Here is a 230,686-nt window from a genome sequence, read left to right as displayed (position 1 = left end):
GCGATGGAGCCGCAGGGCAAGATCGCCGGCACTGCGTCATCGCTTTACGGCACCATCACCACCCTGCTCGGGATCGGCGTCGGCACTACCATCGGCCAGGACTACGACGGCACCTTGCTGCCGTTCGCGACCGGCTTCTTCCTCTGCACGCTGGCCGCGCTCGCCGTCGTACTGGTGACGGAGAAGGGCCGCATGTTCCGGCCGCATCATCATCCGATTTGATGAAGTAGGGTGGGTTAGCCGACGGCGTAACCCACCATCTTTGTTGGCGAGCAAAACGGCGGATTACGCTTCGCTAATCCGCCCTACGGAGCCGCTGCTTCGCGCCCGCACTGGCGCCACCGCGCGCCGCGTCGCCGCAAATCCCTCCATCCCGAGCTGCCACTGCAGGCCGACGATCGCGCCCTTGGTCGGCTGCAACAATCCGAGCGCGCTGAACAGCGTGAACGGCAGCCAGATCGCGAGTTGTAGCCAGGCCGGCGGCGCGTAAGTCATCTCCATCCAGAGCAGCGCCGGCACCACGACGTGTCCGACCACCACGATGACGAGATAGGCCGGGAAATCGTCCGCACGCTGCGGAGTGAAATCCTCGCCGCACACCTCGCAATGATCCGCCACCTTGAGAAAGCGGCCGAAGAGATGACCGCGCCCGCAGTTCGGGCACTTCATCGTAAAACCGCGCCACATCGCCTTGGGCAGGGAAACCGTCTCGGTCATTGTCGTCATCCTTGACCTGATCTGATGATCCATACAATATGGATTCTATAGCATACAATCAAAGACAAATCACTGGATTGCATGGATTGGATCCCTACAGTTTCGGAGTGGCACGGCCCGATGTTCCTGCGCATCGTCGATGCGCTTGCCGCCGATATCGCGAGCGGCCGGCTGGTCCGCGGCCAGCGGCTGCCGACCCACCGCGCGCTGGCGAGCGCGCTCGATATCGATCTCACCACGGTGACGCGCGCCTATGGCGAGGCGCGGCGGCGCGGGCTGCTCGACGCCCGGGTCGGCCAGGGCACCTTCGTCTCGGAGACCACGGCGCGCGCGGCGTCCGAACTATCAGCCCCCGTCAACATCGACCTCTCGATGAACCTGCCGCCGCAGCCGGTCGAGGCCAATCTCGACCTGCGGATCGCGCAAGGGCTCGCGACCATCCGCTCCGAGGCCGGATTTTCAGCCTATCTCGGCTATACGCGTCCCGGCGGTACTGCCGACGAACGCGAGGTCGGTGCCGCGTGGCTCGCGCCGCGTGTGCCGAATGCATCGGCCGACCGCATCGTGATCTATCCGGGATCGCAGGCGATCATCTTCAACGCGCTGCTGGCGCTGACCTCGCCCGGCGATGTCGTGGTGACGGAGGCGTTGACGTTTCCCGGCATCAAGGCCGCGGCGGCGCGACTCGATGTCCGCCTGGTCGGCGTTGCGATGGACACGGAAGGCGCCCGTCCCGACGCGCTCGACGAGGCCTGCCGCAAGCACAAGCCGAAGGCGGTCTATCTGGTGCCGACGCAGCAGAACCCGACCACGGCGACGATGAGCGCTATCAGACGCAGCGCGATCGCCGACATCATCAGCAAACGCGGCTGCGTCCTGATCGAGGACGATGTCTACGGCCCGCTCGAGCCGCAGGTGGCACCGATCGCAACCCTGATTCCCGAACGCACCTACCTTGCCGCGAGCATCGCGAAATGCATCGCGCCGGCCTTGCGCGTCGCCTATCTGGTGGCGCCCGATGCGAGCGCCGAGCAGCGGATGCGCGCCAGCATGCAGGCCACCATGCAGATGCCGCCCTCGCTGATGGTCGCGCTGGTCACGCAATGGCTGCGCTCCGGCGTCGCCGCCGACATCATCCGTGCGATCCGCAACGAGGCGGCGGCGCGCCAGCAACTCGCGGCCCGCTTCCTCAAGGGCGTCGCCTATGCGGCGCGGCCGGCGAGCCACCATCTCTGGATGCCGCTGCCGAAGCATTTCGACGGCACCGACCTGCTGTCGCATCTGATGCGCAACGGCCTCGCGGTGGTCGGCGAAGACGCCTTTGCGGCAGGCGATGCCGCGCCGCGTGGCCTCCGCGTATCGCTGGGCGCGGCGCGCAATCGTGCCGAACTGAGCCAGGCACTGCAGGTACTGTCGAATGCCGTGCGCACGCCGGTCGGCGCCACGCAAATTGTATGAATTTCGACCATCGTTCGGGAATAAACTCGCCCGAAAATGATTATGGTGCGGGGGCGCCTGCGCTAAAACGGCGGCGTTCAGGGCATCAGGCAGGGGCGAGCTTTTCAATGTCGTGCAGATATGATCGGACGGCGCGACATGCCGTGCGGACGCTTCGCGGGGCTGCGACCGCGATCTTCTGTCTTGCACTTGTCACAGCAGACGCGGCCCGCGCCACCGACGCCCCTGCTCCGTCGCCGGAGAAGCTCGAACGGATCACCGCGTTCTTCGACAACGAGGTTGCGACAGGAAAAATTCCAGGCGCCGCCATCCTGATCCAGCAGCACGGCAAGCCGGTCTATCTGAAGACCTTCGGCTACCGCGACGTCACGACCAAGTCGCCGATGCGGCCGGACACGATGTTCGCGCTGCATTCGATGACCAAGCCGATCACCAACACCGCCGCGATGATGCTGGTCGACGAAGGCAGGCTGTCGCCGCAGGATCCGCTGTCGAAATACATTCCGGCGTTCGCCGACGTGAAGGTCGGCATCGAGCCGGATGGTGGCAACGATCTGGACAAGCTCGAGCTGGTGCCGCCGATCCGCCCGGTCACGATCGAGGACCTGATGCGGCACACCTCGGGCATCACCTACGAGTATATCGGCGCCGACTGGATCCAGAAGCTCTACCGCGCAGGACACCTGTTCGACGGCAAGTTCGACAACAAGGAATTCGTGGCGCGGCTGGCCAGGCTGCCGCTGTCGCGCCAACCGGGCACGATGTGGCGCTACGGTCATTCCACCGACGTGCTCGGCCGGGTGATCGAGATCGTCGCCGGCAAGACGCTCTATCAGTTCGAGAAGGAGCGCATCTTCGATCCCCTGAAGATGAACGACACCAGATACGTGCTCGATGCGGAAACCGAACGGACGCGGCTGGCCGAGCCGCTGCCCTCCGACACCATCCTGATCGAAGGCGAGAATGACCGGCGCGCGCATCCGGAATGGGAATCCGGCGGCGGTGGCCTGGTGTCGACCATTCTCGATTATGCACGCTTCGCGCAAATGTTGCTCAATGGCGGCGAGCTTGACGGCAAGCGCTATCTGAGCCCCACGGCCTTCAAGACCATGACCACGGACCATATCGGGCCGGGCTCCGGCGTCGGCCGCGACTATTGGTACTTCCCCGGCGACGGCTTTGGTTACGGCTACGGCATCGCCGTGCGCACCGATCCCGGCATCGCCAGGCCGCCCCCGCCCGGCTCGATCGGCGAACTGAAATGGGACAGCGGCAGCGGCACCTATTTCGGCGTCGATCCGAAGCTCGACATGATCTACATCATGCTCGAGCAGACCCAGAACGAACGCCAGCGCATCACGCCGGCATTCCGGAAACTGGTCTACGACGCGTTCAGCCCGGACTGAAGGTGAACTCACAATCCGCCACGTCTGCTTAACCCACAAAGGGCGACACAGAAGCCGACGTGTATTGGTGTCGCCCTTGGCTTATTGGCTGCCGATGAAACCGAGCAACGACGTCGTGCATGAAAGGACCCTATCGTCGGCGTGGACGTTTTCAGCCAAGTTCATATTCCCTGCAGTCTGGATATCGGGGTTCGGGTTGGGAACCATCCTTCTTTGGTGGGGCGACCTTCATGACAGAACCGACGCATTGCCACCCCCGCATATGAAGATCGCGTTTCTGGCGCTGTGGGTATTGGGATAGACATTTATCCTTTGGACCAGCGCCGGCCTCAAGCGGGTACGCATAGACGAACGTCATCTCCATGTTTCCAACTATGTTCGAGAAATCAGCATTCCCGTCACGGCGATAACTGACGTCAAGCAAAATCGCTGGATCAATTCCCGACCCGTCACGATCTATTTTAGGGGCGCAACTGAGGTTGGCGACAGGGCGACGTTTATTCCCAAGCAGCGACATCTTATCAAGTTCTGGCGCATTGACCCGGTCGTCAATGAGTTGAAGCAACTGGCGGGGCTGACTGGATAGTCCTCGAGGTATGAATTGCTCAGCTGCCTGCGGAGAGGCTGCCGTAATGCCGTGCCTGGAATGGGATATCATGCGAGCACCAGCGCATCACGCCCGCGTTCCTGAAACTGGTTTACGACGCATTCAGCCCAGACTGAGTGCCGCAGCCAGCTTCGTCATTGCGAGGAGTGAAACGACGAAGCAATCCATCTATCCATTTGCTCGCGGATAGATGGATTGCTTCGCTTTCGCTCGCAATGACGGAACGAAAAGCATTCCGCCTTACGACTTCCGCCGAACCGTTTCCTGCCTGCGCCGTGCTGCGGCCGCGATCAGGCTCGCGGTGCATTCGTTGCAGACGAACGCACACTCATCCGTAAACAGGCCGATCCGTGGCTCGAATCCGATCGCACTCTCGTCGGCGAGCCCATCGATAGTGCCACCGCAGCACACGCATTGGTGGCGCGACGCCAGTTCCCGCTCCATGACGCGCTCCCGCTCTCACTGCTTCCCGCTCTGCAGCTTTCCTTTCGCTATATACTATCGTATATATCGAGCCGACAAGGCAGGCGGGTGAACAATCCGGTCGGGAACCCTGCAGATAACAACCATCGACCGGAGACGATCGCCTCACAATTCCTGCCTGGTCCAACCAGGTTCATTGAGGAAACGCGATCATGATAAAAAGCAACGGCGACGCGGGACATCCGCGCGCAACGGGAGAACTGCTCAAGATCCGCCGCGCATCGCTTCTGAGCGCTGCGGCCGTCATCCTTGCGCTCGGCTCGGCCGGCATCGCGCGCGCTGAAACCGCTCCGGTCGGCGTGCCCGACAAGAGTTTTCCGGAAAGCGTGACCTCGACCTCCGACGGAACGCTTTACGTCGGCAGCTTCAACCATGGCGGCGTGACCAAGATTGCCGGCGGCAAGGCTGAGCAACTGGTCAAGCCGGGTGCCGGCGACAGCCGCTCGACGCTCGGCGTGCTCGCCGACGAGAAGAGCGGAACGCTCTATGTCTGCTCCAACGACATCAGCGCCATGGGCGTCGCGGGTCCCAGCGACGTCAAGGGCGCCTGGCTAAAGACCTTCGATCTCAAGAGCGGCGCGCCGAAGGGCAGCTTTGCCCTGACCGATCCGAAATCGTTCTGCAACGATATCGTGGTCGGCGCCGACGGCACCGCCTATGTCAGCGATTCCTTCGCACCGTTCGTCTACAGCCTGAAACCCGGCGGCAGCGCGCTGGCGACGTTCGCGACCGATCCGCAACTCGCGCCGGCCAACGACGGCGTCGGCCTCGACGGCATCGCGATCGGTGCCGACGGCAACCTCTATGTCACGACCTTCATTCCGGCCAAGCTGTTCAAGATCGAAATCAAGGACGGCAAGGCCGGCGCCGTGACGGAACTGAAGCCGTCGCGGCCGCTCGACCATGCCGACGCGCTGCGCGCCCATGGCGGCGGCTTCCTGCTGATCGAGGGCAACGGCAAGCTCGACAAGGTCACGGTGAAAGGCAGCGAGGCCACCATCGACACCGTCAAGGATGGCCTGGCCGAACCGGTCTCGGTGACGCAGGTCGGCGATGTCGGTTGGGTCGCCGAAGGCAAGCTGTCCTACGTGATCGGCGACAACAAGGGCAAGGACCCCGGCCCGTTCAAGCTGACGCCGGTGGCGCTGCCGAAGTAGTCACCATTGTCATCGCCCGGCCTGTGCGCAATCGCGCACATGGACCGGGCGATCGATTACGCCGCTGCCCCTCGGCTCAAGCACTGCTGCCTCTGGAATACTGGATCACCCGCCTGCGTGGGTGATGACACCGCGCAAGCTGAAGCAGGTCTGCACGATTTCGGAATAATGGAAAAATACAGCTGATTTGCCCGACGAGTCAAGCCGCCATGTCGAACGCCGGCAGCCACCGGCTACTTTGCATGGGGTTGTTTTCGATATTTTGCCGGTGTGTCCCTGCGGCTCGGCACCGATGCGGTCGCGCCGCCGTCACGCCTCAGCCGCTAGATCACGTAAAACCCGTGCGTGCCGTCACGTCGCAGCTGGTCGACCAGGCCGTATTCCCAATCGAGATAGGCCTGCATCGCCTGCTCCGCGATGCCGGTGCCTTCATAGGGACGACGATAGCGGTGCGCGGGGGCGGGCCTCGGCACGGCACGCGGCGGTCCGACCTCGAGCCGGCCGTCATAGCCGCCGTCGAGCACATAGACCTCCCAGCCCATCTGCGCGAGCCAGGACGCCGTCATGTCGGCGCGGATGCTCCTGTCGTCGGTCAGCGCGATGCGTGCGCCGCGCACCGGCGCGGCCATGTCGATTTCCTGCACCAGCTGGCCTCCGGCATAATGCCGAAAGCCGGTCAGATGGCCGGTGGCGTATTCCTCGGCATCGCGCACATCGAAGCAATACAGCGTGCGGTGTGCGTCCTCTTCGAGCGCGGCCAGTTCAGCCGCGCCGATATGACGAACGCCGGCCCGATAGGCGACGTCGCGCGCATTGTCGGCGGCGCCTTCGAACGGCCCGACGTCGCCGCGCGCGCCGGCGCCGTGCTCGAGCTCGTGCTTCGCCAGCGTCCAGCCGATCGTGCCGTTGCGCAGCGCCCGCACCTTGTTCGGCAGCCCGGCATTGATCAGCGATTGCGTACCGATGATCGAGCGGGTGCGACCGGCGCAGTTGACGATGATGGTGGTGTCGGGATCGGGCGCCGCGCGCCCCGCGCGCAGCACCAGCTCTGCCCCAGGCACGCTGACCGAGCCCGGGATGTTCATGGTGGCATATTCGTCGAAGCGGCGCACATCGAGGATCGCGATGTTGGCCTTGTCCGATATCAGCGCAGCGACCTCGTCGGCGCTCAGCGACGGCGTGTGCCGGCGCGACTCGACCAGCTCGCCGAATGCCTTGGCGTAGGAATTGACGTCCTCGAACACCTCGTAGCCGGCCGCCTTCCAGCCTTGCAAGCCGCCGGTGAGCGCCGCAACGTTGCTGTAGCCCAGTGCCTGCAACGCGCCGGCTGCGGCAGCGACCAGGCCCTCACCATTGTCATAGAGCACGATCGGCACGTCCTTGCGCGGCAGTCGCAGCTCGGCTTCCAGCGCGATCCGGCCGGCCGCCATGTTGGCGGCAAACAGCGGATGGCCGGTGGCGAAGTCCGCCTCATGCCTGACGTCGAGCAGCGCAATCTCCCGGCGCAGCAAAAGCATTGCACGGATCGTCTGGGGCGTGACGTAGGAAACTGTCATGAGATGCTGGCCTTGGGCGGGATATGCGCAGGCCTGCTCTAGGCCGAAATCGCGCGCCGTCAATAGCCTTAACCCGCCCGCAACCCCGATCTTCACGAGAAGGGGTTGCGGGAACGAAAGTCTGTCATCCCGCTTTGCCCAACCGGGGCAGCTTGCTACGTTCCAATCGGCCCCGTTAACGCCCGATCAGGCCTTCCAGACAAGAGAAGGCAGCGGGGCCCGCCTGAAGTCCTGGGAGGATGACCATGAGACCCGTCGTAAACGAACCGCTGTCCCGCCATGCCCTTGCCTTCGTGCTGGCCGGCGGACGCGGCAGCAGACTTCAGGAGCTCACCGACAAGCGCGCCAAGCCGGCGGTGTATTTCGGCGGCAAGTCCCGCATCATCGATTTCGCGCTCTCCAATGCAGTGAACTCCGGCATTCGCCGCATCGCGGTGGCAACGCAGTACAAGGCGCACAGCCTGATCCGGCATCTGCAGGGCGGCTGGAACTTCTTTCGCCCGGAACGAAACGAGAGCTTCGATATCCTGCCTGCGAGCCAGCGCGTCTCCGAGACGATGTGGTATGTCGGCACGGCGGATGCGGTCTATCAAAACATCGACATCATCGAGGCGCACGGCACCAAGTACATTTTGGTGCTGGCCGGCGATCACGTCTACAAGATGGACTACGAGATCATGCTGAAGCAGCATGTCGAAAGCGGCGCCGACGTCACTGTCGGCTGCCTCGAAATGCCGCGCACGGAGTCCTCCGGCTTCGGCGTCATGCATATCGACGAGAACGGCCTGATCCAGTCGTTCCTGGAGAAGCCGGCCGATCCGCCGCCGATGCCCGGCAAGCCCGACAAATCGCTGGCCAGCATGGGTATCTATGTCTTCAATTCGGAATTCCTGTTCGACGAATTGCGCCGCGATGCCGCCGACCCGAACTCGGCCCACGACTTCGGCAAGGACATCATCCCCTATATCGTGAAGCACGGCCGGGCGATCGCGCATCAGTTCAACGATTCCTGCGTCCGTTCCGGCGACGATCCCCGCTCCTACTGGCGCGATGCCGGCACCGTCGATGCCTATTGGGGCGCCAACATCGATCTCACCGACGTGGTGCCCGAGCTCGACCTCTACGATCGGTCATGGCCAATCTGGACCTATGCCGAGATCACCCCGCCCGCTAAATTCGTCCACGACGAGGACGGACGGCGCGGCCAGGCGGTGACCTCGCTGGTCTCGGGCGCCTGCATCATCTCGGGCGCGGCACTGCGCCGGTCGCTGCTGTTCACCGGCGTCCACGTCAACTCCTACGCCAATGTCGAGAACGCGGTGATCATGCCCTATGTGAATGTCGGCCGCGGCGCGCGGCTCCGCAACGTCGTGATCGACCGCGGCGTGCGGATTCCGGAAGGGCTCGTGGTCGGCGAGGATCCCGAATTCGACGGCAAGCGATTCCGCACCACCGAGAACGGGATCACGCTGATCACGCAATCGATGATCGACAGGCTCCCGACATGACACCGATCCGCGTCCTCGCGGTCGCCTCGGAAGTCTACCCGATCGTCAAGACCGGCGGCCTCGCCGACGTGGTCGGCGCGCTGCCGGCGGCGCTAAAGCAGCACGGCGTCACGACACGGACGCTGGTGCCCGGCTATCCCGATGTGCTCAAGGCGCTGGCCTCCGCGGAAACGCTGCTGCACTGGGGCGAATATTACGGCGGGCCGATCCGCGTGCTCGGTGGCTCACATGGCGGCGTCGATCTTCTCGCCCTCGACGCGCCGCACCTCTATGCACGCCCCGGCAACCCCTATGTCGGTCCCGACGGACGCGACTGGCCCGACAACGGCATCCGCTTCGCGGCGCTGTCGCGGATGGCGGCCGAGATCGGCCGGGGTGCGATCGAGAGCTTTGTCCCCGATATCGTGCATGCGCATGACTGGCAGGCCGGCCTCGCGCCGGCCTACCTGCATTATGGCGGACAAAAGCGGCCGGGCACCGTGATGACCGTGCACAACCTCGCCTATCAGGGACAGTTCTCGCCTGACATGCTGGCGGCGTTCGGTCTTCCCGGAGAGGCCTATTCGCTTCACGGGGTCGAATATTACGGCACCATCAGCCTCTTGAAGGCCGGTTTGCAATTTGCCGACCGCATCACCACGGTGTCGCCGACCTATGCGCAGGAGATCCAGAGCGACGAAGGCGGCATGGGGCTCGGCGGCCTGCTTCGCGAACGCGCCGACGTGCTGAGCGGAATCCTCAACGGCATCGACATCGATGTGTGGAATCCGGCCACCGATCCCGCCATCGCCGCGCGCTTCAGCGCCGCGCATATCGCTGATCGCACAGCCAACAAGGCGGCGCTGCAGCGGCGCTTCGGGCTCGATCCGGCGCCAGATGCGATGCTGCTCGGCGTCATCAGCCGGCTGTCATGGCAGAAGGGGCTCGACCTGCTGCTCGAGAACATTCCGACATTGCTCGGCGAAGGCATTCAGCTCGCGCTGCTCGGCAGCGGCGATCGCGATCTGCAGGATCGCTACGCCGCGCTGGCGCGCGACAATCCGGGGCGGATCGCGGTTGTGATCGGCTACGACGAAGCGCTGGCGCATCTGATCCAGGCAGGCTCCGATGCGCTCGCGGTGCCGTCGCGGTTCGAGCCGTGCGGCCTCACCCAGCTCTGCGCGCTGCGCTACGGCGCGGTCCCGATCGTTGCCAATGTCGGCGGCCTTGCCGACACCGTGCTGGGTTTCGACGAAGCCGCGCTCACGGGCAGTGCCGCAACCGGCGTCAAGTTCGCGCCCGTGACCTCGGAGGCGCTCGCCCACGGCTTGCGCACAGCGAACCTGCTGTTCAACGACAAGGTGACCTGGCGCCGGCTGCAACAGGCCGGCATGGCCACCGATGTCTCCTGGCACAATCGCGCCGGCCGCTACGCTGCGCTCTACCGCGAGCTTGCTGCCGCGCGAGGATGAGCGCGATCAGTTCAGGAGATCGCAGGATGCGATGCGGTTGATGTCGGCGAGGCGCCGGTCGGGATTGCCCTTGAGATCAAGGCTCGCCACGAGATCGAGCAGGCGACCATAGGCGCGATCAGCGACCGCGACGGGCAGCGGCTCCTCGTCAAAGGCCTCGATGTAATTGCCGACGAGACCGCTCAGCAGCCGGCACATCGCCCGCTGCTCGGGCTGATGCCGGCTCACGGTCTCGAGTTTTTCCTGGAGGGTTCGGTAGGTGCGCAGGCCGTGGGGCTGCTGCGAAAGCCAAGTATACAGATCAGGCGCGTGCAAATCAGAATTTTGTAAATCAGTCATATCAGCCTCTTCAAGCAGGAGAAGAAGCTACCGGTTTATATAGCCGATCGCGGTTCCGCGCCATGACGTTTTTTGCATGCATCCCCTGCCCGGCCGCGCAGGCCGTGTCATCGGATCGGCACGCGGCCTCGCTAATGTACTTGGGTTTTGATGAGATTCGCGAGCGCCGGCAGGATCCTGTAGCGCGCGATCTCGTGCGGATAGTCGCCGCGATTGGCGAGCAGCACGATGCCGAACCTGTGCGCCGGGACCAGGCCGATATAGGCCGAGGCATTGTTGAGACCGCCGGGTTTGTCGACGACGGTGACGCCGTCGAGCCGCACGTGCTCCCATGCCATCGCCTGCCCGAACTTCGCATCCACACGAAAACTCTCGTGCATGGTCGTCTGCAATGCCGCGCGCAATTGCGGATCGATCACCGCGCCGTCGAGATAGGCGCGCAGCAGCATGCCGAGATCGCGCGCCGACGAGAACACCTGGCCGGTGCCGGGAAAATCATAATAGCTCTGCTGATTGCCGGGTGGGCCGATCGCCGTGCCGTCATGGAAGTAACCCTGGACCATGCGCTGCATGATCTCCGGCGCCAATGCCGCGCGATTGGCCTCGTCACGATCCGGAACGAAGGTCGAGGTCATGCCGAGCGGCTTGAGGATGCGCCCCTCGATCAACGTCGCGATCGGCATGCGATAGCGCTGTTCCAGCACCAACTGCAGCAGGACATAGCCGGCATGGCTGTAGATGCGCTGCTTGCCCGGCTGCTCTCCATGCTGCGGCGTCCAGGCATTGAGCATCGCGATGAACTGATCGCGGCTGAAAGTCTCGTTCGGCCATGGCGGATGATCGGTCGGCAGCAGCAACCCCGAAGTATGGTTGACGAGCTCGCTGACCGTGATGCGCCTGACATAGTCCCCGTGCAGCTCGGGCAGATACTGGCCGACCGGATCGTCCAGCCGCAATTCGCCGCGCTCGGTGCCGAGTGCAACCAGTGTCGCCTCGAACAGCTTGCGCAGCGAGGCGAGATTGAACAGCGTGTCCGAGGTGACTGGCCGCTTTGCCGCGGTGTCGGCGAATCCATAGTTGAAGAAGGCGACCCGGCCGCCGGCATAGACCGCCGCGGCAAGGCCGCCCGGATCGGCCGCGGTCGCGGTCGGCCCCAGTTCCGTCGTGACGATGTCCCTGATCTGCGCATCCATGTCGGAATCAGCCCGTGCCGCCGTCAGCACACTAGCGGCGACGGCAAGCAGGACGGCCGCGATCCAGGCGAAGAGCCATTGTCTCAAGAACCATTGTCTCATGCAGAACGAATTCAGGATGATGTTGCGATCTGACTCACAGCTGGATCTGTTCAGCCATCGAGAAATGGCGACATCGCGATCCTAGCGATGGAACCCAGACGTCCGAATTCACGATCGCGCGCCTTGCACCCGTTCCCGTATCGGCTGGGGAACGGGCGGCCCGATCGCGGTTCCGGCGGTCACACCCGGAAACCACGATCGCGACCGCCCTCCCACTCCAGCCACGGCGCGGGAACTGCAATGGAACTAAAAAATGCGGGACGTTTGAAAATACGGGAAATGTGCTGCGACGGACAGACAATACCGACGCTTGCCGGGCTCGCCGCCGATATGTCTGGGTTCGTCACATTCCGCTCCCAACCGGGGACGGTTTCTTACTAGCAACAATTCGTCAATCAAGGGTTGCATAGGCCCATGAGATTCGATTGACAAGATATTGTTGCCTGCGACGGATTGTCCTGTTCCCGATGCAGGACGCGCGCGATGCCGTGGTTAAGCATGGCTTAACCATCGAACACGCGGCGCGCTCGTTTATCCGGTCCGCGACCGGACGATGGACCGTGGCAACGACGCCAGCAGCAGCACCATGCAGACGCACAGCAGCACGATGTCCTTGAACAGGAACTCGCCGGCCAGGTTCCAGGCCATCGGGTCGGTCGACAGGCTCCACTTCACCACACCCGGTGTCGTGAAGAAGAACGACCAGGTCACTGCAAAGGTCATCACGCCCATCAAGGAGCCGATTGCGGACAGGATCGGGCTGAACGCGCCGGCGGCAAGCAGCACGGCGATGCCGAATTCGGTGACGCCGAGCACATAGGCCTCACCGCGAAGGCCGAACACCGACAGCCACGAGACGAACGGGCTGTTGCTGATGAATTGCGCGATGCCCTGCGCCGACTGCGGCGTGAACTTCTGCATGCCGAACGACACGAAGATCACCACCATGACCCAGCGCAGGATCGTGAGCGGACGATAAGACCCCTCGCCGTGTTCGGCTATATTGAACGACAGATTCATGCGGATGTTTCTTCCCTCGCTGCGATGCCACCATCAGCCGCGGCTGTGGCGTTCGTGGCAGGATTACGCAGCGCGCCCCGCGCGCGTTACGCGCCGAAGGGCATCACGTCCTTCACAAGGATGTGCGGTCGAGGTGATCGGCGGGGACCGTGGGCGGCCGCCGCCTCATGCGGCCGTGAGCAACTCGCCTACCTTCTCGTAGGCTTCGCCCTTGAACCGCATCAGCTGAAATTGCTTGATCGGCACATAGTCGCTCGGCGTGGTGTTGAGGGTGATTCCGGGAATCAGCAGCGGGGCGGCGAACTTCTTCAGGCTCGTCGCCTGGTGCAGGACATTGGCCCGCGTCAGCTGGTCGCCACATTGCCTGATGACGTGGGCAGCGGTTGCCCCGGCGGTATAGCCGATCGCGTAGAGGTCGTCGGCGCGATCGGCGTTCGGGACGTAGCGGTCGAGAAACGCCATGTATTGCATCATGTCCGGCGTGTCGGCCCAGAGCGGATTGCCAAGGTCCATCCGTGTCGCGAACGCCAGGATGCCTTGCGCGGTCTCGAAGCCTGCGGGCTTCAGCGTCGCGCGCACCGAGGCGTTGCCGGCGCCGAGGAAGACCTGCGGCCGCCATTCGAGCGCGGCCATCTTGCGCAATGCCTGGCTCGCCATCTTCGGGATCGTGATCAAGAACACCACGTCAGCGCCGGACAATTTCATCTGGACGATCTGTGAATCGATGGTGGGATCGCCGACCGAGTAGTTCAGCTCCGAGGTGATCTGCGCGGTCCTGGCACCGAGACCGGTCTTCAGGCCTGCCAGCGTCGCCTTGCCGGCATCGTCGTTCTGATACAGCAGACCGATCTTCGCACCGGGCATGGTGGCGGCGATGTAGCGGCCGACGACACCTCCCTCGATCTCGTAGGTCGATCCACCGACCATGGTCCATGGATTGCCCGCCGGGTCCGACAGCTTGCTGGCGGCTGCCGCTAGGAACAGCTGCGGGACCTTGCGCGCGTTCATGTATTTCTGGACGGCGATGTTGCCTGGTGTGCCCATCGCACCCGCGATGAACAGCACCTCGTCGCCTTCGACCAGGCGCCGCGCCGCCTCGACCGATTTCGGCGGGCTGTAGGCATCGTCATAGTTGATGAACTTGATCTTGCGGCCGTTGATGCCGCCGGTGTCGTTCAGCATGCGGAAATAGGCATCCATGGCGTTCGCAAGCACGCCGAACGACGACACCGGGCCGCTCAGCGGTCCGAACTGCCCGATACGGATCTCCTGATCGCTGGCACCGGGATCATAGGAGGCGCCGGCAAATGCCTTGCCGCCGATGGATGCCGCAAGGCCAGAAGCCGCCGTTCCGAGCAGCGTTCGACGGCTGATCGTTTTTATGGGTTTCCTCCACTGGATTTGGACGCCTTATGCGGCGCCTCGTTCGAATGCGGCGTGATATTGCGCGGCGATCTCATCGACGATGTCGGCCGCTCCCGCCACCGCGTGCACGCCCGAGACTGAATGACCAGCGCTCCAGACCTCGATCCAGCGCCGCGGTCCTTCCGTCTCGCTCTTGCCGCCGAACTTCTCGCGCGCCCGCGCTTCCGACACGGACTCGTCGAGATTTGCGGGATCGAGACCCGCGGCGACGATCGAGGGCCGCAGCATGCTGGCATCGAGGCCGGTGAAGGCCTTCGTCAGCATGATGTCGTCGAGCGTGCTGTCGACCAGCATTCGCCGATAGGCATCGCTCGCCATGCTCTCGCGCGCCGCGATGAAGCGCGTTCCCATATAGGCGAGATCGCAGCCGAGCAGCCGGGCCGCGGCGAGCGCGGTGCCGTCGGTCACACCGCCCGCGAGCACGACCGGGCCGTCGAACATGGCGCGCACCGCGCGCACGAAGGCGAACGGATTAGCCCAGCCGGTCTGCCCGCCGGCACCCGCCGTCAGCAGGATCAAACCATCGGCGCCCGCCTCGATCGCCTTCTCGGCATGCCGCAGCGAGGCGATGTCCGCGAACACCAGACTGCCCACATCATGCAGCGGCGCGACCGCCGCTGCGGGAGATCCCACGCTGGTGATGACCATCTCGACCCCGTGCCGGACGAGACAGGCGAGATCGTCCTTGAAGCGTGGCTGGCGGACGATGAGGTTCGGACAATGCGGCGCGGCGGGGCGGCCGAGCCCGGCGACATTGCGCTCGATCCGGGTCAGCCAAGCATCGAGCTCCTCGACCGAGCGGGCGTTCGCGGTCGGAAACGCGCCGATCGCGCCGGAGCGGCAGACCGCCGTCACGAGATCGACGCCGGACACGCGCAGCATGGGAGCTGCGATCAGCGGCAGACGAAGCCGATCTGCGATCGCAGCGGGAAGCGCGCTCCGGCGGGCAGCGGCCTGCATCGCTAGCGTCCCTTCCAGACCGGCTTGCGTTTTTCAGCGAACGCCTTGAGGCCCTCGGTGCGATCCTCCGACTTCAGCGCCCGCTCCGCGATCGGGCCCTGTGCAGTCCAGCCCTCCTCATCGCTCCAGTTCGCGGCCTGAAAGATGATCTCCTTCGACGCGGCGAGCGCCGTCGGGCCGTTAACGAGGAGCTCGTTGCCGAAGGCAACTGCGGCCTCGAGCGCTTGTCCGGGTTCGACGAGCCGGTTCACGAGTCCGAGGCGCTCGAAGTACTCCGCGCCCTTGAACTGCCCGGTCAGCGCCAGCTCCATGGCGACGTGATAGGGAATCCGCTTCGGCAGCCGGAACAGTCCGCCACCGATGGCAACGACATTGTGCCTGACTTCCGGCAGGCCCATCTTGGCGTCCCGCGCGGCAACGATGAGATCGCAGGACAGGCAAAGCTCGAGCCCGCCGCCGACGGCATAGCCCTCGACCGCCGCGATCAGCGGCTTGCGCGGCGGTCGGCGAAACACGCCGAAGCCGCCGCGCTCGGTGATGCCGCGCTCGCCGCGCGCCACCGCCTTGAGATCGGCGCCGGCCGAGAAGTTGCCGCCCGCGCCGGTGATGACACCGGCGAACAGCGCGTCCTCCGCGTCGAGCAGATCCATCGCATCGGAGATGCCGCGCGCCAGCGCCGCGTTGCAGGCGTTGCGCGCTTCGGGACGGTTCAGCGTGACGACGAGGATGTGGCCGCGCCGTTCGGTCAGAACGACCTGTTCGTTCTCAATGCTCATCGCTGCGCCTCACAATGCGAAGGTAAAGCCGCCATTGACCGGATAGGTCTGGCCGGTGATCCACGCGCTCGCATCGGAGGCGAGGAACAACACCATGTTGGCGACGTCCGACGGCAGGCCCGGGCGGCGGATGACGTATTTCTCCATCATCTTCTTCTGCCGCTCGGGATCGGCCTTCAGCCGCGCTTCGATCGCGGGCGTTAGCGTCGCGGCAATCGCCACGCAGTTCGCCGTGATGTTGTGGCGGCCGAGCGAGCGCGCCACCGCGCGAGTGAAGCCCGCGGCGCCCGCCTTTGCGCCCGAATAGACCTCGAGGCCGGCCTCGCCGGCGCGGCCGGCATCCGAGATGATGGTGACGATGCGGCCGCCCTTGCGCTCGATCATCTGCGGAATGCAGGCCGAGGCGCAGTTGATGACGCCGTAGAGATTGACGCCGATGAAGCTGTTCCAGACCTCGGGGCCGGTTTCCCAGAACGGCTTGCGTGCATCGGGATCGGGGGTCGCGCCGGCGTTGCCGGCATTGTTGACGAGCACGTCGATCGGGCCGAAGGCCTGTTCGGCCTTGCCGACCATCGCCTTGACCGAGGCGAGATCGGTGACGTCGGCCTGCACCGCGATCGCCTTGCCACCGGCGGCATTGATCTCGCGCGCGACCTGCTCGGCGCGATCGAGGAAATAGTCGTTGACGACGATGCCGGCCGCGTTGTGCGCGGCGAAATGCAGCGCGATCTGGCGCCCGACGCCCTGTCCCGCACCGGTGATCAGCGTCACCTTGCCATTCAGATCAAGAATATCACTCATACGTTTCTCTCCCGTCCCTTCCAGTAGGGCTCGCGCAATTCGCGCTTGAGCAGCTTGCCCATCGTGTTGCGTGGCAGTTCGTCGACGATCGACAGCGTGCGCGGCCGCTTGTACGAAGCAAGATGGTCGCGGCAGAAGTCGAGGATCGCAGCCTCGTCCGCGATGTGGCCCGGCTTCAGCTCGCAGAACGCCTTGACCTGCTCGCCGAACTCGTCGTCGGGGATGCCGATGACGGCAACGTCCTGCACATCGGGATGCCTTAGGATCGCGGCCTCGATCTCGGCCGGATAGATGTTGACGCCGCCGGCGATGATCATGTCCTTGGCGCGATCGGTGATGAACAGATAGCCGTCGTCATCGAGCATTCCGACATCGCCGACGCGGAAATACCCGTGGTCGTCGCGCGTGTCCGCTCCGAGCGGCTTGCCGTTCAGATAGGAGCGGATCGTCACCGGCGTCCTGATCCAGATCTCGCCGGACTGGTTGCGCGGCAGCTCGCGCCCCTCGGCATCGCGAATCGAGATGTCGACATGCTTGTGCGGACGGCCGCTGGAGCCGGGCTTGCGCTCCTGCATCTCGGGCGGCAGGAAGCTGATCATGCCGACCTCCGTCGCGCCATAGCCTTCGCCGAGCACGCCCGAGCCGAAATAGCGGATGATCCAGCGCTTGAGCTCGTAGGGCACCGGCGCTGCGCCGACCGATAGTGCGCGGATCGACGACACGTCGTAGGCGTCGAGGACATCCTTCGGCAGCGCCGCGAGGCGCTTGTACATGGTGGGAACGCCGGTCCAGTTGGTGACGCGATGTTTCGCGATCAGGCGAAGCGCGCCTTCCGGATCAAAGCGGCGCATCAGGATCACCGGATTGCCGAGCTGGATTGCGCCCCAGACCTGCGATGGCCCTGCGCCATGATGCAGCGGCAGCGTCAAAAGCGACACGCCGCCGGGTTGGCCGCGCCGGGTCTGCGCGACGTCGCTGAGATATTCGGCGGTGCGTTGATCCATCTGCACGCCCGGCTGCACCACCGAGACCACACCCTTGGGCAGGCCCGTGGTGCCTGATGTATAGAGGATCAGCGGCGGCCGGCCGGTCGAATGCAGCGGCGGCTCGGCAGGCGTGTCGAGCAGTTCGGACAATGCGACGAAACCGGGCGACACTGTACCGATCGAGACCGCGAGCTTGATCGGCAATCCGTCGAATGCGGGCCGCAGCGCCGCCGGATCGTCATCGTCGCAGACGATGACCTGGGCGCCGCTGTTGGACAGTACGTACTGCGTCTCCGACGGCGTCAGCCGCCAGTTCAGGCCGAGCAGCGAGCAGCGCAGCTTGCCGATCGCCTCGCTCAGGATCGGCCACTCGATCCTGATCTGGGTCCGCAGCACCACGATGTCGCCGGCGACGACGCCGCGAGCGGCGAGGCCATGCGCAACGCGGTTCGCGGCATCGTTGAGCTGCGACCATGTCGTCCGGTGATCGCCCTCGATGAAGGCGATATCGTCGGGGCGATTGGCAGCCCAGTATTCGACGCTGTTCGGCAGGATGCTCATTTCGTCAGCCTCCGTTCCAGCGTCGCGATGAAGTGCGCGCTGACGACCTCGAGATCCAGTCCCTCCGGATCGACCAGCCACTGCGCCACCGATCCGCGCAGCGTGGCGAGGATGAGCGCACTTTCGGTCTCCGGATCGATATCCGCGCGCAACCGACCCTCGGCCATGCCCGCCCGCAGGGCCGCAGCGATCTCGCCTCGGGTTTCGCGATTGAGTTTCGCCACGGTGGCCGTAATCGGCGGTACGGTGAGCGCGCCGGCCAGCACGGCGTGAAAGGCGCGCGCCATGACAGGATTCCGTGCCGGCATCACGAAGTAATATCGGCACGACGCAAGCAGGCTGTCGTAGCCGGTCAGTCCCGGTGCGGAAGCGCGGCGCTCGCTGATGAAGGATTCGATGATGTAGGTGCCGAGCGCCGACAGCAGGTCGGCCTTGGTCTTGAAGTAGTGCGATGGCAGACCGCGGCTGTAGCCGGCGCGTTCGCCGGCCTCTGCCAGCGTGATCGCTTCGAGCCCGTTTTCGGCGACGATCAGCGCGGCCGCTTCGAGAATCCGCCGCTCCGCTTCATCGCGCCGCTCGACCTGGGTCCGTCGTGACACCGACACGGGCGCGTCATCTCGCTGCTCCTGCGCGCGTCGAACTGCTCGTGCCATTCAGCTTCACTCCCTTTGCCGTGCGGCGACTTTCTTGCTTGCATTCAAGCTAGAATAATGTTTGTTGGTTGGTCAACAAGTTTCTTGGAGGAGAAACGCATGCAGCCGAACAAGCTATTGAAACCAGCGCTGTATTCCGTGGAGGCGCACGACGGGAGTGGGGCAACAGCCCGCCTCAAGGGCGGGCGCTGCCGCTGCGGATACGTCTTCTTCCCGATGCAGACCTATGGCTGCGAGCGCTGTGGCAGCCATGGCGGCGCACTGACGCCTTGCGAACTCTCGGCCAATGGGACGCTGCTCGCCGAAGCGACCGTTCACCTGCACGCCGACAAGAACCGCCCTGCCCCCTTCACCATCGTCAAGGTCGCGCTCGACGACGGGCCCGTGATCCGCACCCTGCTGGCCGACGGCAGCGCGGCCGTTGCGCCGGGCCAGCGCGTGACCGGCAGGCTCGCCGCAGTCGGACAGAGCGAGAGCGGCGAGACCGTGCTCGATCTCCGCTTCAGCATCGCATCCTGATCGATCCGGAGGTTCGCCATGACACGATCACTCAACGCGTTGCGCCCGGTCTACGTCGTCGGCATCGGCTGGCATCGCTATCAGAACCCGAGCGAGACGCCCTATGTGGAGCTCGGCCTCACCGCGATCCGCGCTGCACTTGCGGATGCGCGCATCGAATGGCCCACGGTCGAATCGACCTATGTCGCGACCGCGCTGCTCGGCATGGCCTCGGGGCGGCCGATGCTGCGCCATCTCGGCGCGACCGGTGCGCCGCTGATGCATGTCGAGAATGCGTCGGCGTCCGGATCGACCGCGTTCCGCCATGCCTGCATCGAGGTCGCGAGCGGCATCTCCGACGTTGCGCTGGCGGTCGGCGTCGACAAACGCAATCCGGTGCGACGCCCCGACACCGGCATCGGAAACCTCGCCGAGGACGCCATCGTCCCCTTCACGCATTTCGCGCTGCTGACCAATGAATACGCGGTCCGGCACAACGCCTCGACCGACGATATCGCGCTGGTCGCGGTGAAGAACCACCGCAATGGCGCCAAAAATCCCCACGCGCAGCGGCAGCAGGAGCGTACGCTCGACGAGGTGCTCGGCGGCAAACGGGTGTCGGGATCGCTGACGTCACTGCAATGCACACCGATCGGCGAAGGCGCCGCGGCCGTGATCGTCGCATCCGAGGACGGCATTCGCCGGCTAGGCATCGACGCCGGCCGCGCCATTCGCACCACGGCCTCGGTCGGCCGCAGCGAACGGGTCTATCCGCCCGGCGCCGGCTTCGACGCCGCGCTCACCAAGGAGACCGCCGAACTCGCATTGGCGCAAGCTAAACTCGCACCAAAGGATCTCGACATCATCGAGCTGCACGACGCCTTCACGGTCGAGGAGCTGCACTACATCGAAAGCATCGGCCTCTGCCCTGAAGGGCACGGCGTTCGCATGCTGAAGGACGGCGCGCTGGATATCGGCGGGCAATGCGCGATCAATCCCTCCGGCGGCCTGATCGCGATGGGGCACCCGATCGGTCCCACCGGCATCGGCCAGATCGGCGAGATCGTGATGCAGCTGCGTGGCGAGGCCGGCCCGCGCCAGCATCGCGGCGCGCGGATTGGGCTGGCGCATATGGTCGGTGTCGGCGCGGTCTGCTACGTGCACATCCTGCAACGGTGACGCCGCATCCTGGAGACGCGCCAGCTCACGCGCGCTGGCGCAGCGGCCGCGCCGCGTCCTTCGCCGGCACCGGCATGGTGAAACCGTACAGGAACAGGTCCACCACCATGTCGGCAAACTCGCTGGGGTCGACGCCGCCCTTCGGGTCGTACCAGGTATGGCTGAAGTTCAGGATGCCGAACAGCATCATGCTGTAGATCTTCTTGGTCCGCCTGACGATCTTGCCTTCCTTGTCGAGCTTGACCAGAAGGTCCGAGACCGTGTCGACGAGCTGGCGCTCCAGCGCCTTGATGGCATCCTGCTCGGTCTCGCCGAGGAACGAGAGGTCGTTGAGGATGACGCGCTGCTCGTCGCTGGAGCGCGCATTCAGCGCGACGATGGCCTGGATCGCGGCGCGGAACTGCTCCAGCGTCGCCGCCTTGCCGGCCATCGCGGCCTCGACATCGGCGATCATCTCGCGGATATGCGCATCGAGGATCGCGAACAGGATCGCTTCCTTGGAGTCGAAGTAGTGATACAGCGCGCCGCGGGATAGCTTGCAGGCATCCGCAAGGTCGGCGATCGAGGCGCGCATGTAGCCCTGCCGTGCGAACAGGCCGCAGGCGGTGGTGAGAATGCCCCGCTGGATCTCGTCGTAATTTTCTGAGCGCGTCCGCGCCATTACATTCTCTCTCGTGCACCATCGGCGCCGCCGGAATCGGACGGCACTCGTCTCTCTATACTACCGCCGCTCCGCGCCCTCCTCCCCTTTGCGGGCTCCGTCCACCAGAACTCTTCGACTTCCCGTGTCCCGGCCTTGACCTGCGTCAAAAAATAATTTGAACGACCGGTCGGATTATATTAGAGTGCCTGGTATCAAGCAAGCGGATTGCGCACGCCGGGACCAACCCGGCGGCATTGAGGGAGGCTGAGCGTGGATTCTCAGAAGGTCGATGCTGTCGTGATCGGAGCCGGCGCAGGCGGACTGTGCGCCGCGGCACGGCTTGCCCATGGCGGCCTGCATACGCTTGTCGTCGACGACAAGGACCGGCTCGGCGGGCGCGCCTCGACCGAGGAGATCGACGGCTTCAAGGTCAATATCGGCGCGATCGCAATCGAGTTCGGCGGCGTGTTCGAGGAGACCTTCCACACCGTCGGCGCCCCGCTCGATATCCGCGCGCCCGAGCCTGCGAGCTCGTTTTTCATCGACGGCAAGGTGATCGATGTCGGCCGCGGCGGCTGGTCGCTGCTGCTCGGGCAGCTCACCAAGCAGGCCTCGCGCATCCTGGAGAAATTCGCCGACGCCCGCTCCGGCAACCTGCCCGATGGACGGCAATCGACCGAGGACTGGCTGAAGGGCTACACCAGCAACGCCACCGTACACGCGCTGTTCCGCAATCTCTGCGCGGCGATCTTCGCCTGCAACGCCGCCGAACTGCCGGCCCGCGCCTTCCTCACCTACTTCACCAGCAAGGGCGCCTTCAAGAAGTTCGGCTTCTGCCCGCAAGGCACGATCGGCGTCTGGAACAGTCTTGGGAGCGCAATCCGGCGCAATGGCGACATCTGGCTCGGAACGCCCGCGACCTCGATCCACATCTCCGATGGCCGTGTCGAGGGCGTCACCGTGCTCCGGAACGGGGAGAGGGTGCGGATCGACACCGATCTCGTGATCAGTAATGCCGGACCGAAAGCCACCGTCGCGCTCGCCGGCAGCGAGGCTTTCCCAGCCGATTACATCGCCAAGGTGAGGAATGACCTTCGCCCGGCCGCCAACATCGTCATCAACGTCGCAAGCCGCGAGCCGCTGATCAACCATCCCGGCATCGTCACCTTCGGCAAGACGCGCCGGCTCTGCAACATGGCGAACCTTTCCACCACCTGCCCCGAACTGGCACCGCCCGGCTGGCATCTCTACGTCGCCTACGCCGTGCCGGTACCGGCGCTCGGCGATTTCGACTCCGACGCGGAAGTCGCGCTTGCGCTCGAGGACCTTCGCGAGCAGTTCGCGAATTTCAACCAGGCCAAGATCCTGTCGATCCGGGTGATGCGCGACGATTGGCCGGCGCAACGCAGCTGCGCCGGTTACGACCTGCCGCGCGAGACCGGCATCGAAGGCCTGTGGTGCGTCGGCGACGCGGTGAAGCAATATGGCAATGGCGGCACCCAGGCTTGTGCCGAGACCGCCAAGATCGTGACCGATGCGATCTTCGCCGCGCGGCCGCGCCGATCGGCCGGCCGGGTCTGAGCGCGATGCCGACGACCATCCCGCATCCGACGCCGCCGGTAGCGCCCCAGGCCGTGCCGGCGCCGGAGTGCCTGCTCGAATTCCGCAACATCCGGATCGTCTACGACAACGCGATCGAGGCGATCCGCGATGTCTCGATCGCGGTGCCCGAGGGCAACATCGTCGCCCTGCTCGGCTCCAACGGCGCCGGCAAATCGACGCTGCTGAAGGCGATGTCCGGCATCCTCTATACCGAGGAAGGCGTGATCGAGAACGGCAGCATCCGCTTCCGCAACGACGAGGTGCATCGTCTTGCGCCGGACGAGCTGGTCCGCCGCGGCATCGTGCAGGTACCGGAGGGCCGCCGCGTGTTCGCGGCGCTGACCATCGACGAGAACCTGCAGATGGGCGGCTACACCCGGACCAGCGCCGAGGCGCGCGAGCGACGCGACAAGGTGTTTGCGCTGTTTCCGCGGCTTTACGAGCGGCGCGACCAGATCGCCGGCTACATGTCCGGCGGCGAGCAGCAGATGCTCGCGATTGGCCGCGCGCTGATGACCGATCCGGTGCTGCTGGCGCTCGACGAGCCGTCGCTCGGCCTCGCGCCCTTGATCATCGACCGCATCTATGAGGTGATCGTCCGGCTGCGCGACGAGCTGAAGATGACCGTGCTGCTGGTCGAGCAGAACGCGCAGCGCGCGCTCGACATCGCCGATTACGGCTACATCCTGGAGACCGGCCGCGTCGTGCTCGACGGTACGGCTGCAAGGCTCACCGCCAACGAGGACGTCCAGGAATTCTATCTCGGCGTCTCCTCCACCGGCCGCAAGAGCCTGCGCGACGTCAAGCATTACAAGCGCCGCAAGCGGTGGCTGTCGTGACCGCGCTGCTGACGATCGAGAACCTGTCAAAACGCTTTGGCGGCCTGCAGGCCGTCGCCGAGGTCAGCCTCGATGTCATGCCGGGCGAGATCTGCAGCGTGATCGGCCCGAACGGCGCCGGCAAGACCACGCTGTTCAACATGATCTCGGGCGTGCTGCGGCCGAGCGGCGGCCGGATCACCTTCGACGGCATCGACCTTGCGACCATTTCGCCGTGGAAATTCGCCGCCGTCGGCATCGGCCGTACCTTCCAGAATCTGGCGCTGTTCAAGCATGGCACCGTGGTCGAGAACATCCTGACCGGACGCCACACCCATCTGCGCTCGACGGTGCTCGACGCCGTGGTGTTCTTCGGCCGCACCCGCAAGGAAGAAATCGCGGCCCGGCAGCGCGTCGAGCACATCATCGAGTTCCTCGAGATCGAGCATGTCAGGGACGCCGTGGTCGGCACGCTGTCCTACGGCCAGCAGAAGCGCGTCGAGCTCGCCCGCGCGCTCGCCTGCGAACCAAAGCTGCTGCTGCTCGACGAGATGGTCTCCGGCATGAACCAGGAGGAAACCGAGGATATCGCGCGCTTCGTGCTCGACATCCGCGACGAGCTCGGCATCACCGTCGTGATGATCGAACACGAGATGCGCATCGTGATGGACATTTCCGACCGCATCCATGTGCTGAATTTCGGCCGCAAGATCGCCGAGGGCACGCCCGACGAAATCAGGCGCGATCCGGCCGTCGCGGCGGCCTATCTCGGCGGCCAGCGCGCCGAGGCAATGAAGGCGGGCGCGTGATGTCGACGCTGGACAGCCTGCGCACCGCTCATCCGCCGCTGCAGGCCAGCGCCGCGCGCAACGCAACCGTCGCAGGAGCCGACGCGCTGCAGGCCGCGCTTGCAGATGCCGCCATCACCATCCCGCAATTGCTACGACAGCGCGCCGCCATGCACGGCGACGCGCTGGCGCTGCGGGAGAAGGATTACGGCATCTGGAATCCCTATTCCTGGCGGCACTATTACGCGACCGCGCGCGCGGTTGCGCTCGGCCTGCTCTCGCTCGGCATAAGGCCGGGCGACCGTATCGCCATCGCCGGCGAGAACACGCCGGAATGGTTTTACGCTGATCTCGGCGCCCAGATGATCGGCGCGGTCGCGGTCGGCATCTATCCGACCAATCCCTGGGTCGAGCTGCAATATATCGTCAAGCATTCCGGCGCCCGAATCGTCGTCACCGGCGATCAGGAGCAGACCGACAAGGTGCTCGACGCGATGGCCAACAATGGCGGCCTGCCGGATCTGGAGGCCATCGTCTGCATCGACATGAAGGGCCTGCGGCATTATCGGCAATCGGAGCTGATGTCATTCGAGGCACTATGCGAGCGCGGCAGGGCCTATGCAGGGGTGAACCCGGATGCCAACGCCAACCTCGATCGGCTGATCAGCCAGGGCGCACCCGACGACGTCTGCATCCTCGTCTACACTTCGGGCACGACTGGCCCACCCAAGGGCGCGATGCTGACCCATCGCAATCTCGTCTACGCCGCCTATGCCTACGCCACGACCGTCGGGATCGCAGACAAGCCATTCGAAGCGGTGAGCTATCTGCCGCTGTGCCACGTTGCCGAGCGCTGCTATGGCACGGTGACGCATCTCGTGCTCGGCGGCACGGTCTCCTTTGCCGAATCGATCGACACGGTCGCGATCAACATCCGCGAGATCGCGCCGACGTTCTTCGTCGGTGTGCCGCGCATCTACGAGAAACTGCAACAGGGCTTTCTGTTCAGGCTCGGCGAGAGCGGCCGGCTGAGGCAGGCCTTCACCAAGGCCTGCCTCGCCTGGGGCCGCACGCTGTCCGACCGTCGGCAGGCCGGCAAGGAAGGCTGGCTCGATCGTGCCGCCTATGGGTCGCTCTATCTCCTGATGTTCCGCAATCTGCAGCGCCACCTCGGCTTCGCCTACAGCCGGCACCGGCTCTGTGCCGGCGCCTCGATCTCGCCGGAGACGCTGCGCTTCTTCGACATCATTGGCCGCCCGGTGTCGCAGGGCTACGGCCTCACCGAAAGCGGCGGCGTCGCCTTCATCCAAACCGAGGGTCACCACCGGATCGGCGGCTGCGGCGTGCCGCTGCCGCAGACCGAATGGAAGTGCGATGCCGACGGCGAGATCCTGCTGCGCAACCCCGGCATCTTCAAGGGCTACTTCCTCGACGAGAAGGCCTCCACCGCTTCGCTCGAACAAGGCGGCTGGCTGCGCACCGGCGACATCATCGACATCCTCGACAATGGCGAGATCGCCGTGGTCGACCGCAAGAAGGCGATCATCATCACCGCCGGCGGCAAGAACATCGCCCCGTCGGAGATCGAGAACGCGCTGAAGGATTCCGAGTTCATCAAGGAAGCGATCGTGGTCGGTGAGGCCAAGAAGTACCTCGGCGCTATCGTCCAGGTCGATTACGACAACGTCGGCCGCTGGGCGCGCGACCGGGCGCTGGCTTACACCAATTACAAATCGCTGTCGCAGCTGCCTGAAGTGTACGAGCTGGTCGAGCGGATCGTGAACGAGACCAACAAGCGCTTCGCCCGGGTCGAGAATATCCGCCGCTTCGCCGTCCTGGAGAAAGAGCTCGACCATGACGACGGCGAGCTGACCGCCACGCAGAAGGTGCGCCGCGCGATGATCGAGAAGAAGTTCGCGCGCGAGCTTGCCATCATCTACCAGGCGGAGGGCTGAATGCAGTATCTCATCCAGCTTCTGATCTCGGGGCTCGCGATCGGCGCCATGTACGGCCTGATCGCGATGGGCTTTGCGGTGATCTACAAGTCCACCGGGCTGGTCAATTTCGCGCAGGGCGAGATGACCATGATCACGGCCTATATCGCCTGGACGATCTCGACCACGGTCAGCGGCAACGTGTTCGTCGTCGCGATCGGCGCCATCCTGGCGGCGGTCGTACTCGGCCTCGTCATCGAGCGGTTGGTGATGCGGCCGATGTTGGGCGAGCCGGTGTTCGCGACCGTGATGGTCACGATCGGGCTCGCGGTGATCCTGCGCTCGGCGATCAACTTCATCTGGGACGCCTACCCGCATGGGCTCGATATCGGCATGGGCCGCGGCATCGTTCATCTCGGCGGCATCGGCGTGCGCACCGGCCAGATTGCCGTGATCGCGACGTTGTTGCTCCTACTTGCTGCGATCTGGGCGTTCTTCCGCTACAGCAAGGTCGGCGTCGCGATGCGCGCGGTCGCGGCCGACGACCGCACCGCGCTGTTGATGGGCATCAGTGCCACGAAGGTCCATGCGTTGGCCTGGGCCGCGTCCTCCGCGATCGCCGGCATCGGCGGCGTGTTCTTCGCACTGTCCTACGACCTGTCGCCGGCGATGTTCCAGCTCGGGCTGAAGGCATTTCCGGCCACGATCCTGGGCGGGCTCGACGCCGTGCTCGGCTCCGGCCTCGGCGGCCTGCTGATCGGCATCACCGAGAACCTCGCGGGCGGCTATCTCGGCTCGGGCATGAAGGAGGTCGCGGGCTTTGCCATGATCATCGTTGTGCTGATGGTCCGCCCGTTCGGCATCTTCGGCGAACGCGACATCGAGAGGGTCTGATGCGCACGGGCGATTACAAGCAGAGCTATGGCGAGTTGGTCGCGCTGATCGATTCCCCGCCGGTGTGGCTCTGGTCGGCCGTGCTGCTGCTGGCGCTGATCGCTGCACCCTGGCTTCTGAACTCATACGCGCTGTCGTTCCTGATGATCATCCTGATCACGGTGACAGGCGCGCTCGGGCTCAATATCCTGACCGGCTACACCGGCCTGATCTCCCTCGGCCATGTCGGCTTCCTCGTTACCGGCGCGTATGCTTACGCGGTGCTGGTCTCGAAGTACCACATGCCGCCGTTGGTCGGTTTCCTTGGTGCCGGGATCGTACCGGCGCTGGCGAGCCTGATCGTCGGCGCGCCGTCGTTGCGGCTCAAGGGGCTCTATCTCGCCATCACCACGCTCGCCTTCTCCTTCATCATCAACACCGTAATCCTGGAGATGCGCTGGCTGACCAACGGCGCCCGCGGCATCCAGGTGCAGCGGCCGGAGATCCTCGGCATCAGCTTCGACGGCGATGCGGCCTTCACCTATCTCTGCCTCGCCTTCGCAGCCTCGACGCTGTTCGCCACCCTCAACATCCGCCGCAGCCGGGTCGGCCGCGCCTTCGTCGCGATCCGCGACAACGACACCGCGGCCCGCGTGATGGGGATCAACCTGCACGCGTACAAGCTGTTCGCCTTCGTCACCTCGGCCTTCATCACCGGCATCGCCGGCGCGCTTTACGGCATCTATCTCTCCTTCGTCAGCGTCGAGGGCTTCCCGTTCCTGCTGTCGATCGAGGCGCTGGCGATCCTGATCGTCGGCGGCCTCGGCTCGGCGCTCGGCGCCGTGCTCGGCACCGTCCTGATCGTACTGCTGCCGGAGGCGACAAGGCTGGTCTTCAGCCTGTTCAGCGCGCAGATGGACGCGACATTTACGACCGGTGCGCAGGAGCTGAAGAGCATGCTCTACGGCCTCGTCATCATCCTGTTCCTGCGCTTCCAGCCGAGAGGGCTGGTCGGTGCCTGGCACGACATCAAGCGCACCTGGGTGCACTGGCCGCTGCGCTACTAACCAAAAAAAGACATAACACCAAGAGGAGGAGACAATGATCAGACATCTGGCGGCGGCCTCGCTGCTGCTTTCCACGGCCTGCCTTGCCATCGGCCCCGCTGCTGCCGCCGACCCCGGTATCACCGACACCGAGATCCTGATCGGCGACGTCGAGCCCCTGACCGGCCCGCCGGCGCTGCTCGGTGTCGCGGCCTCGATCGGCCACAAGATCGCGATCGCCGAGGCCAATGCCGCCGGCGGCATCAACGGCCGCAAGATCAAGTATGTACTGGAGGACGACGGTTACGTCACCGCGCGCACCATCCAGGGCGTCAAGAAGGTGATCGACGTCGACAAGGTATTCGCGATGATCGGCATCTCCGGCTCGGGCCAGTCGATCGCGGTCATGCCGGTGATAGAAAAATCCGGCATCCCGACCGTGATCGACGTCGCGCCGGTCAAGTTCCTGTGGGAGCCGCCGCGCAAGAACGTGTTCGTGGTCGGCCAATCCTACGAGGAAGGCATCATCCACCTCGTCAACTTCCTGGCCGACAAGAACCCCGGCAAGAAATGGGGCCTGATCACCCAGGACGACGATTACGGCATCACCGTGCGCGACGGCTTCGACTCGGTGGTCAAGGCCAAGAAACTGAACGTCGTCTACAGCGGCAATTACAAGAAGGGCCAGCAGGACTTCTCGTCCGACATGCTGCAGCTGAAGGATTCCGGCGCCGAGGTGTTCCTGGCCGGCGGCATCATCGGCGAAAACATTGCGATGATGAAGGAGCTCGAGAAGCTCGGCATCAAACCGGTGACCGGCATCTTCTGGCCTGGCCGCATCGAACCGGTGCTGAAGCTGATGGGTCCGGCCGGCGACGGCATCTATGCGGTCGACTATGTCGAGCCGTTCGCGGGCGCGGCCGGCAAGGCGTTCCTCGAGAAGGCCATGCCGCTGGTGTCGGAGGCCGAATTCAAGGGCATCAACCGCTACACCATGACCGGCTATGCCGCCGCGAAGGTCCTGATCGCAGCGATCGAGCGTTGCGGCAAGCAACCGACCTGGGCCTGCACCATCTCGGAGCTGGAGAAGACCAGGAATGTCGAGACCGGCGTGATGGCGCCGATCAGCTTCGGCCCCGGCGTCCGCTTCTCCAACCAGAAGCTGCAGATCATGCAGGCCGATACGGCGACGCTCAGCTTCAAGCCGGTGAACTAGAACGATGAATGTCCTGATCGTCTTTGCCCATCAGGAGGCGCAGTCGTTCAATGCTGCGCTGCTGGCGCGGTCGGTAGCGGAGCTGACCGCGCTCGGGCACACGGTCAGGATCTCCGATCTCTACGCCATGCGCTTCAACCCGGTAGCGACCGCCGAAGACTTTGGCGAGCGGCGGTTTCCCGACCGGCTGCAGTATGACCGCGAGCAGAAATACAATCTGCAACAGGGGGCGCTCAGCGGCGACATCGCCGCCGAGATCGAGAAGCTGCTGTGGTGCGACCTCCTGATCTTGCAGTTTCCGCTGTGGTGGTTCTCTGTTCCCGCCATCATGAAGGGCTGGATCGACCGCGTGTTCGTCAACGGCGCGGTCTATGGCGCCGGTCGCCGTTACGACACCGGCGGCCTCGCCGGCCGCCGGTCCATGGTCGTGACCTCGACCGCCGCCTACCCCGGAATGTGCGCGCCCGACGGGCTGGTCGGCGCGCTCGACGTGGTGCTGTGGCCGATCCAGAATGGCACCCTGGCCTATGCCGGCTGCAAAGTGCTGCCGCCCTTCGTCTCGTATTCGGTGAACTTTGTCGACGAGGCGACGCGGCATCGCTACCTCGACGACTATGCTCGGAGGTTACGGCAGCTCGAAACCACCGAGCCGTTGTTCTTCCATCCGCTCGCGGATTTCGGCGAGGACTGGCGGCTGAAGCCGGGGATCGCGGCGCAGACGGTTGGGCAGGGCAAGCCAGCAACCTCGTCGAACGACGCAAAGTAAGGTTGTCGCGACGGACATGCGCTCCCTCGCCCCGTTCTTACGGGGAGAGGGTTGGGGTGAGGGGCTCTCTCCGCGAGCCGCGTGCGTAAATAGACCGGTACCCCCTCACCCGGATCGCATCTGCGATGCGATCCGACCTCTCCCCGCAAGCGGGGCGAGGCAAGAAAGAATCACATCCGCTTGGCGACCTCTTCCAGCATCACCTCGGTGGCGCCGCCACCGATCGTCAGCACGCGTGCGTCGCGCACCATGCGCTCGATCGCCGTTCCGCGCATAAAGCCTGAGCCACCATGCAGTTGCAGGCAGCCATGCACGACCTCGTGCAGCACCTCAGGCGACAGTGCCTTCACCATCGAGACCTCGCGCAAACACTCCTGCCTCGCCGTCGCAAGCTCAGCGGCCTGATAGGCCAGCGCCCGCGCCGCGGCCGCCTTCGCGGCGAGCTGGGCGAGCTTCAGCCGCACGCCCTGCTGGTTCCAGAGCGGACCGCCGAACGCCTGCCGCGTCTTTACATAATTCGTCGTCAGCTCGATCGCCTTGGCGGACTCGCCGGCGCAGATGCCGCCGATGCAGATGCGCTCGTTCTGGAAGGTCTCCATGATGCCATAGAAACCCTTGTTCTCCTCGCCGAGCAGGTTTGCCGCCGGCACGCGCACGTCCTGAAACGAGATCTCGGCGGTGTCCGAGCAAAGCCAGCCATGCTTGTCGAGCTTGGTTGCCGTGATGCCGGGCGTGTTGCGCTCGACGATGAACAGCGAGATGCCGCGGCTGCCTTTGGCATGCGGGTCGGTGCGCGCGGCGACGATCAGGATGTCGCCATAGACCGCGTTGGTGATGAACATCTTTGCGCCGTTGATCACCCAATGATCGCCGTCGCGCCGCGCGCGCGTCTTCAGGCCCGCGACGTCGGAACCGGCATCGGGCTCGGTCACCGCGATCGAACAGACCGTCTCGCCGCGGATGATCGCAGGCAAATATTTCTGCTTCTGCTCCGGCGTGCCGCGCAGGCTGATGTGCACCGCCGACATGTCGGTATGAACCAGGATCGACGAGGTGAAGCCGCCAAAACTCGAGCGACCGAGCTCCTCGGCGAATACCATCGAGGCCAGCGGCCCCATGTCGGTGCCGCCATACTCGGCCGCATGGCGCATGCCGAGGAAGCCGAGCGCGCCCATGCGGCGATAGATCTCGCGCGGGATCTTGCCGTCGCGCTCCCACGCCTCGGCATGTGGCGCCACTTCCTTCTCGACGAAGCGGCGCACCTGCTCGCGCAGCATGCGCAGCTCCTCGGGCAGATTGGGCGGCTCCGGGAAATGGAACTCGGTCTCAGAGAGCTGGCGCGGATCGGAGGTCATGACGTTCATTGTGGCGCCCTCTCATGGCCGATGTGAAGATGGCTGCGCAGAAAAGTCGCGAGGGATGCGATCGCCTCTCGCGCCTGCGGAATCTCGGGGAACATCTGAAAGACGTGGATCATGCCGTCCCAGACCTGGAGTTCGACGTCGCAGCCTGCGGCCTTGGCGCGCACGGCAAGCTCGGTTGAATCGTCGCGCACGGTTTCGCGATCACCTGCCTGAACAAGGAGCGGCGGCAGACCGGCGAGATCGGCATAAAGCGGCGAGGCCAGCGGATCATGGGGGTCACCGTCCTTGCCGAGATAGTTCCTGGCGAGCGCCAGGATCATTGCACGCTGGTGGATTGGATCGACCGCGGCCCGGCTCTGATAGCTCGCGCCGCTCGCGGTGAGATCGGTCCAGGGCGACATCAGCGCGCCGGCGGCGGGGAGCGGCAGGCCGCGATCTCTCGCCGCGAGCATCACAGCGAGCACGAGATTGCCGCCGGCAGAGTCCCCTGCGAAGGCAATATCGGCAGGACGCAGCCCCTGATCGCGCAGATAGTGATAAGCAATCAGCGCATCATCGAGCGCAGCCGGAAAGCGATGCTCCGGCGCAAGGCGATAATTGACCGAGAGCAGGCGGCAGCCGGATGCGTCGGCAATCCGCGCGGCCAGCTCGCGATGCGAGGCGACCGAGCCGATGCGGAAACCGCCGCCATGAATGTAAAGGATGGCCTTGTGGCGCGGCGCATCCGAGGGCACAAGCCATTCGCCGTCGATGCCACCGGCTGAGACCGGCTCAATCGTTACCGGCGCCGAACCGCCGGAAAAGGCCGCATCCCAATCGCTGCGCATCTGCGCCATCGATGTGTCGCGGCTCCAGCCGCGATAGATGGCACGCAGGCGCTCGATGGCCCGATCGACCGGTGTGATGGCAATATCGTCGCCCGCGGTACCCATCAGCCGCCGATGCCCATGCCGCCGGACACGCCGAGCGTCTCGCCGGTGATGTAGGCGGCCTGGTCGGAGGCCAGAAACAGCGCGGCGGCCGCAACCTCCTCCGGCTCGCCGAGCCGGCCGAGCAGCGTCGCGCCCGTCATTGCCTGCAGGATCTTGTCGCCGCCCTTTGCCACCGCCTGCTCGAGCATCGGCGTGCGGATCGGTCCCGGCGCGATTGCATTCGCGGTGATGCGAAAGCGCGCATTTTCCCGCGCGATGCTCCGGGTAAAGGAGATCACGCCGCCTTTGGCCGCGGAATAGACCGCACCGCCCTTGGAGCCGAGCCGCGCCGCCTCCGAGGTCACATTGATGATGCGGCCGAACCGCGCCGCCTGCATCGCCGGCAGCGCCGCGTGCGTGCAGGCCAGTACCGAGGTGAGATTGACCGCAATCAGCCGGGCCCAATCTTCCGCCGTCGTGTCGGTGAAGAAGGCGTGCTGATCGACGCCGGCATTGTTGACGACGATGTCGAACGGACCGTCCTGCGCCATCACGGCCTGCACGGCCGCGGCATCGCTGACGTCGAGCCCGGCGACGCCGGCGCCCGTCTCGCGCGCAAGTTCGGATGCTGCCGCGACATCGAGATCGGCGATCACGACCCTTGCACCTGCTCCGGCAAAGCTGCGCACGATCGCCGCCCCAATGCCCCGCGCGCCGCCGGAAACGAAGGCGCGGCGGCCATCGAGACGTCCGAATGGCAAGGTGCCAGCCACGTTTTAGTGCCCCGTGAACACAGGCTTGCGCCGCTCGATCACGGCGGCGAGCCCTTCGCGCGCATCGGCCATCCCCGAGAGTTCGGCCACGGTGCGCGCCTCTTCCGACAAGCACTGCTCGATGCTGGTGCCGGTGCCGGCCCAGACCAGCCGCTTGGTCGCCGCCAGCGCCTTCGGCGCGCCGGCCGCGAGCTCGCGCGCCAGCGCGAGCGATACATCGGCGAGCTCGGCATCGGGCACGACCTTGGTGACGATGCCCATCTGCAACGCTTCGGCAGCAGGGATCACCGGGTTGGTCAGCAGGATCGACATCGCGCGCCGTAGTCCGACCAGCCGCGACAGCGTGACCGAGACGCCGGCATCCGGCGCCATCGCCACCCGCGTCGCGCCGGCGAGGAACTTTGCCGATTCCGCCGCGATCACGATGTCGGACGCGCAGACCAGGCCGAAGCCGCCGCCGCCCGCCGCAAAGCCCTGCACCGAGGCGATGACGGGCGCTTCCAGCCGCAGCAATCCGGTCACCGCATTCTGAAGATACGCGGTGGCCTGGCGGATATAGTCCGGCAGCTTCTCGCCCTTGGAGGCAAAGGCGCGAACATCGCCGCCCGCGCAGAAATTCGTCCCCTCACCGCTCAGCAGCACGACGCGCAGATCCGGATGGCCGTGGCAGACCATGATGGCGTCGCACAGCGCGCTCAGCAACTCGGCGCTCATGCCGTTGGCCGCATCGGGCCGGTTGAGCCGCAGCCGCGCGATGCCGTGGGTGATGTCAAGCAGAACGGGGCCCTTGTCGATCATGGCGAAACCTTCCCTAAACCAGGAACGAGAGCGTGTAGATCGCCTTGTCGTTGTTGACGAGGATGACCTTCTTGCTGGCCATCCGCAATTCACCATCGACATAGCGCAGCCGGTATTCGTTGCGCGCCGCCCACAGCGTGTCGTCGCGCAGACTGGACTCGAAGATCAGGCTGTTGCTGGCGACCGCGATGTCGCCATCGTCCGGCTGCTCGTCCATCAGTTCGATGTTGGAGATCAACCGGCGCAGGTTCGACTGCGGCGTCTGGGTGAAGTGCTTGCCGGTCATCAGCTGCCGAACGCGCAGCGCGATCCGCGAGCGGTTGTCGTAGATGATCGACATCTGCCGCTCCGGATCGATGTCGGCCCCGTTGGCCGGCACCCAATAGACGCCGTCGTCGGTCCAGAGCTTTTCCCAGGCCTCGTATTGATGCTCGTCCTGCAACCGCGCCTCGCGATAGAGGAAGGCGGTGATGGCGCTCATCAATGTGGCGCTGCTCTCGCGCGACAGCATCAGATGGGCTCCATCAGATTGCGATAATGGGTCCAGATGCCGCGCGACGGCACCTCGTCGGTGACGTGGCCGACCGTGAAGCCGAGTTCATCCTGCCGCTGGCGCTTCTCGCCGCGGCCGAGGAAGATCCATTCCGGATTGCGTGCCAGCACGCCGCGGTGGCAGCGCTCGTACATTTCCGAATCATCCGCGAGCAGGAAGCCTGCCGGGCCGACCGAGCCCATGGTCTGCTGGCGCAGCCTTCGGTTCAGATCGGGCGCGCCCTTGAATTGCAGCGCGGTGACATGCTGGACGCTGTCGTCGACGCCGAGCGGCTGGATCACGAACATCTGGATCTCGGCGATGAACAGGTTCGGGAAGATCATCACATGCGGCGTGCCGTCGATCATGATCTCGCGCGCCGCGGTGTCGCCATAGGCGGCTTTCATCCGCGCGGTGTAGTCGGGCAGCCGTTCCTCGCTGGTGCCGAACCAGCTCATCGGCGCATCGCGCTTGCGGAACTCGGGTCGCAGGTCGATCTCGGTATGGCCGTTGCCGTAATCGCGCGTCAGCGCAGTCGATGCGCCGCCATAGAGCTTGCCGATCATGCTGTCGGCGACGCCGAAGATCGAGGTGTGCACGAAGGCCGGGTGATAGCCGTCGCACTCGTTCTCCAGGATGAACTTCCAGTTCGCCTTGACGCGGTGCTTGAGGAAGCCTGCCGTGATCTCCACCTCGCCCTCCGGCGACGTGCGCACCAGCCGATCGATGGTCTCGGCGGCGCCGCCGAGATGTTCCCTCAGGGTCGGGCCATCGGCCGCGAACGAGCCGAACACGAAGCCGCGGTAGGACTCGACGCGGGTCACGCGCCCGAGCGCCAGCTGCGCCTTGTCCTGTCCCTCGTAGCCGTCAGGGAAGGCGTAGCCGACCAGCCGGCCGTCATTGGCAAAGGTCCAGGAGTGGAACGGACAGGTGAATGAGCGCGCACTGCCGCGCTCGAACGAACAGACCTGGTTGCCGCGATGCGAGCAGCGGTTGAGCAGCAGATTGACCTTGCCCTGCTCGTCGCGCGTCATGATCACGGATTGCGGGCCGATCGACTTGACGACGTAGTCGTTGGCGTTGGGCACCTCACTTTCGTGCCCGACATAAACCCAGGTTCGGTACCAGATGTTCTTGAGCTCGGCCTCGAAGATATCAGGATCGGTGTACAGCGATCCGTGCACCCGGTCGGGTCGGATCAGCCGCTCCCATGGCGAGACGCCGGTCATCATGTTCATCGCTCCGTCTCCCTCGCCGGCCGGTTGCCGCGGATGCCTGCATCGGCCGACAATAATAATCCGAACGACCGTTCGGTCAATAAATAGCACGGGCGCGACGGGCGGGCAAGCTTCTTTACGAACCCCAGCGCCGATCGGCGGAACAGCGTGCAACGATGCAATCACCGGTGGTTGGCGACGCAACCGTCTCAGCCTTGCGCCGCGCCACCGTCGCGTTCGCCGCCTGCGATCTGCTGCAGCATCGACTTCGGCGTCGTCGCGAGCTCGATCTTGAGTTGGTCGCAGATCGCCCGGCGCAGCAGCCGCTCGATCGCGGCCGCGGCATCGCGATTGCCCGCACGCACGCCCTCGCCGCTCGCCCAGAGCAGAAGCTGCCCCAGCCGCCGGTCGCCGTCGTCGCGCAATGCCTCGATCGCAGCAGCATCGGACACATCGCCTCGAATGCGCGGCGTCGGCGGAATCTCCGGATGCACCATGCCGTCAGCCAACCGCTTGACCGTAGCAAAAGTATCGTCCTGCAGACGCACCTGCTCCAGCAACGGCTCGGCCTTCCAGTCGGCCGCGAGCTTGAGCCCGTTCAACGCGTAGATCGCTGAGAACACCTGGCCGCGGACGAAATCGTCGCTGCTGTTCGGCACGACATGGCTTTGCAGCGCATCGATGACGCCGTCGATCAACCGCTCAAAGGATGCACTCATGCTGCGGCCTCCAATGCGCGCTCGAAGGCCCGCACGATCGAGGGCATCTGGCTTGCCATCACCGCGAGCCGCATGTCGTTGAAGCGATCGACCTCGAAGGCGCGCACCGCGCACATCTGGATCGCCGCGGCCTGATACAGCGCATAGGCCTCATAGAAAGCGAGGCTCTTGTCCGAGACCGCAATGCCGGAGGCGCGCTGATAGAGATCGATCACCTCCGCGCGCTCGAGCACACCATAGAGCTTGCGGCTCCTGGCATTGAAGGTCGGCATCATCGCCCAGGCCAGATCCTCATGGGGATCGCCGAGGTGAGTGAGCTCCCAATCGAGGATGGCGGTTATCCGCCCGTCATGCTCGATGAAATTCCCGATCCGGTAGTCACCATGCACGATGGTGCGGCATGACGGCTGCGGGCAGTTGTCCTCAAGCCAGCGTCCGCCCCAATCGAGCAGCGGATAATAGCGCGCGGTCGGACGCGCCAGCGACGCGCGCCAGCCGGCGATCGCGCGGACTTCGGCGCGTTCTCCGCCCTGCTGCAGCGATGCGAAGGGCGTTCCGACCGGATCGATCCGGTGCAACGACGCCAGGATCTCGACGAACTGCCGGGCGATCGCGCGTTTGTGGTCCGGATCGATCTCGTTCGCGGCCCACGGCGCGGGAACGTCGCCCTCGACATGCGCGCAGATGAAGAAAGGAAAGCCGATCTCGGCCCCATGCTGTTCTGACGACACCAGCGCCGGAACCGGCACGCCGCTGCCGGCCAGCGACTGCAGCGCACAGACCTGCGGCAGCACCGAGTAAGGCGCAAACAGCCCGTTCGGCGGACCGACCCGCAGGATCAGCTTGCGATCCCCGTCAGCCGCAGAACGCGCCACGAAGGCATAGGTAATCCAGGAGAAACCCGACGATTTGCGCCCGAAGCTCGTGATCTCCGTCCGGCTCCCAGAGATCCGCGACAGATGCTGCGCGAGCGCCGTCCGCACCGCGTCGTCATTGACCGCGACCGGACGAACAGGCCCCGGCGCGTCGGGCACATCATCGGGTCGCATCGCAACGTCCTGCATCAATTGACCGACCTCGTATAGCCCTGCCACTTCTCCTCGCGCAGCACCGATTTCATGATCTTGCCGGAGCCGGTCAGCGGCAGCGGCTCGAGGCGGATGTCGACCGAGCGCGGGCATTTGTAGCCCGCGATCAAGGTGCGGCAATGCGCGATCACCATCTCCGAATCGAGCCGCGCGCCGTCCTTCGGCACGACAATGGCGTGCACCGCTTCACCCCATTGCGGATCGGGCACCGCGATCACGGCGCATTCCCTGACTTGCTCGTGCTGGAAGATCGCGTTCTCCACCTCGCCGGAATAGACGTTCTCGCCGCCGGAGACGATCATGTCCTTGAGCCGGTCGACGATATAGACAAAGCCGTCCTCGTCCATCCAGGCACCGTCGCCGGTGTGCAGCCAGCCGTTGCGCAGCACGCGCGCGCTCTCTTCGGGCTTGCGCCAATATCCGAGCATCACGCCGGCGCCGCGGATCGCGATCTCGCCGACCGTGCCGCGCGGCACCTCGTTGCCCGCGGGATCGATGATGCGGATTTCGACACCGGGTGCCGCCCGTCCCGCCGATTTACGCTTCGCCGCCAGCGGACCTTCCAGCGCGTGATATTCCCAGGGCAGGATGGTCGCCAGCGCCGCGCTCTCGGTCATGCCGTAGCCCTGGTGAAAGCGCCAGCTCGGCAGCACCCGCATCAGCTTGACCAGCAGCGCATCCGGCATCGGAGAGGCGCCATACTCGCAATCCCTGACGCTGCTCAAATCATAGCTGCCGAAGGACGGATGATTGAGCATCATGTTGAGCATGGTCGGCACGAACAGGCAGTAATCCACTTTGTGCTCGGCGATGGTCCGCATCGCAAGCTCGGGCTCGAATTTCGGGATGGTGACATGGGTGCCGCCCACCAGCGTCAGCGCGATCATCGGCGAGGTGCCGGCCAGATGGAACATGCCGGCCGAATGCAGATACCTCGTGTCTTCGCGGAACCGGAGCGCATAGATCCAGACCAGCGATTCATAAATGATGTTGGCGTGCGACAGCATCACCCCCTTGGGGAAGCCGGTGGTACCGCCGGTGTAGAAGATGCCCGCGAGATCGTTGTAGGCGCCGGATGCGTCCTCGATCGGCGCCTGCGCGACGAGTTCGTCATAGCCCTGCATGCCGTCGGGGACCCGTCCCTCGTCCAGATAGACCATCGCGGTGAGTGATTTCGCGCCGCGCAGTCCCGATGCGGTCTCGGCAAAGGCCTTGTCGGCCAGCAGCAGTTTCGGCGTGGAGTCGTCGATCGCATAGGCGTTCTCCGCAACCGCCCAGCGGGTGTTGAGCGGCACAGCGACCGCACCGGCCCACGCGATGGCATAGAGCGCCTCGATGTAAAGGTCGCTGTTGTGCGCGAGGATCGCAACGCGATCGCCGGCCTCGACGCCGAGCCGCCGCAGCCCGCCCGCGGCGCAGGCGACGCGATGGCCGATCTCCTTCCAGCTTCGGGACCGTCCCGCATGGATGGTGCCGGGCGCATCCTTGCGCAACTGCACTGCCGAGATGAGCGCCTGCGTCAGCTTCATGTTTCCTCCTCGCCGCCATGCGGCCGCGCACGCCTGCGGATGTTTCCGTCATGCGTAAAGCCGATATGCCGCCCGGAGATTCCAGTTGATAATCCGGACAGACGGTCTATTATTACACAGCCAGTGCGACGGGTAAAGCCCTTGAAGGCACCGCCGCAGGGATCAACGAGCCCCGCAAAAGAGGGCGTCATGGGAGGGAAGGATGCGGAAGCCAATCACAACGCTTGCCGTGTGGGCGTTCGCGCTCACCGGCGCGCTCGGAACAGCGAACGCCCAGAAAGCCTATGGTCCAGGGGTCAGCGACACCGAGATCCTGCTCGGCGCCAATGCGCCCTACAGCGGACCGGCATCGATCTATGCGAGCTTCCCGAAGACCATGCTCGCCTATTTCACGATGCTGAACGAGACAGGCGGCATCAACGGCCGCCACATCAACTTCGTAACCCGCGACGACGCCTATAGCCCGCCAAAGACGGTCGAGGTGACGCGCGCACTGGTCGAGAACGACAAGGTGCTCGCAATCATGGCGCCGTTCGGCACGCCGACCAACGCCGCGATCCAGAAATACCTCAACAGCAACGGCGTCCCACAACTTCTCGTGCAGAGCGGCGGCACCCGCTGGAACGATCCCAAGCAGTTCCCCTGGACGACGCCCTACTCGCCGACCTACGTCAACGAGTCCCGGATCATCGCCCGCTACGTGCTGCGCGAGAAGCCGGATGCCAAAATCGGCGTGCTGCTGCAGGCCGACGACATCGGCAAGGATTTTGTCCTTGGCCTGAAGGAAGGGTTGGGCGCCAAAGCCGACACGATGATCGTCAAGGAGGCAATGTATCAGTCGACCGAACCCACGATCGACTCGCAGATCGTGAATCTGAAGGCGTCCGGCGCCGACACCATCCTGATCGCCGCGCAGAACAAATTCGCTTCGATGGCGATCCGCAAGATCCACGAGCTCGGCTGGAAGCCGCTGATCTTCCTCGGCTCGACCGCGAATTCGATTGCCGGCGTGCTGGTGCCGGCGGGGATTGAGGCCTCGACCGGCATCCTGACCACAACCTCCTACAAGACGCCGAACGATCCGGCGTGGGCCAATGACAAGGGCATGACCGATTATCTCGCCTTCGCTGCCAAATACATGCCGGGGATGGACCCGAACGACGTGATCGCGGTGACCGGCTACACCACGGCTCAGCTCGGCGCGATCATCCTGCAGCGCTGCGGCGACAATCTCACGCGGGAGAATGTGCTGAAGCAGGCCACCAACCTCAGCGGCATCGAGTTGCCGATGCTGCTTCCGGGCATCACGATCCAGACCACGCCGCAGGATTACGCGGCGATCACCGAACGCCGCTTCGCTCGCTTCGACGGCAAGACCTGGGTGCTGTTCGGCGACATCGTGGGCGCGGGCCCGGCCAAGGATTGATCCCGCGCATCCGATTGACCGAACCGGCTCAAACCTAAGGACAAGAACAATGCTGACAGCCCAGGACGATCTCATCGGCCACCAGACGCCGCAGCCGTTTGCCAAAGCCGGCGGCGGCGATGCAAGGTTCACCGAGCGCTACTGGTACACCGCGCATCCGATCGATGGCAGCGAGCTTTTGATCGACATCGGGCTCGGCTATTACCCGAACCGCAACGTGATGGACGGATTCGCCGGCATCACGATCGGCCGCCGCCAGCACAATTTCCGCGCCTCGCGCCGGCTCGGGACCCGTCCCCTCGAGACGGAGGTCGGCGGACTCAGGATCGAGATCGTCGAGGGCAATAGCCTGCACAGGGTCTCACTCGCCGACAATCCGTCCGGAATCAGCTTCTCGCTCGAGTTCAAGGCGAGCTTTCCGGCGGCGCAGGAGAAGCAGAATTTTCGCGAGCGCAACGGCGTCGTCGAGGAAGACCTCGCGCGCGTCTCGCAATTCGGGCGTTGGCACGGCTGGATCGTCGCCGACGGCAAGCGCTATGATATCGAGCCGGAACGATGGTGGGGACAGCGCGACCGCTCCTGGGGCCTGCGCTCCGAGATGCGCACCGACGAGACCAGACCGCCGGTTGCAACCCATCGCAATTTCTTCTGGACCTGGTCGATGTTCCAGTTTCCGCAGTCGGCGCTATCGATCTTCATCAAGGAGCGCACGCCGGGCAAGCCGCATTATCTCTCCGGTACCGAATTTCGCCGCGAGGCCGACGGGTCGGTGACGCATCGCGAGGTGACCTCGGTCGAACACAGGATCGAATGGGCCGACGATCCGCTCGGCCAGACCATCGCGGCGGCCGACTTCACCTTCAGCTTCGATCGCGGCGAGCCGCGCCGCGTCAGGATGCACGGACTGCCGACCCGGTTTTATCTGAAGGCCGGCATGTATGGCGGCCTGCAAGGCTGGACCCATGGCGACGACCGCGGCGAGAACCATGCCGCGCACGATATCTGGAACCTCGACGAAGCGGCGACACGCGCCGTCGCACGCACGCTGTCCGACCATGTCGTCCGGCTCGAGAGCGGCAACGAGACCGGATTCGGCATCAGCGAATATGGCGTCGCCGCCGGCTATCCGCGCTATCCGGGACCGCAGAAGTTCCCGGCGATGTGATCGGGATGGACGGGCAAGGCAAGTGCGTCGCGGACGGGCACGACGCCGCGTGCGATCCGTGGGACAACAAGGCGGCGGAGGCGCTGGTTTCGCTCGAGACCATCGCGCCGCTGCGCTATCGCAGCCGCTTCGGTGACGGCAATCTCAACGGGCGCTCCTACGGCGGCCAAATCCTCGGCCAGGCTATGATGGCTGCAACGCTCAGCGCGCCGGAAGATCGCCCGGCGGCGATGCTGCAGCTCTTGTTCCTGCGCGGCGCCGATCCGACCCGGCGCATCACTTTTGACGCGGCAGTCCTCCAGGATGGCAAGCGGTTCTCCTCCCGCCATGTCGTCGGCAGCCAGGGCGACGGACGCACGGTACTGAGTGCGCAGGCCACGTTCTGCGCACCGCAGCCGGGTCCGCGGCACGCAGCGCGGTTTGCACGATCGGAAGATCCCGAGAGCCTGCCCGATCTGAGCATGATCCCCGATGGGTTGATGGCGCAGTTGCGACCGCTCGGTCCGTATTCGCCGTACATCAAGCCCAGCATGGATTTCCGCATCCCCGAGATCGAGCGTCAGCTCTCGGCCGTGACGGCAGAGCCGCGCCTGCGCTTCTGGATCAAATGCCGCCAGCCACTCACCGCCGGTTCCCGCGCCCAGGCCGCAGTATTCGCCTATCTCTCGGATTGGTGGCTCAATTTCTCGAGCGTCGGCGGCCATCTCCGCGATCTGCAGGCGCGCGCACCGCTCTATCTGTCGAGCCTCAATCATTGCATCTGGTTTCATCGCGCGTTTTCACCCGACGCCTGGATGCATGTCGAAACCGAGAGCCCATGCGCCGACGGTGGCCGCGGGCTATCGATCGCCCGCGTCCATGACCGCGATGGGGCCATGCTCGCGACCTCGATCCAGGAAACCCTGATGGTGCATCCCGGCGGAGATACGTAAGCCACGCCGTGACAGGTGAGCGCGTGTCGTGATCGCGGCTGGGTTGCAGCTGTTGCCCGCCATCGGTTCCATCGCCTGTTGAATCCCTGCAACACCGCCAGACAAAATGCGCAATCTTGCAGATTGCGCGCTTTGAATCACGAAGGCGCCGCATCCCTGTCAAATCCTGCCCGCGGGTGGCGCAACAAGAACACTATGGGGAAAACCTACATGCAGCAGGCAGTCTCGGGCGCACGGAGTGCGGAATCGTCTGGATATGTCCTCTACTTCCAGCTCGCCAGCAATGGCGCGAGACGCGCGTGCAGTCTGACGATCCAGGCGGAAAGTGCCGACGAGGCGGCACGGATTTTCCGCGAGAACTGGGGCACGATCGAATCGATGGCACGCGACGGCGTGAGCACGGCAATGGTCGGCTCGGCGTCCGTCAGCCTGGCGATGTCGTGAGGCGCATCGCGCCTTGCACGAGCTACCCTACGCTTGAGGCGCGACAGCAAGACGACTCCTGACCTCAGACCAGGATCGCGCAACCATTTGACGCGCTAACTGACAATCAAGCATGAGATGCGGGGCTCGCGCACACGCGCGAGCCCCGTCGCGTCTTAGAACGGTTCAAATCCAATCCGGTTAGAGGGATTCAAGTCTGCTCCGGTTCTTTTCGCGCGCGCCGACTGCTAGAGGCGCGGCGTGAATCAGTTTGCGTGAATCGGAAGTCCAAGAGTGCCTGTGAATGCTGATGGCCGGAATGTCGGTGACCGTCGAAATGCTGCCGACAAGGGCCGCACCCACCTGCTGATCGGCGCCGCATTCCTTCTCGCCGATGTCTCCTCCGCGGTGACGCCGGCAAACGCCCAATCGAGCGTCCCCTTGCCACCGGTCACGGTCGAACAACCGACACAGAAGCGCAAGCCCGCGGCCGCGGTGCAGCGTACGCAGGCGGTTGCCGCGGCACGGCAGCGCGGCCGGACTACCCAGCCGGCGCCACCGACAGCTTCGGAGCGCGCGGCGGCCGGCGCCGCCGCGCTGAACGAAGCCAAGCTCGGCTATCGCGCGATGCCGAGCTCGACCACCTTGCGCAGCGGCGCCTCGCCGCTCGACACCGCGCAGACGGTCAACGTCGTACCGGAACAGGTGCTGAAGGATCAGCTGCCGCGCAATCTCGACGACGCGCTCGCCAATGTCAGCGGCGTTACCCAGGGCAACACGCTGGCCGGCACCCAGGATGCGGTGATGCGCCGCGGCTTCGGCGACAACCGCGATGGCTCGATCATGCGCAACGGCATGCCATTGGTGCAGGGCCGTAGCCTCAACGCAGCAGTCGAGAGCGTCGAAGTGTTGAAAGGCCCGGCGTCGCTGCTCTACGGCATCATGGATCCCGGCGGCATCGTCAACACGATCAGCAAGCGTCCCGAACTGTATCAGCACGGCTCGGTGACCCTGCTCGGCTCGACCTTCGCCAACAACAAGAGCGGCGCCGACGGCACCATCGACATCACCGGACCGATCGGCAATGGCGGCCTCGCCTATCGCTTCACCGGCTATGGCGTGAGCGAGGACTATTGGCGCAATTTCGGGCGCCACCGCGAAATGCTGGTCGCGCCGTCGCTGGCCTGGTACGGCGACAACACCACGGTCCAGCTTAATTACGAGCACCGCGAATTCATCACGCCGTTCGACCGCGGCACCGCGTTCGATCCCGTGACCAAGGCGCCGCTGGCGATCCCGGCGACGCGCCGGCTCGACGAGCCCTTCAACAACATGTGGGGCAATTCGGACCTGATGCAGGCCTCGGTCGAGCACCGGTTGAACCAGGACTGGAAGCTGTTCGCGGCCTACAGCTACAACACCGAGACATTCAGCGCCAACCAGCTCCGCATCACCGGCATCAACGCCAAGACCGGTGCCGAGACCCGCAGCAATGACGGCACACAGGGTTCGCTCAGCAATTCGAGCTACGGCACCTCCTATCTGCAGGGCAACGTCTGGCTCGGCGGCATCCGCAACGAGGTGCTGTTCGGCGGCGACGGCCAGTATCGTACGATCTACCGCGACAATCTGATCCGGCAGGCGACGCCGAGCTTCAACTTCTACAACCCTGTCCACGGCCTGATCACGCCGGGCACCACGGTGTCCGCCGCCGACAGCGCCCAGACCGACAAGCTCGGCCAGTGGTCTCTGTTCTTCCAGGATACGCTGCACCTGACCGAGCGGTTCGCGCTGGTCGGCGGCGTGCGCTACATGGAATACGACCAGCTCGCGGGCAAGGGGCGGCCCTTCACCACCAACACCAACGTCTCACAGGACAAGGCGCTGCCGCTCGGCGGCGCAATCCTGAAGCTCACCGACGAGGTCTCGCTGTATGCGAGCTACACCCAGTCGCTGAAGCCGACCTCGACCATCGCGCCGCTCACCGGCGGCGTCGTGATCGGTTCCAACATCGCCCCGGAAGAGGGCACCCAGTGGGAGACCGGCGCCAAGTTCGACTTCAACAAGCGGATCTCCGGCACGCTTGCGCTTTACGACATCGACAAGAAGAACGTGCTGGTTTCGCAGCTCAACTCCTCGACCGGCATTGTCGAGTACCGCACCGCCGGCAAGGTTCGCTCGCGCGGCGTCGAGTTCGACGTCACCGGCAGGCTGACCGACAATTGGAGCATGATCGGCAGCTACGGCTATAGCGACGCGCGTGTCACCGAGGATCCGACGCTCGCCGGCAAGGCGCTGCAGAACGTCGCACTCAACACCGCCTCGCTCTATCTGGTCTACGATTTCGGCACCACCCTGCCCGGCCGGCTGCGTCTCGGCGGCGGCGCGCGCTATGTCGGCGACCGGCCCGGCGATGCCGCGAACAGCTTCATGCTGCCGGCCTACACCGTCGCCGACGTCTTTGCGACCTACGAGACCAAGGTCCAGACGTTCCCGGTGGTCTACCAGTTCAACGTGAAGAACCTGTTCGACACCGTCTACTATCCTTCGGCCGTCAGCAATCTGGCCGTGGCGATGGGCGATGCGCGGCGCTTCTCGCTCTCGGCGACGGTGAAATTCTAGCATGGCCACGGCGCGGACAGCGATCGGACTGCTGGCCGTCCTGGCCGCGTGCGCCTGCACGCCGGTCCGTGCCGACGAGCTGACGCTCTACTCGACCCGTGAAGCCAATCTGGTCGAGCCTGCCGCCGCGGCCTTCACGGCAGCGACCGGCACCAAGGTCAACACCGTCTTTGTCGAGGACAGCCTGGTCAAGCGACTAACAGCAGAAGGCGACACGTCACTCGCGGATGTTCTGCTCACCATCGGCCTCGACAAGACGACACAGCTCGCCGCGCGCGGGCTGACGCAGGCGATTGTCTCTCCTGCCCTTGACCAGGCGGTGCCGGCGAACCTGCGCGGCAACAACAACCAGTGGATCGCGCTCACCATCCGTCCGCGTGTGGTATTCGCGCGCAAGGACAGCCCCCTCGCCACGATCACCTATGAAGAGCTTGCCGACCCAACATGGCGCGGGAAATTGTGCATGCGGCCGGCCGCACACCAGAACAATGTCGCGCTGGTCGCGGCCTATCTTGCGCATCACGGAGCAGATGCGACGCAGTCCTGGCTCGCCGGGCTGAAGGCCAACCTCGCCCACAAGCCGGTCGGCAAGGACAACGACGTGATCCGCGAGATCGCGGAAGGACGCTGCGACATCGGGATCGGCAACACGGTCGCGCTCGCGCAGCTTCGCGACGGCCGCGAAGGCAATGATTGGCGCGCATGGGCGGACGCCGTGAAGGCGGTGCCGACTGCGTTCGCGGGCGGCGGCAGTCACGTCAACCTGACGGGCGCCGCGATCGCCCGGCACGCGCCGCACCCGGCCGCGGCGCGCGCGTTCCTGGAATTCCTCGTCACGCCCGGGGCCCAGACGATCTTCTCTGCCGCCGAGCTGGAATACCCGGTGCTGGCGACCGCAAAGCGATCCGCGATTGTGGAGGGAATCGGATCGTTCCGCGCCGATGCTCTCTCCATCGACGAGGTCGCCGCGCAGCAAGCGGCCGCAATTGCCCTGATCCGAAAGGCTGGATTCGATGAGTGATATCCGACGCCCGATCAAGGCCGCGCTGCTGCAGGTCCACTCCATTGCCGGCCTTGCGCTGGCGCTGCTCTGGGCGGTCGTCGGAATCACCGGCGCGACGATGGCCTTCGAGGACGAGATCGAGGCCAGCCTGAACAGCCACATCATGCGCGTCGACGCCAGTGCGACGCGGCGGCTGACACCGGATGAGCTGGTCACACGGCTGCAGTCGGCGGGCGACTTCGGCAGGGCCTCCGCCGTGACGATAGCAAGCGACCCGTCAGCGGCCGCACGCATCCGCTTCGCCCGCAGCGAAGGCGGCTCGCGGCCCTCCTCGGTCTATGTCGACCCCTATGATGGGCACGTGCTCGGCTCGCCGCGCGGCGAGGACTTCTTCGCCACCGTCCGCAAGCTGCATCGCTGGCTGCTGTTGCCCGGCGACGGCAACGGCATCGGCCGCAAGATCACTGGCACTGCCGCGATCTGCCTGATCTTGATGCTGATCACCGGCCTCGTGCTGCGCTGGCCGCATCGCGCGCGCAGCGTGAAGATGTGGCTGAAGCCGAACCTCGGCCTGCGCGGGCGCGGCCTGCACCGCTCGCTGCACGCCGTGATCGGCACCTGGGTGCTGCCGGTCTATCTGGTGATGACGCTGACCGGCCTGTGGTATTCGTTCGAATGGTACAAGGCCGGCGCCAACTGGCTCTTAGCGCGGCCTCAGGCCACGGATGCGGTCACGCAGCCCAAAGCGCCACGCGGCGCGGCTACCGCCGTGGACAAGGGCGAAGCCAAGACCGAAGCGAAAGGCGAGGCAAAGCCGCTCGGCTTCGATCGGGTCTGGACCACGTACCTGAAGCAGGAGAACAATGACTACGGGCGGGTCCTGCTGACCCTGCCGGCCGGCGCGGGCACGGCCGTGCGTGTCCGGTCATGGTCGAAGGATTCGTCGCTCGAGAGTGTGCGTGACGAATTCCGGATCGATGCCGTCACCGGGCGCGTGATCTCGTCGGATCGCTACGCGGACAAGACGTTCGGCGAGCGTGTCCTTGCCGGCGTGCTCGACATTCACCGCGGCGCCATCCTTGGGTGGCCCGGTAAGCTCGCCTTCATGCTGGCCGCGGCCATGATGCCGCTGTTCGCCGCGACCGGCGTTCTGCTCTATCTGTCCCGCCGCAGGCACCGGCGCCTCGCACGGCAGCCGGTCGCAAGCCTGGTTCCAGGCGAATAGCTCGATCCGCCTGGAACAAGCGCTGCCTGCAATCAAGGCTGCAGCTTCGCCGCCACCAGCCTGGCCAGTGCGTTGACGCGCCGAGTGGCGTCGTCATACAGCTGGCGATCGCGGTCGCCGCCGCCGACCCGCACCTCGACGACGAGCCGCCCCTTCCGGATCACAACCGAGTTCATCTTGCTGATGCTGGCCTCATCACCGAGTCCGGGGACATCGGCATCGGCATCGCTGGTCTTGCGCGCGATCTGATAGAACTTCTTCGACAGCTCGTCGTTCGCTGCCATGTTGTCGATGATCAGGCTGGCGTCGTAAACCGCAAAGCGCTTCTCGCCATTGACGATGTCCGTACGGCTCGTCGGGTAGACGCAGCGGATCGGCTTCGGCAAGGCTTCGACCTTGTCGATGCGGGATTCCAGCTTGAGCTGCGCCATCGTCTTGCGCGGCGGATCGATCTTCATGTCGCTGAAATTCGCACGGACATCCTCAGGCGACAGCAGCGCGCAGGCATCGGGCCACTGGTCGGCGGGCGCCGCCGACGATGTCCGGGTATCCTCGGGGATATCGACGCTGCCGTTCGCGGCAATCGGCGTATCGTCCTCGACCATGCCTGTGCCCGGCTTCCATCGCTTGGCGGCCTGTGTCGCCAGCGCGACGACATTCGGCTGCGTCTGCGGCGAGTAGATGTCGAGGTTGACGACATAGATCAGATCCGCCTTGCGAACCCGAACCGTGACGGTTGACGGCGACGTCTCCACGAAAGCCTCGTCGCCGATGCCGGAGAGTGGCTCCAGCTTCAGGTTCAGCTTCGGATCCTGCTGAAGCTTCTCGCGCGTCGAGCGCATGTTGGCGAAGGTCGCCGTCGAGCCCCGCAGGCCGTCGATCGGCTCGCCCGATTGCACGATGGTGATGGTGGCGAATTTGGTCAGCTCGGACTTCGACGTCGGGCTCGGCAGCTTCACCGTGTACATGCAGCTTTGATTGTACTGCGGACCCTTGTAGACCGGGCTCAGGGTCCCGCCCTTGCTCGCAACCGGTCGGCCGGGGAACAAGGCTTCAAGGTCGCCTTGCGTCAGCAGCTTGCAGGCGTCCGGCATAGTGGCGCCGGCCTGCGCCGACGGCGCATCGGGCTTCGGAGCAACCGTGGTCTGCGCCAGCAGTGGCGACGCACCGAGACAAATCATGACGGGAACAGACCAAGTTGCGCATTGCTTGAAAAACATGGAGAGACGACTCCTCGATTTTCTTGCGACGCGCGAGATCGAGAATGGGGAATCCCGATCGACAAGCTTGCGCGTCAATTTCTTCGTTGGCTCGCCAGCATTTGGACGAGACGCGGACTATTCAGCGACGCCAAGGAAAAAATGAGGCAGAATTCTTCGCGCGGGGGTCACAATCCCACGGTTTCACGTGACACTTTTGCGTCACACCGCATGGAACTGGTGACACGAGACCAGATTCGCGAATTGATAACGGCGATCAGCAGAGATCGCACGCCGCGACCCGCGCGCGCAACGCGGCGTCTGTCTCGGCCGCGAGCGCGAGCAGTCCGCGGTAGGGATCGCCTGATATCCCGAGCACGGCGGCGAACGCAGGCTCGGTCTTGAGGCCGCCTGCCCTCAATTTGCTGATGGCCCGCCGCAGCCGTCCGTCATCCAGCGCAAGCAGCCGCCGTTCGACATCGAAATGAATCCAGCCCGGCTGCCGGTCCACCGGGCGCTGGTCACCGAACAGTTCGAACGGCCAGCCGTCCCACACGAACCGGGCAATCACCGGCCGCGTTTCCGAGGTCCATCGGTAGAGGGCGAAATCAACGGCCGATCGATAGTGGGCCCAGACGGTCTCGGCAAACGCGTCCGCATCGAACGCATGACAGACGACATCGATGTCGCTGCCGGCTATAGCCAGGTCGAGCGGCAGCGTTCCGACAACGCGTGGGTCGAACGGCTCGAGCCGCTCCATCACGGCGGAGCTGGTGACGGCGGATGCGTAGTGCCCGACAGTCATCGCGTGGCATTCCCTCGAATTCGCAGGGTATCACACGCGCGTGGAATGCGTGAACCTCCACACCGATGCCTTGAGAGAGGGTTTGCAAACGGAACGGGGCGATCCCGACCGCGTCGGCATGGTCGAAACCGCCCCGCCAAATAGAGAACAGGCGGGACTGCTCGCAATCCCGCCTGTCCAGCCGATGGTCGCTATGACCCGTTCGATAAATTAGCCGAACTGGTTCATCGTGTTGTGGACGCCGCCCGCCTTGAGGGCAGCCTCACCGGCGAAGTACTCCTTGTGATCGTCGCCGATGTCGGAGCCCGCCATGTTCTGATGCTTCGCGCAGGCGATGCCCTGACGGATTTCCGCGCGCTGCACGTTCTTGACGTAGCCAAGCATGCCCTGCTCGCCGAAATACTCCTTCGCGAGGTTGTCGGTCGACAGCGCAGCCGTGTGATAGGTCGGCAGCGTGATCAGATGGTGGAAGATGCCGGCGCGCTTGGCCGAATCCGCCTGGAAGGTACGGATACGCTCGTCGGCTTCGATCGCCAGCGGCGTGCCGTCGTATTCCACCTTCATCAGTTCGGCGCGGTTGTACTTGCTGACATCCTTGCCGGCTTCCTTCATCGCGTCGTAGACCTGCCAACGGAAGTTGAGGGTCCAGTTGAACGACGGCGAGTTGTTGTAGGCCAGCTTCGCGTTCGGAATGACCTTGCGAATGCGATCGACCATCGAGGCGATCTGCTCGATATGCGGCTTCTCGGTCTCGATCCACAGCAGGTCGGCGCCGTTCTGCAGCGAGGTGATGCAGTCGAGCACGCAGCGATCCGCACCGGTGCCGGGACGGAACTGGTAGAGGTTGCTGGGCAGCCGCTTCGGACGCATCATCTTGCCGTTCTGGTTGATGATGACGTCGCCGTTGCGCGCATTGGCAGCCGTCACTTCCTCGCAATCGAGGAAGCTGTTGTACTGGTCGCCGAGGTCGCCGGGCTTGTGGCTCACGGCGATCTGCTGGGTCAGGCCGGCACCGAGCGAGTCGGTACGGGTCACGATGATGCCGTCTTCGACGCCGAGCTCGAGGAACGCATGGCGGCAGGCGCGGATCTTCGCGATGAACACCTCGTGCGGCACGGTGACCTTGCCGTCCTGGTGGCCGCACTGCTTCTCGTCGGAGACCTGATTCTCGATCTGCAGGGCGCAGGCGCCCGCCTCGATCATCTTCTTGGCAAGCAGGTAGGTCGCCTCGGCATTGCCGAAGCCGGCGTCGATGTCGGCGATGACAGGCACGACGTGGGTCTGGAAGTTGTCGATCTTCTCGATCAGCGCCTTTTCCTTGGCCTTGTCGCCTTCCTTGCGCGCCGCATCGAGCGCACGGAAGATGTCGTTGAGCTCACGGGAATCCGCCTGGCGGAGGAAGGTGTAGAGCTCTTCGATCAGCGCCGGCACCGAGGTCTTCTCGTGCATCGACTGGTCGGGCAGCGGGCCGAACTCGGAACGCAGCGCCGCGATCATCCAGCCGGAGAGATAGAGGTAACGGCGGTCGGTATTGCCGAAATGCTTCTTGACCGAGATCAGCTTCTGCTGCGCGATGAAGCCGTGCCAGCAGCCGAGCGACTGGGTGTACTTGGTGCTGTCGGCATCATAGGCGGCCATGTCGGCGCGCATCAGCGCAGCCGTGTAACGGGCGACATCCAGACCGGTCTTGAAGCGGTTCTGCAGGCGCATGCGCGCCACGGCCTCGGCGGTGACGCCGTTCCAGGTGTCCTTGGTCTTGAGCAGCGCCTCGGCCGCCTCAAGTTCGCTCTGATACGATGCCGGTCCCTGGATGGCCCGGTCGCTGATCCCGCGCGGTTGGAAGTTCATGTCTGTGATCCCTTCGGTGACGAAATAACTGGTCTCTTTGTAAGCCCAGTCTCGCCGGGAGCTAGACCTGGCGCGGAAAACTTGTCATAACTTACAAGAAACCAATGTATTGTTGTAAGAATCTTACAAGTGTTGGATGAGACAATGGTAACCTCAAGCGCCCGTTCCGTTTTCATGGGCCCGCGGTTGCGGCGGCTGCGGCGCGACCTTGGGCTGACCCAGGCCGACATGGCGGCCGACCTCGAAATCTCCGCCCCCTATGTCGCCCTGCTGGAACGCAATCAGCGGCCGGTGACGGCGGATATGCTGCTTCGCCTGGCGCGCACCTACAAGATCGATCTGGCCGATCTCGCCGGCGACGGCGGCGCCGATCACACCGCCCGGATGCAGTCGGTTTTGAAGGAACCGATGTTTGCCGACATCGACATCCCCGCGCTCGAGGTCAGCGACCTCGCGGTCAGCTATCCCGGAATGACCGAAGCGTTCCTGCGCCTTTACACCGCCTATCGCGAAGAGCAGTTGGCACTCGCGGAGCGGCGGGCCCCGGACCTCGTGGGCGGAGGATCGCACCCGGGTCAGGAGAACTTTGACGCCAACGATCCCGTCGCGGAGGTCAGGCGATTCCTTGCCGCCCGCCGCAACAATTTCGCCAATCTCGACGATGCCGCCGAGCGTCTCGTCCACGAACCGGCCGGACCGGCCGGATTTATCGAGCGGCTTCGCGAGCGTCACAAGCTCCAGGTCCGCTATCTGCCGCCGAACGTCATGCTCGGTTCGGTCAGGCGACTGGACCTCCATCGCAGGCAATTGCTGCTCGAGGACTCGCTCGATACCGCGGGCCTCAATTTCCAGCTGGCCAAGCAACTCGCCTATCTGGAGCTGGAAGGCGAGATCAGTGCGGCCGTGGAAGACGGCAAGTTCACCAGCAAGAGCGCCGAGTTGCTGGCCCGCCGCGCACTCGCGGCCTATGCCGCGGCCGCGCTCATCATGCCGTATTCCGTGTTTGCCAAAGCGGTCGAGGCGCGTCGTTACGATCTGGAGGCGCTGGCCCGCCAGTTCGGCGCCAGCTTCGAGCAGATCGCGCACCGCGTGACGACCTTGCAGCGGCCGGGTCTCGAGAAGGTGCCGTTCTTCCTGATCCGCGTCGATCCGGCCGGCAACATTTCCAAACTGCTTGATGGTGCCGGCTTCCCGTTTGCGAAACACGGCGGCGCCTGTCCGCTGTGGTCGGTCCACGATATTTTCAAGACGCCACGCCAGATCGTCACGCAATGGCTCGAATTGCCCGACGGACAGCGGTTCTTCTCGATCGCGCGCACCGTGACCGCCGGCGGCGGCGCTTTCGGCGCCATCCGCGTCGAGCGGGCGATCGCGATCGGCTGCGCCGCCGAGCATGCGGGCCAGCTGATCTACACGCGCGATGGACAGGGGCCGAACGCGGACAATCCAACCCCGATCGGCGTTGCCTGCCGGGTCTGCCATCGCCCGAGATGCGCGGCGCGGTCAGCGCCGCCGATCGGACGCGAGATTCTTCCCGACGATTTCAGAACCTCGAGCGTTCCGTTCGGCTTCTCGGCCGATTGACGCGCTCGATCAGCCCTGCGGCCGGTTCGCGTCATACAGCACCCGCACGCGGATGGTGCCGTCGATGTCTTTCAAGTCGGCCAGCAGTCCCTCGCCCTCGCCGCCGACAACGTCGGTCTCGAGCACGACATAGCCGACTTCCGGATCGGTCTGCAGATATTGCGCCAGGATGTTGATCCCGTGCCGGGACACCGCGTCGTTGACCTGACGCATGACGCCCGGAACATTGCGGTGAACATGGATGAAACGGGTGCCGGTCGGGCGCGCCGGCAATTGCACCTGCGGAAAATTGACCGCCCCGAAGGTCGACCCGACATCGGAATAATCGATCAGCTTGCGCGCAACCTCGCCGCCGATGCGATCCTGCGCTTCTTCCGTCGAACCGCCGACATGCGGCGTGAGGATGACGTTGGGCAGGCCCTGCAGCGGCGAGACGAAGCGCGCCTCGTTCGACACCGGCTCAATCGGAAACACGTCGACTGCGGCACCCGCGAGCCGGCCCTCACGCAAGGCGCCCGCCAGTGCATCGAGATCGACGACGGTGCCACGCGAATTGTTGATCAGATAGGCCTCGGGCTTCATCAGCTGGAGCTGGGCTGCGCCAATCATGTTGGCGGTAGTCGGCGTCTCCGGCACATGCAGCGATACGACGTCGCTCGCTGCGAGCAACGCGTCAAGCGATTCAGCGGGCTCGGTATTGCCATGGCGGAGCTTGTCGGTCTGATCGAAATAGATCACGCGCATGCCCATGGCTTCCGCGAGGTTCGACAGCTGCGAGCCGATGTTGCCGTAGCCGACGATGCCCAGCGTCTTTCCGCGCACCTCACGGCTGCCTTCGGCGGACTTGTCCCAGCCGCCGGCGTGTGCGGAGACCGAACGCGGAAAGATCCGGCGAAACAGCATGACGATTTCGGCGATGGTCAGTTCCGCCACGCTGCGGGTGTTGGAGTATGGCGCGTTGAACACGGGGATTCCGAGCTTTCGCGCGGCGTCGAGATCCACCTGATTGGTGCCGACCGAAAAGCAGCCGACAACGAGCAATCGGTCGGCGGCCTCGAGGATCTCCGCGGTCAGCTGGGTCCGCGACCGAATTCCCAACATATGGATACCCGACAGCGCTTGCTTGAGCTCCTTGGGCCCCAGCGCCTTGGGCAGGCGTTGCAACTCGGTATAGCCGTTCGCCTCGAACATCCGCACCGCGGAATCATTCACGCCCTCCAGCAGCAGCACGCGTATTTTGGTCTTGGGCAGCGACAGCATCATCAGGATCCGGGCTCGTGGGTTCGGGCAGGTCATGCACGAACGCAGTTTCGACGGATCTGGTGATAACATAGAAAACAATCGCGTCAGAAGCCGCCATGGGCGGCACGCCGTGCGATTTCCGATGAAGCCGCCTCGATTCGCGCGTCCAGGCGCATGGCCGGGAACCGATTCAGCCAGATGTCCCGGTCAATTCGGCGGCAAAAGGCTCCGTTGCGGCTGCCGGGCATTAGAGCTCCGGCTCGCGGGCCGGAGCTCTGTCGATCCCGTTCGTGCTCGGCCTCGTCACCGAGGAAGCAGCGGGTTACTGGCAGGGATAGCGCCGGCCGTCCTTTGCCTGGAACGTATTCGACGCCGGATCGTACGAGCGATAGCGCTGGGCGCAGGACGTCGCGTGCTGCTGGGCGGCCGCAGCTTCCTGCTGGGCAGCGGCGTTGGCTGCACCGGCCGCGATGACGCCCCCGATCAGGCCACCGACCAGTCCGCCGACGGCAGCGCCGCCATCGCACTGCCCATAACGGCACCAGACCTTCTCGGTCACGGCCGGCACTGCCGCCGCAACACCGGCACCGTGCTGGAGCGGAGCCGAAATCGCGGAGGCGGAAAACATCATAACGCCGGCGGTGGCCGTCAAAACAGCTTTCAGAACGCGAGCCCTACGCATCATATCTCCTGCTTCATTGCTGTGGGCACAGGCCGGCGCCTGCGTCCGATTTCCTCAACATGGATGGCTCACCCGGTCTCGGACCGGACGACACCCTTACACGCGCGGCCGGTTACAATTCGCGCGTCAGCCTTGCTTCACAGATGGGCGGAGTTCATTGACCGGCCGCGTTCACGACACGGCAAAGGTTGTCGCCGACCCCCGGAGCCAATTGTCCCGGCGGTAAGATGAAGCTCGCATCGACGCGACTGCCTTTGCCTTCCTTGCGGACGACGACTTGCAACGTCTGTGGCCGGCCGGATCCGGTGGTCTCCTGCTGCGTGGTCAGGGTGCCGAGTTTCTTGTCGATGTTCACACCGACAAACCCCTCGGCCAGAACGGCGCGGGACACCTTGTCGAGCGCGACACTCGAATTGACCGACGGGAAGATCATCCAGGTCTTGTGGATCATGCCCGTGACCATCGGAACGCCCGTGCTCTGGACGTGATCTGCGCAGCTATCGGCCAGCGCAGGTATGGACGAAAGAACCGTGAGCGCGACTACGCAAGTTATCCTTGTAAGCATGCTTTCATGACCCGTTTGAGTTGGTCGAAAGCATTTAGGCCAAATGGGCTATGAGTCCATGGACGGCATCGCATTCCGGATGGAGGCATTCGGATTGTGGCTAACACCATCAATCGCGAGCGCTGCGCATTCGCGCGTGCCCTCCAACGTCAGCGCGTTGGCACGAGATCGGAACTTTCGCGCAATCCAGGCGAGCGAATGAGATCAAATGTTACCTTCGGCGCCTCGGTTGCGCGATCTGGATATTGCGTTCGAAAATCGGATATTGAAGCGAGCGCAGACCGAACTCACCAAGCTGTGCTAGTGTTGTGATGCGGTCTATGCGTGTGGCGGACGCCCAGCGATGGACACCCGATCCCCGATGGATCGGGTCATTTCGCGGACGGCAAACATCCGATGGTTGGGAATTTGATGGTCGAAGACATCCTCGCTGCACCTCCGACGCGATCGGGATCATCGTTTGAAGAGCTGCTGGAAATGCTCCAGCCGCACGGGATCAACGCGCACTCCTCGCCGCAGCCTGACGAATCGTTTCGCTGGCATGCGGACATTGCAATTGGAGCGGAAATCGATGTCGTGCGGGCGGAACTGTCCGCGGGTTGGGACTGGAACTATTCGTACGAGAGTACGTCGGGAGAGCTCGCGATCAGCCTGCTGAATGCCGGCAGGGCCGAAATGACCATTGCAGGAAAGAGCGTGCAACGCACGCCCGCCGAGATCGCAATCGTGCCGCTTCCGACCATGCAGGCGCAGCGGGTCGAAGCGGTCGATGGACGATACGCGAGTGTCACGCTCACCCTGCACACAGGCATGGTGACGAAGGTGCTGTCCGCGACGTTCGGGAGCACGGCGCTGGAAGACCTCAATCTGACACCGATCGTCGATCTGTCGACCGGCGCCGGGCAGACCCTGCTTCAGCTTGTTCGTGCCAGCGCGACCGGCTTGTATGACGGCATCCTGGCGCGCTCTCCGAAAGCCAGCGCCCTGCTATCCGAAGCTGCGATCCAGCTCATCCTTGAGAACGTCCCGCATCGGCTGAGCGACCGCTTGAACCGCTATCCGCCGGATGCGCCGCCGCGTTACATCAGGCGGGCTGTCGAGTATATGCGGGCCAATCCTCATCTGCCGCTGACGATCTCGGATATTGCCGCAACGGTCGGCGTCAGCAGCCGACTGCTGCAACTGGGCTTCCGCAAGATTCACGGCACGACGCCGGTCGCCTATCTGCGACAAATTCGTATCGAGGCAATTCACGATGAGCTGTCGCGACCGGAGAACATGCTCCCGGTCAGCGAAGTTGCACTGAAGTGGGGCTTTACGCATATGGGCCGTTTCGCAGCGGTGTATCGCTCCGCATTTGGCCTGTATCCGTCCGATACGGTGCGGCGAGCCCGCGGGTTCTGCGGCTAGAATGCTCCGATCGACGCCGCATCGGATCAGGAAATAGCCATCCCTGACGTCTTGTCGAACATATGCGTTCGCTCGAGATCGAGCGCCACGTCGATGACTTGATCCGGCTCCGCGGCGACGCCGACCGGCATTTGCGCGGTGAACGCAAAGCCGGCGACCGTCCCGATCACCAGCGTGTGCGGCCCCAGCGGCTCCACGTCCTTCACAAGCAACCGGACGGAAGACCCCTCCGGCGCACCTTGCCGCAACACATGGTCGGGCCGTACGCCGAGCACCACGGCCTTGCCGACGCTTGCAGCGTAGGCAGCCTCACGGGACCTCGGCACTCGCAACGCCGTACCGGATGGGGCGGTGAAGGTGAGCGCGCCGTCGCGGGCTATGATCTCGCCATCGATGAAGTTCATGCTGGGCGCGCCCATGAAGCCCGCGACGAAGAGATTGGAGGGCTTCTCGTATATCGTAATCGGATCGGCCGCCTGCTCGATCCGGCCTTTGTTCATCACCACGACCCGATCGGCCATGGTCATGGCTTCGACCTGGTCGTGCGTGACATAGACGATCGTCTTGGCGAGACGGCGGTGCAGCGCCTTAATCTCGGTCCGCATCTCGATACGGAGCTTGGCGTCGAGATTGGACAACGGCTCGTCGAACAGAAACACGTCCGGGCTGCGCACGATGGCACGGCCGATCGCGACGCGCTGGCGCTGCCCGCCGGAAAGCTGCTTGGGCCGGCGTTGCAGGTACTGCTCGAGGTCGAGGACGCGCGCCACCTCATTGACGGCCTTCTCGATGCTGGCGCGCGACTCGCCGCGCACCTTCATGCCGTAGCCGATGTTCTCGCTGACCGTCATGTGCGGATAGAGCGCGTAGTTCTGGAACACCATCGCGCAGTTACGCAAGCCGGGGCGCAACTGCGTCACGTCGCGATTGCCGATGCGGATGGTCCCGCCGGTGACGGCCTCCAGTCCCGCGATCATGCGCAATGTCGTGGTCTTGCCGCAGCCGGACGGGCCGACCAGCACGACAAACTCCTCGTCGGCCACCTTGAGGTCGAGCCCTTCGATGATCTTGTAGGGTCCGTATGCCTTGCTGACGTTCTCGATCTCGACGTGCGCCATGGAATCCTTTTCCGTCCCTTCGTCGACGGCTGGTCAAAATCCCGGATGACGCGCGTGCATCATCCGGGACGTCTCACTGAAGAGTTAGTTCTTGGGCGGGAGGCCCATCGCCGCGCGATAGGCGGCAAGCTGCTTGGCCCGGCCGAATTCGTCGGTCAGCCGATTCCACTCCTTCGCCATCGCGTCGAGCGCCGCCTGCGGCGTGGTTTGGCCGGCCAGCGCCTTGCCGAGCTCGATCTCCACGACCTCGGTGTAGGAGAAATAGCCGGGCAGACGCATGTCGAGCGCGACGTTCTTGGCGTTGATGGAGTCCGATTGCGCGCCGAGATATTCCTTGGCCTCTTCCGGCGAGAAGATCTTGCTCCACAGTTGCAGATTGGCGGTGTGCGATTTGCGATAGGGATTGACGCCGCTGCCGCCGGTGATCGCCGCCTGGCCCGACACCTCGGGGCTCGTCAGCGTCTTGACGAAGTCCCACGCCGCCTGCTGGTTCTTGCCGGCCTTCGGCACCGCGATCTGCCAGCCGCCGAACGCCATGAACGGGCCCGGAAGCACGCCCGGAAACTTGTCCCACTTCTTGGTCTTGGCGTTCCATATCTCGTCCGAGCCAGGCAGCATCGCCGAGCCGACCTTGCCCGAGATCTTCGACTGCTTCGGATCGGCGGCGATGACGCCGGTGTCGCCCCAGCCGATCGATTCCGCCACCTGGCCGCCGGCCACCGCCGCGTTCACCTCGCCGAACGAGAAGTTCAGCGCGTTGGGCGGCCCGAGCTTCGATGCGCGGATGTATTCCTCGAGCCCCTTCACCCAGCCCGGGTTGTTGATCTGCGCGTCCATCGTCTCGGGATCGAAGAACATCGCACCCGGATAGTTCGGATTGTTGGCGTAGGCCGCCGCATGGCTGAAGAAGAACCAGAATTGCTGACCGCCGCGGCGGAACGCTTCCGCCGTTCCCCACAGGCCCTTGTCGGGTCGTTGGAAGAACTCCGCAATGTCGAGATACTGCTTCCAGGTCTTCGGCGGCGCGAGGTCGTAGCCGTACTTCGCCTTGAACGCGTCCTTCTCCTTCGGATCGCTGAACAGGTCGGTGCGGTACGTATAGGTGTGGACGTCGCCGTCCATCGATTGCGAGTAGATCTTGCCTTCCCACACCATCAGGCGTTCGCGATAGGCCGGCTCGATATCGTCCCAGTCCTTGCCGGACTGCATCTCCTTCGGCATCTCGCTCAGATAAGGGACGAAATCCGGCAGCCAGGCAGGCGCGAAGCTGACGAGGTCGAACGTCGCGTCCGACGCGGTGAGCGATGTCGCGATCTTCGGATAGAGCTCGGACCATGGAAACTCGACGACATTGACCTTGCCGCAGGTCTTCTTGGCCCATTCGTCGGCGCCGAGCTTGAGCGCGGACGCGATATACGGCCCAGTCTGCGACGCCACCGTCAGGGTGACGCCGGTGTAATCCGGACTACAGGCAGCATTCGCCTGACTCGCCGCGCACGCCATCGCGAGCGAGGTGGTCAGCATCAGGAACGTTCGTCGCAACATCGTCTAGTCCTCCCTACATGGCTTTTTGCTATTTGATGGCCCCGAGCAGCAGGCCCGACCGCATCATCCGGCTGAGCAGGCCCGCCATGATCATCATGGGAACGATTGCGACGAGCGCCGCAGCTGATATCGCCCACCATTCGTCGCCGCGCTGGCTGTTCTGTCCCGCCACCAGGATGGGCAGCGTCTGCCATCTGGAATTGGTCAGGAACAGCGCGAACAGAAACTCGTTCCAGACGAAGGCCAGCGTGATCATGAACGTCGCCAGCAGCCCATTCATCGACATCGGCACCACGATGCCGAAGAAAATGCGCCAGCTCGGCACGTTGTCGACCATCGCCGCCTCCTCGACCTCGATCGGCACCGCCTCGAAGAAGTCGCGCATCAGCCAGACCACGATCGGTAGCGAGAAGGCGACGTAGCACAGCGTCAGGCCGACGAAGCTGTCGATCAGCTGGAAACCGAGCCGGCCGATCTCGCTGTAGAGCAGATACAGCGCAAAGGCCGTCACGATCGGCGGAAACATGCGCTGGCTGACGAACCAGAACAGGATGTCCTCATTGCCGAGAATCGGTCCGGGCAACGGCAGGCGATTAGCGACGACGGCAGCGATCAGCGCGATCGGAAACGCGAGCAACAGCGCCTGCGGGCGAGTGAATCCGAATGTCGTGTTGAAGAACAGATAGCCGCCGAGCGCGAGCAGGAAGAACACGAGGCCCGCACCAAGGCGCACCTTGAACTCGAACCGCACCAGCGCATAGGCCGCCATTGCGCCGATCGCGGTGGCGATGGCCGCCGCCGACAGGCCGACGATGGTCGAATTCAGGAAGGTGCGGAAGAACTCGCCGCGGATCCCCTGATAGAGATCGATGAAGGGCTGCAAGGTCGGCGTGAAATCGATGAACGGCAGATAGGTCGGCCCACCGACGACGCCCGGCGGCGTCTTGAACGCCGTCACCACCACCCAATAGAGCGGAAACACCGTGATCAGGCACCAGGCGAGGACGCCGACCGTAACCAGGCGGCGGCTCCACGGCGACAGTCCGGTCAAGCCGTGTCCGCTCATCGGCGCTTCTCCAGATGAGGCCGCAGCAACGCCAGATAGGTGACGCCGATGATCGTGATCGCGATCAGGAACAGGAAGCTGAGCGCCGACGTATAGCCGAGATTGAACTTCTTGAAGCCTTCCTGATAGGCGAACAGTGTCAGCGTCTCGGTGTCCACGCCCGGCCCGCCGCCCGTCATCACGAACACCGTGTCCATGATCTTGTAACTCTCGATCAGACGGATGAAGACGATCGCGGCCGAGATCGGCAGCAGCATCGGAAAGGTGATGCCCCAGAACTGCTGCCAAGCGCTGGCGTTCTCGAGCTCGGCAGCCTCGTAGACGTCTTCGGGCAGCGTTTGCAAACCGGCCAGCATCATCAGGATGACGAACGGGGTCCACTGCCAGACCTCGACCGCGATGATGCAGGCGAGCGCCCAATGTCCGTTGGTGAGGAACGGCAGGTTGACCAGGCCAAACTTCGACAGCAACTGGTTAAGCGGCCCCATCGTCGGGTTGAACATCATGCGCGCGACCAGCGCGACTGCGACCGGCGCGAGCAGCATGGGCAGCAGCAAGGCGACACGAAACAGCCGCTCGCCCGGCACACGCGCGTTCAGCGCCAGGGCGACGCCGAAACCGATTGCGTATTGCAGCCCGACGGCGATGAAGGCAATCAGCGTCGTCGTGAAGATCGCGTTCCAGAACCGCGGCTCCTGCAGCAGCGTGGCATAATTGCCGAGCCAGACCACTCGCGGCGGGATCGGCGGGATCAGGCGATAGCTCAGGAAGCTCGTGGTGAGCGAATAGATCAGCGGAAAGATCGAGATCGCCAGCACGACGAGCACCGCCGGCCAGATGAAGACATGCTTGATCGGATCATTCCGCATCATCGCGCGATCATCCCTTCAGCAGCGCGTCGATCTCCGCACGTCGCGGCATCGCGGGTGCGGTGCCCGGTCGCGTCACCGAGATTCCGGCCGTGGCCGAACCGAAGCGTGCGGCTTCGAGCGGATCGGCGCCATCCGCGAGCGCCGCCGCGAAACCGCCGACGAAGGCATCGCCCGCGCCGGTGGTCTCGACCACCTTGCCGGCGGCGAAGGGCGGCACATGCACCGAGCGGTCCCGCGCATGAAACAATGCGCCGCGTTCGCCGAGTGTGATCAGCGCCGTTCCGGCGCCTTTCGCCAGCAACGCATCACCGGCCCGGCGGGCGCCGGCGAGATCGCTCACCGCAATGCCGGTCAGCCCTTCGGCTTCGGTCTCGTTGGGAACGACATAATCGCAGAGCGCAAACAGACTGCTATCGAACTTGATGGCCGGCGCCGGATTGAACACGGTGATGCTGCCGGCGGCGCGCGCGATCTCGAGCCCGCGCCGCGCCGCATCGACCGGCTGCTCGAGCTGGGTCACGAACACGCTGGAGTCGCGAATCGCATCCGCCACCGCGTCGACATCGGCCGGACCGATCCCGCCTGCCGCGCCCGGCACCACGATGATCGCGTTATCGCCGCGTGTCTCGTGGACGTAGATGAATGCCGCGCCGGTCGGCGCTTCCGCCGTCCTGACGACGCGCGGCCGGATTCCCTCGGCCTCCCAGGTCTTGATCGCAAGCTCGCCGAAGGCGTCGCTGCCGATCCGGGAGATGAAGCTCACGCTGGCGCCGGCCCGTGCGGCCGCGACAGCCTGGTTGGATCCCTTGCCGCCCGGCCCCATGGCAAATCCCGACCCGGCGATAGTCTCGCCGATCGCCGGCATGTTGCCGGCGCGGAACGCGAGGTCGACGACGAAGACGCCGAGGACGGCGACACCATGCTTGCTCATGTCATCACTCCCCGTCGGGCGCGATCACGCCCTTGCTGAACAGGAAGCAGCCATAGAAGCGCCGCTCGCCAGTGGCGATCACGCAATAGGCCGTCTTGGCCTTCTCGTAGAACGCATGGCGCTCGACACCGATCAGCGGCCAGGATCGTCCCTCGGCGCGATCGATCGCGGCCTGCACCTCGCGCTGCACGGGCGGCACTTCCTGAGGCTGTCCGACGATCTCCATGCGAACAGCCGCATCGTCGACGAATGTATCGAGCGGCATCACGGAGAGAACGGCTTCGACCGCCTTGGCGGCGCTCACATTGTCGATGCGCAGCAGCCGGCCAAGCACGCTCTGGCGCGCGATCGAGTCGGCCGGAAAATTGGTGTCGCACACCACCAGGCGATCGCCGTGCCCCATCGCCCGCAGGGCGTAGAGCACGTCGGCATTGAGCAGTGGATTGATGCCCTTGAGCATGTTGCGTCCCTCCCTTGTCTTCAAACCACCGGACTCTGACGGTCCGGATCCCCATCCCTATCACCGTAAGGTGACGTCCCTTTCGCTGGAAAGCGCGCTAGTCGCCATAGGGAATCCAGATGTTCTTCACCTGCACCGCATGCCGGAGCAGGATCGGTCCCTCGCTCGCGGCCTTGTCGTACCAGTCGAGCGCGAGGCCGTGATCGACCAGCGTGCGCTTGAGATTGCCGATCGAGTACCGTTCGGCCGCCGTCGAGGCCTCCTGCGATCCGAACACCCAGAGCGCGTCGACATCGTCATGCTCGGCAAGCACCTTGACCAGTTCGTTGCGATCGCCGGTGACGATGTTGACCACGCCGCCCGGCACGTCCGAGGTCTCGAGCACCTGGTAGAAATCGGTCGCGGCGAGCGGATGCCGCTCGCTCGGCACCGCGACGACCCGGTTGCCCATCGCAACCAGCGGCGCCACCAGGCTGATGAAGGCAAGCAGCGGCGCCTCGTTGGGACAGGCGACACCGACCACGCCGACCGGCTCATACATCGCCAGCGCCACGCCGCGCAGCGGCGGCGCGTGGATGGTCCCTTCGAATTTGTCCGCCCAGGCGCCATAGCTGAACAGCCGCTCGATGCTCGCGTCGACTTCCGCGCGCGCTTTTGCTGCCGAAACGCCGGTCATGTCGGCGATACGCCAGGTGAACTCGTCGCCGCGCGCGGACAGATTCTCGGCAAGATAATAGAGGATCTGGGCGCGATTATGCGCCGTCGCCCGCGCCCAGCCCTCGGCGGAGCGCGCCGCGGCCACCGCATTGCGGATATCCTTGCGATTGCCCTCGCCGGCCTCGCCGAGACGCCGGCCCTTTGGCGAGAGCACCGCGCGCGAATAATTGCCGTCAGGGCGCACCTGCTTGCCGCCGACGAACAGTTTCGTCGTTCGATCGATCGGTGGCACGTCGAAACCGGCGCCGGCGCCGGACGCCGTCGGCAGCGGCGCTGGCTCGGCCCGCGCCTTGCGGCCGCTCCAGGCCTTCGGCTTGAGATACTCATACATGCCTTCACGGCCACCCTCGCGGCCGAAGCCGGACTCGCGATAGCCGCCAAAGCCGACGCTGGCGTCGAACAGATTGGTCGCGTTGACCCAGACCACGCCAGCCAGCAGTTTCGGCGCGATGTCGAGCGCCAGCCCGATCGTTTCGCTCCACACGCTGGCGGCAAGGCCGTAGCGCGTGTTGTTGGCGAGCATCACGGCCTCGTCAGGCGTGCGGAACGTCATCGCCACCAGGACCGGGCCAAAGATCTCTTCGGTCGCAACCGTCGAGGACGGATGCACGTTCCAGAGCAGGGTCGGCGGATAGAAGCAGCCTTCAGCCGGCATCGCACCGGGCGCCTGATATTTCTCGGCGCCCTCCTTCACCCCGGTCTCGACCAGCGCCTTGATCCGCTCGAGCTGAACGGGGGCGACCACCGCGCCCATATCGATCGCCTTGTCGAGCGGCATGCCGATGCGAAGCATCTCCATGCGGCGGATCAGCCGCCTGCGGAAGGTCTCCGCAATGCCCTCCTGCAGCAGCAACCGCGATCCGGCGCAGCAGACCTGGCCCTGGTTGAACCAAATCGCGTCGACGACACCTTCCACCGCGCCATCGATATCGGCGTCGTCGAACACGATGAACGGCGACTTGCCGCCGAGCTCCAGCGTCAGCGACTTGCCGGTGCCCGCGGTGGTCTGGCGGATCAACCGTCCGACCTCGGTCGATCCAGTAAAGGCGATCTTGTCGACGCCGGGACTTTCGACCAGCAATGCGCCGGTCGCACCGTCGCCGGTGACAACGTTGAGCACGCCCGGCGGCAGCCCGGCCTCGGCCGACAGTTCGGCGAACAGCAGCGCGGTGAGCGAGGTGAACTCCGCCGGCTTCAGCACCACCGTGTTGCCCGCGGCAAGGGCCGGCGCGATTTTCCAGGCCAGCATCAACAGCGGGAAATTCCACGGAATGATCTGGCCGATCACGCCGATCGGCACCTGATCGGCGAATTCGCGCTCCTGCAACTGCGCCCAGCCCGCGTGATAGTAGAAGTGGCGCGCGGCGAGCGGCACGTCGAGATCGCGGGTTTCCCGGATCGGCTTGCCGTTGTCGATCGCCTCCAGCACGGCGAACAACCGGGCGTGACGCTGCAGCATGCGTGCCAACGCATAGAGGTGACGGGCGCGGCCATGACCGCCAAGCTTGGCCCATGCGACCTGCGCGGTGCGCGCGGCGCTGACTGCCGCATCGACATCGGTAGCGTTACCCTGCGCGATGCGCGCCAGCGCCTTGCCGGTGGCAGGTTCGCTTGTCGCGAGGTGCTTGCCCGCATGCGGCGCCGTGAACTTGCCGGCGATGAAATGCCCGAACGTGGCGCCATGCCGCGTCAGCCAGGCGCGTGCCTCGCCATCCGCCTCGGGCGCGGGGCCATACTCCATGGTCTCGAAATAGCTTGCGACGCTCATCGCTGGAGTCTCATCCCACGGGGTGGCGGTTGAAAGCCGAGTAGTGGCCGGTCACGTGATGCTCGAGCTGCCGCTCGATGTCGGCGAGCAGGCTGGAGGCGCCGATGCGGAACAGGTCCGGCTCGAGCCAGTCGCGACCCAGCTCTTCCTTCATCAGGAACTGATAGGTGAGCACGTCCTTTGCCGTCGAAATTCCGCCGGCCGGCTTGAACCCGATCCTGTAGCCGGTGCGCTCCTGATAGAGCCGGATCATCCGCAGCATCGCCAGCGTCACCGGCAGCGTCGCATTGACGCCTTCCTTGCCGGTGGAGGTCTTGATGAAATCGGCGCCGGCCATCATGCAGACCATCGATGCCTTGGCGACATTGCGCAGCGTCTTGAGGTCACCCGTGGCCAGAATCGTCTTCAGATGCGCGTTGTCGCAGACCGCGCGGAAATCCCGGACCTCGGCGTAAAGCGCCCGCCAGTCGCCGGTCAGCACGTGCTCGCGCGTGATGACGATGTCGATCTCCTGCGCGCCGTCCCGGAGCGATGCCTCGATCTCCTTCAGCTTCAGCTCATGCGGCACGAGGCCTGCGGGAAACCCGGTCGAGACCGCAGCAACCGGGATGCCGGATCCATCGAGCGCTTCGACAGCTGCGCCGACGAACCGATGGTAGACGCAGACCGCGCCGGTATGCAGGGCGCGCCCGGCAAAGCCGAGCTTCTCCATGACATCGCCGCGCACCGGCGCCTTGGCCTTGGCGCAGAGGCGCTTGACCCGCTCGGTCGTATCGTCGCCATTGAGCGTCGTCAGGTCGATGCAGGTGACGGCCTTGAGAAGCCACGCCGCCTGCGCGTCCTTCTTCACGGTGCGCCGGCCCGGCAGGCTGGCAACCCGCCGTTCGGCGGCCGACAGGTTGATCCTGATGTCGTCGACCCAATCCATCTCGAGCGCACGGCCGCTGTTGCGCGGCAGGGGATGCACATGCTCGTCGCCCGGGGAAGGCGATTGCACGGCCAATGGGGACGGATTCTGTATGAAGACGCTCTGCGTCATGGCGGCGCCGTGCGGTCCTAGCGAATCGACGAGGTGGCCAGATAGATTGAATGTGCCGATCGCAACATGTGATCCTCCCCTGACCTTGCCGCGGGTCTGCCGCCTGCCGAGGACGACATCGTCTCGACACCGGATCAGCCCGCTGGACTGAATGTTATTATTGTAACAGATCGACGTTGCTAAACTCACAACATTGTAAGATCATTGTCAATCGGATAAGCAAGCTCGGCGATCAAAATGGCTGAAACTTCCAACGCACGACCAAGCGAGACACGCGTCCAGCGCCTGCAGAGGCTGCGCCGCGCCGTCGAATCGAGTGGCGCGCTGCACCTGAAGGACGCCGCCGAGCTCCTCAAGGTTTCCGAAATGACGGTGCGGCGCGACCTTGCCGGTCCGGAAGCCGCACTCGCTTTGCTCGGCGGCTACGTCGTCAATGCGGCGTCACCGACCGGGATCAAGTACACGTTCGAGCAGGAGATCGATCAGCACACCCAGGACAAGCGCCTCGCCTGTCGGGCTGCCGCCGCCTCCATTAGGGAAGGCGACACGATCTTCATCGACTGCGGCACCACGATGCAGTCGCTGGCGGATTGCCTGCCCGAGGATCTGCCGCTCTCGGTGATCTGCTATTCGATGAACGTGGCGTCGATCGTGACGCACCGGCCCAAGACGCAGGTGATGGTGATGGGCGGTCTCTATCATCCCTCGTCGCAGTCCTTTGCGTCCGATGACGGCCTGTCCTACCTGCGGCGGCTCGGAATCAACAAGGCCTTCATCTCCGCCGGCGGCGTGCATTGGACCCGCGGTGCGAGCTGCTCGAATTTTCACGAAGTCGCCGTCAAGCAGGCCGTCATCGAGACCGCGATGGAGAGCGTCCTGGTGATCGACGCGAGCAAGCTCGGCAGTCTCAAATCGGCATTCTTCTCCGACATCGGCGCGTTCTCGCGGATCATCGTCGGCGGCGCGGCGTCATCGGACATGCGCAAGCACTTCCGCAGCCTTCCCGTCGAGTACGTCACCAGCGCAACCTGATCCGAGCGGGGGCTGGCACGCCCGGATCAGGCTGCTCACGATGCGCAGGCTCGCGGGACCACGCATCGAACTCCTTTGGCTTAGTTGCAGGCCGGCTTCGCCTTGTTGCAGACGTCGGTCAGCTCCGGCGGCGGCTCCTTCTTGAACACCGTCTTGTAGGATTCCAGCACATTGGACTGCGTCACCGGCAGCGATTGCACGCCGACCCAGGCCGGCGTTTCCTTGCCCAGCAGCGCATTCATCATCGCCATCGCCTCCGCGACGCCCTGATCATAGGGGCGTTGCGACCCGGTCGCCTTCAGCGGCCCGCCTTTGGCGATCTCGATCGCCGATTGCAGGCCGAGGTCGACGGTCGTGACGGGAATGTCGATGCCCTGCGCGCGCATCGAGCTCAACGTGTCGAGCGCCGGCTGATCCCAGACCGCGTACAGGCCCTTGATGTCAGGATTGCCGGTGAGGAAGTCACCCGCGATCTGCGATACTTTCGGGGGGTCGGTGAAGTCGACCTGCTTCATCTTGATATCGGGACGGTTCTTCTGCATCCATTCGCGGACGCCCTTGGTGCGCTCGTTGGTGCTGAAATAGTCGACGCCGAAATTGACGAGGCCGATGGTGCCGCCCTGCGGCATGCAGGAGGCCAGGATCTGGGCTGCGATCTGTCCGTTACCCAAATTGTCCGCCGAGATCATCGAGGCGTATTCCTCCGGATGCTTGAGGCCGGTCGGAATGCTGTCCATCAGCACCAGCTTGATCCCGGCCTTGGCGACCTTCTTGTAGGTCGGCGCGGTCGCGGTGAAATCGACCGGGATCGAGATAATGCCGTCCGGATGCTGCTGGATGGTGTTCTCGATGTCGGCGATCTGCTTGTCGACCTGATATTCGGCGGAGGCGACGCCGGTCACCGTCACGCCGTACTTCTTCAGCGTATCGGTGATGCCCTGGATCTGCAGCTGCGCCCAGTCGAGGTTGACGGTCTGCATCGAGATGCCGACCTTGAAATGCTTCTCCTTGACCTTGGCGGCATCGGCGTCCGACAGCGCAAGCACCTCGGGCGAGGCGGCCTTCTCGCCGTGCGGCCCTTGCCCGACGATCGATTTCGGTCCAAGCGTCGCGAGATCGACGCCCTTGACGCAGGTTGCCGGCACTTCGGCGCGCGCCGAGGGGACGATCGAAATGGCCGTCGCCGCGATCAGTGCGGTCAGCGGCAGGGTTTGTCGCAAGATTGGCTTCATTGTTTCCTCCCTTTTTTGGTCGCCGATTAACCGGAGGCCAGCGACCTTGCCCCTACGTTTTCCAGGACCGTGCTCTAGCGCTTCGTGAAAGCGACCGCGGCCACGATGATCGCTCCCTTGATGACGAGCTGCAGCGGCGAGCTGACGCCGAGCAGCACGAGACCGTTGTTGAGCGTGCCGATGATGAGGCTGCCGAACAGCGTTCCCAGGATGTAGCCGCGCCCGCCGAACAGGCTGCAGCCCCCGAGGATCACGGCGGCGATGACGTCGAGTTCCATCCCCTGCACGACGTCGGGCCGCGCAGCGTGCGAGCGCGCGGACAACACCAGCGCCGCAAGCCCGGCCAGCGCGCCGGTCAGCACAAAGGCCGCGGTCGTCACCCATTTGGTATTGATGCCGGAATAGAGCGCCGCGGTCGGATTGCCGCCCACCGCATAGATGCGGCGGCCGAACACGTTGTAGTGCAGCAGCAGGATGCCGACGATCATCGCCACCAGCGTCCAGGCGATGGGAACGGGAATGCCGAGGAACGTGCCTTCGCCGAAGATCGCAAAGTAAGTCTCGTTGGTGATGATGACCGGCTTGGTGTTGGTCACCATCATCGCCAGCCCCCGCGCCATGCTCAGCGATCCCAGCGTGACCAGGAAGGACGGGATCGAAAGCTGCGTGGTCAGGATGCCGTTGAGCAGTCCGACCAGCGCACCGGTGCCGAGCCCGGCAACGGCGCCGACGATCCAGCTGTTGCTGATCTGGCTCATGGCGAGCGCCGCGGCCATGCCCGACAGTGCCAATGTCGATGCCACCGACAGATCGATCTGACGCGCGATGATCACGAAGGTCATGCCGACCGCGATGATCGACACCAGCGTGGTCTGGCGTCCGATATTGAGGAAATTGTCGACCGACAGGAACCAGGGCGAAGACAAGCTGAACACGACGAGCAGCACCACGAAGGCGATGTACAGCATGTAGGGCCGCTCGCCCCGCAGCAGATTTTGCAGCAGCTTGCGCCGACGATCGGTTCGGGTCGACGTGGCGACGACATTGGGCGCGGTCAGTTCGGTCATGCGGGCAACTCTTGCAATAGGCCTTGTCCGGAGGCCTGGTATATTTGCAGCAGATGATGGAGCTCTTCGGCATCATTGATCTCGCCGCGCGCAAGCGTTCGCGCGACGCGTCCGTCGACGATCACGGAGATGCGGTCGCAGAGCTCGATCAGCTCAACGAGATCCGACGAGACGATTAGTACGCCGCTGCCGTCGCGCGCGGCATTGCGGATCACGCCGTAGATTTCCTCGCGTGCGCCGACGTCGACACCGACCGTCGGCTCGTCCAGCAGCAGCACGCGCGGCCGCGGATCATTCCATTTTCCGAACACGACCTTCTGCTGGTTGCCGCCGGACAGTGTCCTGACCAGGCTGGAAGCACCTTGCGCCCTCACCGAAAGCCGCGCGACCGCAGTTTCCGCACGTCGGGCCGCAGCGCGTTGCTGCATGAACCCCCAGCGCGAGAAATGCGGAATTCGCGGCAAGGTGATGTTGCGCTCGATCGAATGGTCGAGGACCAGGCCCTGCACGTGCCGATCCTCCGGCACCAGTGCGACGCCCTGATCGATCGCATCGGCCGCGCTCTTCGGCAGCCATGGCCGGCCCTCGATCTCGAGCGTGCCGCTCTCGGCCGGCCGAAGCCCAAAGATCGTCTCCAGAATCTCCGTGCGCCCGCTGCCGATCAAGCCGGCAAGGCCGTGGATCTCACCCTTCATCACCGACAAGTCGACGGCCGACAGCCGATCGTTCGACACACCCGACAAGAACAGAACCGGCGATGAATCGAACGAACGCGCTGCCGCGGGCGCGGCACGCGATGCTGCGGGCGCCAATCGATCGGTGCCGATGATGGCGTTCACCAGCCGCTTCATGTCGGTCTCGGCGGTGACGAACGTGCCGGCGTTGGCGCCATCACGCAGCACCGTGACACGCTGCGAGATCTCGAACACCTCGTTGAGCCGATGGGTCACATAGATCACGCCGACGCCGCGGCGCGTCGCCTTGCCGATCGCATCGAACAGGATGCGGACCTCATCCGAGGTCAGCGAAGACGTCGGCTCGTCGAGGATCAACAGCCGCACCTCGCCCATCAGCGCCTTGGCGATCTCCGTCATCTGGCGGTACGCGAACGGCAGCGAGCCGACCGTTGCTTTGGTATCGAGGGGAATGCCGAGTTCACCCAGGAACGCTTCGGCCCTTGCCATCAGCTCGCGCTTCCGGACGAAGCCGAACCGCGCGCGCGGCTCGCGGCCGAGCAGCAGATTGTCGGCGACGCTCAGGGATTCGACGAGACTGAGGTCCTGATAGACCACGGCGATCCCGGCCTCGCGCGATCTTGCCGGGCTGTCGAACGTCGCTGGCCTGCCGGCGATCTCGATGGTGCCGCTGTCGGCGGCATGAACGCCGCTGAGGATCTTGATCAGCGTGGATTTTCCGGCCCCGTTCTCGCCCAGCAGCGCATGCACCTCGCCGGCACGGACCTCGAGGCTGACGTCGCGCAACGCCCGCACGCCGCCGAAGCGCTTGTCGATGCCGCCGACCATCAACAGCGACGTCGACGGCCGAGACTCTGCCGCGTCCGAACCCGACAATTCCGTTTTCCTCCCGTCACCCGCGCCAGGCGCTGATGCGATGGTGACATCTTGTTATTTTTGCAACTTATTGTGTTATAATTCTATCACATCGGGCGACCTGTCAATGGGAGATCACGCCGTCAGGCGCTCCAATTGGGGCGGCCGGTCGCGATCAGGTTCGGCACCGCCCGGCACACGCCGCCGGCCTCGCCACGCGCGATGGAAGCCGGCAGGTTGTGCTAGGCTTCAGTCGCTCATCTCATCAAAGCCAACGCCGGTGAACCGCGATGAAACTGAGTGCTGCGATTGCCGTCGCCCTGATCTGGTCGTGCCTTCCTGCGACTGCGCAGCAAGGCGGTGCCGCGCTCTACGCGCAACGCTGTGCGCAGTGTCACGACAGCAGCAACACCGATATTCGCGCACCGAGCCGCACCGCGCTGCAATCGAAGTCGTTCGAAGAGGTTCTGGGTGCGATCACCACCGGCGCGATGTCGTCCTTCGCGCAGGGGCTGAGCAATGACGAGCGGGCGGCCATCGCCTCGCTCGTCACCGGCAAGGCCGCCTCGCATGCGTCGGCCGACAGTGCAGGCCAATGCGCGCAGAGCGAGACCGGCTTCCCGCAACCGATCGATGGGCCACGATGGAACGGCTGGGGCGCGGATCTCAACAACAGCCGGTTTCAGCCGGCGGCAATGGCCGGCCTTACGCCAGACCAGGTCCCGCGGCTGCGCCTGAAATGGGCCTTCGGGTTTCCCGGCACGTCCGCTGTCTACGCTCAGCCGACGGTCATCGGCGGCTTGCTGTTCGTCGGCGGCGGCGACCGCAAGGTCCATGCCCTCGACGCCAAAACCGGATGCACCCGCTGGGTGTTTCCAACCGAGGCGCCGGTCAGGGCGGCCATCAGTTTTGCTCCGCTGGATAACGGCCAGTCCGCCATCGTCTTCGGCGATGTGCTGGCCAACGTCTACGCGGTGAATGCTGCGACCGGCGCGTTGATCTGGAAAAGCAGGGTCGAGGATCATCCGGCCGCGCGGATTACCGGTGCGCCAACCTTCTATTCCGGCGTTGTCTATGTCGGCGTGTCATCGATCGAGGAGGCGACGGGGTCCCGCCCCACCTACCAATGCTGCACGTTTCGCGGCAGCGTCGTGGCGCTGAAGGCCGAAACCGGTGCGCAGATCTGGAAGACCTACACCATCGCTGACGCGCCGCATCCCGCACGGACCAACGCCATCGGGACCCAGCTGTTCGGTCCGGCCGGCGCGTCGGTCTGGTCCGCACCGACGATCGATGTTCAGCGCCAGGCGCTCTATGTCGCGACATCGAACAGCTATGCCGACCCGGCAACCGACACCAGCGACGCCATCCTCGCGTTCGATCTGGCGACCGGGCGAATGCTTTGGCATCAGCAGGCGACACCGAAGGACAGCTTCGTCGTGGCGTGCTTCGGCACCGACCAGAGCAACTGTCCGCAGGATCGCGGTCCCGACCACGACTTCGGACAATCGCCGATCCTGGTGACCTTGCATGACGGTCAACGCGAGCTGGTCGTCGGCCAGAAATCCGGCGTCGTACATGCACTCGATCCCGACCATGAGGGCAAGATCCTGTGGCAGACGCGGATCGGCCAAGGTGGCCCGCTGGGAGGAACCGAATGGGGCTCCGCCGCCGACCAGGACCGAATCTATGTGGCCAATTCCGACGTGCGGTTTTTGAGGGACGGCTCGAGACGTCTCAATTCAAGCGAAGGCGGTGGCTTGTTCGGCCTCGATCTTGCGACCGGTAAAGTCGCGATGCAGGTGGCGCCGGTTGCCTGTGGCGATCGTCCCCAGTGCAGTCCCGCGCTGTCCGCCGCGGTCACCGTCATTCCCGGCGCCGTGTTCTCGGGCGGCGTGAGCGGCTTTCTGCGCGCCTACGCCACCGACGATGCGCGGCTGCTTTGGGAGGTCGACACCGCGCGCGACTACACCACGGTGAATGGCGTTCCGGCCCGTGGCGGCGCCATGGACGGCCCCGGCGCGGTCGTCGTCGACGGCATGCTGTATGTCAATTCCGGCTACGCACAATGGGGCGGCCTGCCCGGCAACGTTCTGCTGGCCTTCGAGGTCGGCAGCCCCTGAGAGGCGCCATTTCAGGATCTGCGCCGACACGTTGAGCACCACTCGCGACGGGCCATTCGTGCTTTGATGTCGGCCAGGATCGGCTGAGAGGTCCGACGGGAGGCCTCCTGCCAGCCGACTTCGCTAGCTATTACAGTTTTTGATGGGGCCATAATTGTCGATAGATCGATCGGGCGTTGCGAAGCTTTTGCTCATTCAAAGTTTACCCAATTTTGATTTTTTGGTTGACGACGATGGCCTGCGTGTCCGGGCACAATTGGCGATGAAAAAGAATTCATTGGAAGATACCGAAGAAGTTTGCCGGCTGACCACGAGACCGGCCTGCCGGGCTTTCGATCCTTGTCGAACGATTCGCATTCGCGATGACCGTGGACCTTTGCTGAAGCGACGAATCGGGCAGGCTGCGCGAATGGGAGCGGTCGCACTCTTCGTTGCCGTGGCATCCAGTTATCAAACGTTCGCCCAGGCCGGCACATCGACCGCAAATCTGACCGTTCAGATCACCATCACGGCGGCTTGCACAATCAACGCTGCGACGCTCAATTTCGGGAGCGTGTCCGGAACAACGCTCGCGACCACCTTGCAGTCGGGCAGCACAACCGTCTCCGTCACCTGCACCAATGGCAGCCCGTACTCCATCGCCATGGACAACGGAGCAAATGTGTCCGGCAGCCAGCGGCGGATGACGAATGCCGGGAATTTCATCAACTACAATCTCTATACTGATGCAGCCCATACCAACCCCTGGACCACGGCTACCAGCAGCACCACCTGCACGACCACGAACGGCTGCTTTCTCGGCACCGGTAACGGATCGGCACAGACGGTCAACATTTACGGCACCGTTCCCGCCACCGGCACCGCACCGAGCACCGGCACCTACACGGACACGGTGGTCATGACCATCACCTATTGAAGAAGGGGCCGCGGCAGCGGCCCGCTGTTCTGTTGCATCTGCGTATCGACGAAATGCCTTCTTGGCGCATGATTTCGAAATCGATTGGGCATCGCGATGCATCAAAATTCGACTCTGCTAGCCGCGTTTGCCGCAAGCTTGGCATGCCTGGAGGTTGCCCATGCCACCGCGCTTCGCGTCGAACCCGTTATCCTCGAACTGAATGCGCCGGCGGCGGCGGCTTCCCTGACGCTGCGCAATGACGAAGATGCTGACGTCGAGGTCCAGACCCGCGTGCTTCGCTGGTCGCAGTCCGACGGCAAGGAGAGTCTTGAACCGACGACCGATGTGGTGGCATCACCTCCGGCCGTCAGGATGGCACCTCATTCAGACTACATCGTGCGGGTTGTGCGGGTGTCGAAACAGCCGGTCAATGGCGAAGAAAGCTATCGTGTCATCGTCGACCAATTGCCACGAGCGGGCGGCAGCCAAGGTCGCAGCGTCAATCTTTTGATACGACAGTCGATCCCGGCGTTTTTTCGTGGCCGCGAGATCAGCCGGCCACAGGTTTCCTGGGCGCTCCGTACCGAAGCTGGCCAACTAACCGTCGCGACCAGCAATGCCGGCGACGAGCGGTTACGCATCGCGAACTTGCGGCTTAAGGATTCTTCGGGAGCTACCTTGTCGTTTGGCAACGGTCTCCTCGGCTATGTCCTCGGACATTCCTCCATGAGTTGGGCCACGCCGAAATACCCTCGCGGCTTTGGATCTGGCGGATCCATCTCTGTCACGGCGGAAACGGACAAAGGCCAGACTCATGCGGTTATTGAGTCGCCGACTCGGCGGTAGAAGAGGCTTCACGCTTGTGTTCATTTTTGCACTCCTCGGCATGGTCCTCTGTGCCGGGCGTTCGCGCGCGGGGGAAAACCAGACAAATCTGCAACTCGATGTCGTGATCAACTCCGTGCCCGCCCGAACAATCGGATCATTCGTGCGGTTCGACGACGGTCGTATCGGCGGAACGCTGGAGGAACTCGAAAGCCTCGGCCTGCAACCGGGCCCATCGCATCGACCGGGCGAGATCATCGCATTGGATGATATCCCGACCCTAAGGTATCGATATGAGGAGAGAACACAGCGGATATTCATTGCCGTCGACGAAGCCGGACGCAAGCCGCAGCTCTTTGACGCAGGCGGCTCCAGCGGGAACCTGCCAAAGGCGCGGGCCGATCCCGGTGCGGTGCTGAATTATGACCTGTTGAGTTCAACCAGCAACGCAGCTACCCCGAGATTAATCGGCCTCGGTAACACATCGCTTTTGCTCGATGCTCGGGCGTTTTCACCTTACGGCACCGCCGAACAGTCGGCGATCGTCCGCACTGGTCCGCAGCAGCCTGCGCAGGCCACACGGCTGAATTCGTCTTTCCAGTATTCCGACCCAGGCCGGATGATCAGCTACGTTGCTGGGGATACGATCAACGGCGGACTGGCCTGGTCACGGCCGGTCAGGATCGGTGGCCTTCAGGCTCAACGCGATTTTACCCTGCGGCCCGATCTCATTACCGCGCCGCTCGCGACCATCGGCGGTAGCGCGGCAGTGCCGTCAACCGTCGATGTCTATGTCAACAACATCAAGACATTTTCTCAGGACGTCGCGTCCGGCCCTTTCAGCGTAAACAACGTACCGCTGATTTCCGGCGCCGGCACGACGCAACTCGTGGTGAGGGATTCGGCAGGTCACGAAATTCAGACGTCGGCGCCGTTTTATGCGACCTCGAGCCTGCTTGCGCCCGGACTGAGCAGCTGGTCGGTGGAGGGCGGATTGCCGCGGCTATCCTACGGCTCGAGCAGCGACGTCTATGTCGGCTCGCCGGTCGGCTCTGCAACCCTGCGACGAGGCATCTACGATGGCTTGACGGCAGAGGCGCACGTCGAAGGCGGAGCCGGCGTCATCAACGGTGGCATCGGTGGTACCTTCAGGACCGGGACGATCGGTGTCGCCGCCGTGGCCCTGGCCGGCAGTGGAAGCGGTACGAACCGCGGTCTGCAGAGCTACGCTTCCTATGAGACCCGGCTCTTCGGCGTGAGCATTTCGGCGAGTTCGCAACACACCCTCGGCACCTATGACGACCTTGCCTCGGCGACCGCAAAATTGCAAAATATCGTGACGTTAAACGGCGGCCTGCAAAACCTGAACGGTCTGTTCAACTACCTGCCCGGCAGTATCTCTTCGTTGTCGAACTCGTTTGCCTATGTGACCGGCATCTATGGCAGCGCCCGTGCGCCGGTCGCACTCGATCGCATCACTTTCAGCGCTCCGATGCCGTTCGACCCCCGAGCCAGCCTGAGTGCAAGCCTTGTCGGTCTGCGCGATGACGCAGGCAATCGTTCCAATATCGTGACGGCCTCTTACTCGCGTTCGTTGCCCTACAATGCGTCGATATTCTCCACCGTCTTCCACGATTTCGGTACCAAGAAGAATACCGGCATATTTGCCGGTTTGAGCATCCCTTTTGGCGACTCAGCTTCGATCACGACCGGAGTTTCGAGCGGACGGACCGGTACAACCGGTAGCGTTGATGCCGTCAAGTCGCTCGGGCCGGAGCCTGGCAGCTACGGCTGGCGCGTGCACGATTCCGAAGGCGCATCGAGTTACCGGGAGGCCACGGCTTCCTACAGGTCGAGCTACGGCACCATCCAGGCAGGCGCAAGCCAGGCCGGAGCCGGCAGCGTGGGATCGCTGGAATTGCGCGGTTCGATCACCACCATGGGAGGCGGTGTTTTCCTTTCGAACTGGATCGACGACAGTTTCGCGGTGGTCGCGACTGGCGTGCCGGATGTCGAGGTCCTCAGCGAGAATCGCCGGGCGGGTGTCACCGATTCCAGGGGCATGCTGCTGATCCCGACGCTCCGGTCCTACCAGAAGAACAAGATTGCGATCGACCCGACGAACCTTCCGGTCGACGACGAGGCAGCAACGACGCATGACATCGTCGCTCCGGCAGATCGCGCCGGGTCGCTCATCAGATTCGATGTCCGCAAGGAGACGACGGCTGCGCTGGTTACCTTTATTGGGCCCGACAATCGCGTTCTGCCGGCTGGGGCTGTCGGCCATATGACCGGTGGAGTAGAATTTGTCGTAGGCTACGACGGACAGGCCTATATCAAGGGGCTCTCGTCACTGAACGAAGCCGAAATCGAGTTTGCCGACGCACGCTGCCGCGCCACGTTTGCGTTCATTCCGCGGCCGGGCGAACAGGTTCGGATCCCCGGGGTCGTGTGCCAATGATGCGGTCATTTCCCACGTAAAACAATGCCTTCGTGCGTCAGTTTCCTCGATCATCCGTTCTGACCAACCCGCATTGCGAGATCGAAATCGTGGTCATTGGCTCAAAGCGAACCCTGGTCTTTGCCTTGCTCCTGCAATTTGCGGCATCGTTTTCGGCCTACGCCCAAAGCTGCTCCGTTACCTCGGCGTCCGGCAACTACGGATCTGTCGACATCCTGGCGGGTGGCGCCGTCGATACGACCTCGACATTTACCGTAACATGCAGTGGCTGTGCGCTCGGCTGCACGGTCAATGCATGTGTGCAATTCGACCAAGGGGCGCCCAACAGCAACAGCTCGGTTCGATCGCTGGGAAGTGGAGCGAATACGGCAATACATGAGCTCTATTCGGACTCCGGACGGACGCAAGTCTGGGGATCCTGGGGATACGGAACCACCGCGTATGGCTCCGGTGGCGTCAGCATCAATCTCAGCCTTCCTCTTTTGGGCGGGTCCACACAACAAAGCCTGACCGTCTATGGGCGCTTCCTCGCCAATCAGCAGGCAACGATACCCGGGACCTACGTCTGGAGCACGGCGTCTCCGGTCGTCGCCTACGCGGCCTATCTTCTTACAAGCCCGAATTGTTCGTCGAACCCGGGAACGACAACAAATGCAGGCTCCTCGCCATGGACGGCGACAATCGCCGGAAATTGCATTGTTTCGACCACGCCGCTCAACTTCGGTAGCGCTTCGCTGCTGACGGCGAATATTGACGGCGTTGGGACGATTTCGGTGAAGTGCACCAATACGACCCCCTACTCGATTGGCCTCGACAACGGATTGCACGCAAGCGGCAGCCAGCGGCGCATGCAGGCAAGCTCCAGCTTCATCAACTACAATCTCTATACGGACGCGGCCCGGACCGGCGCCTGGACAAGTACGACATCCGCTACAACCTGCACGTCCGGTGCCAATACCTGCGTGCTTGGCACAGGAACAGCGTTGAACCAGAACATTTCAGTCTATGGACGTGTTCCACCGCAAACCTCGCCCCCTCCAGGAGCCTACGCCGACACCATCGTCGTCACCGTGACCTTCTAGCCCGATCTTCCCATAGCGCGACCACCGCACCAGAAACGTGCCCATTTCGTTCGCGCGCAAGTTCGCGCACCGCAATCATTCGACGAAATCGGTACAGATGATTTGGGTGACGATAAGCGCGTTGGGCGGCTTTCGATGGTCGCCAGCTTATCAGTTGAGAGACGATCCAAGAGAGCCGCTGCTCAGTAACTCAGCACGAATGCGTCGCTGAGAAGTCCATTACACTCTTTCATGTAGAGAGATGAGGGAGAATGAGGGAATGAATTATGTCGCGTCCAAGCAAAAGAGCCCGGCTCTACAGACGTAAAGCCCGCTATCGCGAAGGCAGGCTCGTCGCCCAGTCTGTTTGGATCATCAAGGACGGAGACCGGCATATCGCCACAGGATGCATTGCGAGCGCGTCTGAAACAAACCGCCGCAGAAAGCAGGGCAAGCGCTGGGAAACCACATCGCGCAAAATATCAACCGGAGCGGAGCCGAAGAGATATAGAAGACATCGATTGCGCCGACGTGCTGTCGATCTATTTGACCGATATCGGCGAACCAGGTGATCAGTTTGATGATTGAACCCAAGGATCGATCGGCTCAACGATCTTTTGGGGTGGCAAGAAGCTGTCGGCAGTCAACGCAGCGATCAACCATCATGCAAAGAGGGCTTTCACCGGGGCATGGTTCGCGTGTCCCTCCCGCCGAAAGGCGAGGCGCGCGACCGATGGCTGACACGCACCGAGGCGGCAGCCCTGTTCTGGCAATGTTGGCGCTATCGAGAGAAGCAGACCATCTACGCTGGCAGTTCAAAGGGCGACCCGGTACGGCCAGACCGCCGACCACTGCGACACGTGGCCAGATTTATCCTGATCGGCCTCTATACCGGCACCAGGGCCGGCGCCATCGCCACCCCCGAGTTTGGGCACTCGTACGTTGATCTGGAGCGTGGTATCTTTTACAGGAGGCCGATCGGGAAGCGAGCCACCAAGAGGCGTCAGACGCCCGCTCCACTTCCACCCCGGCTACTGGCTCATATGCGTCGCTGGAAAGACCGGAAGCTGATCGGCACCTGCTTCGTCGAGTTCAATGGCAAACCGGTGGCTTCCGTCAAAAAAGGCTTCAAATCTGCCGTGGATCTGGCCAAGCTGCCCGGGAAAGTCACTCCGCACACGTTGCGCCACACGGCAGCGACCTGGCTGATGCAGCGCGGCGTGCCGATTTGGGAGGCTGCCGGGTTCCTCCGCATGTCGCCGGAGGTCCTGCAGGATACAGATGGCCTTCACCTCCCGATCACTTGCGCGGGGCGGCTGCAGCTATTCGCCAAAAAGCGCGGTATGTTTCGGTGGTCAAATCGATGGTTGACTCGGGAACGACCACCGATGAGAACAAAAAAACCTAGGGAAAGATGGTCGGAGTGGCAGGATTCGAACCTGCGACCCCTGCGTCCCGAACGCAGTGAGCATCTTCTAACTTATTGATTTTTCTTGTGTGGTGGCCACTCCCGTCCCGTTTTGTTCACGGTCGTTTCACCCAATTCATTGCGATTTCGTTGCGGCATTTCCTGACGAGAACGGCGCTCGCTGAGATGTCGAGCCGGCGAGCTGCAATGTGACCTGACCAAGTTCAAAATCAGCATCTGATCGCAAGGAGAAGCAATCCTAGCGATTTCCGAGCGCCCCTAAACTCTGCCGCATGAACACTGGTTTTTACGTAACAAGCTCAGTTCTTTCAGAAGACCGACCCTGATGACGTCTCCGGAAAAGGTGATCTGGCGGCGCCCACGATCGGCACCGATTGCACCCGGCCATCGACCGGACCTGCCGCTCGCCAACTTCCTTGACTGCGTCGGTGACGAGTTACTCCACGACTGCTCCAAAGCGCCACCCTCGGGCTTGTCTGGGTAGCCAGCTAAAACAGTAAGCCAAGTCTTTTCACTACTCATGCATTTCATTGCTGGCGCGGGAGGGATCCGACCGCCGAATGACGAAAACAAGATACGTCGGCGTCGCCAGCTCTATGCTGTGGCTGGTCCACCGTAAAAATCTTGGTCCGTTTTCTGACAGCGACGTAAGGTCATGTCAGGATCGCCACACTGCGCGTCGGGCTCAGATTTTTCAAAGCACAGTTTGCCGCTTACTGCGCGCTTGCGGCGTTGGCACGACCATTGCTCCAGCAAAGATCAGCTTCAAAGATACAGAGGAAAACGGTCATGCTCTTCTTCCCTAGTTCGCGCGTCCTACACCGAACAGCGATCCGCGCGTTTACTTGACCGGGCGCAATACTAGACATACGGATCCGCAATTGTCGGATCGCAAATGCATTTACCGCCGCGGTACTTGCCTTAGGTTCATTCGCCCATGAAATCCGCGATTGTGTTCGACTGGAATGGCACGCTGCTCGATGATGCCAATGCGGTGCTTCAAACCATCAATGCAATTTTGAGCCGCTTCGGTCGCGCAGCCGTAGATATGCGCAGGCTTCGAGAGGAATTCGAACTCCCTCTTTCGGTTCTCTTCCGCAACCTAGACATGTCGAAGGATGAAATCGACGTCGTGGAGAGAAATAACAGCGCCATTTTTCATGACACTTACGAATTCTTGGCGCGCAACGCTGCCTTACGCAAAGGGGCACGAAATGTTTTGCTCGCCGCTGATCACAGAGCCGTTCACACCATTATTGTCAGCAATCACATTGTTGAACCAATTCGCGCACAAGTGCGAAGACTTGGAATCAAGACTCACGTCACGGACATTTTGGCATTTGAGAACCGCGCAACCCAGTTTAAGAGCGTGAACAAGGAAGAACGTCTGCGCTTGTATATGCAGGCCAATGATATACCTCCACAAAGAACCGTCATCGTGGGTGACATGCCAGTTGAGACGGAGATTGCCCGCAATCTCGGTCTTATCAACGTATCAATAATGGGGGGATTCGTTTCCGAAGCACGCTTGCGCGCCGCGGGGCCTGATTACATGATTCATGACCATCACGAATTATTACCCATTTTGCAGAAGCATTGCATTCTTCCGATCGGATGAGTCACCACAAGAGCATAACAGAAGAATCTGCCGGTTGGCGCGCTCTTGCTGTCCGCTTGGTCTTCACACCATTCGACGAGAGTGGTCGGCGATCAAGTTCTTTCGTCACACGGGCGAACTATCAGTCAGTTCAGTCCGAAAGCTTGCGCCAAATATCGCGATCCGTTCGGCGCCCATGTGAGTCTACACGGTCGGTCTGAGTCCGTCACATGGCACGATGCTTGCTGGAATCATTCGCTACCGAGAGGCGAGGAAGACACTGCGAGGGGCTTGGAAAAACAACATGAGCAGAACGGCTGTGATCGGTGACGTCATTTCAGGCACCGATGTTGTGAAGCGTGCAGCGCGCATCGGTGCCGAAGTCAAAAATATCAAGCTATCGGGCGATCTACCGGACCACACGATCGACGCTATTAACAGCTTGTTGCTCGAGCACAAGGTGATCTTCTTCCGCAATCAAGGACATCTCAATGACGCCGAGCATGAGCGCTTTGCCGCTCGCCTTGGAAAGCTAGTTCCCCATCCGATGCTCGGTCCTACCAAGGGGATGGCGTCGCTCCTCGAACTGGACTCCAGTCGCGGCGGCGGTCGCGCCGATGTTTGGCATGCGGATGGGACCTTCGCCGAAGCCTATCCCAAAACTTTGGTCCTACGAGCCGTTGTAATGCCAACGTTCGGAGGCGACACCGTGTGGTCGAACACAGCGGCTGCTTATCTTGATCTACCGGCACCGCTACAGCGGCTTGCAGAGGAACTATGGGCCGTTCACAGCAACGTTTTCGATTACGCCGGAATCGCGCGCGTCCGCGAGGTCGACAAGAGACACTTTGACGAGGTGTTCACCAGAACGGTTTTTGAGACCGAGCATCCCGTCGTGCGCGTCCACCCCGAAACAGGCGAGCGGGCGCTGGTGCTCGGCGCCTTGGTGAAGCACTTTATTGGGGTCCCAAAGTACGACGGACAAAAGCTGTTCGATCTGTTCCAGTCTCACGTCACCGCGCCCGAAAACACTGTGCGCTGGAACTGGCTAGAGGGCGATATCGCGATATGGGACAATCGCGCAACACAGCATTACGCAGTCAACGATTACGGTGACCAGCATCGCGTCGTACGTCGGGCCACGATCGATGGTGACGTGCCCATCAGCGTAGATGGCCGGAGCAGTGTAACGCGCCTGAAGGTAACCGAATAGCGGCCCATCGACGCCCAGCGCCCTCGCATTGAGAACAGATAAACCTGGTTTGCCGGCGTTGCTTCGGGCAGAGGTGGAAACACGCATTCCCACACGATATGTCAGCTGTTGGGCCAAACTCGGCGGCGCCTAGGTTTATGCATCGCATTAAGCGTCGCGCGACAGCTTCGAGAAACCTTAGGCATCACTGTCTTGCGCCGGCGACCGGTGCGTCGCCTCGACGTTTCAGTTTAGAAAACCCTCGATCGGTGGCCATAAAGCGCGCTAACATGGGAGCGATAAGCTTAGTCGGTTCGACGACTTGACCACCTTGAAGCGAAAGGGCCTCTGCATATGCAATGAGATCACGATGCACGGCCGCCGGCAGCTCCGTACTCACTTTGACCGGCTTGTCGTCTGGAAGCTCTCCTATTTTGAGTTTTGGCATGTTGTCACCCTCTATACGGCGTAACTATGAGGTCACGATTGACAAGGACACGAACCGGGAAACCAGGCCGCACGGTCAAAGTGGGCTGGATATTGAGACTGCGTCGAACCACCTGCTGTCCGGTTTGGTTTAGTGAGTCGGAGGCGCCGTGTCGCAACGCCTGGATGATGGCGCTGTCGTTGCTATTGGTGTCCGAACCAGCCCCTAGTTCGGTCCCGACCGCCAGAAACGTCGATAGTGCCGCAGCCTTGAATAGCTCTGCCCAGTGATTGTCGACTTGGTCTTCCAGACCCGCATACCCAGCGCTATCAGCGCCAGGCTGCCGCTCGAGAACGATAGAATGTCCATTCGGCATAATCAGCCGCGTCCAGACCAGTAGGACACGGGACTGGCCGAAAGTAACCTGACTATCGTATGTGCCGATCAGACGCGCTCCCTGAGGCACAAGCAGAAAGCGGCCGGTCGGCGTGTCAAAAACATTCTCGGTGACCTGCGCGGTAATTTGGCCCGGCAGGTCCGATCGGATCCCGGTAATCAGGGCTGCCGGAATGACCGTCCCAGCCTGCACGACATATGGTGAAGCCGGCTTGGTGATGCGGTCGGGGCTGACCGTGCGACGGTCCACAGAAGCATTCACGAAGGCAAGCTTTCGGTCTTGACCGTTCTGCGCCAATCCGTCGTCGCCAGTGCTCGATAAGTTCGGCGACGCGACGCGGTCGCCTTCAACAGCCGCAGCGGCAGGCGGACGTCCTTCTCCTCCCTTGGTCGGAGCGAACAAATGGCTAATGCGGGCTGCCTCGGTCTCCTGGTCTCGGCGCTGCTGTTCCGCATCAGCCCCGATCGCCGGCGAGTGGCCTTGGGCAGCAAGGATTGGCCGACCGAGGTCGCCAGGGAGTGGCGGACCAAGCTGCGGTATTGGCTGGCGCGGAACGCCAGCATAATCCTTCGGCAGCGTCGTAAGGCCATCGGCAACATTGTGATGGTCAGTGCTGTAGAGTTCATCGGCCGCCTGGTTTCGGGCACGATTGTTCTGCAGCGACCACAGGACTGCTCCACCAATGACAAAGAGGGCAAGCGCGCTCCCTCCGGCCAGGACTTTTCGCGACAACCGTGTCACGCGCGGATGCTCCGCTCTCAGTCGGAAGCTTTTGGACTGCTCCTCTTGTGTCTCCGGCGGATCTGCTTGCTCGTGATCGTTTCCACTCTGGCTGATCATGACGACGGCCTCCCGTCGGTCCTGACAATCCTGACCTTTTGCTGGCGCTCACTGCCGAGCCTCAGCTCAGCTGCTCCAAACAGCCGATCGACGATTAACACGTTACCGTAGGCGCGATAGTTGACGAGCTCGGTCTTCCCGTCAGGGCCGATGACAAAGAGCGGTGGCATCTCTCCCTGGACGATACCTTTAGGGAATTCGACGTAGACCTTGCGGCCATCGTCGTATGCGGCGAGCGGCCGCCAGGGTGGACGGTCCCCTTCAATGGCATAGCGGGAGATACGCTGCCCTGGATCCGGAAGAGGGGGTCTCAGAGCGACTGAACGGGATCGTTCGCGCGCTGTTTCAGGATAGTACCAGGCAACAGACGGCATATATGGCCGCTCGCGGGAGCGGAGCTCAATCAGGTAGGTGCGCCGGTCGGTATTGACAATGAGGTTAGTCTCGATCGATGCGCGGGTCGGCTTGACCAGGATATGGACGCGTCGCGTATCGCCGCTCCCGCTCTCAGTATCGCCTACGACCCAGCGTACGGTATCTCCGGCCGCGATGGGCCCTGATCCCGTCAGTTGCTCTCCCTCCTCGAGCGCGACGTCCGTGATCTGCCCCGGCGCGGCATAGATCTGATAGAGCGCCCCGGGACTGTAGGCGTAGATCTGCGCTGCGTTGAAATATCCCCGCTTCCGCGGTTCGACCCGGGCTGCGCTGTTTGCCGTCTCAACCCGGCTCACAGGGTCGGGCTCTTCCTTCCCTCCTGACTTGCCGCCGAGAGCCGGCTTCCAGAGCGGTGGAACGTGAAGCGGTCGCGACTTGTCATCCAGAGGCGCTGGCGGCGCCGGCGGCGGCGGGATTTCCGCGTCATAGCTGATCTGTGGCGGGATGTAGGTCGCGCACCCACCGAGCGCCGACGAACAAAGCAGAAGAGCGGATAGAAATGCTCGCTTCGATGTCACAAGCTCGGACCAAGTCGAATTGCACCTACTGTACACGATAGGACGCTTCGAATAAACGTAAGACGGGGTCTTGGTCACTGACTCAACTCCTTTGACCAGTTGATGGCGCGGACATAGACGCCAAGGGGATTCTTGCGCAGGCGTTCGGCATCGCGCGGCATCTCGATCACGACGGTGAGAATTGCGGTCCAACGCTCGGTCGAACTCAGCGAGCCATTATCGTAGGTGCGCTGGATCCATGCGACCCGAAAGCTTTCTGAAGACGCGCGAATGACGCTCGACACGTCGACGGAGATTTGCGCCTTACCCAGTTTGGCAAAAGGGTCATTGTTGCGCGCGTAGTCGTTGAGCGCAGCGGCGCCGCGATCGGTCGCAAAATCGTATGCCCGGAGCCAGTTTTGGCGCAGAACGATGCCGTCGGCCGGAAGGCCCCTGACATCCTCGATAAAGCGCGCCAGATGGTAGGCGATCTGTGCATCAGTGGGTTGATAGTCGATGTTGGCCGGCGCGACCCTTTGGGCCTGGCCAAGATGGTCGACTTCGACCACCCAGGGCGTGATCGAGCCTTGATTCGACTGCCGGACAAGCCCACCAGCGAGACCGGCTGACAACATCAAGCAGCCGAATGCCATAAGGCGCCAGTTCTTGGCTTGCACGCGCGCTGATCCAATGCGTTCGTCCCAAACTTGAGCTGCTTTCTGATACGGCGTGACCGGTGCGGGCATGCGCCCGTAATGAACGGAAGTTCGTTTGAACATCGATGGTTGCCCCTGGTATCGAGTGATCGGTTTCAAGTCGGGCGATGGAAGGGTTGAGGTGCTGCTGTGCGGCGTAGGTACAGTGGTGCGTCTCAGCGCTCTCCTTCGGACAAATCGACGGAGGAGCCGCTGCCACCGTGATCGCCCGAGCGGACCGCGTGGCCGGCAGCCGAAGCACCATGCCGAATAGTCTCGGCACGCTTCATCCGGCGCGCCCAATCAGGCCGCCCCTCGGCCGAGGTGCTCGCCGCCCGTTCGCCCGCTTGCTCACCTCCGACGGCAGCCGCTGCGCGACGCAAAGGACTCATGGCAGCCGAAGCGCCAGCCTCCGCGACGCCGGCAAGGCCGCCGCTTCGATAGGCGGCTGACGCTCCGCTTAGGACAGCGCCGCCACCGCGCGCGGCGCCTGCAATCGCGCCACTAGCGAGACCAGCACCGGCCGCTACACCAGCACCTGCCGCAACAAGCCCGCCAGCAGCCAAACCCGATCCAATCGCCGCACCGGCGCCGAGCTGCGGTCCCCCAGATACCAGGCCGTTTGCAATACCCGGACCGAAGATGCCGAGGCCCAGCAGGGAGAGCGCCGCGAGCACTAGCGTCATTGCGTCTTCAATGGTCGGCTGAGCGCCTCGGAAACCAGAGGTGAACTGCGAGAACAGGGTCGAACCGATGCCCACGATGACAGCTAGGACCAGAACCTTTATCCCCGAAGATATTACATTGCCCAGGACCCGCTCAGCGGCAAAGGCGGTCTTGCCAAACAGACCAAATGGAATGAGCACGAAGCCGGCCAGCGTCGTAAGCTTGAACTCGATCAGAGTGACGAAAAGTTGGATCGCCAAAATGAAGAAGGCGAGCAGCACCACGACCCATGCGAATAAGAGAACGACGATCTGAACGAAATTCTCGAAAAAGCTGATGTAACCCATCAGGTTCGAGATCGAATCGAGCAGCGGTCGGCCGGCATCGAGTCCGACTTGGGCGATCTTTCCCGGCCTCAGGAAATCGGATGCGGATAGGCTTGCACCCGACGCTTTCAGCCCAAGTCCGGCAAAGCTCTCGAAAACGATGCGCGCCAGGTTGTTCCAGTTGCCGATGAGGTAGGCAAAGACGCCCACGAAGAGGGTCTTCTTGACGAGCCGCGCGATGATGTCCTCGTCAGTTCCCCAACTCCAGAACAACGCAGCGAGAGTGATGTCGATCGCGGCGAGTGTCGTCGCGAGATATCCAACGTCACTGCCCAGCAACCCGAATCCGTTATCGATATAACGCGTAAACGTTTCCAAGAACTGGTCGATGATCCCGGTACCCATCATGGCTTGCTCGCCTCGGGTGTCGCCGGTTGCGGATATGCTTGCGGGATCCGGCTCTGATCCTTTGGGGCGGGCGCCAGCCCTGCGAAGGAATCATTCTGGCCAGGGTCTGCTGGGCCGATTCTTTTGCCAAAGAAGCGACGCCGGTTTTCGTCCCAAATCTGCTTGCAATGCCGATAACCCACTGTGTCCTCTGGAGTGACACCGCGGCAGCGTGCGAGCTCGGAGCTGGCTGCATCGGTCCCTTGCTCCGCCTTCGGTGCCGACCGAGACTCGTCTGGTCCGCGCAGCTGAATCGTGCAGGCAGCGACGGCCACTAGGCCGATTGTCGTAAGCAGCGAAAGCGCCTTGAATGCCTTTACGTCGGTCATCAGTGGAACATCTGTACATTGGAGGATTGATAGCCCTGTCCTGGTGTTAGGAAGCGCTTGAGCTGCTCTCGACCCTGATCCTGGGCCGCGGCGCGCTGCGCCGCTTCGAGGCTCTGCGCCCTGCCCTGCGCCGCCGTGGCCGCCGTGAGATCGGCAAGTTGTTGCGCTTGAAGCGCGAGGATCTGATTGCCAGCCTGCGTTGCCTGCAGCGCGCCGGCGGCCCCCTGGCTTGACGTCACGAGCGCGGATGTCTGGATGCGATTGGTGTCGAGGTTACCAACGATGCCGGCTTGGACGCGAAGCGCGTCTTGCGTCGCGGCATAGGAATTTTGCCATCGCGCTTGAGCGTTGGCGACCAGCAACTGGTTCGACTGGTTGCTGGTGGCTGGCGCGTAGCTGGTCGAGAAGGCACGATCGATTTCCTGGACGTCGTAGGCGATGCGCTGAGCCTGCGCCAGCAACTGTTGGGTCCGCTGAATCGAGGATAGAAATTGCTGCAGCGACGAATACGGAAGGTTCGCCAGATTCTTCGCCTGATTGATCAGCATCTGCGCCTCGTTCTGCAACGAGGTGATCTGGTTGTTGATCTGCTGAAGCTCGCGCGCAGCGGTCAGGACATTCTGAACGTAGTTGTTGGGATCGAAAACGATCAGCGCCCGTGCGGGGATCGCAACGCCAAGCGCCAGCGCAGTGACGCCGGCTGCGGCCAATAGGGCAAGACGCCTCATGGCGATTTCTCCAGATTGACGAGATTGGGAATTAGATCTATGGCCCAGGCGACGCCACGGTGCTGGAGCCAGGCCGGCACGAAGCCGTCAGGTCCATGTTCGGCGAAGAGCTGCGCGATGGCAGCTTGGTCTGTCTTGGAAGAGGCCGCGGTGAATGCGAGCGCAACCTCACCAAGCCCGAGTTCGAACATCCGGTTGCCGCGACGGGACTGGCAGTAATAGTCGCGTTTTGGCGTTGCCCGACTCAATAACTCGATCTGGCGGTCATTGAGGCCGAAGCGGCGGTAGATGGCGGTGATTTGCGGTTCGATCGCCCGTTCGTTCGGCAGCAATAAGCGAGTTGGGCAGCTTTCGATGATCGCCGGCGCGATCGCTGAGCCGTCGACATCCGAGAGCGACTGGGTAGCGAAGATGACGGAGGCATTCTTTTTCCGAAGCGTTTTCAGCCACTCCCGGAGCTGCCCCGCGAAATCCTCATCATCGAGGGCAAGCCAACCCTCATCGACCATAAGGAGCGTCGGCCGACCATCGAGACGGTCCCCAATACGATGGAAGAGGTAAGCCAGCACGGCCGGCGCAGCACTCGTTCCGATCAAGCCTTCGGTCTCAAATGCCTGGACCGACGCTTCGCCAAGGCGCTCGAATTCGGCATCGAGCAGGCGCCCCGAGGGACCACCCACGCAATAGGGTTGCAGTGCACGTTTCAGGGAGTTGGATTGGAGGAGGACTGACAGGCCGGTCAGGGTGCGTTCCTGCATCGGCGCCGAGGCGAGAGATGTCAGCGCCGACCACAGATGATCCTTGACCTCCGGGGTGATCTCGATTTTTTCCCGTGCCAGGATCGCGCAGATCCATTCGGTGGCCCATCCGCGCTCTGAGGGATCATCGATCCAAGCCAGCGGCTGCAGCGCGACGGGCCGATCACTTCCGTCAGACAAAGCACCGCCCAAATCATGCCAGTCGCCGCCCATGCCGAGCGCGGCCGCCCTGATCGAACCACCGAAATCGAACGCAAAGATCTGGGAGTTCGGGTAGCGGCGGAATTGCAGTGCCATCAGAGCGAGCAGTACCGACTTGCCGGCCCCCGTCGGTCCGACCACAAGGGTATGGCCGACGTCGCCGACGTGGAGGGAAAATCGGAACGGGGTCGATCCCTCGGTCTTGCCGAACAGGAGGGGCGGCCCCTTGAAGTGCAGATCCCTCGCCTCGCCGGCCCATGTGGCGGAAATCGGAATCATATGGGCGAGGTTGAGGGTCGAAACCGGCGGCTGACGCACGTTGGCGTAGACGTGCCCGGGCAGACTGCCGAGCCAGGCTTCGACGGCGTTCACCGTCTCGATCATGCAGGTGAAATCGCGGCCCTGAACGACCTTCTCGACTAGCCGTAGCTTTTCATCGGCAGCACTAGGATCCCGGTCCCAGACGGTGATGGTCGCCGTGACAAAGGCTTGTCCGATCTGATCGGACCCCAGTTCCTGCAACGCTGCGTCAGCATCGAGCGCCTTGTTGTGGGCGTCGGTATCGAGCAGCGTCGACGCCTCGTTGGTCATGACCTCCTTGAGAATGGCGCCAATTGACTTTCGCTTGGCGAACCACTGCCGCCGAATCTTGGTCAGCAGCTTGGTGGCGTCTGTCTTGTCGAGCATGATCGCCCGGGTCGACCAACGATAAGAGAATGGCAGGCGATTCAGGTCGTCTAGGATTCCCGGAGTCGTGGCGCCCGGAAAGCCGACAATTGTTAGGACCCGAAGATTGGCTGAGCCCAACATCGGCTCTAGCCCGCCGGTCAACGGCTGGTCGGCCAAGAGCGCATCGATGTACATGGGAATTTCGGGCACTCGAACCCGATGACGTTTGGTCGAGATCGTCGAGTGCAGATAGGTCAGCGTGTATTGATCATCGAGCCAGGCGCATTCGGGCATAAATCCTTCAGCGAGTTGAAGCACGCGGTCGGTTTGATCGATAAAACCACGGAGTACTTCGTGAGCAGCGGCCCCAAAAGCGCGGTCGCGACCCTCGTAAAGCAGTCGTTCTGCCTTGGCGGCTCCTTCCTCGGGGGGCAGATAGAGAAAGGTGAGGAAATAACTGGACTCATAGTGGGCGCCCGCCTCTTCGAACTGAGCTCTGCGCTCGGCGTCGACCAGTGCGGATGCGACATCCGGAAATGTACTCGGAGGATAGGCCCCGGCAAAATGGCGCTGTGCCTCGACGAATACGGCCCAACCTGATCCGAGGCGGCGCAGGGCGTTGTTCAGACGACCGGCGACGGCGACAAGCTCAGCCGGGACCGCGCTGTCGAGGTCGGGGCCACGGAATTTCGCTGTCCGTTGAAACGAACCGTCCTTGTTCAGGATGATTCCCTCGTCGACTATGGCGGCCCACGGCAAGAAGTCCGCAAGACGCGCGTTGGAATGGCGGTATTCGGCAAGGTTCATCATGGTAGAGAGCTCAGGCGTTGAGGTGGCCGGGAATGCGAAGATGTCGGCGCACGACGTCGACAAACGCAGGATCGCGCTTGGCTGCCCAGACGGCGGCCATGTGGCCGATGAACCACAGGACAAGGCCCGCGATCCAGAGCCGAAGCCCGAGCCCCAAGGCTGCAGCAAGCGTACCGTTGACGATCGCGACCGACCGTGGCGCGCCGCCCATCAGGATTGGCTCAGTGAGCGCGCGATGAACGAGCACGACAAAGCCTGTGACTGGTTCATCCATCAGATCACCACGCCGCCGCCGAAGGAGAAGAACGAAAGGAAGAAACTCGAGGCGGCAAACGCGATCGACAGACCGAACACGATCTGGATCAGCCTGCGGAAACCACCCGACGAGTCTCCGAACGCGAGCGTGAGCCCGGTTACGACGATGATGATGACGGCAATGATCTTGGCGACCGGCCCCTCGACCGACTGCAGGATCTGATTGAGTGGCTGCTCCCACGGCATGTTCGATCCGGCAGCCCAGGCCGGTGCCGACGCCAAAAGAAGCATCCCGGACATGGCCAGTGAAGCGGCATCTCGAGGAAAGCGAAATTGCGGACGCATGTCAGTCTCCTGTTGATGAAAGGTCGTAGTCGCCGGCGGGCCCTAGCCCGGTGACGAGAGCAAGCTCAACGAGGCGACGGTCAGCGCCGCGCCCCGCAAGCACAGCAACGAGGTTGATGGTCTCAGCGATCAGGGCGCGCGGAACCGTGATGACGGCTTCCTGGATGAGTTGCTCGAGCCGCCGCAGGGCACCGAGCGCAGTGCCCGCATGAATAGTGCCGATGCCGCCGGGGTGGCCGGTGCCCCAGGCCTTGAGCAGATCGAGTGCTTCAGCACCGCGAACTTCGCCGACTGGAATCCGGTCAGGACGCAGTCGCAGCGAGGAGCGAACGAGGTCCGATAACGTGGCCACGCCATCTTTGGTACGCAAAGCGACGAGATTGGGCGCTTTGCACTGAAGTTCGCGGGTATCTTCGATCAGCACGACCCGATCAGAAGTCTTTGCCACCTCGGCTAAGAGCGCATTCGTCAAAGTTGTCTTGCCGGTCGATGTCCCGCCGGCGACGAGGATGTTCTTGCGTGAGGCGACTGCGCTTTTCAGGATGTTGGCCTGTTCCGATGTCATGATCTCTTTGACGACGTAGTCATCCAGCGTAAACACGGCGACGGCGGGCTTGCGGATAGCAAAGGCCGGTGCTGCAACGACTGGGGGCACGAGCCCTTCGAAGCGTTCGCCGGTCTCAGGCAATTCGGCCGAGACCCGTGGCGCGCCGGCATGCACTTCGGCGCCTACATGGTGCGCAACCAGACGAACAATGCGCTCGCCATCCGCTGCGGACAGAGTTTCGCCTGTATCGGTCAGGCCATGCGACAAACGGTCGATCCACAGCCGCCCATCTGGGTTGAGCATTACCTCGATGATCGATTGATCCTCGAGGTATCCGGCGATCGCTGGGCCAAGAGCACTACGCAGCATTCGCGCACCGCGCGAATTCGCCTCCGATTGAAAGGAATGGATTGCCACCGTTGCCCTCCCCGAATGAGGGCGTCCACAGAGGGGCGCCCAGATGGGGACGATTAGAAAAGGCACCAACGGACTTAGCGCAACAAGCGCTTTCGGTGATCGAAGACTGGCGTAGAAAAAGAAAGATTGAGAGGCGATTTTTTTGACACCTACTCAATCGTATCGGTTCGCTGCGAGTTTGTGCTCACCACTCCGCATCGTCATCCGGGGGCAGGAGGATGGCCGAATTCTGGTACAAGCCAACTGACTCGGCAGGTTCGAAGGTGCTAGCCGACATCTCGAGACAGATTGAACCCACCCATGACGCAAAGGACCGAAACCAAGGCAGCGCGAACCAGAGAAACGTCGCGATCTGCAGCGCTACGTTGAAACCGAACGCTGCTTGATAGGCTTGGACGGGCCTATGGCCATCATTCGCAGACCATTGCTCCAGGATAAGACCTGTTGCGTATTGTGCTAGAAACGCCCAACCAAAGTGCAAGACGTTCAAGGCACCGTTGGCACGACCGGCAAGCTCTGGCGGAAAGTAATCCGCCACCACGGCGAAGCTGACCACAGTTGCCGTTCCTACAATTGCGACAACAGACCAGAGCAAGATAGATGGCAGAGACACTCGCAGGATCAAGGCACACTCGGCTGCGATAAATAGTACCGCAGCTATCGCCAATATTGTCTCCGCCCCGATTCCCCTTCGTTTGACGCAATGGACTGTCATACCGAACAACCAGGCACCAGCGCTAAGTACGATCGACATAATGAAGAGCTGTCTGACGAGACTTGCGCGATCAAACCCCTCTACGTCGGTCAGCCATGGCGATGCCCACAATCCCTGCAGAGACCAAGCCGATCCAATGCAAGTCGCCGACAACGGGGCCATTCGCCAAAAGCGCCGATCGCTGAAAACGGAGCTCAGGGTGGCGGAAGCTGTTGATGGGGCTACGCTTCGTTCAGGCACCACAAGATAGATGAGAATGGCCGTCGTACCGGTCGCGACTGCCAGAATCTCAAAGAGCTGCCGCCAGCCCATCGACGTCAGCAGGTGTTCGACGGGAGCCGTCGCGGTCACCGCTCCTAGCGAGCCCAGCATGATCATATAGCCGTTCAGTAAGGCAACTTGTTCCCTAGGGAACCAAAGGATGATCGACTTCAGTCCTGCGGTCAGTGCCGCCGCCACGCCAAGCCCGATCATTGCGCGCGCGATCAAAAGCGACAGGAAGCCAGTCGATACCGCAAACAGTCCGCCGCCGACGGCTGCGAGCAAGAGCAGAACGCTCTGGACGCGACGCGGACCAAAGTGGTCCAACAATATACCGACGGGGATCTGGGCCGCCGCCAGAACAAGAAAATAGATTGACGTAAGCAACCCGAGGTCGGCAGTCCCAAGCCCGGTGTCCGAGCTGAGATGGCTGGCGATCACGGCGTTGATCGTTCGAAACAGATACGAGAGATAGTACCCAGCTGCAAAAGGGAGAAAAACGCGCGCGATTCGACGCCATGCTGTTGAAATTTGCATGCTGGCCCCTTTGCTCTCAGCTCACCCGAGCCGATAGCGCGTCCAGCTTTTGTCAGTTCGGCTAACTCGCGGTGGTAGTAGGCTGGCGTAGAAAAAGAAGGAGCGGCGAAATGGTCTATCGACATAGGTTCAATCAGGCTCTTAGGCCGATTCCTGACGGCGGATATCTTCTGGAATCTCGCGCAGAAAGCTTTGCCCCTTTTGCATACGACGCCCGAGCGCCTCGACAAATCCTTCAAAGCGCTCCCTTCCCTTTGCTTGAGCGGCCGCTTGCGCATCGTTGGGCAACGGTGGCGTGATCGTCAGCCAAAAACGAATGAAGAGGGCCAAGGTCTCGGCTGTCAGACCAACGTCACGTTCCAGCCTCTGCATCTGACGGGAAAGCCGATCCAAACGGCGGGTAAATGCTGCTTCCCGCCTGTCCGCTCCATCCGGTGACAGAAACGAAGCGACGGCCGCTTCCACGATTGCAGACCGCGAAAGCTTTTTGCGATCGGCAAGATCAGAAATCTGTTTCAGAAGCTCGGGCGGGAAATAGACGTTCATCCGGTCGCGCATATCGCCTCAGAGCTCCATACCGTCATTCGGGTCCATAGCGACTTGACGCGCGACGCCACGCATCTGCATAAGTCGAGACTGGCGGACCGCATCCTCGTCGTCGTCAAGAACGGCAGCAAATTCCTCTGCCGGCGTCAGTTCGGTCGTTTCCTTGACGATCGCGACGTGATCGGGGAGTTCCGGCTCACGACGGAGCCCGCTGTTCGCCGTGTCTTTCTCGGTCTCCGCGGCCTTGTCAGTTGGACCTCCCGCCGGCTTTAGCGTTCGGAGCGCTGACCACCCGTCCGTTCGCGATGATCGGCTGGCCCTCGCCGGATCAGGCGGCAGTAGAAGCCGCTCGGCGAATCGCCGATCCTCGTAGTAGCGGACCTTCTTGGCCCGGATCGGCGGCGTGCCCGCCACCATGACGATCTCGTCCATCGACGGAAGCTGCATGACTTCGCCCGGGGTCAAAAGCGGCCTCGCCGTTTCCTGGCGCGAGACCATGAGGTGACCGAGCCAAGGATTCAACCTGTGCCCGGCGTAGTTCTTCATGGCCCGCATCTCGGTCGCCGTACCCAAGGCGTCGGACACACGTTTGGCCGTCCGCTCGTCGTTGGTCGCGAAGCTGACGCGGACGTGGCAGTTGTCTAGGATGGCGTTGTTAGGCCCATAGGCCTTCTCGATCTGATTGAGCGACTGCGCGATCAAGAAGCTCTTGATGCCGTACCCCGCCATGAAGGCGAGCGCGGACTCGAAAAAATCGAGCCGCCCCAGCGCTGGGAACTCGTCGAGCATCATCAGGACTCGATGCCGGCGGTCGCAGGCGTGCAGGTCCTCGGTTAGGCGACGACCAATCTGGTTCAGCACCAGACGAATCAACGGCTTGGTCCGTGAGATATCGGATGGCGGCACTACGAGATACAACGTTGTAGGGTGGCTATCCGCGATCAGATCGGCGATCCGCCAATCGCAACGGCAGGTCACCTGGGCCACCACTGGATCACGGTACAGCCCGAGGAACGACATCGCCGTGGATAGGACACCAGAACGTTCATTTTCCGACTTATTGAGGAGTTCGCGCGCGGTCGATGCGACCACGGGATGAGCGCCCTGCTCGCCGAGGTGCCGAGCAGTCATCATCGCCTTTAGAGTGGCTTCGATCGGCCGCTTCGGGTCGGAAAGAAAAGCTGCGACGCCGGCCAAGGTCTTGTCTGCCTCGGCATAGAGGACATGGAGTATGGCGCCGACCAGAAGCGAATGACTGGTCTTCTCCCAATGGTTCCGCTTGTCGAGCGAGCCTTCGGGGTCGACCAGGACGTCGGCGACGTTCTGGACGTCGCGAACCTCCCATTCCCCGCGCCGGACTTCGAGGAGCGGGTTGTAGGTCGAGGACCTTGGATTGGTGGGGTCGAACAACAGGACGCGGCCATGCCGCGAGCGAAAGCCCGCGGTCAGTTGCCAGTTCTCGCCCTTGATGTCGTGGACGATAGCCGAGCCCGCCCATGCCAGCAATGAGGGAACGACGAGGCCGACACCTTTGCCCGACCGGGTCGGTGCAAAACACAGTACGTGCTCCGGTCCGTCATGGCGGAGGTAGTCGCGGTCGAGTTTGCCAAGCACAACGCCATCCGGGCCGAGAAGACCGGCCGCTCGAACCTCGTCGGCATTAGCCCAGCGCGCCGAACCATAGGTTTCGACGTTCTTGGCTTCACGCGCGCGCCACACCGACATGCCGATCGCCACCGCGATCGAAACGACGGTCCCGGATGCTGCGATGAAGGCGCCCTCGACAAAGATTTGAGGCGCGTAGGCGTCGTAGACGAACCACCACCAGAAGAAGACCGGCGGGTAATAGATCTTGAAGCCTAATAGTTCGAACCAGGGTCGCCCAAGCTCCGGTTGCCAAGCGAGCCGCCAGGCCGTCCACTCGGTGGCTCCCCAGATGGCCAACAAAACGATCAGACCGACAACGATTACCTGTCCCCAGAGGATTTTGGTTCCGGACATCCCGAACGCCCTTCCGCAACTGAATTGGAGAGATTGCTAGAGGCCGAGGTCGCGCTTGCGGCCAAGGCCCCATTCGATGCCGCCGCCGTCCTTCACGACGCCGGTGACGTGCTGGCCGAGCCGCTTTTCGAGTTCACGTGACCAGGGCACGAGCGCGAAGCCGAGCCCATTATCGATCATGGCGAATCGTCCCGAGGTAAGTGTCAGCCGCTGGCGATACGTGCCGGCCACATGCTCCCCGGAAGCGGCGTTCACATGAGGCAAGCCGGTGTCGGCCGAGACCCTTGCGGCCACGTCCTCCAACTCGCGCCGGCGCAACGTATTAAGGAGATCGCGCTGCAGAATGATGCGTTGGCCCTGCCGCCGCGCCAGGCCCTCCTGGATCAGATGCTCGGTTCGGGCTTCCATGGCGTCACGGGTCTCGCGGCCGAATCCGCCCATGGCGAGCGGCATGGGCTCGCGTTCGACGAGCCGGTGGTCGAGCCAGGTCGCGCCCTTGGCGGTGACCTGCGCCCCAAGATCGATATCGGAACGGGGCGCGAGCACCAGGGTGGGACGCGGATCGCCGGCTTGACCGAAGCGTCGGACTTCGACGATGCCGCCGACCGGTGGCGCATGTTCGAAGGCCTCGAGCCCTCGAAAGCGCACGTGGTGAGCGCGTCCGTCTGTTCCATCGATCGTGGCGTAGGCCTCGCCGGTCAGTTGGTCGTGCAATCCACGATCGACCAGTCGTCCGATAATCTGGGATGTCGGCTGTCCGCCGTCGATGACGAAGTCGGCAACGCCGCGCGCTTCCCCGCGCTCGGTAAAGGCACGGTGCATGGTCTTGATGATATCGCCGCGCAGGCCGAGGTCGCGCAAGCTACGCTCGGCCTCGAGCCCTACCATCCATTCCCCAGGTGCGGCGGATGCGGCCAGGCCCATCTTCTCCAGGTGTTGAAGGCGAGCGACCATCAGGCGCCGGATCTCGGGGTCGGACTTGCCGGGCTTCTCTGGGCGAAGATCGATAGTGCCCGTCTCGTCTGCAGTCAGCCGGATCTCCCGATCGAGCCGCGTCCATCGTTCCGCCGTGACTTCCCTCTCCAGCGAATTGCGGATCTCATGCTCCGGTTTTGGCCCCAGTTCGATGGCGACCAGTTCCTCGGCGCGTGAACGCAGTCCCCTGCTGATGTAGTCGCGGGAGATCACCAGATCCGCCCCTTCCTCATCTACTCCCCGAACGAGAATATGAACGTGAGGGTTATCGGTATTCCAATGATCGACAGCCACCCAATCGAGCCGCGTGCCTAGATCGGTCTCCATCTGCGTGGCGAGATCGCGGGTAAAGGCGCGCAGGTCGTTCATGTCGCCGGCATCCTCCGGTGAGACGATGAATCTGAAATGATGCCGGTCGTCCTTGCACCGCTCTGCGAAAGCCGCGCTATCGGCGCGGTCGGTGCCCGCATCGAACATCTCGGCGCGCTCACCACCCCGAGTCACGCCGTCGCGCTTCAGATATGAGAGGTGGGCGGTCAGTGGTGCTGAACGGAAGGCGCGCCCTTTATGCCGAACCACGCGCGCCTTCACCACAGCGCGCCGCCTCGGGCTGAACAATCTGGCGCGGCTGAAGGCGAGGCGCCCGCGGCCAAACGTCGAGCGCCCATAGGCCGCCGAACGCCTGCCGGCCATAGCCTGCGCTGGGGTGTGCCCTGCTTTCTTCGCCGCCCGCAGCACCTGGTTGATGAAACTCTTCGGCTTCGGCGCGCGCGTGCTGCGAATGCGCCCAGGCCGAATACGCAGGTCGCTATCGGCTGCGGTCACAGGCGGCCCTCCAGCTGGGCGAAAGCGCCTACAGTGCCGAGATTGTCCTTGATTGCATTGTTAAAGATGCAAGGCGCGGCACGCGCCCCGACCGACCGGCACGCCAGAACCCAAGCCATGCCAATGGCTTGCGGTTCGACCGGCGAGCGCCTTTTATCTCGCCTTCCTAATCGGGCGTTCAAAGCCAACTCATTCCTACGCTTTTCTCCGACTCTTCGCACTTCAGCCATGACAGGGCTCCCTGCATCGACAACGGACAGACGTCACTACACCGCGCTTGCGATCCCATTCACCGGACGAGGTCCATGCGTTCCTTCGCGTTCAGCACTTGGACCGTCGCATGCTCTTCATCAGGTTGGTAAACAGGGCTATCCAAGCAGACCGACGCTCTCGTCCCCGAGCGGAGGGCGCACCAAGCCTGGACGGCTGTGGATGTATGCCCACGATCAACGGAGCTTGGCTGGACCTGAGCCGCCGGCTGCAGTTTATGTGTTCGCGTCCGACCGCAAGGCGGAGCGCCCGGCTGCGCGTCTGGCGCACTTCAAGGGCGTTCTGCACATCGACGGATACGCGGGATTCGGTCGGCTGACTGACGCCGGAAACGTCATCCTCGCCGCGTGTTGGGCGCACACCGGGCACAAGTTCTACGAAGTTGCGCAGTCCGAGGACATGCCCGTCTCGCACGAGGCCCTGCGGCGCATCGCTAGCCTCTATGCCCTCGAAGCGCAGCTGCGTGGTCAATCGCCGGCGCATCGGCTGGCGATGTGGCGCGCATTCGCCAAGCCGGTCGTTGACAGCCTTCGCTTCTAGCTGGAGGTGCAGCTTCCTCAACTGCCCGGCCGCGGCAATCTCGGAGAAGCGATCGGTTATGCACCGTCGCGCTGGGATGGATTGACCCGCTTCCTCCATGAGTACTGCATCGAACTTGACACGAATCCCGTCGACCGCGCGATTTGACCGGTGGCGTTCGGAGGCAAGAACAATCTCTTCGGCGAGAGCGATGGCGCTGGGGTATGATGGCGTTATAGAGATGACCCAGTCTTCCCGAAACGGGGAAGATATCAAGCTGCTCTGCGAGTCCATTGCGGCGCTTCGTGAGTTGCTTTCACGCACGCAAGACGCGACGGACGAGTCGTTTGACGACGGCCATTCGGTTGATATTTGGAAGAGCGAGGAACTCTGTGCCGCAATAGATCGGGCTGAAGCAGTGATCGCGAAGGCGGAAGCTGCCATGGCTGCGTGCCGCACAGAGTAGGAGTTCTCTGGCTCGGAGCGTTGCCACGTAAGGCCGTTAGGCACGTCAAGACCCGACGTCATGTGCGGCCCCTGGACGCATACCGTCGTGTTGCAACCAGTCCCTGCTCTCGGACTGTTTTCCTCGCTGAACCACGCGATCGCCTGCCATGCTGCACAGCTGATCATCGCGCTGTTCCCGAGTTCGACCGGGCGACAAACACGTCAGTGGCCGTGGGGACCATCTGCAAAACATCTCGCGACGAGATTGCAGTCGTTGCGCCGGTCGAGGACAGGAACGCCGGCTTCCGATCGCCCGCCTTGACTGGGTCAATTCGCCTGACGAACAGCGTCGCAGCTGCTGACGGCTGCTGGCTCGCGGCCCAAGTCGCGGGCAGTTCGATGCCGAGCAGATTTGCAAGCTTGGCCACGTATACTCGCGTTTCGTCTGACAAAGGACCGCCCGCGAGATGCCCGTCGTAGCAAGTTGGGCCCGCGTTGTACGCGGCGAACGCCTCGGGCGAACCATAGCGGTCAAGCAGTTCGGCGAGATACGCCGTGCCGGCTAGAATGTTGTTGCGCGGATCGTAGGGATCGCTTCCGAGATGATAGCGTTCGCGAAGTTCCGCCCAGGTCGCCGGCATAATCTGCATCAGGCCGATTGCGCCCTTTGGGGACTTCGCGTGTACGTCACCAGCGCTTTCGATGCTAATGACTGAACTGATCAAGTTCTCCGGAACCGCAAAGCGTTTTGACGCTTCGTAGACGAAAGCCGCAAACGGGTTGCTCGTCTGAGAGACCGCTCGAACCGCAGTCGATCCATTCTCGGTCTGACCAACACTATGCGACGCAGTCAAAATGAGCAGCAGTGGCACGACAGCCCAAACGCGGATCCCCGGTCGAACCAAAGATGCCATGTTCGCTTCCGTCCAGTGTAAAGCTGCTTCGCGGCGGCCGTTGGACCGCCCTGGACTCCCGCACCCATCGGCTTTGCGGAGATTGACCGGGAGGGAGGAATGGTCCGCCAATCGATCGATCAGAGGAATGGCGTGGCGCCGTGAACCCCGCAAGATCAGTCCTCCCATGTCCACACCGGGATGGCACGGCCGATCACGGCCGAGGCCGGAAGAAGCCCAAAATATCGACCGTCGAGGGAGTCGACCGACTGCCAATTCATGACAAACAGCTCGCCGTCTCTGACGACGCGGCAACCCTGCCATTTCGGCAGCGGCCGGCCGCGTCCGTCGCGATCCCGCGCCTCGCCCACTGCAATGTCGTCGACCGAAATTGCGGATCCGCTTCTGCAGACTGTCTGCCCGGGCAGAGCCAAGACTCGCTTAAGCATAGGGACGCCGAGCGGCAGATAGCCGTTGAAGTCGAGAAAGGTCGCAAGCGGTTCCGGCGGCTGAACGGCGACCAGCTCCGTGACAAAGAAGCGCTTCGCTGGTCGCAAGCCATAGAGACCGATCGGCACGCTTGCCGATGCATTCCAAATGTAGATCGGCAGCGGCTCCAGGGCGATCGTCGCGACGACAGCGGAAGCTACGGCAAACGTCGTGGTCAGCGTCCATAGACGGTCCGTCATCGCATCAGCCTTTGACGATGTAGCCAAGCCTGGTGGCGGCTCTTCGTGTAGGGACGTGGGTTTTCGTTGACGGACAGGCGATTGTGAACGTGATGCCAATGATCGGGCGCTACATCAGCCGGATCGATGCCCAGCGCATCGATCGCGTCGATCATCTGCAGCGCCCGTTCGACTTTAGGCCAGCCGGAGAGCCGCAGCAAAATCTCACCGCCGGGCTTTACATAGGGCACGGTCGAGCAGCGCTGTCCTGCTGCGACCGCGCGCAAGATGTCGATCCGCGAAATGACCGTGCCAAAGTCGTTGGAAGTCCAACGGACGAAGGCAAAGATGCCGCCGGCTGCGAATGACAGGATACGCCGGTGGCGATCAAGCTTCCGTTCCTTGACAATGCGACCGAAACGAACGCGGTTTTCAATACGCTTTTCGAGCCACAGCACTTCCACTTCGGTGAGATCGCTCATGCCGCCGCTCCTTGAATCTCGAACCGGGAATCGTATGCTTTCGGCTGGTTGAAGCGCGTCCGAAGGAGAGCAGAACTGGCCATCCGGCGCGGCGCAAGATCGCCAGGAAGCGTGCGAAACAGGTCGCGCGGCTCACGCTCGGAGCGGCCGTAGTGCGCTGGGGATTTGCTGACGGGCATGGCTTAGCGCCGCTCTTTACCCGCATAGGGAATTGGCGCGTGCCGCTTTGCGGGCAGTACGGTGCCGGCACCGGGATCGGAGGTCGATTTCTTTCTGCCCAGTTTGGCCCAGGCTGTCAGGTCGGCTACTGAGTAGACCACACGCCCGCCGATCTTGTGGTATTCGGGACCGGTTCCGTACGTTCGATGTTTTTCCAACGTGCGGCCGGACAAACTCAGAAAGCGCGCGGCTTCGGACGTGCGAAGGTACCGCGGCGGTTTATCCGTGTTCAGATCGGACATCTGAAAAGCTCCGTGATCGTCTGGAGCGCGAGCGAGGTTCGCCGCGCATCGACGGCCACAATCGCGGAGCAGCAGTGATTAAGGGGATGCCGAAGATGACGGGGTCATTTTCGATACCCTCACGGAAGACGTATTGGTTCTCGCGCTCGGACCGCAGAAGCTTGCGACGAGATGCACAATCCGCCTCGAAATGTCCGCGAGCAGATCGCATATCGCGACATCGCATAGCTATCCGGCGTCTCGACCAAGAAGCAGATCAGCGTCGAATTAACCAGAAAGAATTCCCGACATGCGGCGGGCGAAGGACCAGCTTGAGTCGATCAAGGTCTGCGTCCAAGACCGCAGCCGGATGACGATTAAGCAAATCGGCAACGAGTTCCGGGAGGCGAGGCGCAGTTTTGCATCGGACCACTTCAAGCTAGTCGAGCCGGAACGGGAGCATTGGAACGTTGGCCGAACCGTCTAATATGCGTCGGCCTACAGGAAGGATCTCGCCAAGGAGCTTGACGGTGTCGTCTGGCAGCTTGCGCAGCTCACTCGTGAAGGCCAGCGCGGCGTTGAGACAGACAGGACCGTGTTGCCTCCCAGCTGGAAATTCGGCAGCGGCGATATCTCCGGCGGCGGCCGTCGAGAATAGCGATTTTCGTCATCGGCCTGGCGATCCCCAAGATCTAGGCTCCGCGACAACGAGCCGGAGCCGGCATCGGAAGACAATGCGAAAGGCCGTGAGCAGCGCGATCGCTGGCTGAGGGAACGCAAGATGTTGCGGCGGTTTCGCAAGTCTCACAGTTCAAGGCCACGTTCTGCGAGCACATTGTGCATGACCTCGCGTTTGATCTCGCCGGCGACCTCGTTTCGGACCTGGGCGCCGAGCACGCGCTCGGCATCCGCATCGCCTAGCAGACCATGCTCGGCCAATCGCTGATCGAGCCGGCTCTCAAACTCCTCGCCCATGGCTTCGATCAACCGGTCTTGCATCGCTTCATATTGGTCCGGAGCGATGCGTTTCAGCACCGTCTCCCAGGGTTGCCAGCGGGCTGCCATGTAGTCGGTGAGCTGGTTCGCTTCCTGCTCCCGGACCAGGTCTAGCGCCCGCGCCGCATCGTCCTGGCTTACGTCAGAGACCGCCAGGAAGCTCATGTCGGGCGCGACGTGACTGAGCTCCAGCGGCTCGCGCAGCAGATGTTGGTAGGCCAGGTAGACTTCGACGTCGTCCACATTCGGATGGTCGCCGGCGAGCAGGTTGACCCTATCGCGCGCGATCTGGTCCAGCGCCTCCAAGCGGAACGCAATACGGCCGCGCTGAATCAGTTCGCCAAGCCGATCGTCATATACTCCCTCCTCGACGTCAGCGTTGAGGCGCGCAGTCTGCATGCCGTTCCAGTGCAAGGTAACACGATCGTCGCAAGTCTCGTTGGCCTCGGAAGCCTGTGCAAAAAACTGCTCGCGCAATCTCGGATTGGCTGCCGCCTGCCGCAGATCATCAGCCACTGCCTGCCGAAAGTCGTCATTGCCGTAGTTCACGTTCCCTCGCAGCCTCCCCAGGAACCGTGCGTAGTCCTGGGCGCCTGCTTCATCCGCAAAGTGCTGCCATTCGGCCAGCGTCGCCGGGTCGTCGGCGAGCCAGTGCGCGGCAGCCTCATACAAAGACCGCTGAGCAAGCTGCGGTGGCGTTCCGACCGCCGCCAGATTGGCGAGGACATCGTCCGGCAGTGGGTTATCCTCCAACTCGAGGGTCTCCAAATGCGGGTAATTGAGACTAAGATGCGGTACACGACTCTCGACGAGACCCTCAGGCAGGCTGGTCAGCTGGTTACCGCTAAGATTAAGCGATTCAAGCGTGCTCGGAAGGGTCGCTGGCAGGTTCGCCAATTGATTGCGACTGACATCGAGTTCAATGAGACCCCATGGGAGAGATTCGGAGAGCTCGGTCAGCTGATTTCCACTAACCGCGAGCGAGGTGAGACGGCTCGGGAGAGCGTCGGGCAGGCTACTGAGTCGGTTGTCGTTTGCATTCAGCATCTCGAGCCCAGCCGGAAGGTTGGCGGGCAGACTGGTCAAGCTGTTATCGGCCACCTCTAGCCAGGAGAGGGTTGCCGGAAGAGCGTCGGGCAAACCTGTCAACCGGTTATGGCTAATGAGAAGATGCTGGAGACCGGGTGGGAGCATAGCGGGCAGGCTGCTTAGCTCGTTGTGCCTGGCGTACAGTTCCTGCAACCTTGGCGGCAGGGCAGTGGGCAAAGCGGTCAGGGACAGGGAGGACAAATCTAGCGAATGCGAGCTCGTGTTGTCCGAAGCCCTAATTCGCATGCGCCCCTGTCGTCGGTTCTCGGCATCGCCCTGCCCCTCTTCGGCAACCCAGTTGTCCAGGATCCCCGCGCGCACGGAGGCGGGGGTCCGATACCCCGTCAAGACTTCGAACAAATTTGCCACGGCACGGTTGAAGCCGGCGAGGTAGCTTTCCTGCTCCCCTTCTTCAAAAGTGTCCGGATCTGAACGTGTGCTCCGCTGCGTCTGTCCTGTATCCATCAACTTTCTCCGCCTTTAGAAACTAAAGAGTACGCCTGCCACTTCGTAAGGCTCCGAAGCAGGTCGCTGCGCGCCAACGCAATAATTATTCGGGCGAGTGCCACGTGCGCTGCAGCGCCCACTCCCGGTCGAAGTGGTACAGCTTCACGCGAATCCCACAGCGGCCAATAGATCGAGTGCAGGATCCCTAACGTGGGAGCGTTCCGTCCTTGGCAGGCCTACCTGTCGATCACCTGACGAGTATTGCCGTAGGGGCGACCCGTTCGCTCAACCGTTGTCACCGCTGGTGATCGAAGCCTTGCGATGATGGCCGTTTGCTTAACGGCTGGTCATATGCAACGCCGAATTTGACGCTTGATGGCGATTTCGGGGTAAGGGCAATATGTGACTTTAAATCTGCGTCGGAAACGCCACGATTACAAATGACAGGAGGATCTGGCCGAGCGAGCGAGTTTATGCGCCCGTTACGACGGCAACATCAAACCGCGGCGATGTCTCAGCAAGCGTCGCCATGCTCGGACAATTTGCTGAGCATTGGGATCGAACCGGGAGATCGGCTCGAAAGGCGCCGCGACTTCGTACGCCGCCTCTCGCCAGCCGCGACGCGCCCCGCCGCCGATTCCAGTCAAAAACAACATGCTCTCTAAGCTCAGCCGACGCGTGTTCAATGGGGCGCCGGATAGCAGCCTCTTACTCCCAGGATGCTTCCCCTGTCTCGGGGCTTCAGGAGAAGGCCCCGATTAATGGCAGTGCTGTAAAACACAACGGCAATAACACCGTAGGTGTAGCAGCTTTCGCCGCCGGCTCTTCGGAACGATCAAAGGGCGATGGCCGTGCGGCTCAACGAGGAGCCGCACAGCGACGACGCGCGCAAGTTAATCGGGCCGGTAGCGCTCACCTGCACCGCCCGGAGCCGCGCCAAGCTCGCAAGAGTCGCTGGAGCAAGCTATGGTCCATTAACAAGTCCAATACCGGAGCTGTGTGGACGGGCTCCTAGCGTGCGATTGTCTCTCGGCATCTACATTCTCGGGTGATGAATGAGCCGAACGTCATTGGGGCCTCCTGGCCCCAAGAGGGCGGTGTAACGCTCGCCTCGAATGTCGTAGTCTTTTACCGGCTGCGTCTCGTCCGGCAACAGGCCCCAGCGGCCGAGCCTCGAGAGCATCGTGTCCGGGGCGGGTTGGGTGCCGTGCGAAAAATTCTCGGGAACGGCGAATGATGCAGCATAAATCTCGCGGGCCGCGGGGGGCGTCCTCTCAGCCCTGGAGGACGCCGGAGCGGCATGCTCCATCGAACGTCCAAGCAGCGCTAGTGAGGCTCGATTCGCAGGCTGCGCGCTGGGCTGCGGAACGTGTTCCGGTCGAGATCCGAGAGGAATGGCAGCGCCTGGCGCATTGAGTGGGGTGCTTCGCCTCATCGCCGCCGCGGGCACGAATAGCGCCGTGTAGCGGTCATTGTGAACGATAAAGCTGTTGGGCCGGCTGTCCTGGCTCGGCGGGATGCTGCTACCGTCAAGCGCCGCCGACGCGTGCTGGTCGCCGTGCCGGAAGTTGAAGGGATGAACGACGGTTCCTGAATTCAGGGTCTGCTGATGGCGCGCGGTTGGCTCGAGAGACGATGATGGGCCGGCGTCTTCCACCATCGCCCACAGCTGATCCTGATCGTAACCTTCCTCAGGAAGGACCAATGGCGAGCCGACCGCTGGCCCGAGAGGCGACGGTGCTCCGGCGCTTTCCATCAGCACACGAGCCATTGAAGTGCCCGGCTCGCTCAGCTGGCGCTCAATGGCATCCAGTTCCGCATGGCTTAGCGACCTCTGCCTCTTCGCAGGCCTCAGGTGCCCGCTGTAATCCTCACCCATGAGGGCCGCGTGACTTGAAGGGGGGGCGCTCCCGGTCAGCTCGTTCAGAGCCGGCTGGGATCCGTCGCTCCAGTTGAAGTGACGAACGGCTTGTGCGGGATCCGGTGTTTGGTGATCGTGCGCGGTTGGCTTGAGAGACGATGCTAGGACGGCTTCGCCGATGATCCCTCGCGGCGAATCCTGATCGTGACCTTCCGCAGTCAGCCCGCTCGGCCAAGTCGAAGCTCCCCGCGCGCTGTGCTGCGCAGCGACGTGCCCGACGCCTCTGGTGACTGCGTCTTCGGGATGAGGACCGCTGGCCCCAAGTTCCAACGCCTCGGTGAGTCTACGGTCTTCGCCAGGCAGATGAGGATAGTAGCGATCTGGAGAAACAGGAACCCCTGCGACGGCAGTGGTATCAAGCTGCGGCACTTCATCCAGGTACGGCTCAAACTCCGCTCGCTGCTGTTGCGGTTGTGTCACCGCAGCGTTGTAAACAGCGAAATCCCGGCCGAACGGGTTGATGCTGTTAAATGGGTCCATATCCCCTCCTTGATTCGGTTCGCAATCCTGAGCAGGTTCACTCTCTGGTTCTCCCTTTATTGGGATCAGCTGTCGACAAGCTGACGCGCTTAGAATTCCGACTTGGCTGTGATCGTCTCTGGAGTGCCGTTTGGACTTAGAGAGCATGTTGTTTTTGACTGGAATCGGGGTTCCCGGAGCGGGCGATTTCTGATTCAAGCTCCATGCTGGAGTGCGGAGGCCAGCGTGGATGATGCGCCCCTATTCGAAAGGCATCCGTGAACGCGCCTTGGCTCGCGGTGACGCGGGCGAGATGGTTCGGTCGATCGCAGAGGCGCTACAGATCAGCCCCTCTACGTACCAGATCACCGTATCTTCTTGCCGCCCTACAGCCCTGACCTCAACCCGATCGAGCACGTCTTCGCCAAACTCAAACACCTCGTGGGAGCCGCAGAGCCTCGTGACGTGGAGGCAACCTGGCGGAAGGTTGGTGAACTCCTCGATCTTCTCCCAGGAGGAGTGCACCAACTACTTCAAAAACCCAGGCTATGCTTCCGTGTAAATACATCATGCTCTAGCCGGCTCGAAGTGAAGGGTCACCGCGAGCAAGCACAGTCAAGCGCGTCCACGTCGTGCCGCCTACGCAAAGCGCGCCGAGGTAAGCGAAGGCCTCACGCCAGGCCAGCGACGGCACTGCGATCTGCGACAGCGCGAGCACCACATTGTAGCCGGTGATGGCAGCTGGGACAGCGAATATGGTCGCGATCATGACGCGCCGGGCCACGGATCGGCTAGCAGCGAAGGTGATCTCACCGACGGCAAATGTCAGCACGCCAGCGGCAATTGCGACGAGCAGCGCGCCGATGACGCCGGCGCCACCATGGAACGCTATCATCCCGAAATTAAGTGCGACGAAAAACGGCAAGGCATACACTGCCAGCGCGAAAACCGCCCAGCAGAACAAACCGATGCCGAGTGCGTTGAGAACAAGCCCAAGGGCGGGCATGGTGGCGGCTCCAATTGCATGGATTTGCAAGTCGCGCCTTCCACCACCACCACGGCGCGACTTCGGATATAAGGTCTGAACGAGGCGGAGTTGCGGCGCGTACAACTCCGCTTTGATGGTTTGGAGGCGAGACGACGGCGCTCACGCGCCGCCGAATCTCCAAACGGGGATGCCGAAACGCCTCGCCTTGTCGGCGAGGTTGTCCTGGATCCCTGTACCCGGAAAGTGCATGACGCCGATCGGCAGCAGTTCGAGCATGGCGTCATTGCGCTTGAAGGGAGCCGCCTTGGCATGCTTTGTCCAGTCGGGCTTGAAGACGATCTGGGGTACCTTGCGGGTGGTCGCCCATTTGGAGGCGATCAATTCGGCGCCTTTGGGCGAGCCGCCATGGAGCAGGACCATGTCGGGATGCTTGGCACGAACCTTGTCGAGGCGATCCCAGATGAGGCGGTGGTCGTTGAAGTCCAGCCCGCCGGTGAGTGCGATCTTCACTCCCGGCGGCAACATGACCTCGGTCTCGGTACGACGCTTGGCGGCGATAAAGTCGCGGGAGTCGATCATCGCTGCGGTGAGCGTGCGGTAGTTGACCAGCGAGCCCGACCGAGGACGCCACGACGAGCCGGTGTGGACCTCAAATCGTTCGATCGCCTGATCGCGAAAGATTTCCAAGCAATTTCGGCGCTCGATCAGCGTGATGCCCTCGGCCGTCAGGCGCTCAAGCTCGACCGATCGCACCTCCGACCCGTTCTGCTCCCGTTGGCTCTTGTGCTGAGCTTGTTCATTGTCGTCGAGCTGACGTTCAATGCGGTCGACGGCACGATGGAACAGGTTGACCGTCGACCAAAGGAGTTCGTCGAGGTCCGGCTCTAGCCGCGTATCGCTCAGCGTGGCGACCAGGGCGTCGAACATATCGACGATGGCACCGGCGATCGTTTTCGCCTCGGGAAGGGGTCTTGGATCTGGCTGGTCGTCGAAGGGACGATAGCCGAAGAGCTGCAATTCACTCAGGACGTAGTCGGTTGGAGACGCCGCCTGCGCCGGTTCGATGTCGTCGTGGTCGGTCATGGGAAGAGGTCCTTTGCCGGATTGGCCGCGCCCATCGCGGCCTTCGTGGCGATCACTCAGACGGCGGGCGGAACGGGCCAGAACCCGGAGCGGCTTGTCCGCCGAAGCCCGCTAGGGCGCAGGCGGAAGCGGAGGGCCGAAGCGGCAGCGGAGGATGGCGGAGGCCGGCTATTTTGCTTCGCGATGCAAAGCGCGCCGCTCGGATCGCTGGCGTGCCTTCTCATCGCCTGCGCGCGGCGGAAAATAGCCGGACGCAGCCATTGCCGGCCCGAACCGCTTGCCGTCCGATCGCCCTCTAGAAGGCCGTGGTCGCGTGCCCTTCCGGCATTGGCCCAATCTACCACCGATGCATCGCGCTCGATCGAACGATGGCGGCTTTTTCCGCGGCCGGCGGGAGCGAATGCAAGAAGCGAACGACATCTTCTGGTACGAGTTGAAGCCGCAACGCTGCTCGGAGTGCCTCAGGGCCGAAGATGTGCAGATCTTCATTGAAGTCGCCCAACCGAGGGGACAGCGCGATCGCTTCAACGCCGGCATCTTCCGCGCGCTGGGTAAGGTTAGCCTGTACGGCATCTCCGGCGGCATCGGCGTCGCGGGCGATATAGAGCCGACGTAGCCCAGCCGGCAGCAACATGGCCGAGAGGTGATTGGCCGACAGCGCCGCTGTCATCGGCAGGCTCGGCAGTACACAACGCAGCGACAGCATGGTCTCGATACCCTCGCCGGCAGCGATCACGTCGTCCGCCAGGCCGAAACGAACGGCATTGCCGAGCAGGTCACCCATGGCGCGTCGTGGCGTGTCGACAGGGGCCTTGCCGAGCCGGACGCGATCAAATCCGTCAGGATCGAGCCAGGTGCGATGCACGCCGGAGATCCGCCCGGCGAGGTTCGTGACGCAGGCGATCATCGCTGGCCATGTTTCGGTCGGCAAATGCTCGTCCGGTCGATAGTAGCAACGTGGGTGGAAGCGCAAGCTGCCACCATGGTGGATGCGGGCTATTCCGCGACGTTGCAAATAAGCTTCGACCACAGTCCCGTCGATTGGGCTGGACATGGCAAAGAGGCGACGGGCGGCTTGCTGCGATCCGGCCAGCACGGCTGGACCCACCCCTTCCGGGGTAGGTTGCCGCTCGGAACGAGGTAGCTTCAGAAAGCGTCTCGCCTCCTCGGCCACCTCGCGAAAGTCTCGCAAGGCCAGACTTTCGCGGATGACGTCCAGGAGGTCACCATGTTCTCCGGTCGCGGCATCGGTCCACTTGCCGGCGGGTCCCTTCGGCGATTCCTGGAGCCGTACGAACAACGAACGGCCCGGCGTGTTGCGGACGTCGCCGACCACCCAGTACCGTCCGGCCCGCTTACCATTGGAGAGATAGTGCCTGCATACCGCCTCGGCCTCGCGCGCGAGGCGGCGTGCCAATTCGGAGGCGTCGCGGGGCATCACGCGGCCTCCCGTCCACCGACGCGCGCGACCGGATAGCTGTCGAGCACCTTCGCCAGGACCTCCACACCGCTTGCGTCCGTGGGCACGAACATGCGGAGCTTCCAGGAGATGATCTCCCCGAACAGACCATAAGCCCGCAGGCGATCGCGCATCGTGTCGTTGAGTCCCGACAGTTCGATGCGGGTTGCGCCCATCAATCGGACACGGCGAAGCTGGAGGTCTTCGGCAAGATCGAGGACGATCTGTCCCTCCATCAGCGCGGCAAAGGCAGCGTCCGGCGTCAACGTGGGCGCATCCGCGGCAAGGACGTTCGCGACCCAGGCGGCGGAGACCTTGCGGCCGATGATGCGTTCGCCCGCGTCGGTCTGGAGGCGATAAACTCGGCTTGATTCGTTCGGCAGCCGCTTCCAGATGGGTAACAGCAAGCCGGCCACGACGTGGATCGTACTCTCCGAGAACTCGGGTAGCTCTGCGAGTTCCGCCACCCAGGCGGCGGCAAAGCGTTCGCGATCCGATTCGGCCCAATGGCTTTCCGCCATCATGTTGAGGGAGACGCTGTGCTGCTCCATCGGCCGTATCAAGCGGATGCGCCGCTCGATCTCGCCGTCGTCGAGCATGAAACTTGGCGCCGGGAGCTGCACGGCCGCACGGGCCGAGCGTTCATTGAACAACGGAATCGCGCGATGATCGGAAAGCCGAGCCAGAGCCTCATCGAGACTTAAGGGATGATTGCGCCAGCGCTGGGTCAGCGTAAGCAGGCGGGTCTGCGCCCCCGTGCCCGGATGGGTGTAGACCGTCCGCCGGTCGCAGACGACAAAGCTCTCGGCGCGGAGCGTTTCCAGCCCAATGTCATAGCTGCCGGAAGCAACCGCGCCCTCGATCCGAGCCATCAAGAGCTGTTCGAAGGCGGTGAACAGGACGTTCTGTAAGTCGATGGTGAGCGCCAGCAAACGATTGAGGAAGGTCGTGATCGGCGGCAGCTCATCCCTCAGCCCATTGGCATCGGTCAGTTGCAGGCCTGTCGCATCCTCAAACCTCTCGAGCGAGCAGCCGTCGATCCTGCCGCGAACGAGCAACGTGTAGAGTTGACGCAAGGCATCACGCCCGTACCGGCTTTCGAGATTGTCCTCCGGCCGGAACAGGCCCTGCCCTCCGGTCTGGCGCTGACCGCGTGTGATCGCACCCAGCGTGTCGAGCCGGCGCGCAATGGTGCTGAGAAAGCGTTTTTCGGCCTTGACATCCGTCGCGATGGGACGAAACAGCGGCGGCTGCGCCTGATTGGTCCGGTTGGTCCGGCCAAGCCCCTGGATCGCGGCATCGGCCTTCCAGCCGGGCTCGAGCAGGTAATGGACCCGCAACCGGCGATTTCGGGCCGACAGTTCGGCATGGTAGCTCCGTCCCGTGCCGCCCGCGTCGGAGAACACGAGGACGCGCTTGACGTCATCCATGAAGGCCGAGGTTTCCGCGAGATTCGCCGAGCCCGCTCGGCCCTCGACCACCAATCGGCCATGCTTGCGAACGATGCGGCGCGAACGGCCGGTCACTTCGGCGACCATGTCGGTGCCGAAACGCTGGATGACCTGGTCCAACGCCCCAGGAACAGGCGGCAGCGAGGCGAGCTTTTCGATCAAGCGATCGCGGCGCAAGACAGCCTCCCGGCTCTCGACCGGTTGGCCGTCGCGATAGACAGGCCGCGAGCAAAGATTACCCTCTGAATCAGTGAAGGGCTCGTAGAGCTGCACCGGGAAGGAATAAGCGAGATAGTCGAGGACATACTCGCGAGGCGTAATGTCGACCTGGACGTCGCCCCAATCTTCGGTCGGGATCTCGGCCAGGCGACGCTCCATCAGCGCCTCGCCCGTTGAGACGATCTGAATCACCGCGGCATGGCCGGCGTCGAGATCACGCTCGATCGATTGGATCAGCGAAGGCGTCTTCATCGAGGTCAACAGATGCCCGAAGAAGCGCTGCTTGGCGCTTTCGAAGGCGGATCGCGCCGCCGATCTGGCCTGTCCGTTCAGCGTTCCGGTTTCGCCGGTGACGTTGGCGGCCCGCATCGCGGCGTCGAGATTGTTATGGATGATGCTGAACGCGTCAGCATAGGCGTCGTAGATGCGAACCTGCTCGGACGTAAGCTGGTGCTCGACGAGCTCGTACTCGACGCCCTCATAAGACAGCGAGCGGGCGGCATAGAGACCGAGCGCCTTTAGGTCACGAGCCAGGACCTCCATGGCCGCCACCCCACCCTCCTCGATCGCCTCGACGAACTCGGCGCGCGTGGCGAACGGGAAGTCCGCGCCGCCCCAGAGCCCGAGGCGTTGCGCATAAGCGAGGTTGTGCACCGTGGTGGCGCCCGTCGCCGACACATAGACCACCCGAGCATTCGGCAAGGCGTGCTGGAGCCTCAGGCCCGCGCGCCCCTGCTGAGAGGCCGCCTGGTCGCCGCGCTCGCCCTTGCCCCCGACCGCATTCTGCATGGCATGGCTCTCGTCGAAGATGATCACTCCGTCGAAGTCGGAGCCCAACCATTCAACGATCTGGCTGACACGCGAAAGCTTCTCGCCGCGCTCGTCGGTGCGTAGCGTGGCATAGGTTGTAAATAGGATGCCTTCCGAAAGCCGGATCGCCGTCCCCTGGCGAAACCGGGACAGCGGCGTCACCAGCAGGCGCTCCATGCCGAGCGCCGACCAGTCGCGCTGGGCATCTTCGATCAGCTTGTCGGATTTGCTGATCCAGACCGCACGGCGGCGGCCCTTGAGCCAATTGTCGAGCAGGATTCCACCGACCTGACGTCCCTTGCCCGCGCCGGTGCCATCGCCCAAGAACCAGCCACGGCGAAAGCGGATGGCATTCTGAGCGTCCTCGCACGCGGCGGCCACAACATCAAAGGTCGGATCGACCGTCCAGGAGCCTGCCAGGAATTCGGAATGTGCTCCGCCGGCATAAATGACGCTCTCGAGCTGAGCGTCCGACAGAAGTCCATCTGTCACCACACGTGGCGGCAGATGCGGACGGTAGGTCGGCTTCGGTGGCGCGACGGATGCCATTGCCGCGGACTGCACGAGTTTGGTCGGATGTGGATGCGATCCGGAAATCCGGATCGACTGCAATTCGTACTCCTCATAAAGCGCATCGGTCAGTCGGGCGCTTTCCGGCGGAGACCAATCGACTGTCTCGTAGTTGAGCTCTACGCCTCTTGGCGCCACACGTCCCGACGTGGACGGTAGACACGGTACAGCGGCGGCGGTCGATCTCGCCTTCGCTGGACCACAACGAATAAGGTCGCGCCCAACCGGCGTAGTGACGACGGGTAGCCTCGACGGCACATGCCGGGCCACCCAGCCAAATAAGGTGGCGACATCGCTCGCCATGCCCGGTGAAGCGGGAAAGATTTTCGGATCAGGCGCAGGCAGCTTGTCGATCACAAGCAGCCTTGTGTCCGTTTGTGTCCCGTGCTTGGCGTAGACGGCGCCGTCAATGGCGGCAGAAAACGCAACCCGCCCGCGTTCCTGGAGACGAACAAAGGCTTCCGTCCATGCCGGATTATCGGGCGCAAGGCTCTTGCCGACGATGGCGACAAGACGGCCGCCGTCGCAAAGGCGCGCCAAGGCTGAGGTGATGTGCCGGAGAGCTGCGTCCGGCATCGATCGTTCGACATTCGCCACAGCCGAGAACGGCGGGTTCATCAAGACGACGCTCGGGGCAACCCTCGCCTCAAGGTGATCATCGATCTGGGCGGCGTCAAAGCGGGTGACCTTAACGTTGGTGAACAGCTGATCGAGCAATGTCGCGCGCGGCTCGGCCAACTCGTTCAACACCAGGGCGCCGCCCGAAAGCTCGGCAAAGATCGCAAGCAAGCCTGTCCCTGCCGAGGGCTCGAGAACGCGATCGGCAGGCGTAACGCCCGCCGCCACAGATGCAACAAGGCCGAGCGGAATCGGCGTCGAGAATTGTTGAAGTGCCTGGCCATCCTCGGAACGCCGCGTATGGGTCGGCAGACAGCTTGCGATCCTTGCGAGCATCGGCAGCATGGCAGCCGTCGAACCCGCCTTGGCGCGCATGGTCGGGCCGAACTTGCGAAGGAATAGAACGGTCGCCGCCTCGCAGGCGTCATAGGCGGTCTTCCAATTCCAGGCACCGGCCGCGTCCGAGCCGGCGAAGGCAGCCTCCATGGCGCTGCGCAGGACAGCGGCATCGATGCGACGACCGCGTTCGAGCTCAATCAAGAGCTGCCGTGCGGCGCGGAGAGCCGCAGAGGTTAGACTTGCAGCGGCACGCATCGAGAGCGGCGCGGCGGCAGCGCCGCCGGTGAGAGATTCGGTCATGGCAGGATGTCTTTCGGAGAGCGGGAACGGGTCGAGCCGGCTGGCGCTCTCTCTGGACCGTGCCGGCTCAAACCCGTCTCGGCCGCTCTCTGCCTCTCAGGAGGCGGCCGCGCGCCCTCACGCCGCGCCACCACATTCGGCCGGGCGACAAGACGAAATCACTGCCGGACACGGCGTGGACGGGCGCGGGATGAGACGTGCGAAGGAAGGCGTACGGGACGGCCGGAGCCGTCCCGCGATGAGGCGTCATTCGGCGGCATCGAGCTGTGGTTCAGCCTCGTCGCCACCCTCCTCCTGCCCTTCGTTGGCGAGGAATTCGGGGAGCGAGCCAGCCTCCCCTTCCTGTTCGACTGGCGAGGCGGTGGCGTCGACCAGGCGCAGCAGCTCCGGCAACCAGCCCGAACCCTCGAGAAGACGCTCGGCCTCGCTGGCCATCTCGGACTTCTTCAGGTGATCGATCAATTGCGCGGACGATTCACCTCGCGCCTCCCGCACCGCCTCCAGGATACGCGGCTTGGTGACGCGGCCGAGATAGTTGTCAACAGTCGGTCGCCAGCCGGACTGAACCATGTCGAGGCCGACAGCACGCGCCAGCACATCGGCCTGATCGAACCGAGAGCAGACGCCGTGAGCATAGACACGGCCCTGATTGTAACGGTTGGCCGGCTCATGGACGGCGTTGACCGCAAATGACGCACAGTGAGCGAACAGGGATGCCTGTGCGGCACCGTCAAGGGCCGTGAGCGCATCCCAGAGATCGTTCTCGCTCTTGGGCAGCCGGGCCTTCCAGGACTCGTGCCGGGCCTCAACTGCCTTGGCAGATGCGCTTTCCCTGAGCCCGGCAGCTTGAGCGGGAAAGGTCGGCGTACGAAGTCCGATCTCCAGACATGTGTTGGACGATCCGTACCGGTAAAAGGCCGTCAGCACGAAATTGTGCAGCACCGCCTGGAACGCGATTGCCGGATGTTGTGCCAGCGCGTCCCGCAATGCCAACGTACGATGCGCCGTCAGTTCGGTGATGAGTCGATCCGGCAACGGCCTTGCCGCATCCTCATCATGCTCCTCCGGCTCGGTCGATGCACCGGCGAGCGAAATCGCCGTGCCCTGGACCGAAGCACCGGGCTCCTGCCCTTCAGTCACCGCTACATCGGTGCCTCGCTCGCCTTCGACACCGGTCGCAGGCTCCTCGTCCTCCGGTCGGACATAACCCCGATTGACAGAAAGCCGCCCTTCGCAATCGATGCTGACGAAGACGCCGGCTCTGGCCATCTGGTCCGGCTCGAAGATGTCCGGCCGGTTGTTGAACGCTTCGAGCGCCTGCTCGAGTTCGCCGAGCCGCGCGTCCACCTCACCGGGCAGTTCGTCAGCGCCTTCAAATCTTGCCTCAAGCGCGTCGTATTCCGCCTGGAGAGTATCGAAGCGCGCCTGCTCCTCGGCGGTGAGAGCCGCCGGATCTGCCTCGAGCCGGCGGAGCCCGTGGTCATGGCCGTAGGGAAAGCTGGCGGCGGTCACCTCTATCCACTTCCAGCCTTCGGCGGCGATCGCCTCAGCTTCTGCCCGCAACTTCTCAGCCACGAGACGCTCCAGCAGCGCAACGTCCTCGAGCCAGCCGCCGCCATCTTCTTCGAAGAGATCGCGCAGCACGCCGCCGCCGGCCGCTTCATAGGCGGCGAGGCCGACAAATCGGGCGCGCCTGTCGGACACCCGCACCGCACGCTCGGTCAGGAGGCGCCTGATCTGATACGGCTCGTCATAACCCGACTTGCTGACGGTCTCCCAGACCTGTTCCTGCCGGCCGTGATCGGCGGTAACCGAGAACGCCATCAACTGTTCGAGCGACATGCCGTCGTCGGCGTAAACCTCGAGCAGCTTCGGGGACACCGCCGCAAGCCGCAGCCGCTGCTTCACGACGTTGACGGATACAAAGAAGATGGCCGCGACATCTTCCTCGGACCGCCCTTGCTCGCGCAGGGTCTGGAATGCGCGAAACTGGTCCAGGGGATGAAGCGCGACGCGGTGCACGTTCTCGGCGAGCGAGTCTTCTTCCGCGGTGATCACGTCACCCATGTCACTGACGATGCATGGGACCGGCTCGGCCTTCGCCAGACGCTTCTGCTTGACCAGGAGCTCAAGTGCGCGATAGCGGCGACCTCCGGCCGGCACCTCGAACATGCCGGTTTCCCGGCCTTCGTCGTCGAGGACAGGCCGGACGTTGAGACTTTGCAGCAGGGAGCGCCGGGCGATGTCCTCGGCGAGATCCTCGATCGAGATGCCGGCTTTGAGGCGCCGCACATTGTTCTGGCTCAAGATGAGTTTGCTGAAGGGAATGTCGCGCGACGACGACAGCTTGATCTTCTGAACGGCCTTTGCCATGTCAGTTTCTCCGAAACGGGCGGCCGGGAGCCTCTCTCTCGGCCTCCAACCCGTTCACGAACATGCCTGCCCCTCTCTCGCTCTCGCGTTCTTGCTGGCGCAATGGCGGTGGTCGGCGGCTGCCGCGCTATCGGAAAACTGAGTTGCCCGAGCTCGGATGCGATCCAGTTCACCTCTCGTTTCAGAAGTCGAGGTCACGTGGGTCGAAGCTGCAAGCGAGTATCGCGACACTTGGCGTGCATCTTTCGGTGCCGCGCCGGTTTTGGCGACGGCGCTACGGTCTCCGAGCCGCCGCGGAATTGCCGGCCCGCGACGGACATCAACGTCTCCCCGAGAGGCAGCGCCATCCCCGAACTGGTGAGCCGGAAGAGCGCAGACGAGCCAAGCCGGAGAACGGAATCCCCGGCTTGGCCGCAATTACGCCACGCGGTCGAGCAACTTCTTGGCCTTGGCCTCCATGTCCAGGCGGACATCCTGATGCGGCCTGTCGCGCGCGACGGCGGTGATGCCCTGCATGAAATCGAAGATGCTTTCAGGCGGGCGGCCTTCCTCCGCCAGCACCGCCTCAATCACCTTGCCTGTCTCGGCCTTGGAGAAGCCGCGGCGGCGCAGAAACTCGGTGCGATCCTCGTCGCTGCGTGCCACGATCCGCTCGCGGGCGGCCTTGATGCCGTTGACAAAGGGCATGGGTGAGGAGTCGGCGAAGTTCAACAGTGCCGGGGCTGCCTCGTGAGCAAAGCGGGAGGCTGCGTATTTGGAATGGCGGATGGTCATCTCCTCGAAATCTTCCACGCCCCACAGATTGCGGTTCTGACAAACCGCACGAAGATAGAAGCTCGCCATGCCGAGCGTCTTCGCGCCAACTTCCGAGTTCCAGCAATAGAAGCCTCGGAAATAAAGGTCGGGCGAGCCGTCCCGGAGACGACCGGCCTCGATCGGATTCAGATCATCGACCAGAAACAGGAAAACGTCCCTGTCCGACGCGTAGAGGGTCGTCGTGTCCTTGGAAATGTCGACGCGGGGATTGTAGATGCCACTTGACCAGTCGAGCGCACCAGGCACCTTCCACCGTGTATCGCCTGTGCCATTGCCAGCGATGCGTTGTACGGCCTCAACCAGCTCGTGGTCGTAGATCCGGCCATAGTCGGGACCGGTGACAGCGCGAAGCTCGATGCGGCTATCCTCGGTCTCGAGCGTTTTGATCTGCTCGACGCGAGTGGCGGTCAGGCCATATTGCAGGTTGATTGCTGCGAGCGCCGCGGGGAGCTGCCGCAGGTAGGTGGCCGGAGCGCCAACCTGGCTTGCAAGCTGGCCGAAGCTCCAGTGGGTCGGGGCGAGCGGCGTGTCCGAGCCGGGCAGCATCAAGGCCAGGCGCTCAGGATCGGCACGGTTTGCCTCGACATGGATGAGCGCGCTTTCGACCACGCGCGTCCGGCTGCGGTCCGCGCGCTCGCGCACCGTGCAGGCCAGTTCGTTGAGCGACAGATAGCGCTCATCCGCCGGACGACAGAACCACTCCGAGGACACCCGACCAATGCGCTCGCCGCGGCTCACATCCACTCTGTAACCGAAACTGGCGTTGCGGCTGGCATCAACAATTTGCGTATTCATGGGAGCAACCTCCATGACGGGCGCCGGAAGACTCTCCTCCGACCCTTAACCCGTCATGGCCAAGGCCAATCCCCTCTGCCTCTCCTGTATCGTCGGTCGCCAACGGCAACGTCCAAGACGTGCGACCAAGGCCTTCTACCAAGGCCCTCGACCAAGACCCGCGACGGCGACATCCGCCGCGCCGCAGCTTCCGTCAGGGATGGAAGCCCGAAGGGTGAAAACCCGGCGCAAGCCGGGTTTCAGCGCCAGCCGACAGCCCGGTCCCGCAGGGAGACGGCAATAAACTCAGCCAACGCTTGACAAGACATTTTGAACATGAGCGGGCAGAAGTCCGACGTCCCTGGCAGATTGTTGCGGACGCGATGCCGTATCGAATTCTGCCCGGAGTTCGCGAACTGGAGTTCGGTATCGACATAGGAGATTTTGTCCGCCGTGGGCAGATTGAGTTCGCGTCCCAACAGCCATTCATAGAGAAACCGGATGCGACGCGTGTAGAGCCCGGTCGGCGTCTGCTTCACAAGCTCCGCAATCTCCTCCTTGCCGCACGGCGAGGAAAAGCCGCTTCAGGATGGCGAGCTCTATTGCTTCGTTCTTGAGCGCAAAAGTCAGATTTCTCTCAAGGGTCGCGGCAGGCGCATGACGCGGCGTGTAGATGCGCCATCTTCTCACAGTCGAGCGCGAGCGGCCGGCTGTTTGCGCTTTTGCAATTCGAGGACGAGAAGGTTCTTGCCCAAAGCCAGGCCCGCCTTCGCCGACTCGCTCCGCCTCGCAGAAGGCCGCGCTTATGCGCGCACAGGCGGCGACGAACGCCCCCGTGTTTGAAGCCGCTAAGACGCGCGCAAAACCTGGGCGGGGGGCCGGCGCCGGAGGAGCCGGCCCAGATCGATCCGTGCAACCTATCCAACAGCGAGATATTCTCGCTGGCTCGCGCAGAAAAAAGAACCCCGCCCAATAGTCTGGGCGGGGCTCTGAAGGATCGAGGCTCACTCGCCGTTCTTGCGCGGGCGCGACCACAGCAGCGTGTAGCCCTCGCCGCCTTCGTCGTCGAACAGGTTCGCGTAGATCGGTGCGTTGAACGAGGGGTCGTCGAGCTTGAGCGAGAGGTAATCGCGGCCCTCTTCGGAGCGCTTCGACCAGGCTGCGCCGATCTCGGCCCGGCCTACATAGATGCGGTGGCTCGGAGCGTTGTCGTTGGAGCGGTTGGTCTCGGCGACGATGCGGACGCCCTTGGCTTGCAGGCTCAGGGTGACAATCTCGCCCTGGAAATCGTTGCCCAGCTTCTTGAAAGAACCGATGTTAGCCATGTCACTTCTCCTGTTGTGTTTCGAGCCCGCGACCACCGCGGCCTCGATGGCGATCTAAAGGCCGAGGACGATCGGCGACGCACCCGTTCGGGCCGGAGCGCAGCGGAGGACGTCGTTGTGGCGACTTTCTTGTCTCGCGAGGAATGGGCGAAGCCCAGGGGAAGAAAGTCGCATCAACGGCGTTGCGGCTCAGACGATCGAGGCAAAGCCGGTCTTCGGCCAGATCAAGCCATCAAAGAGGCCACGTGCGTCCGCGTGCTGAAGCGCAATTTCAAGGAGAAGATTGGCCAATCTCGGTTCAGCTGTACAAGATGTTGGAACGATTCAGCGAAGAAAGAGAAACGATCTGCTGCAAAGGACGGTATCGTCCGTGAACGAACATCGAGAGCGCGCAATCCGCCACCGCGACGAGTGGGCTAGGCCGAGATTGCTGCAGCCTGGTCGAAGCGCACCGAAGAGGCGGATTTGCTTCTCGTTCTCGTCATCTTGCCCCCGCATTCAACGAACCGATCTACCCGAACTTGCTCGACGAGGAAGGAGACGAAGGATCATCCCTCGCGTGTGGCGGCCGTGAGAATGGTTGAGGCGGCTCCGCCAAGTCTAGCCGGCTCGAACGGGCGGCTCACCGCAAGCAAGCACAGTCAAGCGCCTCCGCGTCCTGCCGCCAACACGAAACGCGCCGAGGCAAGCGAAGGCAGCCCGGCAAGCAATGCGATCTGGGGCAGGCAAAACATCTGCCTCTCGATGGCCATCTTCCGTTGGACGGTTTCGAATTCCGAGCATGAGCAGCTCGCCATTGCCCAGACCAACGAAAATCCACGTTGCCAGAGAAATTAGGCCTATTAGCCAGCGCGCTAAAAGACGCTTTCGTCAAGCCCCTTGAGCGACAGGCCCAGACCTGCACGATCCCGGAAGAGCAGCCTGATACCACATAAAAAACGGCCCCGGGAACGGCGGACTGATAGTCAAACTGCAGAAATCGCTTGAACCTCACGCCACGTCAGGGCGTAGCCTGGAAACCGTCAGCAGATCCTGAAGACGCGAAGCATCGGATCGGGACGTCACACAACCAAATGACAGAGCTGGTTCGGCGTCATCGTGAGTATTGCGCCGTTGTACCCCTCAACGCGAAGCGAACGGCGCAGCCGCATTAAGCCAAAATCGCTACCTCGCAAGCAATTCGATCCAGGAGACATGGATGAAATTAGCGAAGACCTCTGTAATCGCATGCGGCATTTCGGCTTTCCTCGCATACTCCGTCATTGCGCAAAGCCTCGCCACCGACGCCAGGGCTCGCAAAGGCATGCAAGACAGGAGCGTACAGAGCGGCATGAGTGATGATGACGATTCTTCGCCCAAACTCAGGACCGCGGGCGGGAAAGTGGGCAGGAAATCGACCAAGAGCGCGAAGAGTGCAGCCGGCGGCAACGCACCGGACAAGGAGACTGATTGATCCGCAACCAACAGCACACCGGTGGGTGGGAAGCGACTGACGCGAGGCCGTGTCCGGGTAACCCTCCACTCGCACCCTCTGGCCGGAGGTTCAGCCGCACCAAGATGAACTGTGACGGTCGTCGATCTTCAAGGAATACGACAAGGACGAAGGTTCAGCCATTTAACTCGCGCGTTTGCCGTGGCCGCCCGACGGAAGCCATGAAACTAACCCTGATCAATAGCACCGCAACGGCCGCAATGCTCAACTGCCCGATCGAAGAGGAGCAGTTGCAAAGGCTGAACGGTGACCCGATGCGATCGTTGTGCACGATAGCATTGGGTACTGCCCTCCGATCCCGTACGACCGCGTCAGGTTACCGACATTCATGTTCGGAAGCCGCCCGAGGAGTTGGCTGGCGCGGCGTGAAAAAGCACAACTTTTTGGTCTCTCGTCGGTTCTTCACAGTCTGGCACGCCGGTTGCTGAGTGATGCACGGCTTGGTTGCTCAATCACGACCTCCTGAGGCCCAAGCCGCTTCGTAGCGCAACTCGTGCGGGCGGATCTCCCGCCGCCCGCACGTTTTTCATGGCTTCGACCTGGCGCCGCGCTTCATGAGCTTATGTTTGCCCCGTGAGGACGCTGCGCGCGCCCGTCTGGCACGCGAGTTGCTCGGAGGAATACGGCTTGGCCCTCATGTATCGCGCCCCCCAGAGATGGCCAAGCTTCCACCCAGACTAGCGCGGGTGGTCCCCCAAGCCGCCCGCGCGACTTTCCATTCGTCGCGGGTCTGCCGAGATCGGCCCCGGCGAAACGCTGTGGAGATTATCGGCATGATCCGTGGAGAGCTTTAGAATCGCTAAAGCAAGCGCTCATAGACCAGCCACTCACAGTTGCTCACGGAAACGCGTTGTGATGGAGAACGGAGTGGACGCCCGATGCATCTTGAGTATTCAATACCGTGGGCGCAGCAGCAGCATTAGCGATCGGCGCGCACGATGCTCTCGATGTTGCGCCGAACGTCGGCATCATGCTTGGCGCATTATTGATTGTCGCCTTTCCGCATCGGTTATCGCTAGCCTTTTAAGTTGCTGTCAAACCGAACGGCGCGATGACAGAACCGGTTGATGATCGCCTATTACTCTTAGATTTCTGCCGGCTCGACCGACATGGCTCCGCCGGCGCAGCGCTATGCCCCCCGGCAGGAGTTTTCGTTCCGAGATCTCACGATGCGCGGCTCTCGTGACTGTCCGACACCAGGGCCATTTGTCGCGGTCTTCCGCTCAGCCGCGACCGAAGGTGGGAGTTTCATCTCCAGGAGCTGCGCGCGCGACATACCAAACCGGCCAGGAGATCCGATGGTGACGCCGAGCGCGGCGAAGCACGGCGGGTCACTCCCGAAAAATGATTCCACAAGCGCCGTGTCGATCACGTCGTTTTGGACTGCTGCCATGGTCACTTTCGTTGGCTAGTACCTTTGGAGGAACCGGCCGAGGCGCAGCAGGACGGCAGGAAGTTCTTCCACATTCGCCTCAGCCGGATCCGACAAAAACATGGGTGCGGCACTGCCGCTTTCGCAAGTGCCTGGAAGGCCTTGAAACGATACGCCCCCCTTCTAATTTTATGGGTAGCCACGCAGTAATTGCACGGCACAATCGGGCGCCTGCTACGGGGCGCGTGCAGGCACCCGGCAAGTGTCCGGGGTGCTCTTATCCATGTTGCTCAAAGGAGCATATGGCTATGACCACGCTTGATCTCGCTCCCCTGTGGCGATCGACGGTTGGATTCGATCGTCTGTTCGACCTTCTCGCGGACTCCGGCCGATGGACCGGCGCGGACAATTACCCGCCCTACGACATCGAACGTGTCGGTGAGGACCACTACCAAATCACGCTGGCTCTTGCCGGCTTCCCGCCTGACACGGTCTCCATCACGGCCGGGCAGAACACACTGACCGTTGAGGGTCGCAAGGCCGACAAAAGCGGCCATCAATATCTCTATCAAGGCATCTCTGCGCGCCCGTTCCGACAGATCTTCAATCTGGCCGAGTACGTGCAAGTGAAGAGCGCCTCGTTCGAGAATGGCATGCTCAAGATCGATCTGGTTCGGGAGGTTCCCGAGGCGATGAAGCCGCGCCAGATTGCGATCAACACAGGTGCTGATCACCAGAAAGATGAGAACAAGCATGCGGCGTAACACCGCCTGCTCACAATTGAATTTTGCGGCGAGGCTTTATCGCGTCGCGAATTTTGGAACAAAGAAAGGAGAAAATCCATGGCTATCACCGATCTGACCCCCTGGGGCCGCGGTCGTGATCTGACCACCCGTCGCTCCGAAAACTACAATCCGGTTCTAACCCTGCACCGGGAGATGAACCGGCTATTCGATGACGCCTTCCGCGGCTTCGATGTCGCGCCATTTGGCGGCAGCTTTCTCGAGCAGTCGATGAATTGGCCGAGCATCGAGGTCAACGAGAGTGACCAGGACGTGAAAGTCACGGCGGAGTTGCCAGGTCTCGACGAGAAAGACGTCCAGATCGAGCTCGCCAATGGCGTTCTCTCGATCAAGGGAGAGAAGAAGACTGAGACGGAGGAGAAGGATCGCCGGTTCAGCGAGCGGTACTACGGCAGATTTGAACGGCGCATCCCGATCGAAGACGTGGACCAGGACAAGATCTCTGCTGCGTTCAAGAACGGAGTTCTGACTGTCACCATGCCAAAGCTGCCGCAAGCAGAATCCAAGGTGAAGCGTATTGCGATCAACTCGAAATGACACAAATCGATGGGAGCGGTCTCCGCTCCCGTCCTATTTCCAATAAGAGCGGGCGGGGGTGTGCCCGACCATGGACACAAAGCGGAAATCCAGTTTTGCAGGCGCTGCGGATGTTGTTGCGCATGCAAAGATCGCGGCTCAACACATCGAGGAACTGAAGGTCGCCTGTGCGAATGGAGATAAGAGCGCGGCCCGCCGTTCGCTGCGCCAGGCTATCAGCGAGCTCGAGCTGGCGCGCGCTATGGTGAGGACCGGTATTGATTGAGTCCGCGCGGATTTGGCGCTGCGTCCGAGTCAAGCAGACGGCTGGTGCGTAGCATCGCTTCCAGCTTGGCTGAGAGTTCCTTGGAGAAAAACGGCTTGCTGAGAAGCAGACTGCCGTTCATGTGTTTGCTAGGCTTTTCGATGAGACTTGGATAGCCACTGCAGTACACGATCGGCAAGCCCGGCTGCTGCCGTTGAAGCTCAAGTCCGACGTTGAGTCCAGAAATGCCGGGCATCGCGAGATCAATAATCGCCACATCGATTGCTTGATGAGAAAGGGTCGACAGCGCGGCATCCAGATTATCAGCCGCAATCGCCTGGTATCCGAGATCGTCAAGCATGTTCCGTGTCGTTTCGAGCACGCTCGCGTCGTCGTCCACAGCAAGGATGCACTCCCGTGCGCCCATGCAAGGAGTGCCCAATTGGCGATCTTCGCCTCATACAACTGCACTGGTCGATATTCGCACGGCAAACCCGTAGACCTGCGACAACCCAAGTTCCGTTCTCTTGTCGGGCTCCTTGGACCGGGCGCTCCTTGGAACAGGTAAAGGCCAGCATAGTTGCCAGCCCATAGTACCGAGATAGGTAGGCCCGGCAGGCGACCGCGGCCGCTCTCGGCTCTGGGCGGTGCTCTCACAAGGCGGTCCGAATTGATGCCAACCCTCCCCATGACTGCGGCCGGTCATGCCGCCCTTAACGACGAATGGCCGACCGCACTAGAATCAAGCGGCCTCAGCTTGCCGAGCGCATTCAGCAAGCGATTGCCGACGAGCCCAACCTTATTGAGAATTCGGAATATCAGGCTGCGTTGGGCGAGCAAAGGATCAACGAAGCTCGCATCGCCGAGTTAGAAAGCAAGCTTGCACGTGCAGAAATCATCGATGTGTCAAAGCTCTCCGGCGAGACCATCAAATTCGGCGCGACGGTCACACTGACGGACCAGGATACGGGCGAGGAGCGAATTTGCCAAATCGTTGGCGAGGCGGAAGCCGACCCGGCAAAAGGCAAGATCTCGTTCAGTTCCCCGCTCGCACGGGCGTTGATAGGCAGGTCCAAAGGGTCAGTCGTAGCCGTCCAGACGCCAGGCGGTGACAAGAGTTACAAAGTTGAGCAAGTAAGATGGCTGCCCTAAAAGCAGAGGGGCTGGGCTTTTGAGCCAATACGTCTGCCAGAGCATGAATTTGGCAGTCGACCGGCCAGATTGTCTTGAACCTTTTGCATCAATGCAGCAGGCGAGTGGATGTGCTGCTTGCCTGGACAGGCGGAGCAACTTTCACGACGGCGGAACTGGTTTGACCGCCCCGCACGATGGTGAGCTTCACATCTTGACCGACACGCGCCAGGCCGATCTTGTTACGAAGTTGCGACGCGCTGCGGATCCGACGGTCGTCTGCCATGACAACAATATCGTCCTTCCGCAAGCCGGCCCTTGCAGCCGGAGAGTCTGCCGCGACCTCTGCGATCACCGCGCCCTCGTTGCGCCCTTGTTTGGTCGACGGTTGGAGTTCGCGCAGTGAAACGCCAATGCGGCCTCGCTCAACGTGTCCCTTATCTACAATCTGCTCCATAACGATCCGGGCCATATTCGCGGGAATTGCAAAACCGATCCCGACATTCCCTCCGCCCGGCGAAATGATTGCGGAGTTGATGCCGACCAATTCGCCGCGGAGATTCACCAATGCGCCGCCGGAATTTCCCGGATTGATCGCAGCGTCGGTCTGGATGAAGTCCTCAAAGCCTTCCTTGCTCAAGCCAGTGCGACCCAGCGCACTGACGAGCCCGGACGTGACGGTCTGGCCGAGTCCAAAGGGATTGCCGATCGCGAGCACGAAATCCCCGACCTCAAGCGCATCACTGTCGCCGAAAGGAAGCGCCTGAAGGCCGGCAGGGTCTTGGATCTGCAGCACTGCAACGTCAGTTGGCGCATCGCGCCCGATTACCTTCGCAGTTAACTGCCGGCCGTCCTTGGTCGTAATCCGAACGACCGAGGCGCCTTCGACAACATGATTGTTGGTCAACACATAGCCGCGCCTGGCATCGACGATGACTCCCGAACCGGTCGAATTGATTTCCTTCTCGACCTGCTTGGGAATGTCGAAAAACTCACGAAAGAACGGGTCGCGGTAAAGCGGATTGTCCTCACGAATACGGCCGTGCACGGAAATATTAACGACCGCGGGTGTCACCTGTCGAACTACCGGCGCCAATGTTGGCACAGAACCACCTGTCTTCAGGTCTGGCACTTGAGCTACTGCCGGATGAGACACGCAGAGCACAACAAGCAGGAGCCATGCCAATATTGTTCGACGTCCTAACATTTCAATTGTCCTTGGAATCGCCAGTCAGCGGCAGACGCGCCCGTTGCAATGCTACGATCGGAATTGCCCACAACGCCGCGGCGTGGCCGAGCAGCACGATGCCTAGGACAGCGCCCGTGATCATCGCAGAGACCTCCGCTGTGCGGCGGCCCAGGGCCGCCGCAGCCGCATGGGGACGCCACCGCCACCGGGCGGATCGTCATCGCCGTCTCTGTCGAGTAGCCGCAACGCTGCCAGTATGTCGGCCAACTTCACAGCGTGGCCCATTCCGGGGACCTCCCGCATGCCGGGACAGGATTCCACGGCGTACATATCCGACGCCCACGAGGACAGGATGATTCGCTTCTCAGGCGTCGAGAGCTCCATGTCATTCAGGACTTCCGCCGGAGAAGTGTAGTGAGCGGCGGGGTGGAAGAATGGGTGCAGATCACCGCCGTCGATTTTTACGTTAGTCATGGCTCGCCTCCCTGTTCACTCCTTTCCAGGGGATGGTGCTCGTGATTTGGGTGGCGGCGTAGTCGATGCGCCACCCACGTTGAGATGAGATCGGTCAGGAACGTCCGATGACATCGCCGGTCCACGGATCGAAGCTACCTAAGCTGCCTTCTTCCGCTCAATTTGCGACGAAGCAGCCGTTGCACCGATCTGGATCTTGCGCGGCTTCATCGTCTCCGGAATCTCTCGAACGAGATCAATGGTCAAGAGACCGTCCCGGAAGGATGCCTGCTTGACCTGGACGTACTCGGCCAGACTGAAGACTCTCCGGAACGGTCGCGCCGGAATACCTTGGTAGAGATACCGGCGCGCAGCCCCGTCGGACTTCTTGCCTTCGATCGTGAGCGCATTTTGCTCCGCCATCACGGAGATGTCACTAGCGCCGAAACCTGCTACGGCCAGCGTGATTCGATAGTGATCCTCACCGGCCCGCTCGATATTGTATGGCGGATAGCTATCCTCATTCGGCCGGCGCGACATGCCGTCGATGAGGCCAGCCAAGTGATCGAAGCCGACGCTGGTGCGCCACAGTGGCGTAAAATCAAGTGTCCTCATAGCCAAGTCCTCCAAAGAGCAATATGGATACGAAGCAAGGCAGGATCGGAGTTTCGATAATCGTCGAACACCCCGGTCCAGCCTCGTGCCGAGCCCGGCCTGGCGCTCGACACCCGCAGTCGCGGTCGAGAAACGAATTAGAACTAACGTCCGTGAGTTCAAGAGGAGCATGCGCATTTTTCTTCAAGAGGCTCCCTTGGCGGCTCAGTGACTAGGCGGCCACGCGATCCGCAAGAGCACTCTGGCGTAGATCATCCATTACTTGCTACTTGCTGCTCTCGCTCAATCCGGGCTTGATAGAGCTGGCGCTCTTGCTCGCTCCTCGCGGTTGAGAGCAGGCGCTCGTAGTGACCGATCACCTTCAGACAACCTCGGATGAGGAAGTCGCGGACGGTAAGCTCAACTGTTGCTTGAGGTTGCATCGGAGTTCCCGCGCACGGAATGCCTCGCCGAACTCAGCCCGGACATGAGTGCCGCTCTTGACGAGATTGCGCAAGGTAGGGAGCGGCCTTCGCGGGCCGCTCTCTGAGGTTCAGCTTGTTGCCGCCAGTCCCGCGGGATGGGGCGACGGTTGCGGCCAGATGCCGGTCGGCGCAGAGGTCGGCGGCAGCAAGATGTCGATCTTCATCGTTGCCGCCGCGGGCTGCCACTTCAGCCACGGCATCGTGTCGAGATACGGGATTGGCGGCAGTGGCAATCCAGTGAAGGTACCCTGTGTGGCCTCGGCTCCCCGCGGGCTTTCCACGCCGTAAGCACCGAAGGCCGCCAGGGACATTGCGCCGGCCCCTACTAAAGCAAGCAGGCCTCGCCGCAGATTGCGGTTGGTCTCCGTCCGGGCGGAGAACGTATGGTGATAGCTCAGCATCTATACTCCTCCCATCGTTCGAAAACAGATCCAGGCAATGGTGACAAAACTCAGGGAGAACATGAACCAATGGATCGTGTCCTGCCTCATCCTGAGCCGACGACGATTAGACTTGTTCATGGGACACTCCATCTTTGGAAGCGGTCTTCTCTCCTCTCATCGGTGGAGCCCGGCCTTGATCGGCCGGGCTCTCTCGTTCAGAAGTCCATGGCGGGAGCGGCCGGAGTTGGTTCAGCCTTCTTCGGCTTCTCGGCCACGAGTGCCTCGGTCGTGATCAGCAGCGAGGCCACCGACGCAGCGTCCTGCAAGGCGGTGCGCACGACCTTTGCGGGATCGATCACACCGGCTTTCACCAGATCCTCGTACTCGCCAGTTGCCGCGTTGAAGCCCCAATTGTAACTCTGGTGCTCCAGAAGCTTGCCAACAACCAGTGAGCCGTCTTCGCCGGCGTTCTGCACGATCTGCCGAGCCGGCATCCGGATGGCGCGACGAACGATGTCGATGCCGGCCTTCTGGTCGGCGTTCGCGGTCTTGATGCCGTTGAGCGCTTCGAGGGCACGCAGGAGGGCAACCCCGCCTCCGGGGAGAATCCCCTCCTCCACCGCCGCTCGAGTAGCATGCATCGCGTCGTCGACACGGTCTTTGCGTTCCTTGACTTCGACCTCCGTCGCACCACCCACACGGATCACTGCGACGCCTCCGGCGAGCTTGGCGAGGCGCTCTTGCAGCTTTTCGCGATCATAGTCGGAGGTCGTCTCCTCGATCTGGAGCCTGATTTGCTGGGCGCGCGCCTCGATATCCTTCTTGGCGCCCGCGCCCTCGACAATGGTGGTGTTGTCCTTGTCAATGACGACCTTCTTGGCGCGCCCGAGCATCTTCACTGTGACGTTTTCCAGCTTGATGCCGAGGTCCTCGCTGATGACATTGCCGCCGGTCAGGATCGCGATGTCCTCCAGCATGGCCTTGCGACGGTCGCCGAAGCCCGGCGCCTTGACGGCCGCGACCTTCAGTCCGCCGCGCAGTCTGTTGACGACCAATGTCGCAAGCGCTTCACCTTCGATGTCCTCCGCGATGATCAGGAGCGGCTTACCGGACTGGACGATCTGCTCCAACAGCGGCAGCATGGTCTGCAAGCCGGACAGCTTCTTCTCGTGAATCAGAACATAGGGATCCTCGAGTTCGACGCGCATCTTCTCGGGGTTCGTGACGAAGTAGGGCGAGATGTAGCCGCGGTCGAACTGCATGCCCTCGACCACTTCGAGCTCGGTGTGCAGGCTCTTGGCCTCCTCGACGGTGATCACGCCTTCATTACCGACCTTGTTCATGGCGTCGGCCAGGAAGCGGCCAATCTCGGTATCACCATTGGCGGAGATTGTGCCGACCTGGGCGATCTCGTCATTGGCGGTGATTTTCTTGGCGTGGGATTTCAGATCGGTCACGATGGCCTCGACAGCGAGGTCAATCCCCCGCTTCAGGTCCATCGGGTTCATGCCGGCGGCGACGGATTTGCTGCCCTCCTTGAAGATGGCCTGAGCGAGCACGGTCGCCGTCGTGGTCCCGTCGCCGGCTGCCTCGCTCGTCTTTGAGGCGACCTCGCGCACCATCTGCGCGCCCATGTTCTCGAACTTGTCTTCCAGTTCGATCTCTTTGGCGACGGTTACGCCATCTTTGGTGATGCGCGGCGCACCGAACGATTTCTCGATCACGACGTTACGCCCCTTCGGACCGAGTGTGACCTTCACCGCGTTTGCCAGAGTGTCGACGCCCCGCAGCATGCGCTCTCGGGCCTCGGTTGCGAACTTTACGTCCTTGGCAGCCATTTTGATCTCTCCTTTCCTCTTATGACTGTCAGCTTTCCTCTTATGACTGTGAGCGCTACGCTGCCTTCTTGACGGCGCCAGCCTTGTCGATGACACCCAAAAGGTCGCTCTCCTTCATGATCAGGAATTCCTCGCCGTCGATCTTGACCTCGGTACCAGACCACTTGCCAAACAGGACACGGTCACCGGGCTTGACGTCGAGTTGAATGAGCTGGCCTTGTTCGTTGCGTGCACCGGGGCCAGTGGCGACGATCTCGCCTTGCTGCGGCTTCTCCTTTGCTGTGTCTGGAATGATGATGCCGCCGGCGGTTTTCTCTTCGGCGTCGAGACGTCGCACGAGCACGCGATCGTGCAAGGGACGGAAATGCATGCACATCCTCCTTGGGTAGGTTCAGCGATGTCCAAAACCGGGTCCATAACAGCCCCCGGGCAAAAATCCACCTAGGAGCGAGGGTTCCACTTTCAAGAGGTTGGAAGAAAATTTTTGCGGCGAACGCCGGATCGTCGATATTGCTCGCGGCTCGTAACCGGAGAGCATTCTCCTGCGTCCGGAAACGCTCAGCGCACCTTGAGAATTGAAAACCGTCAAACCGAGACGTTGTCTCGGCTTCAGAACAACTCTGCGCGGCAAATTGGAGCATCGTCGAAAGGAGGGTAACCAGAGATGCGGAGCTTAATGGTACTTGCTGCTCCAATCGGGATGGTGATCTCGCTGCAGGCGAAAGAAGCGGATTCGTCGCGAGCAGTGCGAAGCTCCGAGGCCACCGTTAAGCAGCTTGTCAGTGATCAAAGCGGCCAGCCCCCGGGCAAGAACAAAGTCCGGCGGCCGCAAGGACCGTGTTTTCTCGGCGGGAGCCATCGTGCTTGATATCTGCACCGGCTGCTGATTCATCGATCAGCAGCCGGCCAGCAGTTTCTATGTTCTGCTTCTACTATGCGCTCGCTGAAGCAGCCGCAAGCTCCGGAAGGCGTGCGCACAGCGTCGACTTGATACGCTGCAACGCACGCTGCTCGATCTGGCGGATACGCTCACGCGAAATACCGAAGGTATTGGCAAGATCGTCAAGCGTTCTTTGCTCATCTGCCATGTAACGGGCTTCGACAATGGTGCGTTCTCGCGGAGAAAGCGCACACAGCGCCTCCGAGAGTGCGGCCTTCTGCCGTTCTCGGTCTCCGGCCTCCACGAGCAGGGTTTCAGGATCAGGAGATGAATCTGCGACCCTGTCCTGCCACTGTTCGCCTTCCTCGTCACTGAGTTGAACATTCAGCGTCATGTCGCCACGAATCCGCCCGTTCATCTCGACGACGTCGGTTTGCTTGTCCTGAAGATGGTCAGAGATCTGCTTCACGTGCTCCGGCGAAAGCTCGCCATCGTCCGGCGTACCAAGGCGTCTCTTCAACTTTTGAAGATTAAAGAACAGCTTTTTTTGCGCCGCGGTTGTGCCGAGCTTGACGAGCGACCATGATCGCAGGACGAATTCCTGTACGGACGCCTTGATCCACCAAGCGGCATAAGTCGCCAGGCGAAATCCCTTCTCAGGGTCGAACCGCCTGACGGCCAGCATCAATCCGACGTTGGCTTCCGAGATGAGGTCGGCGATGGGCAATCCATAGCGCCGATATTTCAGCGCGATCTTGGCGGCCAATCGCAGATGGCTCGTCACCAGACGGTAGGCAGCTTCGCGATCCCCAGAATCCCGAAGCCGCCTTGCATACATCACTTCTTCGGATGCATCGAGCAGCGGGAAGCTTCGGATCTCTTGCAGATACCGAGACAACCCGGCTTCCGAATGGATGGCAGGGAGTGCTGACTTGATTGACATGACTTGCCCTCCCTCAGAAGCCATCGCCGCTCTTGAGTTCTAACGAGCGGCCAGACGGAAGATGCAGCTGCGAGACCCCACCGAGGCGAGTAAGGCTGATCGGCTGCCAAGCGACAATACGGGTCGTTTTCATATCCAAATCCTCCATGGAGCAAAATGGTACGAGCCGCCGTGTCGCCTGACTTAGCTGGGCCATGAGGCGCCCAGCGACACTCAGGCCGGCGGCGCCAAAAGAACTGCGAAACCAGCGGGTTGTTCCCCGTATCAGCTAGCCAATTCGTCGGAAGCCAAACTGCCGCTGCCCGATGAGGCGGAGGAGGAGCCCGACGCCTCAGGCGGCTTCCGAGTGCCCAATCCGTCAAGGGTTTCAAACATCTCGTAGACTTGGGACATTCCGAACCTTGGGCGAGACGTATACCTATCGAAGTCGGGTAGCGGTGCGGCACGGCTAAGTTTAAATGGATTGCGCCGCCGGCGAGGCGCTCATCTGCGAGGCCGACGATCTGCTCTGCCAGAGCTGGAACAAAAAGATCTGCGCCGACGGCGGGCCCGGTCGACGCATCGCCGTCGATCGACCAGGCCATCAAGCCGGCTATCCGTGGCTCGAAATCAATTGCTCGCGGTGCAAGACACCGCGCGCGGTCGCGCCTAGCCGCGCTGCGCCACGTTCCGACAACCAATGTGCGCGATCTCGCCGGTCGCCTGCGCTACGTGAAGTGCAGTACGGCGGGCAAGCGGCCGGCCGCGGAGCTGCTGCAGCTGTGGCGGCGCTTCCCGACCGGAGATGCGACGTGACCGAGCTCATGCGTCGGCGCGACAGAGCCGCAGCCGGGCAGAAATGGAACATCCTCTATAGCGACGTCGTCGTTGGCTCAATCGGGCTGCGCACCGGCGCACCGAACCATGCCGATCAGTGGGAATGGAATGCGGCTTTCATCCGGGCTGCGACCGGTCGAGCGGAGGCCCGGCCGCGACCTTTCTGAAGCGCGCGCGGCGTTCGAAGTGGCATGGGGCGAGTTGCTGCCGCCCCTAACCAAAGCGAATTTCCAGGCCTGGCGCGATCATCGCGATTGGATCGCGCGCAAGCAGGCCATGTGGGACCGCGGCGAAAAGCTGCCTTCTCAACTGCCGTCGTCGCTGATGCGCTGTCCCTGCGGCGCGACGTTTGATAGCCCCCGTCCCGCCGAAAGCCAGATTCACACCCCTCACATCTATGCTGCACAAAGGCGGGATGGAATTCGACGATGAAGATGAAGGAAGACCGGCGCTGGGCGGACCCGGAGAAAGGCTGCCCGCCGGATCATGGAGCACGCCCGCGCCTTTGAACCGATCCAGGACGACCGGATCTACATTGAGACGATCAACTATCCGATGATCTACCAGGACAAAGGCGACGCCGGCCGAGTACTGGGCCGGCTTACAGTACACCAAGGGGCGGGACGTTCGTGAGGATGCTGCAGCCGGGCAAAGACCTGTTCGCCTGAGTTGTCGGTTGTGCTGCTGCGCAAGTAGGCTGAGAGGTTCCTTGCAACCTCTAGCTATCCGGAGCATTGTCTAAACATCCCGGCCAAGGCTCTGCCCGTAGGCGCCGGTGGCTGAGAGACCGATCGCGCTCCCCGCCTGCAGGCTTAAGAGAGCGCCATGCTTGAACAGCCCCATTTCGATCCCTATTCGATCCCGGCGCGTGTCTGTCTCGCTATCGCGATTTTCGGCGGTTCCTTGCTTATTGCAGTGCTGTTGCTGACCGCTCTCATTGCGCACTAGGGCCGCGCCTCAAATGTACGTGCGCGGCCTAGTCTTATACCGCTTGGCCGCGCTGTGCGCTCAAGTAGGCGGACCAACTGAGGTAAGGCCGCCTACAAACGCGCGGCATTTGTCGTTTCGACCCAAGCATTAAGTTCAATATTGAACCGTTACGTCCTGAGGTAGTTTACCCTCATCACCGGCCGAGGCTCTGCCCGTAGGCGTCGGTGGCTGAGAGACCGATAGCGCTCCCGCCTGCACAACAGGGAGCGCGGCTATGGCCGAACAGCGCAACTATCGTCCTGACCAAATGTGGTTTGAAAAGCTCGCCGGTCAGGCACGCGAGCTAATCGAGCACTCGCTCAAACTCCTCAATGATCCAGTGCCGGATACGTTTGCGGGCCGAAAATCCCATGAGCCCTTTCCCAAAGAGGAAAGCAGATACGGGATCAACGATAGAAAATCGGACGTATCCTAAGACAGGGCCGGAACTTAGGCGCTGTAGTACAGCTTGCCGATGATCGATCCACTGTTCGCGCGCTCCCAGCTTGCTATCGCCGAAAGTCAAGCGTTGCGCATACAACGAAAAACGCTCGCCGATCAGCGGGACGCGCAGCTGGCAGATCTGCGGAAATCCATCCAGGACAGCGCCAGCGCGCGCGCAGAAATCAAGGCACATCGAGAAAATGGGGAGTAAGGCCGCTTCAGTTGTCGACCTTGCTCCTCTAAAGAGACGGCCCCAGCGAGGGGACTGGCTGGGGCCACTACTGATGCCCAGATGCAGTCGGGGGGCAGTGGCGGCATCTGAGCGTCCGATAAACAAGACTCGGCCACGTTCGTTCCTACGCCGTATAGAAAAGGCCCCAGCACCTTGGGTACCGCGAAAGCTGAACTTTCGTGACGATGCTGCAGCCAAGCAAAGACCTCTTCGCAGAGACAGCGGGGATCCTACTTGCGAGGTCTAGAAACTTGTAGAATCATTCTGAGGCCAAATCCCGACGCGGGACTGGCAAGTGGCCCCGACATCGGCCTCCGCAGGCCCCCAAGGTTGTCGGGGCCACTCCTATTTCGGACGGCCTGTCTGATGCGCGCAAAGAGGCCCCAGCGAGGGATACAAGCTGGGGCCAAGGAAACCACTCAAACCAAGCGGTCGCGAAACGCCGCGGTTGCAACTTTGTTCCCGAACGGTCCCAGCGAGTAATCGCTTCCGCCGTTCTTCGGCTTTAGGGGGTGGTTCGTTTGTTCCAACGCTCGGCCGCCTGCCTAACGGTCGGCGCATTGGGACCGAAAGCTGAACATTCCTTGCAGACTACAAATTTTGGGTCAATGTCGCTGTGGATCCAAACTTCCGAACCGCCGCAGAAGGGACAGGGCCGCAGCGGTTGTACAGAAATGGGGAATCCGCGCAGCGGATCGATAGCAGGGCTGTCGCTAGTCTTCCTGGGCATTTTAACACGAGCGTTTAGGATGATAGTTCTGGGCCGATGTCGACGACCTCGACGAAATGATGACCGACGTCGCTATTGAAGCCGATGAAGTCCCACTTCACGCCGTCGCCTTGGCAAGTAGCGCAACGCGCCGGCTGCCACTCGGGATGCTTCGTGCTTGAGCGCACAAGGACCCAATAGAAGCCACCTGGAGTCAAATGCGTGACGTCCGTCATCGAATCATTTGCAGCAGCGCAGTGAGGCGCGCGCCGATGCGAGTTGCCATGATTACCTGCACGCCAAAACCCACAGTTGGCCGCCTGGTTCCCGTTTCACGTTGCCCTATTTATTCCCGGCGGCACGCTTCCTTAGCATGGCTAGACGTAGGTTTACGGCCGACTCCGAACGCCCGAGCTTCTGACCAATCTCGCGCTGCGTCAGATCGGTTTCTCGCGCCAACTGCAATAACCTCAGTTCGTCCTCGTGCGACCATACCGGCATGGCTTCTCCGAATCATTTCCTCATCAGATGCCAAAGATGATTGCAGATTCGATTTTGGCCGTCTGTCCAATTTCATACTCGTATCTCCGATGATCCTGGTCCTCGTTGATAGGAACGATCGGCTTGGCGACGAGTCGGCTCACCGCCCCCAGCTTGTTCAGGCGCCCCCCGACTGCTGGAGGAAAACCCGTATCGCTCGGGTTGGCGGCCCCCTGGTTGGGGCCGTTTTCAGTTCGCCGCGGAAGCCAGGTGGTGCTTGTCCAAAGTTGATCGTCACGATTCACATAGTTCAATGCCGACGCTCCATCCTTCGAGCTAATCGACGAAGCTCGTATTTCGCAGATGGTGGTTGCAGATGGAATTTATTGGACGCCCGATGCGGGGACGTTTCCTCGTTCGGCAGGGTGGCAACGGCTGGATGGTCTACGATAGCGAACTCAAAGGGCCGGCTCAGATAGAAAAGAACGGGGCGTTCGCCGAGAAGCTGACAAAAGAGCAGGCTGAGATTTTGGCGAAGCTGTTTACAACTCGCGAAAACCGTCCCCTGACAAAAAAGGCCCCAGCTTAGACTGCTGAGGCCGGCAAGTAGTCCCACGTGGCTACTCAACGTCGTTGGACTGCTGCTTGTTCCCCGAAGCGAAACGGCCCCAGCGAGGTGCCGGCCGGGACCGCTCCAAACTGATCGAGAATATGCCCCGGGTCTTCGGGAGCAAGAGCCGGGGTCCTGAAGGCGCTGGCGAAGTCTTGCGGCGTTACGAGGCAGGCCGCGAAAAAGCTGGCGCGCAAGCTGCACGGCGGGCTGTCCGGTCGCTGCCTTGCGAAGCGCCTTTATGGCGAGCGCAGCATGGTCGGCGGCTTCGTCGTTTCCGGCCTTTTTAATGGGCTCCAGCGTAGGTAGTCTCACTTGATTTCTGGAGGGCTTGGTTTCGGCAAACCATATTTCGCCGCACGCATCTCTGCCAGATGTCGGTATGCCGAGGCTTGCTTTAACAGCTCTGCCTTGAACGCTCCATTCTGCTCAGTGACCGCTAACTTCTCGAACTCAACGGCGCGTTCCAAGTATTCCGTAAGCATCTTCATGATTGAAAACAATCCCGCGAGCGCCCTGACAGCGAGCTTCGCGCTTCTGAACTAGGTAGTCAATCACATCGACGCGGAGAGTAAATCGAGCTTCTACCTTCAAATTAGTCAATTTAGCTTTCGTTCCGCGACCCAGTCAGACGGGGCGTTTGCCCGAACTAGCAGCTGGTCCACTTGTGCGTCGGAGAGGCCGACGACCGCGATCATGTGCTGGACCAGAGAATCTACGCGGCGGATTTCGGTTCGCGAGATCCGAATCGTCCTGGACGTTCGCATTCGCCGCGATCACTACCTTGAGCCGCGGCCCATGTGCCGAGCTCGTCAAAAGGCCCGTTTCAAGCCGAGTTCGGTAGCAGGAGGACGGCACCGGAGCCGGCGGATTAAGAAAACCAATCACCGCCGGGTCGTCGACGATCTGCTCGGTCACCATCGGCGCCGGTTGCTCACAGACAAACCATCCAACCAACGCTGTTTCGTTCTACGAATCCCATCAGCTTTATCCCTCCAACCATCCGCGCGTAAAGCAGCGGTAAGACGTGCTCGTATTGGATGATCGCGCGGTAACCTGCGCTGATGTATCAATCCAAATGCGCGGATCATTTGCGTTGCCGGAAGTGGTGGTTGATGCTTCCAAACCGTTCCCGCCGACAGAATAGCTAGGTGCGCTGTCGGTAAGGCCGGTTTCGTGCGTTCATCAAACGGTGTTTAACGCCGTCGGACACTGGCGAGCGCAAAGGTCCGCAACGTCGTCCCGACAGTCGCGTTTATATCCAGCGCTGAACCAGGCCAGAAACATTTTCTACTTCGCTGCAAAAGTCGCCGCATGACCGGATGGTCGACATAGCTCTGGAATGCCGCTGCGAACTCGACCGTCTCGCCTTCTTCGATCGTTTTGTGATCTCCGGAAATCGCCCCGAGGGGATTTATGGGGATCTTCCGGTTCAGGTTCAGAGATTAGGTGGTCGCACAGCTGCCAGCGTTGGCCGAGGGCTAGCGCAGTCCCAATCGTTTCGGGACTGGATTTTAGCCCTTGCTAGCAGCTAGGGCTAATCGCCGTTGAGTTTACTTGGCTTTCGTCGACGTCACGACCGGCAGCACGCGCCTCGATCGCCGCGATACCGGCATCGACCGGCAGCTGGATCGGATCCGTGGTGCGCTTGCCGCGGCCATCGCCATTGCGGCGGCCGTTCTCGTCAAGTGCGGTCAATCGCGCCGATCTCCTCGAGCCAGGCAAGCCGCCGGCGGACCGAATCCTGCGATAGGTCGCAATCCGCCGCCGGCGACGGGATACCGACCCAGCACATGCCGTCGCCCTCGACATACTCCCCGAACGCGCGAAGCACGCTTTTTGCGGGAGCAAATGAATTCGCGCGCGAGAGTTTCCTCTCGCGCAGCGAGCGACGTATCGCGGGAATTGACAGAAGGCCCGGCCGGAACCGCGCCTTCTCCTCGTCACCAGCCGTACCAGTAGGGATAAACCGGCCGATAGTAGCGGACGACCCGATACGGGCGGCCGTAGTAGTAGGGTGGCGGGCCGTAGACCGGTCCATAATAGACCGGGGGTGCGGTGGCGGCCGCTAATGTTCCAGCGAACAGCCCGAGAGCAAGCCCGGGGCCAATACCCGGACCGCCCCAACCATGGTGACGCCAATGGGCCGAAGCCGGCGCAACCGTTCCAATGAGGAGCGTTGCCGCCGCGACGACTGCAAAAGCAAGCTTTCTCATGTCCCTTTCCTCAACTTCTTAAGCGCTTACGCGCTTGCCTCTTATCATGCTCCAATTGGCCGAAGCTCGGTTCGGCTATACATTGAATTAGAACCGTCCGGGCCGAGTTCAAGTAACTCGTTGACCAAAGAGGGTGAGAGCCATGGTGACATGACGCGCAGACGATCTCGCAAGCCTAGAACGGCGGCGCCTATTCGGGAGGGAGAGCGACGTCAGACCACCGGAGGCTTTCCTTCGGCAGCTCCTTGATCGGCAGATCAACATCGCTCTTTCCCAGCGTCTCCTTCAGGGAGCTTGCGGCGGAACACCTGATCCAACAATATCCTTTACCTAACGGTCGAAAATTGCGGCGGTCTTCTCCGCGTAGCCGCGCTTGTGGCCCGGGTCAGGCCCGCGGCCATGTTCTCAAGCTCAAGTGACCAAAAGCCGCTCGTACTCACGCATGATGATTTTATAGCAGCTGTATGACGAAGCCCTCTAAACTCTTGCAATCCACAATGGTGATCAAACCTTTGGCCCATCAGCATCGGCTGCAGTTTCGGCGTCTTGTGAGCAATGAAACGAGCGGCTTGACTTCTGCGCTTCCTCCAGTCGGGAAAAGCTTTCCGGCGCCCGCCGTTAATATGGAGCTGGATACGCTAGCCATCGTATTGATCTCGTGCAGGTGGTTCCCCAAGTGAGCCTTGCTCCGCAGGCGCGCGAGCGGGTTTAATGAAGCCCGGCTTCACAGGCGCACTGCTTCCAACTAAAGCGGGCCCCGCCTGGTTCGCGACCTGGCGAGCGGGTCGCCCCTTTATCGAGCGGCGCACCCGCTGAATGGAAGGCCGGGATTGAATGCGCCGTCGATCGTGACCGGCTCAGAAGCGCGTAAGCGGCACCTACTATAAGTCCACGAAGCCGGCAAAGACGTATTGGCTAGTCCTCGAATGGACAACAGAGGGGCTAGAAGATAAGGTCAAACAACAGCACTGCGCCGGCAATGCTGAGAAAAACGATAATGAGGTCCAATCGCGGCCTTCTTCCGACATGGTCCCACCTTAGAAACGAACGGCCCCGGCGCACTGGGGAGCACCGAAGCCGTTAAGTAGTCCCACTCCATCGTGGAGAGATAACTTCGCGGGCTACTGCTTGTTCCCGGAAGGAAACGGCCCCAGCGAGAAGGTAGCTGAGGCCGATCCGACGCCAAGCGAATCCAAGTCGGCAAAGACCTGTTGGCCGAAAAGAAAGAGCCCCAACTGCGAAGCTGGGGCCAGTGTGAGGCTGGGCGTCTCAGTGCCAGTAGCGGTGCGGCACCGAACAGGCGGCCGATGCCGCGGCATGCGCTTCGTTCCTATTCACAAAAAGGCCCCAGCATCCGGATCATGCTGGCGCCAGGCCGGATCGCCCGAACCGCTGTCCACCGAGAGGCAGCGGTCGTCGTTTTAGGGCTGAAGGAATACGGAATAAAAATTGCCTGCCCTATTGCTCGGATAATGCAAACGACGCCGGTTCCGGAAATAACCCGTGTGAACTTTGGAAAGCAAAAGAGCCGTTTTTCCTGCCCCTTGACGGGATTGCCGAAGACAGTTTCACTTGGCGTCTCAGCTCTCTCCAGGCTGAGAACCCCTACCGTGCAAGGCGAGGCCCCGTAGGACCCCACAACGGGGCCTCGCTGCGGATTGGTTATGCGACGGTGGGCCGGCAAGCTGTAGCAATTCGACTTGACGTACCCAAGCCAAACTTGGCTCTTGGTTTTGCGTGGAGTTGCGTTATGCGCTGGTCCCGTTGGACACCCTCGATGGTCTCTTTGCCTGGTCAGACCGTCTTCCCGGTCGCGCGCTGACGACTTCGGGAAGGTCGGCCCGGCATGGCCTTAGGCCGACCTTGAGGCGACCGGCCTTAAGAGGGTCATTCAGCAGAACACCGCGGTCCGCTCCGGGCCATGGCTGCGATCATGCGCTCCATCGTTGCGCCCGGCCGCGACGGGGCATGCACCTCAGCTTAATTGGCGCTGATATCCGTCTCTCCGCCGGCAATGATGACCGTATCGATGCCATCGCTGCATAGCTGCTGATGAAGATCGCTGCCTTTCCACGGCGAATAAACGTGTTTGTCGAAAGTGCGGGCCGGGGGAGCAAACTTCGCGAGGTCGGGGACTAATCCCACCACCTCTGGCCCGATGCTGTCGATTGTCATCGCCCCCACGGTTCGGAGTCGTGCCGCCACATACCCGCTCATTGGCCCGGCTTGCCGGCCGGAATGAAAGGAGTGAACAAGCTTCTCTCGGGATGGGCAGCTGTGACGGCGAGGATATTCGGGAGAACTCGCGGGAGCCACGGCATCTTCCAGTCGGTGGCTTCAGCGAGCATTCGCTGCATATCGACGCAGATATGAACCTCGCTCTCACCGGGCGGCCCGTACCGAAGTTCATCGTCCTTCGCCATTGTCTTAAATCCCGGAAAGCCAGCTCCAACAGAGCGAGACCCATTAGTTCCTGCGTGCTCGAGGGTTGTCGCCAGAAACTCGCCGAGCCCGGCAGCAGGTGGACGTGGCGTGATAGATTTTAGCAAGAATATCGACGCGGGCTATCGGAGCGGTCCCGGCCAAACCTGACGGCGCTAGCAAGGCGACCGACCCGGGTTAGCATGACGACGTTCCCGAATGGACGGCTCCGGCGAAATGCGCCATTCGTTTGTCTTGGCATGCGAGAAGATGAGCGCGCGGAAGGTGCAGTTCTTGAACTCAGAAGCATCGCACCCAAAAGAAAGCGCGCGGGCCCCGCTCCTGAGATCGCGAGCATACCGCGCGCCTTCGGCTGATCTTTTCTATCGCTTTCCGCGAATGTTCTGCACCTAGCTGAAAATGCTTGATCGGAAAATGCCGTTTATCGGACCCAGCATGTTCATCTTACTGCAGCCCGAGCAGAGCTTCTGAGGCAAACCAGACATTCGCACCTCAGTGATGCATGAAGATTGCAAGAAGAATGATGATCGGAAGCGGTATGCCAATCAGCCAGAGAAGCGCTCCTTTGCCGAAACCCATAATTTCCTCCTCAGGTTTGTGAATGACGTCAGACCAACCCAACCTCGAAATCGTTGTTCCTGCAGCTGGCAACCAAATCGGCCAAGCAGTCAGTACCGCCAGAAGCCCCTCCCAGTGGCCTTCTTGCTTCCGACTCCGTAACCCATGACGCGCGCTCGGCCGAGGGTCCGCTATGGTCCTAATTGGAACCGGGTTCCCTGCCAATTGTTGTTGTGCGCCACTTATGAGGAGCACCGCATGGCTAGGAAGCCGAAGAAGCTGGAAGACCTTTTCCACGAGACGCTAAAGGACATTTATTTCGCTGAAAACAAAATCCTCAAAACCCTTCCGAAGATGGCCAAGGCGGCGCAGTCGCCCGACCTCAAGGCGGCGTTCACGCAGCATGAGCGCGAGACGAGAGCCCAGGTTAAGCGGCTCGACCGCGTATTCAAGATCATCGGCAAGCCCGCGCGCGGCAAAACCTGCGCCGCCATCAACGGCATCGCCGAAGAAGGCTCCGAGATCATGAAGGACTTTAAGGGAATGCCCGCGCTCGATGCCGGTCTTGTCGCAGCCGCCCAGGCCGTCGAGCACTATGAGATTTCGCGGTATGGCACACTGTCCACATGGGCTGAAGAGCTGGGCTACGATGAAGCGGTCCAGCTACTTGAAGAGACCCTGACCGAAGAAAAGAAGACTGACAAGACCCTGACGGGCATCGCCAAGTCAGTTGTCAACGTTGAAGCCGAGAACGAAGAGGAAGACGCCTGACTGATGCCAAGCGCGACTCCAGCTTGAACGACGCCACTTTTGACAGGTTTCTAGCAGGCGATCCAGAAAGATCGCCTGCCCCCTCAGGATTTTCACCCACGCCTCTTCGACGCCCAACCATGCGACACGGTCGAACTCTGCAAAGCGCTGCAGCCGTCCGTGGCGCCACACCATTTCAAAGCAGCTGCTTTGAAACTCGACCGCACTCCAACGGCTCGCCGACGCCCAGCCATGCACGAATTTGCCGCCGAGCTGCTTTGCCTCCCTCAGTGCTATGAAAATGCTAGGCGGCACATGACCTGTTTCTTCCGCGAACTCGCGTTTAACTGCGGCGGAGCTTCACTTCAAAAATCGGACCTTTGGGAATAGTCCACGCGCCCTCATCCTTGTTCGTCCAGACGGCCTCCCACGATGCCCAAGCAGGACTTCAATCGAGGCACATTCTTGCGGAGTTTCTCAAGGCTCGGATGCGAGCCGGTCTCGTAAAGTTTGGCAACCATATCGGCGATGGCATCGCCTATGCCCGTAATGTTGGAGAGCGCGCCTGCTTCGATGAGCCTCCCCGCTGCTGCGACAACGCTGACAGGCTGGTGGCCGCACGCAGATAGGCCTTTACACGGTAGGGATTACGGCCGCAATCCGCGACAGCTGGCCGATCAGGCTGGTGGTCGGTCGTTTCCGATGAGCTGGATCAGCACCCAGTGCTGCCGCAAGAGGCTCGGTTTCTCAGGAAGCCTTCTGCTCCGCCTAAATTGATCGCGGCGCTGCGGGGGCTGATAGCGTCGACCCCCGCTCGGCCAGCAGGTTGATCTGCAGCTCCAGGTGATTGCGCCGCTCGAAAGCCCGATCCGAGATGTTTTGCCGGATCAGGACGCAGGACGTCAAAAGGACAGCCTCAAGCGCAAGCACGAGGGAAAGAAGCGGAAAGGGATATTCATCAAAGTGCCAGCTGGCTTTCGGTGCGAGCGTGTTAATCCACAGCCACAGGCCTACGCCGCAAGACTGGATCGCAAAGAAATAGGGCGTGCCGACGAAACGGCCGACGGCGTGAAGCGCGCGATGATGGAGGAGGAGTTGCTCCTCGTCCTCCTTTTCAATTCGCAGGATCGCCTCAATATTTCGTGCCGAAGCGCCCGAGGCGTGATCGGATGGCGCAGCGTCCTCCACTAGTCAGCCGCCCGTTCGGCGGCGCGCCGGGCCCTTCGCCCCGTCGCCTTGACGCTGTCCTCGCCGGCTTTCTCCGCTTTCGCGCGAGATTCGCAGGTCTTGCGCAGCTGTTCGAGCTCCTCATCGGTCAGGTGCTCAATGCCGACCAGAGAATTTCGGGCGGCGCCGACGCGGATCAACTCATCGAGTTTTACCTGCATGGCAGCGCTGTCGCGGTTCTGCGAATTCTGGATAAGGAAAACCATAAGGAAGGTGACGATCGTCGTGCCGGTATTTATGACGAGCTGCCACGTATCCGAATAGCCGAACACTGGTCCGGTCACAGCCCAAATGATGACGACCGCCGCGGCGAGCGCAAACGTCGAGGCATGCCCCGCGGCTTGCGCCGTCCGGCTCGCGAAGGCGCCGAAGAACTTTGCGGGACCGCTCTGCTGTTCCTGCAATTGCTTTTTAGTCCTCATGATCATCTCGCCGGACAGCAACGGCACGGAACCTGCAAAGTTCCACTGGCGTCAGCAGGCGGCCAAGACAACAGGCTACCCCGCGGAACCGCTGTTTGATCCTCCCGACTTGACTCGGTCGGGGTGACGCCTCGGACTTCCCGACGCTGGCCTGCGAGCGATCCGGCCATATCTCCTGCGCCGCGTCTCGACAACGGAGCGGCGGACGTCGAACCCGTCGCGGGAATGCTATCAAATCCCGACGTACAGGGCGTCTTCGCCGTCCCGGAGACATATCGCACGCAATTGCGTCTATGGTCAGGCCCTTCGACACGGAGGCCGGCAGACAGGAAGTTCTCGTCGGATTGACACGTTCGACGGCCTCGGCTCGCGACCGGCCGGATAAGTGCCCGGTGTGGTTGCCTTCGCTCAGGGCGCGCTCTTGGAACGCCGTGCTTGCTCGCCTCTCTGACGCGCCGGCTGCGAGAGTGGTCGCACGTTCGTGCGATTGCTTCGCTCTCGTGGCTTGACCGAACCGCGCTGCTTGGCGTAGGCGTGGGTGATCTCCGCGCCCATCAGGATGATCTGCGAGGTGTAGTAGACCCAGATCAGCACGACGACGATCGAGGCAGCCGCGCCGTAGGTCGACTCCAGACCTTGCTTGCCGATGTAGAGGCCGATCGCAGCCTTCCCTACTTCGAAAAACAAAGCCGTCAGGAGCGCACCGAGCCAGACATCGCGCCAAGCGACCAAAACATCCGGTAGCCATTTGAACATCATTGCGAACATTATCGTGACGACGGCAAACGACACCAACGTACTGACGACATGTAGCAAGCCCTCCGGCAGGTAGGGAGCTACGAATTTGCCGGCCGCGGCCAGGCATGCGGTCACCAGGAGCGAAACGAGCAGCAAAAAGCCGAGGGCCAAAACGGCGGCGAACGATAGCACGTAGTTGCGGGCGAAATGCCAAATCCCGCTCTCTTCCGATTCTTCGACCTCCCACACGACGTTGAGCGCGTCCTTCAACTGTACGACGACGCCAATCGCGGCGAACAAAAGGGCGCCGAGGCCGAGAACCGTCGCCAGAATGCCCTCGGCGGGGCGGCTGGCTCCCGCCAGCATCGCTTCGATTGCTTTGGCTCCGGTGTCCCCGAGCATGTCCTTCAAGGAGGAGGTGACTTGTGAGGTGACGGCGTCGTAGCCGAAGAACAGCCCCGCGATCGCAATCGCGATCACGATAATAGGACCCAAGGAAAACACCGAGTAGTATGCAAGGGCGGCGCCCTGCCGCGCATCCTTGTGGCTCGACCAACCGGTCGCCGCCTCTTTCGCGACCGTCCACCACATTGCAGCTTCTCCGGTTCGGTTCAGGCTTATGGCGACTTCACCTTTTCCCGTGCCGCATTCGCAGCATCGATGCCAGCTTGCTTCACCCGATCGATGGCTTCGGCGCCGACGTCGCCGACTTCGGCGCTCAGCGTATCGGAGGCTTCGCGCAGGCTTTGCGATACGGCGCTGGCGCGCGTGTTCAAGTCGGTTTTGATATCGTCGCTGAGCTCGCCCACCCATTCGTTCTCGATGTCGGAAGTCTGGAACGCACCCGCAATTGCCGCACCGATTGTCAAGCCCACGGCACCGAGGACGAGCGGCTGCCGGTCAAGCATGCCTGCCAACGATGACTGCGCTTTCGTGAAAGCCTCTTTTCCGGGCATGCTGAGGTTCTCGCGCGCATAGGCGACGCCATCGTCGAATCGATCCTTGATCTTGTCCGCCGCTTCCGACATGGCATCTGAAGCCGCGCTAGCGGCCTCGCGTGTGGTTTCACCGAAGCCCGTGGCGTCATCATGATCCATTTCTGGCGCGGTCGGCGGCGCAGCGGTCCTTTGGAGCCCGGACGCGGCCGCGCGAACATTGCGCGCGCCGAGATCAACGATCGGCGAAGCCCCCGCTGTCGCCGATCGCGTCGCGCTCTTGAGCTTCTCGTCGCCTGCCAACAGCCAGACCGCACCGCCTCCGATCAGTGCTGCGGCGAGCGGGTTTTCCCGCACCGCCGTTACGAGACTATCGAAAAAACTCGTCTGCGTGCTGCTCATCGCACCATCCCTTTCACGGTATCCTTGTCCTTATCGAGCTGCCGCATGGTTTCCCGCGGCACCAGACCGCGGGCATCTAGCCGGTTGATGCCGATCGCGAACAGTATACCCGCGATCACCGCGGCCACGATCGCCGACGTCAAATAGGAGAGCGGCTGTGACCATCCTGCGCCGATCATCGCCGCCGATAGGGCGAACAGCGCCATCACCAAGGCTGGGATCACCAGGAGGACACCGCCGGCGATGAAGACCAGCGCGCTGCCGACCTTCTGAACCTTTTCGCCTAACTCGGCTTTGGCGAGATCCACCTCGTTCTGGAACAGTTTGGCGAACTGCGACAACGCGTCGCCGAGCAGCGTCGAGATGGTTCTAAGATCGTTCTGACTTGTCCTGATATCGTTTTGGATGCTCATGACACGTTGCTTTGCTGCGAGGATGACGATTGTTCGCGGTGTTTCGAAGATGAGGAACGCCCGCCCGACGCCCTCAGAAAACGGACTGCCGCGAAACCGGCAAGGACCGAAATCCCTAGAAACGCGGCCGGCTGCCGCTTCGCAAAATCGGTGGCGCCGTCGACCAGGTCGCGAAAACTTCCGTCGCGGACTTTATCGGCCGCGTCATCGACATATTCGGCGGCGGAAGTCATGCCACGAGCAGCAAACGGCGCATCGCTCTCGAAGGCGCGCGCCGCTTCACGAATGTTATCGGCAAGGCGCGCCATGAAGTCCGCACCCGACCGCTGCTTGTCGCGCGCCTGGTCCTCGATCTGGTCCACTGTCCCGGAAGCCACGTCTTTGGCGGCGTCAGCCGCTTCCTTGAACTTGTCGCTGGCGACATCGGTCGACGCTCGGAGGGCGTCGCCGGCGCGCTGCTTCACCTCCGCGCCGGCATCGGCCATCTGGTCCTTCAGGGTCTGCGAAGGGCCGGTATTCTGGTTCTGCGTGAAATTCGTCTCTTTAGTCAGGTCCACATCGCTCATGATCGTTCTTTCAAGTGTTCGGGTTTGGGGAAGGACTGAAGGCCGCCCTGACGACGTCATCGGCAGCCTCTTTGAGTCTGGCGGCCACGTCTTCTGTCATGCGGCTGGCGTGCCCGCCGAGATCGGCCTCGCCGACGCTTCTTGCCGCCGCGTCGGCCGCCGACATCGTCGCATCCTTGGCTGCTTCGAAACCGGATTGTGCAGCCCCGCCCGCCGCCCGTTTCACGCTGTCGCTCGCCGGGCCCATCGCCTTGGCTTCGGCGGTTGTTTCGGGAAGAGCCGCGGCAAGGATGGCGCCGATCGCGATCCCAAGACCGGCGATCAAGGCGGCATTGTCGCCGATGACCTGCCGGGCCTTTGCAGGCGCCGTGGCCGCCGCGTCCTTGACCGCGCCCGCTCTCCCCTTGACGGCATCCATGCCGCTCTTGAGCGTATCGCCGACAGTGCCGGCGGCCTGCGCCGCCCGCTTGCCAAGATCGTCGGCCAGGGCGGCAGCGGCATCTTGCGCATCGCTGGCCATGTCGCTGGCCTGACTTTGAGCCGAATTCAGCCGATCTCTCATGTCGCTGCTCGGCGCGTCCACTCGGTCGGCGGGCTGATCCAGCATCTCTCCCGCCTTCTCCATCACCGGTGCGGCCGCTTCCGCGGCCCGCTCGCGCACCGTCTTCGAGGTCAGGGCAAGGCCAGCCCCGATCATCAGAAGTGGTAGTGGAAAACCGCGCGCCAGGCGCAGCAGCGGGATTGCGACCGCGGTGCCCGCAGCGACCGCCTGCATCGGATTGTCCATGGCTTGTTGCTTCAGCGCCTCGACCCAGCTCTGGGTCTTGTTGCTGATGTAATCGGAGACTTCCGACTTGATGTGTTGGGGCGAGACCTTGTGACGGAGGTCGTCAGCGGTATCCGATATCCGTTCCCTCAACCTATCGACCGTCGCCGCGAACTCGGCACGGCTTCGCTCGCACTCCCCCCTCAGCTCCTCCACTGATCGCGTCATGGAATTACCCTCTTGGATTTTTGGTCGGTTCTTTCGGGACGAACTCACGCTTTGTTGAATCGTTCCTCAGGAGCAGAAGAGAGGCAGGCCCAGAGCACCCCACTTTGGTTTAGGCTCAGCAGTCCGCGCGCCCGGCCGAAGCGCTTGAAGCAAGCGACAGGAACGCGCCGACAAGCCGGTTCGTTGCTTTTCCATGGACCGGCTCCTGCTTCGCTTCATGTCCGTCACGCCCAGATATCCCCTGTGGGTGCGGTACCTCTTGAGCCTCGGGCTTGTCGGGTTGGCATTTGTCGCCAAGCTCCTGCTGGACGATCAGTTGAGACCCGATCCGCTGATGCTGTTCATCCCGGCCATTTTCCTGGCCTCAGTCATCTTCGATCGCGGCTCAGGCGTTCTCGCCACCGGCGCGAGCGCGGCGCTCGCGGCGCGATACTTTATCCCTCCGCCTCCGAGCGCCGCTATCGCGCCGCTCCTGATCTTTCTCGCTAGCGGGCTATGTCTTGCAGGGGTAACGGAAGCCCTGCGCACGGCAGAAGCACTCGGAGGCAAAGGCCTACGCGGACGTTCTCATGATGGAGTTGGCGCACCGGACCAGGAACGACCTCGCGACGATCATGTCGATCCTCCGTCTGCAGGCGCGATCGGACCCTAATCCCGCCGTGCAGGCGGCGATCCGCGCTGGCGCGGATTGAGGTTGTCGCGAAGGTTCATGACCGCCTGCGCGACACGCCGGTCAACAGCTCGGTCGACCTCCCCGCTTATCTTGAGGCGTTGTGCGGGAGCCTTTCGGATCTGCACCGGGGAGTGCGCCCGATCGCGATACGGGTGTCCTGCGACGAAATCGCCGTCAAGAGCTCGCAGGCCGCATCCGTCGGCTTGATCGTCAACGAGCTGGTGACAAACGCGTTCAAGTACGCGTTTCCGGAGGGGCGCCCGGGCGTCGTGGAAGTCGACGTCCGCAAGAGAAACGAAAAGGTCGTGATCACGGTGAGGGACGATGGAATCGGATGCCCCGCCGAGGCGAAGAGCGGTTTGGGAACCCGCTTGATTAATCTGATGGTGGCCCAGATGCAGGGAGGCATGACCAGGGCGCCTATGGCGCAAGGCTGCGAGGTGGAAGTCGTGGTCGTCATCGAAAGCTGATCACGAACGCCTGCCCGAAGTTGCGGAATTCAATCGCTGATGCATCCGACTCTCAACATGCGAGAAGCCGCCTTGGCTTCGAGCTTCTGCACATAGTCCGCAAGGCTGAATTGGCGCTTGAAATTGCGGGTTGAAATGCTGCGATGGAGGAACTGGCGCTGGCCTTTTTCAGGCTTACTGCCCTTGATGGTGACTGATCGGCGTGATCGAGATGTTCTCAGGCGCGACGCCCGCAACGGCCAGCGAAATCTGGTAACGGTCGTCATCCGCTCGATGTTGTAAGGCGGGTAATTGTCCTCGCCCGCCCGCTGGCCATTTCCGCGAGGTCAAGATCGAAACCGATGGTCGAGCGCCGGAGAGACGAAAAGTCGTGACTGCGCAAGCCAAATCCTCCAAAGAGCAAGATGGTTACGAGCGGCAGCGGGCAGGACCGGTGCCCGTCTCACCCAAGCCTCGACGCCATCCTTTGAAGGCGACAAAAAAGCAAAGCGGATTTTGGTTTCAAGAGGGACCGGAAAAATTTCGAAGCCGTCGTCCCCAACCGGGCGTGCCGGTGCCGGGCTGGATCGCTCAAAGCGCCGAGCCCGCCCGCCGGCGGCTCTTAACTCGCGTTTAGCAGGTCCATCAGGAATTCAATTAAGGCGGTACAAAGCAAAGTTTAAAAGCGATGCAAACGCTACCCAGCCCGCATACGGGATAAATAAGAGCGCAGCAAGCCGATTGGCCCGCCATTGCAGGCCTATAAAAAACAGAATCAGGCCCAGCAGCAGAATGATGACCGAGAGCCCCATGGCCAAGTTGTGCAAGCGGAAAACAATAGGAGACCAAAGAAAATTAAGCGCCATCTGTCCGAGCCAAACTTGGAAGGCCAGTCCATTGACCTCCTGCAGGTAGGTGCGCCAGCCCGCGATTGCGATCATCACATACAGAATTGTCCAAGTTGGCGCGAACACCCAATTCGGAGGATTGAATGTCGGCTTCTGCAGTGCGGCATACCATGCACCAGGCAAGTTGGTTGCGCCAATTAGCCAACCAATACCCACGACGGCAACAAGAAAGATGAGCAGGCTTCGATTTCGTGCTTTCATGATCCAATATTGCACGTTCAGCAGAGGCAGGAATAGGCAGTCCAGACATCGGCGGGCCAATAGTCCTGAGGCGCCCCTCGCGGCGTCTTGCCCGACGGTAAGCTATGTTGTCCGGCTGGAGCCGCGATCCGCCGGCATTTACAACAGGAACCATCGATATCGACGTCTGTTTGTCTCGTATGAGTGAATCGTTGCCAGTCCTCGTAGAGAGGTCGATCCAGATCGCCTGGGACTTGCTCGAACGCTCCGGCGAGATCACAGATCCTGGCGATGAGAGCCGCTTCTTCTCAGAAATATCGATGACATTGGTGCGGGCTGGAGAGCATCGGCAGCTCATGCTTGCGAACAATGCGATCGTGTCCCATTGCGTGGTGTAGCTGAGTGTGGGTCACCACGTTCGCCGACCTGGGCCGGATCGGTCAGCTGGCGATAGCCGGGAGGCTGACGGTGGGATCATCGCTCAACGGGGCGATCGTTTCCAGTGTCATGTAGCGGCCGCGCTGGACGGCCCACTCGTCGTTCTGTTCGAGCAGGATCGCGCCGACCAGGCGGGTGATGGCGTCCTCATTGGGAAAGATGCCGACCACCTCGGTTCTGCGCTTGATCTCGCCGTTGACGCGTTCGAGCGGATTGGTCGAGTGCAGCTTGGCCCTGTGTGCGGCCGGGAAGCTCATATAGGCGAGCACGTCGGTCTCTGCCTCGTCGAGGAAGGCGGCGAGCTTCGGGACCTTGGGGCGGAGCTGGTCGGCAACGCGGCGCCATTGCGCCCTCGCGGCCTCGGCATCGTCCTGGGCAAACGCGGTGGCGATGAAGGCGGAGACCACGCGCCGCCCGCTCTTGCCGGCATGCGCCAGCGCGTTGCGCATGAAGTGCACGCGGCAACGCTGCCAGGTGGCGTTGAGCACCTTGCTGACGGTGGCCTTGATGCCCTCGTGGGCGTCGGACACGACCAGCTTGACGCCGCGCAGGCCGCGCCGCGCGAGCTTGCGCAGGAACGCGGTCCAGAACGTCTCGGCCTCGGACGGGCCGATGTCCATGCCGAGCACCTCGCGGCGGCCGTCGCTGTTGACGCCCACCGCGATGATGACGGCGACCGAGACGATGCGCCCGTTCTGGCGAACCTTCACATAGGTGGCGTCGATCCACAAATACGGCCAGTCGCCCTCGATCGGACGGGCGAGGAACGCCTTCACCTTGTCGTCGATCTCACCACACAACCGCGAGACCTGGCTCTTGGAGATCCCGCTCATGCCCATGGCCTGTACCAGATCGTCGACCGAGCGGGTGGAGACGCCCTGCACGTAGGCCTCCTGCACCACCGCGGTCAGCGCCTTCTCGGCCATGCGGCGCGGCTCCAGGAAGCCCGGGAAGTAGGAGCCTTTGCGCAGCTTGAGGATGCGCAGTTCGACGGTGCCGGCGCGGGTCTCCCAGACCCGGTCGCGGTAGCCGTTGCGCTGGGCCAGACGCTCGGGATTCTTCTCGCCATAGGCCGCCCCGGTCTGGCCTTCGACCTCTAGCTCCATCAGCCGCTGGGCGGCAAAGCCGATCATATCGCGCAACAGATCGGCATCAGGGGTCTTCTCCACGAGCGTGCGGAGGTTCATCATCTCGTCGGTCATCGGTGGTTCCTCGAATCAGGTTGGTGTCAGCAACCCGACCCTACCGACGAATCATCGATGACCACCGCAAAGCCGCCCGCCCGCTACGGCGCTGTTTGGGGGCGCGCGTGCAGGCGGCTTTGCTCTACCGAGCTACACCATCAGTTGGGACACGACCAACAATGCGATCGACGCTTATCGCCTCTACAAGCGTCTGCTTGCGGCATGATCAACTCCAATTGTCCGTTCTGCGGCGGCTGGGCTGGCTCCGTGAAAACCATTCGCATCTGACGAGACCCGCGCGACTTGCAGTGTAGTGCAGCAACGAGGTGTGCGACCGCTCCGACGATATTGACCAAGGCGTGGAGAAGCCCAATGTGAGCGGGCCGTTCGAGGAGAGCCGCTCGCCACGAACCAGCAGCTGGCGGTGTTATTGCAGCCGTTGTAGGGTGATAGGTTGAGCGAGATACCCTCGCGCCAGCGTTCGAAGCCGCCTAGATTCCGTGTCGGTTTTGGGCTAGCGCAAACGGCATTTGTACTTTGGGCTGGCTTTGCGTGGGCCATTCTTGTCGAGGGCTACGGCGCTCTGCAAAAGATCATCGGCCGCTACGCTGTCGACCGTGCCGCTGAGATGAACCGCAGCGAAGCCGCGGTACGGCTCGGAGCCAAGTTTCTCAGTCTAACCTTGGCGGAAAATTTGCTGCTCTTCCCGTCCACAGCGACGGTCCTAATGGAAATGTGCCTGGTAAACCTATTCGTCTAAAGTCGATTGCCAAAATTCACATAGTTCAATGACCGCTTACCTGGCGGAAGCCCAATTGTGGGATTGCACCTGCCTGTTGGGGCGCCAGTGAATTACGCCGAACACCCTACGCAATCCAGATTCCTCGTTCGGATGGGAAGGACGGGCTGGATGGTCTACGATCGAGAACGCAAGGGTCCAGCACTGCTAAAGAATGGCGATCGAGCTGAGAAACTTACAAAGGAGCGCGCTGAATTCATGAAGCAAATCTTGCAGAGCCAGGGCGACAGGTAAGAGACAGGACCCGCTGGACGTGGTGTTTGCGGATGCCATCCGATGAAAATGGTTGCCGAGTATCCAGCGCGCGCACGAGTTCGAGCGAACGGCTACGCATGAAAGTGAACTCAGGAAATGGGATTGCCGTCGCCAAGGACGGAAGGCCAGTCCAACCAGGCCTCCGGCTGGCTAGCTCACTCGGACCCGCGTTTCATACGAAAGACTCGCCGATGGTCAGTCCAACGCTCGATGAACTCGTGGACATTCAGATATCCCTTAGCCCGCCTTTTTGCCTCGTCGTCACGTTAGCTAGTGAACCCATAGGTAGTAGCCCGAACAACGACCGCGGCATCGAGGACGAAAGCTTCACAAACCCTTCAACCATTTCGATAGATCAACAGGGCGCTCTCGCCCACGTAATGGAAAAGCGCTTGTCAACGAGCCAGAATGCGTCCCCAGCCCTTTTGGGAGCAAGAGCCGGGGCACGTTCATCCGCCGATGCCGCTCTTCTTATGAGCGACGCAGACCAACGCTCACCGCGCGAGCATCGTTCCTAGCGACTTCTTCATTGCTGCTCCGAGCCGACGCTTAATCTGCTTCCGACCGGTACCGCCCTTTTGCGTTCGTTTTCGCCAATCGGAGCAAGGGGTCTAGCCAAGGCGGATCGGCAACTGCTGTCCGCCGAGCGGATCCTTGGGGCACTTGACGGGCGTTTTGATCCCCGGCAGGGATTTCGCTCAATCCCGATATCGAAGGTAAAGGCTGGCCGCTCTCCAGGGGGTTCGACGCTGACGCAAGTCGAGACTTCGACCTAGTTCCGGCGCCTCACGGCTGCATCGAGCACTCATCGCTCCCGGAGAAGCTGCCTCACAAGTAAAGAGGAAGCCCATCGTGTCTTGAAATTGCCGTGGCACAAATTGCACTAGCGGCCACCCAGCATCCGGGCATAGGATTTCAACCTCAATCGCGAGAGTTGTGTCATGGGCAGTGATATACCTTTTAGTGCGCTCATCGTGGCGCTCGGGCTGAGCCCCATCGCAATCATGGCTATTGCCCTATTCATGTAGAACCAAACGCAGGCCGCTTGACGGCCTCTTCTTTTGGCCTCAAGCAGCCGAATGAGTGTGAAACTGTATTGTGGGTGCCGATGAAGCTGCCGATCGTTTGACGAAGTATATCGCACCGGCGAAGGCCTCTTGGTGAAGACGAAGACTGGGTTAGCGACATTGCCATCGAAATGCAGATCGAGGACGGCTTGATCTGGGTCTATGGCGTCGGCGAAGATGGCGTTCAGGCGTTCACCGACTTTGGCATCGAAAACCTGGAGCTCGTCAGGTTACAAGGAAACCCCAAGCTGCTCACGCGCTCGCAACGGGAATGATCCACGAGCCTGCGGCGTACCCAGCAAGGGGATTACCCGCCGAGGCCGAGTCGACGTTAAGCCAAAGGATCGCCTTATTGGATGAGAAGAAGGCCGACGACGGGGAACGACGAACGACATTGCAGCGAAGCTAAGAAAGCCTCACGCCACCTGGTCGATATGGTCAAGCCTGACCGTGTTCGCAGGATGAGCTGGCCCTCTGTGAGCGTATGCTACTTGGCGCACAAGAGGCGGGCCGAGCGAGGGAACCGAGCTTTGCCACTTTTTCCCGTATTCTTACGGACGCGTTAACCATTCTTAGGTATGCGCGCGATTTGCATTTTGTGCCAAACTGTATCTATCAGGATTTTGCCAACAACCTTCCTGGGGCTAGAGCAAGCGCCGCTCGCATGTATTTTAAGCGGGCGGCGTTGCGTTGAATCCTTACAAAAATTGGCTCCGCACTTGGGGTTAATCCGCCCTCTCCGCGGCGCGCTTCCTAATAAGGATCAATCGCCCGCTCACCGCTGCCTCAGTCCGCCCGAGCTTCTGAGCGATCTCGCGCTGCGTGAGGCCTGTTTCTCGAACCAATTGCAGTAGTCGCTGTTCGTCCGCTGCGGACCACGCGGGCATTGGAACTCCCCAAAATTGTTCCGTCCTGAAATGTCGGAGAGGATCGCAGATATTGGCTAGCCTGTCTGTCCGGTTTTTCACCGGGCTCTAATCTGTCGCAGGGCGTGTCCTTACCACAACGAGCACGAGGTAGAGCGCTATCCGTATCCAGGCCCCGTGTCCTGATTTGATTCTTGGCGTGTCCTAGTTCGGATTAGACGAACGGGATGTGCTCAGCCCATCATTTTCCATCGGTCGCCATCTGTTGTCATAGCTTGTTCCCGTCAGGTTCCCCATGAGATGATCCCCGCCTCTTGCGGGGAGGCCTTCCATGAAGGACATGCAGGCGCACTTGGAAAAACTTCGGATCGAGGCGGAAGAGTGTGAGCTAATCAGCAAGCTGGCAACCAGTCCGACTAAGAAAGAGCTATTCGCCAAGCTGGCAGCTCATCATCGGACACTGGCCGATGAGGTCGAGCGGACGATAAGAGCAACAAAGCCTTCGTTCCTTAACAACATAGGATGCATCGGCGCATTGTACTGCGTCACGCCGTCGGCTGGGAGACCGAGCGCGCCCGCTGCCGAAGCAACAAGCGCGGCCATGGCCGACACCGATCGCGCTTCGCGCGTGCACTATGAGGCTTTCCAAGATTACGTAACAGGGCGCGTTTGTGAGCTGCTCTCGCGGGCTGCGGAATTACTTAGAGTGCCAGCGCCGGACATCTTCATCGGCCGCAAGACGCGGGAGCCCTTCCCCCAAGGAGGAGCAACTCACCAATTGGAGCGCTCGTCCGCCTGCTGCTAAATGAGAACATGGATGACTTATTGAAACCGGCCGATCAGTTGATGCTTGGAAGGCGCCGGTCTGTGCAGCTCAAGCTGGCTAAATGATCTCGAAATACCGCCGGCGTTCAAAGTCTGTGACCCGATGTTGAACGGCCTCCCATTCCCAACGGCGGGAGCAAGAAAACGCTTCAACAAACCTTTCACCGAAGACATCATTGGCTGCCGGAGACTGTGCAAACCGATATGTTGCCTCTGCCAAGCTTTGAGGCAGCCTCCCAGATGGAAGGCAGGCCTCCGCGCTTGCATCACCGACGATCGAAGCCGGGAGCGCCGCATTTGTCTCGATACCCAATATGCCGGAACCGATGGCACATGCGAGGGCAAGATATGGGTTCAGGTCTGCACCGGGCAGCCTGTATTCGAGACGATGTGCAGACGGGTCTCCCGGAATGACGCGTACCGCGCAGGAGCGGTTGTCGATTCCCCAGCTCGGATAGATTGGTGCCCAACAACCAGGTACCAATCTCTTGTAGCTATTGAAATTCGGCACAGCGAGCACACAGAATTCATTCATGTATTTCAATTGCCCGCCGATGAATTGCTCCATAAGCTTAGAGACGTTGCGGAACGCCTCACTATCGTAAAATACATTTTGACCATCTGAGGACATCGAGAGGTGAATATGGCCGGACTGGCCCGGCCATTTCTCGGAAACCTTGGCCATGAAGGTAGCCATCATGCCTCGCTTCTGCGCCCAGGCTTTTATCATCGACTTGAATATGATTGCTCGATCGGCCGCTTCCAGGGCATCACAATGACGAAGTGACGCTTCAATCACGCCTGGTCCCGTTTCAAAGTGCAGCCCGCTGAGAGGGATTCTGGACTTCTCACAAAGCGCCAGGATCTCACCGAACAACTCCCTGTGCGCGACAGACCGCGCAATCGAGTAGCCGAATGGGCCCCGCGTCAAAGGAGCCCATTGGCCGAACGGCTTGTCTTCAATTATGTCGGCGTTCTCCTTGAACAGCATAAACTCAAACTCGAACCCGGCGCTGCAGCTGTATCCGCGGTCGGCAACCCTTTGCAGGACTTTACGCAGAATACCGCGCGGGCAGACACTCTCATGTGCGCCCGCAAACTCAGCCAGATAGAGATATTGATCGCCGGCATAAGACACCGAACGGCCGGTGCCGGACAGAACGCGCAGATCGGCGTCCCCAAATACTGACTGCGGCTCTTGCGTGAAGCCCGCCGGAATGACGCGGTCCGAACAATCCCACGCGAGCACCGCTTCGGAGAACTTGATGACCTTATTCCCGGCGGAAAGATCTTCACCCAGAACGTGTTTGCCACGAAGGATGCCATCGAAGTCGCTCACGCCGATCATCGCCGCAGCGGCTGAATTCGTGCAACTGTCGCAGATGCCGGTCATTGGTTCGCTTCCTGCGGCACCAAATCGAACACCTGGTCCATCCGCATCGCACGCAGTTGGCGATAATCTTCCTCAAGCTGTATCAGGTCGTTGTTCACGAGATACACAATGCCTGGCGTCGACGCCAAGTCGATCGTCGGAACCAGGTTTTGCCCTATCGGAACGAACGCAATGGCGTCCGCGAAGCTCGGCAGCTTGCCGATCGCATCGAGTCCGGGATAGCCGGCAACAACACCGCCCATGTCGGAAATCAGCGAGACGCACAGTGCATGAGCCTGTCGCTTGTAAACCCCGCGTCGCCTCATATACCCAGCAAAGCCTTTGGGATCTGCGTAACGCCACGCGGTGAGCGTCAAATGGTTATGGCCCAACGCCATCGTCCTAGCTTTTGCCGACATGGTTCCTTGCAGCCTCGCTCCGAAGTCGACCAGAACCGGTCCCCGATCATCGACGATGATCTCGGCATGAGCAGGTCCGTCGGTGATCCGAAGCGCCCGCAGCGCACGTTCAAGGTAGTCGGACAGTTCAAGAACGATTGGCTCCTTACCTCCCAATAACCGCTCGAGTGAGCAGACCGAAGACGCGCCCTCAATAGGAACAGTGTCATAGGTCCAGGCCTCCGTGACGAAGGTCTCGCCGTCGATCGAGACGGCATTTACGGTATATTGCTGGCCGTTGATTTTCTCCTGTCCAAGCGCCAATTGATTGAGCGTTCCGACACGGTTCGTCTTACCGACGATCGCAGTTACAGCGCGCTGAATATCGGCATCCGTCGAGCAAAAGAACACGTCCTCCGTGCCTGTGCTGTTCAGCGGCTTGATCACAAGCTCATCGAAGCTCTCTTGACGCTTCCATCTTGCGATCACTTCAGCATTGTCGGACACCACTTGTCTGATCGATCGCACGCCTGCTGAGGCCAACGCTTCAGACAGGCGCGATTTGTCCCGTCGGGCGGCCGAAAGGGCGGTGCCATTTGAAGGCAAGCCCAGCCGCTCCGAGATCGAATCGGCCAGCTCAACTCCTGTCTCGCACCCCGCTATGACGAACTCCAGCTCCCTGCCCTGGAGAGCCCGAAGATGATATTCAACAATCTCGTCGTACCCTATGCGCTCGGGTGGGCGAATGACTTCATCATACAGATTCGCATTGAAATGCGATTGAAAGATCGACGGAATCTGTGCAGCCGACATCACATGCACTGTTGAAATTCCATACCGCTTGAACTCTTCCGGCAAGAAGCGGCCGGTCGAATATGCGTCGACGATTACACAATTTCGCTCGTTCATGCGGACCTCCGGTACTGCAAACAGACGTTGCCGACGGCAACAGCCGTGATGAGAACATTTCCAACGAACGTATGCGGCGAAGGCACGATACGAGAATCGAAGTATTGGAACAGAAACGTGATGACAGGAGCGGTGGATAGGACCATGTTGACCGTGAAGGGTTCGACGCGGCGAATACCCTCCTGGAACAAGAGCAATGGAACGATGATCGTGGATAGCCCAATCGTCGCGATTGCAAGCCAATGCTGCGAGATCTCGAGCACGATGGAGGAATGGTCGACCAGTCCAAGCAGCAAAAGGATCGTTCCGTAAAAACGATGCGCCAACACCTGTCGACCCGAAAATCCGCGGTCGAATAGCAGCTTGACGAGTATATTTGTAAGAGCGAGCGATAGGCCGGCCACGATTGCCAAGACGATGCCGAAGGACGATCGAGCTCCCCACTCCACCCCGGCGTTGCCGGTTTCCGAGATCCATATCATGTAACTTCCAACTGCCGCGATCGTCACGCTCACGACGATATCGGATGCTGGAGGGACGCCCTGGCGCCTGATCAGCGCGTTTAACCACACCGTCGCAGCGGGTCCTAGCGCCACCATGAACGCGACGACGATCGCCGGTTCGGTGTATTTCAGGCCGATAAACAACCCGATCCAACTGATCGCGGTCACGACATTGAGCGACACAAACACCAGGAGCGCCGACTTCGCAACCCGTGCCGTTCCTCTCTCGTGACCTGCCAGCAGATTAAATGTCAGACAGACCGCGGCAAAGGACACGAGGAGAGCGACGAACGCATCCGCCCGCTGAAAATACGATGCCGCATAAACTTCGCCTGCCGCGCTCAGGACGACATAGAGCGCCACAAAGAGAACTCCCAGAGCGAAGCGTCTTGTCAATCGCCCACCCGTGCTCTGCGGGCGGGGCGGCGCGGCCCGCCCCCCGGACCACGCTTGTCCATCAGTTCCGGAAGACTCACCTTTCGACCTGGGCGGACCGCGCTTGGTTTGAAACGTCACAATCCGCCTCTAATGTTTCTTCGTTTGGCAGTACGCAACACACGCCTCTCCAAAAGCCGTGAACAGTCGCTGGCTCAGGAGATCAGTTGAGGCGTGCCATTCGGGGTGCCATTGCACACCGATTTGCAACGTCGGCGCGCCGACGACCGAAGCCGCTTCGACCAGTCCGTCAGGCGCCCATGCCTCGCGCCTCAGTGCGGTGGCAAGCAGCTCTATGCCTTGATTATGCAGGGAGTTCACTTGCGCTTCGATGGCGCGCACGATCGGAAAGAGCGCACCCTCAGGGGATATCCTCACGCTGTGCGCGGCATCGTACTGACGGTCTCTTGGGCGATCTGGTTTCTCGGCATGCATCAGGCCACTTCCCAGTCTCCACTCGGCAAGCGATGGATGGAGAGTGCCGCCGAAATAGACGTTGAGCTCTTGAAGCCCGCGGCAGATGCCCAAGATCGGCATTCCGAGCGCGATGGCGCTCCCAATGGCTACCGCAGAGAGCCTGTCCCGCGGCCGGTCACGGATTCCCCCATCAACGTCCTGTTGGTCAGCCGGCGGAAGTGATGCAGGCGCCTTCAAGACGGCAGGGTCAATATTCGATTCGTCCCCTGTCAAAACCAGACCGTCGAGCGCGCCCATGATCGCGAGGCCGACCTCTAGCCTCGCATCTTCCGCGTCGATCGTCGGCAATATGACGCATGCCACGCCCGCATGATGAAGCAGGGCCTTGAGGTATTTTTGCCGCAGCCAGTCGCGATGCACACCATCGACCAAAAGACGGTTCGAGGTGACGCCGACCACGGCACGGGCGTTGTCTGAGCGTTGCAATGTCACGCCACGTGCCCCTTCGCATGGGCATCAAGCGATTGCTCATACAAGCGTCGATTTCGCTCCTTCAACTGAGTTATGACACTGGGTTGACCTTGCGGCCCCTTGACGAAGAGCCCTCCCCAGCTCGCGGCAACCTTTGCGTAACCCGGATCCTGCATCCGGATCTTCTGGGCCTTGTGCAACAGCCAGAATGGGATACCCGGCGAGAGGTGATGCTCGAGGTGATACTCGTCCAGGTTTTGTCCAAGAATAGCCCGCTCCAGGAAATTTCCTTTCCGATTCCTGGTTAGATAGACGTTCTTCGTTTCGGTCTCGCACATCGGCGAGTGCTCGGCGAGCTCGACAAACCAGCCAAGAACCTGAAACGCTGTGAGATAGGGGACGATCCAAAACAGGATCACGATGTGGAGCAGCCCAAGAGCGTATGATCCGGCCAGGATGCCGATCCAGAAGAGGTAAAAGCCATACTTGTCGACAAGTATGCTTGACCGGCTCTGGTCCTCGGAATCTGTGATCGAAAACCGGTTGGTCCAGAGATACTTCAGGTAGGCCAGTGTCGCGCCACCAAATATCGGCTTCCAGATGATATTGAAGGCGTACCGCTCAGGAGGCTGGACGTCGTAAACACCATTGGCCATGAAGAACTTCAGGTCGGGATCCTTCTCCGGGTCGCCGAGATACGGATGATGCAGATAGACGTGCGAGATCCGGTAGGCCCAGTGGCGCTGGAACAGGGGATAGGCCGCGAACAGAATGCCGAGGACGTAGTTCCAGGTCGTGTTCTTCGCGAGCGTACGGTGAGCCGCATCATGAGCGATCGTGGTCAGGCCGCGCTGGTAGGCGCCGATCAGAAGAACGGCGAGCGGGTACAGCCACCAGGAGACGCAGACCGTCGCGAGCGTGCAAGCGGCAATTACAGCGTAATCCTTGGCGATGTAGATCGCTCCCATCACATTGTCCGGCCTCAGCTCGGACAATTGCTTATTGATCTCCCGGCTGAACTGAACAGCCTCATAACGAGACGACCTCAGTTTCCAAGCATCTGCCTGATTCATGAGAACCTCCTCCTGATCGCCTTACAAGTTGTCAGATTGCGGAAAGCGCCCTGTCCAGATCGCGCACGATGTCGTCGACATCTTCGATGCCCACGCAAAGTCGGATCGAGCCGCCAAATATGCCGGCGGCTTCGCGCTTCTCCCGCGGAACAGTGGTGTGGGTGGTTGAAACAGGATGCGTCACGAGCGTACGGGCATCCCCGACATTCGAAACGTGATACATCAGGTCGACATTCTGGATGAATTTCCGCCCGGCCTGCTCGTCTTCAACCTCGAACATGACCATCGCGCCGTGTCCGTATGCGGGATTGAGTGTCTGGTCGACAGTTTCCTGATCGGCCCCCTCGAACAACCCCGGATAGAAGACGCGGCGCACTTTTGGATGCTCCTTAAGAACGTCGGCCACGATCCTGGCATTTGCGCAGTGCTGTTTCATGCGAAGGGGCAGCGTTTCAAGGCCTTGGATCAGCTGAAAGCTCGCAAAGGGGGCAATGGCCGCGCCAGTGTCGCGCAACCAGGTCATGCGAGCCTTCAGGAGAACCTCGCTTTTTCCGAGATCATCGACATCTTGCAGCGCGTTGCGCCAAATGATGCCGCCATGCGCCTCGTCAGGACTGTTGAACAAGGGAAAGCGAGAGGCGCCCCGGTAGCTGAACTTGCCGTTGTCAACGATCAGACCGCCCAGCGTCGTGCCATGGCCGCATATGTATTTCGTAGCGGAGTAAGTCGTAATCGCAGCACCGAGATCTGACGGCCGACATACCAGCGGGGTCGTCGTATTATCCACCACCAACGGAACGCCATGCTTTCGGCCGATCTCAGCCAGCTGTTTGACCGGAAGCGGAATCAGGCATGGATTTGAAATCACCTCTCCGAACAGGCAGATCGTGCGATCATCGATGGCACGCTCGAAGGTCTCGGGCCTTCGCGGGTCTGCCGTCCTGACGCTGATACCAAGACGCTTCAGCGTGTTGTGGAGCAGGTTCCAGGTATTGCCATAGAGATACGGTGAGGCGACGATATTGTCCCCCACCTCGCCGCTTGACAGGTTGACGATGGCAAGGAAGGTTGCCGCTTGACCTGATGCGACGGCGAGCGAGTCACTCCCCATGTCGACCGCGGCATACCTTCTTTCCAGCGCGCGGGTTGTCGGGTTGATGATCCTCGTATAGGTGAATCCATCAGCCTTGACGTTATAGACGTCCGCAATGTGATTCAGATCGCCATCAAGTTCGTAAGCCGTGTTCTGATAGATCGGCACTGCGACAGCTTTCGTCACCGGATCGCGTCGGTAGCCGGCGTGCAGAACGGCAGTTTCGGCAGAGAACGGGAGCTGCGGGGCCTTTGCGAAGGACGATGACATCTCGACGCCACGCTCGCAGGCTTGGCGGGTTGACGGCGTCCCCATGGATGAAGCCGGACCGGACCGAAAATATGTACGAAAGGCGCACCCCAACTGCTCGATCCAACTGGGCTGGATCTCGCCAATGCAACCGACCCGAAAACTCCGCGTGGCAAGGTGCAGCTTTGAGTAGACGTAAAGGTTGTGGGCTGCCAGGTGCCGATATAACCCATCGAATCCTGCCTGATCCGCGATTCCGGACGGCGTGCTGAACGCGACGCAGACCGGAGACTGCAAGTCGGCGGACAGTAGCGGAGACACTACCCCTTCAAGTTCTTGGATGAGATCGTCTCTGACCTTCTCATACCTGCGGCGCCTGGCATCGATGCCCTCCCCCTCCAGAATCTCTAAGGCCTTCGTTGTTGCCTGAACGATGTGGGTGGGTGGGGTCGACCGCCACTCTCCGGTACGCTCGAGCGAGAGCCATTGGTCTCTCACGTCGAGCACAAATGACCTTGGTTCTTGGACCGCTTTTTCCAGCAGTTCGCGAGACGCGATGACAAAAGCTACTCCTGGCGGCCCTTCGATACACTTATTGCTCGATGTCACCAGGACGTCTGGTCCGCTACGGCTTAGGTCGATGTCAATCGCGCCAAAAGAGCTCATGCCGTCGACGATCGTCTTGACACCACGCCGCCTCGCCTCCTCTATGATCGCGTCAAGCGGATTGACGATTCCGGTCGTCGTCTCGCAATGCACAAGACATAGGTGAGTAACGCCGGGATTTCGGCTCAGCTGCTCGGCAACTTCCTGGGGATCCAGGGGCTCGGTAGCTCGCTTGACAAGCTTCAGCGCTTCGACGCCCCACAACCGCAGAATCTTGAAAATGCGTTCGCCATAGATGCCGTTTATGCAAACGAGCGGCTTGTCGGCCCTAGACACGAATGAAGAGAGCGCGGCTTCCATTGCAAAGGACCCGCCCCCCTGAATGGGGACCACCGAATAGTCCTTGGCACCTCCCAGCAGATTGAGCATCAGCCGCCTCATGCGGGCGGTCACTTCCTTGAACTCACCATCGCGCGATGCGAGGTCGAGCAGCATCTGGCTCCTGACCGCCAGCGACAGCGACAATGGACCAGGCGTCAGCAGAGAGCGTTGTCTAGTCACACCAATTCCCCTTAAACCGTATTCGTCGATGGATCTGAAGCGCGAAGATGCGACCTCACCCCCTTGGGCGCAGGCTTTCTCGGTTCATCTGCTGCTGGGAGAAACACCATAGGCGCGGGCAAGCTTCGCCAGCGGCCCACCACATCATACATGCAAGGATTTGAGCGCCGTCGCATTGCTAGCTAGGCGTCGATCGGTTTACACCAAACCCGTGCATTCAGGCGAACGTTGGGGCTCGGACGAACGTGCACGTCGGGTCCATCGCGCGCGGATATCGATCCGCGCGTGACGGACATGATGCGTTCCGTTGCTGATGAGCCTGATCCTGCGTGAGCCTGAGACTTGAGACATTCGCATACTGTCACTCGTTGGAGAATTCGGGACGTTGACGACCTTTGCCGTCTATTTTCAGATCGTACAACTTGACGTTAGGTGCGTTTCAACCCTCTCCCGAACTCTTCTCGTGTGAATTTTTTCTGACGTGCACCTCCAAAGGAAGCGATAAGCCAACTCGAGCGGCTGAACGATGTGATTTGTGGCAAGCGAGCTCGGAGTTTTCATAGTTCGACGTCAGGATCGTCCCGCAGTCGATCATCACGGCGGTGTGCGGGTCGTGGTTGACGGCTGATCCAGAGTGCCGCCGCCGGGGGTGCGCCGTCGTGGAGCTCGAATGCTCAACTCGATCGCGGAGCAGCTCAACGGCTTGCGGACCGATGAGCCTGCCCGCAGTCATGAGGCGTTTGAGCTCGACGGATAGTCCTTCGAGCCGTTCTGCTCGGTTGGCTCCTCTGCTAGATCTGCCAAATGTCGAGCGCACTCTCGATCCGGCGTCCGGCTCGAGGCCGGTGTCGCTCAAGCTCAAAACAGAGCGTCGAAAATGCCGGAAATCGAGCCAGCGATAGCCTCGCCCTTAGCGTCTAACCCCCTCGCTCGGGCCGTTAGCGGCCTTGGGTCGAGTTTTTCCCCACGAGAACTGACGCCAGCAAGCTGCGGGCTCATTGAGGAGGTGAGCGGTCCGGCATAAATTGGATGTGGGGGGCGACCGGCGTCGCGAGCCTCTCTCGCGGCTTTCGCATTGTCCCCTGCCGGCCCGCCTCGTGCAGACATGTTCACAGCCAGCCCCGCAGACGGCCCTTTGAAGCTCTCGCGCGCACGTGAGGGACACGGCCCAAACTGAAGACAGCGCGCCGGAGGGTAGGCCTAGCGCCCGAGCGTCGGGACAGGCTGCTCCTGCTTCCCAAGTCAATGTACTGGCAAACAATTGCGCCGGATGCGGCTAGACCCGGAGGAACGAGTTACCCTTCTTCATCGTGCGCGAGAGATCGAAGCTGGATGGCCGCGACGGCGGCAGCTCGGCTACGAGAGCCTTGGCGTGGCGCAAGTCGGACGCGCGGGAAGCGGCGTCAAGGGAAAACTCAAGCCACTGGAACTCGGACTTCCTCTCTGGCCTTTGTCCTGGCATCATAGATTTTGACCTGGAGCATGGGACGGCGCTTCTTGAGCTCCTGGGCTCCTGCGAAGGCCCCATCCCTGGTCGCGAATTCGGTTTTCAATTGACCGTCGATTTCGAGCACATAACCAGAAACCGGCAATCGACGTGTGGACGCGACCATTTTGTTCCTTTGGAGCATGAGTCCGATTGATGCCTGTGCTTAACCCGAGTCGCTGTGGCCGGGCCAGCAGGCTAGTGAGGGCATCTCCTGCTATCGATGGTGCGATGCGAGGGTGGTTTGACGAACACTAACCGCCAAGAATTGCGCGAGTCATCAAAACATCGATCACGGCCTGGGCCATTTGCTCAGGTGTCTGCTCCATGGTCCTGAGATGAATTTCGGGTCTTATCGGCGCTTCATAGGACGCATCGATGCCGGTGAAGTTCTTGATCTTACCGGACTTCGCCTTTGAATAAAGACCTTTGGGATCGCGACGCGCGCATTCTTCGATCGGCGTATCGACAAAGACTTCGACAAACTCCTCCTTGCTGACCAGACTGCGCACCATGTCTCGTTCGGCCCTGTGGGGCGAGATGAACGAACAAATTACGATCAGGCCACTGTCCGTCATCAGCTTGGCAGCCTCCCCGGCGCGCCGAATGTTTTCCATGCGGTCGACCTCGGAGAAGCCGAGGTCCGCATTTAATCCGTGCCGCAGGTTGTCCCCATCCAGCAGCATGGCATGCCGGGACATTGCGAACAGCTTTTGATCGACGATGTTGGCAATCGTCGATTTTCCTGCGCCGGACAGGCCGGTGAACCAAATGATGCAGGGCTTCTGGTTCTTGAGGTCGGCCCGCTCCTTCCGTCCCACTGCAACGGGTTGCCAAGCGACGTTGGTCGCCCGCCGCAGTGGACATGCGATCATCCCGGCCGCGACCGTACGGTTTGTATACCGGTCGATGACGATAAATGATCCGGTCTTGCGATTGGCCTCGTAAGGATCGAACGCCGCAGGCCGGTTGGTTGATATATTGCAAAAGCCGATCTCGTTAAGGCCAAGCGTCCCGGCTGACAGGTGCTCCCGTGTATTGACGTCGATCCGATGATTGATCGCGGTAATGCTACCGGCTATGGTCTGCGATCCAATGCGCAGAATGTAATTGCGCCCGACAACGAGCTGGTCCTCATCCATCCAGATCAGATGAGCGGCGAATTGGTCGGCGAGCTCCGGCCGCTCGGTCGGACGTGCCAGGAGATCGCCACGGCCGATATCGATTTCGTCTTCAATGGTGATCGTGATTGCATCGCCGGCCTCGGCGCAGGACAGATCGCCGTCCTGCGTCACAATCCGCGTGACGCGCGTGGTCCGTCCAGACGCTGCGACGACGATGTCGTCGCCCACCGAGATGCTTCCCGAAGCCACGGACCCGGCGTAGCCGCGGAAATCCAGGTCCGGCCGGTTCACCCACTGTACCGGAAAGCGGAAGGCCTGCCCGGAGCTGTCGCACCGGATATCAATACTCTCCAACTGGCCGAGCAGGCAGGGACCATCGTACCAGTGAGTGTTGCCGGAGCGGTCGACGACATTGTCGCCGTGCCTGGCAGAGATCGGAATCGGAACGATCGATTCGAAGCCAAGATCGCTGGCAAAGGCCACATAGTCGGCGACGATCCGATCAAAGCTCTCTTTGCTGTAGTGGACGAGGTCGATCTTGTTCACTGCCAGGACGAGATGGCGGATACCAAGGAGCGAACAGATGAACGAGTGGCGCTTGGTTTGAACCAGCACGCCCTTGCGGGCATCGATGAGGATGATAGCGAGCTGGGCGTTCGAGGCGCCCGTTGCCATGTTGCGAGTATACTGCTCGTGGCCGGGCGTATCTGCCACCATAAACGAGCGCCGTTCCGTCGCAAAGAATCGATAGGCCACATCGATCGTGATGCCTTGCTCTCGCTCGGCTTCAAGCCCGTCGACGAGCAGCGCGAAATCGATCTCACGGCCGGTCGTGCCGTGCTTGGCGCTGTCCCGTTCCAGCGCCGTCATCTGATCATGGTAGATCATCTTGCTGTCGTGCAGCAGCCGGCCGATCAGTGTCGACTTCCCGTCATCCACCGAACCGCACGTGATGAATCGCAGCTGATCCTTTGGCTTGGCCTGGACAGACTCCGTTATCGCCTTGACAAGCATCAAAAGTAGCCTTCCCGCTTCTTTTTCTCCATCGAAGCGGCTTCATCGGCATCAATCAAGCGCCCCTGGCGCTCCGACACCGTCGCAGTCTGCATCTCTGCGACGATGTCTTCGATCGTCGTCGCGTCGGATTCAATAGCCCCGCTCAACGGATAGCAGCCCAGCGTGCGGAAACGGATCATCCGCATTTGCGGCGTCTCGCCAGACAGAAGCGGCAATCGCTTGTCGTCGATCATGATCGTCGCGCCATTTCGACGCACGATCGGTCTTTGCTTTGCGAAGTAGAGCGGGACGACCGGGATCTTCTCGCACATAATGTATTCCCACACGTCGAGCTCAGTCCAGTTTGACATCGCAAAAACGCGCATGGTTTCGCCCTGGCGAATCCGCGTGTTGAACAGGTTCCAGAGCTCCGGCCGCTGATTGCGGGGGTCCCAAACGTGCCCGGACGAACGGAAGGAGAGTATCCGTTCTTTTGCGCGGCTCTTCTCCTCATCACGCCGGGCGCCGCCAAACGCGGCATCGAATTCGTGGAGGTCGAGGGCCTGCTTCAGGGCGTCGGTCTTCATCACCTGGGTATGAAGCGCGGAGCCGGAGTCGATCGGATTGATCCCGCGCGCGATGCCCTCCTCGTTTACATGGACGATCAGGTCGAGGCCGAGGCGCTTGGCTGTCGCGTCCCGGAAGCTGATCATCTCACGAAACTTCCAGGTCGTGTCGACGTGAAGCAGGGGAAAAGGCAGCTTTGCGGGATAGAAGGCCTTGATCGCAATGTGCAGCATCACGCTCGAGTCTTTTCCGATCGAGTAGAGCATGACCGGCTTTTTGAACTCGGCGACCACGTCACGCATGATTTCGATCGATTCAGCTTCGAGACGGCGCAGATGTTTCGGCAGCATGTGTCTTCTACGATGCGGGATCTCTAGTTCGTTCAGTACCGCGTTTGCCTTGCGATAGGCCCGATAGGCGTTGCAGCGATCGGCGCCTGCCATAGCGCATCGGCGTCCACCGGGTCAAACAGCGGATAGCGCTCCATCCTTCGTTCGGCGTCTGCCAGCAACCAATCGAAGCGCGGCTGGACACGCGAGCAGGCGGACTTACTTCCGCTTGCCAGCTAGACAACGAGCTCGATAAGGCAGGCAGCACATTTTGACCATAGTCCTGGGAGGATCATCGCTCGTGATTGTTGCTCCCCTCCTTGAGCCGCACAATCTCGCCCCGCAGCGCCTCGATAACGGCGTCGCGATGCCGAACGGCCTCTTGCTGTGCACCTCGATCCGATTCCGAAGCCAAGAGTGCCATGCGCAACTGCGCCTCCATCGAACTCGTCAGCTCCTGATTTTGGTCGAAGTCGGTTCCGGATAGATGCTGCCCATCGTGCCCTGTGGACGCATTTGGTGTGGTGCATGAGTTCTCGATTGGCCGCCGAATACCAGGGGTCAGCTTACCGGGGTTGGCTGAAATGTTCGACCATGCCCGTTCCTTGCTGAGGCGCAGATCCCACCACATTCGAAATATCTGACGATATAGCTCGGTGACCTCGCGCCCTTTATCAAGCACTCCGGCTTGTTGTGCGTGCCGCAATTCCGCTTCATATCCGAGCCGTATCATCAGCTCGACGCCGATCAGATCGGTTATCGTTTGCATCTCTTCGACGTTCAATTGGACTTGCCACGCGTCGACAGACTTCTCATCGACGGTCCTTCTTTCAAGGATTTTCCGATCTCCAAAGCTGCTGGAGTGAAGATAATCGGCCCGAGCCGTCGACGTAGCTGCGGTGTCTTTTGGATCACAGCCAAGGCCTGCGATGAGACGCTGAATTTCCTCCTCCGGACACGCCGCCAGGCGTTCGTACTGCACCACCATCGTCTGCCGGCGATCGCGGTGCGCAGCGAGTTTGGGCAGGCCGAGAACCAGATCAGCAAGCGAAGAGGCAACAACGTCAGGCAGGCGGAGCATGAGATCAGCAAGCGAGGACAAGCTGACCGAACGGGAGCTTTTCGCCTGAAGGGGGACTCCCCAAGTCGACTTCAGGGATGCGGCAATGGCGTAGGGATTGCGCATCAGAAGAATATGCGGCGCCTCAGGATAAAGAAGATCCAAATAGTCGAGCACCATCCAGTAGCGTGGTGTCTTGTCCACGATGATGCGCTTGCCCGCCGAGGACAGATACGCACCGTACGCCGCATCCGCAAAGGCACGGCTGACGGCAGCGCGATCGATCCTGCCCAAGAACTCGGAAGTTGCCGTTTCGATCAGAGATGTTCCGGCCGGGTGACGATGGTCCACCCTGCCAAACGCCTCAAGAGCCAGCATGAGCCAAGGCTCTGGTGGAGCTGTAATTTCCGGATGCTGTTGGAGCAAATGCGCCAACAGCGTCGTTCCGGACCGTGGAAGGCCGAGCAGAAAGCAGACCATGGCCCCGCGGTTTGCATCCTGGCTCAAAATACCGCTCCTGATGTGCTCGAGGAAAGCGACCTTCGGACCACACACTTGTTCGCTCGAGGACGACGGCGGCCGCGCAATTTCCCATCGGCCGATTGCTCGCGACACTTTGCCATACGAGGAGGGAGGCGCCTGCAATTCATGGTCTGAATCCGTCGAATTGATGAATCGCGCAAGCGTTTTTGGCAATTGCAATCGGCAGCCTGCCGCCTACTCGCAAGGCTAGTTGTGACCAAAAGCCAGCTCAACTATACGAAGGAAAGCCGCCGATATGGAATCGGATGAGAAGACTATACTGCGGTTTATCGGGCAACCACCACACAACACTGTTGGCGAAGGCGTGAAGCGACGACACTAGCCCCAGGCAACCGAGCGTCAAGACGTATCGTCTCGGCTTCGGATGCAATTTGCATTGGCTTCGATGATAGCCCACCGGCGGACCTCGTCGTTGAACTTGCCTTGTCACTTATCGATTGCTTTCTGCACAATCGGCCCGATCTCATCGAGGCTGATGGTCTGCGCCCAACGGCTCGCGGTGCTGGACATTGCAGTCCGACCGCGTGCAAGTCGTATCCTTTAATCAGAGGGAAAGATGGCGCGCCGAGATTTCGCGACACGCGGCGCAGATGTTCTAACGTTCCTCGCTCGAGACTTTGACCGCTCGATGATCCGGCAAAGGAGTGAGCAAGCCGGCGAGTAACCAATGAAGCAGACCATGGACGTCTCGTTGGTAGGGGCATCAATCTTACCGGCGTGTGGGATCGACCCGACAAAGCCGCCCGTGGATGCCGCCGGTTCGTCAAGACAATGAGCGCTCTGTTGCCGCAACTGCTCCGGCCAGTTCATGATTGGCACACTCCCCTTTCGTCCGTACCGTACCAAGCATTTGATTTGCCTGCTCTTACGGCGTTGTCGCCACTTCTCATTCGCGCTAAGGCAAGCTGGTAAAAGATGGAACCAGAGCTTCGATGCCGCCAGATTTGCTCGGCCCAGCAAACGCGCTTGGCAGTATCTCTACTGACGAACTGGAGACGATCCGGCCGTTCGTGTGGGAGATCAGATCGATAAGTGCATGTCTCGAAGAGCTTGCGAGATTCCGAGCCGATGTCCTTGGCATCACCGGGCCGCAGTGGATGATCCTGATGGCCGTGGCCTATTTAGGGAAAGAGAATGGTGTCCCCGTCAACATGGTGTCAAAGTTGATGCACGTCGATCCTTCCTTCGTCACGACCCATTCAAAGCTGCTCGAGAAAAATGGATTCCTGCGGCGTAAGCACTGCACAAGCGACGCTCGGGTCGTGCAGATGACGCTGACAGCCAAAACTCGTAAACGTCTGGCATCTTTGACACGGCAGGAAGCACTGGATGAGTTCGCTTCTGATGAATTCGGGGTTAACGGATCAAGCGAGTTCATTGCCAAGCTGGCCGCAATCAGGCGTCGTCTGGAGAAGGTCTACCGCGAGAGCGGTTGTGCCCTTCCGAAGACCAAACGCACGTCCGTCAGAAATGATGCCACGTAGCCATGTCAACGCTTCCAGTCTTCGAGTTTTCCTTGAAGCAGCGCGGACGAAGGTGGTTGTGGTCCGTGCATACCGACGAGGGCAAGCAGATGATGAAGGGCTCAGGGCGCAGCCGCTCGGCCGCCAGATATCAAGCCAACCGAGCGCTGTTTTTATTGTTGCTGAGCGCGCCGTATCGTTCCGAAGCTCGAGCTCACCAGCAGGCTGGGCGGCGCACTCTTGCGCCCAAATGATCTTCGAGGAACGCCCCACTCGCAAGGTTGTTTCTATCGGCTAACCCGTGGGCTCATGACTGCGCCGCGTCCCAATTTTTGCAGAATCCACTCTTAGGCCATAACGACGCCCCTCTCAACTGTGATCAGCCTGCCATCGCAGTAACAACGAGGTAGCTACGAGCCGACCCCTGACGAAAGCTGAACATTCTTGAGCAGTTTCGGGCGCGTCCTTCGTACAGACCTCGATATTGCGGGAGCTGAATCTCGCGCTTAAGCAAATCGCGCAGAGCTGGCGTAGATCTGCAGGCTCATCTGACTTAGTGAGTCACCAGTTTTTTGCCGAGATATAGCCACAAAGCGCTTTCCAAGAATCTCATCGAAGATGCCGGACGCTCGAGGCCGCTCCGCCATCGCCAGGCTCCAACCAGCACGCGGCGTGAAAAGCCCATCTTCATCTCCAAATCGATCGTCGCTCGAACCTACGAAGATCTTGACGCGCCGCCGATCGCGGACACACACGCTCTGCCCTGTGTTGGAGAAGCTCCTTGTCGAGGCAACCGACCGTGACGTCGTAGGCGACAAGCTCTCTTCTGATCAGCCAGCTAAGGACTCCGGGACCTCGTCAAAGCTGATCGGCCGCAGAACCAAGCGGCCAGTCCTCTGGCAGGTACACGCCGAGAAGCAGACCAGACGTTCGTCGTACCAGGAATGCAGACTGTACTCACTGAGTTCCCTGGATTCGATCACCTCACAATGCTACGTTCTTGGACAGCAGCAACAATCGCGGCGCTGAAATCGATAGGAAATTAGCCGGGCTCGAAGTTGGTTGATCAACGGTTGGGCCGAACCACCTGTTGCGACACAATCCAACAGCCAATAAGGGCGGCCCGGAGCCGCCCTACTGTAGCAATCAACAGCGCAGCCCAATTAGCTACCGCTGATGTCCCAGTCCGATTCCGAGATGTAAGGCCTTCTGGCGTAGCGCACCGACAGAGCGTTTGGTCATTTTTGATATTTTTGTGACCGGGGTCCGAGCCTTTGAATGGACCTTGAGTTCTTTGATATCTGCCTTAGTCCACTCGCGCCGCTTAACGCGTTTCTTGGTTGCTTTTTTCACAATGAATGCTCCTTTTGAGAGGAGCGGCTTCTAACATAGTTTTTTCACAGCGACGACCGTAAAAAGGAGGCAAGCATAGAACTCCCGCAAAGGTGCAAGGCTCTGTCATGTGTTCAGAAGCAATAGCTACAGCGCCTTCCCAGTTGTTCGTGGAGGTTTTCGTATCGAGAAATTTGGCCACGAATTGGCGTATCCAGTCTCCTAATTGACACACCGTTGTTGGAACCCAGCAGGCTGTTACAAGCCTTTGAAACACCATGAGAAAGCGAATTGCGATTAGCCAGAGAACTTCAGGTAGGGTCGAGATTTGTATCCAGCTCAGAGGGATCAGGCATTGAATCCGGCAGACACCATCGCGCTCTCATACTATGGTCATCGATAGCGAGTGGGCCACTGAGCAGCCACTGCTGATCACGGCGCGTTGCCGCCATCAACAGGCTGCTAACCGTCCGACCTTCGTCTGTCCCACAGTTGCGGCTGGTCCATTGGCACTATTTGGACCGGCACCGGAGGCTGATCGGGCTCCTCATCGGCGATGGCGCGCCAGGCCGCGCCGTCGAGATCGTCAAATTGGCCGCTCTTCAGCGACCACAGAAAGCCAAGCAGACCGAGGAAGCCGAGTGAAAGGGCGAGCGGAACCAGATAGATCAGCACTTCCATCAGAGGGCCTCGCTCCTTCGCGCCCGCAGCGCGTTAAGCATGACCAGCACCGACGAGCATGACATCGCCGCGGCGGCAATCAGCGGCGTCACCAAGCCGGCGATCGCAACGGGCACAGCCAGGACGTTGTAGACGACAGCAAGACAGAGATTCTGCCGCATCAGCCGCAGCGCCCCGCGCGAGGCAATGACCGCCTTTATCACGGGCCCGAGATGCTCGCCGAGGAAGATCGCATCAGCGACCGCCTGGCTCATATGGGTGGCGGTGACAGGCGACATCGAGGCATGGGCTGCTGCGAGCGCGGGCGCGTCGTTCAAGCCATCGCCGACCATCAATCCCTCGTATCCTCTGCTCGTCAGATCTTCGACCCGGGCGACCTTGTCCGTCGGCGAGACGTTGGCCCGCCACTTGTGAATGCCAAGCGTCTCGGCCGTCCGCCGAACAGCTGGCTCGCGATCCCCGAAAACGATCTCCACCATGATGCCAAGGCGTGCGAGGCTTGTGGCAACCTCGACCGCGTCCGGCCGCATCCTTTGCCTGATGGCAAAGACATGCCTCGCCTCGCCGTGGCTGTACGCGACGACTGAGGCCTCGGGATCATGGCACAGGATCTCGTCAGCGAGGCTGTCAGCGCCGCAGAACGAGGGGCGGCCTAGCCGGATCGGCGCGCCCTCATAGTAACCGCGGACGCCCCGTCCCGGCTCCTCTTCAATATCGGCCAGCGGCTCGTTTGCGCCGGCAGCACGCGCCAGGGCGGCGGCGACCGGATGGCGGCTCGACAACGCCAGCCGGCCCGCCAATTTGACGACATTCTCGGGAATGCCGGCGAGATTGGCGACATCGAGTTCGGGCAGCGTCAGCGTCCCGGTTTTGTCCAAGATCACCCGATCCACCTCGGCGATACGCTCGCTTGCATCCCCGGCATTGAGCAGCACGCCGGAACGGAACAGTGCGCCAGCGGCCACCGTCTGCACCGCGGGGATAGCCAGACCCAGCGCGCAGGGGCAGGTGATGATCAAGACTGCGATCGCCGTGACCACCGAATCATGAAAGGTGGCGCCAGAGGCAAGCCAACCCAGCATGGTCAGGAGGGCCGTGATGTGAACGATCGGCGCATAGAGCCGCGACGCGCGTTCGGCGAGGCGCAGATAGCGCGAGCGCGCTTGCAGGGCATGATCGAGCAGCCAGGAAATCTGAGCAAGCAGTGTGCCGTCCGAGGTCGCCGCTACACGGACGCGCAGAGTGCCGGACCGTACCAATGTGCCGGCGAACACCGCGCTGCCGGGCGTCGCGATCACCGGCAAAGTCTCGCCGGTAATAAGGCTTTGATCGATCTCGGAGCTTCCCTCGATCACGTTGCCGTCGACTGTACAGCATTCGCCGGGGCGCACCAGCACGATGTCCCCCGGCTTGATCGCCGCCACCGGAACGGTTCTGATCTCGGTCGGGCTAACGAACTTCGCCGCAGTCTCCGCCTTGAGTGCTGCAAGGTTGCTGGCGAAGGCGCGGGTGCGTCGCCTCATGTTCTGGTCAAGATAGCGACCTGCGAGCAGAAAGGCGATCAACATGATCGCCGCATCGAAATAGGCGTGCTCGGCATGAGCGATGGTCTCGATCACCGACGTCGCCAGGACGATCATCGGCCGATCCACGGTCACCGAATCGGCGCCGACGACGTGGACGGACGTCTTGGGCGGCCCATCGATGTCGATGGCGATTACCCGATCGAAGTCGCGCCTGTTGAGCAAACGCACGGTATAGGCGTTGCGAACCGATCCATCGCTAAGCCTGACGGCCATGGGATTACGATCATGCAGAACGCTGAGATCGAGCATCGTTCTCGACAACAACTCGTAAACCATCACCGCGCAGATGACCGTGATCAAAAAGGCATAAACGAGCGTGCGCGGGCGTACCGGCTTGAACAGCTCCGGCTTGCCGTCCATCCGCCAGCGGATATTGATGTCGTTGTCGTAACCGATCAGGCCGCTTTTGCGTCCGATCTTCTTCATGACGGCATCGCAGGCATCGATGCACAGCCCGCACTGGATGCAGCCCAGCTGGGCGCCATTTCGTATATCGATCCCGGTCGGACAGACCGCCGCGCATTGATTACAATCGATGCAGTCTCCGACCCTTTCGCCGCGTGCTCGCAGATCGAATGATTTCTTCAATGAGCAGCGCCGCTCGCCGCGGTCGCATTTGTAGGCGACATTGAGGGCCCATTCGTCGGTGAGCGCGGCCTGGATGCGCGGCCAGATATGTCGAAGCGGTCAGGATCCCAATCCAGATATAGGCGGTTGCGGGCGCTTGGAACGTTGCCAGATCGTGCACCAAGGTCGGCGCGTCGGCGAAGTAGAGCACCCAGGCGCCGCCGGTCCACCAAGCAATCATCAACCAGATTGCGTGCTTCAGCACGCGCTTTGCCGCGCGCCCTGCTGTCATCGGGCGCGCGGCGGCCTTCAGCCGCTCGCGACGGTCGCCCTCGACCCGGCGCTCGACCGCATAGAACAGGTCGGTCCAGACCGTCTGCGGGCAGAGATAACCGCACCAAATCCGCCCGCCCAGTGCGTTCATCAGGAACAGCACGATGGCAGCAAGCACGAGCAAACCGGTGAAGTAATAGAGCTCTTGCGGCCACAGTTCGATGAAGAAGAAGTAGAACCGCCGGTTTGGAAAATCGAGCAACACCGCCTGGTCGGGAGCGCCGAGGCCACGATGCCAACGCACGAAGGGCAGCAGATAGTAGATCCCCAGACACACCACCATCAGCCGCCATTTGATCGTGCGGAAAGTACCGCGGACGCTCTGCGGATAGACCTTCCTATGGGCTGCATAGAGGAGTCCATCCTCGTCACTCACCGGCTCATCGAGCGAAACGGTCTTGTTTACGGTGGGCTTCATAACCGACCTTACATCGGGCGCGGATGGCTCGCATTGATCCTGGGTCACCGGCGCGCAGGTTTTGCGGCGCATCTCGCCTATTGTCCGCCGCCGAGCGAATGGACATAGACGGCAAGTGCCCTGACTGTGATGGGATCGAGCCGCCCGCTCCAAGCCGGCATGATGCCGGCGCGGCCATAGCTGATGGTCTCGACCAGCGTGTCCTCGTCCGAGCCGTACAGCCAAATCCGGTCAGTCAGATTCGGTGCGCCGAGTGCCTGATTGCCTTTGGCGTTCTCGCCATGACAGACCGCGCAATTCTCGGCAAAGATCTTGGTGCCGGCCGCAGCATCGAACTTGGCTGCCGTGGTCAGGCCTGACAGCGATCGCACGTAGTTTGCTACGGTGACAATCTCGGTTTTCGTGAGGATGCCGTCGCGGCCAAAGGCCAGCATTTGTCCCTCATGGGCCTGGGCATGCCCGGAACGTGCGCCGAACTGGATGGTCTGCAGGACCTGGTCGAGCGATCCGCCCCACAACCAGTCGTCGTCATTGAGATTCGGATACCCCTTGGCACCCGCGCCACCGCTCCCGTGGCATGGCGCGCAATTGTCCGCGAACACCGTCTTGCCGCGCGCGCGTGCCAATCCCAGCAGGGCCGGATCCTTCTCGATCTCGGTAAGAGACGCTTTGCCCAGCACGGCCATCTTCTCGCCGCGCAGCTTCTCAAGACCTGCAAGGTCGTTGACGACGCTGGCGCGAGTCGAATAGTCAAACACGCCTGTCGTGTAGCTCGAGAGGAGCGGCCATGCCGGATAAACGACCCAATAGCCCATCGCCCAAAGGATTGTGGCGTAGAAGCTCAGAATCCACCAGCGCGGCAGCGGCGTGTTGAGTTCCTTTATACCATCCCATTCGTGCCCCGTCGTGGAGCGGCCGGAGATGTGATCGATGTCGTTGTGCTCGGTCATGATCTGTCAGTCCCGGCGTAGCGGCATGCGCGCCGCAGAATCAAAACGCCTCTTGTTGCGAGGCCACAGCGCGTAAACGACGATGGCTATGAAGATGCCGACGAACAGCGGCGTCCAGAGCGTCACCACGAAGCTCGATGCCAGGTTCTCGATGGAAATAACGGCCTTCATCAGAGGATCCTTCAGCGCAGATTGGCTTTTTCGTCGTAGAGCTTGAAATCGATCAACGTGCCGAGCATCTGCAGGTAGGCGACGAGCGCATCGAGTTCAGTCGGATTGCCGGCCCTGCCGTCGAAATTGCGCACAGCGGCCTTCGGGTAACGCTTCTGGAACGATTCGACGTTCGCGCTGTCAGGATCGAGCTGCGTCTTCATGTCGGCGACAGCGTTCTTGATCTGGTCCTCGCTATAGGGGACGCCGATCGCCCGATTGGTGCGCAGATGTGCGACCATGTCGGTCAGGTCGACCTCGGTGTTCGCCAGCGACGGATAGCCCGGCATCACCGATTGCGGCACGATCGCGCGCGGATTGGTCAAATGCGTGACGTGCCATTCATCGGAATATTTCCCGCCAACACGTGCGAGGTCCGGGCCAGTCCGCTTCGAGCCCCATTGAAACGGATGGTCATACATGCTCTCAGCGGCCAGCGAGTAATGCCCGTAGCGCTCGACCTCGTCGCGTAACGGCCTGATCATCTGCGAGTGACAGACATAGCATCCCTCGCGTAGGTAGATGTTGCGGCCGGCAAGCTCGAGCGGCGTATACGGCCGCACGCCGTCCACCGCCTCGATCGTGCTCTTGAGGTAGAACAACGGCGTGATCTCGACCAGGCCACCGATCGCTATCACGGCAAGGATGCCAGCGATCAAGATGATCGAGTTCTTCTCAAAGATCTTGTGTCGGTTCCAGAACGACATGCGATGACCTATTCCGCGACCTGGAGCGCTCGAGCGTCCTGGATTTGATCAGCTTCCTGCGCATTCACCGTCATCCAGAGATTGCCGGCCATGATCAGCGCGCCGATCAGGAACAGTGCGCCACCCGCGGCACGGATGATGTAGAAGGGATGCATGGCCTCGACCGACTCGATGAACGAGTACTCGAGGAAACCGAGCGAAGTATAGGCGCGCCACATCAGCCCCTGCAGGATGCCGGACACCCACATCGCGGAGATGTAGAGCACGATCCCGATCGTGGCGATCCAGAAGTGCCAGTTGACGAGCTTGAGGCTATACAGCTGGCGATTCCAAAGCCAGGGAATCAGACAATACAGCGCGCCGAATGATACGAAGCCAACCCAGCCCAATGCGCCCGAATGCACATGGCCGACCGTCCAATCCGTGTAATGGCTGAGCGAGTTGACGACCTTGATTGCCATGGCGGGACCTTCAAATGTCGCCATGCCGTAAAAGGCAACCGAGACCACGAGCATACGAAGTACTGGGTCGGTGCGGAGCTTGTCCCAGGCGCCCGAGAGCGTCATCATGCCGTTGATCATGCCACCCCATGAGGGCATCCACAGCATGATCGAGAACGTCATGCCCAGCGTCTGCGTCCAGTCCGGCAGGGCGGTGTAGTGCAGATGGTGTGGTCCGGCCCAGATGTAGAGGAAGATCAGCGCCCAGAAATGGATGATCGAGAGACGGTAAGAATACACCGGCCGTTCGGCTCTTTTCGGAATGAAGTAGTACATGATCGCAAGGAAGCCAGCGGTCAGGAAGAAGCCGACCGCGTTATGGCCGTACCACCACTGAAACATGGCATCCTGCACGCCGCCCCAGGCAATGTAGGATTTCGAACCGAACACCGATACCGGCAATGCAGGATTGTTGCCAAGGTGGAGCACCGCAATGGTGACGATAAAGGCGAGATAGAACCAGTTGGCGACGAAGATATGCGGCTCCTTCCGTTTCAACAGCGTCGCCACGAACACAATGAGATAAGTGATCCAGACGATGGTGAGCCAGAGATCGGCGTACCACTCCGGCTCGGCATATTCCTTCGACTGGGTGACACCGAACAGATAGCCAGTACCCGCGATCAGAATAAAGAAATTATAGCCAACGACCACAAACCATGGCGCAAGATCGCCAGCCAGGCGGGTGCGGCAGGTCTTTTGCACGACGTAGAAGGAGGTCGCGATGAGCACGTTTCCGCCGAACGCAAAGATCACAGCCGATGTGTGCAACGGCCGGAGCCGACCGAAGCTCGCCCAGGGTAGATCAAAGTTCAGTGCAGGCCAGGCAAGTTGCGAGGCGATCAGCAGACCGATGGAAAAGCCCGCAATGCCCCAGAACATCGCCAGCACCGAGGCGAACTTGATCGGACCGAGATTGTAGTTCGGTCGGCCATTGATCTGCGCCGGCGGTAATTGCGCCGGCCGTTCATAGTAGCGATTGAGGATGACGCCCGTGGCGGTCAGACTGGCGGCGGAAGCCAGCAATGCGTGGAAGGTAAACGCAGAATCGTGTCCCATCGCTCCGGCGAAAAAGAAGACGTAGGCAGAAACTGCAAATACCGACATCAGGCCTGCTTCACCCATCGTCGTGGATTTCGAGGCAAAGGATGGGCTTGTCATGGCTTGGCCTTCTTTGAAAGCGGGATGCTTGGGGGATTATTTCCGGCGAGCTAAGCGATTGGGTTCATCAATCGCAAAAGCGCTGCGGGAGGCCGTCGCCGACCTCACGACCGAGCGCGCGCAGGGTTTGTTCGTTGGGGCAGTCTTTCAGCGGATTTCGATACTTCCCTGTTTGGAGGTTGGCGGCGCAACGGGCTTTGGCCTGACATAGGCCGCATACTCGCTGCAGATCGCGCAGTACGTCGCCATGGCGGGCGGCAAGCGCATGCTCGGAAAAACCGGCAAGTGCGAGGCGCTTGCTCAAGAGTTCGGGAGAGCCCGGACTTTGCGCCAGGGTTCGAAAAGCGGACGTAGACAGATTAAGCTCGCGCGCGATCGCATCGATGTCCTGCGGGCTCAAGCAAGCCAGCTCGGACGTCCGAGACAGGCTCGCTCGCAATCGGCCGAGCAAATTCCTAAACCGCCAAGGACGACCGATATGTGCAGGTTGGCTGACCATGTGGCATGTCCCTCGGAGCAGCATAGCTGCTGGAGGCGGGTTTGTTTTTGACCTGCATCAAATAAGACCAATGTAAGAGCAAATCGTTCGATCCGGATCGCCCTGCCCCCGGGGGCCGGCGAGACTGCGCCGAGGCCCATTTCGTGTTGCGGGCAACAGCACGCCTGCCGCATTGGCGACAGCATCGCGAGCTCTTTCGAATCGATACTCGGCGCGATGTTTTACAAGATCGCGCTTGAACTCGCGGATTGACCATCGCCATGAAATTCGCAAGGACCTGCGCTAGCCGAACTGATGCTCGCCGCCCCACGCCGGGGACAACGCAGGCGGGGCTCGCAGCTCCATCGCATCTGCGAAAATGGTCCAATCGCGGACGCCTTTTTGCTTGCAGAAGTCGCTCTCCGCCTGCTGTGCAGCAGCACTCAGCGATGCGGCATCGACCTTGAACGCTGCCTGACAGGCACGATGCTCGTGGCCGGTATCGTCACAGACGGTCTTAATGAAGCGAACGTTAAATGAAGGCATGACTACCCTCTTGCGGCGGGTTTGCTTATCCCTGCCTATTCTGCCATTAGCACGCGGAGAGTATTTGATTTGTCTCAAGCAGCATCCAAGTAATCGGCCACTCACCGTGACTGAGACCGTTCCGACGAGTGCTGGCGGCCCGGCGATATCGTCAGCCAGAGCTGCGTCCCCGTGATCGTGAGCAAATGGAGCGAACCGCCCCTAGCTCGCGCCTGACGACCCGCCCTGCCGCCGCAATGGCAAAGCCGATGACTAGGCTCGCCGCAGCCAAGGTTTCGATAAGGCCAAGGTTCAGGGCTTCCGCGCCAAAGCCTATGGCTGCGATCAGCGCCGGCAAGGCCACCTACAATGCGAGGCGAGCAATCACTAAGAATCTCCTTTGCGCCTCTCGCATCATTGATGACACTTTTGTTACGGTCCGATGCGGGTTGCGCTTCAAACATTCGCACGATTGCGCGGCCTGTATTTTGATTTCCATCAACCCGGCGGCATCCAGGATTTGTCGGCACCAAAGCACGACGCGAGCGGATCGCCCGAACTGGAACATGTTTGGCCCCCTGTCCCGTTCGCGGCGAGCGGTACGCCGCCACTCGTTCTAGACGCGCATCGCTTTTTTTGACCTGGATCAATACTTCAGCGGCGGCCCAGCGATAGAAACGATCTCCAGTCAAGGTCAGACATATGGCTCACAGAAAGACTTGGCGCCCCATCATCTTTTCGTGCTCAAATACGGGCGACCGTGTTCAAGGACTGCTGCCGAACGACGCAGTCGAGCCAAGCGCCAACGACCTGCACCCGGTAACCTGCGTCGCCTGCGATGGTGTCCACGTCATCGACCCGCGCACCGGCCCGACGCGCGGGGCCGAGCGCAGCTAGCCGATCCGTCCCACGACCGACGTCGTAGCAAGGAGATGTCCCACCAACAAAGGATGTTCGATATGACAGGCCACGGCGAAACTCGCTCGGCGAGGGGCCCAATTGTGGGCCGCGGTCCAGTCCGGTTTCTGCAAAAACCCGATCATGACCAACCGGGGAAGGCTTGAGCAGGTCCGAATCAGTTCAAACGAAGGTGGCAACGTGCTTCGTAGCATCAATGCCGATATTTGGATCGGCGAGAGGGTCATGCCCCAGCACGATGGGTTCGACGATGCCTCCGCCGACAGACCCGAGGCGGCGACTGCTGCGATCGAGACCGCGCGCCGCCTGCGCAATATTGGGCTGAATCAGGTCGCGGGGCGGACAAGCGATGTGGTTCGTACTGTCTGAAAGGTTACTTGAATTTGTCAGTCGGCGGCGATGAACACCGTCCAGGATCTAATGGCAACGTGACGTGGGAGCGGATCGAGACGGCGCCCTTCGATCGCGACCTTGAGATTGGCGTGATCGAGGGTAATACCATTCATCGGCTGGTCTTCCCTTGCCGCCGCATCTTCGGCGGCTGGATCAAGGCGAAGACCGGAGAACGCGTCGCTGTGCAGCCCACGCACTGGCGCATTTGGTTAAAATAGCGATGGCTATCCTGCAACAATATAGCGGCGCGAATTGACGCGCATCTGCCTCCGGTGGCCCTCCCGCGGCCAAACGATGTGGGATCGATCGAATGAGAGGGTCTGCCGGCAAATATGTCCGACCACATCTGGTATCGCTATGGCACTGCCGCGGCAGCCGCCGCGCTCGCCCTCGTGCTCCGCGCGGCGCTCAATCCGTATCTCGATGACCGCTCTTTTACGATCATCTACCTTCCGGCGATCGTTTTTGCCGCTTTCGCCGGCGGCCGCGGACCGGCGAGCTTCGCGACCCTGCTCTGCCTCGTCATCAGCGCGGCATTTCTTGGGAAAAGCCTCCTCACTGTTTCCGCAAACATGATCGATATTGCCGCATTTGCGGTACTAGGTCCCATGCTTGGCTTCATGGGCGACCGGCTGCGGCAGGAATCAGAGCAGGCGCGATATCGGCAAGTTCATCTGCAGTCGATCCTGGACACCGTACCGGAAGCCATGATCGTCATTGACGAGAAGGGTATCATTCGCTCGTTCAGCGCCGCGGCAGTGCGCTTATTTGGCTGGTTGCCGGACGAAGTGGTTGGAAAGACTGTATCCAAGTTGATGCCGCAGCCCTACCGGGCCGAGCATGACCGCTACATTGAACGTCATTTGACCACCGGCGAGCGGCGCATCATTGGCATCGGTCGCATCGTGGTCGGCGAGCGGAGCGACGGCTCGACCTTTCCGATGGAGCTTGCCGTCGGTGAGGCCAAAGTGCGCGGCGAACGCTTCTTCACCGGCTTCATCCGAGACTTAACCGAACGGCGGGCGCAGGAACGGCGGCTGCAGGAGCTGCAGTCTGAACTCGTCCATGTGTCGCGGCTAACAGCCATGGGTGAGATGGCATCGTCTATTGCCCATGAAATCAACCAGCCGCTCTCCGCCATCACAAACTACATGCGCGGCGCAAAGGCTCTGCTGGCGTCAGACAAGCCGAACGCCAATCGCATTGGTGATGCGCTCGAATACGCCGTCCAACAGGCTCTGCGCGCCGGCGATATCATCAAGCGCTTGCGGGAGTTCGTTGCCAAAGGCGAGACGCAGCATTCTGTGGAAAATCCGCTCACGCTACTTGAAGAGGCTGTAGCGCTGGCCCTACTCGGCGCCAAGGAGCAAGGCGTGCGGGTGACAATGCGCAGCGACCGCGATCTGCCGTCAATGATCGTAGACAAGATCCAGATCCAGCAAGTCGCTCTGAACCTGATACGCAACGCGATCGAGGCGATGGCTTCCTGTCCGCGCCGCGAATTGACCGTCGGAGTCAGCAAGGTCGATGGTCTCGCCAGGTTTACCGTTGCTGATACGGGTTCCGGCATCAGCCCTGATGTCGCCGACCGCCTGTTCCAGCCCTTTGTCACGACGAAGGAACACGGCATGGGTGTTGGACTATCAATCTGCCGGACAATCGTGGAATCCCATGGCGGCCACATCGTGGCGGAAGCAAATCCGGGTGGCGGCACGATCTTTCAGTTCACGCTGCCATTTGCGGACGTCGGTGAAGAAGCATGACCGGGCGGCGCATTCTTGTGATCGACGATGACGCCGCGATGCGGGATTCGCTGGCGTTTCTGCTTGATATTAGTGGTTTCTGGGTAGCAACCTACGAGACCGCGACCGAGTTTCTCAATGACATTGCAAGCGGTCCGATCGACTGCGTTATATCAGACATCCGCATGCCAGGAATGAGCGGCCTCGAACTGGTCCGCAAGCTGAAGGCCGATCGCCTCGACTGTCCGGTCGTCCTGATAACCGGTCACGGTGATGTATCACTCGCAGTTGAAGCGATGAAAGCGGGTGCGGTTGATTTCATCGAGAAGCCGTTCGAGGACGAGGTGCTGTTGCGTGCCATCAACGCTGCTTTAGAAGCGCGGCCAACGAAGCCAGACGATGACGCGGTAAAACTGCAGGCAGAAGGGCGCCTTGCCGACCTCTCGTCGCGCGAACGTGACGTCCTGCAGGGACTGTTAGCCGGCAAGATCAACAAGGTAATCGCCCATGATCTTGGCATCAGCACCCGGACGGTCGAGGTTTATCGCGCCAACCTGATGGCCAAGACCAATGTACGCAGCATGTCCGAGTTGATGCGGATTGCCATCGCCGCAGGATTCTAGCAGGGGTGCGAGCGGCACGGTCCAGGCGACGAACAGGGGTTCGAAAGATCTTGGAGAATTCGTCCAGGAATGATCCTCAATCGCGAGCGTGGCGCGCCTTAAAAACGTATTGCCCAGCGGAGCCTTGAGCATAGGCGAGGACCACAGACCGGCAATGGAGAAAATCAAGACGAGCCCAGCGAACGATGCACCCGCACGTCGTGCTGCGCCCGCCCTCCGTCTGCGACAATGTCCTCGCATGCCGCTGATTGATTCTCCAGCAGCCGTTGGAGAGGCTTGAGCATTGGCGTATCCGGCTTGACCGCGGACTAACCAGCCGCACATTATCTTCCGTATTGGCCATCCTCTCAGTATACCTGTTGTCGATGAGGGTGAATGTCGAGCAGGCAACGGGGAGAATCGACGGCATCCGCGATCTCGGGCTGCCCCCTGCGCAGCAAATCGCTGTGCACGAATCGTGCAGGCTTCGCAGTTGACATGAGCGATGCAACACATGCCATGCTTCTTCTACTTGGCATCGGACTCTGCGCGAACTGTCCGTGGCCGGTTTGATCCTGCCTAACCAAATCGGCGAGCGTATGAAGCAGATCAATTGTCCGGCCCAGATTTGTGCTCCGATGGGCAGTAATCCTTTCACGCCCGGAGAACGGCAATGTTCGGGAACATATTGGTCCATCTTCCCACGGAGCTCCCGGTGCGGGCTGCGGTGAACGGTTCGATTTCCTTCGCACTGAGCACGGGCGCGCATCTTGACGTTGTGGCCATCGGTTATGAGAGGACCATTATTCCGCTCGCCGCACTCAGCGGGATGGCCGTCATTTCGGTCTTTGAAATCGAGCAGGCGCGTGCGTTGGAGAGAGCCGAAGCGGCACTTCGTGTCTTTGATCTGCGGGCAAGGAGCTCCGGCATTTCTTATGCGAGCCGCGCGCTCAGTGCGGTTCCAGCGGAGGCGCGTCGAAGCATCTGCGCCAGCGCGCGAGTGCACGACATGACTATCGTCACGCAGCCCCAGAGCGGCTACGAGAGCTATGACAACGTTATTCCCAAGGACATCCTGCTCCAGGCCGGCAAACCAGTTCTTTATCTGCCAAGCGTCATCCACGGCTCTTTTTCGGTCAGACGAATTGGGATTTGCTGGGACGGCGGCCGCCTTGCGGCCCGCGCATTGCACGACGCGATGCCGCTGCTTCGCGAAGCGGACGCGCTGACCATCATCGCGATGATTGATGCGCACGAGGTCCCGGCGGAGAGCTCCGCCGACCATTTGGGACGGTATCTTGAAAGGTCGGGCCTTCCTGCAAGGATCGTGTCGCTCCCAGCATCCCAGTCGGTGCACCGCGCCCTCATGTCGCTTGTGGCGGACGAAAGCCTCGACCTGCTGGTGATGGGCGGATACGTCCGCTCTCGGCTGCAGGAAAGGCTGCTCGGTGGCATTTCGGGAGATCTGCTTCGTGCAAACGTCATTCCGGTTTTGATGTCGCACTGAAGGCAAGAATTGTAGATGCGATATGCCGCCAGATGCGCCCCGGACCCAGTCGATGGGCGCAGGGCGGGGCACCAGCCGCCCGCCGATCTGGAGAACAGGAGCGCCGTTTGTCCCGGCTTTCGCGGGCCCGCCGTCGCTCCATCGACGAGGCGGGGCGAAACCGCTGAACATGCGCCGCGGTTTTCGAACGTTGCACGTACGCTGCCGGTCTAGAGAAGCGGGACAATCTGGTCACCGCCCACCCGAGGATACCCGAGCTCAACTTCAAGCCGAACGGCCAAGTCAGAAATGCAGCTTCCTCATTCAAACGCGGCTGGTCGGCTTTGAGCCGAGCCGCATTCGAGCTACCGAAAGGCTGCGTCGCCCCCATCGAGAATTCTTCTCACGGCATACGTATAAATACTTAGTGGGTTCTACTTAGGGGAAACATCCAAATTTTCCAGTTCATCAGAAGCGGCCAATCTCCGCTCCATTGACGTTTCGAAGATCGAGTCTGCCATGTACGCTCAGGCCACGAGTATTCACGAGATCAGCCATCATCCGAGTAGCGTCTTGTGCAGGCAATCTCGTCCCTATGGACCGTTTGGTATGGTTGCGACCCCGATGCGGTTCGCTCGCAATAGCGAGATCTACGGCGAGGACGAAGCAGCCGAACACCTATACCAGGTGGTATCGGGTGCTGTACGAACCTACAAGATCATGGAAGATGGGCGTCGTCAGATTGGAGCGTTTTATCTGCCCGGTGACATCTTCGGCTTTGAGGCCGGAGACAGCCATATCGCTTCGGCGGAGGCGGTCTGTGAGACGCACCTTTTGATGGTAAAGCGCAGCGCCCTCATCGTTCGCGCCAGCCAAGATTGCGAGCTCATAAGGCAGCTCTGGGACGCGATGGCGCTTGAGCTCCGCCGCTTTCAGGAGCATCTGATGCTTTCTATTAGCAGCGCTGAACAGCGGGTCGTGGCATTTCTGCTCGATATGTCTCGCCGTACAACGAAGAACGCTGCGATCGAACTGCCGATGTCACGGCAGGACGTTGCCGACTACCTTGGCTTGACGATCGAAACGGTCTCGCGCACCTTCACTCAACTCGAGCAGAATGGCGTGATTGCCTTGCCGACCTTGCGCCGAATCGAGTTACGTAACGACAAACTGCCGAGCCGCGTTGCACAGAACTTGGGCTAAGCTCAAGAAGCGCTGTGAATGCGCGGACTTCCTTGCACCGAACAGCGCCGACGGATCGCAGCACGTGAAGGACACCCGAACATCGGCTCGGGAGATCGCGCACAGATGGCAGGATCGCTCGCTTACATTGTTCCGCCCTGGAGCACCGCAATGATCATCGATCTTTTGCTTCGAGAGCATCGCAATATTGACCTACTTCTGGTCGCCCTCCAGCGTGAATTGGAGATCTTTGAGCATGGGGCCCGTCCTGACTATGAGGTCATTCGCGCGATTATCAGCTACTTCGAGGTTTACCCAGAGGTGTACCATCATCCTCAGGAAGACCTGATTTTCTCCAAGCTTAGAACTCGCGATCCGGATGCGGCTGCAATCATCGGCGATCTCGCGCATGAACACCAGGAAGTCATCGACCGCCTGCACCATTTTGCTCAAGCTATCGATGCTATCCTCGCGGATCGTGAAATCCTTCGGCAGGACGTCGGTAACATCGTACGCGACTTTATATTGCGGGAGCGGCACCACATGATGTGGGAAGAGCGAGATTTCTTCCCCGCCGCCGTCAAGGCTCTATCGGCTGAGGATTGGACGGAAATCGCTTCCGCCCGCACTGATCATGGGGATCTGCTGTTCAGCGAGACGGCGGAAGCGACTTCCGATGCACTAAGAGCGCATATTCTGCAATTAGAGCAAGAAGCTGAAGCCGAACGGAGTTCGGTGGCGTTTTCGTCCGCAATGGCCGGCAAGCCGCCAGATGGCGCCAAAGCCGATGGACCGTAATTGATCACTGACTCTGCACGGCGGGCAGTGCAGGTCATGCTCATCTCATTGAAATGAAGGTGACAGTCCTTCTGGCGCGTACGCCGCGCGCGGCCAGCGCGACATCCGCGCCCGATGATCACTTGCAGCCCGGCCCTTCGCAAACAGCACGGCCGGGGTCCGGCTGGTCCCGTAACGTGAACGTCGCGGGGCAATTGGCAATACCGCTCGACCAGCGCCCCAGTGATATTACGGAATATGAGTGCCCCTTACGTCCACCGACCGACCGCGATCGATCGTTGCGGCACTGCTGGACCTCTTCTTGCCCGGAACAGGGCAGGACCTTCATCGCGATCCAAAGTGCGATGCGTACGTTGCGGGCATGCCCTACCAATCTTGGCTTTAGGGCCGCTTTCGCCATCAACAACGCGGATATTTTGAGCCAGCGCAAAGCCTATCCGCCGCGTGTCCGGTAATCGGTTGGCGAGGGAAGAAAGGCACTCTGAATGCGACCGGACTTGGCACAAGCCTACGGGCAGCAACGGCTGCCGCGCTACACCAGCTATCCGACGGCCCCCCATTTCTCAGCTTCGATTTGCGAATCAGACTATCAAACGTGGCTCAAGTCGTTGGGCGCGCAGCAATCCGCATCGATCTACGTGCACGTGCCGTTTTGTCGACGCATGTGCTGGTATTGTGGCTGCCACACTTCTGTCACGAAGCGCCAGGAACCGATCTCGTTCTATGCAGCGGGACTGCGGACCGAAGCTTACCTCGTTGCAGAAACCCTTGGCCGACGGCAACCGATCACTCATATCCACTTCGGGGGCGGCACCCCGACGATCATGACACCTGAAACGTTCGCTGATCTGGTCGGTTCGTTGCGCCATTCATTCGCAGTCCTGCCTGATGCCGAGATCGCCGTAGAGATCGATCCACGCATGTTGAGCGAGCCGATGGCCGAGGCTCTGGGCTATTGCGGGGTCAACCGGGCGAGCCTTGGTGTCCAGAGCTTCGATCCAGTTGTTCAGCGGGGCATCAACCGTCTGCAGAGCTTCGGACAGACCGCGACCTCGGTCGATCGGTTGCGCCGTGCCGGCGTCGAACGTATCAATTTCGACTTGCTCTATGGCCTGCCCCGGCAGACGGTCGCTTCGTGCCTGGATACCGTCGCCAGATGCCTCGAGCTTCATCCGGACCGGTTTTCGGCCTTTGGCTACGCGCATATTCCTTCCTTCAAGAAGCATCAACGTCTGATCGATGCGTCCACCCTGCCCGACAGCGTCGCGCGCCACGTCCAATCCGAAACGATCACGGAAGCTTTGGTTGATGCGGGATATGTCCGCGTCGGAATCGATCACTTCGCCCTACCGGACGACAATCTCGCCCTGGCGAGCCAGGAAGGCAGGTTGAGGCGCAATTTCCAGGGCTATACTGACGATAGCGCGGACACCTTGATTGGTCTGGGCGCCAGCGCCATCGGCCGTATGCAACAGGGCTTTGTCGCGAACGCCGTCCCGACGAAGGACTACCTCGCTCGCATCAGCGAGGATCGGCTCGCCATCGCAAAGGGCCATTTACTGACTGACGACGATCGCTTCCACGCCGAGATTATCGAACGAATCATGTGCGATTTGACAGTCGATCTTTCCGAGACATCCCGTCGTTACGGCCGGGATCCAAGCTTGGCCGTCGTTGATCGTTCTCGCCTCGACGGCCTTATCGCCAATGGCGTCGTGGTGATGGATGATGGCCGGCTTTCGATAGCCGGTGGCGCAGAGTTCCTGGCCCGGAGCGTCGCATCGATCTTCGACGCTCACCTTACTCGGAGCGGGGCTACACATAGTCTGGCGGTCTAAACCAGACTAAGCCGAACCGAGCCGTTTCAGATCCGAGTTCGACATCACCAAACTGGTTTATGCTCTGGATCGCGAGCAGTCGCGGCGATCAAGAGCACGCTGATCGGCATGCCGTTCGCCGGCTCTTCGTCGAGCTGCACAAGATTTCCAACAGAGGTTGGTATAAAAACTTGACTAGACCAATGACTAGCTGAAGCGGGATCAATAGCAAGCCGCAGATTGCATTGGTCACCACGATAAGATCCTTGCTGTGCGCGTTATCGTATGGTCCCGTTGATCGAGCCCATCGTTTCCGGCAGAAAAGCGTACCAACGTGCGCTTGGTGCCCGTCCATGATCGCCCGGCACGACCGCCCCACATTTCTCTGCCCTGCAGAGCGTTGCGAAACCACTCATAAGTGACAAACCTTGGTGTAGATTTCTAATCCAGGCTATATCGGCCGCATACCAGGGCACGATTGAGCTACGCGAGCTTGCGCCTTAACTGGGGTCAGATTTCGGCGGATATCCCCGCCATAATCGAACCATCGGCGCCCTCCTTCCGCCGATGGAAGTCAGCACGTTGCCTAGCAGCGTCGCTCCTCCCGGACACACTTCCGCCCGGCCGCTAAAGGCGGCCGGGCCTTTTTCTGCTCACCAATGCCTCCCACAATTATCGAGCCCGCAAATCGTTGACAGGCGACCGGCCTTCTCGATGAAAGACCAGACCAGGTCAACGGTCGGCTGGAGTGGATGCAGCGCGTAGTTCGCGGGCGGCGGAGACCATGTTCACCAGCGCCGGGCGAACCTCCTCCCATTTGCGCGTCTTCAGGCCGCAATCCGGATTGATCCAAAGTTGCGAATCCTGCAGCCGCTTTCGAGCCAAAGCCACGAGCTCTTTCATCTCGCTCGAATCGGGCACGCGCGGAGAATGGATATCGTACACACCCGGCCCGATTTGATTTGGATATTTGTAGTTCCGGAACGCGTCGAGCAGCTCCATTTTCGACCGCGAAGTCTCGATCGAGATGACATCCGCGTCCATTGCAGCAATCGCATCGATGATGTCGTTGAATTCCGAGTAGCACATGTGGGTATGGATCTGGGTTTGATCGGCGACGCCCGATGAGCAGATGCGGAAGCAATCCCCGGCCCACTCGAGATAAGCCGTCCACTCCGATCGGCGCGGCGGCAATCCTTCGCGCAGCGCAGCCTCGTCGATCTGGATCATGGCTGCACCAGCATTTTCGAGATCGCCGACTTCGTCTCGGATCGCGAGCGCTATTTGACGACAGACCTCGGCTCGGGGAATATCATCGCGAACAAACGACCAGTTCAAGATCGTCACTGGTCCAGTCAACATCGCCTTCATCGGCTTCTCGGTTAGTGACTGCGCGTACCGCCACCACCCCACGGTGATCGGTTTCGGCCGTGAAACATCGCCAAACAAGATCGGCGGCCGGACACAGCGCGAGCCATAGGATTGTACCCAGCCGTTTTTGGTAAATGCGAAGCCGGCGAGTTGTTCGCCGAAGTACTGCACCATGTCATTGCGCTCAAACTCGCCGTGCACAAGCACGTCGAGGCCAATGTCCTCCTGCCAACGTACGGCACGCGCAGTCTCTTCCTTGAGGAACTCGTCGTATTGTCCGTCGCTCATCGCGCCTCGCGCGTGCGCTGCGCGGGCATTACGAACCTCTGCAGTCTGCGGAAACGATCCGATCGTCGTTGTAGGAAACGCCGGTAGTTTGAAGCGCTTGCGCTGGATCTCGGCACGGCTGGCAAATGGACTGGCGCGCCGGCGCGTGGCCTGGTTAATCGCTCTCATCCGGATGGCGACATCGGCATCTCGGATCTTTGGCGAAGTCCCACGATCGGTGGTGATGCGCTCCGACTGCGCAAGAGCGCCAGCAACATCCTGATCGCCTGCAAGAGCGCGCGCCAAGGTCGCAAGCTCGCGAATCTTTTGAACGGAGAATGCTAGCCAACCCTTGATGTCTGAAGCGAGCTCCGTCTCGAGTTCAACATCGACCGGCACGTGAAGCAGCGAACAGGATGGGGCGATTTGTATGCGATCTTTGCCCAGCTTCGCGATAGCGGGATCGAGCCGTTGGCGCAGTGCCGACAAATTCGTCCGCCACACATTGCGGCCGTCTATCGCGCCGAGTGACACCACGAGATCACTTCGCTTGGCGGTAATGATCTGGTCCAATAACGTTGGCGCCCGAACCAGGTCGACGTGCAGGCCGGCGACAGGTAGGCGCAAGGCGGTGGGAAGATTGTCGCCGAGGCCACCGAAATAGCTGGCGACCATGATCTTGATGGCCGGCCCTTCCTTGGCGAGCCGGTCATAGGCATGTAGCAAGGATTGTCTTGATTCCTCATCCAGATCAAGAACCAAGCAGGGCTCGTCGAATTGAACCCAATTTGCCCCGCGTTTGGCCAATTCCTGCAGAACCTCGATATAGACCTGTATCAGGTCATCCAGGAGTGACAGTGGCTGGAACGCAGGATCAGCACTCTTGCCTAGCTTTAGGAATGTGACCGGGCCGATCAGGACAGGGCGAGTCTGAAAGCCAAGGGCCTTGGCTTCCTCATACTCGTCGATAGGCTTGCGAGAGGACAGCCTGAAAGTCTGTCCGCGATGGAATTCCGGGACCATGTAATGGTAGTTGGTGTCGAACCACTTGGTCATCTCCTGCGCGGGTGCGCCATCGTCGCGAGATCCGTGGCCGCAACTCGCACCCCGGCCGTCGTATTGTGAACCGCGTGCCATGGCGAAATACGTCTTGAGGGAAACGGGCTCGGCTTTCGAGGCGTAGACTTCCGGGATGGCGCCGACCATGACGCTGGTGTCGAGCACCTGATCGTACAGCGAGAAGTCGTTCGACGGAATGACGGTGACACCGAGGGACTTCTGGCGCGCCCAGTTCGCGGCACGTAGGCCGGCTGCGTCCTCAAGCAACTGCTGTTCGCTAATTCTCCCGGCCCAATAGCCTTCGAGTGCGACTTTGAGCTCGCGTCTTGGACCGATGCGCGGCGTTCCGAGCGTGGCAACCGGAAGGGAGAGAAGAGACATAGCGCTAACCCCATGTTGGGGGCAAAGGCCATGGCGGACGCAGGCAGGAGAAGTCGCCCGAGCGACGGCTGCTTGGCGCACCACCGGGACACCCCGCCCGTGGATGAACATATTGTCGGGGCAGGTCTCCTGGCTCGCGGGTCATTGCCGCCGTCCGGCCTTCCCGAAGCCGCGCGGGCTTCAGTGACTTTGTTGGACAGTGGCTCGCCGCTCACAGTTGCGGGGGCAGCGCCGGCATTGGCACCGGCTTCCCTCTTAGCTCCGGATCAAACGGAAACCGGAGAACCTCGACGACTTGGATTATCGGCAAGAGAACTCGGCCGTCAACCTCTCAAATTGGTGCTGCGGCCTGTCTTACGCGAATGACACTCCACGGCCGCGCTTGATCGCGACGTGGACGCCACTCTCCAATCATTAGATATCGGAAGGCCATCTCGGAGGCGCGTGGCGTCGGGCGGCGTGTCTTATCCATGGAAGAGACGAATGCGCCCAGCACGAAGAAGCTCACGGCGCCGCGCAAGACGCTTTTCATGCGGCCCGGCTTTTGAACGATTCATCGAGCACGCTTCGATGCGCCCTTTCTTCTCCATCAATATCCACGGATCAGTGGCGAATAGGCGCAAGAGGTATTCGCTAACTCCAGCAGCGTGCTCAGCGGACGTGTCGATGTGCGACCAGCCAATCCTGGTAGGCGTCACGCCGACGTTTTGGTGATAATGGCCAAAGCAAGCATGTTGAATCACCACAACCCAAAAGAGAGCCTCGCAATGAAAATGGCTGTTTGGAGCGCCCTCGGCGTCTTTGCTACTGCCGTCTTTACTGTCGGTCTGTTCGGCTGGATGGCAAGGCCTTTTATGAGCCGCCCCGTCAGACAGATGCTCTCGGAAGTGTTGAGTAGTTCAAGCCGAAGCTAGCAAGACCTGAGGCTTCCCTCTTGCCGGTCGACACGGCTGCGTGGAAGCGCAGCTCCTCTAATGTTGACTGCAATGACGAGCGGGTAGACGGCGGCCCATAACGCTGCGCGAGCGGAGAATGCCACGTCTCGTCCGCCTGCTTGATCCGTGAAGTTCCTTAACGTCGATTCCAGATCGCGCGCCGCTGAAGGGCGGCTCCGCGTTGGTGTAGGCCGCAAAGTGCCAAGCACAACAGGCTGGGGCGCAATCGACATTCGTGGTAGCGGCAACGCCCCCGGATCACACGGATCGATGGCGGCATACCTGCTCCCAATTGTCGTCAAGACTCCGGCAGCGAGGCATTCGCCCGCTGTCGAAGATTCAGTGCGTGACAAGAATCATTCACGGAAGTCGTGGCGAATAGGCTGAATGGTAATATTAGAACGTGCGTAGGTCGGTAAGTCGACAAAGACAGTACAAATCTGCCGCGAACTGCCGGTTATTGCCTGGCACGAACAATGCAAGTGCTCATCTTGTCCAGGCTTCTCCTCCTGGGCAGGTCCAGCATTGCAAATTGAGGCTTTGGCTGACCACTGAAGTTAGCGGCGCGTGACATCGAGGGACGGCGCCTGCTCGCGCGGGACATCGGCAGGCGCCTGCGTCACGTTGCCGCTAACTTCTTGCGATCTGCGCATAGCACGCTGAGGAAGACGTGCCGCTTTGGATTGACGTGTGGAAGATAACCAGATGAGCCGGAAGCAATGAAGAAAACGTCTGGAAGGCGCGTGCTTTGGTTCTGTATCGCTCGGTCGCTGATCTGCCTGGCCGGGCTGGCGGCGACGAGCAACAATGTTCGCGCCAACGACCACACGCTTGTCGAAAGAGTCAAGTCAACGTGGCGAGCGCAAGATGGTGAGACTATAGAACAAATCATTTCCAAGGTCTCGAAGGTGGCTCACTTTGTGCCTCGATCGTGGGGAGTCGCTGAAGGAATTGAGCGAACAGAGTACGTTTATTTTTCATGGACCAGGCACCCGGACAACAGATCAGACGAACAGTACGCTATCACTTGGAAGATCGCGACTGACGGGACGATTAAACTTGCATCGACATATGCAAAGCCGATTGAATTGGGCTGGCGCGCCTTGGCGCTCTCGTTGATCGCCAGTGAGGTCACAGATGGCGAAAGGGACGCGAATCTTCACTTTCTGCATGATCCGGCCAACTTCAACTTCGTGACGACTGCGCAAGGCAAGCTCGGCAATCTTCTGCGGCACGGCCGCTGCCATATCATTGAACCCGTTGTAGTGGATTACGTGTCGAAACCCAATGCCAAGCCGACCGAGAAGGGCGATCTGTGGCGCGTTCTGCTTTTGGTGAACTGTAAGATTCCAGGCCCCCATTATTTTACCCACAACGGCGTCATCACTTTCGAGAAGAGCGAGGGACAAGATTGGGAGCCGCAATCTTTCTTCGCTAAGCGAATCGCGGCTTATCCTCCAGGCTCCTGGTTCGATCGGATAGAGCCAAGGGAACGGGAAGCAATAGAGAGGGCGCGAAAGGCCTCGGCCAATGGTCACACAAAGCAAGATCGCGGCGCAGCTCCTTGACGCCGAGCGCCTCGGAGTAGCAGCAAAGCACACGCGCTCGGAAGCGCTGACTTGTCCTGTAACGTTTTTGCGACAAACCGCGAGCCTCTCGCAGCTCGTCATAGGGCAGCACCGTTGCTCTCGGCCCATTCCGCGAAGCAAGCGATGCCTTGACCAGGCGCGCACGTGCCAGCTTACGAGAGCCGGTTTAGCCCTCCCCGCTCACATGCAGCGAGCGGACGCCAATCTGCGACGCGGCCAGCTCTAGATCCATTCTTCGTGGGAGTTGGCCTAGCGATGCTTGCGGCCCCTGCTTTGACCAAGCGTGCGCGCAGCGCATCGCTTCAACGGACAATGGCACCCGCAGGAGCGTGACGCCGAAGGCGGCACGCGGGAGCGAGTGCAGCGACGAGACCGGTTAAAAGGGTACCCGGGAACGGGGCAGTGATAGCGACGCCGGCATACCTCATGGCGGCGGGCCCCTTTCCCGAGTACCCCCGGCGAGGAGTTCTGCAGCCATGCTGCGTCGGATCGGCCGCAGAATTGGGACGGAAGATCTGGATTTCCTCACGCGGATCGTTTGCGCGTCGTAAATCCTGATCTGAAGCATGCTTCTTTCGCGCTTCCCCACCCGCCCGGGCGCCGTCTCTCGTTACAAATTCGGCTTTGAGTCGGCCGTCCACTTCAAGCCCGCAACGAGAGATCGGCAGTTCACGGCTGCCCACTGCGCCTCTGGATCGCGATGCCCTTCCGAAGGTCGGACGCCTTCTCCCCGCCGACGGAGCGCTCGATGTTGTCAAATTCGCTAAGTATGGATCGCTCTGCCTTTCGCCGGCGTACCCGATCGTCTGACCACGAAGTTCGCGCAGCTGAGCCACTCGCTAACGTGCGGAGGCGCCGCCTGGTCCCTATGCATCAAGACTTTTGAAGACCGGGCTCACCGCGTAGATCGGACCGAACACGGCCTGCAGTCCTTCGGTGCCAGATCCCGATTTTGGCCCGACCGCAGAGCTCGTCGTTGCTGCATGAAACCGGACCTGCAAATTGGTGGCTCGTCTCTCTCGCGACCCATTTGGCGACAAATATAATTGTAATATCAATTAGAGCGTGGAACCGCGCCCTTACTAAGGTACCTAAGTATGGACACCCATATACCTGGGCAGAGGTACCCATGGCCTACAACATTAAAGACCGCGACACTGACCGGATCATTCGTGAATTTGCCACCCTCAAAGGCAAGCCGATCCTCGATTGCATTCGCGAGGCTTGCGAACATGAAATTCAGCGTGAACGCCTAAAGACGCCGCTCTGGGAGCGGGTGCAACCGCTGCTCGACCGCATCGCCCGCGCTCCCAAGCCTGACCGCCGATAAGGCGTTTTTCGACGATCTATCCGGTGATGCCTGATGACGATCGATGCCTCAGCCCTGGTCGTAATCTTGCTACGCGAGCCAGACGCGGCTGAGGTCGTTTACCTCACCATCGCGGTATACGAACGATCTGTGCTCTCATGCGCGTCAACGCATGGGGTGCGCCGGAAGCGGAGGCGGCAGTGCGAAAGTTTCTCGACGCCGGATCCATCCGCGTGTGCGCGATTGCCGACGGCATGATATCGACCGCCGCCATGGCATTCGATCGGTTCGAAAACGCGCGACATCCGGCTCAGCTCAATCTTGGCGACTGTTTCGCCTCTGCCTGCGCCAAGACCTATCGCGCGCCACTGCTGCACAAGGGTGACGACTTTCCGCGAACCGATCTCCAGCTGGTCTATAAAGGATAGACCGCTGGCAACGTCTGTACGATTACCCCGAGCCCCCTGCCGTGCCCCGAATTCGCGGCGCTGATGCCAGCGGCCGACGAGCGGCTTTCGGAAAACTCCGATCCGCGACGGCTGGATCGCACGCAGATCGTTCGTGCCGGTGGTGTCGAAGTCGGCGCTACCGGCCGCCGAGGAGCCTTCCAGATCACGATGCAGCCCTTGTGACGGTTGAGTTCCAGGGCGCCCGCGTGGACGTGCGCGGGACGCCTGGCTTTGCTGCGTTGAGTGATGCGTTCATTGCGGTCCGACGGACACGTTCATGCTGACGCCACCCGGGGACACCTCATTCGCAAGCGAGGGGCGCACGGGCGCTTGTCCGTCGTCACAACGACACCCAGGAACAGGCGAAGGTGTTTGTTCGCGGGCTCACTGTAGCCTTTCCGGCAATCAAAGTGTCAGCACGGTCGACATGATCGCCGGCCAACCGTCAACTGGCGGGATGGGCAGCGTTCTACAAGTTCACCGATTCACCACGTACCTATTCCGGCGCATCGACCATGTCGTATTCTGGAAGATAGCGCATTGGAGGGCGCACAAATACCGATCTCGCATCAAACCTTTGATGCGGAAATGGCCCCCCCCGGAACCGGGCAAGTTGAAACCAGGCTCGTGTTCAGTCGGAATGAGCGCGGCGCGCCGGAAATGCACTTCACCGGCTTGTCTCAAGTGCGAAGGCGGAATTCCGGTGGCGCAATCCGTGGGCACCGAATACCCCTTCTCTTCGGTAAAACGATTGCGCTTCATGCTCTGGCCCTCGTCGTGTGGCCAGAGCGCACTTCAAGCTGGATTGAGCCCACGGGATGCGGCAAATGAGGCAGGCGCACCCTAGGCGCGCACTGCACTCTACGACTATCGTTCGCGAGAATCAGGGAAGATAGACGAAGTGTGTCAACGTGTCCTCACCGGTTAAAGTCACATAAAGTCATCCTCGTACGCGTATCCGGAGCTTGCTACATGGGTATTACGACGCTCGCCGTCGTCTACTTTAGCGAGATATCGTTCAGGTTTGTTGGCGCGCTGCCATTCACCTGCGCTATTCGTTGTCCATTTGTCAGGATGCTGAGTAGGATCAAGTACCATATTGCAATCGTCGACCTCTACGAAACCTAACTTCGCCGCGCGAGCTTTCGATTCTTCGTTAAGTGGATACCATTTGAGCAACGGTTGCTCGCCTTCTCGCGCATCTCGCCGAAGCTGATACTCGAGCAGAATATCGCCTGCGTTCTCCACCAAGGGATGGGCAAGCTGAAGATCGACGACGGAGGTGATGTGTTCTCGCCCGGGAAACAGTTCTCGCCACCTGTCGTCGTGGAATTCGTTCATGCTGTATCCGCCTTCCGTCCGCAGCAATGCGACAGTTTTGTTCCCAAGTTGATAGCTGTAGTATCGCGCTTCCTCCGAATCTCTGGTCGAGCCATAGTCCTCTGCAGCCTCTCTGACGTTCTTGGCTCGTGTCGATACGAAACGCGAGTACTCCCGCGGATTCTCGGCGATGCGCATTATTTCATCATCATTTTGGAAGATCTTTGCTTCTCTGCGAAACGTATCCTTGTCGATCGGCTCTATCGGAGGCTTGGTCACGAGAGAATACGTTGGCGCTGCAGAAGAGGAGGTCGGCTCCGCTGCGGACAGGTGCATGTTAGCGAACCTGCCCTCGAAATCTCTTTCATCCGCGTGTTCGTCGTGGGATGCCCACGTAACTGGTTCATAATACCCACCAATTCGACCGTACATGAGGATCCGTACTCCTAAGGCAAGAGGGTTTCTTATTGATTTGAGGCGCATTGAGCCGCGCCAAAGTAGCCAGGCGAAACTTACGGCAAGCTGACTAGGAGCTTGTTGTTTTTTGGAATCGGGATTCCCCTCGAGTGGGATTTCCGATTCGACCTCCATGCTGGAGGCGGAGGCCAGCATGGATGACGCGCCCCCATTCGGAAGACATCCGCGAATGAGCCATGGCGCGGGCTGACGCGGGCGAGATGGTTCGTTCGATTGCGGAGGCGCTACAGATCAGCCCGTCCCTGCGTGACGAATTGGAAGCATCTGAGACGGGATATCGGGGGGACCTGCCCCGGTTAGATCGGCGGTCATAAGAAGCGGGTTCTGTCGGATACCAACGCCGACTGGCTGCGCGAACCCATTCGCTCGGGGCCATTCACCTTGCGCAAGCTGGGAGCTGACTGCACGGGAGATCAAAACAGACGTGCGGGCGGTGTGGACTGTTGTTCACGCCGAGGAGCTCAGCTTCAAAAAAACGCTTCTGCCAGCCGAGCAGGATCGCCCAGACGTCGCCCGTAAGCGGAGCTGCTGGAAAGCGCACCAAGGCAGGATCAATGTCGCGCGGCTGGTTTTCATCGACAAGACGTGGATCAAGACCAATATGGCGCCGCTACGCGGCTGGAGGCCTTGTGGGCAGCGCCTCCAAGCTATCCCCGCCAGAGGCGCCCGCCGTATCTTCTTGCCGCCCTACAGCCCTGACCTCAATCCGATCGCGCAGGTCTTCGCCAAACTCAAACACCTCGTGCGAGCCGCAGCGCTTCGTGACGTCGAGGCAACATGGCGAAAGGTTGGTGAACTCCACAATCTCTTCTTCGAGGAGGAGTGCACCAACCACCTAAAAACAGCATGCTCTAACGGTTGCGCCCGATGTCTGGCGGCGCATCGACGAATCTACATCGAAAGATCGCGTGCTGTACGATGGCGCTAGCGAACGCGTTGCAAGCCATGTTCATTTACTTTGATTGTTTTCTCTTACCGGGAGCACTCGGTTGTTTTCTAATGCACCGAGTTCGACGCAGTGCCCGATGATTTTGAGCAGGGTGCGGTGTGCGCCTACTGAGAGAGACGGTCGAGGCCGGAAGCCCACCGCAACTCACACAAGAAATCGCTTGAATCTCACGTTACGTCAGGCCGTAGGTTGGCAATCACAATCGAGCTTCCACCAACCAAACATCGAATGATGCAGCACAGGCCAAGTAACCGACATGGTGCGATCAAGCAGTCGAATGCGGCGACGCCGGATTGCACGTGTTTCTGAGCACATGGACCAAGAGCGAAAGGCTGTCGGGATGAAACGTCGCGCGATGATAACCGCATTGCTCGCCATCATCACAACTCCGGCTTGCGCAGCGAAACTCAGCGGCCCTCCGCGCATCGTCGATGGCAATACCATTGAGATCGAGCAAACCAAAATTCGGCTTTCGGGTATCGAGGCGCCAGAGACGGATCAGATCTGCCTCGACGCCCACGGCCAGAAATGGGCTTGCGGCATAGCTGCTCGCGATGAGCTTATCAGGCATTCGAATGGACGAACGTGGGATTGTCATACCACAGGGGTGGATAAGTACGGCCGGTCACTCGGCAGCTGCTTCATCGCGGGCGAGGACGTGAACGCATGGATGATAAGCTCGGGCTGGGCCCTATCATCCGATCCTCACACCTACATTATCTACGAGGTTGTAGCGAGCAATGCCTATGCGGGCCTATGGTCGGGGGCGTTCATTGCTCCTTGGGACTGGCGTCGCCGCAACAAGGGCACGATCGTTGTCGGCGCGAGCTCGATACCGATCGACGCTCAGGAACTTCTGCTCGGATCCGCTTTGCTATCCGACCCGCCCTCACCCGAATGTGTGATAAAGGGCACGCTGGGCCGCGGGGGCGAGCGCACTTATCACATGCCCGGGCAACTCGGTTACGGACAAATCGATATGACGAAGAAGCTGGGTGATCGATGGTTCTGCAGCGAAGCGGAGGCTGAAGCCACTGGATGGCGTAAAGCGGCGCGATGAGGCGACACATGCACGCAGACCGTTCCCCTAATATGTCTTGCTCGCTGATGATAAGGCCGTCGCGCCGGTCGCTATTGCTGTCGCTGTTCGCGTTTTCGGCGGTTGGCATGCGGCTTGGCGACAACATCGTTAACGCGAAGGAAGCAAAACAGCTGCCCAAGCCGGACAATCTGCTCTCGCCGGATGCCGCGCTCAGGCGGCTGATCGAAGGTAATGACCGATTTGTCCAGGGCGCATCACGAGGCGACGATTTCAAGCGCGAGCGTCAGGTTTTAGTCGATGGACAAAATCCATATGCGGCGGTTCTGAGCTGCGCCGATTCTCGCATAGCGCCTGAACTTGCTTTTGACAGCGGACTTGGTGACCTGTTTGTCTGCCGCCTCGCCGGCAATTTTGCCAACGATGTCACGATCGCGAGCATGGAATACGCAGTCGTCGTGCTAAATACACCGTTGATTTTAGTACTCGGTCACGATCATTGTGGCGCGATAGACGCCACGATCAAGTCGCTCAACGACGACAAGCCGGCGCCGGGGCATATTCCATCCCTCGTCACTGCGCTTGCGCCTGCCGTTCGGAAATCGCGCCAGCAAAGCGGTGATGCGTTCGCCAATGCCACCCGGCAAAACGTAATCGATAACGTCGAGAAACTTAAATCGGCGGGCCCGGTTCTGAACGCGGCAGTTGAGCAGAACAGACTAAAGGTCGTCGGGGGTCTGTACCGGCTCGACACCGGCAGGGTCGATCTACTGAACTGACCTGCACTTTCGCAGTCGTTTGAACCGCCCAGCACGGCTTCGGTTGAGTTCCGCAAAACTCACCCGTCCATCGGTAAATGCACCGGATGTGATCCGCTGCACAATTGACATACAGCTTCGGGACAGGACACCACTTTGTATGCGCGGGCTCTTTATCCTCCTCTTACTTTACGTACTTGTGTTGGCAACGCGCGGCCAGCACCCACACAATTCCTGCCGCGACCGAACAGGGCCCATGCCTTCCGTCAATGCACTGGTCAACACAGTTGGCTGAAGCCGCAGAAATGTGCTGCGATGGATGTCGGGATCGAATCGGGGCTCGGCGACACCGGACAAATTTCATATCATCGCCGGATCATCCGTTTTGGAACCGATAGAGATCGTTCCGTTAAGCCCCCGACTCAGATCGGGCTGAAGATCACATACAGCAGAATTAGGATCACGACGGCGGTCCAGCCTGCTGATGTGAGGAACACTGTTGCTCGCGACGGCATCTAACGGTCTCTCCTGCATCAGCCAACGAAGCGACCGCCAATCTCGGAACATCGCTGAAACTGTAAGACCATACTTTGGATCCGCAATAAACCAGCAATTTTCGCGCGCGCGACAGTTGCGATCACGGGCTGGAACGCAGAACATTCTTCTGCGCGTCACCTACACCCGTCGAGCCTGGCACTCAAGGATTGACGGACGTCCTGAGAACTTGTCCAACGAGCTGTGGTAGCTCTGCGTGGGCGCGCCTTGTCAATTTGAATTCCGAAGCGGGTGCGTCGGCAAGCACCTTTGAAGACCGTTTTGCCGATCCCGACATCAGCCTGATCATCCTGCGCGGCCTCACTGCACGTCGCCCCAGGTCTCCTCGACCAACGCATCGATCATGTCGGATACATCGTCTTGCCCGACGTTAAGTGTCAGCGAGATCCGCAACCGTGCCGTTGCTACAGGCACCGTTGGCGGCCGTATCCCGCGGATATCAAAGCCGCGCGCCTGTAGCGCAGAAGCGAGCCGCATCGCACGGGCGTTGTCGCCCACAACATAAGGAACGATTTGCGAATTCGAAGAACTCGCGCGACCGCACAGAGCGCACTGCCGATGTGCAAAGTCGATCAAATCGATCAGACGTCGTTGCCGGTCGGGCTTCTCCTGCAGGATTAAGGTTGCCTCTCGCACCGCGACGGCCATTAGGGGTGACGGAGCGGTGGCGAAAATGAATGGACGGCACCGATTGACCATAAAGTCGCGCAGCACGCCGGAAGCCGTGATAAGGGCACCCGCCGCCCCCAGTGCCTTGCCGCAGGTGTGGATCACCAAGAGATTTTCGCGCCCCTCATAGGGCGCAGTGAGGCCCCGTCCTTGCTCGCCGTAAACACCTGTGGCATGAGCCTCATCCACGATCAGGAAGGCCTCTTGGCGCTCGGCGATTGCTACCAGATCCTTAAGCGGTGCGAAATCTCCGTCCATACTGTAGAGGCTCTCCACCACGATCCAGACGCGTCCTCTTCCGCCCCTGGCGCGCCAGTCGCCGATCGTGTCTTCGATCGACTGGACGTCATTATGGCCGCTTATCTGGAACTCGGCTCGGCCCGCTCGTGCGCCTTCATGAAGGCTAGCATGCGCGAGCGCGTCGAGAACAAGCAAATCCCCCTGCTGCGGCAGCGTTGTCAGAACGGCAAAATTTGCAATGTAACCGCCACCGAAGAACAGTGCGGTCTCGGCCCGGAAGAACCGAGCGGCGTCCGCTTCTAGAGCTTCGTGCTCCTCACAATTTCCGCGCAGTAGCCGTGACCCACCGGCTCCGATCGGCGTTCCGACCTCGAGCGCGGTGAACAGAGCCTTCTTCATACGGGGCGCACTCGCCAGCGCCAGATAATCGCTTGAAGCAAAATCAGTCCCTTTGCGCGGCTTCAGGCCGCGGAGCCGATCGTCTTCATGCAAAGCTTTTCAGAGCCGCGACATAGCCATTAAGCGGCGTATTCATTGATCAAATTTCCTACCGCTTGCAGCAGCGCGCAACCGACCGCGTCTTCGTGGCACCGATCTCACCTTGTGTCATGTCACCGATGCGCGTCGAATTTGCAAGCAACTGCGCCGCTGGCCGAGAAGCACGGCGCCTAAAGTCCATCGGGAATGCCCGTCCGGCGAACAAGCCGCCTGCTCGGCTGAATCCCGCTTTTGACCGTCGCGACCAAAACGCACCAGGATCGCTCAGTGGCACCACTGATCGCACGCCTTTGACTTCGTTGCATAACATCAAGCAAGCAGGACGCGCATTCCGATGCGATCCTCGAAGCGCTCGCAAATGCAAGTAATGCCGACGTTGCTCCCCTTGATGCCAGTCTTACCAGGTGGCATCTGCGCCCCTATCGTCCACACCCAAAAGCCCCTCGCCGAACGCCCGCCGAGAGAGTGAACCAGCCGGTGCGGGCCACCCCACCTCGTCCAGCTATGTGGCAGATTGTGGTTCCAAATGCGCGCGCAAACTTCGTACAAAGCGGACACGCGCGTATTCGCTCAGCGAGCGTGATCCAATCGTATCAGAAGCACACGTTCAGCACCTGAGCGCTCGTGCTTTTATCGTGGCTTGCATGAATCCTCGCGACATCCAGGACGGCGATTGATCGCAGAGTGACGCCAGGTGCTGCACGAGATCGACTTGATCTTCCTCACCAAGCTTGTGCCATCCGCTTCTGACTTATAGCTGAGGTATCGGTCACCATGGCGGAGATCGAATTTACTCCACTGCGACTTATGTCGTGAGCCAGGATCCGCGGGATGAAAATCCATCAAAAGAGGCGCTCCAAAGCCGGTTTCAAGCGTCACCCGGGACCAAATTGCATTCAAACATCGCGCTCAGTGAAGACAATGGTGCCGTGAAAAGCGTCTCGTTGGCGACAATGGACTAGGACCAGGGACATGACCAGTCACTTCTACCGACTGCTTTACCGGTTCCGCATGCGCGCATATGCCGAAACACTGTTCTGGCGTAGCGGGTACGAGAAGGAGGAACGCCTCCGGCTGCAGTTCAGCCTGATTCGGGTTGGGAGCGAACTACGGCAATCCGGGCACTGGTCCAGCCCAGCCTGTCAGCCGGTGGGGGACGCGGCCGAAGTCATCGTCAAGGCCTCCTGAGGAGGCGAGAGGTCGTGCCGGCGATACAGGCAGCAACAAGTGCAGTTGGTACGAGAGGATGGCATCGGCGTCTACAACCGCATGACAGACGCGAGATGCACTGACAGGAGGAAATCATCAACGTGATGGTCGTGCTGTCGGGATAGCGCCGGGGGGCTGCCGGGCATCATGCCCACTTGCCGCGATCGCATCACCACATGCGCTATTCCGCGCTGGCTGACTCTCGCTTGCCAGCACCTGTCCCGGACCCGAGCCGTTCGGTCGGATCGCGGCCCAACTTCGGCTTCAACTGTGCTAGTTCAATAAAGTCGTCTGCCTGCCGCCGAAGCTCGTCTGCGATCATCGGCGGCTGGATCGTGTTGGCGGAGATGACGGTGACGCTGACGCCGCGGCGCTGCACGGCCTCGACCAAGGAACGGAGGTCGCCGTCACCAGAGAACAGGATCATCTGATCGATATGCCCGGCGAGTTCCATGGCATCGACCGCAAGCTCGATGTTCATGTTACCCTTCACTTTACGCCGCCCGCTGACGTCAAGGAATTCCTTGGTTGCTTTAGTGACGACGGTATAGCCGTTATAGTCCAGCCAGTCGATGAGCGGCCGAATCGACCAATACTCCTGATCCTCGGCAATCGCCGTGTAGTAGAATGCCCGCAGCAACCGGCCCTGCCTCCGATACTCCTCAAGCAGGCGCTTGTAGTCGATCTCGAAACCAAGCGCCTTGGCGGTCGCGTGGAGGTTGGGACCATCGATAAAGATAGCAAGCTTTTCGAATCGGGACATCACTGCTCCAGCTTCCAAAATGGTGCGCGGGGCCGCGCAGGCTATGAACTAGCCACTTACGCGGAAGAGCCGGAGAGTTGGCAGCGAAGGGGCCTCTTCCAAGGACATGGGACGAGATTTTTATCTAGCTCATGCACAGATCGCGCCTCCTATTCCATCGACTTCATATCATCGGCCCGAGGATCCAGCGGACGCCTTTTCGACGTTCCGTTGATTGCCCGTGATGGGTTCGCGTGCGAGATCCAGCCTGTCAAACTGCCCGGTCGAACGGTGTGCACAGGCGCAGCACTGCAATCAGCGTTATGCTTTGGACGAATACCGTTGAGCGCAAGGATAAGCGGAACGGAAGCCGCCACCGCGATCAGACCGTACTCGATGGAGGTCGCCCCAGTCTTGGTCGGCCAAAACCGCAGAAAAGCAGATGATCTCATGACAAATGTCATTTCTGGCCGCCCCCCCCGGCTTGGAACTCTGGCGCAGCAATTCCTTTCACCCTCCGTCCCTGTCGCCTTGTCACGTGGGTTATCTCAGATCGCTTCACGAAATGCGCTTTGAGGCACACAATCTCATGCTTGCAGCACGGTTCTTCCACTGTTCACGTCCCCGCTGATCAACAGCAGCCTGCCATCTCCGTCCGCCATGCCGGCCAATAAATACCTTGTTCCCTTCGGCTGCGCTCGGCCGAACTCTGTACGCAAAGGACAAACAGCCTGGTTTGCTACCCGAGCGTCGCATTCGCGCTCTCACCCGAGCATTGACCGCCCCGATCAGGTCTTAAGATGTGACCAGGCGCAAGATCCTGCGCCAGTCCAAATGCGGTCGTCGTAAACCCGGGCAACAACCCAGCCATAAGACGTCGCGAAAGCGGGTGCAGCTTGCCTTACAATAGACTCAGCATCTTGGCGCATAATCATCGCGACGGCCTCTTTTGGAGACAGCCCCAAAGACTCCACTCGTTTCAATACAATGAGTTGAAGAGGCATAAGCGGCCGACACAAGCTTATAACAACAGCAAGCCTTTTGCTCGAGGGACTTTCGATCATCAATGTGCAATGCGCCGCGCATCTTGCGAATCAGCCCGTGTTCTTCGAATCGGACCAGCGTCTCTGCGCCTCCGGCACCGCGCAATCCGAAGGCATTAGAAAGATAGTCATATGTGACCGGCAGCATACGGGCGTCAACAGCATCACTCGCCAAACAAAGCCAGGAGGAAAGCCGCTGTTCGCGATCGTGTCGAACTCCGCACAATCCTGTCTGAACGCACTGAAACGTCAGCGCCTGGATGTACTTAAAGAGATGCACTCGGATCTCTGGGCGCAGCTTTATTATTCGACGCAAATCCTCGACACGGATCCGCCGCGCGCTTCCGGCAAAGAGTACGACCGATTGATGCGTCGCAAGGTGCCCTCCCCATAAGAACGAAGCGCCGACCACCCCTCGATATCCTACGAGTGCCGTTTCCAGCATGCTTCCCGCCGTGACAATTCTCAGTGAAGCCAGGCCCGACTCCATGAAGTAGACGTGCTCGACATGCTTATTCGGCTCATGCAGAGCCATGCCTTTTTGCAGGGTGATCGGCTCAAGGAACTCCCCTATTGCCGCAAGGCCTCGCAAGGACAGCCGCACCAGAATCGCATTTTTGACCAAGGCTCACTCCTTGGGGCGAACCAAAAGAGGTTAAAGCATCAACCGCGTGTTGACCGCCCGCTTGCGAGCCGCACTTCTGGAGCAGTCTGGTTGTCGACGACAGCGAGTACGTGGTCGGTTATGGTCTCCTGGCTGCTTTTCTTGTGGCATGCCCGGCAAGTGGACCCGCCTCTGCGGAGACCGGGCGGAGCCTGCCCACTTGCTTTGAAGCGCCAAACCACGCTGTGCCACAAACTCACGGGAGTTCAGGTCTTCCACGCGTTTTACGACGTCGCGCGAGACAATATCAGCCACACAATCAGCTCTTTGAGGCACCCATTCTCTTGCCTGCAACGTCCCAGCGGGCAGTGCTTGTCCGTCATTGCCAATGTTTCATATAGAACGTGTTGTCACGGTTCAGTCGTATTTTCTTTAGAACCTGCGCAGTAAAGGACGCTCCGACAAAGACCGTACGTGAGGTACGAACAACTCAGCTTTTCGACAGCGCGTGTCGTCCTGGTACCAGATTGGATCGTTTCGTGCGATGCAGAGGTCTCAGGAGAGTTTCCATGCGTGCGGCCGGAGCAAAATCTCGTCGCATCTTAAAACCGTATGGGGTGTGCCTACGACCTGCCTTGCCGCGCCTCGCCGCTTCCACACCGGCGGCCATAGCGGCATTGGGGCTAAAAACCTTATCGCGCGTGCTGCGCGAAAAATGCGCGCTCAAACGCTCAAGTCTGAAACTGTCTCCGATGACGTTCAATGCTCCATACTGACGCGAAACGACTTGGCAAGCGACAACCATCTTCGTCAATCACTGCTCGGAGCTGTCTGAGTCGAGGAGTCCTACGAGAGGGAGTCGCGGGCTCCCTCGCAGTGAGGGCTAGGTAAGCTGGCGACGCAAATGTTGCGCCTGGAGATTCCGCCCGCATCTGTCCGCTTCGTACAAAGTTTACATCTGCCAGCGAACACAATCTATCAACCAAGACCATGCAAGCAGCGCGCAGGAGTGAACAGGTGTGAGACAGGCCGCAAGTCATGCCGCGCCACGATTGGCAGGCGATCCCGTTGTGATAAGAGGCTTCAGGATCACGCCGATGATGAGACTATTCCTGTTTTCTGCACTGCTGCCTTTGCTATGAAGGCGCAAGCCGTCAGAAGCAGCAGGTCACTGTCAATCAAACACGATCGAAGCATTTCATTATACGGCGAGGCACTGAACGCGATATCGCGCCAGGAACATCCTTGTGATCCTTGCCAAGATCAAATCATGGTAGATTATGACGAACTGATATGACCGATTCACAAAAAGCGTGGACGCGTAGTGCCGAGGGCATCACGGCGCCGCTGCGGCACGCGACCTTCAGGCGCATCTGGCTTGCGAGCCTCCTGTCCAACGTCGGTATCTTGATTCAAGGCGTTGGTGCGGCCTGGGCCATGACCCAAATGACGTCGTCGGCTGACAAGGTCGCGTTGGTGCAGACCGCACTCTTACTGCCAGTGATGCTGATTTCTATGCCGGCCGGGGCGATCGCGGATATGTATGACCGCCGCGTCGTGGCGCTGGCTTCACTTGGATTGGCGCTTGCCGGAGCAGCCGGGCTGACGGTGGTCGCCTGGCTTGGGTTGGCCACGCCCAACCTCTTGCTCATGCTATGCCTCGTTGTCGGCAGTGGCATGGCACTAATGGGACCGGCTTGGCAATCGTCGGTTAATGAACAAGTTCCGCTGGAAGCACAGCTGCCTGCTGCGATCGCGCTGAACGGCATCAGCTACAATATCGCGCGGAGCGTAGGTCCGGCAATCGGCGGGGTCGTGGTAGCAACCGCGGGAGCAGTGGCCGCATTCGCGCTCAACACGTTGTTGTATCTGCCGCTGATTATCGCGTTGTTGCTTTGGAAACGCATCAGCGCGCCCTCACGCCTGCCGCCTGAAAGATTGAGCCGCGCGATGGTGTCTGGCATACGCTATATCAGCAATTCGCCCTCGATCAAGATTGTGCTGGCCCGCAGCCTCGTGACCGGCATCATTGGCGGTGCTATCACCGCTCTGATGCCGCTGGTGGCGCGCGATCTCCTGCATGGCGACGCGCAGACCTACGGTATCATGCTCGGCGCTTTTGGCCTTGGTGCGGTGGTCGGCGCACTGAATATCACCGAACTGCGCAAGCGGTTGAGCGGCGAGGCCGCGATCCGCGCTTGTGCGCTGTCCATGGGCGCGACGATGGCTGCGGCTGCGCTCAGCCGCGAACCGGTATTGACCGCATCGGCACTCGTCCTGGCAGGTGCCATGTGGATGATGATGTGGGCGGTATTCAATATTGGGGTGCAACTGTCGGCGCCGCGCTGGGTGGCCGGACGCTCGCTTGCAGCCTATCAGGCGGCGAGTTCTGGCGGGATTGCCGTGGGCAGTTGGGGTTGGGGCCGTCTGACCGACGCGGCGGGGGTCGAAACCGCGCTGCTGGTGTCGGCCGCCCTGATGCTCGCCTCCCCCCTCATCGGCCGTTGGCTGCCTATGCCCCGCATCGACGCGCGGGGTGATGACCTTGAGCCGCTCGCCGATCCCGAGGTACGGCTCGCCTTGACCGGACGCAGTGGCCCGCTCGTCGTCGAGATCGAATACCGGGTTGCACAGGAGAATGCCAGGGCGTTTCATAACGTGATGCAAGACGTGCAATTGTCTCGGCAACGCAACGGCGCCTACGGCTGGTCGATCGCGCGAGACATCGCCGATCCGGAATTGTGGACCGAGCGCTATCACTGTCCAACCTGGCTCGACTATTTGCGTTGGCGGAATCGATCGACGCGGTGGGAACGTACGCTGGAGCAGCAGGCGATTCGCTTCCACATCGGCCCCGCGCCGGTACGGGTCCGTCGCATGCTGGAAAGGCCGTTCGGCTCGGTACGCTCGAATGACGACTTGATCGAGTACGCAGCTGAACTGCGAGGGGAGATCGCAAGCCCGGCAACGGCACTACGTAGCCGGCCGCGGCCCCCCGTCAAGTGACCCAGCTTGCGGGCAGGTCGCCCCAGAAGGCAGCAATCGACACTTCACCACATGGAAGTTGCGTAGCCGGACGCGTTTTGCATTGCCTCGCGAAAATCGGAAAGAGCGTCAAGCCGAGTAAACGACAATCGCGTGACAATTTCTGTCGAGAGCGACGAAACGTTCGGGCTTCGCATCTCATATTCTACCTTCACGCTTACTGCGCGTACGGTGACTTTGCAGTGGGCCAGCCGTACATGTGCAGCACGTTGGTCGCGTCATCGAGCAGGTCCAGCAATATGTTGTGCTCGCCTCGCCGTCGGCGGATAAGCGCTTTCTTTGGATGAGAGCCCAGCCCGCGCAGGGTGCAGAATCATCATTAGATTTCGTTCCATAAGAGCTTGTTTATTTCCAACGTTTCGAAACTCCATCAGCCGCATTTCTTACGCCAAACTTCAACAAAATACCGCTGAATAATGCTGCAAATATGCGGCATCATCCGTGCGACGCAGGAAGCGCAATCAGAATCGAATAATTTGCTTTCGAAGCTCAAAGAGACGAACTGCTGCTGCGCGTCTCTCCTTAGCTCTGCAATTGAGGATGCTTCATGGGCAATCATGACCTTGTCTCCGGAAGCCTCGTTGTGCTGACTGCGACCAGCTTCGCACTACTCTGCACGATCCTGCCCGTCTTTTGCCTTCATTTGAAACCGCGCTGGTCGTCGTGCGCGTGTTGTCAAGGCGATCACGCGGTCGAGCATCAAGTGCTTTCGCATCTCCAAAGAAGATGGTCGCACCCGACCTGAACGATCGTCCTTCCTTCCGGCTCGACCGAGCGCTTGGTCTCAACTGGCGGCGCTTCTGACGCGATGAGCTCTGTACGTTACGGACTGATCTACTTCTTTCATAAACGCCCGATTTAGCTAGTGTCCAACTAAGGTCGCCCTGTGCCTTGAGCTAGCGGGCGGCATGAGATCAGACGCGCAGCGATCAGCTCCCGCCGATAGCTCCCTACCGTTTTTTGTTTCCGCAGAGCGAACTGTGTCTCATCAAGTCAAGGTAGGCTTCTGCTCTCTCGTAGCAGTACAATCGAACGGCCTGATGCGCGACCATGACTTTACCTCGGGCTGCTTCCTGGCACTGATCGCAGCCGGGGTCGCCTTGCTCTGCTCAAGCTTACTCGCCGCCGCGTTCCCCCTGTGAGGACTACCCCATGAAAACACCCATGCTAATCGGCTTTGCACTTGGAGCATCGATTGTGCTGTCCACCGCGACATTGGCTGATGAAATCACCATCGCCGTCGCTGGACCAATAACCGGGGGCGAGTCGGCCTTCGGCCGGCAAATGAAGAACGGCGCCGAGATGGCGGTGGAGCAGCTCAATGCTTCCGGCGGCGTACTCGGCAAGAAGCTAGCCCTCGACATCGAGGACGATGCCTGCGACCCCAAGCAGGCGCGATCGGTAGCGGAAAAGGTCGCTGCCGCCAGGATCCCGTTCGTTGCCGGGCACTTTTGCTCTTCGTCATCGATCCCGGCCTCGGAAGCCTATGCGGATGGCGGTGTGCTGCAGATCACGCCGGCTTCGACCAACCCGCTATTCACCGAACGCAAGCTATGGAACGTGGCGCGCGTCTGCGGCCGTGACGACCAGCAGGGCCAGGTTGCCGCCCAGTACATCGCGAAGCAATTCAACGGCAAGAACATCGCGATTCTGAATGACAAGACGACTTATGGAAAGGGACTTGCCGACGAGACGAAGAAGGCACTCAACAAGGCCGGTATCATTGAGAAGATGTACGAGTCCTATAATAAGGGCGACAAGGATTTCAACGCGATTGTCTCACGACTGAAGCGCGACAATATCGACCTCGTCTATGTCGGTGGCTATCACCAGGAAGCGGGCCTTATCTTGCGCCAGATGCGCGATCAGGGCCTGAAGACCATCCTGATGTCGGGCGACGCGTTGGCTGACAAGGAATATGCTTCGATCACCGGCGCAGCTGGAGCAGGTACGCTATTCACCTTCGGGCCCGACCCACGCAAGAAGACGACGGCGGCTGCGATCGTCGATAAGTTCAGAGCCAAGAATATCGACCCTGAGGGCTACACGCTATACACCTACGCTGCGGTGCAGGTCTGGACGCAAGCCGTAACCAAAGTTGGCACCATAGACCCGAAGAAGGTGATGGACACGATCAAAGCGGGCTCTTGGGACACTGTGATCGGCACACTGCAATACGACGCCAAGGGTGACATCAAACAGCTCGACTACGTCGTTTATAGGTGGGACGACAAAGGTGGCTATAGCGAGACTAACCCGACCGCGTTCTGATCCATCTTAGCGCAAGACATCAAAGTTAGCGCATCCAGGAGGTAGGACGGGATCAATGTCGATTGATCCAAGGCAGCAGGCTACCGCCAGAACAAATTGAATGTCTGAAGTCAGCCTATGCACGGACAATGCCGCTCGCGCAGCTTGGTTGATCGAGACGCCCTATCGCCGAAATCGTCGAAGAAGGTCATCGAGATTGGCGCAAGTGGGGTTGGCGATCGGCAGAGATATCAAAGCGCGCCTCATCGAGCAGCTTGGTGTCCGCAGACCGCCATGGGTCCAAAGCCAGCGCCGCGCACATGCGCAGTTTGGGCGCAATTTCCGATCGATGCACAGGCTGCCACCGGTTCGACGCCTCACGGGCTGGACTCAATTGGAGCTGATAACTTGGCCCAACGCAGACGCCTAGCGGCGGCACCAGTGAGGCGTTCCTTCGCCGGACTGCAGTCACCGGCTGCGGCTTATGGAGATTTTCGACCATCGGGCCGCGCGACGCTCATTAGCTCGGGCGCTTTGTTCCACGAAAAAGTTCGACCGGAAATTGGCGGCCCCGCCTCGGGGAAAACAAGGCGGGGCCGCTCCCCCTCCCCCCTGGGGCGCCGCGCTGCGGATCACAACGGAAATCGTCTAACTGCCGTCCTCTGTCTCTTATGATCACACGCCCAAGCGATCTACCTGCTTTGCGGCTTCCGCTCCTCGGCGTTTTCCGCGACGTGCCGCAAGACGAGCTGAGAAAGCTGCACAACCAGATGTTTGAGACGCGCTATTTCCTGCCTGCACCGCGCCAACTCGCGCTCTTCTTCTGTCACTGTCGACACTTCATAGCGATCCCCAGCCGCGTGACTCATGTTGGACCTCAATTCGAGCAGGTAATCACGAACGAGGATTCAGACACATTCCCTGCCTAGAATGTACTGGAGCCCCGTATTTCTACGCCAGTAAAAATACTGTACGATGCGGTCGAACGATCTCGCTACCCCGGCCCAGCGTGCCATCCCCGCCACAGATCTGAGCGTCTCGTACAGAATCTTAGCTGGCATGACGGTCAACGCGATCGAGCAGAAGCGCTGCGCGGCTTGAGCTCGTGGGAGTCCTGGACAGTGGTCGTCTTCATGTCCCTTTCATACAGCAAGACATCGCCGATGCATGCGGGCCCTCGACCGTTCACGTGAATCGGACGATCCAGGAGCTTAGGCGTAGGACGTTCATTGAATGGAACGGTCATGCTGTTGATCTTTTTCAGCGAGATCAGTTCGAAATTCCGCCCCTCATACTTCCTGCGTTGAATTTCTTCGGCCGCCGCCTCGTACTCTGCGTACCAAGTAAATCAACAAGCGCACGCCAACTCCGATCCATACCGCCGCTATTCGACCTGCAGTCGCGTTCGCTCGGCTGTTTTCTTGAACTGCTTGAGCATGGTTACAACGTACGCGACCTGCCTGAGGTTACGGTCGCAAAGCTTCGTCGCCGCAGTGGTCTGTGCGGAGAATCGAAAAACCGCGCTGGCGAAATCTCCAAGCGCTCACGTGCACTGTTGCGACTCGCGGATTGATTAGCTGCCTGTGAGAAATCGAGAGCTTAGATTTTCATGGCGCGCGCCGCAGCTCAAACGACTTGATTCGTACCTAGCGTCACGTTGTAGCATCTCAAAGCAGGACGCGAGGGGTCGCGGACAAGCCAGCGGGGCCACTCCGCCAGAGGCGCGACAACGACACCTAAGCGGTCGACTTTGCTTTACGAGGATCGTCAAGATCATACCGATTAGATGAGTGGCGTCGATGACAGATGATCCCGGGTTCTCCGTGCATTAGTGAATATCGCCTTGGTAAAAAAGGAAAACAACGCCCAACCGACATCGATCCTTTCGTGATTGGAATTTGCGGTGAATGTATCACCGCAAATAGCCGTCGGCAGCCCTCCCTCTGTCGACGGGAGCTGGCGCGACGCTTAGCAGCCTCGTTCGCCCAGACTGACTTCCGCCCGGCCCTCGAAATGAGGCCGGGCTTTTTTTGCGATAAAATGCGCGGCTTTGCTGTTCTAGTTAACCTGCGTCTGATGATTGCGAAAAGTTCAGGAGACAACAGTCCTGGTGATCTTCGAAATGCTGCCCGCATGGCCTTTGTGACGCTTAACCTAAGGAGCTCGCGAGCGCCCCCACATCGTGCAGACACGTTTGCCCACCCACGTCAGCTACACAGGTTAGATGAATCGGACAACCGCCCGACCTAGCCATCTGTCATATTCACGCGGTAGTGGCTTGGACGGCCTTGAATCGTACGTAGCGTCACATTGTACGATCTCTCGGTAGTTCGCGATGATATTTGGCGGATGATACCCGGCAGATGATCATTGGCAACCTAGCCAAGCCGCTAGTGTGGGGAATCGTGCAACTGCCGCGCGTTCATCGTTGGCTATGGCAGTTATCTTGAGCAGGCGGTTACTGATCAATAGGGCTTTGATTGCGCATCGTCGACATTTGGTGCCAGAGGTGGGATAATGACGGCCGATATCGTTGATGTATGCGTTGTCGGGAGTGGTGCCAGCGGGTCGACCGTGGCCTACGAGATCGCCCAACACGGCTTGCGCGTGCTGCTTCTCGAGGAAGGTCGGGCGCTTCCTCCCGGCGCCTCGCTGGCGAGCGTCCAAAATGGTATGGATCCCGCCCTCGTGAGGTCTGCGGCAGGTACGTTGACGTCGTTTGGACGTCCCTGGACTGTGTGCGCGCTCGGCGGCGGAATGACTTTGTATGCCGGAATAGCCTTCCGCTATCGGACCATCGATTTTGATGCGCGAGCGCATGTAGCCGGAGACGCGCTTGACCCTACCTGGCCGATCAACTACGCCGAACTACGCCCGTTTTACGAGGAGCTAGAACGGCGCATCGGAGTGGCCCGCCTAGCCGGAGCGGACCCATTCGAACCACCAAGCGATCCTCCCGTTCTGCCCCCGCATGATTACAGCGCGAAGGGGCGGTTGATCGCCGATGCCGGCGGACGCTTAGGCCAGGTGCCTTTTCCCACTCCGTTGGCAATCAACTCCGTACCCTATCGCGGCCGGCCAGCCTGTGATTGCGACGGACCTTGCAACGAACACCCGTGTCCTACCGGCGCGAGGGCCGACGCACGCTCGCCGTTCACAGATGTCGCCCTGCCGCCCGGCGCGCTGACGGTTGCAGTCGGCAGCAAGGCTGTACGCATCGATCTGGCTAACGTCAGCCGCGCGGGTTCGGTGGAATGGCTGGACACTCTCAGCCGACAACGTGCGCGGGTCCGCACCCGCTGCGTGGTACTCGCCGGAAATGCGGTGCAGTCTGCCGCCCTACTGCTAAGATCGGTTCAGCGGGCAGCGCCCAACGGCATCGGCAACGCCTCCGGCATGGTCGGCAGTGGCATCTCGTTCAAAATCAGCGGCTACGTGTCCGGTAGCATCGCAATAGATCCGATGTCCGCGCGCCCGGCCGGTGGCCCGTTCTCCACCGTTGCGATCTCCGATCACTACCTGGACGAGGAGGCTCCTTCGGGACTCGGCGGAATGATCTACGAAGCAAGTCGGGTTGAGCGCACGGACCACGACGGAAAGATAACACTACGGCTGCATTTCCTGGCGGCCGACCAACCCATGCGCAGCAATGCGGTCCGACTGGCTACCAGCCTGGATCGGCTGGGTTTGCCGAAGATCATTCTCGATTACTGGACCCATCCGCTGGACAAACGCCGATTAGGCTATTTGTGCCGACGCGCGTCGAACTTGCTGGCGGAGGCCGGCGTGAAACAAGTCGATTTTCAGGATTCCAACTATCAGTTCGGCAGCGGACATCTGCATGGCGGCTGCCGTGCCGGCGTCGACCCGACACAATCCGTGGTCGACCGCTGGGGCCGGGTGCATGACATCGACAATCTCTATGTCGCGGATGGCAGCTTCTTTCCCTATTCCGGAGGCGTCAATCCGACATTCACCATTCAGGCGAACGCCCTGCGGATCGCTCGAAGAATAATCACGCAGCTCACCTAAGGGCATGATTATCAAACGGAGACGGCTGATGTCGATCGCCACCCCGACTGCAACCCCGGCTGCGACCGACGCGCACAGATCAGCACTGCGCCGCGCGTTGCGCGTCACCGCGTCGGAAAAATGGGATCTCAACAGGCGCTTTCCGGTCGTCATGACGCGCGCTTCGGGTGCGCATGCATGGGACATCAATGGACGGCAATATGTCGATTTCACTTCCTGTAGTGGTGCCGCGCCGCTCGGAGCCGGATACGAGCCGGTCGTGGCGCACGCCGTCGCCGAGATGCGCCGCACAGGCGGCGTATTGCCCGGACCGCTGTCCGTGCACCGGGTTGAACTGGCCGAACGGTTGGCGGAGATCTTCCCGGTCGCGGAACGCTCAATTTTCTTCCGCACGGGATCGTGTGCGACTACCGCCGCCGTCCGCCTTGCCCGCGCATTCACAGGGCTGAACCATGTGCTTACCAGCGGATATCATGGCTGGCACGACTGGCAGTTGCAGGACCGACCAGAGAAGGGGCTACCCAATCGGGACCGAGACAGCGTGGATTTCCGCTACAACCTGGACTTGCTCGACGAGTTGGCAAGCGTCCAGCGCGTCGCCGCGGTGATCGTCACCCCCGAGGTCAACTTCTTCCCGCCCGAATACCATCAGGAACTACAGAGGCTGGTGCATCGGCACGGCGCCTTGCTCATCCTTGATGAGGTGATGACCGGATTCCGCTATGGCATTGGCGGCTACCACATGGCTGTCGGCCTCACGCCCGATCTGATCACGCTGAGCAAAGGACTGGCCAATGGAATGGCGCTATCCGCAGTCGCGGGTCGCGCGGACGTACTAGCTGCCGCCGAGAAGACATACACGGGCAATACCTACCAGCGCGAGGTTACCCCGTTCGCGGCCGCACTGAGCACCCTGCACGCGCTGCGCGACGGGATCTTGCTGGCTCGGATGCGCGAGGTTGGCAAGCAACTGATCAAGGGGCTCAACGAGGTTTTCGTCAGACAGCAGGTCGCGGCATGGGCATTCGCCTGGCCGACTATGTTCGATGTCGTATTTGCCAACCCCGAACTTGGCCACGCCTTTTTCCAGGAGATGTGGGCCCGGGGTTTCCTCATGCAGTACGGTGGCCGCTTCATGCCATCGGCGGCGGTATCCGACGCCGATGTGCAGGCGGCTGTCGAGGCCGCTGGAGAGGCCCTGCCGGCGGCTCTGTCCCGTATAGAGAGCACCGGCGGCGACGGGGATCCAGTCGCCGCCGCTGTACGGTTCGCCAGGGATCATTTCGTGGCCACCCCGGAGGCGGTTCGGCGCTGGTTCACCGGACCCGTCTGCGGATGAGCAGGCATTCTCCAACAGAGAACACACCCATGCCGCTGCCCAATCCATTTTCCACATCGCCGGTGCTGCTCGGCGGCGAGAACCGCTCTGGCACCACATTGCTGAGCATCGTGCTGGATTCGCATCTGGATCTGGTAGCCGGGCCGGAGATCGACTTCCTCGAACCGCCCAATCTCGGCACTCACATCTTGAGCGCAATTGACCTGCTGGCGGCCGGCGATTCCCGTGTCGTGGGCATGACCAAAAACACGGTCGATCCGTTCTGGTATGATGGGGTGCATTTTGTGGTCCAGTGCCGCCGGTTCGGCCTCGACTTCGATGATATGCGTGGGTTGGTCAGCAAGGTGATGGTCGAGATGGGCGACGACATTGTTTCGTTCGCCGCCCGATGCCGCCTTATCAACGAGATGGGCGAGTTGCGCCGAGCTCGTAGTGGGGCCCGGCGCTGGGGCTTGAAACTGCAGCGCAAGATTGCCCAGACCGACGCCTTCGCCCGGCAGTGGCCGCGCGCGCATTTCGTGCATATCGTACGGGACGGCCGCGACGTTGCCGCCTCTCATCTGAAAACCGTTCCTGATTGGGGATACCAAACTGTTGCCGACGCCGCGCGCGGTTGGCTGGAAGTGGTATCTCAGCCACACAGAATCGCGCCGCCTGGCCGCTATCTTGAGGTGCGTTACGAGGATCTTGTAAGCAGTCCCCGTCCCACTCTGGCCCGAATCCTGGATCATCTCGGCTTGCCTTGGGATGAGGCCGTGCTGCGTCACGCTGAATACGAGCACGTATTATTCGAACAACCGCACGGCCATCCGGCCGCCGAGGCTGCGGGGAAGCCGCTGCACCGAGGCAGGATCGGTCGCTACGTCCAAGATCTGACGCGAGCCCAGATCGAGGAATTCGAGCAGATCGCCGAAAGTGAGCTGAGCCGACTGGGGTATCTGTCGGCTCCCCGCCTGTCTGGCGACGCGTGAGCCGCCCGCGCTGTTCCGCCGCGCCTCGCGGACTGCCACGAAGCTATCTTGCGCTGCTTGTCGGCCAGACCATTTCGCTGCTGGGCTCTAATGTAACCATGATGGCGCTGCCGCTAACCGCAATCACGTTGCTGGACGCGGGACCGGCGCAAACGGGGCTGCTGTTGGCCTGCGGTCGAGCGCCGTACCTAGTGGTGAGTCTGTTCGCAGGGGTCGTCGTGGACCGCCTCCCGCATCGGCGAATCCTTTTGACCGCCAATCTGGTGATGGCGGCGACGCTGGCCACAATTCCCTTGTTCGCCAGCCTTGGACATCTTGGACTGGTTCAGTTGTACACGACGAGCATGCTGGTTGGGGTTGCCGCAGTGATCGCTGACGTGGCTTATCTGGCGTGCATACCCACCCTGCTAGATCGCTCACAGCTGGTTCGGGCACAGAGTTCATTGGAGCTCAGCCAAGCGGGCGCGATGGCAGCAGGTCCGTTCCTGGCCGGTTGGCTCGTCAACGAATTCTCTGCCCCGACCGCAATACTGGCGGACTCGATTTCATTTTTGCTTGCCGCCGCGTTGCTGTCTCTGGTGCCCCTGCGTAACGCTGGGTGCTCGGAGGCCGCGCCGAGAGCAGTGCTCGGCCAAGTCGCCGAGGGTTTGGCAAGCCTGTTCGGCAATCCGATTTTGCGGGCAGTCACGTTGGCCAGCGGCACATTCATCTTTTGGCACAACGCGTATTCTGCGGCGTTTTTGCTGCATTTGACCAAGGATCTCGGGTTTGACAGCCGGCTCGTCGGCATGGCGCTCGGCATCGGTGCGCTTGGCGGTGTGGTCGGCGCGGCTAGCTCACCGCGGATGGGCCGGGCGACCGGCCTCGGCCCAACTTTAATGATCGGTTTGGCGGTGAGCGCCGGCGGAATGAGCTTGGCGGCCCTGCTCACCCAGCCCTGGTGGGCCGCAGTGGCATGCGTGACCCTCTCTCAATTCATGCTGTGGATCGGCCAAGGGATCTACAACGTGCAGCAGGTTCCCATTCGATATGCGTTGGTCCCGCCGCACTTACAGGGCCGGATCAATGCGAGTATCCGCAGCGTGGTGTGGGGACTGGCCTCATTGGGGGCGCTCGCCGGCGGCGCGGTCGCTGCTGGGACGAGCCTGCGTACCACGTTGCTCGCGAGCAGCGTGCTTGGCATGGCCTCCATAGTGTGGATTTGGCCGCTGCGCCAGGCGCGCAGCTTGCGTCTATGACCGCGACGGACTGGCTCATGGACATCAAAGAATTTGGCGATCTTGATCGGCAGCCTGGGCGGCTGATGGTTTGGCGGATCAACGTCACCGAGCCGATCAGCTGGCGGGCTGACCCGCGCCGCCCGTCCTATGTGCAAGAGGAACATCTTCGCTCTGCGGACGATGGCCGACCGGGCTGGCTCGGCGCAGCATTCGAGTTGCCAGGCGAGCTCAATGCCGCTGCGCTGACCAAAGCGATCCTCGGCTGGGTCGATCGGCACGAGGTATTACGCAGCCGATTGGCCAAGGATGGATCGGCAATGCGTCGCGCCACGATTGATCCAGGCGCTGCAGCGCTTGAGCAAACCGTGGTGAGTGACTGCGCCGATAGCGGCGAAACTGCTCAGCTGCTCGAAAAACTGTTTGACGCGGAGACCAACCCGCTGCGCTGGCCGGCGTATGTCTTCGTGACGATCAGCCGGCCGACATCCACGAGTCTCCTACTCGCCTCCGACCACTCTGTTAGCGATGGCTACTCGATGGCCTTGGTACCGTATGAGATCCACGAACTGTACACAGCCGCGATCCGTCGAGTGGAACCCCAGCTGGCGGCGGTGCACAGCTATCTGGATCACGCCGAGGCCGAACGAGAGCGATTGACCGATCTAACCGATGAACATCCTGCTATCTGCCATTGGCGCGAGCTGATCGCGGCGAACGGCGGTCAATTGCCGGACTTTCCGCTATCCTTCGATACGCCGGAGAGATCCTTGCAGCGGAGCGGAAAAATGTGGCTGCTCGATGCGGCTGGCGCATGCGAATTCGATCGCGGCTGCAGGTCCCAGGGCGGAAACGCGGCGACGGGAATTTTCGCCTGTCTGGCGCTGGCAGGAAAGACACTGGCGAACCAACGACAATTCCACGCCGTTGCACCCTTTCACACCAGGTACGATCTGCGATCGATGCGTTCGGTTGGATGGTATGTCGGGATGAGCCCGGTGAGCTTCCGGGTGGCCGATACGTTGCCGGAAATCCTGAACGCCGCCCGGTTCGAACTCAAACGCGCCAAGAAAACGGCTCAGGTGCCATTTTCAAAGGCCATGGAGCTGGTCGGCACCACACTGCGCGACCGTTTCATGGTATCCTATATGGACAATCGGACGGTGCCCGGGTCGGACCGCTGGTCCCACTGGCGGACAAGATTTCTGATTAGCCGCAGCTCCGATGCTTACGAGACATACCTATGGGTCAGTCGCTGGCAGGACGGAATTTCCGTGAACTTTCGCCACCCTGGGACCATAACCGCGCGAAGTGCAATGGATGACTATCTTGCTGAAGTGGCAGCGCAGGCCCATCTGATCAGCGGCGCCCGTTCGCTGCCGCGGCTCTCAATCGACTGACAGTTCTTGACCAAGAACCGCTCGCGTTACGATCGCGATCATTCGTGCTTGGGCGACCAGAAGCGAGCTAAATTCAGCAGCTTGCCGATAGCGCCACCTGCTCCGAGGCGGGCGTAAGCATGGGCCCTATCTACTCCATCTTTTGGTTCGGGCGACTTTTTCGCGGGGGGCTTGCGAGCGATCAAGATGATCCTCGCGAGGCCACGTCGACAACATTCTTGCTCCGCAGAGTAGCATTCACAGTGCCGACAAGCATGTCGGATTTAAAACAACTCAGATATTGCAATCAATTGCGAGCTAGCATCCTGATATCCATGTTCTTTCTACATTGAGCTTGCGATGGCACAGTCATTGCAATTCTTCATTCAAAGAATAGACTCCCCCGCACGGCGGGCCACTGATGCTTCGGAATCATGCGCTGCTGCAAGCATACTTACACATGATGGCGCAGAAGCTCACCGACGATGCTTTGTACCAGCGACGTATCGCAGATTGCGGGCTGCAGCCGATGAGGGGCGACAAACTCGCTATGCACCGCCCCACTAGCGAAGGGCTGAACGCGAATGTTTCAGCATGCCTTCTCATCGACGCACAATAGCGACGCTAAGCGTGTAATCGAAGTGGCGCATCTTAAGGATCTACGAGAACTGATGCAGATGCTTTGGCATTTGTTCGTAGCAGTGGATCGGCTTCCTAGAGGACCAGAGCATACAGCAGCAGTTCAGACGATTAAACGCTTTGAGCGCCGGCTGGCAGTGTTGGTTCAGGCATCTGAGAAAGCTCGAGCTGCTCGCCTCAGAGGCGCGGGCCGTACCAGCCCGCCAAACAAATGATCTCCAAACAATCACAAACGTTATCGAGGGTTCCACCTACGTGCGCTATCGCCAAAGCCCGCATGGCCACGTTGGAACGCGCCTGTCCGGACCGCAGTATCCATTCGCTTGGCGTTCGGCCGTCCTGCAGCGCCACGCTGCAGAGAACCGGGGCAGGTCTTCCAGCGGTGAATGAGGGCCGGATATGTGGCAGGCGTTAGAAGCGCGTATTCTTGAGCAATACATCCCCCTCTACAGCACGGGGATAATGAGCCGCTACTTCGAATGACGGCAATAGATCAAGAATGGCTTGTAACGACAGTTGCCCTTCGTAGAGCTCCCGGTCGCTATATTCCGTGTAGATGAATCGCGTGTTGCTCAAGGTCTGCATGCCGCCGGCGATCACGTCGGCTTCGGCTCCCTGGACGTCCATCCAGATGAAATCCACCGTGTTCAGCCCAGCTTCGTTGCACCAATCGTCAAGCCGCCGCGTTTGAACCGGGACGGGGCCATCGAAACGAACCCAATCATACTCGGTAAGATGATTTTTCGGGCGGCGTATCGAACCGGAAAGGTCCCACTCCTTCGCATCACCATCTGCATTGCTTGGATGGAAATCGATCGTTCCATTTCGATCGCTGATCGCGATTTCAAGCAGTTTTACCTTAGCCAGGGACGGGCCCAGCTTCTTTTTGAAACGCGCGATTGCTCGGGGGTCCGGCTCAAAGCTGTAGATTTGAGCTTGCGGGCACAGGTCGAGGAAATGTTGCGTATCAGTTCCGTCATTGCAGCCGATATCCAGGATAACAGGATTCGGTTTCTGAAGAAGTGAGACGATGTGCTGGTGTACTTCTACAGACGACACTGTTTATCTTTCCATTGGCGCAAGGATCGGGTGAGTTTCATTCTCGATACCGCAATCACACGCCGGACGCCCCGGCACAACGTATATCAACGTATATATTTAATGTGCTCGCCCAGCCCCTTCATCCATGGCGGCGACCAATGTGACACGAACGAACAGGAACCTATCACTGGGAACGCCCAGCAATTGCCCTGCAACGACAGCTTTATCAGGGGGCAACCAGGACCTGCACGAGGAGCGAATAGCAGATTCCGATGTGCCTCCAGCAGCCAACGGATAGGCTTCGTCGCACTTTAGAGGGGCCGCTTTTGATGGGGCGGTTTCGGGCAGGGTTGTCGCTTCCTGAATGACAATGGCAATCTCCTCGAGCGCGGTTAACGACCGGCCGAATATTACACTGCCAGATAACGGCTGCCTTTCCAAATTCGCGCAGCCGCAACTTTTCGAGATCGCAGTCATGGATTGCTCGGCCTGAAGCGGGACGCGATCACGCTGAACGTTCCTGGGGACGACTCCAGGTCGGCCGGTCGCGGCTTAAGGATGACCATCGGACTTCTCGCACGGATAAGCGTACCGCTCCAATACGCATATCAACCGGCAACAGCATATTATCAGTCGTTGGTGCACGCATTCCGACGCACTGCTGCACCGAGTTTGTCCGGATCCAGACAATCATCGTTTCTCGAAGGCACGCACATACCACGAAGCCTTCGCAAAACTGCACTGTGCGCGAGGCACGAAGATTGCTTTTTGTGGACGGCATCGGCACCCGCGCTTCGCAGCATCGATGATGTGGTGACGAGTTACGAGACGGCGTCGCTTCGCCTTTGAGAGACACAAACAACCTTGGCAGGGAGCAGTGACAGCTGAGTCACAGGAGAAAGGAACAATTGGTCGTTGGCGATTGCCTCGGCGCGGTCGGCGGCGGACTTCATAGCCATGCCAGTCGATAGGCTGATTCGACAATCACGATACTTTCTACACCTGTGTTTCGTGGGCCTCGTATTGCTTGCCGGCATATCCATGCTGGTGGCGAGCATGTCTGGGGCGCCGCTCACTTGCTCCAATGACTGCGGTTCGGGGAGTTCTCAAGCAAAGCTCCTTTCGCTATCAATCTTGGATTTCAAGCGATCGCAACGACGTCCCGTGCCGACCAGAGCTGTCGTCGACCTCTTCTGTCTCGATCAGACCAATGCTCCGCAGGCTACAGCCAGCTTTTCAGCACTCTCGTGCCCTGGCCGCCGGACGAAGTCACTGAGCAGCGACGACCAACAACCGAACTGCATTCGTCGCATTCCAGAACAATGTGCGGAGGATCAGGTTGCGGATTCTGCCGGAATAGAGGTTACCGGGCAGCAGCGTCCGAATCTCTATGCGGATTGGCCTCCCATTTTTGATCCGATATCCACTGTCGCCTCGTGGGGAAGCTATACATTTACATCCTCGAACGGCACCAGGATCACCTACACCCTGATCATGGCCTTTAATGCCAGCCGTGACGGCTTTGGGCCACAGGTGTACATGGACGCAGGCAATAAGGCCGCGGTTTGCGCGATCTCTCCGTCCGACACGGAAACAATCTCAGGATTGCGGAATTCGTTGGCTCACGCTTTTGTCCAAGAGGCTGGCGATCCCGGCAGAGGATTTCCCCGCGTAAACGTGGAACGATCCATGGCGGACAATTGGGCTACCGAGGCGACGAATGGCATTCTGAGCCGTTGTCTGCTGGCCAGGAATGGTGGAGCCGCTCCAATAATGATAGCCGCTCATGGATCAGGGTATTGACCTTGATTGAGTTCAGTCTGTCCCGGGACCGCCATTTTCGGGGACAATTCTGCAAATCAAAGACACGGGTGATACTTGCTGCCAGGTGGCACCAACGTTCTGGCGCCAAATGTGAAGCAGCACTGATCCTGGCAAACGCAGCACCGGCAATTGAAAGCCACTGATTGCTCTGTTGGCCGCCAGCAACGCGCAGATCTAATCGACCTTCATAGAAGTAAGCCCGGCCAGAAGACGGCGGCAATTCAGCAAGGTTCGCTGAGGGCGAAACACATACACGACGAGCACAGATCGTCAGACCGAACATCGTGGCGTACTGGAGAGTCCTCCGGTAGGGCAGAGCCGGCGGACCAGCTTGGCGGTTGCCTTCATGAGGTTGGTAACTCGCACGGCAACGAGCGTTCTAGTTCATCGCGCTTACGAGCGTGAACACCGGCCGACAGCGCGCTGTGGCAGCGGTAATTGCACGAACCAAAGCTTCGAGCATCGTCACCTTTGACAATTCGTGTCGTGGCTGCGCCGATCCGCGTCAAATCCGAGACGTCAATGTCGCAGAAGCTACAGTCATGGCTCGCCAACGTCAGCAAAGGTTCAATGGCACGTCGATTGCTTCAGATGCGCAACATTCCGCTCTGTCGATGACGGCTCGCAATCCCGTAAAGGCTCAGATGGTCTCGTCCGATTGATTGGAATCAATGCTATGTTGGAGCCGTCGCGAGGATCGTGCTGCGCGAGAGTTAGCCGGGATTGTCGCCGTTCTTCTCCCGCTCGGCAGGTATGCCTTACTGAGCCAGCGACACCTCTGGAGTGGACAGTTGCGATCGCTGGCCGCCGTGGCTTAATACTCATGGTCGCGGGTGTTGTTGCGACTGCCTGTGCCGTCATTGCGACCGCGACCGCATCGGCGCAGGGTTTCATCTACAATCAACACCAACCGCGAGCTAACAGGGCAAACCTGATCGACGACAATCACATGCTCGTTCAGGCGACCGAGGTCGATTACGACTACAACAACCAGCGCATCTCGGCCGTCGGCAACGTCCAGATGTTCTACAACGGCACCAGCGTCGAGGCCGACAAGGTCATCTACGACCAGAAGACCAAGCGTCTTCATGCCGAAGGCAACATCCGCATGACCGATGCGGAAGGCAAGATCACCTACGCCAACATCTTGGATCTCAGCGACGACTACCGCGACGGGTTCGTCGATTCGCTGCGCGCCGACACCGAAGACCAGACCCGCATGGCGGCGACCCGCGCCGATCGGTCTAGCGGCAATTACACCGTGTTCGACAACGGCGTTTATACCGCCTGCGCGCCCTGTAAGGATGATCCGAAGAAGCCGCCGCTCTGGCAGGTCAAGGGCGCGCGCATCATCCATAACCAGACCGAGAAGATGCTCTATTTCGAGAACGCCCAGCTCGAATTCTTCGGCGTTCCGATGGCGTATCTGCCCTATTTCTCGACGCCCGATCCGACCGTGAAGCGCAAGAGCGGCTTCCTGATGCCGGGCTTCACCACGTATTCGGCGTTCGGCGTCGGCGTCGAAATCCCCTATTACTTCGCGCTCGCGCCGGACTTCGATGCGACCTTCAATCCGCGCATCACGTCGAAGCAGGGCGTGCTGTTCCAGGGCGAATTCCGCCAGCGCCTGTCGAACGGCGCCTATCAGATCCGGCTCTACGGCATCGACCAGCTCGATCAGGGCGCCTTCGCCGGCCAGCCCGGCGACCGCCAGTTCCGCGGCGGCGTCGAGACCAAGGGTCAGTTCGCGCTGAACAACAAATGGACCTGGGGCTGGGACGGCGTGCTGCTGTCCGACTACTACTTCATGTCCGACTACCGGCTGGCCCAGTACAAGGACCCGTTCGGATCGTTCCTGTCGCTGCCGACCGAGGCGATCTCGCAGCTCTATCTGACCGGCGTCGGCAACCGCAGCTTCTTCGACGCGCGCGCGATCTATTATCTCAGCTACTCGGGCAACCAGAATCAGGTTCCGGTGGTCGCGCCTGTGATCGACTACAACAACGTGATCAACAGCCCGATCTTCGGTGGCGAGTTCAGCTACAAGGTGAACTTCACCAACCTGACCCGCGAAACCGCGGTGTTCGACCCGATCACGGCACAGGCCGCCAACCCCCATAACCCGTTGTGCACGACCACGTCCGCCGACCCGATGGCGCGGACGCCGTCGCAGTGCCTGCTGCGCGGCATGCCGGGCACCTACACAAGGCTGACCGCCGAAGCGCAGTGGCGCAAATCCTATACCGACCCGCTCGGCCAGATCTGGACGCCGTTCGTCGGCGTCCGCGCCGATGCCATCAACGCCGACATCTCGAACCAGCCGGGCGTTTCCAACTTCCTGCCGGTCGGCGACACCCAGACGGTCCGCCTGATGCCGACCGTCGGCTTCGAATACCGCTACCCCTTCATCAACGTGCAGCCGTGGGGCACGACGACCGTCGAGCCGATCGCGCAGGTCATCATCCGGCCCGACGAACCAAAGGCCGGCAAGCTTCCTAACGAGGACGCACAAAGTTTTGTATTCGATACCAGCAACCTGTTTGCGATCGACAAGTTCTCCGGCTACGATCGCGTCGAGGGCGGCAGCCGCGCCAATGTCGGCGTGCAGGCCACCACGCAGTTCGATCGCGGCGGCAGCATCAAGGCGATGTTCGGACAGTCTTACCAGATGTTCGGGTTGAACTCGTTCGCGGTCGCGGACGTCACCAACACCGGCATCGACTCCGGCCTGCAGAATCCGCGCTCGGACTATGTCGCCAGCCTCGCCTACTCGCCCAACCGCACCTACACGTTCAGCGTCCGCTCGCGGATGGACGAGGCGACCTGGAACATCAATCGGTTCGAGGCGCAGGCCAGTGCGAACTTCGATCGCTGGTCTGCAAGCGTGACGTATGGCGACTATGCGGAGCAGCCGGAGCTCGGCTATCAGGCGCGCCGCGAGGGGATTATGACCACCGGTTCGTTTAAAGTCGCCGCGAATTGGGTGGTGACGGGTTCGGCGCGTTGGGATCTCCAGTCCAACAAGATCAATCAGTATGTTTTCGGCGCTGGCTATGTCGACGATTGTTTCGTTCTGGCGGCGAACTACGTAAGTTCTTACAACTACTCCGTTGGTTCGGGACCGCCAGTGCCGAACAAAACCTACCTTCTCACTCTCGGTTTACGAACGATCGGGATAAACTCGGTCAATTTTTGAGCGACGGTGTATCACTTCCGGAGGGGGACAATTCACAATGCGACTTCTGGAAAAGCACACTGCTTCTTTACGGAAGCCGGTCTGAATCGAGACAGTTGGCACATCTGTTATTCCGCCACGACATCATATTCATCGAGCGGGGCTTCTTAACGAACTCTTCAGTATCGCACGCATCGCCGTACCAAGCTACCTGGAGACTGTCTGGCAAACTAATCATGTGCAGCCCTGCCAGCATCGGTCTGAACTCTGGAATAGCCGGCGGCAAGACATTTCTGCAATGCTCATCGGATCCATTTTTTCGCCAATCGGAGTTGCAAGGGATTGCCGCTCTGGCACGCGGCTTTGATCAAAGTAATCTCGGCCACTGCAATCGAGAACCGCGGAGCCAATATGGCCGGATTTGACGATACGCAGTGTCATGTTCGCAACAGCTTGGCTGGTTGAGTACATGACGGCGTCTGTTTCCGACTGACACACACAGGCCATGCGTGCGATTCAGCTGAACCGCAAGCAGAGTCGCTCCGCTCGTCTTTGGCCTGGCTCTTGCAACAATGGCTTTGCTCAGAAAGCGCCCATCGTCAACTCGCTCGAATGCTCAGGAGGCCTGCATGAATTTCCGTCCGCTTCACGACCGCGTCGTGGTCAAGCGAATCGACGCTGAAGAAAAGACAGCTGGCGGCATCATCATTCCCGACACAGCCAAGGAAAAGCCATCGCAGGGCGAAGTCGTCGCGGTTGGCCCAGGCGGCCGTGACGAGACCGGTAAGCTGATTCCGGTCGATATCCAGGTCGGCGATCGGGTGCTGTTCGGAAAGTGGTCAGGCACCGAGGTCAAGGTCGACGGTCAGGAGCTGTTGATCATGAAGGAGAGCGACATTATGGGCGTTCTCACCGATGTGTTTTCGACGAAGAAAGCCGCCTAGTCCAGCGCTCCACGTCCATTCAGCCCTTGACGAACGCCTTGCCCCGGGCGCGTCGAAGGATGAGAGATAAACTGAGGAATTTCGATTATGTCAGCCAAGGAAGTCAAGTTCGGCGTAGAAGCGCGAGACCGCATGTTGCGCGGTGTCGACATTCTCGCCAACGCCGTGCAGGTCACCCTCGGTCCAAAGGGTCGCAACGTGGTGCTCGAAAAGTCGTTCGGCGCCCCCCGCATCACCAAGGACGGCGTCGCCGTCGCCAAGGAGGTGGAGCTCGAGGAGAAGTTCGAGAACATGGGTGCCCAGATGGTGCGCGAGGTGGCGTCGAAGGCGGCGGATGCTGCCGGCGACGGCACCACCACCGCGACCGTGCTTGCGGCTGCCATTGTGCGCGAAGGCGCCAAGTCGGTCGCCGCCGGCATGAACCCGATGGACCTGAAGCGCGG

197 protein-coding genes, 1 tRNA gene, 8 pseudogenes and 1 riboswitch (1 of these 207 cut by a window edge) are annotated in these 230,686 nt (G+C 61.2%); of the genes and pseudogenes, 83 read left to right on the top strand and 123 right to left on the bottom strand.

Annotated features, from left to right (window positions below):
- Positions 1–222: the end of a multidrug effflux MFS transporter gene (locus CO675_RS01005; RefSeq protein WP_502693359.1), read on the top strand. The gene continues 978 nt to the left of window position 1, outside the view; only the last 222 of its 1,200 coding nucleotides appear in the window; its start codon lies off the left edge, out of view; it ends in the stop codon at positions 220–222.
- A gap of 63 nt (positions 223–285) precedes the next feature.
- Here the strand turns inward: CO675_RS01005 and CO675_RS01000 are convergent, their stop codons facing one another.
- On the bottom strand, positions 286–717 hold the full coding sequence (locus CO675_RS01000; protein WP_097670179.1) for a DUF983 domain-containing protein: 432 nt from the start codon (positions 715–717) through the stop codon (positions 286–288).
- A gap of 81 nt (positions 718–798) precedes the next feature.
- Between CO675_RS01000 and CO675_RS00995 the strand changes: the two genes are divergently transcribed.
- Entirely contained in the window at positions 799–2,175 is a 1,377-nt protein-coding gene (locus tag CO675_RS00995) for an aminotransferase-like domain-containing protein (protein WP_097670178.1), read from the top strand.
- 107 nt (positions 2,176–2,282) lie between these two features.
- Positions 2,283–3,581: a serine hydrolase domain-containing protein gene (locus tag CO675_RS00990; RefSeq protein ID WP_502693350.1), complete on the top strand. Its 1,299-nt coding sequence runs from the start codon at positions 2,283–2,285 to the stop codon at positions 3,579–3,581.
- A gap of 847 nt (positions 3,582–4,428) precedes the next feature.
- Here the strand turns inward: CO675_RS00990 and CO675_RS39720 are convergent.
- Positions 4,429–4,632, bottom strand: coding sequence for a hypothetical protein (locus CO675_RS39720; RefSeq protein ID WP_143278852.1), 204 nt, complete (start codon positions 4,630–4,632; stop codon positions 4,429–4,431).
- Between the two features lie 191 nt (positions 4,633–4,823).
- On the opposite strand from CO675_RS39720, the gene CO675_RS00980 reads away from it, so the two are divergent.
- The gene (locus CO675_RS00980; RefSeq protein ID WP_097670176.1) at positions 4,824–5,828 is read left to right on the top strand and encodes an NHL repeat-containing protein; all 1,005 of its coding nucleotides are present in this window, start codon (positions 4,824–4,826) and stop codon (positions 5,826–5,828) included.
- 323 nt (positions 5,829–6,151) lie between these two features.
- Here CO675_RS00980 and CO675_RS00975 read toward each other — a convergent pair whose 3' ends face one another.
- Positions 6,152–7,384, bottom strand: a complete 1,233-nt coding sequence (locus CO675_RS00975; protein ID WP_097670843.1) for a rhodanese-like domain-containing protein — start codon at positions 7,382–7,384, stop codon at positions 6,152–6,154.
- A gap of 245 nt (positions 7,385–7,629) precedes the next feature.
- Between CO675_RS00975 and glgC the strand changes: the two genes are divergently transcribed.
- On the top strand, positions 7,630–8,892 hold the full coding sequence (gene glgC / locus CO675_RS00970; protein ID WP_097670842.1) for a glucose-1-phosphate adenylyltransferase: 1,263 nt from the start codon (positions 7,630–7,632) through the stop codon (positions 8,890–8,892).
- The gene (glgA, locus tag CO675_RS00965; protein ID WP_097670175.1) at positions 8,889–10,343 is read left to right on the top strand and encodes a glycogen synthase GlgA; all 1,455 of its coding nucleotides are present in this window, start codon (positions 8,889–8,891) and stop codon (positions 10,341–10,343) included. Before glgC ends, glgA begins: the two co-directional genes overlap by 4 nt.
- Positions 10,344–10,349: 6 nt before the next feature.
- Here the strand turns inward: glgA and CO675_RS00960 are convergent, their stop codons facing one another.
- The 9 genes from CO675_RS00960 to CO675_RS00920 form a co-directional block, all read right to left on the bottom strand.
- Complete coding sequence (locus CO675_RS00960; protein ID WP_097670174.1) at positions 10,350–10,682, bottom strand: hypothetical protein; 333 nt, start codon at positions 10,680–10,682, stop codon at positions 10,350–10,352.
- A 131-nt stretch (positions 10,683–10,813) separates the two neighbouring features.
- Positions 10,814–11,962 carry a serine hydrolase gene (locus CO675_RS00955; RefSeq protein WP_097670841.1) on the bottom strand — a complete coding sequence of 383 codons (1,149 nt, stop codon included), beginning with the start codon at positions 11,960–11,962 and terminating at the stop codon, positions 10,814–10,816.
- A gap of 546 nt (positions 11,963–12,508) precedes the next feature.
- Complete coding sequence (locus CO675_RS00950; protein WP_097670173.1) at positions 12,509–12,997, bottom strand: YkgB family protein; 489 nt, start codon at positions 12,995–12,997, stop codon at positions 12,509–12,511.
- A 165-nt stretch (positions 12,998–13,162) separates the two neighbouring features.
- A complete protein-coding gene (locus CO675_RS00945) occupies positions 13,163–14,320 on the bottom strand; it encodes an ABC transporter substrate-binding protein (RefSeq protein ID WP_283808097.1) in 1,158 nt (385 codons plus the stop codon).
- An 87-nt stretch (positions 14,321–14,407) separates the two neighbouring features.
- On the bottom strand, positions 14,408–15,382 hold the full coding sequence (locus CO675_RS00940) for an NAD(P)H-dependent flavin oxidoreductase (protein WP_245452582.1): 975 nt from the start codon (positions 15,380–15,382) through the stop codon (positions 14,408–14,410).
- A gap of 2 nt (positions 15,383–15,384) precedes the next feature.
- Complete coding sequence (locus tag CO675_RS00935; RefSeq protein ID WP_097670171.1) at positions 15,385–16,158, bottom strand: crotonase/enoyl-CoA hydratase family protein; 774 nt, start codon at positions 16,156–16,158, stop codon at positions 15,385–15,387.
- A 9-nt stretch (positions 16,159–16,167) separates the two neighbouring features.
- Positions 16,168–16,959, bottom strand: coding sequence for an SDR family NAD(P)-dependent oxidoreductase (locus CO675_RS00930; RefSeq protein WP_097670170.1), 792 nt, complete (start codon positions 16,957–16,959; stop codon positions 16,168–16,170).
- On the bottom strand, positions 16,956–18,506 hold the full coding sequence (locus CO675_RS00925) for a class I adenylate-forming enzyme family protein (RefSeq protein WP_097670169.1): 1,551 nt from the start codon (positions 18,504–18,506) through the stop codon (positions 16,956–16,958). Before CO675_RS00925 ends, CO675_RS00930 begins: the two co-directional genes overlap by 4 nt.
- Complete coding sequence (locus CO675_RS00920; protein ID WP_097670168.1) at positions 18,503–19,159, bottom strand: TetR/AcrR family transcriptional regulator; 657 nt, start codon at positions 19,157–19,159, stop codon at positions 18,503–18,505. The genes CO675_RS00925 and CO675_RS00920 overlap by 4 nt, the downstream gene beginning before the upstream one ends.
- A 99-nt stretch (positions 19,160–19,258) precedes the next feature.
- Here CO675_RS00920 and CO675_RS00915 point away from each other — a divergent pair, with 99 nt between their 5' ends.
- Positions 19,259–19,678 (top strand): Zn-ribbon domain-containing OB-fold protein, encoded by a 420-nt coding sequence (locus CO675_RS00915; protein WP_143278851.1) that lies wholly within the window; start codon positions 19,259–19,261, stop codon positions 19,676–19,678.
- Between the two features lie 18 nt (positions 19,679–19,696).
- Positions 19,697–20,836, top strand: a complete 1,140-nt coding sequence (locus CO675_RS00910) for a thiolase family protein (RefSeq protein WP_097670166.1) — start codon at positions 19,697–19,699, stop codon at positions 20,834–20,836.
- A gap of 25 nt (positions 20,837–20,861) precedes the next feature.
- On the opposite strand, the gene CO675_RS00905 is transcribed toward CO675_RS00910, so the two are convergent.
- Complete coding sequence (locus CO675_RS00905; protein ID WP_097670165.1) at positions 20,862–21,497, bottom strand: TetR/AcrR family transcriptional regulator; 636 nt, start codon at positions 21,495–21,497, stop codon at positions 20,862–20,864.
- A gap of 252 nt (positions 21,498–21,749) precedes the next feature.
- Here CO675_RS00905 and CO675_RS00900 point away from each other — a divergent pair, with 252 nt between their 5' ends.
- The 8 genes from CO675_RS00900 to CO675_RS00865 are packed head-to-tail and all read left to right on the top strand — an operon-like array spanning position 21,750 to position 30,522.
- Positions 21,750–23,060 carry a phytoene desaturase family protein gene (locus CO675_RS00900; RefSeq protein WP_245452581.1) on the top strand — a complete coding sequence of 437 codons (1,311 nt, stop codon included), beginning with the start codon at positions 21,750–21,752 and terminating at the stop codon, positions 23,058–23,060.
- Between the two features lie 5 nt (positions 23,061–23,065).
- Positions 23,066–23,920 (top strand): ABC transporter ATP-binding protein, encoded by an 855-nt coding sequence (locus CO675_RS00895; protein ID WP_097670163.1) that lies wholly within the window; start codon positions 23,066–23,068, stop codon positions 23,918–23,920.
- Positions 23,917–24,708, top strand: coding sequence for an ABC transporter ATP-binding protein (locus CO675_RS00890; RefSeq protein ID WP_097670839.1), 792 nt, complete (start codon positions 23,917–23,919; stop codon positions 24,706–24,708). The genes CO675_RS00895 and CO675_RS00890 overlap by 4 nt, the downstream gene beginning before the upstream one ends.
- Positions 24,708–26,642 carry an AMP-dependent synthetase/ligase gene (locus CO675_RS00885; RefSeq protein WP_097670162.1) on the top strand — a complete coding sequence of 645 codons (1,935 nt, stop codon included), beginning with the start codon at positions 24,708–24,710 and terminating at the stop codon, positions 26,640–26,642. The genes CO675_RS00890 and CO675_RS00885 overlap by 1 nt, the downstream gene beginning before the upstream one ends.
- Positions 26,643–27,515: a branched-chain amino acid ABC transporter permease gene (locus CO675_RS00880; protein ID WP_097670161.1), complete on the top strand. Its 873-nt coding sequence runs from the start codon at positions 26,643–26,645 to the stop codon at positions 27,513–27,515. It begins immediately after the preceding gene.
- Positions 27,515–28,561, top strand: a complete 1,047-nt coding sequence (locus tag CO675_RS00875) for a branched-chain amino acid ABC transporter permease (protein WP_097670160.1) — start codon at positions 27,515–27,517, stop codon at positions 28,559–28,561. Before CO675_RS00880 ends, CO675_RS00875 begins: the two co-directional genes overlap by 1 nt.
- A 34-nt stretch (positions 28,562–28,595) precedes the next feature.
- Positions 28,596–29,756 (top strand): ABC transporter substrate-binding protein, encoded by a 1,161-nt coding sequence (locus CO675_RS00870; RefSeq protein ID WP_097670159.1) that lies wholly within the window; start codon positions 28,596–28,598, stop codon positions 29,754–29,756.
- Between the two features lie 4 nt (positions 29,757–29,760).
- Complete coding sequence (locus tag CO675_RS00865; RefSeq protein ID WP_097670158.1) at positions 29,761–30,522, top strand: NAD(P)H-dependent oxidoreductase; 762 nt, start codon at positions 29,761–29,763, stop codon at positions 30,520–30,522.
- Between the two features lie 170 nt (positions 30,523–30,692).
- Here the strand turns inward: CO675_RS00865 and CO675_RS00860 are convergent, their stop codons facing one another.
- The 9 genes from CO675_RS00860 to CO675_RS00820 form a co-directional block, all read right to left on the bottom strand.
- Positions 30,693–31,886 (bottom strand): acyl-CoA dehydrogenase family protein, encoded by a 1,194-nt coding sequence (locus CO675_RS00860; protein ID WP_097670157.1) that lies wholly within the window; start codon positions 31,884–31,886, stop codon positions 30,693–30,695.
- Positions 31,883–32,818 (bottom strand): alpha/beta hydrolase, encoded by a 936-nt coding sequence (locus tag CO675_RS00855; RefSeq protein ID WP_097670156.1) that lies wholly within the window; start codon positions 32,816–32,818, stop codon positions 31,883–31,885. The genes CO675_RS00860 and CO675_RS00855 overlap by 4 nt, the downstream gene beginning before the upstream one ends.
- On the bottom strand, positions 32,818–33,570 hold the full coding sequence (locus CO675_RS00850) for an SDR family NAD(P)-dependent oxidoreductase (protein WP_097670155.1): 753 nt from the start codon (positions 33,568–33,570) through the stop codon (positions 32,818–32,820). The genes CO675_RS00855 and CO675_RS00850 overlap by 1 nt, the downstream gene beginning before the upstream one ends.
- 3 nt (positions 33,571–33,573) lie before the next feature.
- Complete coding sequence (locus CO675_RS00845; RefSeq protein WP_097670154.1) at positions 33,574–34,368, bottom strand: enoyl-CoA hydratase/isomerase family protein; 795 nt, start codon at positions 34,366–34,368, stop codon at positions 33,574–33,576.
- A 13-nt stretch (positions 34,369–34,381) separates the two neighbouring features.
- Entirely contained in the window at positions 34,382–34,879 is a 498-nt protein-coding gene (locus CO675_RS00840) for an aromatic-ring-hydroxylating dioxygenase subunit beta (RefSeq protein WP_097670153.1), read from the bottom strand.
- Complete coding sequence (locus tag CO675_RS00835; RefSeq protein ID WP_097670152.1) at positions 34,879–36,138, bottom strand: aromatic ring-hydroxylating oxygenase subunit alpha; 1,260 nt, start codon at positions 36,136–36,138, stop codon at positions 34,879–34,881. The genes CO675_RS00840 and CO675_RS00835 overlap by 1 nt, the downstream gene beginning before the upstream one ends.
- A 188-nt stretch (positions 36,139–36,326) precedes the next feature.
- A complete protein-coding gene (locus CO675_RS00830; RefSeq protein WP_097670151.1) occupies positions 36,327–36,836 on the bottom strand; it encodes a hypothetical protein in 510 nt (169 codons plus the stop codon).
- The gene (locus CO675_RS00825) at positions 36,833–37,885 is read right to left on the bottom strand and encodes a phosphotransferase family protein (RefSeq protein WP_158231169.1); all 1,053 of its coding nucleotides are present in this window, start codon (positions 37,883–37,885) and stop codon (positions 36,833–36,835) included. Before CO675_RS00825 ends, CO675_RS00830 begins: the two co-directional genes overlap by 4 nt.
- A gap of 14 nt (positions 37,886–37,899) precedes the next feature.
- Entirely contained in the window at positions 37,900–39,453 is a 1,554-nt protein-coding gene (locus CO675_RS00820) for an acyl-CoA synthetase (RefSeq protein ID WP_097670149.1), read from the bottom strand.
- A gap of 202 nt (positions 39,454–39,655) precedes the next feature.
- On the opposite strand from CO675_RS00820, the gene CO675_RS00815 reads away from it, so the two are divergent.
- From CO675_RS00815 to CO675_RS00790, 7 genes are all read left to right on the top strand, one after another.
- On the top strand, positions 39,656–40,879 hold the full coding sequence (locus tag CO675_RS00815) for an ABC transporter substrate-binding protein (protein WP_097670148.1): 1,224 nt from the start codon (positions 39,656–39,658) through the stop codon (positions 40,877–40,879).
- Between the two features lie 49 nt (positions 40,880–40,928).
- The gene (locus CO675_RS40360) at positions 40,929–42,044 is read left to right on the top strand and encodes an Rv3169 family protein (RefSeq protein ID WP_158231168.1); all 1,116 of its coding nucleotides are present in this window, start codon (positions 40,929–40,931) and stop codon (positions 42,042–42,044) included.
- A gap of 5 nt (positions 42,045–42,049) precedes the next feature.
- Positions 42,050–42,976 (top strand): acyl-CoA thioesterase, encoded by a 927-nt coding sequence (locus CO675_RS40355; protein WP_158231167.1) that lies wholly within the window; start codon positions 42,050–42,052, stop codon positions 42,974–42,976.
- A 210-nt stretch (positions 42,977–43,186) separates the two neighbouring features.
- Entirely contained in the window at positions 43,187–43,420 is a 234-nt protein-coding gene (locus CO675_RS40350; RefSeq protein ID WP_158231166.1) for a hypothetical protein, read from the top strand.
- Between the two features lie 279 nt (positions 43,421–43,699).
- Positions 43,700–46,021 carry a TonB-dependent siderophore receptor gene (locus tag CO675_RS00800; RefSeq protein ID WP_097670147.1) on the top strand — a complete coding sequence of 774 codons (2,322 nt, stop codon included), beginning with the start codon at positions 43,700–43,702 and terminating at the stop codon, positions 46,019–46,021.
- Between the two features lies 1 nt (position 46,022).
- The gene (locus CO675_RS00795) at positions 46,023–47,042 is read left to right on the top strand and encodes an extracellular solute-binding protein (RefSeq protein WP_097670146.1); all 1,020 of its coding nucleotides are present in this window, start codon (positions 46,023–46,025) and stop codon (positions 47,040–47,042) included.
- Positions 47,035–48,249: a PepSY-associated TM helix domain-containing protein gene (locus tag CO675_RS00790; RefSeq protein ID WP_097670145.1), complete on the top strand. Its 1,215-nt coding sequence runs from the start codon at positions 47,035–47,037 to the stop codon at positions 48,247–48,249. The genes CO675_RS00795 and CO675_RS00790 overlap by 8 nt, the downstream gene beginning before the upstream one ends.
- A 32-nt stretch (positions 48,250–48,281) precedes the next feature.
- Here CO675_RS00790 and CO675_RS00785 read toward each other — a convergent pair whose 3' ends face one another.
- The 3 genes from CO675_RS00785 to CO675_RS00775 form a co-directional block, all read right to left on the bottom strand.
- Positions 48,282–49,430: a hypothetical protein gene (locus tag CO675_RS00785; protein ID WP_097670144.1), complete on the bottom strand. Its 1,149-nt coding sequence runs from the start codon at positions 49,428–49,430 to the stop codon at positions 48,282–48,284.
- A 295-nt stretch (positions 49,431–49,725) separates the two neighbouring features.
- Positions 49,726–50,253, bottom strand: coding sequence for a DUF4269 domain-containing protein (locus tag CO675_RS00780; RefSeq protein ID WP_097670143.1), 528 nt, complete (start codon positions 50,251–50,253; stop codon positions 49,726–49,728).
- Between the two features lie 210 nt (positions 50,254–50,463).
- Positions 50,464–52,101 carry an isocitrate lyase gene (locus CO675_RS00775; protein ID WP_097670142.1) on the bottom strand — a complete coding sequence of 546 codons (1,638 nt, stop codon included), beginning with the start codon at positions 52,099–52,101 and terminating at the stop codon, positions 50,464–50,466.
- A 144-nt stretch (positions 52,102–52,245) separates the two neighbouring features.
- Here CO675_RS00775 and CO675_RS00770 point away from each other — a divergent pair, with 144 nt between their 5' ends.
- The gene (locus CO675_RS00770) at positions 52,246–53,685 is read left to right on the top strand and encodes a helix-turn-helix domain-containing protein (RefSeq protein ID WP_097670141.1); all 1,440 of its coding nucleotides are present in this window, start codon (positions 52,246–52,248) and stop codon (positions 53,683–53,685) included.
- 9 nt (positions 53,686–53,694) lie between these two features.
- Here CO675_RS00770 and serA read toward each other — a convergent pair whose 3' ends face one another.
- The 3 genes from serA to CO675_RS00755 form a co-directional block, all read right to left on the bottom strand.
- Entirely contained in the window at positions 53,695–54,948 is a 1,254-nt protein-coding gene (gene serA, locus CO675_RS00765; protein ID WP_097670140.1) for a phosphoglycerate dehydrogenase, read from the bottom strand.
- Positions 54,949–55,249: 301 nt separating this feature from the next.
- Positions 55,250–55,609: a BA14K family protein gene (locus CO675_RS00760; RefSeq protein WP_245452580.1), complete on the bottom strand. Its 360-nt coding sequence runs from the start codon at positions 55,607–55,609 to the stop codon at positions 55,250–55,252.
- A 154-nt stretch (positions 55,610–55,763) separates the two neighbouring features.
- Positions 55,764–56,060 carry a hypothetical protein gene (locus CO675_RS00755; protein WP_245452579.1) on the bottom strand — a complete coding sequence of 99 codons (297 nt, stop codon included), beginning with the start codon at positions 56,058–56,060 and terminating at the stop codon, positions 55,764–55,766.
- Positions 56,061–56,585: 525 nt separating this feature from the next.
- Between CO675_RS00755 and CO675_RS00750 the strand changes: the two genes are divergently transcribed.
- Positions 56,586–57,584, top strand: a complete 999-nt coding sequence (locus CO675_RS00750) for a helix-turn-helix transcriptional regulator (RefSeq protein ID WP_245452578.1) — start codon at positions 56,586–56,588, stop codon at positions 57,582–57,584.
- 26 nt (positions 57,585–57,610) lie between these two features.
- Here the strand turns inward: CO675_RS00750 and CO675_RS00745 are convergent, their stop codons facing one another.
- From CO675_RS00745 to deoC, 8 genes are all read right to left on the bottom strand, one after another.
- Entirely contained in the window at positions 57,611–58,702 is a 1,092-nt protein-coding gene (locus CO675_RS00745) for an ABC transporter ATP-binding protein (RefSeq protein ID WP_097670138.1), read from the bottom strand.
- 84 nt (positions 58,703–58,786) lie between these two features.
- The gene (locus CO675_RS00740; protein ID WP_349644015.1) at positions 58,787–60,226 is read right to left on the bottom strand and encodes an extracellular solute-binding protein; all 1,440 of its coding nucleotides are present in this window, start codon (positions 60,224–60,226) and stop codon (positions 58,787–58,789) included.
- 49 nt (positions 60,227–60,275) lie between these two features.
- Positions 60,276–61,313, bottom strand: a complete 1,038-nt coding sequence (locus tag CO675_RS00735; RefSeq protein ID WP_097670136.1) for a carbohydrate ABC transporter permease — start codon at positions 61,311–61,313, stop codon at positions 60,276–60,278.
- The gene (locus tag CO675_RS00730) at positions 61,310–62,185 is read right to left on the bottom strand and encodes a carbohydrate ABC transporter permease (RefSeq protein WP_097670135.1); all 876 of its coding nucleotides are present in this window, start codon (positions 62,183–62,185) and stop codon (positions 61,310–61,312) included. Before CO675_RS00730 ends, CO675_RS00735 begins: the two co-directional genes overlap by 4 nt.
- Before the next feature lie 7 nt (positions 62,186–62,192).
- Positions 62,193–63,116: a ribokinase gene (gene rbsK / locus CO675_RS00725; protein WP_097670134.1), complete on the bottom strand. Its 924-nt coding sequence runs from the start codon at positions 63,114–63,116 to the stop codon at positions 62,193–62,195.
- 4 nt (positions 63,117–63,120) lie between these two features.
- Positions 63,121–63,576, bottom strand: a complete 456-nt coding sequence (locus CO675_RS00720) for an RbsD/FucU family protein (protein ID WP_097670133.1) — start codon at positions 63,574–63,576, stop codon at positions 63,121–63,123.
- Positions 63,577–63,673: 97 nt separating this feature from the next.
- Entirely contained in the window at positions 63,674–66,061 is a 2,388-nt protein-coding gene (locus tag CO675_RS00715) for an aldehyde dehydrogenase family protein (RefSeq protein ID WP_097670132.1), read from the bottom strand.
- A 10-nt stretch (positions 66,062–66,071) separates the two neighbouring features.
- The gene (deoC, locus tag CO675_RS00710; protein WP_245452630.1) at positions 66,072–66,989 is read right to left on the bottom strand and encodes a deoxyribose-phosphate aldolase; all 918 of its coding nucleotides are present in this window, start codon (positions 66,987–66,989) and stop codon (positions 66,072–66,074) included.
- A 348-nt stretch (positions 66,990–67,337) separates the two neighbouring features.
- Between deoC and CO675_RS00705 the strand changes: the two genes are divergently transcribed.
- Positions 67,338–68,132: a DeoR/GlpR family DNA-binding transcription regulator gene (locus tag CO675_RS00705; protein ID WP_097670131.1), complete on the top strand. Its 795-nt coding sequence runs from the start codon at positions 67,338–67,340 to the stop codon at positions 68,130–68,132.
- Between the two features lie 80 nt (positions 68,133–68,212).
- Here CO675_RS00705 and CO675_RS00700 read toward each other — a convergent pair whose 3' ends face one another.
- The 3 genes from CO675_RS00700 to CO675_RS00690 form a co-directional block, all read right to left on the bottom strand.
- Positions 68,213–69,364 (bottom strand): substrate-binding domain-containing protein, encoded by a 1,152-nt coding sequence (locus CO675_RS00700; RefSeq protein ID WP_097670130.1) that lies wholly within the window; start codon positions 69,362–69,364, stop codon positions 68,213–68,215.
- A 74-nt stretch (positions 69,365–69,438) separates the two neighbouring features.
- The gene (locus CO675_RS00695) at positions 69,439–70,431 is read right to left on the bottom strand and encodes an ABC transporter permease (RefSeq protein ID WP_097670129.1); all 993 of its coding nucleotides are present in this window, start codon (positions 70,429–70,431) and stop codon (positions 69,439–69,441) included.
- On the bottom strand, positions 70,428–72,002 hold the full coding sequence (locus tag CO675_RS00690; protein WP_245452577.1) for a sugar ABC transporter ATP-binding protein: 1,575 nt from the start codon (positions 72,000–72,002) through the stop codon (positions 70,428–70,430). Before CO675_RS00690 ends, CO675_RS00695 begins: the two co-directional genes overlap by 4 nt.
- A 269-nt stretch (positions 72,003–72,271) precedes the next feature.
- Here CO675_RS00690 and CO675_RS00685 point away from each other — a divergent pair, with 269 nt between their 5' ends.
- The 6 genes and pseudogenes from CO675_RS00685 to CO675_RS00660 all read left to right on the top strand — a co-directional run.
- Complete coding sequence (locus CO675_RS00685; protein WP_097670127.1) at positions 72,272–74,104, top strand: outer membrane protein assembly factor BamB family protein; 1,833 nt, start codon at positions 72,272–72,274, stop codon at positions 74,102–74,104.
- 154 nt (positions 74,105–74,258) lie between these two features.
- Positions 74,259–75,020, top strand: a complete 762-nt coding sequence (locus CO675_RS00680; protein ID WP_143278849.1) for a Csu type fimbrial protein — start codon at positions 74,259–74,261, stop codon at positions 75,018–75,020.
- Positions 75,021–75,104: 84 nt separating this feature from the next.
- A complete protein-coding gene (locus tag CO675_RS00675; RefSeq protein WP_097670125.1) occupies positions 75,105–75,848 on the top strand; it encodes a fimbrial biogenesis chaperone in 744 nt (247 codons plus the stop codon).
- Between the two features lie 16 nt (positions 75,849–75,864).
- Positions 75,865–78,288 carry a fimbria/pilus outer membrane usher protein gene (locus tag CO675_RS00670; RefSeq protein WP_158231165.1) on the top strand — a complete coding sequence of 808 codons (2,424 nt, stop codon included), beginning with the start codon at positions 75,865–75,867 and terminating at the stop codon, positions 78,286–78,288.
- Positions 78,289–78,320: 32 nt separating this feature from the next.
- Positions 78,321–79,370 (top strand): Csu type fimbrial protein, encoded by a 1,050-nt coding sequence (locus tag CO675_RS00665; RefSeq protein ID WP_097670123.1) that lies wholly within the window; start codon positions 78,321–78,323, stop codon positions 79,368–79,370.
- Between the two features lie 668 nt (positions 79,371–80,038).
- Positions 80,039–80,521: pseudogene (locus CO675_RS00660) on the top strand (site-specific integrase); the annotation flags it as partial.
- Between the two features lie 243 nt (positions 80,522–80,764).
- Here the strand turns inward: CO675_RS00660 and CO675_RS40345 are convergent.
- Positions 80,765–80,867 (bottom strand) — tRNA-Ser (locus tag CO675_RS40345).
- Positions 80,868–81,715: 848 nt separating this feature from the next.
- Here CO675_RS40345 and CO675_RS00655 point away from each other — a divergent pair.
- Positions 81,716–82,396 (top strand): HAD family hydrolase, encoded by a 681-nt coding sequence (locus tag CO675_RS00655; protein WP_097670122.1) that lies wholly within the window; start codon positions 81,716–81,718, stop codon positions 82,394–82,396.
- 283 nt (positions 82,397–82,679) lie between these two features.
- Positions 82,680–83,588, top strand: coding sequence for a TauD/TfdA dioxygenase family protein (locus tag CO675_RS00650; protein WP_026192417.1), 909 nt, complete (start codon positions 82,680–82,682; stop codon positions 83,586–83,588).
- 184 nt (positions 83,589–83,772) lie between these two features.
- Here the strand turns inward: CO675_RS00650 and CO675_RS00645 are convergent, their stop codons facing one another.
- The 15 genes from CO675_RS00645 to CO675_RS00575 form a co-directional block, all read right to left on the bottom strand.
- Entirely contained in the window at positions 83,773–84,015 is a 243-nt protein-coding gene (locus CO675_RS00645) for a DUF2274 domain-containing protein (RefSeq protein WP_097670121.1), read from the bottom strand.
- 4 nt (positions 84,016–84,019) lie between these two features.
- Complete coding sequence (locus CO675_RS00640; protein ID WP_097670120.1) at positions 84,020–85,231, bottom strand: TraB/TrbI/VirB10 family type IV secretion system protein; 1,212 nt, start codon at positions 85,229–85,231, stop codon at positions 84,020–84,022.
- Positions 85,228–86,262: a P-type conjugative transfer protein TrbG gene (gene trbG / locus CO675_RS00635; RefSeq protein WP_198964450.1), complete on the bottom strand. Its 1,035-nt coding sequence runs from the start codon at positions 86,260–86,262 to the stop codon at positions 85,228–85,230. Before trbG ends, CO675_RS00640 begins: the two co-directional genes overlap by 4 nt.
- The gene (gene trbF, locus CO675_RS00630) at positions 86,259–86,942 is read right to left on the bottom strand and encodes a conjugal transfer protein TrbF (protein WP_097670118.1); all 684 of its coding nucleotides are present in this window, start codon (positions 86,940–86,942) and stop codon (positions 86,259–86,261) included. The genes trbG and trbF overlap by 4 nt, the downstream gene beginning before the upstream one ends.
- Before the next feature lie 92 nt (positions 86,943–87,034).
- Positions 87,035–88,258: a P-type conjugative transfer protein TrbL gene (trbL, locus tag CO675_RS00625; RefSeq protein ID WP_097670117.1), complete on the bottom strand. Its 1,224-nt coding sequence runs from the start codon at positions 88,256–88,258 to the stop codon at positions 87,035–87,037.
- Positions 88,255–88,626, bottom strand: a complete 372-nt coding sequence (gene trbK-alt / locus CO675_RS00620; protein WP_097670116.1) for a putative entry exclusion protein TrbK-alt — start codon at positions 88,624–88,626, stop codon at positions 88,255–88,257. Before trbK-alt ends, trbL begins: the two co-directional genes overlap by 4 nt.
- The gene (trbJ, locus tag CO675_RS00615; RefSeq protein WP_026192416.1) at positions 88,626–89,354 is read right to left on the bottom strand and encodes a P-type conjugative transfer protein TrbJ; all 729 of its coding nucleotides are present in this window, start codon (positions 89,352–89,354) and stop codon (positions 88,626–88,628) included. The genes trbK-alt and trbJ overlap by 1 nt, the downstream gene beginning before the upstream one ends.
- Positions 89,351–91,792, bottom strand: a complete 2,442-nt coding sequence (gene trbE, locus CO675_RS00610) for a conjugal transfer protein TrbE (protein WP_097670115.1) — start codon at positions 91,790–91,792, stop codon at positions 89,351–89,353. The genes trbJ and trbE overlap by 4 nt, the downstream gene beginning before the upstream one ends.
- A gap of 10 nt (positions 91,793–91,802) precedes the next feature.
- Entirely contained in the window at positions 91,803–92,066 is a 264-nt protein-coding gene (locus CO675_RS00605) for a VirB3 family type IV secretion system protein (RefSeq protein WP_018270310.1), read from the bottom strand.
- Positions 92,066–92,338 carry a TrbC/VirB2 family type IV secretion system protein gene (locus CO675_RS00600; protein WP_240537001.1) on the bottom strand — a complete coding sequence of 91 codons (273 nt, stop codon included), beginning with the start codon at positions 92,336–92,338 and terminating at the stop codon, positions 92,066–92,068. Before CO675_RS00600 ends, CO675_RS00605 begins: the two co-directional genes overlap by 1 nt.
- 55 nt (positions 92,339–92,393) lie before the next feature.
- On the bottom strand, positions 92,394–93,308 hold the full coding sequence (gene trbB / locus CO675_RS00595; protein WP_198964477.1) for a P-type conjugative transfer ATPase TrbB: 915 nt from the start codon (positions 93,306–93,308) through the stop codon (positions 92,394–92,396).
- Between the two features lie 232 nt (positions 93,309–93,540).
- Entirely contained in the window at positions 93,541–94,869 is a 1,329-nt protein-coding gene (locus tag CO675_RS00590) for an MFS transporter (protein ID WP_097670113.1), read from the bottom strand.
- A gap of 141 nt (positions 94,870–95,010) precedes the next feature.
- On the bottom strand, positions 95,011–95,427 hold the full coding sequence (locus tag CO675_RS00585; RefSeq protein ID WP_018270307.1) for a CopG family transcriptional regulator: 417 nt from the start codon (positions 95,425–95,427) through the stop codon (positions 95,011–95,013).
- A gap of 6 nt (positions 95,428–95,433) precedes the next feature.
- Complete coding sequence (locus CO675_RS00580; protein WP_097670112.1) at positions 95,434–97,416, bottom strand: conjugal transfer protein TraG; 1,983 nt, start codon at positions 97,414–97,416, stop codon at positions 95,434–95,436.
- 36 nt (positions 97,417–97,452) lie between these two features.
- Positions 97,453–99,216 (bottom strand): relaxase/mobilization nuclease domain-containing protein, encoded by a 1,764-nt coding sequence (locus tag CO675_RS00575; protein ID WP_097670111.1) that lies wholly within the window; start codon positions 99,214–99,216, stop codon positions 97,453–97,455.
- Positions 99,217–99,282: 66 nt separating this feature from the next.
- Between CO675_RS00575 and CO675_RS40340 the strand changes: the two are divergent.
- Both CO675_RS40340 and CO675_RS00565 read left to right on the top strand, forming a co-directional pair.
- Positions 99,283–100,173: pseudogene (locus CO675_RS40340) on the top strand (IS66 family transposase).
- A 43-nt stretch (positions 100,174–100,216) separates the two neighbouring features.
- Complete coding sequence (locus CO675_RS00565) at positions 100,217–100,471, top strand: hypothetical protein (protein WP_018270301.1); 255 nt, start codon at positions 100,217–100,219, stop codon at positions 100,469–100,471.
- A 163-nt stretch (positions 100,472–100,634) separates the two neighbouring features.
- Here the strand turns inward: CO675_RS00565 and CO675_RS00560 are convergent, their stop codons facing one another.
- The 6 genes from CO675_RS00560 to CO675_RS00535 form a co-directional block, all read right to left on the bottom strand.
- Positions 100,635–101,366, bottom strand: a complete 732-nt coding sequence (locus tag CO675_RS00560; protein WP_245452576.1) for a lytic transglycosylase domain-containing protein — start codon at positions 101,364–101,366, stop codon at positions 100,635–100,637.
- Between the two features lie 155 nt (positions 101,367–101,521).
- The gene (locus CO675_RS00555) at positions 101,522–102,034 is read right to left on the bottom strand and encodes a S26 family signal peptidase (RefSeq protein ID WP_018270299.1); all 513 of its coding nucleotides are present in this window, start codon (positions 102,032–102,034) and stop codon (positions 101,522–101,524) included.
- Positions 102,031–102,495 (bottom strand): DUF2840 domain-containing protein, encoded by a 465-nt coding sequence (locus tag CO675_RS00550; protein ID WP_018270298.1) that lies wholly within the window; start codon positions 102,493–102,495, stop codon positions 102,031–102,033. Before CO675_RS00550 ends, CO675_RS00555 begins: the two co-directional genes overlap by 4 nt.
- 182 nt (positions 102,496–102,677) lie before the next feature.
- Positions 102,678–102,956 carry a helix-turn-helix transcriptional regulator gene (locus CO675_RS00545; RefSeq protein WP_075968518.1) on the bottom strand — a complete coding sequence of 93 codons (279 nt, stop codon included), beginning with the start codon at positions 102,954–102,956 and terminating at the stop codon, positions 102,678–102,680.
- A 783-nt stretch (positions 102,957–103,739) separates the two neighbouring features.
- Complete coding sequence (gene nopM / locus CO675_RS00540; RefSeq protein ID WP_097670108.1) at positions 103,740–105,485, bottom strand: T3SS effector NEL-type E3 ubiquitin ligase NopM; 1,746 nt, start codon at positions 105,483–105,485, stop codon at positions 103,740–103,742.
- Positions 105,486–106,503: 1,018 nt separating this feature from the next.
- Positions 106,504–107,868 carry a hypothetical protein gene (locus CO675_RS00535; protein ID WP_097670107.1) on the bottom strand — a complete coding sequence of 455 codons (1,365 nt, stop codon included), beginning with the start codon at positions 107,866–107,868 and terminating at the stop codon, positions 106,504–106,506.
- 354 nt (positions 107,869–108,222) lie between these two features.
- On the opposite strand from CO675_RS00535, the pseudogene CO675_RS41295 reads away from it, so the two are divergent.
- Positions 108,223–108,409 (top strand): annotated as a pseudogene (locus CO675_RS41295) (transposase); the annotation flags it as partial.
- A 12-nt stretch (positions 108,410–108,421) separates the two neighbouring features.
- On the opposite strand, the gene CO675_RS00525 reads toward CO675_RS41295, so the two are convergent.
- The 8 genes from CO675_RS00525 to CO675_RS00490 all read right to left on the bottom strand — a co-directional run bounded on the left by CO675_RS00525 (position 108,422) and on the right by CO675_RS00490 (position 120,972).
- A complete protein-coding gene (locus tag CO675_RS00525) occupies positions 108,422–108,853 on the bottom strand; it encodes a hypothetical protein (protein WP_097670106.1) in 432 nt (143 codons plus the stop codon).
- 141 nt (positions 108,854–108,994) lie between these two features.
- Entirely contained in the window at positions 108,995–109,918 is a 924-nt protein-coding gene (locus CO675_RS00520; RefSeq protein ID WP_097670105.1) for a DUF2493 domain-containing protein, read from the bottom strand.
- 337 nt (positions 109,919–110,255) lie between these two features.
- On the bottom strand, positions 110,256–111,356 hold the full coding sequence (locus CO675_RS00515; protein WP_018270291.1) for a DUF7146 domain-containing protein: 1,101 nt from the start codon (positions 111,354–111,356) through the stop codon (positions 110,256–110,258).
- Positions 111,356–115,684 (bottom strand): bifunctional class I SAM-dependent methyltransferase/DEAD/DEAH box helicase, encoded by a 4,329-nt coding sequence (locus tag CO675_RS00510; RefSeq protein ID WP_018270290.1) that lies wholly within the window; start codon positions 115,682–115,684, stop codon positions 111,356–111,358. The genes CO675_RS00515 and CO675_RS00510 overlap by 1 nt, the downstream gene beginning before the upstream one ends.
- A 246-nt stretch (positions 115,685–115,930) precedes the next feature.
- Positions 115,931–118,057, bottom strand: coding sequence for a ParB/RepB/Spo0J family partition protein (locus CO675_RS00505; RefSeq protein WP_018270289.1), 2,127 nt, complete (start codon positions 118,055–118,057; stop codon positions 115,931–115,933).
- A 417-nt stretch (positions 118,058–118,474) separates the two neighbouring features.
- Positions 118,475–119,668, bottom strand: coding sequence for a hypothetical protein (locus CO675_RS00500; RefSeq protein ID WP_026192412.1), 1,194 nt, complete (start codon positions 119,666–119,668; stop codon positions 118,475–118,477).
- A 239-nt stretch (positions 119,669–119,907) separates the two neighbouring features.
- Positions 119,908–120,186 carry a hypothetical protein gene (locus CO675_RS00495; protein WP_018270287.1) on the bottom strand — a complete coding sequence of 93 codons (279 nt, stop codon included), beginning with the start codon at positions 120,184–120,186 and terminating at the stop codon, positions 119,908–119,910.
- Between the two features lie 465 nt (positions 120,187–120,651).
- Positions 120,652–120,972, bottom strand: coding sequence for a DUF736 domain-containing protein (locus tag CO675_RS00490; RefSeq protein ID WP_018270286.1), 321 nt, complete (start codon positions 120,970–120,972; stop codon positions 120,652–120,654).
- A gap of 1,198 nt (positions 120,973–122,170) precedes the next feature.
- Here CO675_RS00490 and CO675_RS00480 point away from each other — a divergent pair.
- The 4 genes from CO675_RS00480 (at position 122,171) to CO675_RS00465 (ending at position 125,441) form a co-directional block, all read left to right on the top strand.
- Positions 122,171–122,425, top strand: coding sequence for a hypothetical protein (locus CO675_RS00480; RefSeq protein ID WP_018270284.1), 255 nt, complete (start codon positions 122,171–122,173; stop codon positions 122,423–122,425).
- Positions 122,426–124,144: 1,719 nt separating this feature from the next.
- Positions 124,145–124,600, top strand: a complete 456-nt coding sequence (locus tag CO675_RS00475; protein WP_018270283.1) for an Hsp20 family protein — start codon at positions 124,145–124,147, stop codon at positions 124,598–124,600.
- Positions 124,601–124,678: 78 nt separating this feature from the next.
- Positions 124,679–125,176 (top strand): Hsp20/alpha crystallin family protein, encoded by a 498-nt coding sequence (locus CO675_RS00470; RefSeq protein WP_097670104.1) that lies wholly within the window; start codon positions 124,679–124,681, stop codon positions 125,174–125,176.
- 70 nt (positions 125,177–125,246) lie between these two features.
- Positions 125,247–125,441: a hypothetical protein gene (locus CO675_RS00465; protein WP_035633041.1), complete on the top strand. Its 195-nt coding sequence runs from the start codon at positions 125,247–125,249 to the stop codon at positions 125,439–125,441.
- On the opposite strand, the gene CO675_RS00460 is transcribed toward CO675_RS00465, so the two are convergent.
- Positions 125,416–125,847, bottom strand: coding sequence for a response regulator (locus tag CO675_RS00460; RefSeq protein ID WP_097670103.1), 432 nt, complete (start codon positions 125,845–125,847; stop codon positions 125,416–125,418). The genes CO675_RS00465 and CO675_RS00460 overlap by 26 nt on opposite strands.
- 246 nt (positions 125,848–126,093) lie before the next feature.
- Between CO675_RS00460 and greA the strand changes: the two are divergent.
- Positions 126,094–126,572 (top strand): annotated as a pseudogene (gene greA, locus CO675_RS00455) (transcription elongation factor GreA).
- A gap of 88 nt (positions 126,573–126,660) precedes the next feature.
- Here the strand turns inward: greA and CO675_RS00450 are convergent.
- The 8 genes from CO675_RS00450 to rpoH all read right to left on the bottom strand — a co-directional run bounded on the left by CO675_RS00450 (position 126,661) and on the right by rpoH (position 133,316).
- On the bottom strand, positions 126,661–127,758 hold the full coding sequence (locus CO675_RS00450; protein ID WP_041482621.1) for a trypsin-like peptidase domain-containing protein: 1,098 nt from the start codon (positions 127,756–127,758) through the stop codon (positions 126,661–126,663).
- Position 127,759: 1 nt separating this feature from the next.
- Positions 127,760–127,882 (bottom strand): hypothetical protein, encoded by a 123-nt coding sequence (locus tag CO675_RS41720; protein WP_259171304.1) that lies wholly within the window; start codon positions 127,880–127,882, stop codon positions 127,760–127,762.
- Complete coding sequence (locus CO675_RS00445) at positions 127,879–128,214, bottom strand: hypothetical protein (protein WP_097670102.1); 336 nt, start codon at positions 128,212–128,214, stop codon at positions 127,879–127,881. The genes CO675_RS41720 and CO675_RS00445 overlap by 4 nt, the downstream gene beginning before the upstream one ends.
- Positions 128,215–128,352: 138 nt before the next feature.
- The gene (locus tag CO675_RS00440) at positions 128,353–128,808 is read right to left on the bottom strand and encodes an Hsp20 family protein (protein ID WP_097670833.1); all 456 of its coding nucleotides are present in this window, start codon (positions 128,806–128,808) and stop codon (positions 128,353–128,355) included.
- Between the two features lie 532 nt (positions 128,809–129,340).
- Positions 129,341–129,673, bottom strand: a complete 333-nt coding sequence (locus tag CO675_RS39705) for a hypothetical protein (RefSeq protein ID WP_143278847.1) — start codon at positions 129,671–129,673, stop codon at positions 129,341–129,343.
- A 197-nt stretch (positions 129,674–129,870) separates the two neighbouring features.
- A complete protein-coding gene (gene groL, locus CO675_RS00435; RefSeq protein ID WP_097670101.1) occupies positions 129,871–131,493 on the bottom strand; it encodes a chaperonin GroEL in 1,623 nt (540 codons plus the stop codon).
- A 55-nt stretch (positions 131,494–131,548) separates the two neighbouring features.
- The gene (gene groES, locus CO675_RS00430) at positions 131,549–131,863 is read right to left on the bottom strand and encodes a co-chaperone GroES (protein ID WP_198964449.1); all 315 of its coding nucleotides are present in this window, start codon (positions 131,861–131,863) and stop codon (positions 131,549–131,551) included.
- A gap of 562 nt (positions 131,864–132,425) precedes the next feature.
- Complete coding sequence (gene rpoH, locus CO675_RS00425; RefSeq protein ID WP_245452574.1) at positions 132,426–133,316, bottom strand: RNA polymerase sigma factor RpoH; 891 nt, start codon at positions 133,314–133,316, stop codon at positions 132,426–132,428.
- A 924-nt stretch (positions 133,317–134,240) separates the two neighbouring features.
- On the opposite strand from rpoH, the gene CO675_RS39700 reads away from it, so the two are divergent.
- The 4 genes from CO675_RS39700 to CO675_RS00415 all read left to right on the top strand — a co-directional run bounded on the left by CO675_RS39700 (position 134,241) and on the right by CO675_RS00415 (position 135,756).
- Complete coding sequence (locus CO675_RS39700; protein ID WP_141382058.1) at positions 134,241–134,564, top strand: hypothetical protein; 324 nt, start codon at positions 134,241–134,243, stop codon at positions 134,562–134,564.
- A 393-nt stretch (positions 134,565–134,957) separates the two neighbouring features.
- Complete coding sequence (locus CO675_RS41715) at positions 134,958–135,080, top strand: hypothetical protein (RefSeq protein WP_018270270.1); 123 nt, start codon at positions 134,958–134,960, stop codon at positions 135,078–135,080.
- Positions 135,081–135,336: 256 nt separating this feature from the next.
- On the top strand, positions 135,337–135,537 hold the full coding sequence (locus CO675_RS39695; protein ID WP_141382060.1) for a hypothetical protein: 201 nt from the start codon (positions 135,337–135,339) through the stop codon (positions 135,535–135,537).
- A 39-nt stretch (positions 135,538–135,576) separates the two neighbouring features.
- Positions 135,577–135,756 carry a hypothetical protein gene (locus CO675_RS00415; RefSeq protein ID WP_080650328.1) on the top strand — a complete coding sequence of 60 codons (180 nt, stop codon included), beginning with the start codon at positions 135,577–135,579 and terminating at the stop codon, positions 135,754–135,756.
- 526 nt (positions 135,757–136,282) lie between these two features.
- Here the strand turns inward: CO675_RS00415 and CO675_RS41960 are convergent.
- The 3 genes from CO675_RS41960 to CO675_RS39685 form a co-directional block, all read right to left on the bottom strand.
- On the bottom strand, positions 136,283–136,507 hold the full coding sequence (locus tag CO675_RS41960) for a Lar family restriction alleviation protein (protein ID WP_080650327.1): 225 nt from the start codon (positions 136,505–136,507) through the stop codon (positions 136,283–136,285).
- A gap of 321 nt (positions 136,508–136,828) precedes the next feature.
- Positions 136,829–136,987 carry a sigma factor-like helix-turn-helix DNA-binding protein gene (locus tag CO675_RS39690; RefSeq protein ID WP_018270267.1) on the bottom strand — a complete coding sequence of 53 codons (159 nt, stop codon included), beginning with the start codon at positions 136,985–136,987 and terminating at the stop codon, positions 136,829–136,831.
- Between the two features lie 23 nt (positions 136,988–137,010).
- Entirely contained in the window at positions 137,011–137,280 is a 270-nt protein-coding gene (locus tag CO675_RS39685) for a hypothetical protein (protein WP_141382062.1), read from the bottom strand.
- 62 nt (positions 137,281–137,342) lie between these two features.
- Here CO675_RS39685 and CO675_RS00400 point away from each other — a divergent pair, with 62 nt between their 5' ends.
- The gene (locus tag CO675_RS00400; RefSeq protein WP_018270266.1) at positions 137,343–137,555 is read left to right on the top strand and encodes a hypothetical protein; all 213 of its coding nucleotides are present in this window, start codon (positions 137,343–137,345) and stop codon (positions 137,553–137,555) included.
- Between the two features lie 332 nt (positions 137,556–137,887).
- Here the strand turns inward: CO675_RS00400 and CO675_RS00395 are convergent, their stop codons facing one another.
- From CO675_RS00395 to CO675_RS41280, 5 genes are all read right to left on the bottom strand, one after another.
- On the bottom strand, positions 137,888–138,067 hold the full coding sequence (locus CO675_RS00395; protein WP_016843164.1) for a hypothetical protein: 180 nt from the start codon (positions 138,065–138,067) through the stop codon (positions 137,888–137,890).
- A 1,033-nt stretch (positions 138,068–139,100) separates the two neighbouring features.
- Positions 139,101–139,274, bottom strand: coding sequence for a hypothetical protein (locus CO675_RS40330; RefSeq protein ID WP_018270264.1), 174 nt, complete (start codon positions 139,272–139,274; stop codon positions 139,101–139,103).
- A 245-nt stretch (positions 139,275–139,519) separates the two neighbouring features.
- Complete coding sequence (locus CO675_RS00390) at positions 139,520–139,792, bottom strand: hypothetical protein (RefSeq protein ID WP_075969288.1); 273 nt, start codon at positions 139,790–139,792, stop codon at positions 139,520–139,522.
- A 1,980-nt stretch (positions 139,793–141,772) separates the two neighbouring features.
- Complete coding sequence (locus CO675_RS41285; protein ID WP_245452573.1) at positions 141,773–141,967, bottom strand: isochorismatase family protein; 195 nt, start codon at positions 141,965–141,967, stop codon at positions 141,773–141,775.
- Positions 141,968–142,005: 38 nt separating this feature from the next.
- Positions 142,006–142,215 carry a hypothetical protein gene (locus tag CO675_RS41280; RefSeq protein WP_026192405.1) on the bottom strand — a complete coding sequence of 70 codons (210 nt, stop codon included), beginning with the start codon at positions 142,213–142,215 and terminating at the stop codon, positions 142,006–142,008.
- Positions 142,216–143,050: 835 nt separating this feature from the next.
- On the opposite strand from CO675_RS41280, the gene CO675_RS00380 reads away from it, so the two are divergent.
- Entirely contained in the window at positions 143,051–143,563 is a 513-nt protein-coding gene (locus tag CO675_RS00380; protein WP_026192404.1) for a YciE/YciF ferroxidase family protein, read from the top strand.
- A 747-nt stretch (positions 143,564–144,310) separates the two neighbouring features.
- Here the strand turns inward: CO675_RS00380 and CO675_RS00370 are convergent.
- The 7 genes from CO675_RS00370 to CO675_RS00340 form a co-directional block, all read right to left on the bottom strand.
- On the bottom strand, positions 144,311–144,730 hold the full coding sequence (locus tag CO675_RS00370) for a DUF1003 domain-containing protein (protein WP_018270260.1): 420 nt from the start codon (positions 144,728–144,730) through the stop codon (positions 144,311–144,313).
- Positions 144,730–145,191, bottom strand: coding sequence for a low affinity iron permease family protein (locus CO675_RS00365; RefSeq protein ID WP_026192403.1), 462 nt, complete (start codon positions 145,189–145,191; stop codon positions 144,730–144,732). The genes CO675_RS00370 and CO675_RS00365 overlap by 1 nt, the downstream gene beginning before the upstream one ends.
- A gap of 408 nt (positions 145,192–145,599) precedes the next feature.
- The gene (locus CO675_RS00360) at positions 145,600–146,520 is read right to left on the bottom strand and encodes a YihY/virulence factor BrkB family protein (protein ID WP_018270258.1); all 921 of its coding nucleotides are present in this window, start codon (positions 146,518–146,520) and stop codon (positions 145,600–145,602) included.
- Between the two features lie 26 nt (positions 146,521–146,546).
- The gene (locus CO675_RS00355; protein ID WP_097670097.1) at positions 146,547–147,266 is read right to left on the bottom strand and encodes a hypothetical protein; all 720 of its coding nucleotides are present in this window, start codon (positions 147,264–147,266) and stop codon (positions 146,547–146,549) included.
- Positions 147,263–147,679: a phage holin family protein gene (locus tag CO675_RS00350; RefSeq protein ID WP_018270256.1), complete on the bottom strand. Its 417-nt coding sequence runs from the start codon at positions 147,677–147,679 to the stop codon at positions 147,263–147,265. The genes CO675_RS00355 and CO675_RS00350 overlap by 4 nt, the downstream gene beginning before the upstream one ends.
- Positions 147,676–148,245 (bottom strand): hypothetical protein, encoded by a 570-nt coding sequence (locus tag CO675_RS00345; protein WP_018270255.1) that lies wholly within the window; start codon positions 148,243–148,245, stop codon positions 147,676–147,678. Before CO675_RS00345 ends, CO675_RS00350 begins: the two co-directional genes overlap by 4 nt.
- A 10-nt stretch (positions 148,246–148,255) precedes the next feature.
- Positions 148,256–149,239: a hypothetical protein gene (locus CO675_RS00340; protein ID WP_018270254.1), complete on the bottom strand. Its 984-nt coding sequence runs from the start codon at positions 149,237–149,239 to the stop codon at positions 148,256–148,258.
- Between the two features lie 193 nt (positions 149,240–149,432).
- Here CO675_RS00340 and CO675_RS41955 point away from each other — a divergent pair.
- The 4 genes and pseudogenes from CO675_RS41955 to CO675_RS00330 form a co-directional block, all read left to right on the top strand.
- A pseudogene (locus CO675_RS41955) lies at positions 149,433–149,711 on the top strand (DUF4118 domain-containing protein); the annotation flags it as partial.
- A 97-nt stretch (positions 149,712–149,808) separates the two neighbouring features.
- Positions 149,809–149,859 (top strand): annotated as a pseudogene (locus CO675_RS41950) (hypothetical protein); the annotation flags it as partial.
- The gene (locus CO675_RS41945) at positions 149,860–149,931 is read left to right on the top strand and encodes a hypothetical protein (protein ID WP_502693358.1); all 72 of its coding nucleotides are present in this window, start codon (positions 149,860–149,862) and stop codon (positions 149,929–149,931) included.
- Between the two features lie 112 nt (positions 149,932–150,043).
- Complete coding sequence (locus CO675_RS00330; RefSeq protein WP_158231160.1) at positions 150,044–150,382, top strand: sensor histidine kinase; 339 nt, start codon at positions 150,044–150,046, stop codon at positions 150,380–150,382.
- A 29-nt stretch (positions 150,383–150,411) separates the two neighbouring features.
- Here the strand turns inward: CO675_RS00330 and CO675_RS40845 are convergent, their stop codons facing one another.
- Both CO675_RS40845 and CO675_RS00325 read right to left on the bottom strand, forming a co-directional pair.
- The gene (locus CO675_RS40845; RefSeq protein WP_198964448.1) at positions 150,412–150,648 is read right to left on the bottom strand and encodes an Hsp20 family protein; all 237 of its coding nucleotides are present in this window, start codon (positions 150,646–150,648) and stop codon (positions 150,412–150,414) included.
- 366 nt (positions 150,649–151,014) lie between these two features.
- Positions 151,015–151,470: a TspO/MBR family protein gene (locus tag CO675_RS00325; protein WP_097670095.1), complete on the bottom strand. Its 456-nt coding sequence runs from the start codon at positions 151,468–151,470 to the stop codon at positions 151,015–151,017.
- Positions 151,471–151,574: 104 nt separating this feature from the next.
- On the opposite strand from CO675_RS00325, the gene CO675_RS00320 reads away from it, so the two are divergent.
- Positions 151,575–151,847 (top strand): hypothetical protein, encoded by a 273-nt coding sequence (locus CO675_RS00320; protein WP_245452572.1) that lies wholly within the window; start codon positions 151,575–151,577, stop codon positions 151,845–151,847.
- Between the two features lie 42 nt (positions 151,848–151,889).
- Here the strand turns inward: CO675_RS00320 and CO675_RS00315 are convergent, their stop codons facing one another.
- Positions 151,890–153,089: an IS256 family transposase gene (locus CO675_RS00315; RefSeq protein ID WP_097670093.1), complete on the bottom strand. Its 1,200-nt coding sequence runs from the start codon at positions 153,087–153,089 to the stop codon at positions 151,890–151,892.
- Between the two features lie 2,234 nt (positions 153,090–155,323).
- On the opposite strand from CO675_RS00315, the gene CO675_RS00300 reads away from it, so the two are divergent.
- Positions 155,324–155,467, top strand: a complete 144-nt coding sequence (locus CO675_RS00300) for a hypothetical protein (RefSeq protein WP_349644011.1) — start codon at positions 155,324–155,326, stop codon at positions 155,465–155,467.
- A 450-nt stretch (positions 155,468–155,917) separates the two neighbouring features.
- Here CO675_RS00300 and CO675_RS41940 read toward each other — a convergent pair whose 3' ends face one another.
- Positions 155,918–156,079 carry a sigma factor-like helix-turn-helix DNA-binding protein gene (locus CO675_RS41940; RefSeq protein WP_018270246.1) on the bottom strand — a complete coding sequence of 54 codons (162 nt, stop codon included), beginning with the start codon at positions 156,077–156,079 and terminating at the stop codon, positions 155,918–155,920.
- A 310-nt stretch (positions 156,080–156,389) separates the two neighbouring features.
- Between CO675_RS41940 and CO675_RS41275 the strand changes: the two genes are divergently transcribed.
- The gene (locus CO675_RS41275) at positions 156,390–156,863 is read left to right on the top strand and encodes a hypothetical protein (protein ID WP_097670090.1); all 474 of its coding nucleotides are present in this window, start codon (positions 156,390–156,392) and stop codon (positions 156,861–156,863) included.
- A gap of 78 nt (positions 156,864–156,941) precedes the next feature.
- Here the strand turns inward: CO675_RS41275 and CO675_RS00290 are convergent, their stop codons facing one another.
- The 9 genes from CO675_RS00290 to noeE form a co-directional block, all read right to left on the bottom strand.
- The gene (locus CO675_RS00290; protein ID WP_097670089.1) at positions 156,942–158,276 is read right to left on the bottom strand and encodes a glutamine synthetase family protein; all 1,335 of its coding nucleotides are present in this window, start codon (positions 158,274–158,276) and stop codon (positions 156,942–156,944) included.
- Positions 158,273–159,562 (bottom strand): ATP-grasp domain-containing protein, encoded by a 1,290-nt coding sequence (locus tag CO675_RS00285; protein ID WP_097670088.1) that lies wholly within the window; start codon positions 159,560–159,562, stop codon positions 158,273–158,275. The genes CO675_RS00290 and CO675_RS00285 overlap by 4 nt, the downstream gene beginning before the upstream one ends.
- Positions 159,559–160,428, bottom strand: coding sequence for an EamA family transporter (locus CO675_RS00280; RefSeq protein WP_245452571.1), 870 nt, complete (start codon positions 160,426–160,428; stop codon positions 159,559–159,561). Before CO675_RS00280 ends, CO675_RS00285 begins: the two co-directional genes overlap by 4 nt.
- Positions 160,429–160,590: 162 nt before the next feature.
- A complete protein-coding gene (locus tag CO675_RS00275) occupies positions 160,591–161,409 on the bottom strand; it encodes a gamma-glutamyl-gamma-aminobutyrate hydrolase family protein (RefSeq protein ID WP_097670087.1) in 819 nt (272 codons plus the stop codon).
- A complete protein-coding gene (gene rtxC / locus CO675_RS00270; RefSeq protein WP_097670086.1) occupies positions 161,406–162,461 on the bottom strand; it encodes a dhydrorhizobitoxine desaturase in 1,056 nt (351 codons plus the stop codon). The genes CO675_RS00275 and rtxC overlap by 4 nt, the downstream gene beginning before the upstream one ends.
- Before the next feature lie 31 nt (positions 162,462–162,492).
- Complete coding sequence (locus tag CO675_RS00265) at positions 162,493–164,904, bottom strand: 2-aminoethylphosphonate--pyruvate transaminase (RefSeq protein ID WP_245452570.1); 2,412 nt, start codon at positions 164,902–164,904, stop codon at positions 162,493–162,495.
- Positions 164,905–166,710: 1,806 nt separating this feature from the next.
- Positions 166,711–168,594, bottom strand: a complete 1,884-nt coding sequence (gene cysN / locus CO675_RS00255; RefSeq protein WP_097670085.1) for a sulfate adenylyltransferase subunit CysN — start codon at positions 168,592–168,594, stop codon at positions 166,711–166,713.
- A complete protein-coding gene (gene cysD / locus CO675_RS00250) occupies positions 168,594–169,493 on the bottom strand; it encodes a sulfate adenylyltransferase subunit CysD (protein WP_097670084.1) in 900 nt (299 codons plus the stop codon). The genes cysN and cysD overlap by 1 nt, the downstream gene beginning before the upstream one ends.
- 271 nt (positions 169,494–169,764) lie before the next feature.
- Positions 169,765–171,039 carry a nodulation protein NoeE gene (noeE, locus tag CO675_RS00245; RefSeq protein WP_198964445.1) on the bottom strand — a complete coding sequence of 425 codons (1,275 nt, stop codon included), beginning with the start codon at positions 171,037–171,039 and terminating at the stop codon, positions 169,765–169,767.
- A gap of 968 nt (positions 171,040–172,007) precedes the next feature.
- On the opposite strand from noeE, the gene CO675_RS00240 reads away from it, so the two are divergent.
- Positions 172,008–172,559, top strand: a complete 552-nt coding sequence (locus CO675_RS00240) for a MarR family transcriptional regulator (protein WP_097670083.1) — start codon at positions 172,008–172,010, stop codon at positions 172,557–172,559.
- Between the two features lie 1,773 nt (positions 172,560–174,332).
- On the opposite strand, the gene ccoS is transcribed toward CO675_RS00240, so the two are convergent.
- The 10 genes and pseudogenes from ccoS to CO675_RS00195 all read right to left on the bottom strand — a co-directional run bounded on the left by ccoS (position 174,333) and on the right by CO675_RS00195 (position 182,007).
- Entirely contained in the window at positions 174,333–174,551 is a 219-nt protein-coding gene (gene ccoS / locus CO675_RS00225) for a cbb3-type cytochrome oxidase assembly protein CcoS (protein WP_097670081.1), read from the bottom strand.
- Positions 174,551–176,563, bottom strand: coding sequence for a copper-translocating P-type ATPase (locus tag CO675_RS40840; protein WP_245452569.1), 2,013 nt, complete (start codon positions 176,561–176,563; stop codon positions 174,551–174,553). Before CO675_RS40840 ends, ccoS begins: the two co-directional genes overlap by 1 nt.
- Before the next feature lie 15 nt (positions 176,564–176,578).
- Positions 176,579–176,746: pseudogene (locus CO675_RS41270) on the bottom strand (4Fe-4S dicluster domain-containing protein); the annotation flags it as partial.
- A complete protein-coding gene (locus tag CO675_RS41265) occupies positions 176,664–177,128 on the bottom strand; it encodes a 4Fe-4S binding protein (RefSeq protein WP_245452629.1) in 465 nt (154 codons plus the stop codon). The gene CO675_RS41265 and the pseudogene CO675_RS41270, both read right to left, overlap by 83 nt.
- A 404-nt stretch (positions 177,129–177,532) precedes the next feature.
- Entirely contained in the window at positions 177,533–178,405 is an 873-nt protein-coding gene (gene ccoP / locus CO675_RS00215; RefSeq protein ID WP_097670080.1) for a cytochrome-c oxidase, cbb3-type subunit III, read from the bottom strand.
- Positions 178,406–178,411: 6 nt separating this feature from the next.
- Positions 178,412–178,576: a cbb3-type cytochrome c oxidase subunit 3 gene (locus CO675_RS00210; protein ID WP_016841961.1), complete on the bottom strand. Its 165-nt coding sequence runs from the start codon at positions 178,574–178,576 to the stop codon at positions 178,412–178,414.
- Positions 178,577–178,587: 11 nt separating this feature from the next.
- Entirely contained in the window at positions 178,588–179,322 is a 735-nt protein-coding gene (gene ccoO, locus CO675_RS00205) for a cytochrome-c oxidase, cbb3-type subunit II (RefSeq protein ID WP_097670079.1), read from the bottom strand.
- 8 nt (positions 179,323–179,330) lie between these two features.
- Positions 179,331–180,983 (bottom strand): cytochrome-c oxidase, cbb3-type subunit I, encoded by a 1,653-nt coding sequence (gene ccoN / locus CO675_RS00200; RefSeq protein ID WP_097670078.1) that lies wholly within the window; start codon positions 180,981–180,983, stop codon positions 179,331–179,333.
- Between the two features lie 67 nt (positions 180,984–181,050).
- Entirely contained in the window at positions 181,051–181,383 is a 333-nt protein-coding gene (locus CO675_RS39660; RefSeq protein WP_143278845.1) for a hypothetical protein, read from the bottom strand.
- Between the two features lie 381 nt (positions 181,384–181,764).
- On the bottom strand, positions 181,765–182,007 hold the full coding sequence (locus CO675_RS00195; RefSeq protein ID WP_097670077.1) for a hypothetical protein: 243 nt from the start codon (positions 182,005–182,007) through the stop codon (positions 181,765–181,767).
- Positions 182,008–182,985: 978 nt separating this feature from the next.
- Here CO675_RS00195 and CO675_RS00190 point away from each other — a divergent pair.
- From CO675_RS00190 to hemN, 8 genes are all read left to right on the top strand, one after another.
- Positions 182,986–183,273 (top strand): hypothetical protein, encoded by a 288-nt coding sequence (locus CO675_RS00190; RefSeq protein WP_097670076.1) that lies wholly within the window; start codon positions 182,986–182,988, stop codon positions 183,271–183,273.
- Between the two features lie 8 nt (positions 183,274–183,281).
- On the top strand, positions 183,282–183,515 hold the full coding sequence (locus CO675_RS00185) for a hypothetical protein (protein WP_349644010.1): 234 nt from the start codon (positions 183,282–183,284) through the stop codon (positions 183,513–183,515).
- Between the two features lie 114 nt (positions 183,516–183,629).
- On the top strand, positions 183,630–185,060 hold the full coding sequence (locus CO675_RS00180) for a PAS domain S-box protein (RefSeq protein WP_097670074.1): 1,431 nt from the start codon (positions 183,630–183,632) through the stop codon (positions 185,058–185,060).
- Entirely contained in the window at positions 185,057–185,662 is a 606-nt protein-coding gene (gene fixJ, locus CO675_RS00175; RefSeq protein ID WP_097670073.1) for a response regulator FixJ, read from the top strand. The genes CO675_RS00180 and fixJ overlap by 4 nt, the downstream gene beginning before the upstream one ends.
- A 652-nt stretch (positions 185,663–186,314) precedes the next feature.
- Positions 186,315–187,148 (top strand): universal stress protein, encoded by an 834-nt coding sequence (locus tag CO675_RS00170; protein WP_097670072.1) that lies wholly within the window; start codon positions 186,315–186,317, stop codon positions 187,146–187,148.
- A 498-nt stretch (positions 187,149–187,646) separates the two neighbouring features.
- Positions 187,647–188,330 carry a helix-turn-helix domain-containing protein gene (locus CO675_RS00165; RefSeq protein ID WP_245452568.1) on the top strand — a complete coding sequence of 228 codons (684 nt, stop codon included), beginning with the start codon at positions 187,647–187,649 and terminating at the stop codon, positions 188,328–188,330.
- 150 nt (positions 188,331–188,480) lie between these two features.
- Positions 188,481–189,107 (top strand): hemerythrin domain-containing protein, encoded by a 627-nt coding sequence (locus CO675_RS00160; RefSeq protein ID WP_097670070.1) that lies wholly within the window; start codon positions 188,481–188,483, stop codon positions 189,105–189,107.
- 485 nt (positions 189,108–189,592) lie between these two features.
- Positions 189,593–190,945 (top strand): oxygen-independent coproporphyrinogen III oxidase, encoded by a 1,353-nt coding sequence (gene hemN, locus CO675_RS00155; RefSeq protein ID WP_097670069.1) that lies wholly within the window; start codon positions 189,593–189,595, stop codon positions 190,943–190,945.
- A 711-nt stretch (positions 190,946–191,656) separates the two neighbouring features.
- Here hemN and metE read toward each other — a convergent pair.
- Positions 191,657–194,002 (bottom strand): 5-methyltetrahydropteroyltriglutamate--homocysteine S-methyltransferase, encoded by a 2,346-nt coding sequence (gene metE, locus CO675_RS00150; protein WP_097670068.1) that lies wholly within the window; start codon positions 194,000–194,002, stop codon positions 191,657–191,659.
- Positions 194,003–194,104: 102 nt separating this feature from the next.
- Positions 194,105–194,307: riboswitch (cobalamin riboswitch) on the bottom strand.
- A 1,349-nt stretch (positions 194,308–195,656) separates the two neighbouring features.
- Between metE and CO675_RS00145 the strand changes: the two genes are divergently transcribed.
- From CO675_RS00145 to CO675_RS40325, 4 genes are all read left to right on the top strand, one after another.
- On the top strand, positions 195,657–196,505 hold the full coding sequence (locus tag CO675_RS00145; RefSeq protein ID WP_097670067.1) for a nodulate formation efficiency C protein: 849 nt from the start codon (positions 195,657–195,659) through the stop codon (positions 196,503–196,505).
- Positions 196,506–197,655: 1,150 nt separating this feature from the next.
- Positions 197,656–197,856, top strand: coding sequence for a type II toxin-antitoxin system VapB family antitoxin (locus CO675_RS00140; protein WP_097670066.1), 201 nt, complete (start codon positions 197,656–197,658; stop codon positions 197,854–197,856).
- A gap of 137 nt (positions 197,857–197,993) precedes the next feature.
- Positions 197,994–198,263: a type II toxin-antitoxin system VapC family toxin gene (locus CO675_RS00135; protein ID WP_097670065.1), complete on the top strand. Its 270-nt coding sequence runs from the start codon at positions 197,994–197,996 to the stop codon at positions 198,261–198,263.
- 63 nt (positions 198,264–198,326) lie between these two features.
- Positions 198,327–198,467: a hypothetical protein gene (locus tag CO675_RS40325; RefSeq protein ID WP_158231159.1), complete on the top strand. Its 141-nt coding sequence runs from the start codon at positions 198,327–198,329 to the stop codon at positions 198,465–198,467.
- A 747-nt stretch (positions 198,468–199,214) separates the two neighbouring features.
- Here the strand turns inward: CO675_RS40325 and CO675_RS00125 are convergent.
- On the bottom strand, positions 199,215–200,216 hold the full coding sequence (locus CO675_RS00125) for an effector protein NopP (protein WP_283808094.1): 1,002 nt from the start codon (positions 200,214–200,216) through the stop codon (positions 199,215–199,217).
- 289 nt (positions 200,217–200,505) lie between these two features.
- On the opposite strand from CO675_RS00125, the gene CO675_RS41935 reads away from it, so the two are divergent.
- From CO675_RS41935 to CO675_RS00110, 3 genes are all read left to right on the top strand, one after another.
- Positions 200,506–201,009 carry a transposase gene (locus CO675_RS41935; protein WP_143278844.1) on the top strand — a complete coding sequence of 168 codons (504 nt, stop codon included), beginning with the start codon at positions 200,506–200,508 and terminating at the stop codon, positions 201,007–201,009.
- Between the two features lie 361 nt (positions 201,010–201,370).
- Positions 201,371–202,090 (top strand): thermonuclease family protein, encoded by a 720-nt coding sequence (locus CO675_RS00115; protein WP_097670828.1) that lies wholly within the window; start codon positions 201,371–201,373, stop codon positions 202,088–202,090.
- A gap of 8 nt (positions 202,091–202,098) precedes the next feature.
- A complete protein-coding gene (locus tag CO675_RS00110; RefSeq protein ID WP_245452567.1) occupies positions 202,099–202,848 on the top strand; it encodes a carbonic anhydrase in 750 nt (249 codons plus the stop codon).
- A gap of 834 nt (positions 202,849–203,682) precedes the next feature.
- Here CO675_RS00110 and CO675_RS00105 read toward each other — a convergent pair.
- Positions 203,683–204,826: pseudogene (locus CO675_RS00105) on the bottom strand (8-amino-7-oxononanoate synthase).
- 935 nt (positions 204,827–205,761) lie between these two features.
- Between CO675_RS00105 and CO675_RS00100 the strand changes: the two are divergent.
- On the top strand, positions 205,762–205,977 hold the full coding sequence (locus CO675_RS00100) for a hypothetical protein (protein ID WP_097670061.1): 216 nt from the start codon (positions 205,762–205,764) through the stop codon (positions 205,975–205,977).
- A gap of 202 nt (positions 205,978–206,179) precedes the next feature.
- Here the strand turns inward: CO675_RS00100 and CO675_RS00095 are convergent, their stop codons facing one another.
- The gene (locus CO675_RS00095) at positions 206,180–206,761 is read right to left on the bottom strand and encodes a LabA-like NYN domain-containing protein (RefSeq protein WP_097670060.1); all 582 of its coding nucleotides are present in this window, start codon (positions 206,759–206,761) and stop codon (positions 206,180–206,182) included.
- A gap of 891 nt (positions 206,762–207,652) precedes the next feature.
- Positions 207,653–208,408, bottom strand: coding sequence for a Crp/Fnr family transcriptional regulator (locus CO675_RS00085; protein WP_198964444.1), 756 nt, complete (start codon positions 208,406–208,408; stop codon positions 207,653–207,655).
- A 1,272-nt stretch (positions 208,409–209,680) separates the two neighbouring features.
- On the opposite strand from CO675_RS00085, the gene CO675_RS00080 reads away from it, so the two are divergent.
- Positions 209,681–211,393, top strand: a complete 1,713-nt coding sequence (locus CO675_RS00080) for an MFS transporter (RefSeq protein ID WP_097670059.1) — start codon at positions 209,681–209,683, stop codon at positions 211,391–211,393.
- A 409-nt stretch (positions 211,394–211,802) separates the two neighbouring features.
- Here CO675_RS00080 and CO675_RS39650 read toward each other — a convergent pair whose 3' ends face one another.
- Complete coding sequence (locus tag CO675_RS39650) at positions 211,803–211,991, bottom strand: hypothetical protein (protein ID WP_143278843.1); 189 nt, start codon at positions 211,989–211,991, stop codon at positions 211,803–211,805.
- Between the two features lie 593 nt (positions 211,992–212,584).
- On the opposite strand from CO675_RS39650, the gene CO675_RS00070 reads away from it, so the two are divergent.
- From CO675_RS00070 to CO675_RS00035, 7 genes are all read left to right on the top strand, one after another.
- Positions 212,585–213,703 (top strand): branched-chain amino acid ABC transporter substrate-binding protein, encoded by a 1,119-nt coding sequence (locus CO675_RS00070; protein ID WP_097670057.1) that lies wholly within the window; start codon positions 212,585–212,587, stop codon positions 213,701–213,703.
- A gap of 1,084 nt (positions 213,704–214,787) precedes the next feature.
- Positions 214,788–215,255 (top strand): helix-turn-helix domain-containing protein, encoded by a 468-nt coding sequence (locus CO675_RS39645; RefSeq protein ID WP_143278842.1) that lies wholly within the window; start codon positions 214,788–214,790, stop codon positions 215,253–215,255.
- Positions 215,256–216,199: 944 nt separating this feature from the next.
- Positions 216,200–217,714, top strand: a complete 1,515-nt coding sequence (locus CO675_RS00055) for an FAD-dependent oxidoreductase (protein WP_097670055.1) — start codon at positions 216,200–216,202, stop codon at positions 217,712–217,714.
- A gap of 28 nt (positions 217,715–217,742) precedes the next feature.
- On the top strand, positions 217,743–219,053 hold the full coding sequence (locus tag CO675_RS00050; RefSeq protein ID WP_158231158.1) for an aminotransferase class III-fold pyridoxal phosphate-dependent enzyme: 1,311 nt from the start codon (positions 217,743–217,745) through the stop codon (positions 219,051–219,053).
- A 29-nt stretch (positions 219,054–219,082) separates the two neighbouring features.
- Positions 219,083–220,024 carry a sulfotransferase family protein gene (locus CO675_RS00045; RefSeq protein ID WP_097670053.1) on the top strand — a complete coding sequence of 314 codons (942 nt, stop codon included), beginning with the start codon at positions 219,083–219,085 and terminating at the stop codon, positions 220,022–220,024.
- Positions 220,021–221,262: an MFS transporter gene (locus tag CO675_RS00040; protein ID WP_283808093.1), complete on the top strand. Its 1,242-nt coding sequence runs from the start codon at positions 220,021–220,023 to the stop codon at positions 221,260–221,262. Before CO675_RS00045 ends, CO675_RS00040 begins: the two co-directional genes overlap by 4 nt.
- Before the next feature lie 17 nt (positions 221,263–221,279).
- The gene (locus CO675_RS00035) at positions 221,280–222,641 is read left to right on the top strand and encodes a condensation domain-containing protein (RefSeq protein ID WP_245452566.1); all 1,362 of its coding nucleotides are present in this window, start codon (positions 221,280–221,282) and stop codon (positions 222,639–222,641) included.
- Positions 222,642–223,670: 1,029 nt separating this feature from the next.
- On the opposite strand, the gene CO675_RS00020 is transcribed toward CO675_RS00035, so the two are convergent.
- A complete protein-coding gene (locus CO675_RS00020) occupies positions 223,671–224,318 on the bottom strand; it encodes an FkbM family methyltransferase (protein WP_097670049.1) in 648 nt (215 codons plus the stop codon).
- Between the two features lie 2,629 nt (positions 224,319–226,947).
- On the opposite strand from CO675_RS00020, the gene CO675_RS00015 reads away from it, so the two are divergent.
- The 3 genes from CO675_RS00015 to CO675_RS00005 form a co-directional block, all read left to right on the top strand.
- A complete protein-coding gene (locus tag CO675_RS00015) occupies positions 226,948–229,320 on the top strand; it encodes an LPS-assembly protein LptD (RefSeq protein WP_097670048.1) in 2,373 nt (790 codons plus the stop codon).
- Positions 229,321–229,928: 608 nt separating this feature from the next.
- Positions 229,929–230,243 (top strand): co-chaperone GroES, encoded by a 315-nt coding sequence (gene groES, locus CO675_RS00010; RefSeq protein ID WP_097670047.1) that lies wholly within the window; start codon positions 229,929–229,931, stop codon positions 230,241–230,243.
- Between the two features lie 87 nt (positions 230,244–230,330).
- A partial coding sequence (locus tag CO675_RS00005) for a TCP-1/cpn60 chaperonin family protein (protein ID WP_283808092.1) occupies positions 230,331–230,686 on the top strand: 356 nt, incomplete at its 3' end.

Origin of the sequence: Bradyrhizobium sp. C9 (genome assembly GCF_002532045.1) — a bacterium.
GTDB lineage: Bacteria > Pseudomonadota > Alphaproteobacteria > Rhizobiales > Xanthobacteraceae > Bradyrhizobium.
Note: the sequence above shows the minus strand (reverse complement) of the source record. Positions and strands in the feature narration are given on the sequence as shown.

Excerpts from the sequence above, each read along its gene's own strand:
- CO675_RS01000 (WP_097670179.1), bottom strand. The coding sequence starts at position 717 with ATGACCGAGACGGTTTCCCTGCCCAAGGCGATGTGGCGCGGTTTTACG.
- CO675_RS00995 (WP_097670178.1), top strand. The coding sequence starts at position 799 with ATGGATTGGATCCCTACAGTTTCGGAGTGGCACGGCCCGATGTTCCTG.
- CO675_RS00990 (WP_502693350.1), top strand. The coding sequence starts at position 2,283 with ATGTCGTGCAGATATGATCGGACGGCGCGACATGCCGTGCGGACGCTT.
- CO675_RS39720 (WP_143278852.1), bottom strand. The coding sequence starts at position 4,632 with ATGGAGCGGGAACTGGCGTCGCGCCACCAATGCGTGTGCTGCGGTGGC.
- CO675_RS00980 (WP_097670176.1), top strand. The coding sequence starts at position 4,824 with ATGATAAAAAGCAACGGCGACGCGGGACATCCGCGCGCAACGGGAGAA.
- CO675_RS00975 (WP_097670843.1), bottom strand. The coding sequence starts at position 7,384 with ATGACAGTTTCCTACGTCACGCCCCAGACGATCCGTGCAATGCTTTTG.
- glgC (WP_097670842.1), top strand. The coding sequence starts at position 7,630 with ATGAGACCCGTCGTAAACGAACCGCTGTCCCGCCATGCCCTTGCCTTC.
- glgA (WP_097670175.1), top strand. The coding sequence starts at position 8,889 with ATGACACCGATCCGCGTCCTCGCGGTCGCCTCGGAAGTCTACCCGATC.
- CO675_RS00960 (WP_097670174.1), bottom strand. The coding sequence starts at position 10,682 with ATGACTGATTTACAAAATTCTGATTTGCACGCGCCTGATCTGTATACT.
- CO675_RS00950 (WP_097670173.1), bottom strand. The coding sequence starts at position 12,997 with ATGAATCTGTCGTTCAATATAGCCGAACACGGCGAGGGGTCTTATCGT.
- CO675_RS00940 (WP_245452582.1), bottom strand. The coding sequence starts at position 15,382 with ATGCAGGCCGCTGCCCGCCGGAGCGCGCTTCCCGCTGCGATCGCAGAT.
- CO675_RS00935 (WP_097670171.1), bottom strand. The coding sequence starts at position 16,158 with ATGAGCATTGAGAACGAACAGGTCGTTCTGACCGAACGGCGCGGCCAC.
- CO675_RS00930 (WP_097670170.1), bottom strand. The coding sequence starts at position 16,959 with ATGAGTGATATTCTTGATCTGAATGGCAAGGTGACGCTGATCACCGGT.
- CO675_RS00925 (WP_097670169.1), bottom strand. The coding sequence starts at position 18,506 with ATGAGCATCCTGCCGAACAGCGTCGAATACTGGGCTGCCAATCGCCCC.
- CO675_RS00920 (WP_097670168.1), bottom strand. The coding sequence starts at position 19,159 with ATGGCACGAGCAGTTCGACGCGCGCAGGAGCAGCGAGATGACGCGCCC.
- CO675_RS00915 (WP_143278851.1), top strand. The coding sequence starts at position 19,259 with ATGCAGCCGAACAAGCTATTGAAACCAGCGCTGTATTCCGTGGAGGCG.
- CO675_RS00910 (WP_097670166.1), top strand. The coding sequence starts at position 19,697 with ATGACACGATCACTCAACGCGTTGCGCCCGGTCTACGTCGTCGGCATC.
- CO675_RS00905 (WP_097670165.1), bottom strand. The coding sequence starts at position 21,497 with ATGGCGCGGACGCGCTCAGAAAATTACGACGAGATCCAGCGGGGCATT.
- CO675_RS00895 (WP_097670163.1), top strand. The coding sequence starts at position 23,066 with ATGCCGACGACCATCCCGCATCCGACGCCGCCGGTAGCGCCCCAGGCC.
- CO675_RS00885 (WP_097670162.1), top strand. The coding sequence starts at position 24,708 with ATGTCGACGCTGGACAGCCTGCGCACCGCTCATCCGCCGCTGCAGGCC.
- CO675_RS00880 (WP_097670161.1), top strand. The coding sequence starts at position 26,643 with ATGCAGTATCTCATCCAGCTTCTGATCTCGGGGCTCGCGATCGGCGCC.
- CO675_RS00875 (WP_097670160.1), top strand. The coding sequence starts at position 27,515 with ATGCGCACGGGCGATTACAAGCAGAGCTATGGCGAGTTGGTCGCGCTG.
- CO675_RS00870 (WP_097670159.1), top strand. The coding sequence starts at position 28,596 with ATGATCAGACATCTGGCGGCGGCCTCGCTGCTGCTTTCCACGGCCTGC.
- CO675_RS00865 (WP_097670158.1), top strand. The coding sequence starts at position 29,761 with ATGAATGTCCTGATCGTCTTTGCCCATCAGGAGGCGCAGTCGTTCAAT.
- CO675_RS00860 (WP_097670157.1), bottom strand. The coding sequence starts at position 31,886 with ATGAACGTCATGACCTCCGATCCGCGCCAGCTCTCTGAGACCGAGTTC.
- CO675_RS00855 (WP_097670156.1), bottom strand. The coding sequence starts at position 32,818 with ATGGGTACCGCGGGCGACGATATTGCCATCACACCGGTCGATCGGGCC.
- CO675_RS00845 (WP_097670154.1), bottom strand. The coding sequence starts at position 34,368 with ATGATCGACAAGGGCCCCGTTCTGCTTGACATCACCCACGGCATCGCG.
- CO675_RS00840 (WP_097670153.1), bottom strand. The coding sequence starts at position 34,879 with ATGCTGTCGCGCGAGAGCAGCGCCACATTGATGAGCGCCATCACCGCC.
- CO675_RS00835 (WP_097670152.1), bottom strand. The coding sequence starts at position 36,138 with ATGAACATGATGACCGGCGTCTCGCCATGGGAGCGGCTGATCCGACCC.
- CO675_RS00830 (WP_097670151.1), bottom strand. The coding sequence starts at position 36,836 with ATGAGTGCATCCTTTGAGCGGTTGATCGACGGCGTCATCGATGCGCTG.
- CO675_RS00825 (WP_158231169.1), bottom strand. The coding sequence starts at position 37,885 with ATGCGACCCGATGATGTGCCCGACGCGCCGGGGCCTGTTCGTCCGGTC.
- CO675_RS00820 (WP_097670149.1), bottom strand. The coding sequence starts at position 39,453 with ATGAAGCTGACGCAGGCGCTCATCTCGGCAGTGCAGTTGCGCAAGGAT.
- CO675_RS00815 (WP_097670148.1), top strand. The coding sequence starts at position 39,656 with ATGCGGAAGCCAATCACAACGCTTGCCGTGTGGGCGTTCGCGCTCACC.
- CO675_RS40360 (WP_158231168.1), top strand. The coding sequence starts at position 40,929 with ATGCTGACAGCCCAGGACGATCTCATCGGCCACCAGACGCCGCAGCCG.
- CO675_RS40355 (WP_158231167.1), top strand. The coding sequence starts at position 42,050 with ATGGACGGGCAAGGCAAGTGCGTCGCGGACGGGCACGACGCCGCGTGC.
- CO675_RS40350 (WP_158231166.1), top strand. The coding sequence starts at position 43,187 with ATGCAGCAGGCAGTCTCGGGCGCACGGAGTGCGGAATCGTCTGGATAT.
- CO675_RS00795 (WP_097670146.1), top strand. The coding sequence starts at position 46,023 with ATGGCCACGGCGCGGACAGCGATCGGACTGCTGGCCGTCCTGGCCGCG.
- CO675_RS00790 (WP_097670145.1), top strand. The coding sequence starts at position 47,035 with ATGAGTGATATCCGACGCCCGATCAAGGCCGCGCTGCTGCAGGTCCAC.
- CO675_RS00785 (WP_097670144.1), bottom strand. The coding sequence starts at position 49,430 with ATGATTTGTCTCGGTGCGTCGCCACTGCTGGCGCAGACCACGGTTGCT.
- CO675_RS00780 (WP_097670143.1), bottom strand. The coding sequence starts at position 50,253 with ATGACTGTCGGGCACTACGCATCCGCCGTCACCAGCTCCGCCGTGATG.
- CO675_RS00775 (WP_097670142.1), bottom strand. The coding sequence starts at position 52,101 with ATGAACTTCCAACCGCGCGGGATCAGCGACCGGGCCATCCAGGGACCG.
- CO675_RS00770 (WP_097670141.1), top strand. The coding sequence starts at position 52,246 with ATGGTAACCTCAAGCGCCCGTTCCGTTTTCATGGGCCCGCGGTTGCGG.
- serA (WP_097670140.1), bottom strand. The coding sequence starts at position 54,948 with ATGATGCTGTCGCTGCCCAAGACCAAAATACGCGTGCTGCTGCTGGAG.
- CO675_RS00760 (WP_245452580.1), bottom strand. The coding sequence starts at position 55,609 with ATGCGTAGGGCTCGCGTTCTGAAAGCTGTTTTGACGGCCACCGCCGGC.
- CO675_RS00755 (WP_245452579.1), bottom strand. The coding sequence starts at position 56,060 with ATGATCCACAAGACCTGGATGATCTTCCCGTCGGTCAATTCGAGTGTC.
- CO675_RS00750 (WP_245452578.1), top strand. The coding sequence starts at position 56,586 with ATGGTCGAAGACATCCTCGCTGCACCTCCGACGCGATCGGGATCATCG.
- CO675_RS00745 (WP_097670138.1), bottom strand. The coding sequence starts at position 58,702 with ATGGCGCACGTCGAGATCGAGAACGTCAGCAAGGCATACGGACCCTAC.
- CO675_RS00740 (WP_349644015.1), bottom strand. The coding sequence starts at position 60,226 with ATGCTGACCACCTCGCTCGCGATGGCGTGCGCGGCGAGTCAGGCGAAT.
- CO675_RS00735 (WP_097670136.1), bottom strand. The coding sequence starts at position 61,313 with ATGAGCGGACACGGCTTGACCGGACTGTCGCCGTGGAGCCGCCGCCTG.
- CO675_RS00730 (WP_097670135.1), bottom strand. The coding sequence starts at position 62,185 with ATGATGCGGAATGATCCGATCAAGCATGTCTTCATCTGGCCGGCGGTG.
- rbsK (WP_097670134.1), bottom strand. The coding sequence starts at position 63,116 with ATGAGCAAGCATGGTGTCGCCGTCCTCGGCGTCTTCGTCGTCGACCTC.
- CO675_RS00720 (WP_097670133.1), bottom strand. The coding sequence starts at position 63,576 with ATGCTCAAGGGCATCAATCCACTGCTCAATGCCGACGTGCTCTACGCC.
- CO675_RS00715 (WP_097670132.1), bottom strand. The coding sequence starts at position 66,061 with ATGAGCGTCGCAAGCTATTTCGAGACCATGGAGTATGGCCCCGCGCCC.
- deoC (WP_245452630.1), bottom strand. The coding sequence starts at position 66,989 with ATGGATTGGGTCGACGACATCAGGATCAACCTGTCGGCCGCCGAACGG.
- CO675_RS00705 (WP_097670131.1), top strand. The coding sequence starts at position 67,338 with ATGGCTGAAACTTCCAACGCACGACCAAGCGAGACACGCGTCCAGCGC.
- CO675_RS00700 (WP_097670130.1), bottom strand. The coding sequence starts at position 69,364 with ATGAAGCCAATCTTGCGACAAACCCTGCCGCTGACCGCACTGATCGCG.
- CO675_RS00695 (WP_097670129.1), bottom strand. The coding sequence starts at position 70,431 with ATGACCGAACTGACCGCGCCCAATGTCGTCGCCACGTCGACCCGAACC.
- CO675_RS00685 (WP_097670127.1), top strand. The coding sequence starts at position 72,272 with ATGAAACTGAGTGCTGCGATTGCCGTCGCCCTGATCTGGTCGTGCCTT.
- CO675_RS00655 (WP_097670122.1), top strand. The coding sequence starts at position 81,716 with ATGAAATCCGCGATTGTGTTCGACTGGAATGGCACGCTGCTCGATGAT.
- CO675_RS00650 (WP_026192417.1), top strand. The coding sequence starts at position 82,680 with ATGAGCAGAACGGCTGTGATCGGTGACGTCATTTCAGGCACCGATGTT.
- CO675_RS00645 (WP_097670121.1), bottom strand. The coding sequence starts at position 84,015 with ATGCCAAAACTCAAAATAGGAGAGCTTCCAGACGACAAGCCGGTCAAA.
- CO675_RS00640 (WP_097670120.1), bottom strand. The coding sequence starts at position 85,231 with ATGATCAGCCAGAGTGGAAACGATCACGAGCAAGCAGATCCGCCGGAG.
- trbF (WP_097670118.1), bottom strand. The coding sequence starts at position 86,942 with ATGTTCAAACGAACTTCCGTTCATTACGGGCGCATGCCCGCACCGGTC.
- trbL (WP_097670117.1), bottom strand. The coding sequence starts at position 88,258 with ATGATGGGTACCGGGATCATCGACCAGTTCTTGGAAACGTTTACGCGT.
- trbK-alt (WP_097670116.1), bottom strand. The coding sequence starts at position 88,626 with ATGACCGACGTAAAGGCATTCAAGGCGCTTTCGCTGCTTACGACAATC.
- trbJ (WP_026192416.1), bottom strand. The coding sequence starts at position 89,354 with ATGAGGCGTCTTGCCCTATTGGCCGCAGCCGGCGTCACTGCGCTGGCG.
- trbE (WP_097670115.1), bottom strand. The coding sequence starts at position 91,792 with ATGATGAACCTTGCCGAATACCGCCATTCCAACGCGCGTCTTGCGGAC.
- CO675_RS00605 (WP_018270310.1), bottom strand. The coding sequence starts at position 92,066 with ATGGATGAACCAGTCACAGGCTTTGTCGTGCTCGTTCATCGCGCGCTC.
- CO675_RS00600 (WP_240537001.1), bottom strand. The coding sequence starts at position 92,338 with ATGCTTCTTTTGGCGTCGGCACCGGCCTGGGCTGCCGGATCGAACATG.
- trbB (WP_198964477.1), bottom strand. The coding sequence starts at position 93,308 with ATGCTGCGTAGTGCTCTTGGCCCAGCGATCGCCGGATACCTCGAGGAT.
- CO675_RS00590 (WP_097670113.1), bottom strand. The coding sequence starts at position 94,869 with ATGCAAATTTCAACAGCATGGCGTCGAATCGCGCGCGTTTTTCTCCCT.
- CO675_RS00585 (WP_018270307.1), bottom strand. The coding sequence starts at position 95,427 with ATGCGCGACCGGATGAACGTCTATTTCCCGCCCGAGCTTCTGAAACAG.
- CO675_RS00580 (WP_097670112.1), bottom strand. The coding sequence starts at position 97,416 with ATGTCCGGAACCAAAATCCTCTGGGGACAGGTAATCGTTGTCGGTCTG.
- CO675_RS00565 (WP_018270301.1), top strand. The coding sequence starts at position 100,217 with ATGGCGCTGGGGTATGATGGCGTTATAGAGATGACCCAGTCTTCCCGA.
- CO675_RS00560 (WP_245452576.1), bottom strand. The coding sequence starts at position 101,366 with ATGGCATCTTTGGTTCGACCGGGGATCCGCGTTTGGGCTGTCGTGCCA.
- CO675_RS00555 (WP_018270299.1), bottom strand. The coding sequence starts at position 102,034 with ATGACGGACCGTCTATGGACGCTGACCACGACGTTTGCCGTAGCTTCC.
- CO675_RS00550 (WP_018270298.1), bottom strand. The coding sequence starts at position 102,495 with ATGAGCGATCTCACCGAAGTGGAAGTGCTGTGGCTCGAAAAGCGTATT.
- CO675_RS00545 (WP_075968518.1), bottom strand. The coding sequence starts at position 102,956 with ATGTCCGATCTGAACACGGATAAACCGCCGCGGTACCTTCGCACGTCC.
- nopM (WP_097670108.1), bottom strand. The coding sequence starts at position 105,485 with ATGGATACAGGACAGACGCAGCGGAGCACACGTTCAGATCCGGACACT.
- CO675_RS00535 (WP_097670107.1), bottom strand. The coding sequence starts at position 107,868 with ATGGACCCATTTAACAGCATCAACCCGTTCGGCCGGGATTTCGCTGTT.
- CO675_RS00525 (WP_097670106.1), bottom strand. The coding sequence starts at position 108,853 with ATGCCCGCCCTTGGGCTTGTTCTCAACGCACTCGGCATCGGTTTGTTC.
- CO675_RS00520 (WP_097670105.1), bottom strand. The coding sequence starts at position 109,918 with ATGACCGACCACGACGACATCGAACCGGCGCAGGCGGCGTCTCCAACC.
- CO675_RS00515 (WP_018270291.1), bottom strand. The coding sequence starts at position 111,356 with ATGCCCCGCGACGCCTCCGAATTGGCACGCCGCCTCGCGCGCGAGGCC.
- CO675_RS00510 (WP_018270290.1), bottom strand. The coding sequence starts at position 115,684 with ATGACCGAATCTCTCACCGGCGGCGCTGCCGCCGCGCCGCTCTCGATG.
- CO675_RS00505 (WP_018270289.1), bottom strand. The coding sequence starts at position 118,057 with ATGGCAAAGGCCGTTCAGAAGATCAAGCTGTCGTCGTCGCGCGACATT.
- CO675_RS00500 (WP_026192412.1), bottom strand. The coding sequence starts at position 119,668 with ATGAATACGCAAATTGTTGATGCCAGCCGCAACGCCAGTTTCGGTTAC.
- CO675_RS00490 (WP_018270286.1), bottom strand. The coding sequence starts at position 120,972 with ATGGCTAACATCGGTTCTTTCAAGAAGCTGGGCAACGATTTCCAGGGC.
- CO675_RS00480 (WP_018270284.1), top strand. The coding sequence starts at position 122,171 with ATGAAATTAGCGAAGACCTCTGTAATCGCATGCGGCATTTCGGCTTTC.
- CO675_RS00475 (WP_018270283.1), top strand. The coding sequence starts at position 124,145 with ATGACCACGCTTGATCTCGCTCCCCTGTGGCGATCGACGGTTGGATTC.
- CO675_RS00470 (WP_097670104.1), top strand. The coding sequence starts at position 124,679 with ATGGCTATCACCGATCTGACCCCCTGGGGCCGCGGTCGTGATCTGACC.
- CO675_RS00465 (WP_035633041.1), top strand. The coding sequence starts at position 125,247 with ATGGACACAAAGCGGAAATCCAGTTTTGCAGGCGCTGCGGATGTTGTT.
- CO675_RS00460 (WP_097670103.1), bottom strand. The coding sequence starts at position 125,847 with ATGGGCGCACGGGAGTGCATCCTTGCTGTGGACGACGACGCGAGCGTG.
- CO675_RS00450 (WP_041482621.1), bottom strand. The coding sequence starts at position 127,758 with ATGTTAGGACGTCGAACAATATTGGCATGGCTCCTGCTTGTTGTGCTC.
- CO675_RS41720 (WP_259171304.1), bottom strand. The coding sequence starts at position 127,882 with ATGATCACGGGCGCTGTCCTAGGCATCGTGCTGCTCGGCCACGCCGCG.
- CO675_RS00445 (WP_097670102.1), bottom strand. The coding sequence starts at position 128,214 with ATGACTAACGTAAAAATCGACGGCGGTGATCTGCACCCATTCTTCCAC.
- CO675_RS00440 (WP_097670833.1), bottom strand. The coding sequence starts at position 128,808 with ATGAGGACACTTGATTTTACGCCACTGTGGCGCACCAGCGTCGGCTTC.
- CO675_RS39705 (WP_143278847.1), bottom strand. The coding sequence starts at position 129,673 with ATGCTGAGCTATCACCATACGTTCTCCGCCCGGACGGAGACCAACCGC.
- groL (WP_097670101.1), bottom strand. The coding sequence starts at position 131,493 with ATGGCTGCCAAGGACGTAAAGTTCGCAACCGAGGCCCGAGAGCGCATG.
- groES (WP_198964449.1), bottom strand. The coding sequence starts at position 131,863 with ATGCATTTCCGTCCCTTGCACGATCGCGTGCTCGTGCGACGTCTCGAC.
- rpoH (WP_245452574.1), bottom strand. The coding sequence starts at position 133,316 with ATGTCAATCAAGTCAGCACTCCCTGCCATCCATTCGGAAGCCGGGTTG.
- CO675_RS39700 (WP_141382058.1), top strand. The coding sequence starts at position 134,241 with ATGCGGCTTTCATCCGGGCTGCGACCGGTCGAGCGGAGGCCCGGCCGC.
- CO675_RS41715 (WP_018270270.1), top strand. The coding sequence starts at position 134,958 with ATGCTTGAACAGCCCCATTTCGATCCCTATTCGATCCCGGCGCGTGTC.
- CO675_RS39695 (WP_141382060.1), top strand. The coding sequence starts at position 135,337 with ATGGCCGAACAGCGCAACTATCGTCCTGACCAAATGTGGTTTGAAAAG.
- CO675_RS00415 (WP_080650328.1), top strand. The coding sequence starts at position 135,577 with ATGATCGATCCACTGTTCGCGCGCTCCCAGCTTGCTATCGCCGAAAGT.
- CO675_RS41960 (WP_080650327.1), bottom strand. The coding sequence starts at position 136,507 with ATGCCCAGGAAGACTAGCGACAGCCCTGCTATCGATCCGCTGCGCGGA.
- CO675_RS39690 (WP_018270267.1), bottom strand. The coding sequence starts at position 136,987 with ATGCCGGTATGGTCGCACGAGGACGAACTGAGGTTATTGCAGTTGGCG.
- CO675_RS00400 (WP_018270266.1), top strand. The coding sequence starts at position 137,343 with ATGGAATTTATTGGACGCCCGATGCGGGGACGTTTCCTCGTTCGGCAG.
- CO675_RS00395 (WP_016843164.1), bottom strand. The coding sequence starts at position 138,067 with ATGAAGATGCTTACGGAATACTTGGAACGCGCCGTTGAGTTCGAGAAG.
- CO675_RS00390 (WP_075969288.1), bottom strand. The coding sequence starts at position 139,792 with ATGAGAAAGCTTGCTTTTGCAGTCGTCGCGGCGGCAACGCTCCTCATT.
- CO675_RS41285 (WP_245452573.1), bottom strand. The coding sequence starts at position 141,967 with ATGACAATCGACAGCATCGGGCCAGAGGTGGTGGGATTAGTCCCCGAC.
- CO675_RS41280 (WP_026192405.1), bottom strand. The coding sequence starts at position 142,215 with ATGGCGAAGGACGATGAACTTCGGTACGGGCCGCCCGGTGAGAGCGAG.
- CO675_RS00380 (WP_026192404.1), top strand. The coding sequence starts at position 143,051 with ATGGCTAGGAAGCCGAAGAAGCTGGAAGACCTTTTCCACGAGACGCTA.
- CO675_RS00365 (WP_026192403.1), bottom strand. The coding sequence starts at position 145,191 with ATGAGGACTAAAAAGCAATTGCAGGAACAGCAGAGCGGTCCCGCAAAG.
- CO675_RS00360 (WP_018270258.1), bottom strand. The coding sequence starts at position 146,520 with ATGTGGTGGACGGTCGCGAAAGAGGCGGCGACCGGTTGGTCGAGCCAC.
- CO675_RS00355 (WP_097670097.1), bottom strand. The coding sequence starts at position 147,266 with ATGAGCAGCACGCAGACGAGTTTTTTCGATAGTCTCGTAACGGCGGTG.
- CO675_RS00350 (WP_018270256.1), bottom strand. The coding sequence starts at position 147,679 with ATGAGCATCCAAAACGATATCAGGACAAGTCAGAACGATCTTAGAACC.
- CO675_RS00345 (WP_018270255.1), bottom strand. The coding sequence starts at position 148,245 with ATGAGCGATGTGGACCTGACTAAAGAGACGAATTTCACGCAGAACCAG.
- CO675_RS00340 (WP_018270254.1), bottom strand. The coding sequence starts at position 149,239 with ATGACGCGATCAGTGGAGGAGCTGAGGGGGGAGTGCGAGCGAAGCCGT.
- CO675_RS40845 (WP_198964448.1), bottom strand. The coding sequence starts at position 150,648 with ATGACGACCGTTACCAGATTTCGCTGGCCGTTGCGGGCGTCGCGCCTG.
- CO675_RS00325 (WP_097670095.1), bottom strand. The coding sequence starts at position 151,470 with ATGAAAGCACGAAATCGAAGCCTGCTCATCTTTCTTGTTGCCGTCGTG.
- CO675_RS00320 (WP_245452572.1), top strand. The coding sequence starts at position 151,575 with ATGTTGTCCGGCTGGAGCCGCGATCCGCCGGCATTTACAACAGGAACC.
- CO675_RS00315 (WP_097670093.1), bottom strand. The coding sequence starts at position 153,089 with ATGACCGACGAGATGATGAACCTCCGCACGCTCGTGGAGAAGACCCCT.
- CO675_RS00300 (WP_349644011.1), top strand. The coding sequence starts at position 155,324 with ATGCAGATCGAGGACGGCTTGATCTGGGTCTATGGCGTCGGCGAAGAT.
- CO675_RS41940 (WP_018270246.1), bottom strand. The coding sequence starts at position 156,079 with ATGCCCGCGTGGTCCGCAGCGGACGAACAGCGACTACTGCAATTGGTT.
- CO675_RS41275 (WP_097670090.1), top strand. The coding sequence starts at position 156,390 with ATGAAGGACATGCAGGCGCACTTGGAAAAACTTCGGATCGAGGCGGAA.
- CO675_RS00290 (WP_097670089.1), bottom strand. The coding sequence starts at position 158,276 with ATGACCGGCATCTGCGACAGTTGCACGAATTCAGCCGCTGCGGCGATG.
- CO675_RS00285 (WP_097670088.1), bottom strand. The coding sequence starts at position 159,562 with ATGAACGAGCGAAATTGTGTAATCGTCGACGCATATTCGACCGGCCGC.
- rtxC (WP_097670086.1), bottom strand. The coding sequence starts at position 162,461 with ATGAATCAGGCAGATGCTTGGAAACTGAGGTCGTCTCGTTATGAGGCT.
- CO675_RS00265 (WP_245452570.1), bottom strand. The coding sequence starts at position 164,904 with ATGCTGCTCGACCTCGCATCGCGCGATGGTGAGTTCAAGGAAGTGACC.
- cysN (WP_097670085.1), bottom strand. The coding sequence starts at position 168,594 with ATGCTTGTCAAGGCGATAACGGAGTCTGTCCAGGCCAAGCCAAAGGAT.
- cysD (WP_097670084.1), bottom strand. The coding sequence starts at position 169,493 with ATGCTGCCGAAACATCTGCGCCGTCTCGAAGCTGAATCGATCGAAATC.
- CO675_RS00240 (WP_097670083.1), top strand. The coding sequence starts at position 172,008 with ATGCCGCCAGATTTGCTCGGCCCAGCAAACGCGCTTGGCAGTATCTCT.
- ccoS (WP_097670081.1), bottom strand. The coding sequence starts at position 174,551 with ATGGAAGTGCTGATCTATCTGGTTCCGCTCGCCCTTTCACTCGGCTTC.
- CO675_RS40840 (WP_245452569.1), bottom strand. The coding sequence starts at position 176,563 with ATGAAGAAGATCGGACGCAAAAGCGGCCTGATCGGTTACGACAACGAC.
- CO675_RS41265 (WP_245452629.1), bottom strand. The coding sequence starts at position 177,128 with ATGAACGCACTGGGCGGGCGGATTTGGTGCGGTTATCTCTGCCCGCAG.
- ccoP (WP_097670080.1), bottom strand. The coding sequence starts at position 178,405 with ATGACCGAGCACAACGACATCGATCACATCTCCGGCCGCTCCACGACG.
- CO675_RS00210 (WP_016841961.1), bottom strand. The coding sequence starts at position 178,576 with ATGAAGGCCGTTATTTCCATCGAGAACCTGGCATCGAGCTTCGTGGTG.
- ccoO (WP_097670079.1), bottom strand. The coding sequence starts at position 179,322 with ATGTCGTTCTGGAACCGACACAAGATCTTTGAGAAGAACTCGATCATC.
- ccoN (WP_097670078.1), bottom strand. The coding sequence starts at position 180,983 with ATGACAAGCCCATCCTTTGCCTCGAAATCCACGACGATGGGTGAAGCA.
- CO675_RS00195 (WP_097670077.1), bottom strand. The coding sequence starts at position 182,007 with ATGCCTTCATTTAACGTTCGCTTCATTAAGACCGTCTGTGACGATACC.
- CO675_RS00180 (WP_097670074.1), top strand. The coding sequence starts at position 183,630 with ATGTCCGACCACATCTGGTATCGCTATGGCACTGCCGCGGCAGCCGCC.
- fixJ (WP_097670073.1), top strand. The coding sequence starts at position 185,057 with ATGACCGGGCGGCGCATTCTTGTGATCGACGATGACGCCGCGATGCGG.
- CO675_RS00170 (WP_097670072.1), top strand. The coding sequence starts at position 186,315 with ATGTTCGGGAACATATTGGTCCATCTTCCCACGGAGCTCCCGGTGCGG.
- CO675_RS00165 (WP_245452568.1), top strand. The coding sequence starts at position 187,647 with ATGTACGCTCAGGCCACGAGTATTCACGAGATCAGCCATCATCCGAGT.
- CO675_RS00160 (WP_097670070.1), top strand. The coding sequence starts at position 188,481 with ATGATCATCGATCTTTTGCTTCGAGAGCATCGCAATATTGACCTACTT.
- hemN (WP_097670069.1), top strand. The coding sequence starts at position 189,593 with ATGCGACCGGACTTGGCACAAGCCTACGGGCAGCAACGGCTGCCGCGC.
- metE (WP_097670068.1), bottom strand. The coding sequence starts at position 194,002 with ATGTCTCTTCTCTCCCTTCCGGTTGCCACGCTCGGAACGCCGCGCATC.
- CO675_RS00145 (WP_097670067.1), top strand. The coding sequence starts at position 195,657 with ATGAAGAAAACGTCTGGAAGGCGCGTGCTTTGGTTCTGTATCGCTCGG.
- CO675_RS00140 (WP_097670066.1), top strand. The coding sequence starts at position 197,656 with ATGGCCTACAACATTAAAGACCGCGACACTGACCGGATCATTCGTGAA.
- CO675_RS00135 (WP_097670065.1), top strand. The coding sequence starts at position 197,994 with ATGCGCGTCAACGCATGGGGTGCGCCGGAAGCGGAGGCGGCAGTGCGA.
- CO675_RS40325 (WP_158231159.1), top strand. The coding sequence starts at position 198,327 with ATGCCAGCGGCCGACGAGCGGCTTTCGGAAAACTCCGATCCGCGACGG.
- CO675_RS00125 (WP_283808094.1), bottom strand. The coding sequence starts at position 200,216 with ATGCTGGCCTCCGCCTCCAGCATGGAGGTCGAATCGGAAATCCCACTC.
- CO675_RS00115 (WP_097670828.1), top strand. The coding sequence starts at position 201,371 with ATGAAACGTCGCGCGATGATAACCGCATTGCTCGCCATCATCACAACT.
- CO675_RS00110 (WP_245452567.1), top strand. The coding sequence starts at position 202,099 with ATGCACGCAGACCGTTCCCCTAATATGTCTTGCTCGCTGATGATAAGG.
- CO675_RS00100 (WP_097670061.1), top strand. The coding sequence starts at position 205,762 with ATGACCAGTCACTTCTACCGACTGCTTTACCGGTTCCGCATGCGCGCA.
- CO675_RS00095 (WP_097670060.1), bottom strand. The coding sequence starts at position 206,761 with ATGTCCCGATTCGAAAAGCTTGCTATCTTTATCGATGGTCCCAACCTC.
- CO675_RS00080 (WP_097670059.1), top strand. The coding sequence starts at position 209,681 with ATGACCGATTCACAAAAAGCGTGGACGCGTAGTGCCGAGGGCATCACG.
- CO675_RS39650 (WP_143278843.1), bottom strand. The coding sequence starts at position 211,991 with ATGATTGCCCATGAAGCATCCTCAATTGCAGAGCTAAGGAGAGACGCG.
- CO675_RS00070 (WP_097670057.1), top strand. The coding sequence starts at position 212,585 with ATGAAAACACCCATGCTAATCGGCTTTGCACTTGGAGCATCGATTGTG.
- CO675_RS00055 (WP_097670055.1), top strand. The coding sequence starts at position 216,200 with ATGACGGCCGATATCGTTGATGTATGCGTTGTCGGGAGTGGTGCCAGC.
- CO675_RS00050 (WP_158231158.1), top strand. The coding sequence starts at position 217,743 with ATGTCGATCGCCACCCCGACTGCAACCCCGGCTGCGACCGACGCGCAC.
- CO675_RS00045 (WP_097670053.1), top strand. The coding sequence starts at position 219,083 with ATGCCGCTGCCCAATCCATTTTCCACATCGCCGGTGCTGCTCGGCGGC.
- CO675_RS00035 (WP_245452566.1), top strand. The coding sequence starts at position 221,280 with ATGGACATCAAAGAATTTGGCGATCTTGATCGGCAGCCTGGGCGGCTG.
- CO675_RS00015 (WP_097670048.1), top strand. The coding sequence starts at position 226,948 with ATGGTCGCGGGTGTTGTTGCGACTGCCTGTGCCGTCATTGCGACCGCG.
- groES (WP_097670047.1), top strand. The coding sequence starts at position 229,929 with ATGAATTTCCGTCCGCTTCACGACCGCGTCGTGGTCAAGCGAATCGAC.